This window comes from Vibrio marinisediminis, from assembly GCF_014050145.1.
In the GTDB taxonomy this organism is placed as follows: Bacteria; Pseudomonadota; Gammaproteobacteria; order Enterobacterales; family Vibrionaceae; genus Vibrio; species Vibrio marinisediminis.
This window is the reverse complement of sequence record NZ_JACFYF010000008.1, coordinates 1-179437: the sequence shown is the minus strand read 5'-3', so window position 1 is coordinate 179437 and position 179437 is coordinate 1. Positions and strand designations below refer to the sequence as shown.

Below are 179437 nucleotides of genomic sequence, written 5' to 3'. Positions count from 1 at the left end.
ACGCACCAGATTTAGGTTCTGGCGCCGCAAGGTGTGAGAGTTCAAGTCTCTCCGACCGCACCATCATCATTAAACCCAGCTTTTGCTGGGTTTTGTGTTTTTTGCTTCTCGCTATTTGCCTCTCTAGCATAAACTCCCCCACCCTTCATCATCACTATCACATTGACTTACCTTTTATAAAAAAAACCTCACCCAAGGCGCTACAGCTCAGTTTAAAGACGAAAAAAAACCAGCCCGAAGGCTGGCTCTATTCATTTGCTAAAAGCTAAAATTAGCCAAGTAAGCCAAGTGCCGCATTTGGCGCTTGTTTCGCTTGAGCCAATATAGAACTTGATGCTTGGCTAAGAATTTGAGACTTAGTCAATGCAGTCGTTTCTTTGGCAAAATCGGTGTCTGCAATACGGCTCTTCGATGCATTAACATTTTCGTTAATGTTATCAAGGTTGCTGATCGCATGATCAAAGCGGTTTTGGAACGCACCCAGTTCAGCACGGTGGCTATCAACAAATTTCAGCGCTGCATCAACAATAGCAACAGACTCTTGGGCGCCAGCTACTGATGTAACATCCATAGTGTCTACAGTCACAGCTTTAGCGGTACCAATGTTGAGATCTGTCGCTAGGCTTCCGGCAAATGTTGCTGCACCGTCAACTCGATTATTGTCGGTAAACATCTGTAGTTTGCCATCATCACTAACGGATGCTGTGACCATATCAGTTTGACCATTAATGTAAGTCGCTAGCTCTTCAATATCATCGCCTTCTTTTGCCACAATATTGATGGTTTGGTCTGCGCCTGTGATTTTATCTTTTACGGTAATATCCAGAGCATCTGTTCCCGCTTCAACCGTCCAGCTAGGTGCTTTAGCGTTGCCCGCGGCATAACTGTTACCACCCATCATCACGTTATCGCTACGCATGTCTTTTAGGGTCAGCATGACGGCTTCACCATTGTCAGCACCAATCTGCATCGATTTAGTCGTGAATGTACCATTGAGAAGCTTATTACCACCAAATGAGGTAGTTTCTGCGATACGGTTCAGCTCATCATTCAGTGCGGTGACTTCTTCTTGTATCGCAACACGTTCAGATTTTGAGTTTGAACCATTTGCTGATTGCAGTGAAAGATCACGCATGCGCTGTAGAATGTTGGTGCTTTCATTCATTGCACCTTCAGCCGTTTGTGCAATTGAAATACCATCATTGGCGTTACGAACAGCCACATCTAGACCGCGACTTTGTACATTCAAACGGTTCGAGATCTGCATTCCCGCCGCATCATCTTTAGCACTGTTGATCTTTGAACCTGAAGCCAAACGCTCCATTGATGTTTGCTGCGCACTGGTTGCACTATTTAGGTAACGTTGTGCTGTCATCGCTGACACGTTTGTATTTACATTCACCGCCATGGTGGTTCTCCTATTGATTTCCGTTACTGCGGAGGTTCCGAACGGTTTCCGACGTCTCGGCAAACCAAAAGTTCTCTCAAAGTAACCTTAGTAGCGACGATGAATTGATTAACTTTAGAGCAAACGTAAAAAAGTGCGTAATATGAGCAATTTAGTAGCAATTAATTGAACGACATCTAAAAGACGAGAAAAAAAATTAAAGTTTTCCAAGTTATTGATATGTTAACGGAAATGTAAAGCAGGAAGGAATGGTGTTTAGAGTAAATTATAGACAAAAGAAAAGCCCCATCCTTCGAGAGAACCGGGGCTATGGAGGTTGCCAGCGTGGAGATCGAGAGAAATGATCACAACTTGGCTTCCATGACATAAGTAAACATCATTCAAAGGCAGGTTTGAGAGAGAGCCTTATCATCAATTTACCTATGTTTGCCGCAACTCCCCAACTCACCCCACGTCTGGGATAAACGTGAGTAGGGAGACTGCTATTACTGCAATAGTGTCATTGCAGAGTTAGGCAACTGTTTTGCTTGAGCTAGAATAGAAGTACCAGCTTGTTGCAGAATTTGTGCTTTAGTCATTGCCGTTGTCTCTTTCGCGAAATCAGTATCGCGAATGCGGCTATTTGACGCTTCAACGTTTTCTTGGATGTTTGCCAAGTTATTGATGCTGTGGCTCAGACGGTTTTGTTTTGCACCCAAATCTGCGCGCTGTGAGTCAACGTACTTAAGTGCTGAATCTATAATACCTACTGAGTTTTGAGCACCACCAACCGTAGTTACATCGATGCTTTGTACCGTAGCATTAGTACCAGGACCAGATGTTAGACCAAGATCCGAAGCTAGGTTGCCGCCAAAAGTAATGTTACCTTGCAAGTTTGGTTCAGCAGCAAACATCTGCAGCTTACCCTCTTCATCTACCGACGCTTTCAATAAGTCAGTTTGACCATTGAGGTAAGTCGCCAACTCTTCGATGTCATCACCAAGTTTTGCTTGAATCGCAAGGCTAACTACTTCACCACTCTTAGTTGTGAAGTCAATGGTCATGTCATTCTTGCCAGCTTCTACGCCCCAAGTATTGTCTTTGCCATTGGTAGCAATAAAACTTTGACCGCCCATACGACTATCGTCAGCACGAACACTGGTCAGTCCCATAATCATCGCTTCACCTGAGCTCGCGCCAATTTGGAAAGATGCTTCACCAAATGAACCATTAAGCAGCTTACGACCACCAAAAGAAGTGGTTTCGGCAATACGGTTCAACTCGTCTTGCAGTGCGTTAACTTCTTCATTGATCGCTTGGCGCTCAGAACCTGAGTTGGTGCCATTCGCCGATTGCAGCGACAAATCACGAATACGTTGAAGGATGCTGGTTGATTCATTCAACGCACCTTCCGCCGTTTGGGCAATCGAGATGCCATCGTTCGCGTTACGCATCGCTACATCAAGACCACGAGACTGAGCGGTTAAACGGTTTGAAATCTGCAAACCTGCCGCATCATCTTTTGCGCTGTTAATTTGTTGACCAGATGATAAACGCTCCATTGAAGTGTTCAGATCACCCGTCGCTTTGTTTAAGTAACGCTGAGCTGTCATAGCAGCGACGTTAGTATTTACCGTAATGGTCATAGGTTGCTCTCCTAGTGAGTTCGCAAGTTCTCGCGAAGCGGTCAGCTTAATCTCATTTGGAAGCACTGACCGTAAATGACTTGCTAAGCAGGCTATTTACCCACTTAAAAACCGTTTAGTGTAACTCTTAGCCAAACTAATCCAATTAGCATGCCAACTTTACTTATCTACATTAAAAATTTTTATTTCTTTATTTACCAATAACTTAAAGTTAAATGAAATAATCAAATTACTCTCTTCTGTTGGTAAATAAACGGAACCTCTTGAAGATTGCCGCTTTTTTGCCCCCTATTGCCACAGTAAATTATCTCAACTTACTCTGTTCTTCTTGAGGCAGCACTGCGACTACACAGTTGCACTTATGGCATTGCACATAAGGCTTAGATGTAGTTAAACAGCGTTAAATCTTTTGTTTTGCCAAACGCTTGTTGGGATGCCTGTAGCGCTCGAGAGTTTTCATTGAACTCAATAATTGCAGCGGCATAATCTAGGTCTTCAAAATTACTTTTTGATTTCGCTAAGGTCATTTTGAAATCTTCGTGCTGTTGCTCTTGAATATCTAATGTACTCAAACGAGCCCCCACATCAGAACGAGCCTTGTTCATATGAATAAACGCAGCATGAAACTCTTCTGTAACTTGATGCAGCTCGGCTGTATTAGATGTATCAGACACCGAACCTTCCGAAAGCTCTTGAGCATTTTTAAAGGTATCAAACAAACTAAACGTTTTTTGTGGGGTTAGCTCTATCGCATCACCCTTGGTGATTTGACCTCTCACCTGTATTGAAAGATCACCAAACTGAATGCCTTCTGCCGGATCAAAAGTATCCGCTTTAACCACGCTGCCATCTTTCTCTAACTGGTAGCCATAATTATTGTCTGGCATATCCACAAAGGTGATTTTGTAGCTTGAGCTATCAGTATCATTAAGGTTAATGGCACGCTCTAAGAGTAGCTCTGAACCTTCTTTGAGTTGATAACCGGGCTCGTAGTCGCCAAATGGGTTTTCAATCTCCATAAACAACTTATTACCCGGGAAGTTAACCGGCATTTCTTGGCTATTTGAGATGCGCATTTTGCGCTGATAGTCATCGCCGAAATAACTCACATTTCCCACTTTGTCGCTAAAAAAAGGCTGTGTTTTCGGTTTAGTTCCAGAAAACACATAGTTACCCGACTCATCTTGGGTATTGCCTAGCGTCAGGACATTGCTAAATAACTCTTCTAGTTCACGCTGTTTCGCCAAACGATCTTCTGGGGACAACGAACCATTGATCATTTCCATCACCGTTCGTTTGCCTTCATCCACGTACTCTTCAACGTTAGAAACCATGACTTCGTTATGCTCTAAGCGACTGCGCGTTAAGACAATGCTATCCACATATTGATTAAGCTGTTCAGATTGTTGACCAATGTTTTGAATGTAGTGCGTTGCCAGTGGGTTATCACTTGGCTGTAGCAGTTGTTTACCTGAAGCAAGTTGTGCTTGGTTATGATGCACTTTGCCTTCTTGGCGACGAAGATCATTTTGTACCGACTGGTAGTTATGAAAGCTAGAAATTCGATTCATCATTTACTCACCTTCCTACCTTAGCGCCAAAATTGTATCGAATGTTTCATTGGCTGCTTGCATCACTCGCGATGACGCCATATAAGCCTGCTGGAACTTCATCATGTTGGCAGCTTCTTCGTCCAGGTTAACGCCAGAAATAGAAGCAATGCGCTCCTCTGCAGAGTTTTTCTCAACACGAGAAACATCAGTCAACTTAGATGCCGTTGACAACTTCAAACCAACGTTGGTATTAAGATCATGATAGATGTCGATCACTGTCGACTCGCCGCCATTAAGGTGCTTATCTGTTTGAAGATGCAAAATCTTGCGTAGATTGCCGTTGCCGCCTTCTGAAGGAACAAGGTTAGCGGTAAACTTATCGTTCGGCATTGCCCCTTCAGAAAGGGTAAATGAAGTTCCCTGGACCGTAACGGAACCCGTCGGTGGATAGGGCTGCGGCTGCTGCAAAACATTGCCGCGTGTATCCGTCACCGCGAACTGTGAGCCATCTGGCGATACAATTACTTCAAACTCTTTCAAAGCGCCCGCTTGTTCAATTTCAAAAACAGCTTTTCCTTGAGCAAAAGACGTTGATGCCTCATAACTTTGAGCGGCAATTTTTGTCGCATCGTTCGTCACAAGCTGTATCTGACCAGCGCCAGAGCGAGTAGGACGAATTAATACTCGCTCCCCGCTAGCTAAATCTTGATTGATCTGGATGCGTAAACCATCAATGCTAATAGCGTTATTACTCACGCCCACTTGTTCTCGGTCACCATCAGGACGAGTAACAAAATAATCGCTACCATCATACTGTAGTGAGTATTCACCGGTTTTTAGTGGTTTAATATCGTCGATATACACTTCTAAATCAGCGGTTGAATTTGAAGCGGCAACCACACGAGACTTAACAGCAATGGCTGAGTTCACATCGGTAAACATGTTTTCTCCAACGTTGCCTTTTAAATCTAGCCCTTGCGATTGAAGGTGATTGACAGCATTGGCGAAACCTATCGCCAATTTCCCTAGCTCATCCAAAACATAAGGAATTTTTTCATCTCTCGTGTCCAGCATTGACCCGATTTTCCCATCAATATCTTTACTAGAAATGGGTTTGATCCCCTGCCCTTCGATCATTGCCAATCGACGTTGCTGCGCATCAGGAAAACCATCAATTAATGCCAATTTACTCGCTTCAGTACCGGAAACTAATGTATGACCATTACCGATATGAACATTAAAACCTTCGCGGTTAGAGCGTGGAGTGACAGTAACCTTGGTGTATTCTGATAGTTCAGCGATCAGCTTTTCATGAGTATCCATCAAATCATTATGTGGGCCGGGTGTACGCATCATTAGGCGATGAATATCGCGAATTTCAGTACCAATTTGGTTCATTCGCTCAACGCCTAGCTCAAGCTTCTTGTTCGCAACATCATGCTGGCGACGAACGTCGCCATGAAAATCATTCAGATTTTGCGCGATCAAATTCGCTTTCTCTAACACGATCTTGCGTGAGCCAACATCATTTGGGCTGTCTGCTAAAGATTTGATCGCATCAAACCAGCCATTAAGGTTTTCTGGGATTTTTTTTGAGGACACAGAAGAGAGAAGACCGGATAGCATCTCTAAGTCTTCTTCAGTATCTAGGCGGTTAGCATAGTTGGTGGTCGAAAGATTCAACTCGTTAACGGCAAACTGATCCCAGGAGCGGCGAACATTTTCCACATGCACACCCATTCCGTAGGTTTGCCCACCAAATTGGCGTGGGTCACTGGTTCCTTGAATTACAGATTGGCGGCTATAGCCCTCTGTATTCACATTGGAAATGTTATGACCTGTAGTGTTGAGTTGTCTCTGAGCCGTTAATACACTTTGTGTACCTAAACCCAGAAGATCCGACGCCATAGTGCCCCCGAAAACCAAATAATGTCAGCCGAAGCTGAGTAACTGTTTAGGTAATTTGCAATATGTATGCCATCTCTGAATGGAAAAGCACTAAGCTTGATGTGGCAGGGATTAGAAGAGCAAAAAGCGAGCTATTTAGCTCGCTTCTATCTACATTTGGTCTATTTTCGCTTTAACTCGCAACACTTTATCAGCGTATTGAGGATCCGTTGCGTAGCCGGCTTGATGGATTCCTCGGATAAATTGCTCCGAATTGCCTTCGTGGCGTAATGCCGTGGTGTAGCGAGGGTTCTCATTTAAGAAACGAACATAGTCATTAAAGCTTTGTTCATAATCTTGGTAAGCACGGAAAGCCGCTTTCTCTTGTACTGGCACGCCTTGGTGGTATTCAAGTGTTTGCGTTGCCACCTTGCCACCATCCCAGCTTTTATCCGCTTTAATGTTAAACAGGTTATTACTGCTACCACGACCATTGGCAACCATTTTTTGCCCCCAACCTGTTTCTAGTGCCGCTTGAGCTAGAAGCAATGATGAATCAACACCTAGAGCTCGCGCCGCTTTTTCTGCATAAGGCTTCATTGAAGAAACAAACGACTCGGGGGTGTCAAATCGCGTCGGCTGTACCTTTGATGATTCAACGGATGCAACTGACGAGACAACTCCACCACTCACCTCACGTTCAGCTTGAGCTTGACGAGCGCGATCGACTTTTTCCATGATATGAGCAAAGTTATCATCCTGATTATTTGCACTTTTATTTTCAATCGAGCCTGTGCTGAGCTGGGCAACAATCATGTCAGCAAGACCAAGCGAACCAGAGGCGCTCAGTTCACTCGACATCTGTTCATCCATCATTTGACGGTAGAACTGCTGGTTTTGACTGTCCATCAAACCGGATTCAAAGGTGGCGTTCGCGTCTCGCATTGACTTAAACAGCATGGTAGTAAAGATCGCTTCAAACTGCTTAGCCGCTGCGGTTAATGCTGCTTTTTCGCTATCTTCATCACCTTTGGTCGCTTGTTGACGAAGTTTGTCTAACCCTGCAATATCGTGGATGAAGCCGATGTCGTTACCGTTATTAATCATGCTCATCCCTTATATGATAATCAGTTGGCCTTCAATGGCACCGGCTTGTTTCAACGCCTGCAAAATTGCCATTAAGTCCGACGGCGCTGCGCCCACTTCATTCACTGCACGAACCAGATCGTCTAGAGTCAAACCAGGTTCAAACTTAAACATTTTGCCCTGCTCTTCCGTCACTTCGATATCCGTATCTGGAACAACAACGGTATTGCCACCACCAAATGCATTTGGCTGGCTCACATTCAAGTTTTCTTTAATTGCTACGGTCATACCACCATGGGTGACCGCTGCTGGTTTTAACCTGACATGTTTACCCACGACAATTGTACCAGTGCGTGAATTAACAATAATCTTTGCCGAACCGTCAGCCGGGTTAAATTCCAAATTTTCAACCGCTGATAAGAAGGCAACACGTTGGCTTGTATCTCGAGGAGCTCGAACTTTTACTGAAGTCGCATCAATAGCTTGTGCCATTTGTGGACCTAAAAAATTATTAACTGCATCCGCCAAACGCTGCGCAGTGGTAAAGTCAGATTCGAGTAAGTTGAAGGTGATGTAATCACCTCGGCTAAATGGTGTAGGGATTTCACGTTCGACCATCGCACCGTTTGAGATCATACCAGCCGTCGGGTTGTTACCAACAATTTTAGAGCCATCAGCACCGTTAGCACTAAAACCACTCACGACTAAGTTACCTTGTGCGACCGCATACACTTGACCATCCAGACCTTTCAGCATGGTCTGCATCAAAGTGCCGCCGCGTAAGCTTTTCGCAGAGCCAATTGATGATACCGTCACGTCAATACTCTGACCTTGCTTAGAAAAGGCAGGAAGTTCAGCAGTAACAATGACCGCCGCGACGTTTTTAGTTTTTGGTTTGGTGCCAGGTGGCAATTGAATGCCGAAGTTTTGCAACATGGCATTGAAGCTTTGATCGGTGAAAGGTGTCGACTCACCAGTACCCGGCAGGCCCGTCACTAAACCGTAGCCTACCAGTTGGTTACTGCGCACACCCGCTACTTGCGCCACATCTTTAATGCGAGCCGCATGAGCGGATGTCACTAACAACATCAAGCTGGTAATAAGGAATAGTGCTTTTTTCATGGTGGTTCCTGTAACGTTAAGACGATGTCAAAACATCGTCTTTAAACTGTGTTACAGAGATACATTGAAGAATCGTGCCAAGAATCCTGGCTCTTGCATATCTTGTTGATTTCCGGTGCCCGAGTAGCGAATACGCGCATTTGACACTCGGGTTGAGGCAATGGTGTTCTCGTAACTGATGTCTTCCGGACGAATTGTGCCGCTCAAGCGAATGTACTCATCACCAGTATTCAGGGTTAACCATTTTTCACCGCGAATAACCAAATTACCGTTCGCAAGCACTTCGATTACTTCAACCGTAATCGAGCCTGAAAGGCTGTTGCTCTGGTTTGCCGCAGAACTGCCACTAAATGAGTTGTCATTGGCTAGATTGTAAGAGAAGTTGTAGTCACCAATATTAAGCTGCTGTCCACCAACCTCAAGCGGGTCCATATTTGCCGCATTATTTTTGGATAGATCAGCATCGGCGCTCTTTGCCGCTTTCGTGCTCTCATCGAGAGTCACAGTGATGATATCACCAAGTCCATGAGGCTTAGAATCATCGTATAAACTTGCCGAACTCGTAGTACTAAACAGTGAACCAGTTTCCGCTGCGTAATGCTCTGGCTGATGTTTAGGGTGGATTGGAGCCCATGCAGGATCACCAGCAACAGGATCGGTACGACCGCGCAATGTATCTACAATCCCAGAGCTTTCATCTGCTGATTTATCACCTTCGACTGCATCGACTGTTGTTGTGCCTTGTACAACATCAGGCGTGTCTACTGGTGGCTGCAACATTGAACAGCCAGACATCAACGCAAATAAAGCGAGGGGAAGTAAACGTTTCATGCTACGGACCCTTATTGGTTAAAGTTGTTGGTTAACAAAGCTCATCATCTTGTCGACGGCTGAAATCACTTTTGAATTCATCTCGTAGACACGCTGAGCTTCAATCATGTTGACCAACTCTTCCGTCACGTTGACGTTCGAAGTTTCAAGCATCGATTGGCGAATATCACCAAACCCATCCAAACCAGGTACGCCTTCTTGTGGGTCACCACTAGCACCTGTTGGTAAATAAAGGTTCTGCCCAATCGGCTCTAAGCCGCCTGGGTTAATGAAATCAACCGTGGTGATTTGACCAACGACTTGGTTGTCTTGCTGACCACGTAAACGCACCGAGACTTCACCGTCGGTACCGATGGTAATACCTACAGCATCATCTGGGATCACAATCTCTGGTTCTAGCGTGTAACCGGCACCAGATGTTACTAATGCGCCTTCATCATTTACCGTGAACTGACCATTGCGGCTATAACCGATGTTGCCGTCTGGCATTAGAATTTGGAAGAAACCATCACCTTCGATCATCATGTCGAGGCTATTGGTAGTCGTTTGGGCGTTACCGTTGGTGTGTACCTTTTGGGTTGCCACAACCTTAGAACCCGCACCAAGCATTAAACCACTCGGCAGTTCAGTGTTTTGAGACGACTGACCACCCGCTTGGTTAATATTCTGATAAAACAAATCTTCAAACACCGCGCGGCTTTTTTTGTAACCGATTGTCGAGGCGTTCGCTAAGTTGTTTGAAATGGTTGAAATGTTGGTTTGCTGTGCGTCTAAGCCAGTCTTACTTACCCATAATGCCGGATGCATAACTCTCTCCTAAAATCTATTAGCTCGAACGAAGTAGCGATTCAGAGGCTTTGTCCATCTCTTCCGCTGTGCTCATCATTTTGACTTGCATTTCAAATTGACGTTGTAAGTCAATCAACGCAGTCATTTCGCCAATCGCGTTTACGTTACTTCCTTCGATTGCACCTGTGAGCAGTTTTACTCCGGCATCAGCTTGATATGCCGTATTAGGCTCTTTTGCTCTAAACAAGCCATTTGTATCTTTGAATAGTGATTGATTATCCGTGCGGACAAGTTTGATTCGGTCAACAGTTTCCATCGCATCTGCAGGCGCGCCTTGAGGAACAACTGAGATAGTACCGTCGCTGCCAATTTCAACTTTGCTCACAGGGATAGGTAGCGTGATTGGGGCACCGGTTTCACCCAAAACTAAATTGCCATTGCCGCTAATAAGAAGACCTGTCGCGTCAATCTGCATGTTACCGTTACGGGTTAAGCCTTCTTTGCCTGTTTTATCCATGACGGAAATCCAGCCATCACCTTGAACGGTGACATCCAGTTCGCGACCTGTAGTGATAACACTACCTTGTTGGAAGTTATGTCCTGGACGCTCTGTCATGCTAAACACACGGGTAGGTAACCCATCACCATAGGCTTGCATTGAACGCGCTTGCGCCAAATCAGCACGGAAACCCGTGGTACTGACGTTTGCTAGGTTATTCGCTCTGAGCTGCAAAGCTTGCATATTTTGCTTTGCGCCACTCATGGCGAGAAACAGGGAACGGTCCATAACTTGCTCCAAAAATCACTATTCAAAGCAATTTAAGCAATAGTTATGCCATAAAATATTTCATTTATTAATCAAAGAGGTAGAGCGGTCGCTATCACAATTCGCGATAGTTTATGAGGAGATTGCCATTCAAGTGGCAACAATGGCAACTTCGCATTGCCGCCAAGTTGCCATTCAAATGTGCGCTGTATTCTACTGAGGAGAATTATCGAATTTGTAGAATGTTTTGTTGCAATTGGTTGTGTACTTCAAGAGAACGCGAGTTCGCTTGGAAATTACGTTGAGCTGAAATCAAATCCACTAACTCTTGCGTCATATCGATGTTTGACTGCTCGAGCGTACCGTTGTTGATGGTACCAAATGAACCTTTATTCGACTCACCCCAAATCTTATCACCAGAGAACTGAGTGGAGTCCCATTGGGTACCACCTTTCTTATCAAGACCTTGCTCGTTGGCAACACGTACTAGAGCCACGCGACCCAAAGTAATGTTTTCACCATTCGAGTAAGTACCTAACACACTACCGTTCTCATCAAAGTCAATCTTAGTCAGGAAGCCTGTCGTGGCACCATCTTCATCAAACTTAGTCAATTCAAATGGGGCTGCAAATTGAGTCGCGGCATCCAAACCAAAAGACAGAGTTTGATTCACGTCAGCACCGTTCATGTCGATTGGGTTTGCACCCGCACCAAGCGGTTCAGTTACGATGTTGTTGCCACCATTCAAACTCGCTAGTGTGCCATCGTTATTAAACTTCATAGTATGACCAGTATGAGTCCCTGACGTAGCATCACCACCGGCAACGTTAACTGGCTTTTCGCCAGCTTTATCTGTCACTGTGTAGTATGTCTGCCAAGTATTCGGTTGAGTTTGGTCTTTCAAGTAGTAGGTTGTCATCTTGTAAGACTGACCCATCGAATCATAAATAGTCGATGAAGTAGAACGGTTGTAAGTCTCTGGATCTGAGTAATCAAATAGCGCCGGATTTTTTAAATCACCATTGGCCGGTAAGTTTACACCTACCTCAATGTTCGCTGTTTGCTTAGGTTTACCAAATTCGGCTGGAATGTTTATCGGCGTTGGTTCGTAAGAGAGTACGTCTCCGGTATCCTGATTGACTTGATAACCCAGTAGGTATTCTTCATTTGAAGTTACCATGTAGTTATCTTTATTCAGGTGGAAAGCACCATTACGAGTTAACTCGTTTTGCTGTGGGATCAAACGCTCTTTCGCGACAGAAAAGAAACCTGTACCGGCAACGCGCAGATCAAGAGGGTTATTTGTATAAACACTTGAACCTTCGTGAAACTGTTGCGCAACTTTGTTTGCCTGAACACCTTGCCCTGGAGCAGTTTTAGCGTTAGTAAACAATGAGTTTGAGTAAACATCACCAAACTCGGCACGTGATTCTTTAAAGCCAAACGTATTGGCGTTCGCAATGTTATTACTGGTTGTATTCAGATCTAACTGAGCGGATGACAACCCGCTTAATGCAATATAAGACATTCCAAATTCTCCTATCTAGCTCGCGTTGTTACGCTTTGCCTACTTCTAGTACTTCAGCAAGTCGAACTGGCGACTCAAAGCCAGCCAGATTGAGCAGTACGTTACCATCGCCTTTACCAAGAAGAACGCTATTGACGTTTGCATAAGTTGATACTTCAAACTCTTTGCTTTCTCCTTCCAACAAGCCCGAAGCTTTCACTTTGTACTTGCCAGCCGGCAATGGACTACCGTTTTCATCTTTTCCGTCCCAAACCACACGGCTATCGCCAGCCGGTTTTGCCCCTACTTCAAACGTACGGACCAACTGACCCATTTCGTTTTCAACGCGGACAAACATGTTGTCTACATTTTGCGGAAGCTTAACCATTGCAGCCATAGATTGACCTTCTTGCTTAACACCTGCCGCCCCAGGGACGAGTACATCACGTCCAACAAGAGTAGAAGCTTGCAAAGCTTGGTTTGAGGTCATTGACGCGTTCAACGTATCAAACTGATTATTCATCTTGCCAATGCCATCAACGGTGGCAAATGAAGCCATTTGCGCAATCATTTGATCATTGCCAACCGGCTTAAAGGGATCTTGCTGAGCAAGTTGCTTCGTGAGCAAGGATAGAAAGTCTTCTTGTTTAAGATCTTGTTTACCCGTTGTTCCTTCAGGCTTTTTTTGCTCTTGAAGTGCTTTAAGCTGGTCGACATAGGACAAGCCGCTTTGACCAACGTTATTAATACCGGCCATACGTTACCTCCTTATCCTTATTGGCCCATCTGCAGCGTACGCAGCAGCATTTGTTTACTGGCATCTGCTAATTGCACATTCGTCTGGTACGAACGGGAAGCAGAAATCATATTAGCCATTTCTTCCATAACGTTAACGTTCGGCTTGTAGATGTAGCCCTCGTTATTCGCTAATGGGTGGTCAGGGTTGTATTCAGCGTTAAGCGGTTTATCACTTTCCACAATACCCAACACTTTCACTGGCACAGTATGGTCACGACCATAAGTTGCCTTACTTAACTCAGCACCAAACACGGCATGGCGAGCTTTATACGTTTCTTTCGCAGAGCTAGAGATACTGTCAGCATTTGCCAAGTTGCTTGAGGTAGTATTTAGACGAACGGATTCAGCACTCATGGCAGAACCAGTCACATTGAATACGTTAAATAAGCTCATCTAATTATTCCCCTTTAATTGCTTTAGTTAAGTTCTTGAATTTACTTCCTAAGAAGTCTAGTGATGCTTGGTGTCTGATCTGGTTTTCCATAAACAAATTTCGTTCTAGATCCACATCGACGGTATTGCCATCACCAGTGTCAGGTTGCGTCGGTAGACGATAAAGCACTTCACCTGTCACTTGAGTAGAGGCAGGAATATGCCGACCATCCGTACGGCTAAGACCAATGCTTGCCTCTGATGTTGCCGCCTGCAATGCCTTTTGGAAGTTCATGCCTTTCGCTTTGTAACCTGGCGTATTAGATTGCGCAATGTTGGTAGAAATCACCTCAGTATTGCGCTCACGTACACCCACCGTATGCTGGTGAATGCCTAAAGCCTTGTCAAAAGAAATAGCCATGTTTACCTCTACTAAAGAACTGACCGTTATTACCAGTTAATAAAGCAAGTTACGTACCACTTTTAAAAACGTCGTGCATATTTACTTTATCAATTGCGAATTCAGCAATATCCACGCCAACTTATTATGAAATGAAGCGCACTTTTAAATTTAGAATGTCTCGTAAGCAGTATATGCCTGTTAAACAGCAGGCACAAAAAAGCCCAGCAAAATGCTGGGCTTCGAAAATACGGTTTACTTAAGCTTGTAAATAATCCCCGGATTACAACGAACCATTTCAAAGCGATCAGTTAACCCAGTCAGAGATTCAGAAGCACCGAGCAGTAAATAACCGCCAGGGTTTAAGCTATTCGCCATTTGATTTAGTACTTTAGACTTCATGTCTGGCGAGAAGTAAATCAAAACGTTACGACAGAAAATAACATCAAACTTACCAAGCAATGCGTAGCTGTCCATTAAGTTCTGAGGACGAAAGTTCACTAAACGCTTAGCTGTATCTTTGATTTTCATGCGACCATCACCTGCATCCTCAAAGAAGGCACGACGACGTTCTGGAGATAAACCACGACCCAATGCTAAGTTGTCGTATACACCTGCACGGCACATATCCAACATACTGGCAGAGATATCCGTTGCGGTAATAGAAACGCTCGGCAACATACCCGGCTTACGCTGCTGTGTTTCCAAAATCGTCATCGCCATTGAGTAAGGCTCTTGGCCTGATGAACTCGCAGCAGACCAAATCTTAATTGGACGCTTATTTGCCGCTAACTCTGGCAAAATTTTATCCGACAACACTGAAAATGGGTAACTGTCACGGAACCACAATGTTTCATTGGTTGTCATCGCATCAACTGCGGCAACACGTAACTCACGATTGCGACCAGAAATAACATCGCGCAAAAGATCCGAAATAGATGCCAACTTAAACTTTGCCACCAAAGGGCTTAAACGACTTCTTACTAAATATTGCTTACTATCGCCCAGTACAATACCGCACTGAGATTCCAAAAACCGGCTGAATTCACGATACTCTTGATCGCTTATTGTTATTGCTGTCATTAAATTCTCTTTTATTTTATAAGAGCAGTCTTCACTGCATTACCAAGCTCGTCCGGGTTAAACTTGGCTATAAAGGAGTTCGCTCCAACTCTTTCGACCATGGCTTGGTTAAAAACGCCACTCAACGAAGAGTGAAGGATCACATAAAGATCTTTTAGCTCTGCATGTCGGCGTATTTCTGCAGTTAACGTATATCCATCCATCTCTGGCATTTCGATATCTGAAATCACCAAAGAAATTTGATCATAAATACTGCCTTGCGATGCCATTTCTAGAAGCTTTTCATAGGCTTCTTTGCCATCTTTAACAGACACAACTTCAAAACCAATTGAAGTAATAGCGCGTTCAACCTGCTTACGAGCAACCGTCGAGTCATCAGCAATCAAAATTCGACGAACAACCGGTGTCTCTGCCTGTGCTTTCTCAATCTCTTCGCTAATTGAGCTGTCCATGGTTTCATCAACAGGCGCAATTTCCGCTAGAATCTTTTCAACGTCAAGGATCTCAACCAATTCGTTATCGATATTAGTCACAGCGGTCAGGTAGTGAGCTTTACCTGAACCATCTGGTGGCGGAAGTATCGCTTCCCAGTGCATGTTAATAATGCGCTCAACCGAGCTAACCAAAAAGGCTTGGATAGTGCGGTTAAATTCAGCAATAACAACAAATGCTTTGTCGATATCCGTTGTTGGTCGTCCGCCAATGGCTAAACTTAAGTCAATAACCGAAACGGTATGGCCTCGGATGTGTGCCACACCCTTAACAAGTCGGTGAAGGTTTGGCATTAAAGTAAGCTTAGGGCACTGCAGAACTTCTTTAACCTTGAACACGTTAATTCCATAACGTTGACGCCCCATCAAACGGAATGTCAGTAGTTCCAATCGGTTTTGACCGACGAGTTGTGTACGCTGATTCACAGAATCAAGAATACCCGTCATAAGCTCATCTCCATTTCAAACTTTCAAGTAAAAAGGTGGTAATCTAGTACGGCTATGAAAACACCGAGAAACCGCATGATGTATTTTAAATCATACTTTCCTATTATTTCCACAACCAAAATTCGTTTACATCGCGATAAAATAATAAAACTTATCGGCGTTTCGTTGTTATTCTTTAGTTTTTCATCTGCATCTGCAACTCAAGAACAAATTCACGCCATTCAAGCTGCAGCCGAACATTATATTTTACAAAGCGTTGAACAACCTATTGGCGGTTCACTTGAGGCAAAAGCTGCCAATATAGACAGTCGAGTTTTTACCACAGATTGCCCTGCGCCACTTGAAGTTTCGTCTAAATCGACCAATTCAAATGCCAGCAATATAACGGTGTTGGTTGAGTGTCACCAAGATGATTGGCGACTGTATATTCCGGTTAGATTAACCCGAACAGGTCCTCAAGTCGCGTTAGTTTCATCACTAAGCCGTGGACAAATAATCACAGCTCAAGATGTCACCACCAGTATGGTAGACTTGCAGCGCTTAAGGCGGCAAGGATTTTCCACAATAAATGCCGTAATTGGGGCAAAAGTGAAGAAAAACCTTAGGGCTGGCGAGATTATCGAACAAAGAGACATTTGCGTAGTATGCCGCAATGATATTGTGACAATTAAAGCCGTAAAATCAGGTATGACCATCACCACAAAAGGGGTGGCATTATCAGATGGCTCCCATGGCGAGCAGATTAAGGTGAAAAATAGTAAATCTAACCGTATAATTGATGGAAAAGTAACCGACATCGCTGAAGTTACGGTCATTTTCTAATTGTTTGTATTTTAAACAACGGATTGAATAAAAAATCGTTAAAGCTCTGTTCATCTCTGCCGATATTGAGAGTACAGGATTTTCCAAATTTAAAAAGGCTTTCTAAATGGCAGGTATAGATAACATTCGTTCGGGGCATACCCTAACGACAACAACACGAAGTACGGCACGTAGCAGTGACAGCTCAGCGTCCTCTGCCGCTTCAACGGTTAAGCCAACCTCTACACCTCAAGATGCAGTATCACTAAGCTCTGCAGGCAAAGCGGTGGGTGAAATGCACAACCAAATGGTTAGCCAACCTAGCTTCGATCAAGCAAAAGTGGCAGCCATAAAAGAAGCCATTGCTAATGGTTCTTATACTGTTGACCCTGAAAAACTTGCAGACAATATGATCAAGTTCGAGCAAGAACTTGGTGGTTTGTAATAGAGAGGTGAAATGGCAGCTCTAAAAGGCTTAGTTGATTTCCAACTGAAAAACGCCAACGAACTTTCCGAACTATTAAAGAAAGAGCAAGTTGCGATTGCTCAGCGTGTCTCGAAGGAAATTGAAGCTTTAGCGCACGCAAAAAACACCCTCGTGATTCAGTTACAACAAACTGATGAAAGGATTGGTCGACATCCAGATGTAGAAAGCCTGAATTCCGATCCTGAACTCAGCCCTATTGTTGAGCAAATACGTACCACCGTTGCTGAGTGCCAACAACTTAATGACATCAATGGTCAAGCGCTGCAAAGAGCGCAATTAAGTTTCAATCAACTGAATAACTTAATGAAACAGAGCCAAGGAAGAATGGGGATGACATACACTGCCAAAGGTCATACTCGTAATGTTTCCACCCTTGGAACCAATTTGAAAGCCTGATTTGATATTTAGCGTATGAAAATAGAAAAGCGGCAACTGAGTTGCCGCTTTTTTGTATCTGAGATTTAGAGAGAGATCAGAATAGAGTTTGTTGACGCTTTTCTGGAACTTGCTGTACTTCACCATAGTCGCGAAGTTTATTCATTTTCTGAATATCTAGGCGCAATTCGGTCACGTAAGTATCACCTACTTTGTAACTGCGTACGACTTCTGCACCACGTATGACACCGTCTACCGCGCCCGATGTTAATTCAGTGCCTAAGCGTTGGTCTTGCAAATCTGCACGTCCGCTGACTCGCATGCCATATACTTGCTCGGCGAGCTCACGATAAGCATCAATCTTAGAAGCGCGCATCGCTCTCACTTGCTTTTCTTCTATATTTCGACCTTTTTGCTCACTAATGCTGGCGTAACCCACTGCATCCAACCAATCTTGAGGGCGCATCTGGCTCAATGGCTGACAGCCAACCATGGCAATAGCCACAACCAATAACAATAACTTCTTCATGCCAACTCCTAAGGACGCAAAATAACAGTATATGGCTGACGGATGGTAGGATCCGAGCGGATCAAAACACCATCTTGAGTTCGAATACTGTTGAGTGTATCTAAATCACGACCAATACGGTCGGCTGGTAGGAAGCCTTGTGCCGAAGCCACTACAATACGCGACTGCATGCCAACCACTCGAGCGTTAACTAACACACCGCCCTCTTGACGCAGCATTGTTCCCGTAAGTACATATTGAATATCTTGTTCTTTCGCTAAGTCTTTCCAGTCACGACTAAAAGCAAAATCACCTTGTTGTGTCACTTGAATGCTACCCGTGGTTTTATAATCAACCACTTTAAAACCACGACGTTGAAGTTGGTAAATGAAACCTTCCGATACAGAATTACCTAACCAGTTAGTTGCATCCATATTCTGTAGATCAACAAACGAAGTGATTGCAATCGGTGTACGCGCAGACACGCTGGTATTGGAATTAACCAAGTCTTCCGTCATGCTTTCAACAAAGAAATCTAACGTGTGGCGAGGGCTGTCCATCAACATGAACTGACTGCCTGGATAGGGTTCTTTGCCGTTATAAATTGGGGAGTAGGCACAGGCTGTTAATAACAACACTGGCACTAACGCTAACCATTTTTTCATTCTCTCATCTCCGATACATTCAGGCATTTGCTTCCAATTTTCATCTCTTCTTAAAAAGTGGAACGCTCTTTGCTTTTCTAGCTTTGCAAACACTTAGAAAACCAATGCCAAAATCAGCTATGATTCATAAAGCAAAAACTGTACCTAATTGGTAAATAAATATGAAAAAAACTATTTTCAGCCTCTTTTCAACCTTTATATTAAGCATAACTCCATGGTTAACTCATGCTGCTTGGTATGAAGTCACCGGCATGGCAACCGTTGTGGCATCTGAAGATGCGGCGCGATTACATGCTCTAGAAGATGCTATCTATAAAGCGGTAAACTTTTCAGGTGCAGATATTGGCAGCATCTCCAACCTTCGTCCGTTACTAGAAGAAGGTCGTAAGGAATACCAATTTACCAATCATGAAGTGCGCTACATATTGGTAGAAAAACAGAAAATCTATAAAGACGTCATGTTTGTTAAAGCTCGTATTGATATTTACCCATCGGCAACAGGTTGCCACGTTGATCAATATAAAAAGACGTTTTTGGTGAGTAACATCGATCTTGCCTCTCCTCAACAAGCTGTTATGGGGCAAATTTACAGCTTAGGTGACGACTTTGCTCAAGTGATTAATCGCCAATTAGATCAAGAATCCAGCAGTTTTGTTTCTGTAGGCACGACGGATTTTGAAATCAGTAAACGCTACCCTGAGCGCCTTAAGATGATCGCTGAAGATACGGGTGCGCAATATATCATTGGCGGTACGATTACAGACCTTACGGCCACTATCGAACAAAACTTGCTTTCAAGCGACATCACTAACCGCCAATTTGCAATGGAGTTAACGGTGTTTGATGGCAAGACAGGAAGTGAAGTTTACACTCGCAACTACCGCGAAGTCGCTCGTTGGCCATTCCCAAAAACTAGCCAAGTTGATACACGTAGTGCGCGTTTTTGGGCATCAACTTATGGTGAGATGATGCTAAGAGTAAGCCGCAACGTAATGTTGGATCTCGAGTCAGAAGTCTCATGTAAGATCACCTTACCCGAGATTGTTGCCAAATGGGGTAACGTCATCACGATGAACTTAGGTCGCCTACATGGCGTACGCGAAGGCGATAAACTACAACTTTGGCACACGGGGTCATTTATCGACCAACGTGGATTACCACGCAATAAGGTTACCGAAACAGACATCACCCTTACGGTATCACGTGTCTATGAAGGAGAAGCCGAACTCACGGTAGACCAAGCAGAACTCGCCAACAGTATTCAAATTGGCGATGTTATGCACAAGCTTATTCCTTAGCGCCACTTTACGCTAGATGATAGTCATAGAATTGAGTATCATCTAGCGACTTAATCTCTGTAGCCATTGTTCTCACTGGATAACATCCGGATTAATCAACAAATATGCCTTAAAATTGTGTCCCCTTAGTTCAGCTGGATAGAACAAGGACCTCCTAAGTCTTAGACACAGGTTCGAATCCTGTAGGGGACGCCATATTAAGCAACCTAACCCAATGAGCGGAGCTGGCACTATAAAGATAGCAAGCTTACTATTCAATCCTCTCTACTGCTTCTCACCACATCCGTTATTGCTCGTTTCGAACGCAGCTACTGACATTATTTTCTGCGATTTACTCAGCATATCCAACCAACAGCGATACCTAATCAGCTCACCGAGTTGAAAATGAAATCTCTCGTCGTCGTCTTTCAATAAATAAGTCAACAATGTATAAAATGTGAGGCATGCGTATTCTTGAACAAGAATATAGATATAGGCTATCTTTATTGAGTATTAACACTTTAAAAAGCGGAAACAATTGCTTACCCTTTAACTAATAATAAATATATCACTTACAATTATGCCAAAGAGCAATTTAACAACAAATACCGGACATCGGTTTATTTCAAAAGCTAAGACTGCCTACAAAATCCATATTCATACTCCTGAGGATACGGTACTGCACCGTTCGGTTGGGTTTATAAAGATAGGCGAGAAAAAAGGCTTACAAAAAGCAATTAAACTCCGCAATGAACTTGGTAGTGAGATGTGGGGTAAGTTTTGGCGTAAGCTGCTTAAAGACCCGTATCTAATGACACGCCTGCCTCATTCAGTTGAACCAAAAATCATCTACAAACCTCGCCCAACGAAAGAAAACCCTGACGCGAAAGATAAATGTTACATCGCCGCATGGCGTAATTACGATGAAAATGGCAAGTTGATCTATAAGAGCGTGGTTTGCTCGATCAATAAGCATGGTCGTTTAGGTGCATACACCAAAACCAAAAAAGCGCTACTTGAAGCGAACAAAGATAATTTGGAAATTCTCGAATTTATGGGGCGGTTGAGTAGTATCGATCTTAAATAGTTATGTTTTATCTGTCCTATCAATAATAAAGCCTTGGTTTCCCCAAGGCTTTATTCAATAGTTCAAAGAGTTATTATTGCTCTACTTGATACTCAAACTCAGGAACAGAGATATCGACTCTGCGGTTTTGAGCGCGACCTTCACGAGTCTCATTACTCGCTATTGGGTTACTTTCACCTTCGCCACTCACTGTCATTCGGCTTGAATCAACGCCTCTATCTGCCAACACTGCGGCTACCGACTGCGCACGCTTCTCAGACAGCATTTGGTTGTACTCAGCCGCACCAGAAGAGTCAGTATGACCAACGATGACAACTTCAGCTTGAGGGTAATCCGTTAGTACCTGAACGAGTTCGTCAAGTTTGCTAGCGCTTTCCGGTTTAAGCTTGCTGCTATTAAGTTCAAATGTTTCCGTATCCAGCAAGGTCGCTTCAAAGGTTTTGGTCATAATGACCGTTTCAACCACTTCTTCAACCATCACTTCTTCAACAACAGGCTCAGCCACTGGTTCTTCACTGCCGCCAAAGCGGTAAGCAAAACCGATACTCGCGGTATTAGCAAACGCACGAACAATATCATTATTAATATCTGTTAGTGCTTGGTACTCAACTCGTACTGAACCATTTTCCATTACGTCGAATTCTAAACCTAACGCACCTAAGAATGACTCATCACTCTCATCACCATAGTTAACGTATGCGCCACCGAACTTACCGTAGATATCAACGGTATCAGTAATACCAAATGAAAGCTTAGGTGCTAGGGTGAAGGCATCGACACTGTCATCAGGCAAACCTGCTGCAGTAAACTTCCCTAGATAATCCCAACCTGCCTCCAGGGCAAGAAAGTCATTAAATTCATAGCCGCCAAATATACCCGCTGAAGCCGAATCGTCATCACTGCACGGCAGACCTGCCGCACATTCATCATTGAGCCAAGAGTATCCCGCTTTTACACCTAGATAAGGTGCGGCGCTGGCTGCATTTGCTGCCATAAAAAGCGTTGCTGAAATTACCACTGCTAGTTTTTTCATGTTGAATTCCTTTATCCACTGTTTTTCTTTTATAAGAGCCAACTCTGGCTTTGTTTCATCACATAGGTGCAATCAGTGAGTTACAACAATCTCTACCTGTACAAGTTTCACACTGACCAAGATGAAAAAACGTTAGTAAGATCACATCCTTATTATCCATAAAACTAGGATGCTTATCTGTTTCATAACTGAAAAATAACATTACCTTACTGTTATAAAACGAGAAATTACTAATTTTTACTGAGTTATACTTTCCATGTGACACGAATAAACGTAGAACAATAAATGATGAAATGCCAAAATTTACACAGCGCAAAAAAAACCGCAGCTCAATGGCTGCGGTCTCTTCAGTAATATTAGCAGTAGCTACTATGCGTTTGCTTCACGCTCAGCAATAAACTCTAATGCCAATTTGATACGATCAACACAACGCTCTTTACCAACCAGTTGCATTACTGCATCTACTGATGGAGATTGACCACCGCCAGTAACAGCAACACGTAGTGGCATACCAATCTTGCCCATACCAATTTCAAGTTCTGCACATACGTCAGCAATCATTTGGTGTAGGTTTTCAGTTGTCCACTCTGTTAGCGCTTCCACTTTTACTAAAGCAGCTTCTAGAGGCTCTTTTGCTACGCCACGCAGGTGTTTCTTCGCTGCGCCAGCTTCGAACTCAGAGAAGTCTTCGTAGAAGTAGCGAATTTGCTCTGCAAGTTCTACTAGAGTATTACAACGCTCACCAACTAGCTTGATCACTTCAACAATTGATGGACCATTGTCTTTATTGATTGCTTGTTGATCTAAATGCCATTGTAGGTGTGTAGCCACATACTCAGGATCTGAATTCTTGATGTAGTGGTTGTTCAACCATAATAGTTTATCAGTGTTAAATGCTGATGCTGATTTAGAAATCGCATTTAGGCTAAAGAACTCGATCATCTCTTCTCTTGAGAAGATTTCTTGGTCACCGTGAGACCAACCTAGGCGTACTAGGTAGTTGTTCAATGCTTCTGGCAGGTAACCCATGTCACGGTATTGCATTACTGATACTGCACCGTGGCGCTTAGACAGTTTTGCACCGTCATCACCTAAGATCATCGCACAGTGAGCAAATGTCGGAACTGGTGCACCTAATGCTTCGTAGATGTTGATCTGGCGAGGTGTATTGTTGATGTGGTCTTCACCACGAATAACGTGTGTAATTTCCATATCCCAGTCATCAACCACAACACAGAAGTTGTACGTTGGCGCACCATCAGTACGGCGAATGATCAAGTCATCCATTTGAGTGTTGCTGATTTCGATACGACCACGAATTTGGTCATCAAATACTACGCTGCCCTCTTTCGGGTTGCGGAAGCGGATCACACAAGGATCACCTTCTTTCGCTGCATCGTTCGCTGCTTTGATTTTTGGATGATCTGCATCGTAGCGAGCCATTTCTTTGTTCGCTTCTTGCTCTGCACGCACTTCATCTAGTAGTTCTTTCGATGCGTAACATTTGTAAGCTTTGTCTTCAGCAAGCAGCTTATCAACCATTTCGTTGTAACGGTCAAAACGTTGAGTTTGGAAGTACGGACCTTCGTTCCACTCTAGACCTAGCCATTCCATGCCCTCGATGATCGCGTCTACAGCTTCTTGAGAGTTACGCTCTAAGTCCGTATCTTCGATGCGAAGAACGAACTCACCGCCTAGGCTTTTTGCAAATAGCCAAGAGTAAAGAGCTGTACGAGCACCGCCCACGTGAAGGTAGCCTGTTGGGCTAGGAGCAAAACGAGTTTTAACCGTCATGTAAAATACCTTGATTGTCTAAATGACCACACTGTTTAATTCAGTGCCAAAATTGGGCGTTATTTTATACGCAAGTGCGGTTGGGTGCTAGGGTATGGCGATGTTTTTTACTCGGAGTTAAATTAAGAGATCACTGCGGCGAGCATTCCAAGCGCTAAAACCATTACGTTAAACTCTTGACCTTACCCTTGAGGTAAGGTTTATCCTTCGTTTTAGTAACAGCTCGAGGATAAGCCATGAACACATACGAAATCCCACTACAGGGTTTGAACTGTATGGGCTGTGCACGAAAAGTAGAGGCACAGTTAAATCAACATTTTGATGTAACGATTCATACGCTTACACCAATATCTATCACTCTTGATACGTACGCTTCATTTGCAGAAATTGCTCACCAAATCGAATCTTTGGGCTATCAAGCTGGTGATGGAAAACACTTTTATTTAAGTGGACTAAGTTGTGGCAAATGCGTGGCGAAGCTAGAACAGCATTTACGTGGTTCTAAATGGATTTCCTCACTCGAGGTTTCCAAAACTGAACTGCGTCTATTTACCTTACTATCTGATCAAGAAATCATTGAACTAGTCAACGCGGTTGGCTATCAAGCAACACTCTTTGAGAAGCCATTAAACCCTGCTCCAGAGCCTCAACATGATGATCAGCCTGTTCTTGCTAGTGTCGAGCTTGAAAGCAACGTTGAAAGCGACAAAAACACTCCCCCAACAACTTACAGTTTGCTTATTGGCGGAATGACTTGCGCCAGTTGCGTCTCATCTATCGAAAAATCACTACTTGCCGTTCACGGAGTGGATAAAGTACAAGTCAACCTCGCAGAACAGAGTGCTTTAGTTATTGGCTCAGCAGAGCAAATCAATGAAGAACAGCTCATTTTTACCGTCACTCAAGCAGGTTACAGCGCGCAAGTTATCGATGATCCGAAAACCCAGCAACAGAAACAGTTAGAGCAACAACGCTTAGTTCAAGCGCATCACAAACGCAGCGCTTGGTATGGTCTCGCACTAGGTGGACCACTTATGGCTTGGGGCGTGTTGGGTGGGAACATGATGATCCAAAACCTCTCTGACCAATTAATTTGGGGGGCGGTGGGTATCGCTTGCCTACTTTTACTAGCCACTGCCGGGCGAACTTTTTTCACTAACGCTTGGCAAGCGCTAACGCATGGTCGCGCGACAATGGATACCCTAGTTGCACTCGGCACCGGTTCGGCGTGGCTATTTTCGATGATGATCGTCATCTTCCCAAACTGGTTTCCCGCTGCTTCTCGTCATGTTTACTTTGAAGCGAGCGCAATGATCATCGGTTTAATTTCCCTTGGTCACTATATTGAAGCCAAAGCAAAAGCGAATACCACGCGTTCCTTGCAAGCATTGATCGATCTGCAACCAAAATCAGCCACCCTTGTTACTGACAATGGTGACAAAGAAATAGCCGTTGAAGCGATTGAGCAAGGGATGAAACTGCGCATCAAACCCGGTGAAAAAGTTCCCGTTGATGGTTGTGTTATTTCAGGGCAATCCTATATTGATGAATCAATGCTAACCGGCGAACCCATGCCAGTAGACAAACAGCTCGATAGTTTGGTTTCAGCAGGAACACTTAATCAAGACGGTAGCCTCGTAATTAAAGCCACCAGCGTAGGTCGCGACACTATGTTGGCACGAATTATCACTCTTGTTCGACAAGCGCAAAGCAGTAAACCTGCAATAGCAAAACTCGCCGATCAGATTTCTGCCGTCTTTGTTCCTGTGGTTGTGGCAATCGCCATTGCCGCGGCATTAGTTTGGTTTGCCGTTGGTCCTGATCCCAAAGCCAGCTATATGCTCGTAGTTGCAACCACGGTACTTATCATTGCTTGCCCTTGCGCGCTAGGTTTGGCGACACCACTATCAGTGACTGTCGGTGTGGGTAAAGCGGCTGAAATGGGGATTCTTATTCGCGATGCGGATGTCTTACAATCAGCAAGTAAGCTTGATTGCGTTGTCTTTGATAAAACGGGGACGTTAACTCAGGGCTCACCGAGTGTTGAAAAAGTCTATGCGCTAGAAGGTGATGAAACTCGAGTTCTTTCCTTCGCTGCCAGTTTAGAACAGCACTCCGAGCATCCACTTGCAAAAGCGATTATTGAGTACGCAAAACAGCGTGTTGATACATTACCTGAAGTAAGTAATTTCGAAAACTTGCGTGGCAAAGGTGTCAAAGCGGAAAGTGAAGCCGATCAGCTTGCGGTAATTTCTCTGCCTTATGCGTTACAACTTGCTACCGATTTAAGTCACTTTAATAACGCGATTCAAGAATGTACCGAAAACGCTTGGACTACGGTTGTTGTGACTCTTAACAGCAAAGCGAAAGGCATTATCGCCATCACCGACCCAATCAAGCACGATGCTGCTATCGCGATTGACGCACTTAAATCACTCAATATCAAAACCGTTATGCTGACAGGTGACAACCAAACCGTGGCTAATGCTATTGGTAATCAATTGGGCATTACTGAAGTAATCGCACAGGTACTTCCAGAAGAAAAGGCAACACATATTCAAAACCTCAAGCAGCAAGGTTACACCGTTGCCATGATAGGTGACGGCGTTAATGATGCGCCAGCTTTAGCGCTAGCCGATATTGGTATCGCAATGGGTAGCGGTAGCGATGTGGCGATAGAAAGTGCACAAATGACCCTATTAAATTCATCGCCTCTTGCGGTGGTAAAAGCGGTTGAGCTATCTAAGGCAACAGTCAAAAACATGAAACAGAATTTGTTTGGAGCGTTCATTTATAACTCTCTAGGCATCCCAATCGCTGCGGGTGTGTTGTACCCAGCCTTTGGGTTTTTATTAAGCCCTGTCGTTGCCGGAGCTGCTATGGCGCTCTCTTCAATAACAGTGGTAAGCAATGCAAACAGACTAAGATTATTTGAAACGAAGCATCGTTCTTAGAGGGTACCATGAAAATTAAAACTATCACTCTTGCACTACTAATGGGCTCAGCAAGCACCGCTTGGGCTGCGGATGTAGTAAACCACAAATCACCATACTGCGGTTGCTGCACCGAATGGACTAAGCACATGCAAGATGCTGGATTCACTGTTGAAGAGAAACTGCATCAAGATATGAATGTAGTAAAACAGCAGCTTGGCGTCGCTGCAAAGCTGGCTTCTTGCCATACAGCAGAAATTAATGGCTTTGTCTTTGAAGGGCATATACCGGCTGAAGACATCAAATCTTTCCTAGCTAACCCGCCTAAAAATGCTAAAGGCTTAGCGGTTCCGGGAATGCCGATGGGCTCACCGGGTATGGAGTATGGCAACGAAAAAGATGCGTATTCTGTTTATGCGTTTAATGAGCGTGGACAAGTCTTCGAGTACCGTCATCACCAAGGTAATCAATAACACAAACTATCAACAATAAAGCCCAGCATTGCTGGGCTTTATATTCAAAAAGGTAGCTCTATCTATATTGCCCAATAAGATCAGCCATTAATTCGATATGCAATTCATCATCGTTTAAGCAAGGAATATAGTGGAACTCTTCCCCGCCTTTCTCTTTAAATAGATCTTGGCATTCGACTGAAATTTCTTCTAGCGTCTCTAAACAATCAGAGGCAAAAGCTGGCGCCATGATATCAATTGACTTAGTACCATTTGCCGCTAAAGTTTCGAGCGTTTTATCCGTATATGGCTGTAACCACTCTTCTCGACCAAAGCGAGATTGATAAGTCATACCGATCTGCTGATCAGACAACCCCAGTTCTTGCTGCAATAACTTGGTTGTGTATTCACAGTGCTGTGGATATACATCGCCATTGTCTGCATAGCGCTTGGGAATGCCATGATAAGAGCACAGTAAATAATCGGCTTGCCCCTTCTCCTCCCACGAGCGACGAACACTCTGGGCTAACGCTTTAATATAAAGCGGGTGATCATAGTAATCACGAATAAAGCGATATGCCGGAATTTCTGCCATCTGCTTAAAAGCCAAAGTGAGTGCATCGGAGACGGCAGCGGTCGTTGTAGCTGAATATTGAGGATAGAGAGGCAGAACAATTAGCTCTTCTACATTTTGCGCCATTAAACGCTCAATAGCTGAAAAAATACTTGGGTTGCCATAGGTCATTCCAAGCTCGACAGGAATATCGAGCAACTGAGACAATTTTTCAGCCTGTCTTTTGGAATAGACCATTAAAGGTGAGCCTTCTTCCATCCAGACAGATTGGTAAAGCTTGGCTACTTTTGGCGTTCGTATCGGTAAAATAACGCCATGTAAGATTGGACACCACAACCAACGCGAGGTATCCACCACTCGCTGATCATGAAGAAACTGACTTAAAAACCGTTTTACTGCAGGTGCGGTTGGTTCGTCTGGTGTACCTAAGTTGACCAGCAACACACCCTGTTTTTTATTATTGTTCATTGCATCCCATCAATTTAGTTGGCCAAGCTGTTGTTTACGCAATACCGAAAATTTTAGTTCAGTATCAGCATGACTTTTTTACTTGAGCAGAAAAGAAAAAGCGACCCTAAGGTCGCTTCTACTATAGCAATTTTTTCTCAGCGAGAAAATTAAGCTAGTGCTTTCTCGATGTCTGCACTTACTTCTGCAACTTGCTTAGTACCATCGAACTTAAGGTACTTCGTGTTGCCTGCTTCTGCTTCTTTACCGTAATAAGTAATAAGCGGTGCAGTTTGCTCATGGTATACGCCTAGACGTGCAAGTACTGTTTCTTCTTTGTCGTCATCACGAACAACAAGATCTTCACCAGTCTCGTCATCTTTACCTTCCACTTTAGGTGGGTTGTAAACCACGTGGTAAGTACGACCTGAAGGAAGGTGTGCACGACGACCCGCCATGCGCTCAACGATTACGCTGTCAGCAACATCAAATTCGATTACGTAGTCTACGTTCACGCTCATCTCTTTTAGACCATCAGCCTGAGGAATTGTGCGTGGGAAACCATCTAGTAGGAAACCTTTCTCGCAGTCATCTTGAGCGATACGCTCTTTGATTAGACCAAGGATGATTTCATCAGATACTAGCTGACCAGCGTCGATTACAGCTTTAGCTTGTTTGCCAAGTTCTGTACCTGCTTTGATAGCTGCACGTAGCATGTCACCAGTAGAGATTTGTGGAATACCGTATTTTTCCATGATGAAGTTTGCTTGCGTGCCTTTACCTGCACCTGGAGCACCTAGAAGAATGATGCGCATGATTTATCCTCTTTAAGATTAGAAATTTATACCGAAGCTCACAATTGGATTTAAAGCATTCGCAAACGGTAAGTTTCGGTATATCACCATCAAATTGGCTTTAAGCGAGTTCAATACTCGCGTTAATTCTCATATTCAAGTCGCTGATTCTAGCATATTTTGCCGCACCGACGACTCAATTAAGACTAAAGAATGCAATTTGACTGAAGCGAATATGCTTAGGTACGCATAACACAACCAAATCACGTACTTTATTCAACGTTCAAATAAAAAGCCCGCATAATGCGAGCTTTTCACAGATTTTGGCGTATTAGCCCTTAGTCAAAAGGGTATTAATTGCACCTAGGAATTGCGATGGATCTTCCAGCGAACCACGCTCTGCAAGCATGGCTTGACCTAGCAAAACTTCAACCCAACGACCAAAGGCTTGTTCGTCAGTTTCATCAGCCATACGTTTAACTAGCTCATGTTCTGGGTTGATCTCTAAGATGTACTTCACTTCAGGAACCGCCTGACCCGCCGCTTCCAAAAGCTTGGCCATTTGAGTACCCATCTCGTAATCATCAGTCACGACAACGGCTGGTGTAGACGCAAGCTTGAATGTTGTACGAACTTCTTTTACTCGATCAGCCAAGTACTCTTTGGTACGTTCAACAACAGATTTAAATTCTTCCTCTGCTGCTTTCTGCTTTTCTTTCTCTGCTTCGTCTTCAAATTTACTGAGATCAAGTCCCGCTTTGGTGATTGACTGGAACTGTTTACCGTCAAATTCAGTCAAGTAGTTCATCAACCACTCATCAATGCGGTCGTACATCAAGATTACTTCAATACCTTTTGCTTTGAACTGCTCTAGGTGCGGGCTATTTTTCGCTGCCGCATAGCTGTCTGCCGTTAGGTAGTAGATTTTATCTTGATCTTCTTTCATGCGCTCTAAGTAAGAGCTAAGACCGATCGTTTGTTCAGACGAATCTTCATGTGTTGATGCGAAACGCAGTAAGCCAGCTACCTTTTCTTTATTGGCGCTGTCTTCTGCTGGTCCCTCTTTCATCACTAAGCCAAACTCTTTCCAGAACGCTTGATACTTTTCAGCATCGTTCTTCGCCATGCGTTCAAGCATAGTGAGGACACGCTTTGTACAAGCATTACGTAATGACTGAGTCACTTTATTGTCTTGCAGGATTTCACGCGAAACGTTTAGCGGTAGATCATTTGAGTCAATCAAGCCGCGCACAAAGCGTAGGTATGACGGCATAAATTGCTCGGCGTCATCCATGATAAACACACGCTGAACATACAGTTTTAAGCCGGATTTATGCTCACGATTGAACATGTCCCATGGCGCTTTTGCAGGAATGTATAACAAGCTAGTGTAATCATTTTTACCTTCAACGCGGTTATGGCTCCAAAGCAATGGATCAGCAAAGTCATGTGATACATGCTTATAAAACTCTTGATACTCTTCTTCGCTAATATCAGATTTATTGCGAGTCCACAGTGCTTGAGCTTTATTGATTTGTTCCCACTTTTTCTCACCAGTTTCTTTACCTTCTTCATCACGTTCAGAAGTTTGGATAAGAACAGGGATACCAATATGATCAGAGTACTTGCTGATTACATCACGTAGACGCCACTCATTTAGGAACTCTTTACCTTCTTCACGCATGTGAAGCACGATATCAGTACCACGAGTTTCTTTGCGGATATCCTCAATGGTGTAGTCGCCTTCACCCGCAGAGTGCCATTGAACGGCTTGGTCGGCATTTAAACCCGCGGCTCGAGTACGTACAGTGACCGCATCAGCTACGATGAATGCAGAATAAAAACCAACACCAAATTGACCGATCAATTGTGAGTCTTTAGTTTGGTCATCAGACAATTTTGAGAAAAATTCAGCCGTGCCTGATTTTGCAATAGTACCAAGATGTTCAATCACATCTTCTCGGCTCATGCCGATACCATTGTCAGAAATAGTCAATGTATTCGCTTGTTCATCAAATGACAGCTTCACACCAAGTTCAGCATCACCTTGATATAAATCAGGGTTCGACAATGCTTGGAATCGAAGCTTGTCTGATGCATCTGATGCGTTTGAAATCAGCTCACGTAAAAATATCTCTTTATTCGAGTACAGTGAGTGGATCATTAAGTGAAGCAGCTGTTTGACTTCGGACTGAAAGCCGCGAGTTTCTTTATTGTGAGTGGCAGTTTCGCTCATGTTTACTCCATAACATCTATACTTATCAGACCTCTATCGCATTTATAATAGAGACTATATGATGACTGATACATAACATGAGGGTTGTGAATGTAAAATCAAGGTCAATAATCATAAAAACGGTGTTTTTTTGTTTTTAGTTTGTCTATCCTGCCTAACAAATAACTCTATAAGGCGTACCATTTTCTAAAAAGGTAAATCGCCATCAATCACATTCGTGAAAACTGAGACCTATCAAACCTAAGGCCAAATGCATGAGTAACATAGGTACAAAATTTAACCTTGCTAACAAGTTCATTTTTGACCCAAACACAAATTGCTTAATTGATACACAAGGCGATAGCGAAGTAACTCGACTCGGTAGTAATGAAAGCCGAATCTTACTGTTTTTGTCCGAAAATCCGAATGAAGTCGTCAGCCGCAATCAGCTGTACGATTTTGTTTGGCGAGATCAGGGGTTTGAAGTTGATGACTCAAGCCTGACTCAGGCAATTTCGACGTTGAGAAAACTACTCAATGACTCAACAAAGTCCCCGGAATTTGTCAAAACGGTGCCAAAGCGCGGCTATCAATTAATTTGCAGTGTCGAACGCACAATCCCATTAACTAATGGTGATAGTCCTGTAATCCCATCATCTTCTGATGTTGTGGAAAACAGCCAAAGCCTCGAACCTGAAGTCAATCTAATTGAAGATATAGAACGAGAAATTGAGATACCAGAACAAAGCCAAAACAATCATGTAGAGCGTCCATCGTCTCATCAAAAACAAGGCTTCATCACTAAAGTCGCGTTTGTGTTAGCTTTACTTTTTCCCATTATGGCGTTGGTGCTAGACAAACCTAGTCCATCTCAATTCAATCAACTCGCTGTCTTTGACAATGTCGTGGTGCAAACCCCTATCAATCACCCATCTCTAGAACAGTGGTTGCCTGCTATTGAGCAATGCGTGATGCGCTACAAAGCCAGTCACACAGGTGAAACAGCGCCAATAAAAGTCATTGCGACCGGTGGGCAAAATAACCAACTTGTTCTCAACTATATCCACCAATTAACTCACTCGGGTGAGAATATTACCGTCCGTATATTTTCTGACCAAGACAATATTAACCACGTTTGCCAATAAGGATATGTTTATGAATAAGAAAATAGCATTACTGTTGTTGGCTATATCAACACTATTTAGTGGGTGGTTATATTGGGGTAGTAATATACAAGTAGAAAAAGCGATCACCTCTAAAGAGTGGCAATCCAAAATGGTGACGGTAATTAGTGATAGCTTGCAAGAAGAAACTGTCGGACCTTTGCGTAAAGTAGATGTCACTTCCAACGTGAAGTACTTACCCAACGGTAGCTACATTCGCGTAGCCACAGTGCGCTTATTTGCCAATAGTGAGCAGAGTGACAGCGTGATCAACATTTCTGAAACTGGAAAATGGGAGATCAGTGATAACTACTTGCTTATATCGCCAACCGAATTCAAAGATGTCTCTTCAGCTAACAGTAAAGATTTTACCGATGAACAACTATTGCTGATTAAACAGTTGTTCAAAATGGACGCGCAGCAAAGCCGCCGAATCGATATTGTTAATGAAAAAACATTGCTTCTTACTAGCTTAAGTCACGGTTCTACGGTACTTTTCTCTAACTAGTTCTCACTAAGTGGCAAAGGGAGCATGACGCTCCCTTTTGATTTATCATGGATTGGATTCACTCTCTCGGGCTATTTTTCGGCTCTCTAATTGCAAATACACTTGCGTCACTGTCTGGTGGCGGAGCGGGGCTATTGCAATTTCCGTTATTACTCTTCTTTGGGCTTCCTTTCTCCATTGCATTAGCCACTCATAAAGTTGCCAGCGTGGCTCTGGGGCTTGGCGCCGCCGCTACACACCTCAAACAGAAGAGCTTTACTCTACAAGAAGCCGCTTACATCACGGTTATTGGCAGTATCGGTGTGGTAATTGGTGCGAATTTGATATTAAAAATTCCAGCCGATTTGGCTGAGCGTTTATTAGGGATGATGATCCTCGCGTTAGGCATTTATTCTCACTTCAAAAAACAGTTAGGACAGCAAGTAAAACCGATTCATCGCAATTGGCAGGGGTGGCTTGTCGGTAGCTTGGGGTTGATGTTTATTGGCATTATCAATGGGTCGTTAACCGCCGGTTCAGGCTTGCTTGTGACGTTATTTTTGGTTCGCTGGTTTGGTTATAGCTACAAGCAAGCGGTGGCGTTGACTATGATATGCGTCGGTTTCTTTTGGAATGGTATTGGTGGTATTGCGATAGTACAGGCAGGCGCTTCTATTTATTGGGCTTGGCTACCCATATTACTAACCGCGTCATTTCTAGGAGGCGCGCTAGGAGCTTACCTCTCTACTCGATTTAGCAATAAAATCATCAAACAATGCTTTGAGTTACTCACGCTACTGGTGGGCTTAAAGCTTCTGGTCTAGCACGAATGCTTATAGAAAACTTCAGATTAAAACTCGAACATGAAAGGAAGCTACATGGATAAGGCAATCATTGAAATTTACTATTGTCGCCAATGCAATTGGATGTTGCGCTCAACATGGCTCAGCCAAGAATTACTGCATACATTCAGTGAAGAAATAGCCAGTGTTTCTTTACACCCCGACACCGGTGGACGGTTCGAAATTGTTTGTAATGGTCATTTAATATGGGAGCGTAAGCGAGACGGTGGTTTTCCGGAAGCAAAAGTACTGAAACAAAAGGTACGGGATATTATCGACCCTGAGCGTGATTTAGGGCACTCGGATCGCAAGTAGTCTTAAACTCGCATCATCAAAATAAGTGCGCTCTAGCATAGGCACCGTACCGGTGCCTTATTCAATCAAATTTTAGACAATTACAAAGGTTATAGAATGCTCTTTTCTAGGATTGTTTGCCCAGTAAAACTAACAACTTTCATTGTTCCCCCTTCAAGCAAGCCATAACTGGCATCGAAACCACTTCTCGGGAAGGTAACAGAGCCCGGATTAAAAATGAATTGCGCACCGTTACGTTCTGCCAGTGGAATATGGGTATGACCATGAACAATCACATCCCCTTCACGCAGAGCCGGACGCTTCTCACTGTTATATAGGTGACCATGCGTGACAAACAGCCTTTGTTCACTTGGTAGCATCACCCATGCGTAATCACTCATCATCGGGAAAGCCAGCAGCATTTGATCGACTTCGCTATCACAATTACCTCTCACCGCTATAATGCGCTCCGCGTACTGATTCAATAGCTCGGCTACCGCAGGTGGGTTATACCCATCTGGGACTGGGTTGCGTGGACCATGATTAAGCACGTCCCCTAGCAAGACTAATGTCTCTATTCCTGAACGGTCAAACTCCGCAAGCACTTGCTGAGTTGCCGGTAAGCTACCGTGCAAATCAGAGGCAAAAAACAGTTTCACAATAAATACTCCTCAATTTTATTGAGGTCATTTTACTCAATTGGCGATCAAACGTCATCCCGAGCCATACCGTTTATCACAATATTGTTATAGCTCACCATACCAATCAACTCACCATTTTCAATCACAGGTGCACGGCTAATACCGAAGCGCTCGAACAGGCGAGCACAATATTTAACGTTCATATTTGGGTCGACACCTAATGCTGGCTTAGTCATGATTTCATAAACGTTGGTACGCTCGGGTGAGCGATTCTTTGCCAGCACTTTCTTGGCAATATCGTTCATCAATACGATGCCATATTCATCATTGTCATGACGTTTATTCACCACCAGCGCTTTCACTTGGTGTTCGCGTGCAATACGAATGCCTTCCTGCACGGTACTTAAACCATCAATCATGACGTAGGTTGCCGCCATAACATCTCTCACTCGAACGATCTGTTGTGAACTCATAGCTCATCCCCCACCACTTTAGTTAATCTTTCCACTTGATGCGCAACGCCGACCGCATCTTCAATATCAATCTGAACGGCAATGCCTTGCCCTGATTCTTGTTCAAATCCACCCACCTCACTGATGGTTTCAAGGATTTGCCGAGCCAAATGCTCTTCGACAACAAAAAGCAGTACGTCTTTTTGCACTTCAAGCGTCAAACCAAAAAAAGTCCGTTTCTGGTTTAACCCTTCTCCTCGGGCATTATTAATTACTGTTGCACCCGTAGCGCCCGCATTGCGCGCAGCGTCAAGTACCTGTTCTGTTTTGCTATCTTCGACAAAGGCTAAAAGCAACTTAAAGCGCATTTTCTTTATCCTCTTGTTGCGGTTCTTTATTTAACCATCGAGTAATTTGTGCGTAACCCATTACAGAAATAATGGGAAATAAACTGGCAAAGGCAATCAAACCAAAGCCATCTATCATTGGGTTTCGACCCGGAACAGTGGAAGCAAGACCAAGCCCCAAGGCTGCAACCAAAGGAACAGTCACAGTAGAGGTGGTAACGCCTCCTGAATCATAAGCCAATGGAATGATTAATTTAGGGGCGTAGAACGTTTGGATCACTACGATGATGTAGCCAGCGATGATGTAATAGTGAATAGGATCGCCCACCACGATACGATAGCTACCTAGTGATATGCCAAATGCCACCCCAATAGCCACAGCGATACGCAGCCCATTAACACTGATGCTCCCACCGGATACTTGATTAGCTTTAATCGCAACAGCAATCAGTGATGGTTCGGCGACCGTCGTACTAAAACCAATGCAGAAAGCAAATAAGTAAACCCAATAATAGTCCGCCCAGCCCAATACCGATTCAGTACTGAGGCGAACTTGTTCAATAAAGTCAGGGGCTGTTAATTGCTCCGCCATCGTTTCACCAAGCGGGAATAGCGCCATTTCTAAGCCAAGAAGAAAAAGAGATAGACCTAAAATAACGTAGAAGAAACCCAGGAGTACATGCGGTAAATTGGCTACTGGTCGCTTTAGTACCGCAAACTGAAAACCAAAAATGATCGTTGCGATGGGAATGACATCGGCAATGGTACTGAAAAACGTATCAAGAAATTGCATCATCATTACGCCACCACCATGCCGTAAACCATCACAAACATCATAGGCAGCAAAGAAGCAAAGGCAATTAAGCCAAATCCATCTATCATGGGATTTCGCCCTTTAATTGATGAAGCGAGTCCAACCCCCAGCGCCGTCACCAGTGGCACCGTAATCGTAGAAGTTGTAACACCGCCAGAATCATAAGCAACACCGATAATACTTTCTGGTGCAAACCCAGTCAGCACAACCACGCCAATATAGCCGCCAATGATCATGTACTGGATTGGCCAACCTTTTAAAATTCTCAGTACACCTAATACAATCGCAAACCCCACAGACAATGCGACAGTTAGACGCAACCCATCGGCATAGCTTTCTCTACTCTCTTCTTCATTGACGATCATTCCGCCTTCTGCCGCGACTTCTGCCGCCTCTGCCGCCACAGCCGTCAGCGCTGGCTCAGCAATAGTCGTCCCAAACCCTAAACAAAATGAAAATAGTAATAGCCAAAACACACTGCCTTTTTGTGCAAATGCTTGAGCCATCGTTTCCCCAATCGGAAACAGCCCCATTTCCAATCCAAAAATGAAAAATGTCAGTCCCGTCACTACCAGCAACAAACCAAACACAATTGAGCCAAGATTAGGTAAAGGCTCTTGCAGTACAATCAATTGAAAAAAAGCGATTACAATCACGATCGGCATTAAATCACGCAAGCTTCCTAGCATTGCACGCAATAAAGCCCCAATAGCTTTGGGCATAGTGTCACTCCACTCCATGAGTTACGTCTATATTGCCAAAGCCAGGCTTGGTAAGATGTGACTATCACTGCACCACTTAATACGAATGTAACAAAATGTGATTTATGTGAACGTAATCCAAGCCTACTTAACCATTACATTTAAGTGTAAAAATAACGGTCGCTGATCCGAGTTTGGTTGATCTCGCTATAATTACTCCATACAAGGAGAGTAGAAATGAAAATATTATTGACGGGTGGCACCGGCTTTATTGGCAAGGAGCTGCTCAAGCATCTAACCACTCATGAAGTAGTTTTGTTAACGCGTTCCACTGATATGGCCAAACGCGCAGTTAACCATGCTGACTTAGGTAATGTGACTTATATTTCTCACTTAAATGATATGCATCACCTGAATGATTTTGATGCTGTTATTAACTTGGCTGGAGAGCCAATAGCCGATAAGCGCTGGAACGCGGAGCAAAAACAAGAAATCTGTGAGAGTCGCTGGAAAATAACAGAGCAACTTGTCTCTTTGACACACGCCAGTACAACCCCACCAAGCGTTTTTATCAGCGGTTCTGCGGTAGGATATTACGGCGATCAACAGCAACACCCATTTGATGAAAGCCTGCATGTACATAGCGACAACTTTACTCACCACGTTTGTGCTAAATGGGAAGAAATCGCCAATCGTGCCCGTTCGGAATCGACCCGTGTATGCATATTACGAACTGGGGTGGTGCTTGGTTGCGATGGTGGCGCACTGGCAAAAATGTTATTGCCCTATAAATTTGGGGTGGGTGGACCGATTGGTAACGGCAGACAATACATGCCTTGGATTCATAAACTGGACATGGTTCGCGCGATTGTTTATTTACTTGAGACTGAGCATGCTCATGGTGAATTTAACGTTTGTGCCCCGCACCCCGTAACCAACCGTCACTTCAGCGGAACGTTAGCACGAACGCTTAAGCGACCGCATTTTCTGTTTACCCCCAAATGGACCATCAAAGCCATTATGGGAGAGAGCTCGGTATTACTACTTGATAGCATCAGGGCGAAACCAAAAAAACTGACTGAGTTGGGATTTCGATTCAGCTACTCAAGACTCGAGCCAGCACTGAAAAATCTGTTACAACATCATGAATAATCCTTTACTCTAATACGCTGTTTCCAAAGGAAAACAATAGAGAAGGATTTCATGTCCAAAGCAATACTCATCACTGGCTGTTCATCTGGTATCGGCTATGTTGCCGCTCATGCTCTCCACAAACGAGGCTACCAAGTTATCGCCTCATGCCGAAAACTCGAAGACGTTGAGCGGTTAATTAATGAAGGACTAACCTGCATCCAACTCGATTTGAATTGCTCAAACAGTATTAGCGACGCGGTACAACGAACATTGCAATTAACTGATGGGAAACTCTATGCCCTTTTTAACAACGGTGCTTACGGGCAGCCCGGTGCATTAGAAGACTTACCGACTGACGGTTTACGGGCCCAATTTGAAACCAACTTTTTTGGTTGGCACCAATTAGTAACCGAAATACTACCAGTCATGAGAAAACACGGTGAAGGACGAATTGTACAAAACAGCTCTGTACTTGGGTTTGCCGCAATGAAATACCGTGGAGCATACAATGCTTCAAAGTTTGCGATTGAAGGCTGGACTGACACACTTCGATTAGAACTCGCATCAACACAAATAAAAATTAGTTTAATTGAGCCCGGTCCAATAGAGACTCAATTTAGAGCCAATGCGTTAATAGCTTTTCAACAATGGATAAACGTTGAAAACAGCCCTCATCACGCTCAATATCAACAGCAAATGTTACGATTAGCCAAGCAATCTTCTAACAACGCTTTTGTCTTACCACCAGAAGCGTGTATAGAACCACTCATTCATGCACTTGAGAAGCGTAAGCCTAAGATTCGCTATCGCATCACCAAACCAACCAAGGTGTTCGCGGTCTTAAAACGAATTCTACCGACTCGTTGGCTCGACAAAATATTGCAAAAAGCCGCATAAAAAACGGTCTGGTGTAATGATAACGTCATAAATCAACGTCATGATGATAGGGTAAACAAATTATAAAGCGTCTCATTCGGTGCCTGTACATGTCATTAAATCAATTAAATTGGCTATGTGTGAGTGTCGCGCTAACTGTGTTTATCGTACTTTAGACACCTTCGCTTGCACTTTGCCAATAAAAACACCACGTTAATACGTGGTGTTTTTATTTGAACGCTTGATTTCTCCCGCAATCGACCATACTTATTAGCTAGATAAAGACCATTTTTATAAAGGTATGTCGCATGCAGTCACCGTTTATTACCGAGTTGAATCAGCAGAACTTTATGCAGGTTCTCGAGAGCTCTCAGCAAACTCCGCTACTGATTCATTTTTGGGCATCTATCAGCCCTGAAAGCAGTGAGATCATCCCTCAACTACAGCAAATTGCGCAAAACTATAATGGCGCGATGACTCTTGCGTTGCTTAATTGCGAACAAGAACAAGCGATTGCGGCTCAATTTGGCGTACAAGCACTACCAACTATTGCCCTATTTATTGATGGCAAGCCCGTCGATGGGCTTGGTGGTCCCCAGTCTATTCAGGCCGTCGAAGCAATGCTCGCCAAACATCTTCCTAGCCAAGATGAGCTAAATCTAAATAGAGCACTTGAATTAGTGGCTAACAGCTTACACACGCAAGCGCTACCTATGCTTAACGCGCTACCACCCGAGCTTATCAACCGAGGCGACGTTAAACTCGCACTCACTGATTGTTATCTCGAAACACAAGATTTCGACAAAGCGGCAGAGTTACTCCAGAGCATTCCTTTGGAGTATCAAGATAACTACTATAAAGGTCTAATCGCTAAATTAGAGATACATAACCAAGCGGCAAATAGCCCTGAAATTCAATCACTTGAAAAGCAGTTCTCAGCAGAACCGAGTAATGCAAAACTGGCTCAAGAGCTAGCGCTAAATTACCATCAAGTTAACCGCGACGAGGAAGCATTAGAGCTAATCTGGCAATTCATTGTCAAAGATCTTAATGCCCTAGATGGGGATTTGAAAAAATCATTTATGGATATCCTTAGTGCGCTGGGACAAGGAAATAAAACTGCTGCGAAATATCGCAGTCGACTCTACTCTATTCTCTACTAACTAAGCTTTTTTTAACCAAGGTCCGTATATCTGACCTTGGTTATTTATGATTATCGTATCAACTCTCATTATTAGGTTTGTCGCTGGCGAAATAATCAGCAACAATGAAGCTAACTTGAAATAAGGAGCGCTTCATGCCTATCGATACTTCCCTCCCCCTCGATTCCATAATCACTACCGCTATCTTTATTGTTGCCGTAGTGGCCTTCGTTTATGCGGGTGTTAAGACGGTCCCGCAAGGAAACCATTGGACAGTAGAACGATTTGGGCGCTATACGCTAACGCTCAAACCAGGATTAAATTTCATCATCCCATTCATCGACAAAATTGGTCATCGAATTAATATGATGGAACGAGTTCTTGATATTCCCGCACAGGAAGTTATTTCACGCGATAACGCCAATGTCACTATTGATGCAGTCTGCTTTGTACAAGTGATTGATGCACCAAAGGCCGCTTATGAAGTTAATGATCTCGAACATGCGATACGAAATCTTACATTAACTAACATCCGTACCGTACTTGGCTCTATGGAACTAGACGAAATGCTCAGCCAACGCGATATGATTAATGTCAAACTGTTAGCGATAGTTGATGAAGCAACCAACCCTTGGGGCGTAAAAGTCACGCGTATTGAAATCAAAGATGTGCAGCCACCCTCCGATCTCACCGCGGCAATGAATGCCCAAATGAAAGCGGAGCGAAACAAACGCGCCGAAATTCTTGAAGCTGAAGGTGTTCGCCAAGCTAAGATTTTACGAGCTGAAGGGCAAAAACAATCAGAAATACTCAAAGCCGAAGGGGAAAAACAAGCGGCAATTCTACAAGCTGAAGCTAGAGAAAGAGCGGCAGAGGCAGAAGCTCGAGCCACTGAGATGGTGTCTGAAGCAATTTCAAAAGGTGACATGCAAGCCGTTAATTACTTTATTGCCCAAGGCTATACTGACGCCCTAAAAGCTATCGGTCAGGCGGAAAATGGCAAGATCATCATGCTTCCACTAGAAGCAACTGGTCTAATGGGCTCGGTTGCGGGTATCGCTGAAATGTTTGCACAACAAAAGAAATAGAGGGTTTTGTGGTCGAAATATTAGATAGCATTAATCATTGGCACTGGATTGCTTTTGGGCTTGCTTTGCTCGCAGCCGAGTTACTAGGTACTGCGGGCTACTTGCTCTGGTTAGGAATATCGGCGCTACTAGTCGGCGTACTACTGGCTTGGTTACCAATCAGTTGGCAGCTTCAATGGGTTTCATTTGGTGTATTTTCTCTCGCGACCACTTGGTTGTGGTGGCGAAGGCAGCTTAAAAGCGATCGTCAAGGTGACGAAAAAAGAGATTTGAATCAAAAAACCAAGCAACTGATAGGTCAAAGTATTCAGCTCGAACACGATATTCCTGCGGGAAGGTCTCGTATCAAATTAGCGGATACCACTTGGTCAGCCCATAGTGAACAAGCATTATCAGCTGGATCAATGGTCGAAGTAGTTGCAATTAAGGGAATAGTTTTATTCATTGAGGAAAAAAAGTAAGCCTTATTGTGTTTATAATAGGTAGAAAATGGCTTATTTTTCTGCCTATTTCGATGAGTTAACCGATCTACTCTCCATAAAAAGAATTTTTGCTTTAATTAACCTAAAAAAACATCAAGATAGGTTATTTATTACATAAAAATATCATTTTTTTTTGATCTTTATCAGTCCTGTTTCATAATAAGGGTATCTCATAAAATTTGAGATACGTCGCAAAAATAACGGAGAACTGTCATGAAAAAGATCATTGCCCTATTCTGTACTGCGCTACTTTCATTTTCTGTATTTGCCTCTACCGCTGCAAATAACTCAAATAGCAATCAAACGGCTCGCGGGGCGTGGGTTACCTGTAACTTACCTGATGGGACAACAGATTACATCCCTAGTGGTGTATGCCGTTCAAATGGTGGGACTTACTCGGGTGTTACGCTATCGCGTTAGTATTGACAAAGCCCTTGCCTGTATAGACAAGGGCTTAAAAAGTCGAGTGAATTAATGCGAAACTAGCCACGCTAAGATTGATTTTCTTTCAATTGGTGATGCTTCTGCATACCAATATCCCATCATCTCTAAAGCTTTAGAACCTTCAAGTGCAGGAACAGATGTTGACTGCCTATTTTCAAAAACCCAGTTGGTAAATTGTTCTAGTTCTTGCGGTGTTGCTTTTTTGCTCCAGTATGAAACCATTTGGCTTGCATCACTGCCAGCTAGCTGACCTACCGTTGAAGCTTGGCTAGTAGAAGACGAAGTTGTCACTATATTATTTTCTTGATTATATTTTTTTAGTTCTTTAACGTAATCACGCCCTAACCCCAAAATCGAAGGCAACTTATCAATTTTAAAATCTAGTACATTGCCGTTACTATCTGTAAGCTTCATTTTGGGATTTTCGTTAAATTTTTCGACATGAATCAAGCGCGTTATTTTAGCATCCATCGCTAATGTCACCTGAGTATCTGCCGCATTAAATGTCACCACAAATGGATCTGAATTAAATTTTTCTTTTGCGCCAGAATTATTATCGACTAATTTAGATACACGAATAACAACCTGATTAGTTCCGTTTGGCACTTCAAACTTAGGTTTAGAAAAAGCCCACAACCCTGACTCTTCATTATCCACTACAAGTGGTACCACATTAGAGTTAAAATTTAGTCCAACTTCGGCTTGCGGAGCGAAGGAAGCTGTTGTAATACATATCGCTATTAAGGTTCTCATTGCCTTCATCATTTTCTCCTGAAAAAAACGAGCACTCTCGAGAGAGTGCTCAATATAAGATAGTTAGACTAACGAATAGCTATTAGAAGTAGTATTCAATACCTAGCATGAAGTCAGTCTTGTCTGTTTCTTTAGAATTGCCGTTCATATCGTAGTCACGGATATCACCGTAGATGATAAAGCTAGGCTGTAGGAATGCTACGCGAGCAGTCACTGCACTGTCTGAATCATCGATACCTGCGTCTTTCGCTAGGTCAGATTTAGCTTGAGCGGCGTAACCTGCTTTTACAAACCAGTTTTCGTTGATTGTATACTGAATAGCACCAGAGTAGCTCATTTGACCATTGTCAGTGCCATTGGCGTAATCTGCAGACATATCGCGTACCGCAGCGTTAATAGTGAAATCACCTAAGAAGAAGTATGCGCCAGCAATCCAGTAGTTGCTGCCATCAACGTTCAGGGCATCAGCTTCTACTGTTTCACCACGGTCGTAGTAACCAGCGTGTAGTAGCATGTTGTCATTTTGGTATGCACCCGCAAAGCTGATAGTTTTCGCATCGGTTGAACCACTCATGCCACTTAGAGACGCTTGTAGAGTGAAGCCATTCCAGTTTGCTGAGTCGTAGCGGATTACGTGGTCAGCACGACCTTCCCAAGCAACACCTAGGTCAAGAGCGCCATCTACCCAACCGTCAAACACATAACCTGTGCCTGGGTTTGTGTGACCATCGACTAGGTTATAAGCAGCAACCAACTGACGACCGAATTTAACGCTACCGAAGCCATCCCAATCAAGACCTAGGTACGTATCACGCACACCAAGACCACCAGAATTAGTACCGTTGTTAGCGTTGCCGCCTTCCATTTGCCATACAAAGTTAGGTTCTAGATCTTCAAACTCAACAACACCGCGGAAACCGACACGAGATTCAATATCTGCAATTACTGTATTATCTTTACCCGCTTTAGCGTGATCTGAAACAATCAGAGCGCCCGCAGCTTGACCGTAAAATTGTACTGCATCACCAACAACTTGCACTGCAGCATTTGCTGAACCAACTGTCGCTGCCGAAGCCACTGCCGCACATACTAGAGTGCGTTTAAAAAATTTGTCCATGGAAAAAACTCCTAAAAATGGATATAGCTGTTTTATTTCCTTTCCCCTAAAGTTGGCCGCCGAAGGGAAAAGATTTTCCTAATAAAATATCAACAATCTTCAATGATAATTTCAATTTTAAAGTTACTGCATACACCTCGTGTATCCGTATGAACTAGACTAACTTCGCAGCAAAAAACATCAATCAGAACTTAATTTCTTTATAAAAAAATATGACACAAGACATACTTTTTCTAAACTAGTGATCAAGATCTCCATATTGCTTTGAACTTTCACAGTATTTAATTTAATTGAATTAAATCAATTAATTAAAGAGTTAAAGTGAAGTGTATTTTTGAGTCTGATCGCATAAAATGATCAAAACGTAACTCTATATTTTTATTTCGATCTATATCACCTTCTAAAGATGGACATTCATTCTTAATATTGAAACACCTTAATTTAGATGTAAAAAAAACACCTCTTATAAAGAGGTGTTTAATATAATAGGGAGGGCTACGAGCCTAGTAAATAACCCTTAAATCATATTAATTAGGTCCTGCTCCGTTTGAACTTCAACTCCTAACTCTTGGGCCTTCGCTAATTTTGAGCCCGCATTTTCACCGACAAACAAAATGTCGGTTTTCTTTGAAACGCTGCCCGTCACTTTGGCGCCTAGTGATTGTAGAGCCGCCTTAGCGTCAGCTCGGGACAGTTGAGATAACGAGCCCGTTAGCACAACAACTTTCCCGGCTAGCGGTTGAGGTACACTTTCATCTTTCTCTTCAATTGCCGGCCAAGTTATACCCTGTTCAATCAGTTCTGCGATTACTTGTTTGTTTTTATCTTGCGCAAAAAAAGACGTGATATGACTCGCAACTATCCCACCTATATCTTGGACTTCGACTAACTTCTCATGGCTCGCCACCATTACTGAATCAAGTTTTTTAAAATGCGCAGCTAAATTAGCAGCCGTTGCCTCTCCAACTTCACGAATCCCCAAAGAATACAAGAAACGCGCTAAAGTCGTTTGTTTCGCGGCTTGCAGTGCATTGACAACATTTTGTGCCGATTTTGGTCCCATGCGCTCTAAAACGGTAATCACACCAGCGCTAAGTTTGAAGAGATCAGCAGGCGTCTCGACCATTTCACGGTCCACAAGCTGTTCAATCACTTTCTCACCTAGGCCGTCAACATCCAGCGCTTTACGTGAGACAAAATGCTTCAATGCTTCTTTACGTTGTGCTTGGCAAACTAAGCCACCTGTACAGCGAGCAACCGCTTCGCCTTCTACACGTTCGACGGCTGAACGACAAACTGGGCATTGATTTGGGAATTCGATATCACGAGCGTTATCAGGGCGACGCTCTAGAACCACTGAAACTACTTGTGGGATCACATCACCCGCACGACGAATAATCACACTATCGCCAATTTTCACCTTCAAACGAGCAATTTCATCCGCGTTGTGCAAGGTGGCGTTACTTACCGTCACTCCGCCAACAAAAATCGGTTCTAACTTTGCTACAGGCGTAATTGCACCGGTGCGCCCAACTTGAAACTCGACGTCATTGAGTAGCGTGATCTCTTCTTGCGCTGGGAATTTGTAGGCAATAGCCCAACGAGGTGCGCGCGCGACAAAGCCCAAGCGCTCTTGAATAGCAATATCGTCAACTTTGATTACTACACCATCGATCTCATAAGCCAACTCATCACGACGGGTTAAGATATCTTGGTAATATGCCTTCACTTCCTCAAGTGAACTCACTCGTTTGGTTTCAGGGCACATTGGTAGCCCCCAACCTTTAAGCTGAATGAAACGCTCATAATGGCTATTTGAGAGCGCAGCGCCCTCCACAACACCAACACTGTAGGCATAAAAGCTTAGAGGACGTGTCGCGGTTATGCGTGAATCTAACTGGCGCAAACTACCTGCTGCGGCATTACGTGGGTTAACAAATGTCTTTTCACCTTTTTTGAGTGCCAATTGGTTAAGCTTGTCGAAGCCAGCTTTAGGCATGAAGACCTCACCGCGCACTTCAATTCGTCTAGGCCAACCTTCGCCACGTAACTTCAATGGAATTGCAGCAATCGTGCGAACATTTTCCGTTATATTCTCACCGGTCGTTCCATCGCCACGTGTCGCAGCCTGTACTAAAACGCCGTCGACATAGAGCAAACTTACAGCTAAACCATCAAGTTTCGGTTCACAGCAAAAAATATCAAATTTTGCAGCGGGTAATCGATCGACCATACGTTTATGGAAACTATTTAGTTCGCCATCATCAAATGCATTATCCAGAGAGAGCATTGGAATCTCATGACTAACGGTATCAAAACCGTCAAGTGGTCTACCACCAACGCGCTGGCTAGGAGAATCAATCGTAATCAACTCAGGAAATTGCGATTCTAAATCAAGTAGTTCTCGCATTAGACGATCATATTCAGCGTCTGGAATTTCAGGGCTATCTTCAACGTAATAACGCACAGCGTGGTAATGAAGCGTTTCGCGCAACTGTTCGAGTTGTTGTTGGATTTCTGTCGACATATTTCACTCAGTATTCGATAGGATGTGGCTAATAGTGCGAGTATGACTGCGCTACTCGTTAGGTTCAAGAAGGCAAATAAAAAGGCTCCTACTATTGAAGGAGCCTTAATCATTTTAAGTTGCTTATATAAATCAGTTAGTTTGTTTGGCTTTAAACTCTTTGATTTGAGCCTTATAGCCATCGATGCGATTCGGCGTCATCAAGTTACGCGCATCATCTAGTACGCGCCCACCGAGATCATCGGCAATTTGTTGAGCAGTTTTTAGCATCAATTTGAAATTCTGATCAGCATCACCGTAGCAAGGTAAGGTCATAAAGAAAGAGATACCTTTGGTGCTAAAGTCAGCTGGGTCATCATGTTTCAGCGTACCCGGTTGCATCATATTCGCCACACTAAACAACACCTTACCCGTTCCAGATAAGTCCGTATGGCGATGAAAAATATCCATTTCACCATATAACAGATCATTTTGCTGCATACTACTAAATAGCTTAGTGCCAATAAATGGCTCATCACCAGCGCTGTGAACGTTCATTACAATAACTTCTAATTCAGGCTCTTTAGGCTCAGACTCTTCCGCTTTCTCCGCAGGCTCTTCTTGCGTAGATGGCTCCACAATGTCTTTCGCCTTCACTTCACCAGTCATCGGCTTGGCTATTGGTTCAATTTCAATTTCCGAGATATCGAGCGCTGACATTGACGGGATTTCATCAATCTCAGTATTGATAACTTCTCGCGTCTCCAGTTCTGACTCCTCATTGGAACCATAATCGGTAAGTGGATCAGAGATTAATGGATCGGCAATAAGCGGATCATCAGCCAGCGCATCGGTTTCAAAATCAGGCTCTTTTCGATCCTTACGGATAATTTCAAAATCATCTTCTGGAGCAAAACCACGCTCCGCACTTCGATCAGAAATGTCGTCGCCGTCGGTTTCTAACTTCCCTAATGGCTTGTCACCAAATTTTGACTTGCCTTCTTTTTTACTCGTCCATAGACCGTGGAATAACAACGCGGCGATGGCAAGCGCGCCAACCACGATAAGTACGAATCGCAATTCCTGCATTTTTTGCTCTCATTTGCTTAGCGGCAAACACTTTCTGGGCTTACGGCCAAATTGATTAAACCTGTTTACCAATAACTTTACCAAAACTATCCTAGGTTTTAGAACAAATTAATGTGAGAAGTTCCCACAATGTTGTGATTTTGAACACGCTTCTTTCTTGTTAAGATAGAAAAAGGTCGTTTTCTACACAGATAAAAGCACTATGACAAAAAACACAGTACCACGTTCAGGGTTTGGTTATTTCTTTCACGGTATCGAACTAGCCCTTAGCCCTGGCATTCGCCGTTTCGTTTTAATGCCGCTACTCGCTAATATTATTTTAGTCGGCGGAGCCCTTTTCTATTTGTTCTCTCATCTAGATAGTTGGATCAATCAATGGATAGGACAACTGCCTGAGTTCCTCTCTTGGTTAAGTTACATTTTGTGGCCTCTTTTGGTGCTAACCATTCTCGCCACCTTCTCCTACTTCTTTAGCACCTTGGCAAACTTTGTCGCTGCGCCATTTAATGGACTACTCGCTGAAAAGGTAGAAGAGCACTTAACAGGGAAAAAAATTAACGACGGCGGCATCCTAAGTGTGGTGAAAGATACCCCGCGCGTACTGGCTCGTGAATGGCGAAAACTTATCTATGTTCTGCCAAAAGCAATTGGGCTGTTTCTACTATTACTCATTCCAGCTATCGGACAAACTTTAGGTCCGGTTTTATGGTTTGTCTTTACCGCTTGGATACTGGCGATTCAGTACTGCGACTACCCTTTTGATAACCACAAAGTCAGTTTTAATGAGATGCGTTACAATTTGAAACAAAAACAAGGTAAGGCTTATGGCTTTGGCGTTTTAGTCAGCTTATTTACAACCATACCAATCTTGAACTTAATTGTTATGCCAGTCGCGGTCTGCGGCGCTACCTCTATGTGGGTTAACGAATTTAAAAAATAGCTTCTCTATATACAGTGGTGTCTTCAAGGCTTCTCTATAATCTTGGAGACACCACTTAAACTGACAGACCTTCCTTAAAGCCACATTGATTGTCAAAGTCCAGCATATGAAAATTAATTAGGCATTTTAAATAAGATATAACTTTTTAATCCTTCTCTCATTTTTAGAAAAGCCCTAATCTTTATCCACATTCACTAACACTTATGTTTGCGCGGTCAACATTTGACTTACGAGCAAATAGCCATCTTATGAAGGACCAGACAATGAGCAAAATCTACGAAGACAATTCACAAACGATTGGTAACACGCCTCTTGTTCGTTTAAATAAAGTAGCAAAGGGTAATATCCTGGCGAAAGTGGAAGCACGTAACCCAAGCTTCAGCGTAAAATGTCGTATTGGCGCAAACATGATCTGGGACGCAGAAAAGCAAGGCAAGCTAAAACCAGGTGTTGAACTGGTAGAGCCAACCAGTGGTAATACGGGTATCGCCCTAGCCTTCGTCGCGGCTGCTCGTGGTTACAAACTCACTTTAACCATGCCTGAATCAATGAGTCTTGAACGTCGTAAGCTTCTAAAAGCACTTGGCGCAAATCTAGAGCTCACTGAAGCGGCCAAAGGCATGAAAGGCGCAATTGCTAAAGCTGAAGAAATTGTGGCAAGCAACCCTGAAAAATATCTACTCCTGCAACAGTTCGATAACCCTGCCAACCCAGAAATCCATGTAAAAACCACTGGTCCTGAAATTTGGGAAGCTACTGATGGCGCTGTTGATGTTATCGTCGCAGGCGTTGGTACCGGCGGTACAATTACGGGTACAAGCCGCTACATCAAAGGCGAGAAAGGCAAAGCGATCACTTCTGTTGCAGTAGAACCGGCTGAATCACCAGTTATCGCACAGGCGCTAGCAGGTGATGAAATTCAACCAGCACCACATAAGATTCAAGGTATAGGCGCTGGTTTTATCCCTGGAAACTTGGATTTAGAGCTATTAGATCGCGTTGAGTCGGTCACTTCAGAAGAAGCCATTGAAATGGCTCAACGCCTAATGGAAGAAGAAGGCATTCTGGCTGGCATCTCTTCTGGCGCGGCAGTTGTTGCAGCTAACAAGATTGCAGAACTACCTGAATTTAAAGACAAAACTATTGTTGTAATCTTGCCAAGCTCTGGTGAGCGCTATCTAAGCACAGCGTTGTTTTCCGGCATATTTACGGAAAAAGAGAACCAACAGTAATATGTTGCCAAATCAATTTTTCGTTTAAAAAAGCCCCGTACAGGGGCTTTTTTGTTGATCCTAACCACACCTTTGGTAATATCAGGAATGTTTTATTTTTGGCTTCAAAATAATATTGCCAAAACAGTATCTAAGTAGTGATGGTAAACACTGGTTGTTACAATCATTACTGCCAAAATTGTAACCAGTATCAGTTTCGACACAAATTGCTGGCTAGTTTTATAGAACAGGTCATCATAAATCGTTAAGCTAGGCTTGGTTAAAAATACTATCTAAAATATAAATTAATTGGGGTATACAAAATGTACGAGAAGCAAGTTGAAATCACTGCAGAAAACGGCCTTCACACTCGTCCTGCTGCACAGTTCGTTAAAGAAGCTAAAGCATTCGATGCTGACATCAATGTGACTTCAAATGGCAAAAGCGCTAGCGCAAAAAGCCTATTCAAACTACAAACTCTTGGCCTAGTTAAAGGTACTGTTGTAACAATCTCTGCTGAAGGCCCACAAGCACAGCAAGCAGTGGACCACCTAGTTGCTCTAATGGACCAACTACACTAATTCGGTCTCCTATTTTCGAAGCCATTTTGTGAAAACAGAATGGCTTTGTTGGAAATAGGTCCTAACATAAGCTAAACATAAGAGTTAGCGCATCCATATTTTTCTCCAGTTTAAAGTTGACCAATTTAAGGTAAGGCTATGATTTCAGGCATCCTAGCATCTCCTGGTATTGCTATTGGTAAGGCATTACTACTTCAAGAAGATGAAATTGTCCTAAACACAAACACAATCTCTGACGATCAAGTAGAAGCAGAAGTTGCACGTTTCTTTGACGCTCGCAACAAATCATCAGCTCAGCTTGAAACCATCAAGCAAAAAGCACTTGAAACCTTCGGTGAAGAAAAAGAAGCGATCTTTGAAGGTCACATCATGCTTCTTGAAGACGAAGAGCTAGAAGAAGAAATCCTAGCACTCATCAAGAAAGACAAAATGTCTGCAGATAACGCAATCTACACAGTTATCGAAGAGCAAGCATGTGCACTTGAATCTCTAGACGACGAATACCTAAAAGAGCGCGCTACTGATATTCGCGACATTGGTTCTCGTTTCGTTAAAAATGCGCTAGGCATCAACATCGTTTCTCTAAGCGATATTGACCAAGAAGTTATCCTAGTTGCTTACGACCTAACGCCATCAGAAACAGCACAAATCAACCTTGATTACGTTCTTGGTTTTGCATGTGATATCGGCGGTCGTACTTCTCACACTTCTATCATGGCTCGTTCTCTTGAACTACCAGCAATCGTTGGTACGAACAACATCACTAAACAAGTGAAGAACGGCGATATGCTTATTCTTGATGCGATGAATAACAAAATTGTTATCAACCCATCAGAAGCAGAAATTGCAGAAGCGAAAGCTGTGAAAGCGGCATTCATCGCTGAAAAAGAAGAGCTAGCAAAACTAAAAGATTTACACGCAGAAACTCTAGACGGTCACCGTGTAGAAGTATGCGGTAACATCGGTACAGTGAAAGACTGTGACGGTATCATCCGCAATGGCGGTGAAGGCGTTGGTCTGTACCGTACAGAATTCCTATTCATGGATCGTGATGCACTTCCAACTGAAGAAGAGCAATACCAAGCGTACAAAGAAGTTGCGGAAGCAATGGAAGGTCAAGCGGTAATCATCCGTACTATGGATATCGGTGGTGATAAAGAGCTACCGTACATGGACCTTCCAAAAGAGATGAACCCATTCCTAGGTTGGCGTGCAGTTCGTATCAGCTTGGATCGTCGTGAAATCCTACGTGATCAGCTACGTGGTATTCTACGTGCATCAGCACATGGCACACTACGTATCATGTTCCCAATGATTATCTCTGTAGAAGAAATTCGTGAGCTTAAAGCAGCAATCGAAGAGTACAAGGCAGAGCTACGATCTGAAGGTCTAGCATTCGATGAAAACATCGAAATTGGCGTAATGGTTGAAACTCCTGCTGCTGCAGCAATTGCTCACCACCTCGCAAAAGAAGTTGCTTTCTTCTCTATCGGTACTAACGATTTAACTCAGTACACACTTGCTGTTGACCGTGGTAACGAGATGATCTCTCACCTGTACAACCCTCTATCACCAGCTGTACTTACTGTGATTAAGCAAGTAATTGATGCTTCTCACGCTGAAGGCAAGTGGACAGGTATGTGTGGCGAGCTAGCAGGTGATGAGCGCGCAACTCTACTACTACTAGGTATGGGTCTAGACGAATTCTCAATGAGCGGTATCTCGATCCCTACGGTTAAGAAAGTAATCCGTAACTCTAACTTCGCTGAAGTTAAAGCGATGGCGGAAGAAGCACTTTCTCTACCAACAGCGGCAGAAATCGAAGCAGTTGTAGAAAAATTTATTGCAGATAAATCTAAGTAATCTGCATAGCTAGTCTGCTCGAAATGAACAATAAGGAAGCGATAACCAAGATTTTAGAGGTTGATAACATTAAATTTTCTACCTTTATGCATCTACGTTGTGGCCTCCTTATTAGCGTTTTGTTGCGCTAAAACTGTTCGTCTATTCGACTAGATTGGTATACTATATTGCGAAAGAAGAAAACTAAACGTTAGGAGCATGACACAATGGGTCTGTTTGATAAACTTAAGAAGCTAGTATCTGATGACAGCGCTGATGTTGGTGCAATCGAGATCATCGCACCTCTATCTGGTGAAATCGTTAACATCGAAGATGTGCCAGATGTAGTATTCGCAGAGAAGATCGTTGGTGACGGTATTGCTATCAAGCCAGCTGGCGACAAGATGGTAGCTCCTGTTAACGGTACTATCGGTAAAATCTTTGAAACTAACCATGCTTTCTCTATCGAGTCTGACGACGGCGTTGAGCTATTCGTTCACTTCGGTATCGATACTGTTGAACTAAAAGGCGAAGGCTTCAAACGCATCGCTGAAGAAGGTCAAGCAGTTAAAGCTGGCGACACTATTATTGAGTTCGACCTAGCGCTTCTAGAAGAGAAAGCTAAGTCTACTCTAACTCCTGTTGTTATCTCTAACATGGACGAAATCAAAGAGCTGAACAAGCTTTCTGGTGCTGTTACTGTTGGCGAAACTCCAGTACTACGTGTAACTAAGTAATTTCGACTTAGCTAAACGAAAAAACGCTGCTCTTAAGCAGCGTTTTTTGTATCTGGCATATAAAATCTATACTCACACCACTCTATTTAAGCCCTAGCGCATATTTCAATACCTGCTGTTTTATCGGTCCAGTTTTATCGGCAATTTTCAGCGCGGCGTTACGTAATAACTTAAGTGGCGCTATGTCGTTACTAAATCCCTTATAGAAAAAATCCATCCCCGACTGCATCAATAAGTTATCACCTCGTCTTTTATGCTCGTAAGCCAGCAACACATCTTGTGAAAGCGACTTGTCTTGCGTTACCTGCAATAACGCATCAACATCTTTAAAGCCAAGGTTTACTCCCTGCCCTGCTAGCGGATTAATGGTGTGGGCAGAGTCTCCAACTAAGACACAGCGATTTTTTACATACTGCTGAGCATGACGACGAGTCAGCGGAAATGAACCATGCTGAAGGACCTTGATATCCCCCAGTTCAGGCGGAAAGTAAGCGAGGATCTCTTCACGCAACTGCTCATTACCCATAGCACTAAGCTGCTTAATACGCTTTGGCGAGTCATACCATACTAATGAACCTTGTTTACCACACAGAGGTAAAAATGAGCGAGGACCCGATGGATTAAACTGCTGCCAGGTAATATCTTGTTGCTCAAATTCGGTTTCAACATTGATCAACATACAATGTTGACGGTAATCCCAAGCAGTAATACCAATCCCGGCTTGCTCTCGAACTTTCGAATTGGCGCCATCCGCACCAATTAACCACTCAGCGCTCACCATCGCCCCTGAGGTAAGAACGATTTGCACATTATCTTCAATAGTAATAGACGCGAGTGAATCCGGGCAGATCACTGTCAAATTCGGGTATTGCTCAAATTGCTGCCACAAACCCAACTGGATTAGGCGGTTCTCAATAATATACCCTAACTGTTCTAGACCCAGTTCATCACTATGAAAGCGAGTTCGGCACTCGGGATGCTCCCATGTTTCAAGACGGCGATATGGACAAATGCGTGTTGACTGGATTGCTTGCCACGCACCTAACTGCTCAAGTAATTGCACTGATTGATGAGAAATCGCCGACACACGGATATCCATAGGTTGATCATCCGAATAAGGCTGGGGCTTTTGCCCTTCAACCATCACGACTTGTCTTCCTTGCTTGGCAAACCCAAGCGCGACAGCAGCACCAACCATGCCACCACCAATCACAGCAATATCAAACTTGTTCATTTTTTACACGTCATCATCTTGATTTGTGGGTGAATTTTAATTGTACGTATTGATTACGAAAATGTAACTAAAAACCTTATCTCCACCAGGGGCAAAGCCCTTATAAATTCGGGCTTTGACTGATTTAGCCACAACACTAGTCAGGTGCTTTTTAAAGCAGTACAATACGCCGCTTACCGCCGAGAGGGCGGCTATAATTTGAACTGAGAGCATCTATTGCAGTTCAACGAATTTTAAGATTTAACACGAGCGAAAGTGAGATGAGTAAGAAACTGCTAATTAAAACTTGGGGTTGCCAGATGAACGAATACGATTCATCTAAAATGGCCGACCTGCTTAACGCTGCCAACGGCTATGAGCTAACAGAAGACCCTGATGAAGCAGATGTACTTCTACTTAATACCTGTTCGATCCGTGAAAAAGCACAGGAAAAAGTTTTCCACCAACTTGGTCGTTGGAAAACACTGAAAGATAAAAAAGCCGGTGTTGTGATCGGTGTCGGCGGTTGTGTAGCAACTCAAGAAGGTGACCACATTCGTCAACGCGCGCCATTTGTTGATGTTATCTTTGGTCCTCAAACCTTGCACCGTTTGCCACAGATGATCAAACAATCACAACAAAACGAAGCGCCTGTGATGGACATTTCATTCCCTGAGATTGAAAAGTTTGACAGCCTACCAGAGCCTCGCGCGGAAGGCGCAACAGCCTTCGTTTCTATTATGGAAGGTTGTTCAAAATACTGTACTTACTGCGTAGTGCCATACACTCGTGGTGAAGAAGTAAGTCGCCCAATGGATGACGTACTTTATGAAATCGCACAGCTTGCTGAGCAAGGTGTACGTGAAGTTAACCTACTAGGTCAAAACGTAAACGCATACCGTGGTCCGACTCATGAAGGCGACATTTGCTCGTTTGCTGAACTACTGCGTCTAGTGGCTTCGATTGATGGCATCGATCGTATTCGCTTTACCACCAGCCACCCACTTGAGTTTACTGACGACATCATTGCGGTTTACGAAGACACGCCTGAATTGGTGAGCTTCCTACACCTACCTGTACAAAGTGGTAGTGACCGTGTGCTAACCATGATGAAGCGTCCGCACACCGCAATCGAATACAAGTCGATCATCCGTAAACTACGTAAAGCGCGCCCTGATATTCAAATCAGCTCTGACTTTATTGTTGGTTTCCCTGGTGAATCAGACAAAGATTTCCAAGACACAATGAAACTTATCAAAGATGTCGACTTTGATATGAGCTTCAGCTTTATCTTCTCTCCTCGCCCAGGTACGCCAGCGGCTGATTACCCATGTGATCTTGCTGAAAGTGTGAAGAAAGAGCGTCTGTATGAACTACAACAAACTATCAATGCACAAGCCATGCGTTATTCTCGTCAAATGCTCGATACTGAACAGCGCGTTCTCGTTGAAGGTCCATCGAAGAAAAACCTAATGGAACTGCGCGCTCGTACTGAAAACAACCGCGTAGTGAACTTTGAAGGTTCCGCTGATCTGATCGGTCAGTTTGTTGATGTTAAGATTGTTGATGTAATGACAAACTCGCTACGTGGTGAGCTTGTTCGCACAGAAAAAGATATGGATCTTCGCAGTGTTATTTCGCCAACTCAAATGATGGCAAACACACGCCGTGAAGACGAGCTAGGTGTAGCAACCTTTACGCCATAGACTCGTATTAACGCCATGTAGGAGAGCTGATGGTTATTGGCTCTCCCTACAATGGCAACAATGAGAGGTAACTTTGAGCAATAAAATCGTTACTCTAGAGATCGATCTAGAACCTGCCGATAACCGCCGTTTAGCCAGCTTGTGCGGTCCATTCGATGACAATATCAAACACTTAGAACGCCGATTAGGTGTTGAAATCAGCTACCGAGGCAACTTCTTCACTATCGTGGGTAAACCTCATACCTCAGCTGCCGCGCTTGAGATTATTAAAACTCTTTACGTTAATACTGCCCCTGTTCGCGGCAACACGCCCGATATCGAGCCGGATGAGATCCATCTCGCGATCAAAGAAACCGGTGTGCTTGATCAAGATTTCGAATCTAGCATTGATCATGGCAAAGAAGTCTTCATCAAAACCAAAAAAGGCGTGATCAAGCCACGTACACCAAACCAAGCTCAGTACTTGGTGAATATGGTGACGCATGACATCAGCTTTGGTATTGGTCCTGCAGGTACAGGTAAAACCTACCTTGCCGTTGCCGCCGCTGTCGATGCGCTTGAACGCCAAGAAATTCGTCGCATTTTGCTTACGCGTCCCGCCGTTGAAGCGGGTGAAAAGCTCGGCTTCCTTCCTGGGGATCTAAGCCAAAAAGTGGACCCATACTTGCGCCCTCTTTATGACGCACTGTTTGAAATGCTTGGCTTTGAAAAAGTTGAAAAACTGATTGAACGTAACGTAATTGAAGTTGCCCCACTTGCCTATATGCGTGGTCGTACACTCAATGATGCGTTTATCATTCTTGATGAAAGCCAAAATACCACGGTGGAACAGATGAAGATGTTCCTAACTCGGATTGGCTTTAACTCACGCGCGGTAATTACTGGCGACGTGACTCAGATTGACCTGCCTCGCGGGGCGAAATCAGGTCTTCGTCATGCTGTTGAAGTACTAAATGAAGTCGACGAGATTAGTTTTAATTTCTTTCAATCTGATGATGTTGTTCGCCACCCAGTGGTAGCACGCATCGTTAACGCTTATGAGAAATGGGAAACCCAAGATCAAAAAGAGCGTAAAGAATTCGAAAAACGTCGCCGCGAAGAGCGTGAAGAAAAGCTACTTGAAGCTCAAAAAGCCGAATTACTTCCGTCCGTTCCAGAGAGTAAAGAATAATGACAATCGAACTTGATCTACAATTAGCGGTCGAAGATGAACAAGGACTGCCAAGCTTCGATGATATCCATTTGTGGTTAAGCAGTGCGATTTCTCTGTTCCAAAAAGAAGCCGAAGTAACGGTACGCATCGTTGACGAACAAGAGAGTAATCAACTCAACTTAGATTACCGCGGTAAAGATAAGCCGACCAATGTCCTTTCTTTCCCGTTCGAAGCGCCTCCAGGCATCGAAATGAACCTACTTGGTGATTTGATCATCTGTCGCCAAGTCGTTGAACAAGAAGCTATTGAGCAAGATAAACCTTTGTTTGCACATTGGGCTCATATGGTTGTACATGGCAGCTTGCATCTGCTAGGTTATGATCATATCGAGGACGATGAAGCGGAAGAGATGGAGTCGCTCGAAACTGAAATTATGCAAAAAATGGGTTATCAAGACCCATATATTGCAGAAAAAGAGTAACAACCGTTACTTAGTGGGCAGTGTCTACATCCATAACCCGATGCGATACTCCCCTATGTGTGCTATCACACTTCTGATAGCGTTTTTGTAATGAGACACAATGAACGAAGACAATTCGCCCTCATCTGTAGAAGGTAAGAAAGAAAAATCTGAAGGTCCGAGTAGAAAGTCCTTCTTTGAACGCCTAGGTCAACTATTTCAAGGTGAGCCAAAAGATCGCCAAGAGCTTGTGGATGTAATCCGTGACTCTGAAATCAATGACCTGATTGACCACGACACTCGCGATATGCTTGAGGGTGTTATGGAAATCGCCGAAATGCGTGTGCGCGACATTATGATCCCGCGTTCGCAAATGGTTACTGTTGAGCGTACCAACGATTTAGATGCACTAGTGGCACTAATCACAGATGCGCAACACTCTCGCTACCCAGTGATCAGTGAAGACAAAGACCATGTGGAAGGCATTCTACTAGCGAAGGACCTACTTAAGTACCTAGGTTCAGGCAGCGCAGAGTTCGACATTGAACAAGTGATTCGTCCTGCGGTGGTTGTACCTGAAAGCAAACGTGTAGACCGCCTACTCAAAGAATTCCGTGAAGAACGCTACCATATGGCGATCGTTGTGGATGAATTTGGTGGTGTATCTGGTCTTGTGACTATCGAAGATATCTTGGAAGAAATCGTTGGCGACATCGAAGATGAGTTTGACGACGAAGAAGAACAAGATATTCGCAAACTAAGCAAGCACACGTATGCTGTCAAAGCCCTAACCACTATTGAAGAGTTCAACGATACCTTTGGGACTTCGTTCAGTGATGAAGAAGTGGATACGGTCGGTGGCTTGGTGATGACAACCTTTGGTCATCTCCCTTCTCGTGGCGAAGTTGTAGAAATTGATGGCTACAGCTTTAAAGTAACCGCAGCCGACAACCGCCGTGTTGTTCAACTGCAAGTTACCGTGCCAGACGAAGCGCAATTCACTCAACCGATCGAAGAATAATCCACCATTCTTCTCAAGTAAGAATATAACGATGATTAGTAATCTAGTTCATCGCCTCAAGCGGCCCATCGGGGCCGCTTTTGTTGGCGCCTTAACAACCTTTGCATTTTCACCTTACCAAATTTGGCCACTGGCTTTTTTCAGTGTCGCCGCACTATTACTGCTGATTCACGGTCAATCGGCAAAGAAATCCGCTTGGATAGGTTACGCATGGGGACTTGGTCAGTTCGCGACGGGTATCAGTTGGGTACACGTTAGCATCGATAATTTTGGCGGCATGCCCAAGATTGCCAGTCTAGTGTTAATGACCCTTTTGGTCGGCTACCTAGCGATTTACTCTGCCTTATTTACGGGTTTACTCACTCGATTTGCCCCAAATAACGACCGCACGCGATTTTTCATCGTCGCGCCTGCTTTGTGGTTAGTGTGCGACTGGCTTCGCGGTTGGGTGATGACTGGCTTCCCATGGTTATGGCTAGGTTATAGCCAAATTGATTCGCCACTAGCAAGCTTTGCGCCTATTGGTGGTGTTGAGCTAATTACCTTGCTTATCGTTATCAGTGCTGCTGCCATCAGCTATGCCATTTTGCATAAGCACTGGCTGACACTTGTCATACCTGCAACTATCCTCGCAACAGGCTTTGGTTTACGTAATATTAACTGGGTTACACTCAACCCAGAAAGCGCCACTAAAGTAGCCTTAGTACAAGGTAATATTGAACAAGAGCTCAAATGGGTGCCAAGTCAGCGCTGGCCAACGATCATGAAATACATCGATCTAACCCGCCAAAACTGGGATGCCGACATTATCATTTGGCCGGAAGCGGCAATTCCTGCGTTTGAATTTGAAATCAGTTCATTTTTAGCCAATTTGGATAGTAACGCTAAAGCTAACCATAGCGCGGTGATCACTGGTGTCGTCAACCAAGATAGCCAACGTCGTTTTTATAACAGCATACTCTCGCTCGGTGAAACCAGTTACGGTGACTACAGTTACGATCTTGAAAAGCGCTACCACAAACACCACTTATTGCCATTTGGTGAATTTGTACCGTTTGAAGAAATCCTACGACCGATAGCTCCGTTCTTCAATCTGCCAATGTCGTCATTCAGCCGTGGTGATTTTATTCAGCCAAACATTGATGCTAATGGTAAACAGCTTGCACCTGCGCTGTGCTATGAAATTATTTTTGGTGAACAAGTTCGAGAGAACATCACTGATGATACGGATTTTATTTTGACACTATCAAACGATGCATGGTTTGGTCGCTCTATTGGTCCACTGCAACATATGGAAATTGCGCGAATGCGTGCACTGGAATTTGGTAAGCCAGTGATTCGCTCGACCAACAATGGGGTGACAGCTGTTACTGACTACAAAGGTAATATCACCGCAGAGATCCCGCAGTTTGAAACCGGCGTATTGCGCACTAAGGTCACCTCAACCACAGGTCAGACACCGTACCATGGTTATGGCAGTTGGTCCTTGTACTTGTGGGTTGCCGTTTGCGCCATCACCGGTTGGCGAATGCGAAGAACTCGCTAACCACTTGCTGCCCCTCAATGGCAACCTTAGCAACGGCAAGCCTAAGACTGCAATGATTAACTAACCATAAAAAAAGAGGGCTCCATCGAGCCCTCGTTTTTTTAGGAGATACAGTAGTTATTGTTAAGGCTTGAGTGGCTTACGAGAAAACGCCTTGTGACCACATTGAATACACGGGATAATTTCCGTTGGATGATTATATTGAGTTTGATGCCCACATTCGTCACACACTAAAGTGCCTAAGCCAATCACCTCACCAGCTTCATACAATCCTTGGTGTTCTAAATCAGCAAACAGCTCAACCCATTCAACTTTTGTGCGATCAGTAATATCCAGCAAGCCTTGCCAAATTGAATTGGTCACCATTAGATAAAATGGACCTTTCTTTGAATCTTCGTAGTTGTCGGCAAACTCTTTCAAATCCGATTTTACATAAGCAGAAATCAGAGCCAGCTCATCTTTGGTCATATCATTCGCGGCATCCACATATTTACCAGAAGTTTCTAGCACATGGTTAACCTCTTCCGGACTATGTTTGAGTGTCTCAACCACATCCTCAAACATATCTTCATAACCCGTTTTGCGTTTAGGCATAGTCACCCCCTTGTGGTTCTAGACAGTCTGAAATAAACAATTTCAAACATGTAGCAATTGAACAAGCCCCTCAACATTAGCTTTCAATGCAGCAAGAAGAGAGAGAAAGCCATCAACAATACCGTAAACTCATGGATGAAGAGTGTTGGCTATTGTTGAACCTTGCTCCTTTATGTATTCTATGACGATCTATTATTGTCTGTTCTAACTGAACTCACACTTTCCAAGATAACCGGATATCATCGATGCAAGAGCAATATAACCCGCAAGATATTGAACAGAAGGTTCAACAGCACTGGGACAACAACAAGACCTTTGTTGTAAGTGAAGACCCAAATAAAGAAAAATTCTACTGCTTGTCTATGTTCCCATACCCAAGTGGTCGACTGCACATGGGTCACGTGCGTAACTACACTATCGGTGATGTTGTCTCTCGTTTCCAACGTCTACAAGGCAAAAACGTAATGCAACCTATCGGTTGGGATGCATTCGGTCTGCCAGCAGAGAACGCTGCAGTGAAAAACAACACTGCGCCAGCGCCTTGGACTTACGAAAACATCGAATACATGAAAAACCAGCTTAAACTGCTAGGTTTTGGTTACGATTGGAACCGTGAATTCGCAACATGTACTCCTGAGTACTACCGTTGGGAACAAGAGTTCTTCACTAAGCTGTACCAACAAGGTTTAGTGTACAAAAAGACATCATCAGTGAACTGGTGTCCTAACGACCAAACGGTTCTTGCAAACGAACAAGTTGAAGACGGCTGTTGCTGGCGTTGTGACACGCCAGTAGAGCAAAAGAAAATTCCACAGTGGTTTATTAAAATTACTGAATACGCACAAGAGCTACTAGATGATCTAGACAAACTGGAAGGTTGGCCTGAAATGGTTAAGACCATGCAGCGCAACTGGATCGGTCGCTCTGAAGGTGTTGAGCTATCTTTCGCTGTTAACGGCGAAGAAGCACCACTAGAGGTGTACACAACACGTCCAGACACACTTATGGGTGTTTCTTACGTAGGCATTGCGGCAGGTCACCCACTTGCTGAGAAAGCCGCTCAGAACAACCCTGAGCTTGCAGCATTCGTTGAAGAGTGTCGTAACACTAAAGTTGCTGAAGCAGAACTCGCAACGATGGAAAAGAAAGGTATGGATACAGGTCTAACGGCTATCCACCCTCTTAACGGTCGTGTTGTTCCTGTTTACGTAGCTAACTTCGTTCTTATGGATTACGGCACAGGTGCGGTAATGGCGGTTCCTGCTCACGATCAACGTGACTACGAATTCGCAACTAAGTACGGCATCGACATCATTCCAGTCATCAAACCAGAAGATGGTTCTGACCTAGACGTTTCTGAAGCTGCTTACACTGAAAAAGGTGTACTGTTCGATTCTGGTGAATTTGATGGTCTTGCGTTCCAAGAAGCGTTCGATGCCATCGCTGCCAAGCTTGAAGCTGAAGGCAAAGGCAAGAAGACGGTCAACTTCCGTCTACGTGACTGGGGTGTATCTCGTCAACGTTACTGGGGGGCGCCAATCCCAATGGTAACGACTGAAGATGGTGAAGTTCACCCTGTACCAGCCGATCAACTGCCTGTCATTCTTCCAGAAGACGTAGTTATGGATGGCGTAACTAGCCCTATCAAAGCAGACAAAGAGTGGGCGAAGACCACTTTCAATGGCGAACCTGCACTGCGTGAAACCGATACTTTTGATACCTTTATGGAATCATCTTGGTACTACGCTCGTTACTGCAGCCCACAAGCTGATGACATCCTAGATCCAGAAAAAGCAAACTACTGGTTGCCAGTAGACCAGTACATTGGCGGTATCGAGCACGCTTGTATGCACCTACTGTACTCTCGCTTTTTCCACAAACTTTTGCGTGACGCAGGTTATGTAACTTCTGACGAACCGTTCAAACAACTACTATGCCAAGGTATGGTACTGGCAGATGCGTTCTTCTACACCACTGAGAAAGGTGGTAAAGAGTGGGTAGCACCGACTGACGTGAAAGTTGAGCGTGACGGTAAAGGTCGCATCACTTCTGCAATCGACAATGAAGGTCGCAATGTTGAGCACTCAGGCATGATCAAAATGTCTAAGTCAAAAAACAACGGTATCGACCCTCAAGAGATGGTAGACAAGTACGGCGCTGATACTGTGCGTCTATTCATGATGTTTGCATCACCTGCAGATATGACTCTGGAATGGCAAGAGTCAGGTGTTGAAGGGGCTAACCGCTTCCTAAAACGTGTTTGGAAGTTAGTGAAGACTCACTCTGAGAAAGGTGCAGCTGAAACCGTTGATAGCGCAGTATTGTCTGGCGATCAAAAAGCACTTCGTCGTGACGTACACAAAACCATCGTGAAAGTAAGTGATGACATTGCCCGTCGTCAAACGTTCAATACCGCTATTGCAGCGATTATGGAACTGATGAACAAGCTAGCAAAAGCGCCACAAGAATCAGCGCAAGATCGCGCAATTCTAGATGAAGCGTTAAAAGCAATCGTAGTCATGCTTTACCCAATTACTCCGCATATTTCATTCGAACTATGGGCAGCACTAGGTGAGTCAGATATCGATCACGCATCTTGGCCAACGTTTGATGAGAAAGCGCTTGTTGAAGATGAGAAGACCATCGTGGTTATGATCAACGGTAAACTACGTGCAAAACTAACAGTGGCGGCTGACGCAACTGAAGAGCAAGTACGTGAACTGGGTCTAAGCGATGAGAATGCACTTAAATTCCTAGATGGCTTAACCATTCGTAAAGTGATTTACGTTCCTGGTAAACTACTGAATATCGTAGCCAACTAACTATTAGTGTCAGCGATGCCTCTAATTTGAAGACTCGTCTTCTTTAGAGGAAAATCACTCTATAAACAGGGTAGCGAAACTACCCTGTTTATTTATCTCAAGCTATTTGGTGTCAATGCTTCATTGAAGTGGCAATGAGTAGTTTAAGATAAATAACCAATAACAGAGAGCCGTACGTCAATGCGTCTATTTTCCCTACCCTCAATTAAATTGGCTAGTGTTGTACTAGCAGCAAGTTTACTGACTGCTTGTGGTTTCCACTTAAGAGGCGACTATTCTATTCCAGAAGAACTCGACACTATGTCTTTAACCAGTTATGACCAGTACAGCTCCTTTACTCGTATGGTTCGTGGTCAACTACGTATGAGTGAAGTTAATCTAGTCGCACCTGCGGCAAACGTCGCCAACTTACACCTATTAGGTGAAAGCGTTGGTGAACGTACACTATCTCTTTACCAAAACACCCGTGCGGCAGAAAAAGAGCTAACCCTCCAAACGTCGTACCGTGTAACCATCCCTGACTTAGGTTCACGCGACTTTTCTACCAGCGTGACCCGCAGCTATCTAGATAACCCATTGACTGCACTGGCTAAATCGGTAGAGCGCGACATGATTGAAGATGAAATGCGCAAACTTGCTGCTAGTCAGATCATTCGCCAAATGGCACGTTTAAAAGCCGATATCGAAGCGGGCACTATGCTAACTGGTCAAGAAATTGATGAGCAAAAAGCTCAACAGCGAGCAGAAGACGAGCAGTACCGTATTCAGACCATCGAAAACGAAACGAACTCAATAGATCTTCAACAACCAGTAAGTCAGCAATAAGAGACATCAATGCGTATTTTTGCTGACCGCCTAGCGGATCAACTGAGCAAACAGCTCCACCCGATCTATTTGCTGTTTGGTAATGAGCCGTTACTCCTACAAGAGTCACGTCAAAGCATTGCACAAACAGCAAAGCAACAAGGTTTTGAGGAACGGTATCGATTTGCTATCGATACCAGTTTTGATTGGAATCAGGTTTACGATTGCTGCCAAGCATTGAGCTTATTCTCTTCTCGCCAATTGATTGAATTGGAATTACCTGAAGCTGGTGTCAATGCAGCTATTGCCAAAGAATTGATTGGTGTCGCTGAAATGCTACACCCAGATATTCTACTGGTTATCGTTGGCACGAAACTCACCAAAGCGCAAGAGAGCGCCAAGTGGTTTAAAACCCTCAGCAGCCAAGGTTGCTGGGTTAACTGCTTAACGCCAGACTTACAACGCCTACCTCAGTTTGTCCAAGTTCGCTGCCGAGCTTTAGGGTTAAAGCCCGATGCTGAAGCAGTGCAAATGTTAGCACAGTGGCACGAAGGCAACTTATTTGCCCTTACCCAAAGCCTTGAGAAACTGGTTTTGCTTTACCCTGACGGGCAGCTCAGCATGGTACGCTTGCAAGAGTCGCTAAGTCGCCATAACCACTTTACCGCTTTTCACTGGATTGATGCGCTACTTGCTGGCAAAGGCAACCGTGCACAGCGCATCTTACGCCAACTTGAAGCAGAAGGTGTTGAAGTCGTCATTTTAGTACGTACCGTTCAAAAAGAGCTGATTCAACTGCTGCAAATGCAGATGCAAGCAAAGAGCAGTACAATGGCACAGGTTTTTGATAGTTATCGAATCTGGCAAAGCAAGCGACCACTCTATTCAGCCGCAATGCAACGGCTTACCATCGCTCGCTTACAAACCTTACTACAGTTACTCGCTCAAGCTGAAGTGCTAAGCAAAACTCAGTATGACCAATCAAGCTGGCCACTATTGCATCAACTGAGTGTTGAGCTTTGCTTACCGCAAGTGAAGCTATAAAAAGCGTGCTATAATCCGCCACCTAATTCCGTTCCAACCATAGCGATTTATCGCCAAGTGTCATTGAGGGTACCAATTTGCAACACCAACAACTAAACGCATTTATTGTAGACAAGGTAGACGATATGAAAGCACAAGATATTCAAACTATCGACGTGCAAGGCAAATCTAGCATCACAGATTTTATGATCGTTTGCACCGGTACTTCTAAGCGTCATGTTGCCTCAATTGCTGACCACGTTGCTCGTGAAGCTAAACTCGCTGGTCGCGAACCACTGGCTATAGATGGTGAAACAGAAGGTGAATGGGTTGTGGTTGATATGGGCGATACTATCTTGCATGTGATGCAAGAAGAGCAACGCGAAATCTACCAACTAGAAAAGCTTTGGGCTTAACCGATGAAGCTACAGTTAATCGCCGTTGGCACTAAAATGCCAAAATGGGTGGAAGAAGGGTTTCAAGAATACCGTCGACGCTTCCCTCATGATATGCCGCTAGAGTTGATTGAAATCTCTGCGGGCAAACGCGGAAAAAATGCCGATATAGCAAGAATTTTGCAAAAAGAAGGCGAAGCAATGCTGGCTGCTGTACCTAAAGGCAACCGCATTGTGACACTCGATATTCCTGGCAAAAAATGGGATACACCACAGTTAGCTGAACAGCTTGAAACTTGGAAGCTTGATGGTAGAGATGTGTCGATTTTGATCGGCGGTCCAGAAGGTCTCGCCCCTGCCTGTAAAGCTGCCGCAGATCAAAGCTGGTCACTGTCGGCTCTAACCTTGCCACACCCATTGGTCCGTATTGTTATGGCAGAGAGCCTGTACCGTGCATGGAGCATTACCGCCAATCACCCATATCATCGAGAATAAGCGTACATGTTGAGGAAGCGCACCAAAATCAGAGATTACCAAGAAGAATCTCGACTGTTTGCCAGTCGAGCTATTGTCGCATTTCTTGGTATTGTCGTGATGATGGGTCTATTGGTAGCCAACTTGTACAACGTGCAGGTAAATCAATACCAAGACTACAAAACTCGCTCAAATGACAATCGAATAAAAGTCGTACCGATCGCACCGAACCGCGGTCTCATTTACGATCGTAATGGCGTCCTACTGGCGGAAAACCGCCCTGTCTTTAGTCTGGAAATTACACCAGAAAAAATTAAAGACATGGATGACACTATCGCGCGCCTGCAACAAATATTGGTCATATCACCAGAGCAAGTTGAACGCTTCCAAAAAGAGCGCCGTCAAACTCGTCGCTTCAAATCAGTACCGCTCCTGAATCAATTAACCGAAGAGCAAGTGGCGAAGTTTTCGGTCAACCAACACAAATTCCCTGGTGTTGCGGTAAATGCCAACCTAAAGCGTCACTACCCTTTTGGTGAGATCCTCACCCATGTTATTGGCTATGTTTCACGCATCAATGACCGTGATATGCAGCGTTTAGTTCGTGAAGAGAAAGACGCCAATTACCAAGCAACTCGAGATATCGGTAAGCTGGGTATTGAACGCTATTACGAAGATCTCTTACACGGTACCGCTGGCTATCAAGAAGTTGAAGTCAACAGCCGAGGAAGAATCATACGCGTGTTGAAATATGTACCGCCAACACCGGGTAAAGATATCGTTCTCAACCTTGATATTGATTTGCAAACCTATGTTCATGGCTTACTAGCCGGTCGCCGTGGTGGTGCGGTAGTGCTTGACCCACATGACAATGGCGTTTTGGCTATGGTATCAAGCCCAAGCTATGACCCTAATGCTTTTGTCCATGGTATTTCAGGTAAAGCTTATCGTGCTCTATTGGAAGATAAAAATCGCCCATTGGTGAACCGTGCCACACTTGGTATTTACCCCCCTGCGTCGACCATCAAACCAATGATGGCAGTTGCCGCTCTGCAAGAAGGGGTGATTACACCATATACAGTGCGTAACGACCCGGGTTACTGGAAAATCCCTAACTCAAAAACAAAACCGTTTCGTGACTGGTTGCGTTGGGGTCATGGTAAAGTCGATGTACTCAAGTCGATTGAAGAATCGGTCGATACCTTCTACTACCAAGTCGCTTATGACATGGGCATTGATCGGATTTCAAAGTGGATGATGATGTTTGGATTTGGGGATTACACCGGCATCGATATTCATGAAGAAAGTAAAGCGAACATGCCAACCCGTGAATGGAAAATGAATCGACATCGCACACCTTGGTATCAAGGTGATACGATTCCAGTTGGGATTGGACAGGGCTATTGGACAGCAACACCAATGCAGATAGCCAAAGCAACATCTGTGCTGGTTAATCGTGGGCAAGTCATCGCACCTCACCTACTGCGCGCCACGATAGAAAATGGGGATGATTTTTCCAATAACTCAATGGCTGAAATCGTCACTTACCCACCTATCTCTGGGGTAAAAGAGCGTTATTGGGATATCGCCAAAGAAGGCATGCGCTTAGTAAACCATGGCAAGAAAGGTACGGCTCGCCGTGCATTTGCCAAAACAAAATACATGAGTGCTGGTAAATCGGGTACTGCACAGGTATTTGGTTTAGGTGAAAATGAAGAATACAACGCGGATGAAATCGCTGAACATTTACGTGACCACGCACTCTTTACCGGCTTTGCACCCGTTGACGATCCTAAATTGGTGGTTACGATTGTGTTAGAGAACGCCGGTGGTGGCTCGAGCAATGGTGCTCCGGTGGTACGTAAAGTGTTTGACCATGTATTAGTCGACAAAAACAAGGAAGAGTAATGGACTTTGCCCAAGCAACTGGACAGAACCGATCACTGTTTGACCGTTTCCACATCGATTTACCGCTATTGCTTGGCATTTTAGTGTTAATGGGATTCGGCTTGGTGGTAATGTACAGTGCCAGTGGGCAGAGTTTTGCCATGATGGACCGCCAAGCAATGCGTATGGCGCTAGCATTAGGTGTAATGGTTCTGCTGGCGCAGATCCCCCCAAGAACCTATGAAACACTGGCACCCTTATTGTTTTTTTGTGGCGTAGGGCTATTGCTCGCCGTACTGTTTTTCGGTGAGGCATCCAAAGGTGCCCAGCGATGGTTGAACCTTGGTTTTGTCCGTTTTCAACCCTCAGAGCTACTGAAACTTGCCGTACCATTAATGATTGCTCGATATATTGGACGTCGCTCTTTACCACCAACGTTTCAAACCATCGTCATCTCATTAGTGATGGTGTTCGTACCAACTATCCTAATTGCTAAGCAACCTGATTTAGGGACGTCCATTTTGATCGCTGCATCAGGAATCTTTGTTGTTTTCCTTGCTGGTATCAGTTGGAAAATCATCTTTGCTGCGATTTGTGCCTTGGGCGCTTTTTTACCTGTACTGTGGTTTTTCTTGATGCGTGAGTATCAGAAGGTGCGAGTACGTACTCTTTTTAACCCTGAATCCGATCCTTTAGGCGCTGGTTATCATATTATCCAAAGCAAAATCGCGATTGGCTCCGGTGGTATTGCCGGCAAGGGTTGGCTACAGGGTACGCAATCACAACTAGAATTTTTACCTGAACGCCATACTGACTTTATTTTTGCCGTCATCGCCGAAGAGTGGGGCTTAGTCGGCATTTTAATGCTCCTCAGCTTATATCTATTCATTATTGGGCGAGGGTTGTTTCTCGCCAGTAAAGCGCAAACTGCGTTCGGTCGAATGATGGCAGGCAGTATTGTGTTAAGTTTTTTTGTTTACGTGTTTGTAAACATTGGTATGGTCAGTGGCATTCTACCTGTTGTTGGTGTTCCACTGCCCTTAATTAGTTACGGCGGTACCTCTATGGTTACCTTAATGGCCGGCTTTGGTATTTTGATGTCCATACATACTCATAGAAAAGCGTTTTCAAAGGCAACCTAATGAATACATTTCACAAATTCGCCTTATTGGCATTAATTAGCAGTGTTATTGTTGGTTGTTCTTCTTCGCCTACAGAAAGCGAAACTGAAACTACACCACCTATTTCATCATCTGATCGCTATCAAGAAGAGCGCTACGAACTCAAACATGACGTAGCCCCTGATCAGCCTATCTCAGTGGAGCATATTGAAGAAATTACCCCTCAATACGAACCCTATAGCTTAGGTGGAAATAAAAACTACACGGTACGAGGTAAGCGCTACCAAGTTATTAAAGACCCAACCAACTTTAAAGAAAAAGGGCAGGCTTCTTGGTACGGTAAAAAATTCCATGGACACTTAACGTCAAATGGCGAAGTCTATGATATGTACTCCATGACAGCGGCACACAAAGAGTTACCTCTGCCTAGTTATGTAAAAGTGACCAACACAGACAATGGCAAAAGCACCATTGTGCGCGTGAATGACCGCGGTCCTTTTCACCCAGGTCGTATCATCGATCTAAGTTTCGCAGCGGCGAAAAAATTAGATGTGATTAAAACGGGTACAGCCAATGTCGAAATTGAAGTTATCACGGTAGAAAAACCGACGACTCAGACCAAAAAGCAGGCGCTGAAACAATTCCAAATTCAAGTTGCTTCATCGCAACATAAAGATCGCGTGGAAACTTTAGCACAAGATCTGAGTCAAAAACTTTCGGTAACAAGTTTTGTAAACTCTGAACAAGAAATTCATCGTGTGATATTAGGTCCATTTGATGACTATGACCTGACGCAAAAAACGTTAGAGCAAGTTAAACTGTTGGGCTATTCGAGTGCCTTCGTCAGAAAAAATTAGTTCCCCACGCATTCAGTTAACCTCTTCGGCTAGTTTGAGCCATGGTTTCTGTTAAGATATGGACAGTTCGAGATAAATCTGTAGTCAATATGAAAAAAACAACATTACTAAAAACCGTTTTTGCGTCTTCTATTGCGCTTTCAACCACTTTTGCATCACAGGTGATTGCATCTCCAGTAGTCGTGCCAGATCCACCACAAATCGCAGCAAAAGGCTACGTATTGTTGGATTACCATTCAGGCAAAGTACTTGCTGAAAAAGAGATGAATACTAAGCTATCTCCTGCCAGCTTAACCAAAATGATGACCAGTTATGTTATCGGTCAAGAGCTTGCGCGTGGCAATATCAAAGAAAGCGATGATGTCACTATCAGCCAAAATGCTTGGGCTAAAAACTTCCCTGATTCATCAAAAATGTTCATTGAAGTGGGTACAACGGTAAAAGTAAAAGATCTTAACCGCGGTATCATCATTCAATCAGGTAACGATGCTTGCGTCGCCATGGCTGAACATATTGCTGGATCAGAAGATGCGTTCGTTGACCTAATGAATGCCTGGGCAAGTACTCTCGGCATGAAAGACTCTCACTTCGCTAACGTGCATGGTTTAGATAACGACTCTCTCTACTCAACACCTTACGATATGGCGCTATTGGGCTCTGCACTGATCCGCGACGTACCAGAAGAGTACCGTATCTACTCAGAGAAGAAATTCACTTATAACGGCATCACTCAGTACAACCGTAATGGTCTACTTTGGGATAAAAGCATGAATGTTGACGGTATTAAAACTGGTCACACAAGCAATGCTGGTTACAGCCTAGTAAGCTCGGCAACGGAAGGCAAAATGCGCCTAGTCGCCGTCGTTATGGGTACTAAAAACGCAAATGCTCGTAAGTCAGAAAGCAAAAAGCTGCTGAGTTACGGCTTCCGCTTCTTCGAAACAGTTGCACCACATAAAGCCGGTGAAACATTCGTTGAAGAGAAAGTATGGATGGGTGACAAAGACATGGTTGCGCTTGGTTTAGATCAAGACACCTACGTCACTTTGCCACGCGGTCAAGCTAAGAACTTAAAAGCGAGCTTCGTACTTGAAAAAGAACTCGAAGCCCCAATTAGTAAAGGTGACGTCGTTGGTAAGCTATACTACCAACTAGACGGTGAAGATATTGCGCAATACCCTCTTCTTGCTCTTGAAGATGTTCAAGAGGGTAGCCTATTTAGTCGCCTATGGGATTACATTGTAATGCTGGTTAAAAGCTTCTTCTAATCTCGGCAACTATTACAAATGAATAAGCCGCCTCTGGGCGGCTTTTGTTTTAGCACCTACCATAGTGTTAATCTTGAGATTCAATTTGATTGGCAGTAAGATTCGGCGCTGCTCAGATCACTATTCCAACTTGGAGTTTTTAACATGTTGACTATCAACTCAGACGCTAAACTGAAAGACCTGCTTGAGTTCCCTTGTTCATTCACATACAAGGTGATGGGCTATGCAAAGCCTGAACTACCAGAAAAGGTGCTTACAGTGATTCAACGCCATGCTCCAGGTGACTACAGTCCTAAGATTAAACCAAGTGCAAAAGGCAACTACCATGCTGTTTCTGTGACGATCACAGCGACATCGATTGAACAGGTAGAAACGCTATACAAAGAACTTGGTGAAATCGACATTGTCCGCATGGTTCTATAACTTTATTTTAAATAATAAATTATTTTTGAAAGCAGCTTCGGCTGCTTTTTTGTTATTTATCATATAGATAAAAAACATGCACATTTATTAGGGTTAATAATGTGTTATCAACATATAGTTCAAAGTGTCAAAGCGGTTTATAATCCAGACACTTTATTGATAAATGATGGGCTCAGGAATGCAACAAACTCTGGTTGTAAAGCATCTTGGTAGACAGGACTACGAACCAATTTTGCGTGCAATGCATGACTTTACCGACCAACGTACAGATGAGACGTATGATGAGGTTTGGTTTGTTGAACACAACCCTGTTTTTACCCAAGGTCAAGCTGGCAAAACAGAGCACTTGCTAAACACTGGTGATATCCCCGTCGTACAGAGTGATCGCGGTGGTCAAGTAACCTATCATGGTCCGGGTCAACTGGTTGTTTACTTCCTGATCAATCTACGTAGGAAAAACTTTGGTGTGCGAGATCTCGTTACACACATTGAAAACCTCGTGATCAATACACTGAAAGCATACAATATCGAATCGGTCGCTCGACCTGACGCCCCTGGCGTTTATGTTGATAATAAAAAGATCTGTTCACTGGGTTTACGTATACGTAAAGGCTGTTCATTTCATGGACTTGCTCTAAACGTAAACATGGACCTATCGCCATTTCTAAGAATTAACCCTTGTGGTTATGCTGGAATGGAGATGGTTCAAGTCAAACAACTTGGTGGACCAGATAACGTCAACAGCGTTGCCGAGCAATTATTAAAAGAACTCGTGACTTTGCTGGATTACCAACAGATTGAAGTCAGCACTGAAGTCCCAAACGATAAGAAACTAGAAGCATGAGTAAACCAATCCAAATGGAAAAAGGCATCAAGTACCGCGATGCTGACAAGATGGCACTGATTCCAGTAAAAAATATGCCGACTGAGCAGAAAGAAGTACTGCGCAAGCCTGACTGGATGAAGATCAAACTACCTGCAGACAGCCAACGTATCCAAGAAATCAAATCTGCGATGCGTAAAAATGACCTGCACTCCGTTTGTGAGGAAGCCTCATGCCCAAACTTAGCGGAATGTTTTAACCACGGCACCGCGACCTTTATGATTTTGGGCGCAATTTGTACTCGTCGCTGCCCATTCTGCGACGTTGCCCATGGTCGTCCGAATGCACCTGAAGCCGGTGAACCACAAAAGCTTGCTCAAACCATTCATGACATGAAACTGAAATATGTGGTGATAACCTCAGTTGACCGTGATGACTTACGTGATGGTGGTGCACAGCATTTTGCTGACTGTAACCGTGAAATCCGCGCACTGAACCCAAACATCAAGATTGAGACTCTCGTCCCTGACTTCCGTGGCCGTATGGACGTGGCGCTTGACCTTATGAAAGACAATCCACCAGATGTGTTTAACCACAATTTGGAAACAGCGCCTCGCCTTTACCGTAAGGCTCGTCCTGGCGCAAACTACAAATGGTCTCTTAACCTGCTGAAAAAATTCAAAGAGCAGCATCCTGATATCCCAACCAAATCTGGAATCATGATGGGACTAGGTGAGACCAAAGAAGAGATCGTTGAAGTGCTTAAAGATCTGCGTGAACACGGCGTAACTATGCTGACTCTGGGTCAATACCTAGCGCCAAGCCGCCATCACCTTCCAGTAGAGCGCTACGTACCACCAGCTGAATTTGATGAGCTTAGAGACATTGCCCTTGAGCTTGGTTTTACTCATGCCGCTTGTGGTCCATTTGTTCGCTCTTCTTACCATGCCGATCTACAAGCACAAGGTATCGAAGTGAGCTAATCGCTCCTACCCAAATAATAAAAAGACCAGCCATTGGCTGGTTTTTTATTATCTATCCACTACCCTTTTTCTCGCAGATAAACCCTTAGGCTCCAGAAACACAAAAGGAGCCCTAAGGCTCACTTCTAAAGCTTCAATCAAACTTGATATTTTCTAAGCTGATTAAATACTTTTTCTAAATAGTGGCAAGAAGTTCTAGGAGAACACGCACAATTTACAATAGTAAATGAGCATCTTCGACAACGAAGTTCGAACCACTATAACGAAAAATTATGCGTAAACGGGTAGACGCTTACAAATCTCTAATACCTTCGCTTTCGTTGCTGCTGTCACATCATCATTACCGATGTTATCCAGAACGTCACACATCCAGTTTGCGAGATCTTTTGAATCTTGCTCAGTAAAACCACGGCGTGTGATTGCTGGCGTACCAACACGAATACCTGATGTTACAAACGGGCTGCGTGGATCGTTTGGCACTGAGTTCTTGTTAACTGTGATGTTTGCGGCACCGAGCGCTGCGTCAGCATCTTTACCTGTGATGTCTTTGTCGATTAGGTCAACTAGGAACAGGTGATTCTCTGTGCTGTTCGAAACGATTTTGTAGCCACGCTCTTGGAATTGAGCCACCATCGCTTTTGCATTTTGCACTACGCGAGCTTGGTATTCTTTGAACTCTGGTTCCATTGCTTCTTTGAACGCGACCGCTTTACCAGCGATAACATGCATTAGAGGACCACCTTGACCACCTGGGAAGACTGCTGAATTCAGCTTCTTGTACATGTCTTCGCCTGCATTAGACAAGATTAGACCACCACGTGGACCGGCTAGCGTTTTGTGCGTTGTTGTTGAAACTACGTGTGCGTGTGGTACTGGTGTTGGGTACACACCCGCTGCAATTAGACCCGCTACGTGTGCCATATCAACAAATAGGAAAGCGCCGACTTTGTCTGCGATTTCACGCATGCGTTTCCAGTCAACGATTTGTGAATAAGCAGAGAAACCACCAATAATCATCTTCGGTTTATGCTCAACTGCCAACGCTTCCATTTCGTCGTAGTTGATTTGGCCCGCTTCATCAATACCGTAAGGAATAACGTTGTAGTGCTTACCAGAGAAGTTGACTGGTGAACCGTGAGTTAAGTGACCACCGTGAGCTAGACTCATGCCTAGTACTGTATCGCCTGGGTTCAATAGCGCCATGTATACTGCGCTGTTTGCCTGTGAACCTGAGTGAGGTTGAACGTTCGCATATTCACAACCAAACAGTTGGCACGCACGGTCAATCGCTAGAGTTTCTGCTTTGTCTACGTACTCACAACCACCGTAGTAACGCTTGCCTGGGTAACCTTCAGCGTATTTGTTAGTAAGCTGAGAACCTTGTGCTTCCATTACACGCGGGCTGGTGTAGTTTTCAGAAGCGATAAGTTCAATGTGTTCTTCCTGGCGAAGTGTTTCTTCTTGGATAGCTGCGAACAATTCCGCATCGTAATCTGCGATGTTCATATCACGCTTAAGCATCTGTATCTCCTGACTCAGATTTAGACTGAAAGTTGCAAAAAACTGGCTAACGACCCCGACGCAAACGTTTTCGTTACCGTATTGACGCGCATTTTAACTAATTTGATCTTGGTCATAAAGAGAAAATTTCATTTTTCTCATGCAGTTTTTTCATAGTGAGTTTCAAGGTTTATCATGTTAGAACGGCAATTATGCGATCACCATCACTAATATCTTTACACCCTGTAAAACGACAATTACATAGGTTTACCTCAAATTTCCCTCTCAAGCTACCGAAAAGCTGATCTTTTCTCTACTATGCACCGCTTTCGTTCTACCTATAGATGAAATTTGATGGCAAAACATACACGCAGAGAAGACTGGATCGCGATTCTGACAGGCACATTGATAGTGGCACAAGGCATTTTCTTTCTTCAAGCGAGTAGCCTACTAACTGGTGGCACGACAGGGTTAGCTTTACTTGCGAGCAAACTCGTCCCTTGGTCATTTGGTACCATTTACTTTATCGCCAACTGCCCATTCTATCTTTTAGCTTGGAAACGATTTGGAAGAAACTTTGCTATTAATAGCGCAATCTCAGGTGCGTTAGTTTCTTTCTTTGTTGACCATCTTCATTTAGTGCTAAACATTGAAAATATGAGCCCGATTTACGCTGCTGTTGCTGGCGGACTATTAATGGGCTTAGGAATGCTGGTGTTATTTCGCCATCGCTCAAGCCTTGGTGGCTTTAATGTATTGTGCTTATTTATCCAAGACAAATTGGGCATTTCCGTTGGTAAAACCCAATTAGCGATAGATTTTACTATCTTGGTGACTTCATTTTTCTTTGTCACGCCAACCGCACTGTTCTACTCAATTCTCGGTGTGATTGTGCTCAACCTTGTGCTTGGTATGAATCATAAACCTCACCGCTACATCGTCAAATACCATTAATTAAGCGCCGCTCTCGACAAAAAGGCCTTGGCAATACCAAAGCCTTTTTTCTATCCAGCGGAAAATCATCGGGGGTGAGCCGCTGGGGGTTATTTTTCTATCAGGAGAATCCTTGTTTCATAGGGACGCAATGCCACCATGCTACCTTCAAGTTGAAACGCTTCATTCTCATAGTTAGTGAGTAAGCACTTCGCATTCGCGAGTTCAATATCCTGAGGAAGCTCACACTGAGCCGGATCCGCATAGTAGTTACTAATTGAAATAAGCTGCTGTGTGGCACTCTCTCGCAAATAGACATAACACTGATTGTGTTGCGGCAACAAATCTTGGAACGAGCCTTGAGTAATCACAGGCTGCTGTTTACGCAGTTCAATCAATCTTTTGTAGAAATAAAACACTGAGTTTGTGTCTTTTAGTGCGGCTTGCGCATTGAGATGTGAGTAGTTACTTGCAACCTCAAGCCAAGGCGTACCTTGAGTAAAGCCAGCGTGTAATGAATCATCCCATTGCATCGGAGCTCGGGAATTATCACGCGATTTTTGCGCCAGAATCGCCATCATCTCATCATGACTCACACCTTGCTGGTTAACCATAATGTCATACATATTGGTACTTTCCACATCTCGATATTGGCTGATCTCTTGATAACCTGGGTTGGTCATACCCAGCTCTTCACCTTGGTAGATATACGGTGTGCCTTGCATCATATGCAGTGATGCCGCGAGCATTTTTGCTGATTCAACTCGGTATTGTTGATCATCGCCTAAGCGGCTCACAATGCGAGGCTGGTCATGATTACACCAAAATAGCGCCCCCCAACCATTGCCACTTAAGCCGGTTTGCCAATGATTGAAAATCTGCTTAAGTTGAATGAAATCAAATGGCGCGTTGCTCCACTTCTCACCGTTTGGATAATCGACTTTGAGGTGATGAAAGTTAAACACCATCGACAATTCTTTGCCATCCAGTGCCGAATATTGCTGGCAATGCTCCAGTGTTGTCGATGACATCTCACCCACGGTGACACTGCCATATTTTTGAAACACCGCTTGGCTGATCTCTTGCAAATATTCATGCACTCGGGGACCGTCAGTGTAAAAACGGCGCCCGTCACCAATATCGTCATTGGGGAAGTCTTGCTGCTTTGAAATCAAGTTAATGACATCTAAGCGAAAACCATCCACACCTTTTTCAGCCCAAAAGCTAATCACTTTTTCGACTTCTTCACGCACCACTGGGTTTTCCCAGTTTAGATCCGCTTGCTCTGTAGCAAATAGGTGCAAATAATATTGGTTGGTTGCTTCATCCAACGCCCAAGCGCTGCCACCAAATTTAGATTGCCAGTTATTCGGTACACAGCCTTCAACTGGGTCTTTCCAAATATAGTAGTCTCGGTAAGGGCTATTCTTGTCCCCTAGAGCGGACTGAAACCATTGATGCGCCGTTGAAGTATGGTTAACAACAATATCCATAATAATGCGGATACCACGTTGATGCGCTTCTGCAAGCAATAAATCAAAATCCGCCATGTCACCGAATTGTGGGTTTATCGCATAGTAATCTGAAATATCGTAGCCATTATCGACCATTGGTGATTGATAGACTGGCGTTAACCAAATGGCGTCAATGCCCAGTGCTTTTAAATAATCGAGTTTTGAAATAATCCCGCGAATATCGCCAGTACCTTTATCGGTCGAGTCACAAAAGCTTTTCGGATAAATTTGGTAGATGGTGGCGCTTTTCCACCAATCTTGCTGCTGTTTTATTATTGTCATAACGGTTTTCACTTACCAGGTTGAGCTAACATCCCGCTCAAGAAAACCCACGACATCGCAATCCATTGTCGTGGGTAAAGAAAATTACGCGTTGGCTGTTTCAAGCTCACCTTTGGCTTGTGCGCGCTTGTAGAAGAACAAGGTCATAATCGCAGGGACAACAATGGCAACAAGCATTGCGATGGCATAGATACCCCAATACTGTGGCTGGATAGAGAGAATGCCCGGTAATCCACCGACACCGATACCATTAGCCATAACACCCGCCATGCCACAGATAGCCGCCGCCGCTGCAGAACCAACCATTGCACTTAGCATTGGGAACTTGTACTTAAGGTTAATACCGTACATGGCAGGCTCTGTAACACCTAGGTATGCAGAAATCGCTGCTGGCACTGAGATATCACGCTCACCATGTTTTTTACTGATGATAATGATGCCAACTACCGCTGACGCTTGAGCAATATTTGAAAGTGCAATCAATGGCCAAATTGGCGTACCGCCTAACTCTTGCATCAGTTGTAAATCCACCGCATTGGTCGTGTGGTGAATACCGGTAATCACCAATGGTGCATACAAGAAACCAAAAACTACGGAACCAATCACGGCAAAATCGCCCATCATTGCTGCTTTAGCCGCAAATGCCACGCCATCACCTAACATGCGACCGAAAGGACCAATTATTGAGTGCGCTAGCACTACTGAAACAATAATCGACACAAACGGCACGACCACGAGATAAAGGTAAGATGGAACGATGCGTTTTAAGTTGGTTTCAATTAATGCGAGTGCAACACCCGCTAACATCGCTGGGATCACCTGAGCTTGATAACCGACCTTCTCAATCACAAATAGACCGAAATCCCACACTTCAGGCACTTGCTTACCAATTAAGTAAGCATTCATTAGCTGAGGAGAGACAAGCGTGACACCTAAAGTAATGCCAAGAATAGGCGTACCACCAAGTTTCTTCACTGTCGACCAACACACACCAACGGGTAGGAAGAAGAAAATGGCTTCACCAATCAGCCAAAGGAAGCTATGCACAGTAGCCCAAAACTGGCTAATTTCCGTAAGCGACTGACCATCAAACATTTTGATATCGCCAATCACATTGCGGAAACCTAAAATCAAGCCGCCAGTAATAATGGCAGGAAGAAGTGGTACAAAGATTTCAGCTAAATGAGAAATACCACGTTCAAGAATATTCATGTTTTGGCGAGCGGCATTTTTGGCATCATCTTTAGAGGCTTCTGACTGCCCAGATAGCGCAATTAATACCTTATAAACTTCGTCAACTTCTGTACCAATCACGACTTGAAACTGACCCGCATTGGTAAAACAACCTTTAACTAGACTTAAGGCTTCTAATCCTTGTTGGTCCGCTTTATCGGTATCATTTAATACGAAGCGTAGGCGTGTGAGGCAGTGGCTCACACTCGCAATATTGTCTGCTCCGCCGACGAGTTCGATCAGACGCGCGACTTCTTGTTTGGCAATCTTACTCATAACCTTGTCCACCTTAATTGGAGTTCATTCTGTTATTTTTTAGTTTAAATGGGAACATTCCCATCACTTGTTGATTATATTGACAGAATTGATTAACCCACAAAATGGGAACAGTCCCATTAATTGAATGTGATCACAGTATAATTTTAAATCAGTTTAAAAAGAGTAGCTTACTAATACACAGGCTTTTGAGTGAGGTGAGTTAGTGTGTTTTCACCATTAATATGAGATATCAATAGGTTAGCAGCTTTTACCCCGGCTTGAGCATAACCTGGGTCGATACTAAAAACGTTGGGAAATAGAAACGAGAGCAGTTCATTGCCACCGACACCAGTAACAATGACATCTTCACGACCCAACTCTTGCAAGCGTTTGATTACCCCTAGCGCAAGAGTATCACTGGCACACACTATCGCCTGAGTATCCTCACTTAGCACCTTCTCTACCAATTGGTAGGCACTTTCATGATGAAGATCACCCGTTTGATAGATGGCCGTCAAATCGTGTGTTTGACACCATTCAAGATAAGAGTCTAACCGGAGCTTACCTGTGGTTCGATCGCTGGGATTAACCCCAATATAAGCAATATTTTCCACAGCTCGTTGGCTCAAGTACTCTAATGCTTGAGCAATCACACCCTGATTATCATAGTTGATAGAAGAGACTTGCTGGGTGTCCATCGCAATCACAACAGCGCGATTGTGCCACTGCTCTAGCTGACTAAGGTCAAAATCACTAAAGCCAAACACTATCACCCCATCGACATTGCGGCGTTTTAGTACATTGAGATGTTCACTGGTTTTATCACGGTCAAACTGGCTCTCCATCATCACTACATCATAACCAGCCTGATACAGCGCTTGTAACATACTGCCTACGGCTTTGTTCTCTGATGGTGAATCTAGACGAGAAATAATGACCCCAACCACTCGCTGACTGCCACCACGCATTGACTGCGCAGATTTAGAAGGCACATAACCAGACTCAGCAATCACCTGCTCCACTTTAATGCGAGTTTCAGGCTTTACTTTAGGATCGTTAGTCAATACACGAGATACGGTTGATTTACCTACGCCAGCAATACGCGCAATATCTAAAATGGTCAGTTTTTTATTCATACTTCAGGGGGTTCAATACAAAGATTTGAAAGTCGTGGCTAAGGTCTCTTCAATCAACCTTAGCCTGAGCTCACATTATTTGCTTTCACAGTTTTTGTAAATCTCACGACCAAGCTCTAAGCGAGCATAATCGCCTTTCGCGTATAAAGTCACAGGTTTAACTTCGGTTTGTGCATTATCTGGCAAAATGTAACGAGTCCCAGAGCCTGATGGCACTTGAATCAATGCATAGTCTACATCGCCGACTCGAACCAATGCGCCCTGCTCTTCAATGAGATAGTCAGCACTAAACTGTTTGTCTTCACTGCACTGATAATGATAGCTATTAGAGTCACTGCTCGTCATTGCCTCATTGCTGCTTGAACAACCTGCAAGCAACACTGCACTTGTAATGAATACGCCAGCTCTGATCATGGTCACCTCCGATAAAAATAAAGGCTGCTACTGCAGCCTTTAAATAATAGTCTATTTATTTAAATAGTTAGGGACATCACGAATACTATCAAGCACAACACTGGCAATCGACTCGCCTTGCTCAGTAACTGGTTTACCTGTGCGCACTAAAATTTTAGTACCCACTCCAGCCGCCTCAGCAGCCATCATATCTTCGGCCTTATCACCAACCATGACTGAATTCGCCATATCAATTTTTAGAAAATCTCGCGCAGAAATAAACATGCCCGGTTTTGGCTTACGACAGTCACAGACTTCTTTGTAGCTACCTTGTCCGTGCTCTGCATGGTGTGGACAGTAGTAGATACCATCAAGCTCTACGCCATTATCAACAAAATTCCAATCCATCCATTGCGTCAGAGACATGAATCGGTCTTCGCTAAATTTACCACGAGCAATTCCGGACTGATTTGTCACAAGCACAAGCATGTAACCCATCTGCTTTAGCTTTTTGGTCGCTTCAAATACGCCTTCAATAAACTCAAAGTCGTGCTCATCATGTACATAGCCGTGGTCCACGTTAATTACGCCATCACGATCCAAAAAGACTGCTGGTTTCGCCAAAATATGCTTCTCTATCTGCTTTCTATCCAAGAATTATTGCACGCTTTATTTCTTTCATCACTATCTAATTACTTAATCGTTTGCCTAAAAGCAATTTTAGACGTCTAGACGTAAAAATATCTATTGACACTAATTCAACAAACCCATAGCATCATCTACTAAATGAGAGGTAGCTCAAAATAATCTACTGTTCTAAGACTCGAGCATAAGCAGGTTTCTCAATGATTGAAATTAATCAGGTAAATAAGGTTTTCTACCAAGGCAAGAAAGAAATAACTGCCTTGAAAGATATTAACCTCCATATCGCCCAAGGGACTATTTTTGGGGTAATTGGCGCGTCTGGTGCCGGCAAAAGTACCCTGATCCGCTGCGTGAATATGCTTGAAGCGCCAACCAGCGGTGCCATCATCGTCGATGGTGTCGACTTAACTCAGTTAAGCAAGGCTCAGCTTAGCGAAGCTCGCCGTAACATTGGTATGATTTTCCAGCATTTTAATCTGCTTTCTTCGCGTACAGTATTTGAAAACGTCGCGCTGCCGTTAGAGCTTGCAGGTAAAGAAAAAGGTCAGATCAAGGCAAAAGTTACCGAGTTATTGCAGCTAGTTGGTCTAACAGACAAACATGAAAGTTACCCATCAAATCTCAGTGGCGGTCAAAAACAACGTGTCGCGATTGCACGCGCATTAGCTTGTGATCCAAAAGTGCTGTTGTGCGATGAAGCGACCAGTGCGCTTGATCCTGCAACAACCCAATCGATTCTTGAATTATTGCGTGAAATTAACCGCCAATTAAAAATCACTATTTTACTGATCACCCATGAAATGGATGTCGTCAAAAGTATTTGCCATGAAGTGGCGATCATCGGTGGTGGCGAATTGGTGGAGAAAGGCACTGTCGGTGAGATTTTCGCTCACCCTAAAACAGAGCTAGCACACGACTTCATCCGTTCTACGCTAGACCTGTCAATTCCTGATGATTACCAAGTGCGTCTGCAACCAACACGCGTTGAAGAAAGCTACCCTCTGGTTCGTTTAGAGTTCACTGGTGCCACCGTAGATGCTCCCCTGATGAGCCAAATTTCACGTAAATACAATATTGATGTCAACATTCTTAGTTCTGATCTCGATTACGCTGGTGGCGTTAAATTCGGCATGATGGTCGCAGAACTGTTTGGTAACGAAGAAGACGACAACAAAGCGATTGCGTTCTTACGCGAACACAATGTAAAAGTAGAGGTGCTGGGTTATGTCCTTTAATACGATTTCTGATTGGCTAAGCTTGAATGCAGAACTGTTGCTCGGTGCAACATGGGAAACCCTATATATGGTCGCTGTAGCCGGTATTGTCGGCTTTGCTATAGGTATTCCACTTGGTGTTATTTTGCATACGACTAAAAAAGGTGGGCTACTTGAAAACCCTCGCCTTAACAGCATGTTGGGAGCCATCGTTAATATTGGTCGTTCGGTCCCATTCTTGGTATTAATGGTTGCCATTATCCCTGTCACCAAACTACTGGTTGGTACCTTTATCGGCACAACGGCTGCAATTGTCCCACTGACCATTGGTGCCATTCCTTTCGTTGCTCGATTGATCGAAAGTGCACTTTTAGAAGTACCGACAGGCTTAGTGGAAGCTGCACAAGCAATGGGCGCAACCCCACTACAAATTATTACTAAAGTTTTGCTTCCTGAAGCACTACCGACCATCGTTAACTCCGTCACCATTACTATGGTAACGCTGGTTAGCTACTCAGCAATGGCTGGCACTGTAGGTGGTGGTGGCTTAGGTGATGTCGCGATTCGCTATGGTTTCCACCGCTATGATGTGGTGATCATGGCTGTCACTGTGGTCATGCTAATCGTGTTAGTACAAATTATTCAGTCTATCGGTGATGCTTTTGTTCGCCGCGTAGACCATAGATAAAAATTCATATAAGGAGATGTGTTATGAAATTTAGTTTAAAAAGTGTACTCGCTATCGTTGTTGCAGCCTCAGCATTAGTGCTAGCGGGCTGTGGTGAAAAGGAAGTTGATACCAGCAAGATCAAAGTTGGTGTCATGGCAGGTGCAGAAGAGCAAGTTGCAGAAGTCGCGGCAAAAGTAGCAAAAGAAAAATTTGGTCTTGATGTAGAACTGATTACTTTTTCTGATTACGTAACTCCAAACGCAGCGCTGGATGATGGTTCTATTGATATCAACGCTTTTCAACACAAGCCATACCTAGATCAGCAAATTGCTGATCGCGGCTATAAACTGGCGATTGCTGGCAACACATTTGTTTATCCTATCGCCGGTTACTCAAAGCAAGTTAAATCAGTCGAAGAAATTCAAGACGGTGCACGTATTGCAGTACCAAACGACCCAACAAACCTAGGCCGTTCACTGCTTCTTCTTGAACAACAAGGTCTATTAAAACTTCGTGACGGCGTTGGTCTACTAGCGACCGTTCGTGACATTGTTGAAAACCCTAAAGATCTAACGATTGTTGAATTAGATGCAGCTCAGCTTCCACGTTCACTTGATGACGTAACGCTTTCAGTTATTAACAATACTTACGCAAGCTCAGTAAATCTAACTCCTCAGCGCGATGGTATCTTTGTAGAAGACAAAGAATCACCATACGTAAACATCATTGTTGCTCGTGAAGACAACCTTAATGCTGAGAACGTTCAAAATTTTGTTAAAGCGTACCAATCTGAAGAAGTTTACGCAGCCGCTTCAGAAATCTTTAAAGGTGGCGTAGCAAAAGGCTGGTAATCCACGCAGCTACACCAAGTAAATATTGAAGGCTGACACTCTGTGTTGGCCTTTTTTATTAACGAACACAATGTCATTAACGCCCAAACCTCTCGCAAAAAAAAACGCCAGATGAAAAAACATCCAGCGTTAGAAAGTACACGACTTAGATCAAAGCTAAATCGTCTTCCCATATTCACTACGCAAACTTTCGAGGTAAACATCATTCTTACCACCCTCAACGTTTTGCTGTTTCAATTCCGCACCAACACTTTGAGATAAAAAGGTAAATTTGTGCCTATATGGTGTATTTAAGGAAAGCTTAATCACATTCAGATTGTTCAGCCTTGCCATATAATTGACCCAAACATCATCGGCATTGGGACAATGCTGCATTGCTTTATCAGGTTGATTGAGCAGCTCTCGACTTTCATCTGCCGGAAATAACGTTCCTCCTCCCGTCGTGATAAACGTATTTAGACTGGCGTCACTATCAATTTCGTTTAACCACTCTTTATAAGGCTTAGGCATTCCCGTTTTCACATCTCTTACGATTTCATGAGCACGACAACCAATAATTGCACTAGGCGCATCGTTATGCCCCCTTAAGAGTCGCTCAATCATGTCATACGAATACAGAATATCATCATCAATAGTGATTATATGTTTATCGGGAAAGTGGGAAATGGAAGGGAAGAGTTTCTTATAAGAACCACTATTACTCGTAAAACGAACGTCGAGACCACGCTTCATTTGCTTTTTCAACGTCTCGGGTAATGTCTCTAACGTGAATTCATCTTCATCTAACCAAAGCACAATAGCGTTGGCTTTGATCGTCTGCTGACCAATGGACTCTATTGCTAAGTAGACATTATCAATTCGATGCGAATAGGTAGTTAAACTTACAATGACATTGTGTTCGTGATTAGGGTCGACTAATTGTTCACTGGAAGACAAGCACTTACTCGTATAGTGATTGACTAAAATTTCTTCTTTAAATCTATGCTCCGGTGAAAAGTGGCTTTTCACTTTTTTTAATAACATCCGTATCATTTACAATCCCAAATAAGGGCCTCATCCAAAGAGCTCAAAAAGAGTCCATACCCATAGCATGGTTAGTTCTTTATAACTGAAGGTTATGATGTCATACGAATGCGGAAAAAACAGCTATAGTCGCAACTAAGATCAACTTGTTTCACAAATAAAACAATGAACAAAAAAATATCATTTTATTCAATAATATAATTACTACTTCACGCCTAAACTGTACCCAATTCTCATCCTTGAAAACAGTCCTATAACCGCTCGTCTATATGTTATATGAAACCCGATACGAGACTTTTGAGCAACGTCCATCACCACGCGGCGTTTTCTTTACTCATTAGAACCCAATCGCACCATCAAAGGTTTTATATAACAAGAGATTTACTCTACCAAGACACTTCAGTTTCATAGCGGTCGTTTAGAATTTTATAGCTGGCACAAGCCGTGCCAGCCTTTTTACTTCAATTAATTCTTCGTTCATTAATCAATGGACTCGACACTCAATAATACTGCTCAACTCAGGTTATTTTTGTACCGCTTTAAATCTAGGATTAGCTTTGCAAATCACATATAACCGCCCACGGCGTTTGACAATTTGACAATCTGGATGGCGATTTTTGGCACTTTTCAAAGACTTTAATACTTTCATTTTTGTTCCTTAAACTGACTAAAACGACGATTAAAATTAGCAATTCTTCCTTCCGTCTGAACCACTCGTTGCTTACCCGTATAGAATGGATGCGACTCTGAAGATACATCTAATGTGCAATAGGGGTAAGTTTTCCCATCCTGCCAATCAATGGTGCGATCAGTCTGCAAAGTCGAGCCGACAACAAAATATTTATCAACACTCGTATCATGAAATACCACTTGACGATATTCCGGATGGATACCTACTTTCATCTCAATTTCCTATATATGTTATGTTATAACATACTAAATGATAATTATTATCATGTGGATATGCAAGCCTAATTTTGTCCCTTTGGGTGAGCGCATACTTGAGTTCAAGTGTGTTATCTTGTCCGAGATTTATTCACTGAGATCATGGCATGTATACCATTGACCCAATTGGCACTATCGAAAGCCCATACAAAGAAAAATTTGCCGTCCCTAGACAGCCGCGTTTAGTGCCGGCAGCAACAGCGCGGGTCAAACTGCAAGGCGCAATCAATTGTGCTGAAGCCATTCGCGGCATTGAACAATTTAGCCATGTTTGGCTACTGTTTATGTTTGATCAAAACCTTGCCGCCGGCTGGAAACCAACCGTTCGCCCACCTCGTTTGGGCGGCAATGAGCGAATTGGAGTATTGGCTTCGCGATCAACATTTCGTCCGAACGGTATTGGTATGTCGGCGGTTGAATTGAAAGGTATTAGCCAGCAAGGTGACCAATTCTATTTGGATCTTGGCAGCGTTGATTTAGTCGATGGCACCCCCATCGTCGATATCAAACCCTATATCCCCTACTCTGATGCTATAGTCGATGCGCAAGGAGGTTACGCAGAGCAAGAGCCAGAAAAAGCCATTGTTTGCTTTTTGCCGACTGCGGTGGACTACTTGAAAAAAAGAGAAGACGGACATCAGATACGCCAAGTAATAGAGCAAGTATTGGCACAAGATCCACGCCCTGCGTATAAGAAAAACAAGCCAGATAACAAAGAATATGCGGTAAATCTGTTCAATTTGAACATTAAATTCACCGTAAACGATAACTTAGTGTCTGTAACCGTCATTGACCCCTTTTGACAAAGCCGATTGGCTGATATTATAAGCGGCTAAATTGAATTCCCATTATGGGATCACTAAGCTCCTAACCATTTCGGTTGGAGTATTTAACTTTGATAAACGGATAAATTTAATGCGTACCAGTAATTATCTTCTTTCTACTCTGAAGGAGACTCCAAACGACGCAGAAGTAGTGAGCCACCAGCTCATGCTACGTGCAGGTATGATCCGTAAGCTGGCTTCAGGTCTTTACACCTGGCTGCCTACTGGTCTACGTGTATTGCGTAAAGTCGAAAACATCGTTCGTCAAGAGATCGACAATGCAGGTGCAATCGAAACTTTGATGCCCGTTGTTCAGCCGTTTGAACTTTGGGAAGAGACAGGCCGCAGCGAAAAGATGGGTCCTGAACTACTTCGCTTTACTGACCGCCATGTTCGTCCGTTTGTACTAAGCCCAACAGCAGAAGAAGTCATCACTGCATTGGTTCGTAACGAAGTAAGCTCTTACAAACAGCTTCCACTAAACCTATACCAAATCCAGACTAAATTCCGTGACGAACGCCGCCCACGCTTTGGTGTTATGCGCGCACGTGAATTCTGCATGATGGATGCATACAGCTTTGACATCGATAAAGCTGGTCTAGAGAAATCTTACCAAGCAATGCACGATGCTTACTGTAAAGCATTCGATCGCATGGGTCTGGAGTACCGTCCTGTACTTGCAGATTCAGGTGCAATCGGCGGTAGTGGCTCTCAAGAGTTCCACGTACTGGCTGAAAGCGGTGAAGACCTAATCGCTTTCTCGACTGAGTCGGACTACGCGGCTAACATTGAAAAAGCAGAAGCGGTAGCACCTGCTGGTGAGCGTGCAGCGCCAACTCAAGAGATGACTCTTGTTGATACACCAAACGCAAAAACTATTGCGGAATTGGTTGAACAACACGGTCTTCCAATTGAGAAAACCATTAAGACTCTCTTTGTTAAAGCTTCAGATGAAATTGACGCACCAATTGTTGCGCTTATCATCCGTGGTGATCACGAGCTAAACGAAGTAAAAGCTGAAAACTTGCCACAAGTTGCGTCTCCACTAGAAATGGCGACTGAAGACGAAATGCGCGATCTAATCGGTGCAGGTGCGGGATCTCTAGGTCCTGTTGGTCTTGAATTACCGTTTATTGTTGACCGCTCTGTTGCAGCAATGAGCGACTTCGGTGCCGGTGCCAACGTCGATGGTAAACACTACTTCGGCATTAACTGGGGTCGAGACGTTGAACTTGGTCAAGTTGAAGATTTACGTAACGTAGTTGAAGGTGACCTAAGCCCATGTGGTCAAGGTACGCTAATGCTTAAGCGTGGTATCGAAGTGGGTCACATCTTCCAGTTAGGCACAGCCTACTCAGAGAAGATGAACTGTGGCGTGCTAGATGCAAACGGTAAAAACTCAATCTTAGAGATGGGTTGTTACGGTATCGGCGTATCACGTGTTGTCGCTTCAGCTATCGAACAAAACAACGATAAATACGGCATCATTTGGCCAGACGCACTAGCACCGTTCCAAGTGGCTATCGTTCCGATGAACATGCACAAGTCTGAGCGTGTTCAACAAGCAGCTGAGAAGCTATACGCTGAGCTAACAGCGATGGGTATCGAAGTACTGTTTGATGACCGTAAAGAGCGCCCAGGCGTGATGTTCTCTGATATCGAACTGATCGGTATTCCTCACACTATCGTAATTGGCGATCGCAGCATGGACGAAGGTAACTTCGAATACAAGCACCGCCGTAGCGGTGAGAAAACAGCAGTTGCAATGGCTGATATCGTAGAGCACGTTAAAGCTCAACTCGCTTAATTGCTTTATTGTTGTTAGAAACATGAAAAAGGCTGACGATATCGTCAGCCTTTTTTTTATACATCATAGAAGGTTTAATTGAGCGGTTCTGTTGGTGCTTGACTTGCTACTTTCTTTGGCGCAAATGGCACATCCACCAGCTCATCTTCATTGCCGTCAACCAACTCACCAAAATGGAAAATACCAAACTCACCTGGCTTCATTCGGTGCCAGTTTTCATTGTCTGTTAGCGGTTGCGTCGCAATCACTGAAACAACATCGTTTGGTGTTGTCTCTTCATGAAAGTTGATCGTGACATCTTCATCAATCAATGTCGCTTGTCCAAATGGCGCTCGACGAGTGATCCAATAAAGATGATTGCTGCAGTATGTCATCACGTATTCACCGTCAGAAAGCAGCATATTAAATACCCCTTTCTCACGTAATCGATCACAACACTGGGCAATAAAGCGGAATACGCCAACCATATCTTGTGGCGGCTCTGGATAACGTTCCTCTAATTGCTTCAGTAGCCAGCAAAAAGAGAGTTCACTGTCTGTTTGTCCAACAGAGCGAATACGCCCAGTTTGCAGATCTTGATAGTCACTCAGTTGACCATTGTGAGCGAAGGTCCAATAACGCCCCCATAACTCGCGTGTAAACGGATGAGTATTCTCCAAATTCACCGCACCACGGTTAGCTTGGCGAATATGGCTAACCACTGCGAGACTTTTTATCGGATAATTTTGTACCAGCTCTGCAATTTTTGAATCGCAACTAGGATTAGGGTCTTTGAAAGTCCGAAAGCCTTTGCCTTCGTAAAAGGTGATCCCCCACCCATCACGGTGTGGACCGGTATTGCCCCCACGCTGCATTAAGCCAGTAAAGCTAAAACAGATGTCGGTTGGTACATTGGCACTCATACCAAGCAATTCACACATGGCTTACTATTCTCCCTCTAAGTCAGCCAACATCAGCCACTGTTAAACAACATTAACAGTCCCAGTGAATGATGCTGACCTAAACCGTGTGGTTTGAAACGGAGATTACTTCTCCATTTCCTTTTCAATTAGCTGAATGACAATATGGATGATCTTGATATGAATTTCTTGAATTCGATCGGCGTAGCCAAAGTGAGGAACTCGAATTTCGATATCCGCACACCCTGCCATTTTACCGCCATCTTTACCGGTTAGCGCAATCGTCTTCATGCCTTTCGCTTTTGCAGCTTCAATCGCATTAAGGATGTTACCAGAGTTACCCGATGTCGATAGACCGAACAGCACATCACCTTTTGAACCAACCGCTTCAAGGTAACGAGAAAACACAAAATCATAACCAAAATCGTTGCTCACGCACGATAGGTGGCTAGGGTCTGAAATAGCGATACCTGGGTAACCAGGACGGTTTTCGCGGTAACGACCAGTAAGTTCTTCAGCAAAGTGCATCGCGTCACAGTGAGAGCCACCATTGCCACAAGACAAGACTTTACCGCCTTGCTTAAATGAATCAGCAATCAATTTCGCCGCTGCTTCAATTTGTGCAATGTTGTGATCATCACTAAGGAACTTGTTCAGTACGTCAGCAGCTTCAGTTAGCTCACTTTTAATCAAATCCTGGTACATAAGCCTTCTCTTAAATCAGTATTAATGGGGACTTTCTACCCCTAACAGTTCTGAGTTTACTCGAACCATCTGTACTGTCGATAGTTAGCTGCCAACATTTCGATGATTCTTGAGCTTTCCCGTACACAATTTCGTCATCACCGCACAAATATAGAATCTTTACTCTACTTAGATCACTTTTTAGACAACTATGAGTTTTACATTTTATTAATAAGTCGATTACAATTTAACTGGTTAGACCACTAAATTAAAGCAGACGTATAAATAAATAATGAGTCTGAAAAGGAAACCTATATATGGATATCTTGCTCTCTATACTTGGCTTTACCGCTGTACTGGGTATATGCCTCTATCATCGAACCTCACTTGTGCTCGCAATCACGGCATTAACCATTACCATGGCAGCTCTTACCGCTTTGGGTGGGTTAGGTTCCATAAGTTGGGTTCTTTACCTCGCAGCAGTGGCGGTACTCGCAATCCCGGCGATCAGACAATCTCTTATCAGCCGCAAAGCATTAACATTGTTCCGCAAGGTACTGCCAGCGATGTCTCAAACCGAAAAAGAAGCACTCGATGCGGGCACGGTTTGGTGGGAAGCCGAACTATTCAAAGGTAAACCTGATTGGAACAAGCTGCAGCAAATAAAAGCACCGAAGCTTAGTGCAGAAGAAAAAGCATTCTTAGATGGTCCCGTAGAAGAAGTGTGTGCCATGGTAAACGATTACCAAGTCACCCATGAACTTGCTGATCTCCCTCCACAAGTGTGGCAGTTCCTTAAAGAACACAAGTTCTTCGCCATGATTATTAAAAAAGAATATGGCGGTCTCGAGTTTTCAGCCTATGCACAATCATTGGTACTGCAAAAGCTTACCGGTGTTTCTGGCGTCCTTTCTTCGACAGTGGGTGTACCAAACTCATTGGGTCCTGGCGAACTACTGCAACACTACGGCACCAAAGAGCAAAAAGATCATTACTTACCGCGTCTTGCACAAGGTAAAGAGATCCCATGTTTTGCTTTAACCAGCCCAGAAGCTGGATCCGATGCGGGGGCGATTCCCGATTATGGCGTGGTTTGTTACGGCGAATGGCAAGGTGAAAAAGTTCTGGGTATGCGTCTGACTTGGAACAAACGCTATATTACTTTAGCACCTGTTGCGACAGTTTTAGGACTGGCATTTAAACTGCGAGATCCCGATGCCCTGCTTGGTGATACGGAAGATCTCGGCATAACTTGTGCGCTGATTCCCACCCATCTAAAAGGGGTCGAAATTGGCAATCGCCACTTCCCGCTCAACGTTCCATTCCAAAATGGTCCAACAACAGCTAGTGAACTGTTTGTACCCATTGAGTACATCATTGGTGGACAGAAGATGGCAGGTCAAGGCTGGCGCATGCTAGTGGAATGTCTCTCGGTTGGTCGTGGTATAACTCTGCCTTCAAACGCAACAGGCGGCATTAAAACCGCAGCGCTAGCAACTGGGGCATACGCTCGAATTCGCCGTCAGTTTAAACAGCCAATTGGTCGAATGGAAGGTGTCGAAGAGCCACTGGCGCGTTTAGCGGGTAATGCCTATGTAATGGATGCGGCTAGTGAACTCACTGTCGCAGGTATCGATTTAGGTGAGAAACCTTCGGTGATTTCCGCCATTGTGAAGTACCACTGTACTCACCGAGGGCAAAATAGCATTATCGATGCGATGGATATCGTAGGTGGTAAAGGGATTTGTATCGGTCCCTCTAACTTCCTTGCGCGTGGCTATCAAGGTGCGCCGATTGCTGTCACTGTTGAAGGGGCGAATATACTCACCCGTTCAATGATCATCTATGGTCAAGGCGCGATTCGTTGCCATCCTTATGTGTTGACTGAAATGGATGCCGCCTATTCAGAAAACAGTGATGCATTAGAGAAGTTCGATGCGGCATTAGCAGGTCATGTTAGCTTTACCATCAGTAATCTAGTGCGCTGTTTCTGGCTAGGTTTAACCGATGGCCGATTCTCTACCTCTCCAGAAAAAGATGAAACTCAACGCTACTATCAGCAGCTTAACCGTTATAGTGCCAACATTGCGTTGTTGTCCGATATTTCAATGGCAGTACTAGGTGGTTCACTCAAGCGTAAAGAGCGTTTATCCGCTCGTTTAGGTGATGTATTGAGTCAGCTTTACTTAAGCTCTGCTACGCTGAAACGCTATGATATTGAAGGGCGAAATAAACAAGATTTACCATTGGTTCATTGGGGCATGCAAGATAGCCTATATCAAACTGAACAAGCGATTGAAGGTTTATTGGAGAACTTCCCTAACCGAGTGATAGCAAAACTAGTGAAGTTTATCGTTATGCCACTTGGTCGCACACGCAAGGCGCCAAATGACAAGTTAGACAGCCAAGTCGCGCAACTGTTGCAAACGCCTAGTGATACACGCTCTCGCTTAGGTCGCAACCAGTACCTTACCGCCAGCGAGTTCAACCCAGCAGGTCGAATCGAACAAGCACTGCATCTGATCTTGGAAGCTGAACCACTGTTTGACAAAGTCTGCCAAGCGCAGGGCAAACGTAAGCCATTTTTAATGTTAGATAAGATCGCCGAGCAAGGACTAGAGCTAGGCGTGCTCAACCAACAGGAAGCCAAGCTACTTATTGAAGCTGAGAAGCAACGTTTGTATGTGATTAATGTTGACGATTTTGAACCACAAGAATTGGCAGCAAAACCGTTGCAACCAATGACAATGGAAGAAGTCGCTTAGGCTTGGGCTGCATCCACTTCGGATAGATAGAACAAGGGCTGCAACTGCAGCCCTCTTTTTTGATTCGCTTTTATTTGCTCGCTATCGAACACATCAATAACTTATTTCTTTGGCATTTCTAGCTGCATTTCAGGAATGGCAGCACGCTTAGCTTTTAGCTTACGCATCACAAACCACGCAACTAAACCCACAACAATAATCACCACATTGCTAATCGCAATAAGAACGATACTCTTAGTGCGCTGGGCTTCCCTAGCTTCGAGAATACGGCGCTCTTCCAATAACTTGAGCTGTTTCTCTCGCTCTTGCTCTTGCAAACGTCGAGTCTCGGCTAAATCGATATCTTTCACCACACTATAAGTATATTGAGTCAGAGGGAACATCAATTCGCGCCCCGAGCCCAACTCAGTGGCAAACAACTCGCCACTCCATGAATATTCACCAATAACACCCGAGTATGGAACGCTAAGAGCGACTTTCATCGCTTCTTTTGTTGCAGCTGCGCCCTCTACCGCAATCATTTCTCGCTGTGCATCGGTATGTTCTATATGGGCTGCTAAACTCCCCGGCTGAATCATTCCCTGCTCGCCTGAGAAGATAATTTGATGTGCCTGATCTTCTTGGCGAGATTGAATAAAGGCCAATTCAATCGGGTTAGGATAGACTAATACTTCTTGTTCTTGTGCTCTGAGGAAAACACCATTACCTGATGTGATCCGTACGCGATACTTACCCGGCTGTGGCGAGATCGGCAGTTTCACTGTAAATACGCCATCACCCGCACGTTCATCCAAGCCTTGACCGTCATCAGCAAATTCACCAATCTCAACCGGCACTGGACGCGCTTCTTTGATCAAGCTCGCTTCGTTTTCGATGAATTTGGTAAAAGTGACTTTCAGTTTTACTCGGTCAAGAAAATCCCTGAGTACTAACGGCTGACCGTCTGAGGTTAGCCGAGCTGTAAATTTGATCTCTTCATCTTGAAACAGTCGCTCTGGTAATGCATCAGCAGACAACTTTAAGTGGGAGATTAGCTTAATTTTGTTCTTCGGCGTCACTTTGCCAATCGCTTGCCAAGGACCCGGCATAGGATTGTCTATTGAAATGATATCCATCGAAGACTCTTGATACCAACGCACATTTTCAGGGCTTCGATGAGAGTAATACTTCCTGCCGTCAGGACGCACCAACACCACTGGCTGCGAGTTTTGCGCTCGGTAAATCACAAAAGTGATCTGTTTAATACTCGGGTCAACTCGAAAACGATTATCGAGTAACGACATTGAGGAACTCTGAGCCGCGTAACCCAGTGAACTGACTAAAAGCCCCAGCAGGGCAAATCCTATCCTCAACATCTGTTCTCCTATTGACGCCAAAGGCAGCTTGCGCTTTTATCTACGATATCTAAACGATTGTTATGTGCTTCTATTTCATCGGCAGTTGCACGCAAAACCTTTAGCGCTTTTCGCTCTGCAGAGGCTCGTTTTATCGACTCACCTCCCACCCCTTCCTCACTGCCGGCATTGAATTGCAGGTTGGTTTGCCCACCTGTCATTAACAGATAAACGTCAGCCAGAATCTCCGCATCGAGCAATGCGCCGTGCAGCGTTCGATGCGAGTTATCAATACCGTAACGGTCACACAATATGTCGAGGTTATTACGCTTGCCTGGGAAGATTTTCTTCGCCATCGCCAACGTATCGGTCACTTTGCAGTACTGAGTTGTGGTGCCTATCGCTGGATTGAGCTTCTCAAACTCATAATCCATAAAGCCCACATCGAAGGGCGCGTTATGAGCAACAAGCTCTGCACCTTTGATAAACTCCAAAAACTCTTGGTGTACATCACCGTACATAGGTTTATCACGCAAGAACTCGTCTGTAATACCGTGAACTTCTACCGCTTCTGATTGAATTTCACGATCAGGTTTTATATAGACGTGAAAATGACGACCGGTCAGTTTGCGGTCAATGATCTCTACCGCACCGATTTCGACAATGCGATGTCCAAGGTAGTGTGGACCACCATCTTGGTTCATACCTGTGGTTTCGGTATCGAGTACCACGATGCGATGCTGATTGGAATTGTTGCTGGTATTCATTACAAACTCTGTGTCAGACTATGAGTCATTATATGCAAGCTCTTATAGTATCAAATCATGACGAAACAAGTGGAAATTTTCACAGATGGTTCTTGTTTAGGCAATCCGGGACCTGGTGGCTATGGCATCGTACTGCGTTATAAGCAAAACGAGAAAACGCTCGCCAAAGGCTACACCCTTACCACCAACAATCGTATGGAGATGATGGCAACCATCGTCGCGCTAAAAACATTAAAAGAGCCATGCGATGTTATTTTAACGACCGATAGCCAATACGTCCGCCAAGGCATTACACAGTGGATTCATAACTGGAAGAAACGGGGTTGGAAAACGTCTGATAAAAAGCCAGTAAAAAATGCCGATTTATGGCAAGCCTTAGACAGCGAATCGCAACGTCATAAAATAGACTGGCGCTGGGTGAAAGGCCATGCGGGTCACCGTGAAAACGAAATGTGTGACGAGCTAGCACGAACGGCTGCCGAAAACCCTACCGACGAAGATAGTGGTTATATACCAAGCTAATCGGACTTAGTCGAAACTTTGTAATTGACGCCAACTGGCGTCAATTTTCGTTTTAGCTTCCAGTGTGGCTTGATCGGCTTAAGTGGGTAGGTGCGTTTGCGCGCCACAATAAAATACAAACTACCAAATGGCGCAGCCCAGTCGCCAACGCCACTTTCCAACCATGTCCACATCGTGCGATAACGTTGCATGGGAAATAGTCCATAGCGATCACACGCAATCACCTGATAATTCAAGATACTCAACCAATCTTTCACTCGATTAGGCGTAAACATGCGCCCACTCCAAGGCAGATTGTTCTTACGCCAAGGCATCAAACTTGCCAACCCCGTAAAACTGATAGGATTAAAGCCGGTGATGATCAGGTAACCATCATCAATCATCACTCGATCGACTTCACGCAACATGCGATGTGGGTCATTGCAGTAATCGAGTTGATGAGCAAGAATGACAGAGTCGAAGCTTTTCTCTAAAAAGGGCAAATCGTAACCATCTGCAATCACATTATGCAATGGATTGTGGATATCTAGATTAACTTGATGTTGAATATTACAGTTACAACTGGTTAACTCGCAGCTCAGCCCACCAAGCTTAAGCATATGGTAGCCAAAAAGCCTTGGGCACCACTCATCAAGCCGAGTTTGGATAGACTCGTTAACCCATTGACCGTTTTTCAATTGAGCCCAAGAATGGGGCTTAATCAGCTTTTTTTCACTGCGTGCTGGCTTCATAGCTAGTTCACTTTGATGTATGGAGACCCAACCATGTTAGATATCAAAAGCATACCTGCATTTAACGATAATTACATCTGGCTGATCAAAAATAGCGATCACCGTTGTGCTGTTGTCGATCCTGGTGATGCCGCCCCGGTGTTGGCTTATCTCCAAGCACATCAATTAACTTTAGACGCAATTCTCATTACTCATCACCATCATGACCATATTGGTGGTGTGCCTGAATTGGTACGTCAATTTCCTGGAATCGATGTCGTCGGCCCTGCCGATGAGCCCGTTCCAACCTTAACTCATCCCGTTAGCGCTGGCGATCAAATCAATCTGTTTGATGAAGTGTTCCTAGTGCTGGGTTTAGAAGGACACACACTCGGTCATATTGGTTATGTGGGTGATGGCAAACTATTCTGTGGTGATACCTTGTTCTCTGCGGGTTGCGGTCGCGTTTTTGAAGGCACGATGGAGCAAATGTATCAATCACTGCAAAAACTCGCGAGCCTGCCAGAAGAGACATTAATCTACTGCGCGCATGAATATACTGCGAGCAATGTTGCCTTTGCGCTAGCCGTCGAACCTGATAACAAACAGCTACAAAAATATCGTGATGAAGTAAACCGTCTACGGGCACAAAATCAACCTACGCTACCGACCACGATTCGCCGTGAAAGATGGATAAACCCGTTTCTACGTGCAGATGAACCGAGTGTCATAAAATCTGTCAACAACCGAACCGCTCAAATTGATCCGGTCTCAATTTTTACAGCGTTGCGTGAGTGGAAGAACGAATTTTAACGTTTTCTTGCTTGTCAGATAACCAAAGTCGCAAGTATTATCAGCAGCCAAATTTTATAAGGGCTGTACCATGCGATTTAAACATAGCTGGGTGCTTGCACTGGTTTTAGCCGGTTGCCAATCAACCCAGCCTACTACTCCTAAATCAGAGGTTGATAATACCTCTGACAATACTTCTACTGTTGCAGTAGCTCCAGCATCATCGGTGACTACCCCCGTAGAACCAAAAGTAGTTACAGCGCCTGTTGTTACCCCACAAACACAAGAAGATGTATGGCAACGCATCGCCATGCAGCTGGAAATGCCAATTCCAGAGCATAAAAAAGTGGACTACTACCGAACTTGGTATCTGAAACACCCTAGCCACCTAAAAACGGTTTCACAACGTGCTCAGCCTTTCTTGTTCCTAATTACAGAGAAAATTGAACAACGCAATCTTCCTTTGGAGCTTGCGCTTCTACCTATCGTAGAAAGCTCATTTGACGCTTTTGCTTACTCGCATGGCAGTGCGGCGGGTCTTTGGCAATTTGTACCCTCAACGGGCAAGATGTATGGGCTAGAGCAGAATTTTTGGTATGACGGTCGACGTGATGTTTCTGCGGCAACGGATGCGGCACTCGATTTTCTAACCGATTTGAATCAACGCTTTGATAGTAACTGGCAACACGCTATTGCAGCATACAACAGTGGCGGTGGTCGAGTATCAAGTGCGATTAGAAAGAACAAGAAGCTAGGCAAACCTATTGACTTCTTCTCTTTAGATCTACCAAAAGAGACCAGCAGCTACGTACCTAAACTGTTGGCCTTAGCCGATATCATCGCCAATCAAGAGAAGTACGGCATTGATATTCCTGCCATTGCGAACAAACAAGTCGTCGAAGTCGTTCAGCCAAAAGAGCAATTAGATCTCGCTATCGCCGCAAACTACGCGGGTATCTCTGTTCGTGAGCTTCAAGGATTGAACCCGGCTTACAACCAATGGGCGACGGCACCCGATGGCAACAACCAACTACTGTTACCCGTAGATTCTGTTAAAAAGTTCCACTCTCAGCTCAATGCCAACCGCGGCAAAGGCATGAAAGTCGTTCGCTATAAGGTTCAATCTGGCGACACTGTTAGCGTGCTTGCTCGTAAATACAACACCACCAGCAAAGTGATCCGCAGTGCCAACAATATGAAGAGCAATAGCATTCGTATTGGTCAGCACCTATTGATCCCGGTATCAACGAAAGATGACCAAGCTTACACCCTAAGCGCAGCAAACCGACTCGCTAAGACGCAAGCAACGGCTCGTGGTAAGTACAAACTTACTCATACCGTCTCTAAAGGTGATAGCCTGTGGAGTATTGCTAAAGCGAATAAAGTGTCACATACCTCGCTAGCGAAATGGAATGGTATGGGACCACGCGACACATTGCGTATCGGTCAAAACCTTGTCATTTGGAAAAACAGCTCTGATGGTGCCATTATTCGTACAGTCTTTTACAAAGTACGCAATGGTGACACCGTGAGTGGTATAGCAAACAAATTTAAAGTGAAAAGCCACGATGTGGTGAAGTGGAATAACCTACAGCAGAAGAAATATCTTCAGCCTGGTCAGAAACTCAAACTGTATGTCGACGTAACTAAGGTGAGCGTATGACCCCGTCTAGCAACCCTTTAACCATGCTAGTCGATATATTCCGCTCGCCTAGCGCTTGCTTTATCGCGCTGCACCAGCGCGGTATGTGGGGTTGGCAACCGTTTATTGTATTGTTAGTCACCCCGTTCCTATTTTGGGGCGCTTACTTTGACATGGTGGATTTTGAGTGGCTCAAACAAAGCTTAATCCCACAACTTGAGCAGATCCGCCCAGAGCAAATCGCGTTGCTGGACGCCAATACTTTGATGGCAACTGAGATCATCTTAGATATATTGGGGCGTATCACCACTATCACCCTATTGGCATTTTGGTTCTTTTTTGCCACCAAACCTAGCCAACATCAGCACGGTTTTTGGAAGTGGTTTGCGGCAAGCTGTGTGATTATTTTCCCGGCTGTATTGGGCGATCTCGCCAGTTATGTCAGTGCGTTACTGAAACACGGTCAAGTGCTGAGTTACGCCGCAGATTTAAACAGCCTGAATGGTTTGCTAAAACTGCCAATGACCAGCGATTGGTATGCCTTTGCTAACACTCTTCCACTATTGATGCCTTGGTACATCGCTTTAGGCTTCGCAGCTGTCGGCACATGGACAGAGTTTGAACGCGGTCAAGCGTTAGCAATTTCCGCTCTGCCATGGCTGGTTTACTTTGGTGCTTGGGCGCTCTATTTGATTATTTTCTAAAGCTCCTAACCTCTCGGTTTATGGCAAACTAAAATAGACTTCAATTGGATTATGATCAGAGGCGTCAGAGAGTGGCGCCTTTGCTTTTTCTAGTACTAAGCCCCGATAAAAGACATGATCTAACGGCAAGCCATTAATGAACTGCTTACGATGATCTGGCTGAAAAACCGCTTCTTTCACCGCTAACTTATCCAATAATGATTTCATCACCTGCAAGCGCTCTTCACTCCAACTGTTAAAGTCCCCTGCGACAATCATTGGTCCAGTATGCTTTGATAACGCATTCGCTAACGCGCCCAGTTGTCGATGATACTCTTCCGTCCCATAAGTAAAGTTAATCGCATGAATGTTCACAACAGCAAGAACTTGCCCATTGGAGAGTGGGTAAGTGGCGTATATTGCCGATTTAGGCAACCTTAACCATGGTTCCATCTCAGTATAGGCACACGCGAGCTTAGGCAGTTGGTGAGCAAGATTCAGCACCCCAGCTGAGGTATCAAACGCTTTAAACGCGTCCACAACATTTCCGCTCCACTGCCCTTTATCTATCCATGCACGCAGTCCCACCGTCATACTTGCTTCTTGCAGCAGTACTAATTGCTTATCTTGGGCTAGGCTCTGTAGTGCACTTTGCCAGTTAGGGCGATTTTGTTTATAGATATTCCACACCAACAGATTCAACTTGCCTTGCTGGTCAATCACCTCTGCGTCAGGGTTGTTATAACAAGCAAGCTCGGGCGTTTTTATCGAAGGCGATAAGGTCGATACTTTGGCGGACTCTGGCAAAGTAAAAATGATTTGGTAAGCAATGAGGACAGCGGCAACAGCAGCAAATGGCAATGCGATTAGAGCTTTTTTCTTCATAACAGGGATATCTCGTTAATATCCTTAGTGAGGGGGGAAATAACGGTCATCCTAACTATTGACCATTAAAACAAAAGAGCCTTGCGGCTCTTTGTTAGAATTAGATTGCGTCTTCGTCTTCTTCGCCAGTACGGATACGTACAACTCGCTCGACACTAGTGATAAAGATCTTACCATCACCAATTTTACCCGTTTGCGCCGTTTCAATAATGGTATCAACACAACGATCGGCTACGTCATCCGTAACAACGATTTCTAACTTAACTTTCGGCAGAAAGTCCACCATGTATTCCGCACCACGGTAAAGTTCAGTATGACCTTTTTGACGACCAAAGCCTTTTACTTCAGAAACCGTCATACCTGTAATGCCAACTTCTGCTAAAGCTTCACGCACATCGTCCAATTTAAAAGGCTTAATTATCGCCTCAATTTTTTTCATGTTCATCCCTTAAACTTACGTTGTTTGCTGCATTATCCCAAAAAGCTACTGTAATAAAAAGCCCAAGTAATAAAAAGCCCGAGCGTATTTGCCCGGGCTAATTTTCAAAAATTTAAGTTGGCTTACTTCAAACTTGCATAGTATGCAGCTAAATTCGCAATATCTGCATCACTTAGCATATCAGCTTGAGCTTTCATCACCGCTGACAAACCACCTGTTCTCTGATTGGTTTGGTATGCTTTAATTGATGAGGTGATGTACTGTTCATTCTGACCTTTCAGATTAGGGTAACCCGGAATCATCGCGATACCATCAGCACCATGACAAGCAGCACATACTGCCGCTTTTGCTTTACCAGCTGCAGCATCACCTGCCGCTAATGCTTGACCACTGATTAAACCTATTCCGATAACCAATCCAATAGCAAATTTGTTCATTGTTCTTCCTTATGTGTGCGTAGGGTCATTCAACCTAGTTATTGTGTTTTATGCTTGGATAAAATTGTCACATAAGTTACAAGGGCTTGTCCCAGATAAGTTCACAATCTTGACCTGAAAAATGCACATCAATAAATAAATTTGCGATAGCCACCACTTGATCACCACAAATCAGAATCGGTAATCGGCGACGAAGCCAGCTGGGAATGCCATACTCTTGAAACAACTTTTTAAGTTTTCGACTATGTCCACGACCAAGCGGATGAGCACTCAATCCTTCTGGATCAAATATAATAGTCAACGGAGCGCTTTGTAGTGCCAATAACGAAAGCTTACCTTGAGGCGAATTGACCAGCTTCAGTGCACCTAAATTGTCAGGTAAATCGATCGACTGATTTAATTGGATGCGACTTTGCCAACGGCTGATATCCTCAACTGAACTCACCCAATATAAACGCTCAGAGAATCGACGGACTTGCCCACCATTGAGGTTCAGTATTGGGTTAGCATCTTGACGGGCAAGCGCGACTTCTAGCCAAATTTTGGCAATATGCTCTCTGCTTGGCATTTTAAGCCCAGCCGCTGCAAACCACATACGAATAAGCTGCGTGCGTACTCGCTCACTTTGTTGAGCAAGGAACTCAATCGACAAACTACTATCATCATAGGTTGCGACTGCCAATGTGCTACTGAGCAACTCTTCTAGCAACGCTTCTTGCTCAGCACACAGCTCACTAGTTCTTTGCACGGCAGAATGAATATGTGGCCAGCGCTGTTTAAGAACGGGCGTAACCTGGTGGCGGATGAAATTACGGTCAAAACGGGTATCTTGATTGCTTTCATCTTCAACCCACTCTAATGCCTTAACTTGAGCATATTGCTCAATCTGCTCGCGAGCAACATCAAGTAAAGGGCGAATTAATGTCGCTCCTTGAAAAGGCATCTGCTTTGCCATTGCGGATAAACCTTTCGGACCACTGCCACGCTTGAGTGCTAACAAAAAGGTTTCCAGTTGATCATCACTGTGTTGCCCAGTCAGCAGAACATCCCCCATGCCGAGATGCTTCGCCAACGCTTGGTAACGCGCTTCTCTCGCGCACTCCTCTATACTTTGCCCTTTAAGCGATAGTTCAACATACTCAACCGCAAGCTCTATACCCGCATCCGCACACCACTGTTGGCACTGCTGCACCCAATGGTTCGCATTGGCACTTAAGCCATGATGAACATGCACCGCCAAACACGAGACTGAATTCTCATTTTGATAGCGATGAAGTAAATCAAGCAATACTCTGGAGTCCATACCGCCACTAAGCGCCAAGACAATTTTATTGGCTTTGACATCTTTTAGTGAGCGATTAAAAGCAGGGAATAGCGCGTCCATAGTTCTACACATTGGCAAGTTAATTGAAAGTATTCTACACCAAAAATAAAAAGGGTTGAGACTATGCTCAACCCTTCATTATGTATTTAAAGCACCTATCCCAAACTAATCGGGATTGCAGCTAGGCGACCAGCGAGAAAAGCCTCTGAGCATAGTCCACTATGTGATGAGTTTTTTGAGTACCCGTCAACAACGCTGCAGTTCCTAGTAGGCAGGGATCAGCAATAACCGTAATTCATCAGACGCTGATAACGACGAGCTAATAGCGCTTCATCGTCAAACTGTTCCAGCTCTTCCAACTGACGAAGCAACGTTTGCTTCATGTTAGCCGCCATCTCTTTGTGGTTACGATGTGCACCACCTAACGGCTCTTCGATGATTTCATCAATCAGCTCAAGTTCTTTTAGACGAGGTGCAATCAAGCCCATCGCTTCTGCAGCTTGTGGCGCTTTATCTGAATCACGCCATAAAATTGAAGCGCAACCTTCTGGGGAAATAACCGCGTAAGTAGAGTATTGCAGCATGTTGACGTAATCACCCACACCAATGGCCAATGCACCACCAGAGCCACCTTCACCCACAACGTTACAAATCACTGGTACTTTCAAGCCAGCCATCACTTTTAGGTTCGTTGCAATTGCTTCAGATTGACCGCGCTCTTCTGCACCAACACCAGGGTATGCACCTGCAGTATCGATAAAGGTAATGATAGGCATATTAAAGCGCTCTGCCATTCGCATTAGACGCAACGCTTTACGGTAACCTTCTGGTTTTGGCATACCGAAATTACGCTTCACTTTTTCTTTAGTTTCACGACCTTTTTGGTGACCAATGATCATCACTGGGCGACCTTCTAAACGCGCCATACCGCCGACAATCGCTTTATCATCTGCGTAGGCACGGTCACCGGCAAGCTCATCAAATTCAGTAAAGATGTGCTCAATATAATTTAGCGTATAAGGACGTAAAGGGTGACGAGCAAGTTGAGCCGTTTCCCAAGCACCTAAATCACTGAAGATTTTCTTTTTAAGCTCTAGGCTTTTCTTCTCCAGCTGTTCAATCTCTTTCTCGAGATCGACACCAGAATCACCACCATGGCGAGACACGCCACGCAGCGCTTCGATTTTGGCTTCAAGTTCTGCGATAGGCTTTTCAAATTCTAGAAAGTTTAGGCTCATCTATCGATCCTTTTTGATTCAGCAACGTGTGCTAAATTTAGTTAAATTCGAGTTCTACCTGGTCAGGACCAAGCAGTTGTTTTAAATCATCTAATAGAGCGTCACTTGGCGTTACTCGCCACTCTGTTCCCAACGTCAAACGTGCTCTTGCATCTTTACGTTGGTAATAAACATGAACAGGAATAGTTCCCGCTCGATAAGGCTCTAGAACGCCGCTAAAGCGCTCAAAAAATTGGCTGTCGACTTGCGATTCGCTAATCGAGACAGAAAGACCACGTGCATATTTTTCACGTGCTGCGCCAAGGTCCATTACCTCGCGCGCGGTCATTTTAAGCCCCCCGTTAAAATCATCAAAGCTGACCTGTCCGGAAACTACAAGAATTTTATCGTTTTCAAGCAGTTCTGCATATCTTTCTAATGCATCCGAGAACAGCATCACTTCCATTCGACCACTACGGTCATCCAGTGTCATGATACCAATGCGAGTTCCGCGCTTAGTAGTCATCACACGAGAGGCAATAACAAGACCTGAAATTGTGACCGATTGGTCGCGCCTTGTAGGCGTCGCATCTTTTAATCGACAACTGGTGTACTTACCAAGTTCCTTGATATAGGCATTAATTGGGTGACCGGTCAAATAAAGACCTAAGGTTTCACGCTCTCCCTCTAACCAAACTTTTTCTGGCCATGGTGGAACTTTGGTGTACTTGTTTTCCACTTCTTCTGGCGCTTCGGTTAAAACACCAAACAGATCCGATTGACCAAAAGCTTCCGCTTGATGGTGCTGGCTGGCAGATTTGACCGCGTCAGGTAATGATGCCATTAGTGCCGCTCGGTGCGGACCGAGTCTATCTAAGGCACCCGCATAAATCAGTTTTTCAATAACGCGTTTGTTGACCTTCTTAAGATCGATACGCGCACAGAAATCAAACAAGTCTTTAAAGTGACCGCCTTTATTACGCGCTTCAAGAATCGCTTCAATTGGTCCTTCACCTACCCCTTTAATCGCGCCGATACCATAAACAATCGCACCATCTTCATCGACGTTAAATCGGTACAAACCCGCATTGATATCCGGTGGCAACAGTTTAAGCTTCATGCGGATACATTCATCGACCAGACCAACCACCTTCTCAGTGTTGTCCATATCGGCCGTCATTACCGCCGCCATAAATTCGGCCGGATAATGGGTTTTTAACCACAGTGTTTGGTAAGAGACCAATGCATAAGCGGCTGAGTGCGATTTGTTAAAACCGTAACCGGCAAACTTTTCTACCAAGTCGAAGATTTTCATCGCCAACTCGCCGTCGACGCCGTTCTTCACCGCACCATCTTCAAAGGTGGCACGCTGTTTTGCCATCTCTTCTGGTTTTTTCTTACCCATAGCACGGCGAAGCATGTCTGCGCCACCCAAGGTATAGCCAGAGAGTACCTGAGCAATCTGCATTACCTGTTCTTGGTAAAGGATGATGCCGTAGGTCGGATCCAGAATTTCTTTTAACGACTCATGTTGCCACTTTTCATCCGGGTATGAGATCGCTTCTCGACCGTGCTTACGGTCGATAAAGTTATCAACCATGCCAGATTGCAACGGTCCCGGACGGAACAAGGCAACCAATGCGATGATATCTTCAAAACAGTCCGGTTGCAGGCGTTTGATCAGATCTTTCATACCACGCGATTCAAGCTGGAATACGGCGGTGGTTTCTGAGTTTTGCAACACGCGGAATGAGGCTTCATCCACTAGCGGAATCGATTCAATCCGCACAGGTGCTTCGCCATTACGCTCTAAACGCGGGTTAATGAGTCCCAGCGCCCAGTCGATAATCGTCAGTGTTCGCAGACCCAAGAAGTCAAACTTAACCAGGCCTGCAGTTTCGACATCGTTTTTATCAAACTGAGTTACCGGGAAGTGTCCTTCGGCGTCGGCATAAATAGGGGCAAAGTCGGTGATGGTTGTTGGTGAAATAACCACACCACCCGCGTGTTTACCCGCATTTCGTGTACACCCTTCGAGGATTCGACACATATCGATCAGTTCTTTGACTTCCTCATCGGCAGCGTAGAGATCAGGCAAGGCCGGCTCTGCGGCAAAGGCTTTCTCAAGAGTCATCCCCGGATCAGGTGGGACCAATTTTGAGATACGATCGACAAAACCAAATGGGTGCCCGAGTACACGACCCACATCGCGGATAACCGCTTTTGCTGCCATAGTACCAAAAGTGATGATCTGTGATACGGCGTCTCGACCATACATTTCTGCCACGTGATCAATAACTTGGTCACGCTTATCCATGCAGAAGTCGACGTCAAAATCGGGCATCGAGACACGTTCTGGGTTTAGAAAACGTTCGAAGAGTAGATCGTATTCAAGCGGGTCAAGATCGGTAATTTTCAGCGCATAAGCCACCAATGAGCCAGCACCTGAACCACGACCCGGACCAACAGGAATATCGTTGTCTTTTGACCACTGGATGAACTCCATTACGATCAAGAAGTAACCTGGGAATCCCATATTATTGATTACTTCAAGCTCAATCTTTAAGCGGTCATCGTATTCTGGTCGTCGCTCAGCACGCACTTTGGGATCTGGAAACAGAAACTCAAGACGGTCTTCTAAACCCTCTTCAGACTTCATCACCAAGAATTCCGTCTCTTCCATACCTTCTGTAGGGAAAGCGGGTAGGAAGTACTCATCTAATCGAACCGTGACATTACAACGCTTAGCAATTTCGACGCTGTTTTCTAGCGCTTCAGGAATGTCTGCAAACAACTCACACATCTCTTCTTCTGTGCGTAAGTATTGCTGAGGGCTGTAATTTTTAGGACGGCGAGGATCTTCTAGAGTGTAACCATCATGAATCGCAACACGGATCTCATGAGCATCAAATAGTTCTGGCGAGAGAAAAACCACATCGTTCGTCGCCACGACAGGTAGATCTTTCTGCTCGGCCAGCTCTAGAGCAAAATGAAGATAAGTTTCTTCATCAGCTCGACCGGTACGAGTCAGCTCTAAATAGAAGCGATCGGCAAAATTGTTTTGATAAAAACTGACGCACTGCTCAACAAGAGCTTTATTGCCTTTAAGCAGCGCCTTACCGACATCACCACTCTTACCACCAGAGATGAGGATCAAACCTTCAGCCAGTTCAAGCAACCAATCTCGGTCGATCACAGGCTGGTGCTGTACATGACCACGTAAGTAAGCTTTAGAAATCAGCAACGTCAGGTTTTTATAACCGACATTATCAGCAGCAAGTACCGTCAGTTTAGTCAGCTCATCACCAAACTCCGGAGATTGCACTGCAAAATCGGCACCTATAATAGGCTTTACACCACAACCATGCGCCGTTCCGTAAAACTTCACCAAACCACATAAGTTCGTGAAATCAGTTAATGCCACGGCTGGCATGCCTAATTCCGCGACTTTTTTCACCAATGGCGGGACCTTTGAAAGACCATCAACCATGGAGAAATCACTGTGAACACGAAGGTGAATAAACTTTGGATCTGACATTAATTGTTTCCGGCTTTGACGCTTAACTGACTATTCTACGCGATTACTCTTCGAGTCCGAGTGCTTTTTTCACTGGTTTGAAGCTTTTACGATGTTGCTCAATCACGCCATGTTGATCAATGGCTTCAAAGTGAGCTTTGGTTGGATAACCTTTGTGCTTAGCAAAACCAAACTGAGGATATTGTTTATCCAACTCTTCCATTTCTTGGTCTCGAACCACTTTAGCGATAATTGAAGCGGCGCTGATCTCAGCCACGCGAAGATCGCCCTTCACTACCGCAACCGCATCCATTGGTAATTCTGGGGTGCGGTTACCATCAATCAGAGTAAGATCTGGTTGAATGTGTAAACCGGCGACTGCACGCTGCATCGCTACCATGGTCGCTTGCAAAATATTGAGCTGATCAATCTCTTCTGGTGAACAGCGCCCAACTGACCAAGCCAGTGCTTTTTCTTTGATCTCAGGCAGTAAAGCTAAACGCTTTTTCTCGCTCAATTTTTTGGAATCGTTCAGGCCTTCAATCGGATTGTTCGGGTCTAAAATCACCGCTGCGGTGACCACATCGCCGACAAGAGGACCTCGCCCCACTTCATCAACACCAGCAATCAACTGGTAGCCCTGCGGGTATTCAAATGGTGGCAGCTCTTTTTTTTCTTTGGTCATCACTCTTTGCTCATACCAATTAAATCTAACACCGCATTTGCCGCTTGTTGATCGGCATCTTTACGGATCCAATGATGCATTTCAGTAAATTTTTCGACCATTTGCTCACCTTGCTCTCCAAGCAGACGCTCAACTTCTGAAGCAAGGTTCTCGGGTGTGCAATCTTGTAGAAGGTATTCTTTGACCAATTCTTCATCCGCTAAAATGTTCGGCAGAGAAACGTATTTGGTTTTTACCATTCGACTGGCAATGAACGCTGTTAAGGCATTCACTTTATAGCCAACCACCATAGGACGTTTCACCAACATACATTCAAGCGCTACCGTTCCAGAAGCAAGCATGACGACGTCAGCCGCCGTAATAACATTCTTTGCAGTATCATCAATCAGTTTAAACTTTAGCTCCGGTGCATGCTGCATCCACGCCATTTCAAACTGTTCGCGTCGTTTTTGATTGACTAATGCCACCACAAACCCCAAATCAGGGAACTTAGTATGGAGTTGCTTGCATGCCATGATAAAAGGCTCTGCTAACATTTTAAGCTCGCTGCCTCGACTACCGGGCAGTACTGCAAGCCAACGTTTATCTTGCTCTAAACCAAGTAACTCTCGTGCTGGTGCTTTATCTGATTCGAGTGGAATCGCATCGGCTAAGGTATGCCCGATAAACTCACATGGCACATTAAATTTGTCATAAAAGGCTTTTTCAAACGGCAGAAATGCCAGCACTAAATTGGTTGCGGCTTCAATTTTAAAAATGCGTTTTTGGCGCCAAGCCCATACTGAAGGACTGACGTAATGAACGGTTTTAATACCGGCATTTTTTAGATCAAGTTCAAGACGCAGATTGAAATCAGGCGCATCGATACCAACAAAGACATCAGGCGGATTATCCGTGAAAAATTTCACCAACTCAGCTTTGACTTTAAGTAGTCTAGGTAGACGCCCTAAAACTTCGACCAGCCCCATAACCGATAACTCTTCCATATCAAACAGAGAGTCACAGCCTTGGGCTATCATTTTTGGTCCGCCAATACCGACAAACTCGGCGTTGGGATAACGTTGCTTAATTGCTTGAATGAAGCCTTCACCTAATGTATCGCCAGATAACTCACCAGCAACAATCCCAATTCTAAGCGGTCTTTCCATCGTCAGATTTCCCCAGCGTAAAAACACAAAAAGACCGCAGTTTAGCACTGCGATCTTTTTATACTTTAAGTGCTCAATCGTTTAGCGAATAATGCCACGTTCAGTGGTTTCAAGCATTTTCAACATTGGCGTAATTGATGCCCACTCTTGTGCCATCTCAGCCAAAATAGGTTTAACTTCTTCTAGTGTTTTGCCTGAGCGGTAAATCTCTTTGTAGACTTTCTGCAATGCACGCAGCTCTGGCTTTTCGAAGCCATTACGTTTTAAGCCAACAAGGTTTAAACCAAATGGTGACGCATGGTTACCTTGAGCCAGCACATAAGGCAGCACATCTTGTACCACAGCTGAACAACCGCCAATGTATGCGTATTCGCCAACCGTACAGAATGGGTGTATTGCTGAAAGCGCCATCACACCAGCGTAATCGCCAACCGTTACATGACCACCAAGAATCGCATTGTTACCAATGTGAGTGTGGTTACCAACAATTACGTCATGAGCAACGTGTGCATTAACACACAATAGGTTGTCATTACCAATTACTGTGGTTGCTTTGTCTTGTACCGTACCACGGTGAATTTGCACCGCTTCACGGATCACATTGCGATCACCAATCACGACAGTGGTATCTTCGCCACCATATTTCTTATCTTGGTTCTCTTCACCAATCACAGCATGAGGGAAGATACGGTTATCTTTACCAATTTTAGTGTGACCTTTAATCACAACATGCGACATGATTTCAGTGCCTTCACCAATTTCAACATTCGATGTGATGTAGGTAAATGGACCAACAGTAACGTTAGCACCAATCTTGGCACCTTCTTCAACCACCGCCGCTGGGTGGATTTGAGCGGTTTCATGAATCATAGACTAAAACTCTCTACGAGCACATTTCAGGTCTGCAGAACAAACCACCTCACCGTCGACTTTCGCTTTACAAGTAAATGCTGCAATGCCACGGCGTTCTTTAACAAATTCAACTTCGATAACCAATTGGTCACCAGGTGTCACTGGTTTACGGAACTTAGCATTATCGACGCTGGCAAAATAGTACAACTCATTACCTGATGGCGCGCCAAATGATTTGAATGCCAATAAGCCCGTGGCTTGCGCCATCGCTTCAAGAATTAGGACACCAGGAAATACAGGAAGTTGCGGGAAATGACCGGTAAATTGAGGTTCATTCACAGAGACGTTTTTAATTGCGGTGAGATAAGTCGCTTCTTGAAAATCAGTCACACGGTCAATTAATAAGAATGGGTAGCGATGAGGTAACAATTCCTGAATTTCAGTAATGTTCATCGTTTTCTTTTCAGTAGTCAAAGTCATATTCCTATTTTGAATGCTTAGTTCTTTTTCTGGCAGGCATTATACCCAAGTCAGCTCTCGATGCTATGTTCAAGAAGTATCTGAAAGGTATATAGACAAAAAAGACCCGCCCTCGCGAGTCTTCTTCGAATAAACGGAATTAAGATTCCGTTTTTTCATCAAGCTGTTTCTCAACAGCTTTTAAGCGTTTGTTCATCTCATCAATACGATGGACGCGAGTTGCAGTTTTACGCCACTCTTTGTTTGACTGCAACGGAATACCTGATGAGTACATACCTTTATCTTCGATGCTGCGCATAACCATACCCATACCGGTAATCGTTACGCCATCCGCAATTTCGATATGACCATTGATAACGCATGCGCCACCAATAATGCAGTACTTACCAATTCTGGTACTACCAGCCACCACGGTACCACCAGCCATCGCTGTGCCATAACCAATTTCTACGTTGTGAGCAATTTGGATCTGGTTATCAATAATGACATTGTCTGCAATAACCGTATCATCTAGAGCACCACGGTCAATTGTCGTACCTGAACCGATTTCTACACGGTTACCAATGCGAACTGAGCCGAGCTGTGGAATTTTAATCCACTCGCCTTTCTCATTAGCGTAACCAAATCCATCACTACCAATGACTGTATTTGATTGCACCAAACATGAGTGACCAATTTCAACATTGTGGTAAATGCTGACATTTGCCCATAGTTGAGTATTGCTGCCAATTTTAGCCGATTGACCAATAAAACAACCCGCGCCGATAATAACATTATCACCGAGCTCAACACCCTCTTCAATAACTGCATTCGCACCAATCGAAACGTTTGCTCCGATCGTCGCTGTTTCTGCGATCACCGCAGAAGGTGCAATACCACTTGCCGCTTTCGGCGTCGTGTCCAGAGCCTGTGCTACTTTCGCAAATGCCACATACGGGTCATTCACGACCAGAGCATTTCCCTGACATTGCTCAAGTTGCGCAGCTTTCACCATAACGACCGTTGCTTGGCAGTCGGCTAGATGCTTAGCATATTTAGGGTTAGACAAAAAAGTTACATGACCTTTTTGTGCTTTATCCATTGGTGCGACCATGGTGACGATTGCATTGGCGTCACCATGTAGTTCGCCTTCAGTAATTGTTGCCAATTCGGCTAAAGTTAGTGTCTTCATAGAGTATTATTTTAGTGCTTTGATTACGTCTTCCGAGATATTGTACTCTGTTTTTGAGTATTGCAGTGCAGTGATATCAATAATCATATCGTAACCTTGCTTCTCTGCGACTTCTTTTACCGCTTTTTGAATAACTTGGAAAAGTTTTGCTTTCTCTTGCGCTTCACGGCGTGCTGACGCTTGCTCTAAAGCTTGACCTTTGATTTTGTACTTGCTATCCAGCTGACCAATTTCAATGCGAAGCTTTTCAACTTCTTCTTGACCAAGTAGCTCGCCGTCACGCTTTAGCTTTTCAATCTTAATTTTGGCTTCAGCTTGAATTGCTTTTAGCTCATCCGCTTTGTCTTTAAATTCTTTTTGCATTTGCTGCAATACAGCTTCACGCTGTGGAAGCTCTTGAAATACTTGAGCAGTATTGATGTAACCGATTTTCTGTGCGGCTTCTGCTGCATTAGCAAAAAGAGAAGATGTCATTACCAAAAGGCCAAGACCAGCCGCTTTAATTGTTTTATTCACTTTATATTCCTTAAATTAGAAGGTTTTGCCGATGGTGAACGAGAAGAATTCTTCGTCATCACCTTCATAAATTTCAATCGGTTTAGCAACCGCAAAGACCAATGGACCCATTGGTGACATCCATTGAAGAGCGACACCATAAGAAGCACGATAATTCATTGGATCTGAAAAATCATCATAATACTTATCTGTCACACTAGAGTCATAAACAAACTCGGTATCCCATACACTTGCCGCATCGACAAATGCGCTAGTACGCACTTGGCTGCGTACTTCTTCCGAGGCAAATGGTGTAGGGAAGATAAGCTCTAAACTGGCTAACGCGACTGCGTTACCACCCACTGAGTCATCCGTTGCGGTTATACAACCGTTGTTACCACAACTACCTGAGGTGTTTTTTGATACCGCTCGAGGACCAACACTGTTTGCCGCAAAGCCACGCAAGCTCGAAAAACCACCCGCATAATAGTTTTCATAGAATGGGAATAAGTTGTCATTACCATCCGTTTTGCCATAACCATTACCATAACCTAAACGACCACGCATCAATAATGAGAAGTCATGCTTTTTCGTCAATGGTATATAGTTACGTATGTCGTACTGTAGCTTAAAGTACTTAGCATCAGAGCCTGGAACCGTCATCTTATATGACGCACGCTGGTAACTACCTGCGGTAGGGAAATAACCCTTGTTTAGATTGTTACGTGTCCAAGCTAGATTAATATCGAAGTCGTCAGTAACAATATCTTCGCCAGGATCGACACCAAGACTTTGCATAAATCGTTGAACATGCAGGTAAGAGTCTTCTGCATCGCCAATTTTGTTGTGCGTGTAACCTATACCAAATTCAAAGCGATTCAATTCATCAAACGGGAAACCCCAAGTTAAATTGGTACCGTAACTTTCATTAGTGTACTGAGAAATATTCGCTTCGGATGCTTCAAAGGTATTGAAGAAAATTTTACCGCCAAGACTGACACCATCAAGGTTCCAATATGGGTCGCGGTACTCTAATGTTAGGTTTTTCTGGTAGTCGTTCATCATCGCGTTGATACCAACACGGTTACCAGTGCCCGCAAAGTTATCTTGCTGCAAACCTACTTGGAAGCTGATCCCTGATTCCGTACCATAGCCAATACCAAAGTTGACACTACCTGAGTTCGCCTCTTTAACGCGGTAAACCAGATCCACTTGGTCATCACTGCCCGGTACTCGCACCGTTTGTACATCAACAGTTTCAAAGAAGCCTAAGCGACTTAAACGACCTTTACTGGTATCAATCGCTTTGGAGTTTAGCCAGCTGCCTTCCATTTGACGCATTTCACGACGCAATACTTCATCTTTGGTTGAGTTGTTACCCACAAAGCGAATATCGCGTACATAAACACGCTTGCCCGGCTCGACATTAATCACCAAGGAAACCTGTTTAGTCTCTTCATTGAACTCTGGAATGGTTCGTACTTGTGGGTAGGCATAGCCCGCTTCCCCTAAAACACGCTTCACCCCTTCTTCTAAAGAAGTCACCGCTGAACCTTTATAAACTTCACCAGGTTCAAAGGTTACCAAACTCTCAAACTCAGCTTCTTTGCCGATTAAATCACCACGGAATTTAACTTGGTCAACCGTATACTGCGCCCCTTCAGATATGTTTAAGGTAATGTATACACCCTTTTTATCCGGAGAGATCGCCACTTGCGTTGAAGTCACTTGGAACTTTAAGTAACCACGATCAAGGTAGTATGAACGAAGTGCTTCGATATCCCCCGCAAGAACTTGCTTCTGATATTTATCATCAGACAAGAAGTTCCACCAAGAAACATTGGCATTGAGGTTGAAGCGCGACATCAAATCATCATCAGAAAAGACTTCATTACCAATAAAGTTAATCTGTTGAATTTTCGCTGATACACCCTCGGTAAAAACAAATTTTAAGTCAGTACGATTACGCGGCAATGGGGTAATAACAGCTTGTACAGTTGCGTTATATTTACCAACGCTGTAATAAAAATCTTCCAACCCTTTTTCGATATTAGATAAGGTAGTACGATCCAACGCCTCACCAACTCGAATACCAGATGCATCCAAGTTTTGTTGCAACTGCTCATCTTTAATCGCGCTGTTGCCAGAGAATGAGATTGTCGAAATGGTAGGTCGTTCTGTCACTTGAATAACCAGAACATCGTTGTCGCGCGAAACTTTGATATCTTCAAAGTTACCAGTCGAATAGAGTGCACGAATGATCTCGGCAACATCTTGATTGCTGACCGTATCACCAATACGAATTGGCATTTTTAGTAGTGCTGCACCAAGCGCAACACGCTGCAAGCCTTCAATTTGAATATCTTGCACTACAAAGTTTTCGGCACCGTGAGCTGAGACGCTAGTCGCCAAAATGGTTGCCAACAGAATTTTTTTCATCGCCATATTTGTTTTAGTTATTCCTTACTACAACTTTAAATCACGTTATAAACGCGCAAAGTCGTTAAAAATCGCCACGGCCATAAGGGCAAATAATATTGCACCACCGAATCGGTAACCCATTTCCTGTACCTTTTCTGGTACTGGTCGACGGATGATTGCTTCGACAGCAAAAAACAGTAGATGTCCACCGTCTAGCATTGGTAGTGGAACTAAATTGATAATGCCTAAGTTCACACTGATCAACGCTAAGAAACCTAAGAAGTACACTAAGCCATAATCAGCTGTTGTACCTGCACCTTTGGCAATGGTTATTGGTCCACTTAAATTGTTCAAACCGACATCACCAACAATAAGCTTTTTCAGCATAGTGATTGTCAACTCGATGACTTGCCCTGTTTTGTCGACCGCTTTACTAATAGACTCAAATACACCAAATTTCAGGTCGAATCGATAGTTTTCCGGCCATTCTGCGACTTCAGGTGCGATTCCGGCAAAGCCTATCATCGTGCCATCGCTTAATTCTTTACTTTGGGGAATCAGCGTGACAGTAACCATCGCCCCATTTCGCAACACCTCAACCTCAAGCGAACGATTTGGGTGGCTACGTACTAACTCAACCAACTGTTGCCATTTGTGAATCGGTTGTCCATTAATCGCGGTTAATTTATCCCCCGCTAACAGCCCAGCAGCCTCACCCGCACTACCTTGAGAAATGGTTTGTAATGTCAGCGAAATTTCAGGGGTATAGGGTCTAAAACCTAACGCAGACATTGCTGATTGTTTTTCTGGGTCAAATTGCCAATTAGTGAGATCTAAACGAACTTGGCGTTCACTTCCGATACTATCAAACGGCACGACCGACATGGTTAAACTCTCGTCACCAATGTGTGAAACCAATCTCATGTTGACTGATTCCCAGTCCGCGGTTTTGACGCCTGAAATCGCTTTTAGTTCCATACCAGATTCTAATCCGGCTTGTGCAGCAATCGAATGCGGGGTGATTTCCCCAACGACAGGCTTCACCGCGGGTACGCCAATTAAAAAAACCAGCCAATAAGCGAAGATCGCAAACAAGAAGTTAAATGCAGGTCCTGCGGCGACAATTGATGTGCGTTGCCAAAGCGGCTTTCGATCAAAAGCATGTTGCAACATTTCTTGTGGGACGTCATCTACACGCCCATCCAGCATTTTTACATAACCACCAAGCGGGATAACGGAAATAGTGTACTCGGTACCATCTTTGCCGACTTTACGCCAGATAGACTTACCAAACCCGATCGAAAAGCGCTCGACTTTCACACCACAGCGACGTGCTACCCAGAAATGTCCAAACTCATGTACCGCAACCAAAATACCTAGGGCAATGATAAATGAGATAAGATTCCACAGTATTCCACTCATACTCTACGTCCACTGATAAAGTTCATTGCTAGAGAGCGAGCCATTCTATCGACCTCTAAAATGCTGTCCAAACTATCACACTTTAGCTGGGTATTCATCGAACAAATCCGTTCGGTCACCCAATTATTGACACGTGCAATATGTGTGAATGAAATCTCACGATTTAAAAACGCTTCAACCGCCACTTCGTTCGCAGCATTCAACGCAGTTGTGGCATGTTGACCGATATAACACGCATCAATCGCCAATTTTAAACAAGGATAACGTTGGAAATCAGGCTGTAGGAATGTCAACTCACCCACTTGAGTAAAATCAAGCGGCTTAACACCAGCGCTAACACGATCAGGGTAAGAGAGCGTCAGTGCGATAGGGGTCGCCATATCTGGCTCACCAAGCTGCGCTAACGTTGAACCATCTTTATATTGCACCATGGAATGAATGACAGATTGAGGATGAATGAGTACCTTCATCTGCTCACGACTGGCGTTGAATAACCAGCGAGCCTCAATATACTCAAGTCCTTTATTCATCATGGTGGCTGAATCAACCGAGATCTTTGGTCCCATTGACCAGTTTGGATGAGCTATCGCTTGCTCAGGTGTGACATGATCTAAAACATCCAAATCGCAATAACGAAATGGACCGCCAGAGCCCGTCAAAAGAATATGTTCGATGCCATGTTGACTAAGATTACAGTGACCTAAATTGGTTTGAATTTCACTTGGTAAACATTGAAAAATGGCATTATGTTCACTATCAACGGGTAGTAACTCAGCGCCGCTTTCTTTGACAGCATCAACAAATAGCTGTCCTGACATCACCAAAGCTTCTTTATTGGCTAATAGAACGCGCTTACCTGCTTTCACGGCTGCCATGGTAGGCATAAGCCCAGCGGCGCCCACAATTGCCGCCATCACAGTATCAACATCATCAAGCGCTGCTACTTCGCACATGGCATCAACACCCGCCATGACCTGAGTTTTCGAACCATGAGATTTAAGCTGTTGCGCTAATTGAGCCGCTGCTTTTTCATCAGCCATAACGGCATAAACAGGTTGCCACTTAAGGCAAAGCTGGGTCATTTTCTCTGCATTCTGCCCGGCAGCTAAAGCAACAATACGGAACTGTTCTGGATTGTTTTCTATCACTTTTAGTGTGCTTGCTCCTATGGAGCCGGTTGCACCTAAAATAGTTAAATTACGCATAGCTAGAAACCGATAGTTAAGAGAGCGAGAACAATCTCGCTCTACTTAAGAGAATAAGAAATAAAGAAGAGCAAATACAGGAAACGCAGCGGTTAAACTGTCAATACGGTCAAGCACACCACCATGCCCAGGAATGATGTTACTGCTGTCTTTGATACCCGAGACACGCTTAAACATGCTCTCAACCAAGTCACCGAGTACCGAGATCACCACGGTTGCCAGAGTGATACCAATAAACGCACCAACACTTGCAAACTTAATATCAAACCATTGTGTGGTTGCCCAACCAACCAGTAGCGCAGTAATCAAACCACCAACAAGACCTTCAATGGTTTTATTCGGGCTTACATGGGGCGCCATTTTGCGCTTACCCATACTTTTACCTGCGAAGTATGCGCCGCTATCTGCCGCCCATACAATAAAACAAACATAGAGTACTAACTTTGAACCATGGTAAGGATCAAGCGTTACGCCTTCTGCGCGCAACATAATAATGCTCCACAAAAATGGTAGCATCGTTAGTATGCCGAACAGATGACGAAGTAAAGTGGAGTGTTGCCACAAAGCCGCCGATTTAGGATACGTGATAGCCAATCCACTGGAGAAAACCCACCAGATAAAACCGACCGTGAGTATCGCGTAATGAATAGTCGATAAATGATTGAGGCTATAAGCATCAAATGGGATTAGAGCAAAGCTAACACCGGTAACAATAATGCTGGGTAGTAAAGCAACTAGACGGGATTTAGCTTCAACGAACTGAGTCCATTCCCAGAAGCCAATCATGGTAACCAAAGCAATCAGCGCGATAAAAAGAGGTAGAGAAAGCTTAAAAATCGCTAGAATCACTAATGGTGCAAGGATAAGTGCGGTGATAATTCGTTGTTTCAAACTTGAGTCCTTATGGGCATTCCATTAGTGCTTTAACTTGTTCGCCAGTGCAACCAAAGCGACGTTCACGCTCGATAAACCAAGAAATAGCTTCAACTAAGCTATCTTCATTGAATTCTGGCCAATAAATTGGAGTAAAGTAAATCTCAGCATAGGCTAACTGCCAAAGCATAAAATTACTGATACGGCACTCACCACTGGTACGAATTAACAGATCAACTTCTGGCAAATCGGACATTGTCAGGTGCTGAGTGATCAAGCTTTCATCAATTTCATCAACTGAAAGCTCACCCTGCTGGACTTGCAATGCGATCTGTTTAGCGGCTTCGGTGATGTCCCATTTACCGCCATAGTTAGCTGCAATATTGATTACCATACCGCTATTGTCTGCCGTCAATGCTTCGGCTTGAGCGATTTTTTTCTGCAATCTTTCACTAAAACGTTTGGTATCACCAATCACCCTAAGGCGTAGGTCATTTTTATGCAGCTTCTTCACTTCTGTTGATAGCACAGTAATGAACAGCTCCATTAGCACTCCAACCTCTTCTTCAGGTCGGCGCCAATTTTCACTGCTAAACGCAAATAATGTAACAGCTTTGACACCCAAACGGGCAGCAGTAGAAATGGTTTTTCGAACCGCAGCAACACCGTTTTTATGCCCGAAGACTCTTGGTTTGCCTTGCGCTTTCGCCCAACGTCCATTGCCGTCCATGATGATGGCAATATGTTTAGGGAGCAGTTCAGGTGAGAGTTGTGAATTATGCATAGAGGTTTATGGATTACTAGCAGGGGACAAAGAGTAGCACAAAAAAACACTGCGCGGTGAGCACAGTGCTTTTTTTTGAAGAGGGTTGAAGAATTAAACTTCCATCAACTCTTTTTCTTTTGCAGCCAATACGTCGTCAACATTTTTAACGGCAACGTCAGTTAGCTTTTGGATTTCTTCTTGACCTTTACGATCTTCGTCTTCAGAAATCTCTTTATCTTTCAGTAGACCTTTTAGATCACTGTTTGCGTCACGACGAATATTACGTACGGCAACACGTGCACCTTCCGCTTCGCCACGAACGATCTTAACAAGATCCTTACGACGTTCTTCTGTTAGCGGTGGAAGTGGTACACGAATAATTGTACCTGCAGACATAGGGTTTAAGCCTAGGTCAGACTGTAGAATTGCTTTTTCAACTTTTTGAGTAAGCTCACGGTCGAATACAGTAATAGCCAGAGTACGAGCGTCTTCAGCAACTACGTTTGCAACTTGGTTAAGAGGCGTTGGCGCACCGTAATATTCTACAGACAAACCTGAAAGTAGGCTTGGGTGTGCACGACCCGTACGAACTTTAGAAAGGTTGCTCTTCAGTGCTTCAACACTTTTTTCCATGCGCTCTTGCGCGTCTTTTTTGATTTCGTTAATCACGGTTTCACCTTAATAATTCTTCTTTATCAAAGAAATTCTAACAGGGCTATTCGGTTAGTCGCCATTTTTCTAAACAGCGACTGCACAGATTAAGCTTTATCGGTAATTAGTGTACCTTCAGCTTCACCCATTACCACGCGACGTAGTGCACCTGGCTTGTTCATGTTAAATACGCGGATTGGCATTTTGTGGTCGCGAGCAAGTGTAAATGCTGCTAAATCCATCACTTTCAGTTCTTTATCAAGAATTTCTGCGTAGCTTAGCTCATCATACAGCTCCGCGTCTGGGTTTGCTACAGGGTCAGCAGTAAATACACCATCAACTTTTGTCGCTTTTAGAACAACATCAGCTTCAATCTCAATACCACGTAGACACGCAGCAGAGTCAGTCGTAAAGAATGGGTTACCTGTACCTGCAGAGAAGATCACAACACGACCTTGGCGAAGTTCACGAATCGCATCAGCCCAGTTGTAGTCATCACACACGCCTTTCAGTGGGATAGCCGACATAACACGAGCATTAACGTATGCACGGTGTAATGCATCGCGCATTGCCAAACCATTCATAACCGTCGCTAGCATACCCATGTGGTCACCAACAACACGGTTCATACCCGCTTCAGCCAGACCGGCACCGCGGAATAAGTTACCACCACCGATTACAACACCAACTTGAACACCTAGTTCTACCAGCTCTTTTACCTCTTGCGCCATACGGTCAAGAATTGCAGGATCAATACCAAAACCTTCAGAGCCTTGAAGAGCTTCGCCGCTCAGTTTTAACAGGATACGTTGATACGCTGGTTTAGGGTTCGTTGTCATGGATTTTACCTTCCAAAAAGAGAGTTATGAATTAACAGTCATGAATCGATACTAGAAATATAAGACCACTGAAATCGCATACTTACAGTCTAATACTTATTCATCACAATTAACGCTCAATCGCTGATCATAAAAAGACCGCAGCCTTGGCTACGGTCTAATAATTCGCAGGTCTCTAAGGATTAACCTTTTTGTACCGCTGCTACTTCATCAGCAAAGCTCATTTCTGCAGCTTTCTCAATGCCTTCACCAACTTCTAGACGTACGAAGTTAACAACTGAAGCACCTTTTTCTTTAAGCATTTCGCCTACAGTTTTCTTAGGCTCCATGATGAAAGCTTGACCAGTTAGAGAGATTTCGCCCGTGAATTTCTTCATACGGCCAACAACCATTTTCTCTGCGATCTCTTGAGGTTTGCCTTCGTTCATAGCGATTTCAACTTGAACTTCTTTCTCTTTAGCAACTACGTCAGCTGGTACGTCTTCTGGGTTAACAAACTCAGGACGAGAAGCTGCAACGTGCATAGCAACGTGCTTAAGAGTTTCTGCATCGCCTTCACCAGCAACAACAACACCGATTTTCTCACCGTGACGGTAAGAAGCGATTGCAGTACCTTCAACGTACTGTACGCGACGGATGTTGATGTTTTCGCCGATTTTAGCAACTAGTGCTACGCGAGCATCTTCAAATTTAGCTTGTAGCTCTTCAACAGATGCTTTAGAAGCTAGTGCTTCTGCCGCTACTTCTTGTGCGAATGCATTGAAGCTAGCATCTTTTGCTACGAAGTCAGTTTGGCAGTTCACTTCAAGAAGAGCAGCAACGCCGTTCTCTTCTTTAATGATGATTGCGCCTTCAGCAGCAACGTTACCAGCTTTCTTAGCTGCTTTCGCTGCGCCAGATTTACGCATGTTTTCAATTGCTAGTTCGATGTCAGCGTTTGCTTCTACAAGCGCTTTCTTACATTCCATCATGCCAGCGCCAGTGCGCTCGCGAAGTTCTTTAACTAGAGCAGCAGTTACAGTTGCCATTCTGTCTTCCTCGTTGATTCGAAATAAGGTAAAAAACAGGGGCCTACATTGTCGGCCCCTGTTGATAACTATAACTTAATCTATGCTACAAAAAGTTTGCATATAGACCAAGTATGACTCGGAGCCTGAATTATTCAGCTTCTACGAAACCGTCTTTTTCTGCAGCTACAGCAACGTCTTTGTTGCGACCTTCAGTTACAGCAGAAGCTGCAGCGTTTAGGTATAGTTGTACTGCGCGGATCGCGTCGTCGTTACCTGGGATGATGTAGTCTACGCCATCTGGGTTAGAGTTAGTATCTACCACAGCGTATACTGGGATACCTAGGTTGTTTGCTTCTTTAATCGCAATGTGTTCGTGATCAGCGTCGATTACGAATAGAGCGTCTGGTAGACCGCCCATGTTTTTGATACCACCAAGAGATTTCTCAAGCTTCTCCATTTCGCGAGTACGCATTAGAGCTTCTTTCTTAGTTAGTTTGTCAAAAGTACCGTCTTGAGCTTGCGCTTCAAGTTCTTTTAGACGCTTGATAGACTGACGAACAGTTTTGTAGTTTGTTAGCATACCGCCTAACCAGCGGTTGTTAACGTAGTACTGGTTGCTTGCGATTGCAGCTTCTTTAACAGCTTCAGATGCAGCGCGCTTAGTACCTACGAATAGAACTTTACCTTTCTTCTCGCCAACTTTAGCTAGTTCAGCTAGAGCTTCGTTGAACATTGGTACAGTTTGTTCTAGGTTGATGATATGAACGCGGTTACGAGCACCAAAGATGAATGGCTTCATTTTTGGGTTCCAGTAACGAGTTTGGTGACCGAAGTGAACACCAGCTTTAAGCATATCGCGCATTGATACAGTTGCCATTTTAAAATCCTCTATGGGGTTAGGCCTCCACATTTCCCATAACTCCGACCAGGCTTCTGCCCAGCACCCCGGAATATGTGTCGAAATGTGTGTGATTTAAAGAATAAAGTTATTTGGTCGTCATCTGCTTCGCCAACTCATAATGAAGTTGAAGACAACAGACGATGTTCCGGCGCGCTTTATATCACATTTCCACCTTATTTGGCTAGTAAAAATTCCCTGCGCAAAGTTTGAAGAGGCTTCTTCAACCGCTATTTGTCGATGGCTAAACGACACAAATACACATTCTCACATCTTCCTGTTAAAATACGCCAATTCGCACATTTATGTGCTGTTGAGGAAATAGAGAAAAGCCAATGTCAATCAAGATTAAAACGGCTGAAGAAGTCGAACGTATGCGTATCGCTGGTAGCTTAGCTGCCGAAATTCTAGAAATGATCGAACCTTTCATCAAAGAAGGGGTGGCAACAGATGAGCTAAACCAAATTTGTCACGATTATGCTCTAGAGAAAGGCGCGTACTCTGCACCACTCGATTACCATGGTTTTCCTAAGTCCATCTGTACCTCTATCAACCACATCGTTTGTCATGGCATCCCAGCCCTCCAAGATGAGCTTGGTAGTAATGGACAAATGAAACCTGCAGTATTGAAAAACGGTGACATCATCAACGTCGACATTACCGTCATTGTTCCTGATGATGAGAACGCAGATCTCGCCGTTCGCCCGAACGGTTACCATGGCGATACATCGAAGATGTTCCTTGTTGGCGAGGTAGCTCCAGCAGACAAACGCCTATGTATGGTGACTCAAGAAGCACTTTACGTTGGTATGCGTAAAGTAAAACCAGGTGCGACGGTTGGTGACATTGGTACGGCTATCGAAAAACACATTAAAGAGAACAATAAGAACAACCCTCGCAACAAGTTCTCTATTGTGAAAGATTTCTGTGGTCACGGTATTGGCAACGAGTTCCACGAGGAACCGCAAGTTGTGCATTACAAAAACAACGATCGCCGTGTACTGAAAGAAGGCATGTGCTTTACCATCGAACCGATGATCAATGCTGGTAAATTTGGCTGTACGGTAGACGCACAAGACGATTGGACGGTTTATACTGGCGACGGTAAAAAATCAGCACAATATGAACACACCATTCTAGTCACCAAAGAGGGTTGTGAAGTATTGACGCTTCGTAAAGATGAATCCATTCCTCGCCTGATGATTAACGCTTAAATTTACTATCCCCGCTCATGCGGGGATATTTTTTTGTCTCACTGCATTTGATAAAGTGAGGACAATCAGCAAAGCACGGACAGCCCTATGCCTTTTCAATCGCCACTCACATTCAGTGACGAGCAAATCAATGTTAGCGAGCTCAAATCGCAACTAGAACAATTTGCCGCCTATCAAAAGAAAGAGTTTACTGATCATCACCCCGTCAGTGATCTTGTCCTTGGGCGTTCTGACTACACCGATTTGTTGCTCACTCGTCTATGGCAATACTACGGTTTTGCCAAATTACCCAATATCAGTTTGGTTGCCGTCGGTGGATACGGTCGTGGCGAACTGCACCCATTGTCTGACATTGATATTTTGGTCGTCTCGAAAAAAAGGCTGCCCGATGCGCTAGGCGCAAAAGTCAGTGAATTCATTACCCTATTGTGGGACTTGCGCTTAGAGATTGGCCATGCCGTACGTACCGTTGATGAGTGTGGCGAGATAGGTCGAAGCGATTTAACCGTGGCAACGAATCTACAAGAAGCACGCTTGTTGACTGGCTGCGAAGACACTTTTCATCAACTGAAAATGTTGGTCCATTCTGAGTCATTCTGGCCAAGTGAAATATTCTACAAAGCCAAAGTTCAAGAACAGACAGCAAGACATGCACGCTATCACGACACCACCTATAACTTAGAGCCCGATATTAAATCGACCCCCGGGGGGCTGCGCGACATTCACACCTTGAGCTGGGTTGCTCGCCGCCATTTTGGTGCCACCTCTTTATTTGAAATGAGCCGTTATGGATTTCTAACCGATGCTGAATACCGTGAACTGGTTGAATGCCAAGAATTCTTATGGCGCGTACGATTTGCCCTGCATATCGATTTAAAACGCTACGACAACCGACTCACTTTTGCCCACCAGCCACCAGTCGCTGAAACACTTGGCTTTGTCGGTGAAGGTAATCGCGGGGTAGAAATGATGATGAAAGAGTTTTATCGTACTCTGCGCCGAGTTGCCGAACTCAACAAGATGTTGCTCAAGCTATTTGGCCAGGCGATTTTGAATCGTGGCGTAGAAAGCTCTGTGCAGATCATTAGCGAAGACTTCCAACGCCGGGGAAGTCTGATTGAGGCTCGTAAACCCGCCCTATTCCAAGCGCGTCCAGAGTCTATTCTCGATATGTTCTTACACATCGCCAATGATTCAACCATTGAAGGCGTTTCACCTCCGACACTTCGTCAACTTAGAACAGCACGTCGCCGATTCAATAAATTTCTACACACAATTCCAGAAGCACGCGAAAAATTTTTAGAATTATGTCGCCACCCCAACGCACTGCATAATGCTTTTGGTTTAATGCACAAACTGGGAGTGCTCTCCGCCTATTTGCCGCAATGGAGCCAAATTGTTGGGCAAATGCAATTTGACCTATTCCATGTTTATACCGTCGATGAACACAGTGTCCGGTTATTAAAGCACCTCAACACTTTCAGCTACGCAAAAAATCATAGTAAGCATCCTATTTGCTGCGAGGTATACCCTCGCATTCAGAAAAAGGAATTGCTCATTATCGCCGCTATATTCCATGACATAGGTAAAGGGCGCGGCGGTGACCACTCGGTGATTGGTGCAGAAGAAGCGTACGCATTTTGCCGAGAACATGGGCTGTCAACACCCGAAGCCAATCTCGTCTCTTGGTTAGTACGCCATCACTTATTAATGTCAGTGACGGCTCAGCGTCGTGATATTTATGATCCTGACGTCATTGCTGAATTTGCCAAAAAAGTTCGTGACGAGGAATACCTAGAATATTTAGTTTGCCTAACGGTCGCTGATATTTGCGCCACCAATCCTGAGCTTTGGAACAGTTGGAAGCGTACTCTCTTAGCTGAATTATTTTATTCCACTCAGCGAGCACTGCGTCGTGGTTTAGAAAACCCAGTAGATGTCCGCGAGCGTATTCGTCATAACCAACAAATGGCATCGGCGTTACTGCGCAAAGAAGGCTTCAGTAGCCGTGAAATTGATGTGATGTGGCAACGCTTCAAAGCGGACTACTTCTTGCGTCACTCTCATAAACAAATTGCCTGGCATTGCGCTAATCTGCTGCGTCATGAAGACCCAACCAAGCCACTGATACTGATCAGTAAAAAGCCCACTCGCGGCGGTACCGAGGTCTTTGTTTATAATAAAGACCAAAACGGCTTGTTCGCCACCGTCGTGGCCGAATTAGACCGACGCAACTTTAACGTCCATGATGCGCAAGTAATGACCAGCAAAGATGGCTATGTGTTCGATACCTTTATGGTATTAGATCAACATGGCAATCCGATAGAGGAAGGTCGCCATAAAGCCGTCATTAAACACTTAATCCACGTATTGGAAGATGGTCGCCCAACCAAGATTCGTACAAGGCGAGCCCCGCGTAATTTGCAGCATTTTAAAGTCAAAACCAAAGTGGACTTTTTACCGAGTAAGAGTAAAAAACGTACCACGATGGAATTTGTCGCGCTCGATACTCCGGGGTTATTGGCTACTGTTGGGGCGACGTTTGCTGAGCTCAATATCAATTTGCACGCGGCCAAAATTACCACGATTGGCGAACGCGCAGAGGACTTTTTCATAATTACTGGCACTGATGGCAGTAAGCTAAGTGAAGAGGAAGAGCAGCGACTTAGTGAAGCGCTTATCGCGAATGTCGCCGAGCTAGCGCCAAGCTGATCTTAACCACAAATTGAGAAAAATATAGATAGTACAACTATATTGGTGACAACTAGGCTGCTACATTAAAAGTGTTCAATTTAATCTGATTTCATCAGCTACGAATAAGTACGATTAATGAGGTAGCCTATGTTTCCACACTTAACGGGTCTAGGCATACAAGATCCCAAGCAAATTGAGCGCTATTCTTTGCGCCAAGAAGCTCACAAAGACATCCTAAAGATCTACTTCCATAAGCAAAAAGGCGAACTCTTCGCCAAAAGCGTGAAATACAAATACCCGCGACAAATAAAAAATGTACTGGTCGATAGTGGCAGCCACCAATACAAAGAAGTCACCGAGATCAACCGTAATTTAACCCTAGTTATCGACGAACTGAATAAACTCACCAAACCCGAAAAACGTGCAGAAGTGGACGTAAAAGAGAAAATACTGTCTGACTTACGCCATTTAGAAAAAGTGGTCTCGAGTAAAATAGCGGAGATCGAATCCGATCTCGAAAAACTAAAATAGATTCAAAAAAGGCTTCCGAATGGAAGCCTTTTCAATATCAAAATTACACTAACCAACCCGCAAATTTACCGACTAAGTAAAGCGCAACGGCAGCCATTACACCGGCGACGATATCATCAATCATAATACCGAGCCCGCCATGCACTCGCTTATCCAACCAGCCAATCGGCCATGGCTTCACCATATCAAAAAAGCGAAATAGGACAAAACCGGTGAGCAGCCACTTCCATTCCGTCGTTGGAAGTTGCAATAGTGGCACCACTGCCATCGTGATCCAAAATCCGGCAAATTCATCCCAAACAATGGAGCCGTGATCATGCACCCCCATATCATCCGAGGTCACTTGGCAAATTTTCACACCAATAATGCATGCCGCCAGCACCACCAATAAGTAGCCGCTAAGTGGTAACTGTACGATCAACAAATAGAGGGGGATCGAAGCCAGCGTACCCATGGTGCCCGGAATGATAGGAGATAAGCCACTACCAAACCCTGTCGCCAATAAGTGCCAAGGGTTCTTCAAAGAGATCAGAGAAAGAGGATTGGTCATAATAAGGTCTTAATTGCTTTTGAAATGATCGTAGCCACTGAGCTGCCAAGAAATAGCCTGCCCATCTTTAGTCAATGTAAGCGTCCCACTGTTATTGATCTGACCGATTCGAGTAATCACGCAGTCAACATCCGCCAATGCTTGCCACATCGCTTCACGTTTCGCCTCAGGGACAGTAAAACACAATTCGTACTCCTCACCGCTGATCAACGCATATTGTAATGCGCTTTCTCGACTAGCGACAAACTCGACCAGTTGTGCTGAGACGGGTAACTTTTCAACGTCCACTTCTGCCCCAACGCTTGAGCGCTTCAGTATGTGACCCAAGTCGGAGACGACACCATCAGAAATATCAATCGCAGCGCTGGCTATTCCTCTCAGCGCTTCACCAACCTTTATTCTCGGTGATGAAAGGTAATGGCGTTGTTCCAGTACTCGCGCATTCGGCTTACCTGCATTGGTTGGGTTTAGAATAACATCCAACCCTGCTTGGCTATCACCTAATGAGCCCGTTACGTAGATCTCATCACCTTCTTTTGCACCATCACGGCGAAGAGCCTCACCTTTAGGGACCAAGCCTTGTACCGTTAAGGTTAAACTCAACGGACCTTTGGTGGTATCACCACCAATCAATTGAATACCGTATTGGTCGGCAAGCGCAAAAAAACGGTCACAAAATGGGGCAAGCCACTCTTCATCAACCTCTGGCATAGTGAGTGCAAATGATACCCAAGCAGGCGTCGCACCCATTGCGGCTAAATCACTGATATTGGAAGCCAATGCTTTATGAGCAACCCATCCCGGGTTTGCATTTGCGAGGAAATGAGTTCCTGACACTAACGTATCAGTGCTGATAGCAATTGAGTAACCTGATGGCGCTTCAACTAACGCACAATCATCACCCGCAGCGAGTAGCACGTCACAACGCTGAGTTTGTCGACCAACAAAGTACGTTTCGATTAGATTAAATTCGCCAGACATAGATAAGCAAGAGTGGTGGGGGTAAGTTGTAGTATATAAAAAAGGTCAGCATATGCTGACCTTTTTAATTAAAAATCGATTATTTCTTACGTACGTGTGGTGCTGCTTTATCTAACACACCATTGACGAATTTGTGGCTATCTTCTGCCGCGAATACTTTTGCAAGTTCAATCGCTTCGTTGATCACCACTTTGTAAGGAACGTCTTCACGACGAGTCATCTCATACATAGCAAGGCGTAGCAATGCTAGTTCCATCAAATCCAAATCTTGCATTGGACGAGATGTGTATGGACGAATCTTACTGTCTAGCTCTGTGTGACTTAGCACAACACCTGTTAGAAGGTCACGGAAGTAAGCAACGTCTGTGTCTGGTGTTGAAAGTGCAGGTTCTGATGCATGATGCTCTTCTTCATCATACTTACCACCAGATAAGAACTGTTCTTCAATTGTGGCAACATTATCTTTAGTAATCTGCCAAGAGTAGATCGCTTGTAGAGCGAATCGACGTGCATTACGACGTGCGGCTGGTTTCACACTGGCCCCCATTAGGAATCAATTTCTGAAAGAACGTTAATCATCTCAAGTGCGCTTAGTGCAGCCTCTGCACCTTTATTACCAGCCTTGGTTCCTGCGCGCTCAATTGCTTGGTCAATTGTATCAACCGTCAAAACACCGAATGCTACTGGAAGGCTAAATTCCAGAGATACTTGTGCTAGACCTTTGTTACATTCACTGCAAACATAGTCAAAGTGAGGTGTACCACCACGAATCACTGTACCGAGAGATACAATCGCGTCGTACTTACCTGTTTTCGCTACACGTTGAGCGACAAGAGGCAATTCAACTGCACCAGGGCAACGAACAACAGTAATGTTGTCTTCGCTTACTTGTCCATGACGCTTTAAAGTATCGATTGCACCAGACAATAGACTTTCGTTAATAAAACTGTTGAAACGAGAAATAACGATAGCAATTTTCGCGTTTGGCGCTGGGAAGCCACCCTCGATCACTTTCATAAGCCTTCCTTTAACTATATTCATCAAGTGAGAATCGCCGGATTCTAGCACAAAACTGTGAGCAATATCTAATAGGTTTTCACATATAAGAAACGAAAAAGCGAGACGTCTTAAACATCCCGCTTAATCCATTGAAAATATGAGAGCTTATTACTCAGTTACATACTCAACAACGTTAAGACCAAAGCCACCAAGAGCGTGGTATCGCTTGTTAGTTGAAGAAAGTAAACGCATATCGTGAACACCAAGATCAGCTAAGATTTGTGAACCCACGCCCACTCGGCGAGAGGTCCCCTGCTTTTTAGCCAATGTAGGCGCTTTACCTTGATCTTGCGCTTCAAACATTTTTACACGGTGGATAAGCAATTCTGTTGGCTCTTCATTACCCAGAATAACCAATACACCACCATCTTTACCAATGCGTTTCATCGCTTTATCTAGTGTCCAACTGCGCTCTGCATTACGGTCACTACGCAAAAGGTCGGTAAAGGTATCTTGCAAATGCACACGAACCAGCGGAGCTTGCTCATCAGTGCCTGATTTACAAAGAGCATAATGAACTTGGTTGTCGATTGTATCGCGGTAAGTCACTAGATCGAACTCACCAAATTCCGTTGGTAGCTTACATTCAGCCACGCGCTCAATGGTCGTTTCAGTGTTATTGCGGTATTCGATTAAGTCAGCAATGGTACCCAACTTGATGCCATGTTTTTCAGCAAAAACTTCAAGGTCAGGACGACGAGCCATAGTGCCGTCATCATTAAGGATCTCAACGATGACAGACGCTGGTTCCAAACCTGCCAAGCGAGCCAGGTCACAACCCGCTTCGGTGTGACCTGCGCGAGTTAGTACGCCACCTTCTTGCGCAGCCAGTGGGAAAATATGACCAGGTTGAACCAGATCAGCCGCTTTTGCATTTGGTGCAACGGCAGCTTGCACTGTACGGGCACGATCTGCAGCTGAGATACCGGTTGTAACACCTTCAGCCGCTTCAATCGATACCGTAAAATTCGTGGTGTATTGTGCATTGTTGTCTTGCACCATTGGCGGCAAGCCAAGATCTTCACAACGACTGCGGGTCATCGTTAAGCAGATTAAGCCACGCCCATAAGTAGCCATGAAGTTAATTGCCTCTGGCGTAATGTGCTCCGCGGCCATGATGAGATCGCCTTCATTTTCACGATCTTCATCATCCATCAGGATGACCATTTTTCCTAAACGAATATCTTCAATAATTTCTTGAGGCGTGCTGATTGGCATCTTCTGTTCCTATTCTGGCTGGTATCTTTCTCAGGCTTAAGCAAAGCCATTTTGTTGTAAAAATTCCATGGTAAGACGTGACTCTGGAGCACTCTCTTGCTGCTGACTTGTCAGCAGTCGCTCCATATAGCGAGCCAATACATCAACTTCCAAATTCACTTTTCGTCCAACGTGAAAGTCTGCAATCGTGGTTTCTGAGCCGGTATGCGGGACAATGGTTAGTTTAAACGCATTTTTACGTAATGCATTGACTGTTAAGCTAATACCATCCACGGTAATTGAGCCTTTCTCTGCCACATACTTGCTCAGTTCTGCTGGCATCGCTACCCAAAATTCGATTGAGCGACCAACTTGGTTTCGTTCGACAATCTCACCCACACCGTCGACATGCCCAGAAACAATATGTCCACCAAAACGAGTGGTAGGTAGCATGGCTTTTTCAAGGTTAACCTTGTCACCTGCTTGATAATCAGTAAAACCCGTTTTCTGTAGCGTTTCTAGTGATAGATCTGCCGTGTAGCTATGGCTATTAAATTCAACAACCGTCAAACAAACACCGTTGGTTGCGATACTGTCTCCGAGTTTTACATCCGACATATCTAATGTATTACTGCTAACAGTAACACTGATATCTTCACCTTTTGGTGTAATGGCAGTTAGAGTGCCAACGGCTTCTACAATTCCTGTAAACATAACTATTGTTCTTTATAGATTGGGGTTGCGATGATGCGAATATCCGGACCGACTTGTTTTAGCTCTTTAATATCAAGCTCGATAACTTGATGCATTGCTTGTAAGCCTAATGCACCAATAAGCCCGCGCCCATCACTGCCCATCAATTTAGGGGCAAGGTACAATACTAACTCGTCGACCAAACGCTGTTGAATCAGTGAACTCGCTAATGTAGCTCCCGCTTCAACCCATATATGATTGATGTTGTGCTGCGTTGCCAAAGATTCAAGGGTAACCGAAAGATCAATACGACCATCGTCCGCAAATTGCAAAGGGATCTCTCCCTGCGGAGATACACGCAATAACTCACCTTCCGCATTGAACAGTTTAAGTTCCGGGAACAGTTTGTTGTGTCGATCTAAGATAACGCGAATAGGCTGACGAAGCTGCTGTTTGTCATAAGTCACTTGAATGGAGTCGGCTAGCTCATCCCAGCGCACATTGAGCGAGGCATTATCATCAATCACGGTTTGGCTAGTAGATAGAATCGCGCCAGCTTTTGCGCGAAAACCTTGCACATCTCGTCTTGCTTGCGATGAGGTAATCCACTGGCTCTGACCATTTGCCAAAGCTGTTTGTCCATCGAGACTTGCCGCCATTTTCAATTGTACAAATGGTCGACCGGTTTCCATTTTTTTGATGAACGCAGGATTTAATGCACGCGCGTCGGCTTCTAGTAACCCAACTAGAACCTCGATTCCCGCATCACGTAGCATTTGAATGCCTCGACCGGAAACTTGAGGGTTAGGATCTTGCATCGCGCAGATCACTTTCGACACTTTGGCTTTAATTAAGCCTTCAGCACAAGGGGGCGTGCGTCCGTAATGCGAACAAGGCTCTAGAGTAACATAAGCCGTTGCGCCTTCGGCTTTGCCTGCTGCCATGCGCAGCGCATGCACTTCTGCATGCGGTTCACCAGCACGGAAGTGGAACCCTTCGCCAACAATCTCATCATCACGAGTAATGACACAGCCAACATTCGGGTTTGGTGCCGTGGTATAGATACCGCCTTGCGCTAACTTAATGGCACGCAGCATCATGGCGTAATCTTGTTGAGTAAATTCAGCCATTACAACACCTGACTAATCTTCCAGTTTCGCGATTTCTTCACCAAACTCTCGAATATCTTCAAAACTGCGATAAACAGAAGCAAAACGAATATAAGCAACCTTATCAAGATCTTTCAATTGCTCCATCACTAAGTTCCCGACCATTTCACTAGGGACTTCACGCTCACCTGTCGCGCGAAGTTTTGACTTAATCATGCTAATCGCAAGCTCAACCGCATCAGCACTTACTGGACGTTTTTCCAAAGCACGTTGTAAACCACCGACCATTTTATCTTCATTAAATGGTTCACGATTACCATTGGATTTAATCACACGAGGCATGACGAGCTCAGCGGTTTCAAAAGTAGTGAAACGCTCACTGCATGCCAAGCACTGTCTGCGACGGCGTACTTGGTGACCATCAGCTACTAATCGAGAATCGATAACTTTTGTATCAGTCTCGGTGCAAAAAGGACAATGCATATTACCTCCATATCAATGCTCGTAGTGTAGCGGAATTGATAAGTTGAAGAAAAGAAAAAGGGGCGTACTCGCCCCTTTTTACATAAATAACTGTTAACTCCAGCAATAACGATTAACTGCGGGCTAAATAGTTGGCTTTACCCACCCATTTGTAACTGGTTAGCTCTTCTAAGCCCATTGGACCACGAGCATGCAGTTTCTGTGTTGATACTGCCACTTCTGCACCTAAACCAAACTGAGCACCATCGGTAAAGCGGGTTGATGCGTTTACATAAACCGCTGCAGAGCCTACTGAGTTAATGAAACGCTCTGAGTTTTCTAAGCTATTGGTCATGATTGCGTCTGAGTGGCTCGCATTGTGAACTCGCATGTGGTCAATCGCTTCCGCAATATCAGTCACTACTTTCACGCCTAACGTATAACTTAGCCATTCTGTATCAAAGTCACCGTCAACGACATCACGTAGTTCTTTTGCATTACCCAGCAGAGCTTTCGCTTTCGGTTCTGCTACCAAGGCGACTTTGTCATTTAAGCGCTCTGCCAACATAGGCAGAAACTCAGCGGCGATTTGTTCGTGTACCAACAGCGTATCCAATGAGTTACACGCTGAAGGGCGTTGAGCCTTTGCGTTTTCAACCACATCAACTGATTTCGCTAAGTCAGCACTCTCATCAACAAAAATATGGCTAATACCAAAACCACCAATGATCACAGGTATTGTGCTGTTCTCTTTACACATTTTGTGTAACCCTGCACCGCCACGAGGAATGATCATATCAACGTAGTCATCAAGCTTCAGAAGTTGCGACACCAATTCTCGGTCTGGCTTTTCGATGTATTGCACTGATGCAGCCGGTAAGCCAGCTTTCGCCAACGCTACTTGAATCACTTTCACCAGTTCCATATTGGAGAAAAATGTCTCTTTTCCGCCACGAAGGATGCTGGCATTGCCCGTTTTCAAACATAGCGCCGCAATATCAATCGTCACATTTGGGCGAGCTTCATAAATCACCCCAACCACACCAAGTGGCACGCGGCGACGCGCAAGTGACATGCCGTTTTCTAGAATTTTGCTGTCAATTTCACTGCCAACAGGATCATTTAAACTAATAACATTACGAACATCATTAGCAATGCCAGCAAGACGAGCTTGGTTTAGCATTAATCGATCTAACAACGACTCAGTTAAGCCAGCTTGGCGACCTAACTCTAGATCCTTTTCATTCGCCACTAGAATAGTGGCGGCATTCGCTTCAAGTTCGTCAGCAATAATGGCTAACGCTTGGTTTTTCTGCGCAGTGGAGGCTGTCGCCAGTGTGAAAGCAGCGTCTTTTGCTGCTTTACCCATGTTAATTAATTCCACGTCACTTCCTTAATAATTCGTTCTTATTCTTGTATTACGACCATGTCATCACGATGCAGCACTTCAGCACCGTAGTCGTAACCTAATATAGAGAGGATGTCTTTACTGTGCTTACCAAGAATTTTGGTCACATCAACGCTTGAATAAGCGGAAATACCACGGGCAATCAATTTGCCCTCTTGGTTAGTAATACGAACGACATCGCCTCGTGCAAATGCGCCACTGACTTTAAGAACGCCTTTTGCCAATAAACTGCTGCCTTTTCCTAGTACCGCATTCACTGCGCCGTCATCAATCAACATGTCACCAGACGCGGCAGGACCAGCTAAAATCCAACGTTTACGGTTTTCCAATGCTTCTTCACATGGCAAAAAGCGCGTACCTTGTGGCTCTGCACTTAATGAGTCAAAAATCACATCCGGCGCACTACCGGCTGCGATAATAACTTCGATGCCAGCACGACGGGCAATATCAGCGGCTTGCAACTTCGTTGCCATACCACCTGTGCCAAGTGTTGTACCACTGCCACCCGCGATTTTACGCAAAGTGTCATCAATGGTTTTCACTTCTTTGATTAACTCGGCTTGAGGGTCTTTACGTGGGTCGGCGGTAAACAGACCTTTTTGGTCAGTTAAAAGCAGTAATTTGTCTGCACCACATAAAATACCAACCAACGCCGATAAGTTGTCGTTATCGCCAACTTTGATTTCATTGGTTGCGACGGCATCATTCTCATTCACAACAGGAATAATATCGTGCTCAACCAAAGCATTAATGGTGTCGCGTGCATTGAGAAAACGCTCACGATCGTCCAGATCGGCACGCGTTAATAGCATTTGACCAATCTTCATTCCATAAATGGCGAACAGAGATTCCCATGTTTGAATCAACTGACTTTGCCCTACCGCCGCAAGCAGCTGTTTGCTTGCCATCGAGTTGGGCAGTGCGGGGTAACCTAAATGCTCTCGGCCGGCTGCAATTGCACCAGACGATACTATAACCACTGAATGACCTAGTTTTTTGAGCTCTGCACACTGACGTACCAACTCCACCATATGAGCACGGTTTAGTTGTAGCGTTCCGCCAGTCAGTACACTGGTACCAAGTTTCACAACCACTGTTTGAGGTTGCATCACTTTTCCGCATTGTTGATTCGTTGTCATGATAAATTGAATTAATAAAAAACAAGAGCTGATGTTTTATCAATCACTGGCGAAATTAACAAGCAGAAAAGGCGCTAAAAAGCGCCTTTTTATTGGTCAATGAGGATTCTCAATGCTAATTAGACAAATTCAACCGATTCGTCATGCAGAACGACATCAATCTCATACTCATTTTTTAACATTGTTAGCAAAGACTGATGAAAACTATTTTGTATACGATTAACGTCCGCCACGGCTTTTTTAGGTAAAGGTTCATCTACCCACTCGCCAAGACTGTTGTACTTACCAATTCGATAACGAGCAGCAAATTGATTCTCTTGCTGTTCCAACTCTAACCACCAGCCCCAGAACTCACGTTCTTCTGGCGATTTTTTATCATTAACACAAACACCTAGGCAATCAAACAGGTAAAAACCTTCTTTGCTTTGCGATTCTCTAAGGTAAGGACCTAATGCCCTCAAACTCGTTAACAAGCGAAAATGAGTCGGAATTTTCGTCACTTTTGACATATTGACTCTCCATATCTTTAGTTTTAATTAATCCAAATTCATTTTTGAACTCAATATTACTTTTAACTAAATTAGTAGAGAAGTCATCTCATTAACTCATCTTCCAGCCATTTGATCGCCAAATCGAGGGATTGCTCATATCCTTGTGTAATAGTTTTGGAACTGATTTTCTTGGCTTTACCATAATCACTAAAAAGTGCCACTAGCTGATTGTCACTTAATGGTGATACCGGATCCCCTTCTAAGCTCATTGCCAAGATTGGCACTCGAGTTTTACGACTGGTGAGAATTCCTTGAGTTTTTAAAGACCAAGCACGCATTTGAGCCGCAAGACTATTGATATCGACGACCTCTTTGCCGATGCGCGAAGCCAACAAGTCCAGATACATCTTCGACATTTTCTTCAGTTTATCCGGTGACGAAAGGATATCGTGAATCGGGGCGCCCATTGCCACACAAGCTTTGATTTTAGTTTGCTCCATAAAAGAGAGCCGAACCAAAGCATTACCACCAAATCTAAAACCGATCAGTCCAACTCGATAGTGATCCACCCAAGGGATCAATGGCAACTCATTAAGAACCGCCTGATGAATGCTTGACGTGTCTTCGGTTAAAGACCAATGGCTAGAGTGCCCGATAGACGGCATATCTACAGTAAGCATGGCTATATTTTTCTTTGACAAGTAGTCGCGGAACAATCGCCACATGTCCCCTTGTAAGGTATCCAAGCCAGCGCTCACCATCACTACCGGCTGAGGTTTTTCAGTACTGGTTAAGTGCAAATGAGCGACAATTTTCTTACCTTTGTAAGGGACTTCAATACGCTTAATAATGAAGCGCGTTTTCTTGCTCGCCTCATGATAGGCTTTTGATGCCAGAGTCTGAGCTTGCAGAGCGAGGTTGTCATTCTTCAGATGTGGATAGCCAGCAATACTAAAACATAGCGATGCATTAAACAGCTCATCCGCTGATGACTCCCCTTGCATATCCTGAGCACGTTTTTGATGCTCCATACCCAACTTGGTCCATTCATATGTCCAGTTACCACCGTGATAACCCATCACAGTGTCGAGCCATTGCTCATGCGTACGAGAGTGTGATGAACCCGCAATTCTTGCTAATACTTCTTCCATCTCAATCGGATCAATGCCCTGCCAAGTCCATTGCAAACGATGTAAATTGCGGTACCAACTTACATTGGTCTTTTCGCGCATTTCATCCAATAAAACGTGATTGGTTGGCATGTAGCGAGTTAACTCGGAGGTCTCTTTTGCTTGTTTGTGTTTTACAAACAAAGTCTCGGAGAGATTCTTATTATCATTTTCTGACATATGGGCACCTAGCTATGACGTCTGGAAACATAATAAACCTATTTTCTTACTAAGGAGAAGGTGATCAGCAACAAGATAAAGCCTATTCATACTAGTCAATAAATCAAATAGGTAAAAAAAATGACCCTTTCGGGTCATTTAACGAATTTTGCAATCTTTACTTTTGCTTGCGATTAATAGGTTCAACGTATTGAACAATCGTATCCCAAGGCTGCTCAATCCATGTGTCTTGAGCAATATCAACCACGTAATCATCAAGTAACAAAGCGCCTGATGGTTTTGCACACACGGCAATCAATTTAGCTTTCGGGTACATTTCACGAAGTTTACGTGCAGTATCACCACTGTCTACTAAATCTTCTACGATTAGGTAACCTTCGCCATCACCTTCAGGTGCTTTTAGTACACTCATATCACGCTGATGATCATGGTCGTAGCTAGAGATACAAATGGTATCTACATAACGAATGCCTAGTTCACGCGCAAGGATAGCGCCAGGAACTAGACCACCACGACTTACTGCCCAAATACCTTTCCATTGCTCGGCTGGCATCTGTTTTTCAGCTAGCTCACGGCAGTAGTTCTGCATGTTGTCCCAAGTAATAACGAATTTTTTACTCATTGTAATAACCTAATAATTTAAAGATTTGCATCCCCTAACACGCAAATAGTGCTCTCATGCAGAAAGTAGCAGAGTGCGAACAGCTGAATGGGGGCAAGCTGCGCAAACGATTATTCTACCCAAACAGACCTACAATACCAATGGGGAATTTCTTCTAATAAAAGAAAAGCCATAGCAGTGTGATCTACTATGGCTTTTACTATTCAATTTAGAATGCACCAAACTTGTAGCAGCTTGGCACACTATTGTACTTAAGCGAGCAAGTATTTGATGATGAAGATGGCTGAAAGCACCCAAACACTAACCGAAACCTCACGACCTTTACCACTTAGTAATTTAATCGCTGCGTAAGAGATAAAGCCTAAAGCGATACCTTCTGCAATTGAGTAAGTTAACGGCATCAGTAAACAAGTAACAACAACAGGTGCCGCTTCTGTAAGGTCACGCCAATCAACACTCACCAATCCTGACATCATCAGAATCGCGACATAGAATAGCGCGCCTGCGGTTGCATAAGCTGGGATCATGCCTGCCAATGGTGCAAAGAAAAGAGCCAGAATAAATAGCAGACCAACAACAACCGCAGTTAAGCCCGTACGCCCACCCGCAGCTACACCCGCAGTTGATTCAACAAACGAAGTGGTACTTGATGTACCTAACATTGCACCAACCGACGTTGCAGTAGAGTCAGCCAGTAACGCTTTGCTCAAACGTGGTAATTTACCATCTTCTTTAATTAGGTTTGCTTTGGTTGCCACCCCTACCAGCGTGCCAGCAGTATCAAACAGATCGACGAATAAGAATGCAAAGACAACTGAAATCATGCCAACTTCAAATACATCAGCAATATTCATTTGCATCAATGTTGGGGCAATACTTGGTGGCGCAGACATCAAACCGCCCCACTGAACATCACCAACCACGATGCCGATAGCCGTAATAATTAAGATGGCGATCATAACCGCGCCACGAACGCCACGGTATACCAAACCAATTGTTAAGAAGAAGCCCAAAGCGGCCAACGCCGGTTTAAGGCTAGTAATGTCGCCACGGCTGACCAACGTCGCAGGGTTATCAACCACGATGCCCGCATTTTGTAGACCAATGAAGGCAAGGAAAAGACCAATACCTGCCGAGATACCGGTACGAAGCGACATTGGAATAGAGTTAATGATCCACTCTCGTACCTTAAATATGCTCAATGCCATAAACAGGATGCCCGAGACAAATACCGCGCCTAGCGCAACTTGCCAAGTATGCCCCATACCTAAAACAACACCGTAGGTGAAGAAAGCATTCAAACCCATGCCTGGCGCAAGTGCGATTGGGTAGTTAGCAACGAAACCCATAATGAAACAGCCAATAGCAGCCGCTAAACAAGTCGCAACAAAAACCGCGCCTTTATCCATACCCGCGTCAGCAAGCATGGCTGGGTTAACAAAAATGATATAAGCCATCGTCAGGAAGGTCGTCAAACCGGCGATGATCTCAGTTTTGACGGTCGTGCCATTCTCACTGAGTTTGAACAGTTTCTCGAACATGGTCGAATCCTATAAATTCAAAGTAAACGTTTGCGTAATCGATTGGCTGGGATTATAAAGTTATCAAATAACAAATTCCAGATAGAATTATCACTCTAATTAATATTTTTCGTTATATAGCTAGCGAAGTAACAGGGATAACCACTATCAATCCTGTAAATTACTTTATTTTTCATAAGGTAACAGCAACAAATGCAGAGCAATTTATTTGATGGAAATTTGAACCGTGTTGTAAACTTTCAGCAAAGAACTCGACGGAAATGACCACGATTGTGGGGATATCTACCTAAGCTAATGAAGATTGATTTGAGTTGCTGTTGAAAAGCAGCCTTTAAGATAAATAGCGGGATAAAAAAACGCCACTCAAAGTGAGTGGCGGTTGAATCATGTCAGCCAAAATAGACAGCTGTAAAAAAATTCCAATAATAGGGGTGAACAAAACTGTTCAGAAGCAAGCTACAACTAGTAGCCGAAGCTTGCAGGGTATACAAAGTTACTCGTATAAACAGAGCTGTTTATCCAGAACATTGCACTTGGTAAACCTTTCATGCTATCACCTTTAAATCAATGCATTAAAAAAAACAAACGTTGATTTCTCGGTTCCTTGGAGGCGATAAATCGGACTCATCCTTTGAGCGTTTTTTCTTCAACTTGTGAAGTTGGTCATAAATATACCTCAACGAAAAAAAATTACAATAGAGAGAGTGATAAAAGTCTCAAAAATAATTAATTGTGATCCAGATCGAATTTATTTCGTAATAAAATTACAGTTAGACGAAAGTATCACCACAGTAAGTTCATCTCGATGAAAACGATTGCTTATGGCTATTTAGGTCCATTTGATGGCTTTACATACAACGAATAACAAAAATCCCCCGCCCTCTACTCTCTTTCTAATGAGAGTGATATGCTAGCTTTCTCTAATTTGTAGGTCAGCTCTAGTGTTTCATGCCATGCTTGGCAACAATATATTCAATATGATCTGGTCTTAAGTAATATAAGGAGTCATCCGTGACTGAGTTCCATTCTGAAATCAGCGAGTTATCGCCTGCTCCACTATGGCAATTCTTCGATAAGATTTGTTCTATCGCCCACCCATCAAAACACGAAGAAGCGCTAGCGCAGTTCATCGTAAGCTGGGCTGAAGAACAAGGTTTAGATGTTCGCCGCGATCCTACGGGCAATGTCTTTATCAAGAAGGCTGCCACACCAGGAATGGAAAACAAGAAAGGCGTGGTTCTTCAAGCGCACATTGATATGGTGCCGCAGAAAAATGAAGACACACAACACGACTTCACCACGGATGCCATTCAGCCTTACATTGATGGTGGATGGGTAACCGCTAAAGGCACGACCTTAGGCGCTGATAACGGTATCGGCATGGCATCTTGCCTTGCGGTACTCGCTTCGAATGATATCAAACATGGTCCAATTGAAGTGCTATTGACCATTGATGAAGAAGCAGGCATGACAGGCGCATTTGGTCTAGAAGCGGGTTGGTTAGAAGGTGACATCCTTCTTAATACTGACTCAGAGCAAGAAGGCGAAGTTTACATGGGTTGCGCGGGTGGTATTGATGGCGAACTAACGCTAACAATAGAACGTGAGGCAATCCCTACCGGTTACACCACTCGTCAACTGGTATTGAAAGGTCTAAAAGGCGGTCACTCAGGTTGTGATATCAACACAGGTCGTGGCAATGCCAACAAACTGCTTGGTCGCTTCCTCGCTGGTCACGCACAAGAACTCGATTTACGTTTAGTAGAGTTCCGTGGTGGTAGCTTACGAAATGCGATTCCTCGTGAAGCCTTCGTTACCGTGGCATTGCCTGTAGAGAATGAAGGTAAATTAGCCGAGTTATTTGAATACTACACAGAGCTACTGCGCGCAGAACTGGGTCGCGTAGAAACGGATATTGTTACGTTCAACCAAGCAACAGAAATCACTGAAGGCAAAGTCTTTACTATAGCCACTCAACAAAGTTTCATCGCAACATTGAACGCGTTACCAAACGGCGTTATCCGCATGAGTGATGATATTCAAGGCGTAGTTGAAACTTCATTAAACGTTGGTGTGATCACAACTGAAAATGACAAAGTGGCTATTCTTTGCTTAATTCGCTCGTTGATTGACTCAGGTCGTCACCAAGTAGAAAGCACGCTAAGTTCGGTTGCTGAATTGGCAGGTGCAAGCATTCAATTTAGCGGTGGGTACCCAGGCTGGAAACCAGACGCAGATTCAGAAATCATGCAAGTATTCCGTGATCTTTATAACGACATTTACGGCCACAAACCAAATATAATGGTGATCCACGCAGGTCTTGAATGTGGGCTATTTAAAGAACCGTACCCTAACATGGACATGCTGTCATTTGGCCCAACGATCAAGTTCCCACATTCACCAGATGAAAAAGTGGAAATTAGCACCGTTGCCCTATTCTGGGAGCAAATGGTGGCATTGCTAGAAAACATCCCAAGCAAGTCTTAATTAAGAATTTGCATTAGAATAAGTAATCGAAAAAGCCAGCTTTCATTAGCTGGCTTTTTCACCAGCAATGATAGAAATAATTTATCGTGACGATTGTTTATTTTCGCTAGTCACGAATAAGTCAGGTTGTTACAGTCGCCCCCCTTGAAGCGTCTTTGGGCAAACCATCTTGCCTTCTTCAAGCCATAACACCGTGTTGTTATGTTGGGAGCACACCATCCTGGGGTGTCTTATTTCTCTCATGTACTAATCTGTAATAGGCAGTCGTCCTCAAGCATCCATTTTGAGACGTGATTTATTGGCTTTGATATTGAATCAAGCTAATTAAAACTACGCTTCAAATCCCTGCTTACGTGAGCGGCATTATTACTTTTAGTATCAACAAAAAACTGAATAACTGCGATGAAGAAAGAAAAATTACTTGTGGGTTGGTGCGAGACACTGAGCCTACCTGGTCTAGGTATTGATAAAATTAACGCCAAAATCGACACTGGTGCCAGAACATCTTGCTTACACGCGTTTAAGGTCGAGAGCTTCACCAAGGAAGAGACATTGTGGGTGCGTTTTTGGATTCACCCAATCCAACACAACACGGAAGTAGAAGTTGTTTGTGAAGCGATAGTTAAAGACCAACGTGTCGTTCGTGACTCTGGTGGTCATGAAGAACAACGCTTTGTGATTGAAACTGATATGAGCCTAGGCGGACAAACCTGGCCGGTCGAAATCACGCTAAACAACCGTGAAAACATGGCATTTCGTATGCTACTTGGGCGCACAGCGATGCACCATCGCATCCAAGTTGACCCTGTTGAAACATATCTAATCCCGTTTGAGGAAAATAAATAATGAGAATTGGTATTCTGTCACGCAACGCGAATCTGTACTCTACTCGTCGTCTGATCGAAGCGTGTGAGATTCGAGGTCATGAAGTTAAAGTCGTTGATGCTCTGCGCTGTTACATGAATATCAATTCTAAAAAGCCAGAAATTCACTTCAAAGGCGAAGAGCTTTCTGGCTATGATGCGATTATTCCACGCATCGGTGCGTCGGTGACTTTTTACGGCACAGCGGTATTGCGTCAGTTTGAAATGATGGGTGTCTACCCAGTAAACGAATCGGTAGCGATTACACGTTCTCGTGACAAACTACGTTCAATGCAACTGCTTTCTCGTAAAGGTATCGGTATGCCTATCACTGGTTTTGCAAGCAAACCAGATGATGTTAAAGATCTACTTGAAATGGTTGGCGGTGCGCCAGTTGTTATCAAGCTACTTGAAGGCACTCAAGGTATCGGTGTTGTGTTAGCAGAAACACGTAAGGCAGCAGAAAGCGTAGTAGAAGCTTTCATGGGCTTAAAAGCTAACATCATGGTACAAGAATTTATTAAAGAAGCTGGCGGTGCTGATATCCGCTGTTTCGTACTGGGTGATAAAGTGATTGCAGCAATGAAACGTCAAGGTGCTGAAGGTGAGTTCCGCTCTAACCTACACCGTGGCGGTAGCGCATCACTAATCAAAATTACACCAGAAGAGCGTCGCACTGCGGTTGCTGCTGCGAAAATCATGGGTCTAAATGTGGCTGGGGTCGATCTACTTCGTTCAGACCGTGGTCCATTAGTTATGGAAGTAAACTCATCTCCAGGTCTGGAAGGTATTGAGGCCGCTACCGGCAAGGACATCGCTGGAATGATTGTCGATTTTATTGAAAAGAACGCGGCAAGCAAAAGGACTAAAACTCGTGGCAAAGGCTAAAAAGAATCGTGCTTTTGAATTTCTCGGTGAGACTGTCGAGCCGGGCGAACGAAAGGTTATTAAGTTAGAAGCTGCCAAGCTTTATACTCATTCACCTTTATCGATTCCAGTCGAAATCATCAATGGTAAGTTGCAAGGCCCAACATTGATGGTAAACGCGGCAATCCATGGCGATGAACTCAATGGCGTTGAAATTGTACGCCAGTTAATCAACACCATTGATGCGAGCAAACTCAAAGGCACCCTTATTGCGGTGCCTATTGTGAACGTATTTGGTTTCATTCATAAGTCTCGCTATCTGCCAGACCGCCGTGACTTAAACCGATGCTTCCCGGGTAGTGAAAAAGGGTCACTTGCTTCTCGCATGGCGCACACCTTCTTCTCTCAAGTGGCAAAAGATTGTGACTATATTCTCGATCTTCACACCGGGGCTATTCACCGTACGAATTTACCTCAAATTCGCGCGGACTTGAGCAACCCAGAAACACTACGAATTGCACAAGCATTTGCTACACCAGTCACCATTGATGCGCCTTTGCGCGACGGTTCACTGCGTAGTGAAGCAGAGCGTCTGGGCATCCCTGTACTGACATATGAAGCAGGTGAAGCACTTCGTTTTGAGCCAATCTGTATTAGTGCGGGTTTCTACGGTGTTCAGCGAGTAATGCAAGCCATTGGTATGCTACGTGCTGATCGTAAAAAGTTACCAACGACTGTGATTGCTAAATCGACCAGTTGGTTACGCGCAGAAAGCGACGGTATTCTACGTACGGTTGTGACCCTGGGTGACAAGGTCGAGAAAAACCAAGTGTTGGCATACATCAATGCGCCACTTGGTCACGGTGAAATCGAGTTGAAAGCTCGTAAAGGCGGCATCGTCATTGGTCAGCAAACGCTGCCATTAGTCAATGAAGGCGATGCTGTATTCCACTTAGCTTACTTTGAAGGCGATGACGACGAAGTTGAGCAAGTGGTAGAAGATTTTATTGAAGACTTTGTCGATGCCGATATCGATCTACTGACTACAGGTCAAATCAATACGCCATCTTAATCTCTTGATTAAGATAGTAAAAAGCCCGCTGTTGCGGGCTTTTTTGTTTTTCAAATTTACACTAACCGAATGATGCCCAAATAACCGTCGCCACCAAAATCGGACAAACAAATTTCACATACGCTGGCCACAGCTTACCAAACCAACCTTGAGTGAATTCAGGACAGCCGTGTTCAAGCTCTTTGATTTTCGCATTTCGGCTCCATACCCAACCACCAAATAAACAGAACATTAATGCTGCTGTCGGTTGTAGATATTGGGTAGCCACTGTCGCGACCAAACCAAACATAGCGGCAAAATTGTAGACAATCACCACGCTAAACAGAGCGATAAGTCCGCCTAACACCCAACTTGTTGTACCGCGCTTGGTATTCAAACGCTCGCTAACCAAAGAGACTGGACACTCTAGCATTGAAATCGACGACGTCAGTGCAGCAATGGTGAGTAGTAAGAAGAACGCGATAGCGAATAGTTGCCCAAGCAAGCCTAGGCTATCAAACATTAACGGCAGCACAGTGAATACTAGGGTATCAGAGCTTAATAGTGAGCCATCTTGTGCGTAAATTTGCACGCCTTTTTGCATCGCGACAAACATGGCTGGCATCACGACCAAACCCGCAATAAAAGCCACCGCTGTATCGACCAAGGTCACGCTCATTGCCATTTTCGGTAAGTTCTCTTTTTTGCTTAAGTAAGAGCCGTAAATCAGCATAGAACAGCCACCAATGGTCAATGAGAAGAAGCCCTGCCCCATTGCCGCCAAGATCAGTTTACGGTCCAACACTTTTGAAAAATCAGGCACCAAATAGTGCTTTAAACCTTCCATTGCTCCCGCTTGCGTCATGATATAGACAAACAACAAGGCAAATAGCACAAAAAGAGCAGGCATCAATCGAGTTGACCACTTCTCAATACCTTGCTTAACGCCACCTTGGACAATCAGAATAGTGAGAACATAAAAAACAAGAGTACCGAAAAGATTGCGTTCAACACTAAACCCTTTAAACCACGCAGTCGCCGTTTCTAAACCAAACACATCCGTGATCGCACCGAGCAAAAAGCAAATCAACCATCCGCCTACAATGCTATAAAACGCCAGAACCATACTTGGCACGCTTAATCCAATCCAACCGACAATCCCACCAAAGAACTTCCCAACCGGATTGCTCGTAAGTGAACGCATGCTATCTACTGGATTCGCTTGACCAGAACGACCAATCGCCATTTCCACAACTAACATAGGAAATGCAACGATAAGAATCATGACTAGGTAAACCAACAAAAACGCACCACCACCATTGCTAGCAGCTTGCGTAGGGAAACCCCAAATATTACCAAGACCAACGGCTGCACCAGCCGCCGCTAATATAAAGCCAAGTCGAGAACCGAAGTGCTCACGGCTAGAAGTGTCTGCTTGTGTCATACTACTCACACAAAATATCAATAAACTAGTGTGCTAGTACATTATAGTCATTCATTGTTTAACGCAATATATAATAGTGATTAATTCTTCATAAGAAAGCTGATAAGCGATATTTACGCTGCGCTCAATTTTTAACAAATAAGTAACAGCATTAAAAAAGGCGCCAATTGACGCCCTCTTGCATGAAATAATTTTAAATAATGAAGACCTGATAATCTTTCAGTTCTGGGATTTTTTTCAACACATCCTGCTCCTGTTCTGCAATATCGTCCAACGAATCACAAAAATCTTGAGCTTGCAGCTCTGCTTGTTTAGCGTGCTCAGCCATGCGCTGTTCAACTCTCAGTTTCAATTCATACATGCTTTCAGACAGTTCAGTTAAATTCAGCCCATCTTCTTGCTGCATTTTTTCAGACAGCACCGTCATGGCATTACCCATAAATTCAGTCGAAAAGATCTCTTTCGCTTTCGCAAAATCTTCAGACCATGATTTCGTCATCTCAGCAAAACTTTGTGCAGGTAAGATCAAATCACCGTCTTTATAGTAACGCGCCTCAACATCTGAGTAGAACGATTTAACCGCTAACTTGACATCATCAAATGCATTCGGCGCATCCAGACTTTGCGCGACATCATCAATCAAATCATTGGCAAGCTCGATGCTATCATCAGCCATCTGTTTGGCTTTAGGTAGATAGTCATTCATCTTTTGACGATACGCTTTAATCGCTGCCTGCTGCTCAGCATTTAAGGTAATTTTCTCACCATGAATAATTAGGTTATTGTCCCCATCCATTTTTGCAGTATCACCATCAGCTTGTGCAATCTCAATCTGCTCACCATCTAAGGTAATTTGATTTTGCAAATCAACACGGCACTGCGCAGCGTAGCTGCTGGTACTCATAAAAATAAGAGACAAGGTTAATAATTGTTTCATGGCTTTCACTTAATGGGCTGGTGTATCTTTGTTTACTATAACATCAATAATAGCAATGCTATGTTAACGTACGGTCACAACTTGATAGGTCATGGATTTGTCGGCAATACTCAACAGCACTTCATCGCCTTCCAATTTGCCTTTCAGCACCTTGCCCAAGGGGGATAAGGTCGTCAGCAAATAAACCGGATGATTTTGATAACTAACCTCAAGACCACCAGCACAGGGGGAGATAAAAAAGCGTTTTAATACTTCTTGTTCATCCTCTAGCTCAACGTAAGCCCCAACAGCAATGGCTTGCTCCTCAAAGCTGCGCACTTTTAGATTTCGAAATACATTCAACTCTTGCTCGCACTCCTGAACACGCATAGCTTGCCCATGAGCCAAATAGGAGGCTTCTAATGCTAGAGTATCGTACTTATGTTCTGGTACAGTTTCTTCATCGGTAGCGGCATCGATGGCACGCTGTGTGGCTGCCAATGCAATTGAAAGCTTGGCTTCTAAGGCGGAAATAATTGCCGCTGTTATTATTTGTTTATCCATTCTCAAGACGGGTATTAATATGACAAGCCGAGAATAGCACAGGCATTTAGAAGAAGCTTAATTGCTTAGTCTGTAACTCAGGTTTTAACATTACGTTTAATCCTAACAAGCGGATCTCTCGCCCATTCTGGCGCTTCAATACATCAGCCAATAATTGACGAAAATCTTCCAGCTCAAGTTGTGGGTGAATATGCTCGATTGTTGTGAGCTGAAAATCTGCGAACTTAACCTTAATCCCCTGTTTGAGGATGCTTTTATCTGGGCTTGCTTTGGCAAGGCGCACCTCAAGTTCAGGAAATAGTTTTTCTTCTATGACCTGCCAACATTGTTGGTAGCTAGAAATATTTTGACTGAATGTACGCTCTACCCCTACCGATTTTCGCTCTCGCTCAACGACAATTTCACGGTCATCAATACCATGACTGCGCTTCCAGAGCGATTCCCCTTGGCGACCAAACCGACGCAGCAGTTCGAGATAATCGGCATTTTTTATGTCTTCACACAAGTAAAAGCCTGCGTTGTGCAGTTTTTCTAAGCTCACTTTGCCAACGCCCGGGATTTTTTCCAACGGCAGTTTATCCACCACTTGCTGTACTAGATCAGGCGGGATCACAAATTGTCCATTGGGCTTATTGATGTCAGAGGCGACTTTGGCAAGAAACTTTATCGGCGCAATACCGGCAGAAGCCGTGAGGTTAAGCTCAGCATAAATATCACGACGAATCGCTTCAGCAATCAGTGTTGCTGAACCACGGCAAGCAGTCGCATGGGTAACATCGAGATACGCTTCATCTAAAGAAAGAGGTTCAATTATTGGTGTATACCGTTCGAAGATAGCGCGAATTTGGCGGGAGACTTGCTTATAAACATCCATCCTGCCGGGAACAACAATGAGATTTGTACACAGCTGTAGCGCCCTTGCTGTTGGCATTGCACTGCGTACACCAAACTTGCGCGCTTCATAGTTACAGGTACTTATCACTCCACGCTGCTTTTCGCTGCCACCAACCGCCAAAGGTCGACCTCGATATTGGGGGAAATCTCGCATCTCTACAGCGGCAAAAAAACAATCCATATCAACATGAATGATTTTTCTTACCCGTTCAGACATGACCACACCAAAAAAATACTGTTTAAAAAAACAGTATAAATAATCCCAACAATAAATAAACCTGTTTCTGCTCACAATGTACCATTTATCGAGCTTACTGATAGCGCACACAGTTATAACTCTTTATTCTTTAATCTATAACAAGACTAAGAATGGAAGCGGTGTGAATAGAAAAATTTTAGTTGTTGAAGATAGCCTGACATTTCGTAACTATTTAGAACAATTATTAACTCAAGTGGGTTACCAAGTATTTGCTGCAAAAAACATTGCTGAAGCCAACGCGGTACTATTAAATGAGCCTGATTTGCTTTGCTGTGTTCTCGACTATTGCTTGCCCGATGGGCAAGATGGTGAAGTGATCGAGTTAGCACTTACTCACAACCATAAAGTCATTGTTCTTACTGCGCTTTTCAACCCTGAACTGCGTGAGAACATGCTGGCAAAAGGCGTTGTAGACTACTTACTAAAAGACAGTACCGCATCCGTCTCTTACATCCTGCCTCTCGTTCAACGATTAGAAAAAAATCAGCAGCACAAATGTTTGGTCGTGGATGATTCTCAAATGGTACGCAATCACGTTGTACAGTTGCTTGAGCATCAATACATTTCAACCACTCAAGCCGAACATGGCTCTGAAGCTTTGGCTCAACTCGAAAGCGATCCTAATATTACCTTCGTCATTACTGATCATGATATGCCTGAAAAAGACGGTGTTTCAATGATCCGCGATATCCGCCAGACAAGAGATCGTAATCAATTGCCAATACTCGGGTTGTCGGCAACTGACGATGCCACTCTCACAGCTCAGTTTCTAAAAGCTGGCGCTAATGATTTTTTAAATAAACCATTTAACCCAGAAGAGTTCTATTGCCGTGTCCATCAAATCCTCGATATGAAGGAAGCAACAAACGAGCTGTATCGTATGGCAAATCAAGATGCACTAACTGGCTTATGGAACCGTCGCTATCTATTTAATCAAGCATGTGAAGGCTGCAGTGAGCGCAATATCGCAATGCTCGATATCGATCACTTCAAACAGGTCAATGACAATTATGGGCATGATGGTGGTGATACGGCTTTAGTCACGGTTGCGAAAATTCTCAGCCTGTATTTCCCCAATGATATTGTTGCGCGATTTGGTGGTGAAGAGTTTTGTATCCAAGCTTGCGGAGAGTTTGAGAGTTTTACACGCCGTTTAGACAAACTGCGCCAAAGAATCGAAAAGACCACAATTACTCATAACCATACGGCCATCAAGCTAACGATCAGTATTGGGGTCGCGACCGTTCAAAGCTCACTAGACCAGCAGATTAAACTGGCTGATGACCGCCTCTACCAAGCAAAAGAAGCTGGACGAAATCGAGTTATCTTTAATTAACTTGTCACTAGAAAAGCAAAAACCGGCTAAATAGCCGGTTTTATAATTACCCTTGTCGCGAGCCCACTATGCAATGCGGTCTTTTTCCCACGCCGCCAGTTTTTCGGCTCTCGCCGCTGCGCGCGCTTCTCGCTTCTTACGTGCATCACATGGTTCTGGACAGTTGCACACCTTTTCAATGCCCACAGCTCCTAAACCACCACAACTGCCTTTCACCACTTTCTTTTGAAAGATGTAGCCAACAGCCATCGCCGCAATCACTGCCATGAAAACTGCAAACGTGATCAAAAATGTATTCATATTAATGTGCTCACTTAGCTCGTTATTTATTAATGAATGGCTTATACGCTTCAGAAGCCAATTCTTTAAACCCATCTTCTGTTTTCACAATCATGAAAACAGGAATATTATTCTCATTGGCGATTCTCATACCGCGTTCTTCGCCAAGTACCATCAAACCTGTAGCTAAACCATCGGCTGTCATTGACGATTTGTCTAACACGGTGACAGACACTACTTTGTGGTTGATCGGCTTACCCGTTTTAGGATCGATTATGTGTGAGTATCGCACACCATCGCTCTCAAAGTAATTACGGTAGTCTCCGCTTGTTGCCACTGCCATATCACCCGGCTCGATGATTTCTTGAATATTACGCTCATTCACGGTTGGCTTTTCAATCGCAATACGCCAAGCAATCCCTTCTCGGTTCAGACCTTTTAAGCGCATCTCGCCGCCCACTTCAACCATGTAGTTTTTGAGACCTTCCGCTTGCAGATAATCGGCAACGACATCGACACCCCAGCCTTTGGCTATTGTCGACAGGTCAACATACAAATTAGGAATATCTTTACTCAGTTTATTCCCATCAATTGATAGATGATGAATACCAATATTCGCTTTACGCGCCGCCAACTCTTCCTCGGTAGGAACCACATCAGGACGCGCCTCTGGTCCAAACCCCCATAAGTTAACGAGCGGACCAACGGTTACGTCGAGTGCGCCAAGAGTTAGACCGTTTAAGCGCATTGCTTCTTTCACTACTGTTGCTGTTTGCGATGATACTTCAAACGGCTCACTAGTTTGATGTTGATTGAAGCGACTTAATTCAGAGTCTTTACGATACGTCGACATCTGATCGTTCACTTGTTCAAGTAAACGATCAATCTCGGTTTGTAGCACTTGAGCTGAGGGAATGCCTTCTTGCTCAATGTATTTAATATTATAGGTGGTACCCATTGTAGGACCACTTAAATGAATCTGCTCTACCGGTTGTTCACAACCAGCCAGTACTAACAGAGAAGCAAATGCAACAAGCCACTTTTTCACTTGTTTACTCCTAATACACTTTAAGAAAATATAGGGTAGCTGTTGATATTCATCAGCTATCTTATATTCACTAAGACCATAAAATTATGGCTGACCCTAGAGTCAGCCATCTTATACATCATTGGTGAAATACTCATTTCAAATGATTTGTCGTTGTGGCTAGGCAGTAGTGCCGACTTATCGCTATGAGCATAGATAACTATGTGATTAGCGGAAGTTGACACTACTAACAACGCCAGGGCGTCAAATCAGAAGAAATTAGCCACCGAAGTCATCTAGAAGAATGTTCTCATCTTCTACACCTAGATCTTTCAGCATGCCGATAACAGCTGCGTTCATCATAGGTGGACCACACATGTAGTATTCACAATCTTCTGGTGCTTCGTGATCACGTAGGTAGTTCTCATAAAGAACGTTGTGAATGAAGCCTGTGTAACCATCCCAGTTATCTTCTGGCATAGGGTCAGACAGAGCACAGTGCCATACGAAGTTATCATTCTCAGCCGCTAGACCATCGAAATCTTCTACGTAGAACATTTCACGCTTAGAACGTGCACCATACCAGTAAGACATCTTACGCTTAGATTTAAGGCGTAGAAGTTGGTCAAAGATATGAGAACGCATCGGCGCCATACCTGCACCACCACCGATGAAGACCATTTCATTGTCAGTATCTTTAGCGAAGAACTCACCAAACGGACCTGAAATAGTACACTTATCACCCGCTTTTAGTGACCAAATGTAAGACGACATCACACCTGGTGCTACGTCTGGATTATTTGGCGGCGGAGTTGCGATACGCACGTTAAGCTTAATAATGCCTTTCTCTTCTGGGTATGAAGCCATTGAGTAAGCACGGATTGAATGCTCTTTAACGATAGATTCGTAACGGAACAAGTTAAACTTATCCCAGTCACCACGATACTCTTCAGGAATATCGTAATCTGCGTATTTCACATGGTGTGGTTCAGCTTCGATCTGAATGTAGCCACCAGCACGGAATGGAACTTCTTCCCCTTCAGGGATTGCCAGTGCCAATTCTTTAATGAAAGTCGCTTCGTTGTTATTCGAGATAACAGTACATTCCCACTTCTTAACACCAAAGATTTCTTCTGGAAGTTCAATTTCCATATCGGTTTTAACCGCTACCTGACAAGCTAGACGCTCGCCTTCACGTGCTTCACCTTTAGAAATATGGTCAAGTTCTGTTGGTAGAATATCACCACCGCCAGACTTCACTTTTACGCGACACTGACCACATGAGCCACCACCACCACATGCTGACGATACAAAGATGCCTTTGCCAGCCATTGCGCTTAGTAGCTTGTCACCAGGAGAAGTGACAAAGCTCTTCTCTGGATCGCCATTAACGGAAATAGTAACGTCACCTGTAGGTACTAGCTTAGATTTGGCAAACAAAATCACCAAAACCAACGCAAGTAAAATAATGGTAAACATCACTACACCAAGAATAATGCTTTGCATTTGTTATTCCTTATTATGGGTGCTTACCCTACAGTTGAACACCAGAGAAAGACATAAAGCCTAACGCCATTAAACCAACAGTGATAAAGGTAATACCAAGACCACGTAGACCAGGAGGTACGTCAGAATACTTCATCTTCTCACGGATACCCGCAAGTGCGACGATTGCCAACATCCAACCCACACCAGAGCCAAACCCGTAAACAACCGATTCAACAAAGTTATAGTCACGCTGTACCATGAACGATACACCACCAAAGATTGCACAGTTAACTGTGATCAGTGGTAGGAAGATACCTAGCGCGTTGTACAAAGGTGGGAAGAAACGGTCGAGGATCATTTCTAGAATTTGTACTAATGCAGCGATTACACCGATGAAGGTAATGAAGTTAAGGAAACTTAAGTCCACACCTGCAACCAATGCATTCTCTTTCAATACATAGGTATAAACTAGGTTGTTTACAGGAACAGCGATAGTTAGAACCACCACAACTGCAACACCTAGACCGAACGAAGTCTTAACTTTCTTAGATACGGCAAGGAAAGTACACATACCTAGGAAGAAAGACAAAGCCATGTTTTCGATGAAAATCGATTTAACTAACAGACTAATGTAATGTTCCATGCCGTTACTCCTTCGCTTCTACTTGTTCTGGTTTAATGATACGGATAGCCCAGATCATGAAACCGATCAGGAAGAATGCCGATGGTGCAAGTAGCATTAGACCGTTTGGTTGATACCAACCACCATTACTTACTAGCGGAAGAACTTCCAAACCAAATAGTTTGCCTGAGCCAAACAGCTCACGGAAGAACGCAACAGTGATAAGCACAAAGCCGTAACCAAGACCGTTACCAATACCGTCAATAAATGATGGTAGTGGTGCAGACTTCATTGCGAATGCTTCAGCACGACCCATTACAATACAGTTGGTAATGATCAGGCCTACGAATACAGATAGCTGCTTAGAGATATCGTATAAGTAAGCTTTTAATACTTGGTCTACCACAATTACTAGCGAAGCGATGATTGCCATCTGAACGATGATACGTACGCTGTTAGGAATGTGATTACGAATTAGAGATACAGAGAAGTTAGACAACGCAGTTACAAACGTTACTGCCAGCGTCATTACAAATGCGGTCTCTAGTTTGGTTGTTACTGCAAGAGCAGAACATACACCAAGAACTTGTAGCGCGATTGGGTTGTTATCCAACACCGGCGCCATAATGCTCTTTTTAATGTTTTGTGCACTAGACATTAGTTCAGACCTCCGTCGCGAACTTTAGCAAGGAAAGGACCAAAGCCCATATCGCCTAGCCAAAAGTCGAATGTACCCTGAACACCGTTACCCGTTAGCGTTGCGCCTGAAAGACCATCAACACCGTGCTCAGAACCTGCAGGTGCACCACCTTTAACAATCTTGATTGCTGGCTTGTGGTTTTCATCGAATAATTTCTTACCAACGAATTGTGCGCGCCAAGTCGGGTTCTCGATCTCACCACCAAGTCCAGGAGTTTCACCTTGCTCGTAGTAAGTAATACCCGCCACTGTGTCACCGTCAGTCTCAACTGCAACAAAAGCGTACATCATTGACCATAGACCCGTACCGTGTACTGGAATGATCACTTTAGACACTTCATTACCTTGCTTCACAAGGTAAACGATACCAACGTCTGCACGACGAATGATTTTCGCTTTATCTTGATCTGCAGTCAGTTTGATTGAGTGCGCTGGATCTTTCGATGCTTTACGCTGATCGTAATCTGCAGCAGTCAGACCGTTTTCGGTCTTCTCAATAAAGTCACCGGTTGTAAAGTCGACTAAACGTGGTTCAATGCTCTCTTTAAACTGAGCTGGAATGTCGCTTGATAGCTCGATGCCTGCCACTTCTAAGATTTTAGTTTGCTTATCTAGAGCTGCATTGGCAATTTGCTTATCACGCAAACCAACCGCCGCTGTTGATACGATGATTGAGCACACTAAGCTCAATGCGATAACAACAAACAGCGTCTTTTTAATGCTATCGTTATTACTTGCCATAGCGTGCTAGTCTCCGCTTAATGTTCTTCTCAATAACCACATGGTCAAACAGAGGTGCAAACAGGTTCGCGAATAGAATCGCCAGCATCATACCTTCTGGGTACGCTGGGTTAACCACACGAATCATTACACACATTGCACCGATTAGAATGCCGTACCACCACTTACCGCCATTGGTAAATGAAGCCGATACTGGGTCGGTTGCCATGAAGAACATACCGAATGCAAAGCCACCAAGAACTAGGTGCCAGTGCCAAGGCATATTAAACATTGGGTTAGTGTCTGAACCGATGACGTTGAATAGCGTCGCTACTGCAATCATACCGATCATAGTACCTGCGATGATGCGCCAAGAGGCGATTCGCATGTAAACGATCATCGCAGCACCAATCATCAATGCAAGCGTAGAAACTTCACCAATTGAACCAGGGATATTACCGATGAATGCATCCATCCAAGTAATAGGCGCGCCAGTCACGTTGTTAATTAACGCACCGCCACCGCCATGAGCCCATTGACTCAAAGCCGTTGCACCAGAGAAACCATCCGCAGCAGTCCAAACAACATCACCCGAGATTTGAGCAGGGTATGCGAAGAATAGGAATGCACGTCCAGCTAGTGCTGGGTTCAAGAAGTTACGACCTGTACCACCAAAGATCTCTTTCGCTACAACCACACCAAAGGTAATACCTAGTGCCGCTTGCCATAAAGGCAGCGTTGGCGGAACGATCAGTGCGAACAAGATAGAGGTAACAAAGAAACCTTCGTTAACTTCGTGTTTGCGCACCATACAGAAGAGAACTTCCCAGAAACCACCCACAAGAAAGACTGTTGCGTAGATTGGTAGGAAGTACGTCGCGCCAAGTAGCATTTTACTGCCTACACCGGCATCGGTACTTAGCGTGCCGCCAACCATTTCGGTTAGCCAGTAATGCCAGTTACCTGCGATAACAGTTGCCAGTTCTTGACCAGCATACATATGGTTTAGTGCGGCAATCGCTTGACCACCCGCGTTGTACATACCCCAGAACATTGCTGGGAATACTGCAAACCAAACCATGATCATGATGCGTTTTAAGTCAACGCTGTCACGAACGTGTGAGCTTTTCTTGGTCACTAAACCAGGCGTATAAAAAAGTGTCGCTGCAGCTTCGTAAAGCGCAAACCACTTCTCATGTTTGCCACCCGGCTCAAAATGATGCTCGATATCCTCAAGGAATTTTTTAAGCATGGATTACCCTTCCTTCACAATGGTATCAAGGCATTCACGAAGCAATTCGCCGTATTCGTATTTGCCAGGACATACAAAGGTACACAATGCTAAATCTTCTTCATCCAATTCAAGTGCACCCAACGCTTGCGCGCTGTCCGTATCACCTGCACATAGATCACGAAGTAGCAATGTCGGTTCCATATCAAGCGGCATTACACGCTCGTAATTACCAATTGGAACCATTGCACGATCACTACCGTTAGTCGTAGTTGTCATGTTGAACAACTGACCTTTGAATACGTGACCAAGGAAAGATTTTGTCACTGAGAATTTGTTCTTACCAGGCACAGCCCAGCCGAACAGCTCTTTCTCACGACCTTCTCGTAATACCGAAACTTGTTGATGGTAACGACCAAGGTAAGCATGCGGACCAGAAGCTTGAGTACCAGACAGTACTGAGCCTGAAATCACACGGACTTCGCCAGGCATTAACTCGTTATCCGTCAACTCGTCAAGACTTGCACCAATGACAGTGCGAACCAAGCGAGGTTTGTTCACTACAGGACCAGCCAAAGAAACAACACGATCTGTGTTTAGCTCACCAGTTAGGAACAATTTGCCGAAAGCGATAACGTCTTGGTAGTTAATGCTCCATGCCACATTGTCAGCATTTACCGGATATAGGTAATGCATGTGGGTACCCGCAAGACCTGCTGGGTGAGGACCATCAAAAACGTGTTCTTCAACATTGGATTGAGAAGAACGAGGTAGGCTTGAGCCAGATTTACAAACGTAAACCTTACCTTCCGTTAGGGCTGAAAGAATGTCTAAACCGGCAACAAATGCTTCTTGTTGTTCATTAATGATCAACTCAGGCTGAGCTGCGAGTGGATTGGTATCCATTGCAGTTACAAAGATAGCCTTAGTAGAAGATTCGATTGCTGGTACCTTGCTAAACGGACGAGTACGTAAAGCTGTCCAAAGACCTGATTCAACCAACTGAGATTTGATCACTTCACGATCTAAACCTGTTAGTTGAGCAGCTTCAAACTTATCGAAAGTAACTTGCTCTTCACCTGACACTTCAATCACAACTGACTGAAGGACACGTTTAGCGCCTCGGTTAACTTCGATCACTTTACCGCTTGCTGGTGAAGTAAATTTAACGCCAGGGTTTTTCTTATCTTCGAAAAGAACTTGCGCTTTTTTAACTTCATCGCCTACGCGAACATGCATGGTAGGACGCATGCCAACGTACTCTTCGCCAAGCAAGGCGACTTTTTTGATGGCTTTGCCATCACTAATCACCTGGGCAGGAGTTCCCGCGATAGGAAGATCCAGACCCTTCTTTATTGTAATCATACGCACTTGCACTACTTTTATCGGGAAAAAGATTCTTTAGATTGCGTAACTTTTAGACACGACATTAGTGTCCGGTTCCGGCGTCTATTTCAGCCAGAATCGCAACATCCTATTAAAATTTTCGTCACACGCAGTGTGTGATATTTATCAGGGGTGATAGTCTATCATCAATTTGGAATATGATGCCATGACCAATGGTAGGTATAGTGCGATTAATTGTTAGGAATTGAGTTTAAAAGGTTAAAGAATGGTCATATTTTTGACCTGTCGCACATCCTCAAGCATAAATCACCGCCTTTCTTCTTATTGATAATTAACATAATGAAACAAATTTTGTTAATTTGTCGCATTTATCAATTTGTGTCCACATTGTTAATAGCTAGATATTCCGCAGATAAAAAAAGCAGCTTCTGCTGCTTTCTCTATCGCTATTTTTTTCCACCTAAACACATTGGACTGTGAGGCACTTTTTGCTGCTCACTCCACTCTGTGGGTGTATAGGTATGAATAGCTAACGCATGAATGTGGTTTGCTAACTCGTCGGCTAAAGCTTGGTTAACCATACGATGCCTTGCCAATAATCGTAGTCCTTCAAAGTGTTCACTCACGACAATCACTTTAAAGTGGCTTTCAGCGCCAGGTGCGACATTGTGCATAAAACTCTCATTAACCACATCAAGGTGTTGCGGCGAAAGGTGTTGGTGCAATTTGGTCTGTATGGTTTGTTCAATCATCGTGTTTCACCGAGTACTATTAACAACATTTACTGATTATTATCAACGCATCATAGTATTCTCTCGTTTAGATCGAAAGGTTTTAGTTTTCAGTTCTGCTCTCATCTGCGACAATTTCATTTAATTACAAAAACTGCAGCGTTCCATTTATGATATCTGAGCTTACCCTCTTAGACCGCACTTTAACTCTCTTTCGTTACCCAATACGAAACAATGAAACCTTGCAAGCATGGGACGCTGGCGATGAGTACTTGATTCAGCATGTCGAGGAGATGTCTTTGCCAACACAGCAAAACATCCTCGTTATTAATGATAACTTTGGTGCACTCTCTTGCTGGTTCTCCGAGAATCACCACGTCACCATGGTCAGCGACTCTTATATTGCTCAACAAGCGACACAGAAAAACCTGGAGCAAAACCACTGCAACTCGGTGACGCTACTTACTAGCCTCGACGCCTTGCCAACAAAGATTGATTTAGTGGTGATGCAAATTCCACGAAACAATCGTTATTTGACGTGGCAATTAGCCCAACTTCGCCAATCACTAAGCGAGGATGTTCCGGTCATTGCCGTCAATAAAGCGAAGGAAATCCACTCTTCTACCCTCAAACTGTTTGAAAAATACTTGGGGCATACTCGTACATCGTTAGCCTGGAAAAAGCACCGTTTAGTCTTTAGCTCTGCCAACACTAATCAGCCTTTAACTGTCGAAGCGTTTACTAAATGGAAGGTTGAAGAGCATAACATCAGGCTAAAAAATCTTGCCAACGTCTACTCTGGCGAAAGTTTAGATCAAGGTGCTCGTTTTATGCTTGAGCACTTACCAAGTGGTGACCAACACCAGAAGGTCATCGACCTTGGTTGTGGCAATGGTGTACTGTCAGTCAAACTTGCACAGCTCAACCCAAACATGGCGATCACTTGTGTCGATGAAAGCCATATGGCCGTCGCCTCAGCGAAGCAAAACTTGCTCGACAATATTGGCGAAGATCGCGATTTTCAGTTCATTGCCAATAACTGTTTAGATGGTTTTATCGGTGACGAATATGATTTGGTAGTGTGTAATCCGCCCTTCCACCAGCAGCAAGCGGTGACAGACCATATTGCTTGGCAAATGTTCTGTGATGCAAAGCATGTTCTAGGCAATGGTGGACAATTATTAGTTATCGGCAATCGCCACCTCGGATACGATGTAAAGCTTAAACGTCTCTTTGGTAAGTCAAATGTCACTCTAGTTGCTGCAAATAAAAAATTTGTGATTTTACAAGCAACTAAGTAGTCATCTATTATCCACTTAAACTTGAGCCTTTCAGCAAATTAGAAAAGGAAATGACAATGAGAAAACTGGTTCTAGCCGCGTCAATGGCATTACTGACTGCTTGTTCAGCACCTCAGCAAGAACAACTTAACTTTACGCCACGCGCAGTGTTGAGCAATAGCAATATCGTTAACAACGCTACATTCTCGCTAACCAGTAAAGATGTACGTTCAGCACAATACGTTGCCCTTGTTGATAGCGGTCGTTCAAACATCGAACCGATTCATTCTAAGCAGAATGTACGAATCGCACTTGAAAATGCGCTACTAGAGCAATTTCAATCGCAAGGTTTCCGTAGTTCAGTCAACAGCGAAAACTCTGTTACCATCGAAGTACAAGAGCTATTGGTCTCCATCAAACACTCTGTAATGGAAAATGAGATGGATGCGAAACTGGTACTTGAACTTACTGCTGAAACACCTCAAGGCAAACTGGTAAAAACGTATACCGGTAGCGCAGAACGCAACGGTGCGCTAAGTGCTTCAAATAGCGAAATTGAATTGGTATTAAATGACGTAGCCAACCTTGTGCTACGTGAAGTGGCAAACGATCGTGAACTGCAAGGCTACATGCAGGAGCGCTTCTAATGTGGAAGTACGCCATTGCGTGTGCTGCACTCATTTCTAATCTTGCCTTTGCGGGTCCAAAAGTTGAGATGGAAACGAACGTTGGCTCATTTGTGATTGAGCTTAACGAGCAGCAAGCACCAACCACCGTTGCCAACTTCCTAAAGTATGTGAAAGATGGTAGCTATGTGGGTACACAGTTCCATCGCGTTATTCCTGGATTTATGGCGCAAGGTGGCGGTTTTGATAGCAATATGAACCGTGCGGCGACCTACCCACCGATTCGAAACGAAGCGAACAACGGTTTGAAAAACAACGCTGCGACCATCGCAATGGCTCGCACCAATGAGCCAAACTCAGCCACGCGTCAGTTTTTTATTAACCTTGTCGATAATGACTTCTTAAATGGCAGTGCACGCTCTGCGGGCTACGCGGTATTTGGTGAAGTCACTCAAGGTTTTGACGTTGTACAACAAATGGCAACCAAACCAACTCACACGGTTGGTCGTTATCGCGATGTCCCTGTCGACGAAATTATAATCGAAAGAGTTACCTTACTCGATTAATTCTAGAGGCTCTCATCACACTGAGAGCCTTTCTGTTTTATACTTCCACGCTTTCACCGCGCACAAAACACAAGGGGTCGTTATGGCGAACGCTTCTCTATCATGGGTAGAAACAATACGTAGTTACCTTGATAAACGCTTGCTATGGGTCTTCATGCTTGGCTGCTCCAGTGGCTTTCCATGGGTACTGATCGGATCCAATATGTCTGGCTGGTTAAAAGATGCGGGCTTAACTCGCGCCGCAATCGGCTACTTTGGTAGTGTGTTTGCCGTTTACGCGATTAACTTCCTCTGGGCACCTCTCGTTGACCGAGTAAAGTTACCGGTATTGAATCGATATTTAGGACAGCGACGTAGCTGGATATTTCTTTGCCAATCCATCGTTTTTGTCTGTACCTTTCTGATTGCTGGCGTAGACCCTGCAAAAAGTTTGATGCTGACATCTATGCTGGCACTGTGTATTGCAACGGCTTCCTCGACTCAGGATATTGCCATCGATGCTTATCGCATTGATACTTTCCCAAAATCAGACTCATCTAAACTTCCGCAAGCATCAGCAATGGCAGTCATTGGTTGGTGGACGGGGTACTCCTTACCTGGCTATCTCGCCTTTATCAACGCAGATAGTATCGGTTGGAATGGGGTTTATTATGGGATGACAGCAATTGTCGGATTACTCATGCTCTTCACCTTACTCGTGGGTGAGCCGCAAACTCGACGAGAAGCTCTACAAGCAGAAGCAGAGCAGCGTCATAGCCATGTTGTCGGTAACCCGATTGTTGCATGGTTAACGGTAACGGTTTTCGAACCTTTTATTGATTTCTTCCGACGAAACGGCTTTAGAGTCGCCTTAACTCTGTTGCTGTTTGTATTCTTATTTAAAATTGGCGAAGCCTTCCTCGGACGAATGTCGATCGCTTTCTATAAAGATATTGGTTTTAGCAACGAACAGATCGGCTACTACTCTAAGCTCATCGGTTGGGGGCTAACAATGCTGTTTACTTTGATTGGCAGCATGGTGAACGTTAAGTTTGGTATCGTACGTGGCTTAATGATTGGCGGCATCGCAATGGCGGCAAGCAATTTGATGTTCGCTTGGATTGCCAAAGTCGGGCCGAATGAGACGCTATTCTTGGCAACCTTGGTGGTCGACAACTTCACCTCGGCATTCTCAACAGTAGCATTTGTCTCTTTCCTTACCATGGTGACCGGTCAAGCCTTCTCAGCCACTCAATACGCTCTGTTGGCATCGCTGGGTAATTTGGGACGGACTACGCTCGCTTCATTTAGTGGTGAACTGGTCGACTATTTGGATGACTGGTCAACGTTCTTTGTCTTAACAGCGCTGATGGTTATTCCGAGTTTAATCATGCTCTATTCGCTGCGCCATTACTTTACTGGTGTGCTTGATCGCGCCAGTAAAGATCATCGCTAATGCATTAAACGGCTACCAGTCGTAAGAATGTCTCAATAAAAAAAGGTCGCTAATGCGACCTTTTCCTTTTCTACTCGTTTATGGGTACAAACCTTTACCAAACAAATTAAATACCCGAGCAACACCTTGAGTAAAGATAAGTGGTTCAGTCAATACCGTTAAGCAAAGGCAATCTTCACCAGGTTGGGTAAATGGGCTGTGCTTCACTGTTCCATCTTTAAGCAAAAAATCACCCGCTTCATATTGACCATCTTCATCACTAAATCCACCATGCAAAATCAGCGTCGATTCAATGCCTTTATGTGTATGCTGTGGGATTTTTACGTTCTCACTAATATAGAGCAAATTGACTCGCGCTTGCTCCCCAAGGTCCACATGCGCACTAAATACCTTACCACCATAACTCTTCCACTCACCTATATTGTCAGCAAAGCGACTCAACGAAACCGGTAAAGTAAACTGCTTATTATTGACCGTAATAGTTTTGACTTTGCGATTAAACTGGAATGGTTCTGGTGATTCTTCAAGCGCAATAATTTTGTCAAACATCGTCGATAACTCTTCCGCAGGGGCAACATCACAAGAGCCCCATAGTTCCCCGACTTTTTGTTCGAGATGCGCACACTGATTTTGGCAATCTGGGCACGCTTCAATATGCGTCGCAATCGCAAACCCACTCACCGCGTCTAACTCGCCTTCGACATAGGCTTGCAACATTTCTAAACTCGGATGATAGCTCATAACTGCTCCGCCTCTATCGTCATTCTCAGTTTCTCAACAGCCAAACGCAAACGCGATTTAACCGTACCCAGTGGGATATCGTACATTTCAGCCACCTGCTGATGAGGAAGATCTTCTAAGTAAACAGCCTGAACAACTTTACGTTGCGCCTCAGGTAGAATATCTAAGAATTTAATCACTTGCTCTTTCAACATCTCATGCTCAGGAGCATAGTGTTCGATTAGATCTGGCGGTAGAAAGTCAGACGGCCAAATATCATCCGCAAGGATGTGCGCTTGACGCCCTTTCTGCTTACGAAGTAAATCAAAGCAAAGGTTTCTTGCGATCGTATATATCCATGTCGACAAAGAGCTTTTACTGCCATCAAACAAAGCACTCTTTTGCCAAACAGTCGCCATCGCCTCTTGAACTAACTCTACCGCAACCTGTTCATTCCCCATATGTTTAAAAGCAAACTGCTTTAACCTTGGTGAAAAATGTGAAAAGACTAACGCAAAAGCACTAGTGTCTCGTTTTTTGACGAGTTCCATGCACTCTGTCCATTCAGCCCGGGTATAAGAATTGGTGCTTTGCATACTCATTACCACATCCTTGAATTTAGGTTCTCTGTTATTTACGCACTGCAATTTAAAACGATCACTCAGGTTCAATCACCAAATTCAAAAACCTCATGGTTTCAGTGCAATCGTCCTGCCGGATCAAATAGTCGAACTGAAGAAAGTCGATCGGAAGCAGCTCTAGCCAACGCTGACTAACCCACGACGCATCATCAAAAAAGCATTGTGTGTAAAGTTGACCAATTTGTGGAAACTGAGCATATACACGCTGTAATTGTAGACTGATATAGCGTTGGTCATTGGGTATTGCGTGCACATCCCAACTAGGGAGCCAATTCACATGCGCAAACCGCAAGCCATCGGTTTCTATTCTGAGGCGTTTAATATCAAAGCGCCGAATCCCGACAACAGTAATCCCAAGCAAACCATCGTCCATTAACTCAAAATCCACTATTTTGACCAACGTCCCCCACTGAGACACCTGACCTTTTACATTGTTTGAGTTTTGTTCAAGTAAGCAAATACCAAAGGTTCCATCTCCTCTACTCGCATCTGTCACCAATCGCTTATACCTCGGCTCAAATATTCTAAGCCGCATCATTCCTTCCGGTAATACGACAGTTCCAAGTGGAAAAAGCATTATTTCAGACATGAGGTTCCCTAGATTTGCTACTCAGAACTCTTTACGAGCAGACTCTCCCCATCGATCAGTTACGCTTTATGTTGGTTATATGATCGGTGTTAAATTGAGCAGAATCGTTTGCGTAATCGATACCCAATACACAATTACTGCAATTTAATAACATCAATTTACAGAACGTCATTTATAACAACAAAATCAGATCTCGATCACACTCTATTTACCATTTATCAGCTTTTGTCACTTTTATTTGCGACAAATATCAATATTATTGCCAAAAAAAAGCAGTAGCAACAACAGTTGTGCAACACAATTATAAACATCAAATTTCACAAAAAGAGAGTTCACCTATGCGTAAATCAATTTTAGCTCTTGGCGCAATAGCAGCAGTGTCGGCAGTACCAGCCCAAGCGGAATACCTATTTGGTTTTGGTAGTGTCTATCTAGATTACCAAAAGTGGGGACAGGGTCTCGGTAACGATGATTCTAACTTCGGTCAAACTATCTCTGATCGTGACCAAGCCGTAATCGGTATTGAAGGCGGTGCAGTTTTTGATTGGGGTCAAATTTACGGTTTCTATGATTACGAAGGTGTAGACCGTGCAGGTGATGACCGTGGTGCTTCTCTAAAAGGTACTATCCACTATAACCTGACTGAATCTGGCGTGAGTCTTTATGCGCAAGTATACAACACAGACAAAGATAAAAACCCAGTACTGCATGAGCAAAACCGTGTAGTTGGTCTTGGTTACACTGGTCTTAAAGGCGACGGTTGGGGCTTCACTCCGTTTATTGGTTTCCATCAAGTCAATACCGAAGGTGGTATCAGTGGTAGCAACGGCGGTATGTTCGGCTACGTAGGTTACTACAATACTGACATCGCAGGTCAAAACTTCACCTTCTCAACTTGGAATGAGCTAGAGTTTGCACGTAATGATGACTATGCAGACGTACAAAGCACTGAATTTGCATCAGGTGTTGACTCTGAAAGCTGGGGTCTAAACGGTAGCCTTAACGCAATGTGGAACGTGACTGATAATATCTCTACAGGTGTCCTTTACCGCTATACAGTGAACAAGCTTGCACGTAGAGATTACCAAGACATCATCATCTACCGCGTCCAATACAACTTCTAATTGAGGTTGTGTACCTAAGTAAAAATAGGTATATCGCGTAAAAGGCACCGTTTGGTGCCTTTTTTATTTGCTTTCCACTGCCATCACATTATCCTCTGGGCAACGTTGTTAGTTGGTTTAACCCTATGAATATTGCGATTGTTGGTCCAGGTGCGATAGGTTCACTCTGGGCAAGTTACTTAACTGAAGCTGGGCATCAAGTTAACCTTTGGAGTCGTCAGCCGGCTGCCAAATTAACGATCCAGCGCGATCAATACGCCCAACAGAGCTTATTAAACAATAATACTCAAGCGCTGCAGCAGTCAGACGTTATTCTTGTCACTCTAAAAGCACCAAGCGTACTAACGGTTTTATCTGCCATCGCTAAGCACATTGATCAAGATTCGATCATTGTATTAATGCACAATGGAATGGGAACGGCTGAAGGCGTGAATGCTCTGCTTCCTAACAATCCACTGTTGTTAGCCACAACTACCCACGGCGCTTATCGACCAAGTATGACCCAAGTATTGCACACAGGTTATGGACAAACATTATTGGGAGCAGCAAACTCACAAGGAGAGTTATGCCAATTTCTGGTTGATGTATTTAACCATGCTTTATCCGATGTAACGTGGCATAGCAATATAAACCAAGCGTTGTGGACTAAGCTTGCTATCAACTGTGCGATCAATCCACTGACAGCAATCCACCAAGTAACAAATGGGGAGTTGGTTCAGCCACACTACCAACAGCAACTGCAAAACATCGTCAACGAAGTAAGTCTTGTGATGAACGCAGAAGGGTTCGAGATTGATGTGAATCACTTGCTCCAAACAGTGAATAATGTCATTCATGCCACCAGTAATAATTATTCATCAATGGAGCAAGATATTGCCCATCAACGCCGAAGCGAGATAGACTTTATAACAGGGTATCTGCTAGAAAGTGCATCACGACACAATATTGATGCCCCCTATAATCAAGCGCTTTATCAAGCCGTCAAAAAAATCGAACAAAGCTGGTAACTTATGCAAAAGAGAGTACTTGTTCCTATTGCCTCTGGCACGGAAGAAATGGAAGCGATCACCATTATCGACATCATGGTTCGCGCCGGTTATGAAGTGGTCGTTGCGAGCGCTGACTTTTCCGGGCAGCTAACCATGAAAGCCTCGCGTGGCGTCACACTCACGGCAGATTGTCGCTTGGTCGATGTTGCAGATGATGAATTTGATGCGGTTATATTATCGGGAGGTGTTGGTGGCTGTGAAGTATTTCGTGATAGCCCAGTATTAGTTGAGATTGTTCGTCAGCAAATGTACGAAGGTAAACTTGTAGCCGCTATTTGTGCTGCCCCCGCTTTGGTACTCGCCCATCATAAGCTTTACCCAGATGCACTAATGACTTGCCACCCTAGCTTTGAAAACCACATAGCGAAAAAGAACTGGCGAGTGAAACGTGTAACCTACGATGTAACCAGCAACCTACTGACTAGCCAAGGGCCTGGTACCGCACTGGAGTTTGCTATGGAAATCATTATTCATCTATCAGGAAAAGCTCACGCTTGGTCTGTCGCAGAACCGATGGTGACAATACCAACCTTACATTACCATGAGATAGGTGAAGCATAATGCTCGATATTACCGCTATTCGCAGCCAATTCCCCGCGTTGAATCAACAGGTAAACGATCAGTCATTGGTTTATCTAGACAGCGCAGCAACAACTCAAAAGCCACAAACGGTTATAGATGCGATTAGCCAGTACTACAGCAGTCAAAATGCCAATGTTCACCGAGGAAGCCATAGCCTCACAGCGCAAGCCACCAGCCAATTTGAATCCGCGCGCAGTTGTGTGACTCATTTTATCAATGCAGCCAGTGAAAAAGAGATCATCTGGACTCGCGGCGCCACCGAGGCGCTGAACTTGATAGCGCAAACCTATGCACGCAACACTCTTCAAGTGGGTGATGAAATACTCGTTGGGGAGATGGAGCATCACGCCAATATTGTGCCGTGGCAAATTGTCGCTCAGCAAACTGGCGCAAAAGTGGTTAAAGCGCCGATGACGCCAGATTGCCAGTTAGATCTAGCGGCGTTCGAACAATGCCTGAATCACAACACTAAAATTGTTGCCCTCGCTCATACCACCAATGTCACGGGGACGCGTCAGCCTATTGAAGCCATGATTGAGCTTGCCCATCAATACGGTGCGGTGGTGGTGATTGACGCGGCACAAGGTATTGTTCATGAACAGATTAATGTGCAATCTCTGAATGCTGATTTTTTAGTTTTCTCTGGGCATAAAATATTTGCTCCCGCAGGTATTGGCGTGTTGTACGGTAAGTTAGCCTTACTCGAAGCGATGCCGCCATGGCACGGTGGTGGGAAAATGGTTGAGAAAGTCTCATTTTCCGGCACCACTTATAGCCAACTTCCGGGAAAATTTGAGGCTGGAACACCGAACGTTGCTGGAGCCATCGCACTAGCAAAAGCGATTGAGTGGTACTCACAATTTGAACGTGAGCAAGTAGAAAAACACATTCACCATTTGGTTGAACAAACCTATCTCGCGCTTTGCCAGCATGATGATGTAACGGTCATTGGCTATCAGCCGAATGCTTCTGTTATTTCCTTCACCGTTGATGGTGTCCACCACCAAGATGTAGCGACATTGCTTGATCAGCAAGGGGTCGCGGTTCGTTCAGGGCACCATTGTGCGCACCCATTGATGGATGCTCTTGGCATTACGGGCACCATTCGCCTCTCTTTTGCCCTCTACAACGATCAGCATGATGTTGACCGTTTACTTGCCTCCATCGATAAGAGCCTCGACATGCTCTAAGCGGAAGAAACAAAAAGAGCCTCAAAATGAGGCTCTTTTTCTTGATAAGCATGTCGATAATTATCGAGGGCAAATCTCTGACTCAGGGAAGAAGAAAGCAATTTCTCGTTCTGCTGATGCTGGGCTATCAGAACCATGTACTGAGTTGTAACGCATGCTAAGCGCGTAATCCGCACGAATCGTACCGCAAGCGGCTTGTTCCGGATTCGTCTTACCCATTAGTTCACGATAACGAGTGATTGCATCTTCGCCTTCTAGCACTTGAACCATGATAGGTCCTGAAGTCATAAACTCCTTTAGTGCAGGGAAGAACTCTTTGCCTTCATGCTCAGCATAGAAGCCACTCGCTTGTTCTTCGGTAAGATGAACCATTTTTGCAGCGACAATGCTTAAGCCTGCTTTCTCAATACGATTATAAATTTCACCAATAAGGTTACGTTTAACCGCATCGGGCTTAACAATAGAAAATGTTCTTTCTAGAGCCATAAGGTTTCCTTCTACTTCTCTTTTTTAGTTATCAAATTGCAGTCTAACTGCTGCTCAGTTTGTTCGTTTGTTTATTGCGTTAAAATGCGAGCTAGGGTACGCACACCCATTCCTGTCGCACCGGCAGACAGTTTTTCGCTTGGTGCTTTACGATAGGTACCAGCACAATCTAAATGCAGCCAACCTTTCTTATAGTCATCAACAAAGAATGATAAGAATGCAGCGGCAGTGCTTGCACCAGGACTGAAATCACCACTGCTGATGTTGGACAGATCAGCAAAGTTTGAAGGCAACATTCCGCGATGGAAATCTGCCAATGGCAAAGGCCATAGACCTTCTTTTTCTTCACGCGCAGAGGTCAAAGCTTGATGTGATAATTCATCATCAAAACTCAATAGCGCATGGTAATCGTTACCGAGAGCGTATTTAGCCGCGCCAGTTAGCGTTGCACAATCAATGATGAGTTCAGGCTTTTGCTCACTCGCATAAAGAAGGCCGTCAGCAAGTACAAGGCGCCCTTCCGCGTCGGTATTCATAATCTCAACAGTCTTACCATTTTTATAGGTAATAATATCGCCCAGTTTGAGTGCACGACCTGAAATCATATTCTCTGCACAACAAAGAATCAGCTTCACGCGTTTATTCAAACCACGCATAATCGCCAAACCTAAACCACCAGTGATAGTTGCGGCGCCACCCATGTCAGCTTTCATTGCCGTCATAAAATCTGAAGGCTTAATGCTATAGCCACCAGAATCAAAAGTAATACCCTTGCCGACTAAACACGCATAGACAGGTGCGTTTTCATCACCCGTAGGGTTAAAGTCAAGTTGAAGCATAGCGGATGTACGCTCAGAACCACGACCCACAGCATAAATGCCAGCCCAACCTTCGGTAATAAGATCTTTATCTTTGACAATACGAGCCTTAATCGTGCCTTCCGGCGCGACTGAACGAATAAACTCAGCAGCCATAGTAGCCAGTTGACGAGGTGCAACTTCTTCTGCTGATTTGTTGATTATTTCGCAGGTAAAATCCGTCGCTTTGATACGCGCTTCAAGCTCAGCCTGATCGGCATCACTAAGTGGTGACCAGCTAAATTCCGTGCTGTTTTTCGGCTCACGGAATCCTTGATGAAATGCCCACACACTTTCCAGATCCCAACCTTCTCCGGCTAACAATACATTCTTAATGCCTTGCGTAACGAATCTACGTGCGGTTCTTTGAATAGCACCAAGATCATGCCCTTCACCTTGGTGGATGTGTGCGCCCTGCTCTGAAAACGAGACAATCGCTTTTTCACCCCATACAGGTGCAGCTTCAACTTTGGTTAAGAATACCGACATCTTAGTAGACATGATTTCTCCTTGTCTTAATCATTAGCATTACCTGCCATCTACGCTGTGATGTTAGCATTTTGTCAGGTAAAAATGTCAATGGGATAAAAAAACGGGCCAAACGGCCCGCTAATTTTGATAAAAAATGTTAACTATACGATGTTTTCTAGCAGTTAATCCGCTTCGTCCATCCAGCAAAGAATGACGGCTTCTAGAATTTTTTCATTGGAATGATTTGGCTCATCGTCAAAATCTTCAAGTTCAAGAATCCATTGATGCAAATCGGTAAAACGAACTGTTTTTGGATCCATGTCAGGAAATTTATCACAAAGCTCAATCGCGATATCACGCGAGTCGGTCCATTTCATTGCTCTCTTCCTTTAACAATCTATCGTTAGTTTTATTCAAAATCGCTGCATTTACCACCAAGCGGTCACTGGAATACTGTTACCCAGCGGTAGATGCCACAATTAAGATGACATTAATGATCTTCTGATGCATGGTTTAGCGTATATTTCGGGATCTCTACAACAAGATCCTCATTCGCGACACATGCTTGGCAACCTAAACGTGACTCTGGCTCTAATCCCCATGCTTTATCAAGCATGTCATCTTCTAGTTCATCACTCTCATTTAGTGAGTCAAAACCTTCGCGAACAATCACGTGACAAGTGGTACACGCACAAGATTTCTCACACGCGTGTTCAATACCAATGCCATTTTTTAGCGCGACATCAAGTACAGTTTCACCTGGTTGAGCTTCTAGTACAGCACCTTCAGGGCATAGGTCTTCATGAGGTAATACGATAATTTTAGGCATAACTTCTACTCTTAAATATCGTCGACAGATTGGCCTGACAATGCAGCTCGAATCGACTTATCCATACGACGTGATGCAAACTCTTGGCTTGCTTTATCCGTCTGTTTAATTCCTGACTCAATTGCATCAGCATCATCGCCGTTACGCAATCCAATCAAGGTTTCAATTGCTTTTAGAAGGGCTTGATTCTCTTGCTCTGACAACAGTTCATCACCGTCCATCTGCATGGCAGCAATCAAACCTTCAATCACTCGGTCTGCTTCTACGCGTTGCTCAGCTAACGCTCGGGCTTGCATATCTTCTTTAGCAAAAGTCATTGAATCGCGCAGCATGTTCGCCACTTCATCATCACTCAAACCATAAGATGGTTTCACCTGAATTTCCGATTGAACACCTGTGCTCTTTTCCATCGCTGTTACAGACAGTAATCCATCAGCGTCAACTTGGTATGTCACACGAATATGCGCAGCACCAGCGGCCATTGGTGGTATGCCTTTCAGTGAAAAGCGCGCCAATGAACGGCAATCATCAACCATTTCACGTTCACCTTGCACAATGTGCACACTCATCGCCGTTTGACCATCTTTGAAGGTGGTAAACTCTTGCGCTCGAGCAACTGGAATAGTGGTGTTGCGTGGAATGATTTTTTCAATCAGACCACCCATGGTTTCAATACCTAATGACAGTGGAATAACATCCAACAACAGCATTTCTGAATCGGGTTTATTACCAACAAGAATGTCCGCTTGAATGCCCGCGCCAATCGCGACTACTTCATCTGGGTTAATGCTAGTTAATGGCGTTCGTTGGAAGAACTCACCGACCATTTCACGAACCAATAGAGTACGGGTTGAACCGCCGACCATCACCACTTCGTGAACTTCATCAATCTCAACATCGGCGTCTTTTAGTGCTCTACGGCAAGACATCAGTGTCTTTTTCACCAAAGGTGCGATTAATTGTTCAAACTCTTCACGAGTCACACTGCCTTGCCAGCCCAATACATCAACATCAACGGTCTCTTGTTGCGAAAACGCTTGTTTGGTTCGCTGTGCTACATTTAGCAAGGTGCGGTTTTGTTCTGCACTTAATGGGGCTTGATGTGCAGTTTTCTCTAGGATGAAGTCTGCAAGAAGGTGGTCAAAATCATCACCGCCAAGTGCAGAGTCACCACCGGTTGCTAATACTTCAAATACGCCTTTAGACAAGCGCAAAATCGAAATATCAAAGGTGCCGCCACCAAGGTCATAAACCGCAATAACACCTTCTTGACCAGAATCTAAGCCATAAGCAATGGCTGCCGCCGTCGGCTCATTAAGCAAACGTAACACATGTAAACCAGCCAGTTTCGCCGCATCTTTCGTACCCGCTCGTTGGGCATCATCAAAATAGGCAGGAACCGTGATCACCACACCAGCAAGCTCACCACCTAAGGTTTGCTCTGCGCGTGCTTTAAGGGCTTCTAAAATATCAGCCGATACTTCGATAGGGTTTTTGTCACCACCACGGGTTTGTAAAATTGGTAGACCATTTTCACTCGCCTTTAGCTGGTAAGGCAATGATGGGTAACGCTGATTGATATCGGCTAATGAACGTCCGATCAGACGTTTTACTGAAATAATGGTATTTGATGGGTCAAGTTCAGCATTCTCAAATGCTTGATAGCCCACTTCTTTTGAATCACTCGTATAGTGAACGACTGAAGGCAGAATACGACGACCTTGGTCATCTTCCAAAGGGGTTACATCGCCACTACGCGCTGAAGCAACCAGTGAGTTGGTTGTGCCTAAATCGATACCAGCAGCAAGTTTGTGTTCATGGGGTGCCGAGCTCTGACCCGGTTCTGCAATTTGAAGTAATGCCATTGTTAATCCTTACTCTTGGGTTAACCGAGTAGTTTGTCTTCCACCAACTCAATTTCATGTTTTAGCTTGGCAATAAACTTAAGCTCACGGACGCGATCAGCCGCTGGCGACCATTGTGCTTGGTTTAAGTTATCTTCTACCAATAGCAAATGCTGTTTGTACATTTTTGACACCTTAGCATCAAACTCAAACAGAGCCGACTCGGGATCGGAATAGCTTGGAATATCTTCAAGTTCTTCACGCAACTCCATCTGTTCCATTAAGAACATTGGATCTTGCAATGTTTGCTGTTCACCTCGAAGTTCAATGCCATTGACGGAAAGCAAATATTCAGCGCGAGAAATTGGGTGCTTAAGCACTTGATAAGCATCATTGATTTGTGCCGCTTTCTGAACCGCCATTAATCGATCGCGCTCAGAATGGGTAGCAAAATTGTCTGGATGGAAGCGCTTTTGTAGTTCACGGAATTGAGAAGAAAGAAGGCTACCATCCAGCTTAAACTGAGTTGGTAGCCCAAATAATTCAAAGTGATTCATTAAAATCTGACCCTTGGTAAAATCTCTCCTGCTTCTGTTCAAGCAGGAGAACAAGAATTAAACGTTGAAGCTTTCACCACAGCCACATTCACTTTTCGCATTCGGGTTGTTGAACTCAAAACCTTCATTCAATCCCTGTTTTACGTAGTCAAGCTCTGTGCCATCTAAATACGCAAGGCTCTTTTGATCGATAATCACGGTCACGCCTTTGTGTTCGAAAACTTCGTCTTCTTCATTTAACTCATCGACAAACTCTAGTACATAAGCCATACCAGAACAGCCTGTCGTTTTAACTCCGAGACGCAAACCGACCCCTTTCCCTCGGTTTTCTAGGAAAGCACCTACGCGGCTTGCTGCTGCATCTGTTAGTGTAATGGCCATACTGCACCTTGAATTGTTTTATACCAATGAAATGGGAGCTCTGCCCCCATTGGACTTAATGTCGATTTTACTGATGTTTTTTCTTGTAGTCAGCAACGGCTGCTTTGATTGCATCTTCCGCTAGGATAGAACAGTGAACTTTAACTGGTGGTAGTTCTAGTTCTTCTGCAATCTCTGAGTTTTTAATTGCTGCCGCTTCGTCGATTGACTTACCTTTAACCCACTCTGTCACAAGTGAACTTGATGCGATAGCACTGCCGCAACCGTAAGTTTTAAATTTCGCGTCTTCGATAATACCTTCAGGCGTTACCTTGATCTGAAGTTTCATCACATCGCCACAAGCTGGCGCACCAACCATGCCGCTACCCACAGATAGATCGTCTTTATCGAAAGAACCAACGTTACGTGGGTTCTCGTAGTGATCAATTACTTTTTCGCTATATGCCATAATTTTTTACCTCGTATCCTCTACATAAACTGGGAAGTTAAGCGATTAGTGGTGTGCCCACTCAACGGTACTTAAATCAATCCCTTCCTTGTACATATCCCATAGAGGAGACATGTCACGTAGCTTAGTAACCGCTACGCGAATTTGTTCAATTGCGTAATCCACTTCTTCTTCTGTCGTAAAACGACCAAATGAGAAGCGAACTGAGCTGTGTGCCAATTCGTCGTTTAGACCAAGTGCACGAAGTACATAAGAAGGCTCTAAACTTGCCGAAGTACATGCACTACCTGATGAAACGGCGAGGTCTTTTAAAGACATCAGTAGTGATTCACCTTCAACAAAAGCAAAACTTACGTTTAGGTTATGTGGCACGCGCTGTTCTAAGTCACCATTGACTGTCACAGCTTCTAGATCTTTCACACCATTTAATAGGCGATTACGAAGCATCTTCGCATGATCATAATCTTTCTGAAGTTCTTCTTTTGCGATACGGAAAGCTTCACCCATACCGACAATTTGATGTGTTGGTAGAGTACCAGAGCGGAAACCACGCTCATGACCACCACCATGCATTTGAGCTTCTAGGCGAATACGCGGTTTACGACGTACGTAAAGCGCGCCAATGCCTTTTGGACCATAAATTTTATGAGCCGATAGTGAAATTAAATCCACTTTAAGCTGCTGTACATCAATTGGTAATTTACCTGCTGATTGCGCTGCATCAACATGGAATATAACTTTGCGCTCACGGCACAGTTCACCGATAGCTGCAATATCTTGAATCACGCCAATTTCATTGTTCACGTGCATGATCGATACAAGAACCGTATCTTCGCGCATAGCAGCTTCAAGCTTGTTAAGATCGATAAGACCATTTGATTCTGGCGCAAGGTATGTCACTTCAAAACCTTCACGCTCAAGCTGACGACATGGATCAAGAACGGCTTTGTGTTCCGTCTTACAAGTAATCACATGCTTGCCTTTCTTAGAATAGAAATTCGCAGCGCCCTTAATTGCAAGGTTATCAGACTCAGTCGCGCCCGAAGTAAATACGATTTCACGTGGGTCTGCATTTAGCAGGTCAGCAATTTGCTCACGAGCATTGTCGACTGCCTCTTCGGCTTGCCAACCGTAACGATGTGAACGAGACGCTGGGTTACCAAACGTACCATCCATTGTCATATACTGAACCATCTTTTCAGCTACTCTAGGATCTACAGGACAAGTTGCTGAATAATCAAGATAAATCGGCAGTTTCATTCTTTACTCCAATGTAACATTGCTGACCGCTTAAGAGCGGACATTTAATTCCAAGGCGGCACCGAGAGCAGTGCGATTCGCTAGGCCATGGTTCACCGCAAGATCTATGTCTTGTCGATCTGAAATCTCTATAACTTCATTATCCTTCATCAACTCACCAAGAGTGATGTTGTTCAGGAAGTCACTAATACGCGAGCTAAGATCACGCCACAATGTGTGGGTTAAGCAACGAGTTCCACCTTGGCAATCACCTTTGCCATTGCATTTAGTCGCATCAACAGACTCATCAACTGCAGCAATAACAGTGCCAATAGCGATTGTATAAGCATCGGCACCTAAGCGATAACCACCACCAGGGCCGCGAACACTGGCAACCAATCCCGCTTTACGCAACTTGGAAAACAATTGTTCCAAGTAAGAAAGCGAAATGCCTTGTCGCTCTGAGATGTCTGCTAGCGGAACAGGACTTTGCTGTGAATGTAAAGCCACATCTAGCATAGCCGTAACTGCGTATCTTCCCTTAGATGTAAGTCTCATATAACACCATATCCACATTGTTCGTATGGTATGAAGTTTTTCATACCCGACTAAAATGGTCAAGTATTTATTTGAGTAAAACAGTCAGGTATTTAACCCTAGGCTTTGTGTAGGTTAACGACTGCCCATTTTTTTCTCAACCGCGGTTAAAACACCACGTAGCGTATTAAGCTCTTGTTGTTCAGGTCGAGCGCGATTGAATAAACGTCTCAGCTTACTCATCACTTTATTTGGTTGGTCTGCAGAAATGAATTGGGTATCAATCATGACTTTTTCAAGGTGTTCGAAAAACATTTCTAGTTCTTCGTGACGTGGATATTCACCTTCAGCTTGCGGTACAAAATTTTGTTTTTGTTGCTCAAGAAAAGCGACTCGAATTTCGTAGGCAATAGTCTGTACTGCCATTGCCAGATTCAATGAGCTGTATTCTGGGTTGGCTGGAATGCATACATGATAATGGCAAAGTTGTAACTCGTCATTTGTTAGACCAGTACGCTCGCGTCCAAAGACAATCGCCACTTGGCTTTGTTGCCCTTCCGCCGCGCATTTTTCGCCACACTCTCTTGGCTCAAGCATTGGCCACTCTAGAGTACGAGAACGAGCGCTAGAGCCAACAACTAAAGCACAATCTTTTACAGCATCTTCTAATGTTTCAACAACTGTTGCGTTAAGTGCTATATCACTCGCACCCGCAGCTAAAGCAATGGCTTGACCATCAACCTCACACCCTGGTGCGACTAACACCATATTGTTTAATCCCATCACTTTCATGGCTCGCGCTGCTGAACCAATGTTTCCAGAATGAGATGTACCAACAAGAACAACTTTGACGTTGTTGAGCATGAGCAATTACCTAAACGAAATAAAGTGGCGAGATATTATCACAACGTAGAAAAAAATGGTTAAAGTGATTCATATATGCTTGTCAATAGTGCAACAATTAACCACTTCCATTTGTGATTTATTCTGTTATACTTCGCGGCGTTTTTCTGTTCTTTAACATCCGTTGGGAAATCCTCTATGCATCCTATGCTTAATATCGCTATTCGTGCGGCACGAAAAGCTGGCAATCACATTGCTAAATCACTTGAAAATGTTGAGAAGATCGAATCTACTCAAAAAGGCACGAACGACTTTGTTACTAACGTAGACAAAGAAGCAGAAGCACTTATCATTGATACAATCAAAGCGTCTTACCCAGACCACTGTATCATTGCTGAAGAAAACGGCGTTATCGAAGGCAAAGATAAAGAAGTGCAATGGATTATCGACCCACTGGATGGCACCACTAACTTCGTTAAAGGTCTACCACACTTCTCTGTTTCTATCGCGGTTCGCTTTAGAGGCAAGACTGAAGTAGCTTGTGTATACGACCCAATGCAAAATGAGCTATTCACAGCACAACGTGGTGGTGGCGCTCAACTAAATAACGCACGTATCCGCGTTAAACAACTAAAAGATATGCAAGGTACTGTTCTAGCAACAGGTTTCCCATACAAGCAAAAACAGCATTCAGAATCTTACTTCAAGATCCTTTCTGCTCTATTTGTTGATTGTGCCGATTTCCGCCGCACTGGTTCTGCCGCTCTTGACTTATGTTATGTAGCTGCTGGTCGTGTTGATGGTTTCTTCGAGCTTGGTCTAAAACCTTGGGATATCGCTGCGGGTGAACTTATTGCTCGTGAAGCTGGTGCAATCGTAACAGACTTTGCTGGCGGCACTGAGTACATGAAGTCAGGTAACGTTGTTGCTTCAAGTGCACGCGGCGTAAAAGGCATTCTTAAGCACATCCGTGAAAACGGCAATGCTGCAATGCTTAAATAATAGCTACCGTCACAGCTGATTATTCAAAAGCCCCGCTCACCGAGCGGGGCTTTTTTATATTAGCTAATTCTCGTAAATCTAAAGGTTTGTAACTTCTGCTCCTTCCCTTCTACATAAGCATAACTGTCAAGCAGCCAAACCTGATTTCCTATAAAGATTAATTCCAAGCGAACATCGGACGTTGGTATATCGGCATAAATAACATCACTCACACTGGTTGGGTAGAAAGAGACTCTGTTGTTATTCTCTCCAGACTCACCAATAAAACCCATTGATATGCCTTTTGCTTGGTTATCGACTTGCATTTGATAGCCAACCCCCTCGCCATAACTAAATGTAGTATTAAGCTTTAGTCCTTGCTCATTCGTAATCTTAATATCGGCACTAGAAAGTGATGCAAGTGTTCCCTTTGCAGTGATTTCACTGTGGTCGATCGTCACAATATGACTCTGAATACTGACATTCCATTCACCAACGAAGTTTTCTAGTTCTTGCCAACTTCCGCTCTTCTCAGCAACAGGATCGCTACCGATACTCGCCAAAGCATCATTGCGACTATCATGGCGAATATTTCCTCGGTTATTCTGTAAATCCTGAGTTGCACCAGCCACCCCACCGGCAACACCTCCAGCAATGGCGCCCTTTACCACCAAATCAGATTCTCCGGTTAAGGCACCCATCGTTAATCCCAACAAAGCTCCACCTACGGCTCCCTGCTTAGTCGCCGCATTAGGATCGTCATCTCCCGGGGTAACACAGCCTGCGAGCAAGGGAACCGATATAAGTGATGATAGAACCAGCTTTGTATTGAATTTCATAGAGGACCTCACATTTCAAATTACCTGTATGATAATTAATCGCTGTCAGGAGAACTTCAGCCAATGTCAGAGGCTTTTCAGAGTGGAATATAGAAATGTTTCGAAGTGTTAAGCGATGAAAAAACAGACTGAATCTCCAGGGTTTGAACTCCCACACGCGCTATTGTGTATCAGCGGAATCCGCTGCTCTATCAACTTAGGCAGCAACCATAAAGTCCAGACGTAAAAAAGCCCCAGTCTTTCAACTGAGGCTTAGTAGATGGCAGGGGTGGAGAGATTCAAACCCCCACACGCGCTATTGTGCATCGGCGGAACCCGCGGCTCTATCAATTTAGGTAGAACCATAAAGTCCAGATGTAAAAAAGCCCCAGTCTTTCGACTGAGGCTAGTAGATGGCAGGGGTGGAGAGATTCAAACCCCCACACGCGCTATTGTGCATCGGCGGAATCCGCTGCTCTATCAATTTAGGTAGAACCATAAAGTCCAGATGTAAAAAAGCCCCAGCATTTCTGCTGAGGCTTAGTAGATGGCAGGGGTGGAGAGATTCAAACCCCCACACGCGCTATTGTGCATCGGCGGAATCCGCTGCTCTATCAATTTAGGTAGAACCAAAAAGTCCAGATGTAAAAAAGCCCCAGCATTTCTGCTGAGGCCTGGTAGATGGCAGGGGTGGAGAGATTCGAACTCCCAACACGCGGATTTGGAATCCGCTGCTCTGCCAATTGGAGCTACACCCCTGTAGTTGTTTTAAAGACTTAACTTTGTCTGAATAAGTGGCGGAGTGGACGGGACTCGAACCCGCGACCCCCGGCGTGACAGGCCGGTATTCTAAC

The 179437-nt window shown here is 44.2% G+C and carries 178 protein-coding genes, 2 tRNA genes and 1 pseudogene; 69 read left to right on the top strand and 112 right to left on the bottom strand.

Going from position 1 to position 179437, the window contains the following annotated elements; genetic code table 11:
• On the top strand, window positions 1-269 hold a 269-nt coding region (locus H2O73_RS21845), incomplete at its 5' end, for a hypothetical protein (RefSeq protein WP_220457594.1).
• Window positions 270-271: 2 nt separating this feature from the next.
• On the opposite strand, the gene H2O73_RS13980 is transcribed toward H2O73_RS21845, so the two are convergent.
• The 15 genes from H2O73_RS13980 to H2O73_RS13910 form a co-directional block, all read right to left on the bottom strand.
• Entirely contained in the window at window positions 272-1408 is a 1137-nt protein-coding gene (locus tag H2O73_RS13980; RefSeq protein ID WP_182109483.1) for a flagellin, read from the bottom strand.
• A 485-nt stretch (window positions 1409-1893) separates the two neighbouring features.
• Window positions 1894-3033 carry a flagellin gene (locus H2O73_RS13975; RefSeq protein WP_182109482.1) on the bottom strand — a complete coding sequence of 380 codons (1140 nt, stop codon included), beginning with the start codon at window positions 3031-3033 and terminating at the stop codon, window positions 1894-1896.
• 380 nt (window positions 3034-3413) lie between these two features.
• A complete protein-coding gene (flgL, locus tag H2O73_RS13970) occupies window positions 3414-4607 on the bottom strand; it encodes a flagellar hook-associated protein FlgL (RefSeq protein WP_182109481.1) in 1194 nt (397 codons plus the stop codon).
• Between the two features lie 12 nt (window positions 4608-4619).
• Window positions 4620-6494, bottom strand: a complete 1875-nt coding sequence (flgK, locus tag H2O73_RS13965; RefSeq protein WP_182109480.1) for a flagellar hook-associated protein FlgK — start codon at window positions 6492-6494, stop codon at window positions 4620-4622.
• Window positions 6495-6644: 150 nt separating this feature from the next.
• Complete coding sequence (gene flgJ, locus H2O73_RS13960) at window positions 6645-7580, bottom strand: flagellar assembly peptidoglycan hydrolase FlgJ (protein ID WP_182109479.1); 936 nt, start codon at window positions 7578-7580, stop codon at window positions 6645-6647.
• 9 nt (window positions 7581-7589) lie between these two features.
• Window positions 7590-8681 carry a flagellar basal body P-ring protein FlgI gene (locus H2O73_RS13955; RefSeq protein ID WP_182109478.1) on the bottom strand — a complete coding sequence of 364 codons (1092 nt, stop codon included), beginning with the start codon at window positions 8679-8681 and terminating at the stop codon, window positions 7590-7592.
• A 51-nt stretch (window positions 8682-8732) separates the two neighbouring features.
• On the bottom strand, window positions 8733-9512 hold the full coding sequence (gene flgH / locus H2O73_RS13950) for a flagellar basal body L-ring protein FlgH (protein ID WP_182109477.1): 780 nt from the start codon (window positions 9510-9512) through the stop codon (window positions 8733-8735).
• A gap of 18 nt (window positions 9513-9530) precedes the next feature.
• On the bottom strand, window positions 9531-10319 hold the full coding sequence (gene flgG, locus H2O73_RS13945; RefSeq protein WP_182109476.1) for a flagellar basal-body rod protein FlgG: 789 nt from the start codon (window positions 10317-10319) through the stop codon (window positions 9531-9533).
• Between the two features lie 19 nt (window positions 10320-10338).
• Window positions 10339-11088 (bottom strand): flagellar basal-body rod protein FlgF, encoded by a 750-nt coding sequence (flgF, locus tag H2O73_RS13940; RefSeq protein WP_182109475.1) that lies wholly within the window; start codon window positions 11086-11088, stop codon window positions 10339-10341.
• 205 nt (window positions 11089-11293) lie between these two features.
• The gene (gene flgE / locus H2O73_RS13935) at window positions 11294-12595 is read right to left on the bottom strand and encodes a flagellar hook protein FlgE (protein WP_182109474.1); all 1302 of its coding nucleotides are present in this window, start codon (window positions 12593-12595) and stop codon (window positions 11294-11296) included.
• A 28-nt stretch (window positions 12596-12623) separates the two neighbouring features.
• A complete protein-coding gene (locus H2O73_RS13930) occupies window positions 12624-13331 on the bottom strand; it encodes a flagellar hook assembly protein FlgD (protein WP_182109473.1) in 708 nt (235 codons plus the stop codon).
• A 17-nt stretch (window positions 13332-13348) separates the two neighbouring features.
• Entirely contained in the window at window positions 13349-13765 is a 417-nt protein-coding gene (flgC, locus tag H2O73_RS13925) for a flagellar basal body rod protein FlgC (RefSeq protein ID WP_182109472.1), read from the bottom strand.
• Window positions 13766-13769: 4 nt separating this feature from the next.
• The gene (gene flgB, locus H2O73_RS13920; RefSeq protein ID WP_182109471.1) at window positions 13770-14165 is read right to left on the bottom strand and encodes a flagellar basal body rod protein FlgB; all 396 of its coding nucleotides are present in this window, start codon (window positions 14163-14165) and stop codon (window positions 13770-13772) included.
• A 234-nt stretch (window positions 14166-14399) separates the two neighbouring features.
• The gene (locus H2O73_RS13915) at window positions 14400-15227 is read right to left on the bottom strand and encodes a protein-glutamate O-methyltransferase (RefSeq protein WP_182109470.1); all 828 of its coding nucleotides are present in this window, start codon (window positions 15225-15227) and stop codon (window positions 14400-14402) included.
• An 11-nt stretch (window positions 15228-15238) separates the two neighbouring features.
• Entirely contained in the window at window positions 15239-16165 is a 927-nt protein-coding gene (locus H2O73_RS13910; RefSeq protein ID WP_182109469.1) for a chemotaxis protein CheV, read from the bottom strand.
• A 75-nt stretch (window positions 16166-16240) separates the two neighbouring features.
• Between H2O73_RS13910 and flgA the strand changes: the two genes are divergently transcribed.
• The 3 genes from flgA to H2O73_RS13895 all read left to right on the top strand — a co-directional run bounded on the left by flgA (window position 16241) and on the right by H2O73_RS13895 (window position 17849).
• A complete protein-coding gene (gene flgA, locus H2O73_RS13905) occupies window positions 16241-16987 on the top strand; it encodes a flagellar basal body P-ring formation chaperone FlgA (protein ID WP_182109468.1) in 747 nt (248 codons plus the stop codon).
• A gap of 106 nt (window positions 16988-17093) precedes the next feature.
• Window positions 17094-17411, top strand: coding sequence for a flagellar biosynthesis anti-sigma factor FlgM (gene flgM / locus H2O73_RS13900; protein ID WP_182109467.1), 318 nt, complete (start codon window positions 17094-17096; stop codon window positions 17409-17411).
• 12 nt (window positions 17412-17423) lie between these two features.
• On the top strand, window positions 17424-17849 hold the full coding sequence (locus tag H2O73_RS13895; RefSeq protein WP_182109466.1) for a flagella synthesis protein FlgN: 426 nt from the start codon (window positions 17424-17426) through the stop codon (window positions 17847-17849).
• 76 nt (window positions 17850-17925) lie between these two features.
• On the opposite strand, the gene flgP is transcribed toward H2O73_RS13895, so the two are convergent.
• Window positions 17926-18357: a flagellar assembly lipoprotein FlgP gene (gene flgP, locus H2O73_RS13890; protein WP_182109465.1), complete on the bottom strand. Its 432-nt coding sequence runs from the start codon at window positions 18355-18357 to the stop codon at window positions 17926-17928.
• Between the two features lie 8 nt (window positions 18358-18365).
• Window positions 18366-19001, bottom strand: a complete 636-nt coding sequence (locus H2O73_RS13885) for a FlgO family outer membrane protein (protein WP_182109464.1) — start codon at window positions 18999-19001, stop codon at window positions 18366-18368.
• A 161-nt stretch (window positions 19002-19162) separates the two neighbouring features.
• On the opposite strand from H2O73_RS13885, the gene H2O73_RS13880 reads away from it, so the two are divergent.
• The 3 genes from H2O73_RS13880 (at window position 19163) to H2O73_RS13870 (ending at window position 21365) form a co-directional block, all read left to right on the top strand.
• A complete protein-coding gene (locus H2O73_RS13880) occupies window positions 19163-20299 on the top strand; it encodes a flagellar assembly protein FlgT (protein WP_182109463.1) in 1137 nt (378 codons plus the stop codon).
• 119 nt (window positions 20300-20418) lie between these two features.
• A tRNA-Arg gene (locus H2O73_RS13875) sits at window positions 20419-20494 on the top strand.
• Between the two features lie 364 nt (window positions 20495-20858).
• Window positions 20859-21365: a Fe3+-citrate ABC transporter substrate-binding protein gene (locus tag H2O73_RS13870; RefSeq protein WP_182109462.1), complete on the top strand. Its 507-nt coding sequence runs from the start codon at window positions 20859-20861 to the stop codon at window positions 21363-21365.
• A gap of 73 nt (window positions 21366-21438) precedes the next feature.
• On the opposite strand, the gene H2O73_RS13865 is transcribed toward H2O73_RS13870, so the two are convergent.
• Window positions 21439-22398, bottom strand: a complete 960-nt coding sequence (locus H2O73_RS13865; RefSeq protein ID WP_182109461.1) for an OmpA family protein — start codon at window positions 22396-22398, stop codon at window positions 21439-21441.
• 369 nt (window positions 22399-22767) lie between these two features.
• Window positions 22768-24192, bottom strand: coding sequence for a glutamate--tRNA ligase (gltX, locus tag H2O73_RS13860; RefSeq protein WP_182109460.1), 1425 nt, complete (start codon window positions 24190-24192; stop codon window positions 22768-22770).
• A 236-nt stretch (window positions 24193-24428) separates the two neighbouring features.
• Here gltX and H2O73_RS13855 point away from each other — a divergent pair, with 236 nt between their 5' ends.
• A complete protein-coding gene (locus H2O73_RS13855) occupies window positions 24429-27146 on the top strand; it encodes a heavy metal translocating P-type ATPase (protein WP_182109459.1) in 2718 nt (905 codons plus the stop codon).
• An 8-nt stretch (window positions 27147-27154) separates the two neighbouring features.
• Entirely contained in the window at window positions 27155-27598 is a 444-nt protein-coding gene (locus H2O73_RS13850; RefSeq protein ID WP_182109458.1) for a DUF411 domain-containing protein, read from the top strand.
• A 58-nt stretch (window positions 27599-27656) separates the two neighbouring features.
• Here the strand turns inward: H2O73_RS13850 and hemH are convergent, their stop codons facing one another.
• From hemH to htpG, 3 genes are all read right to left on the bottom strand, one after another.
• Complete coding sequence (hemH, locus tag H2O73_RS13845) at window positions 27657-28619, bottom strand: ferrochelatase (RefSeq protein WP_182109457.1); 963 nt, start codon at window positions 28617-28619, stop codon at window positions 27657-27659.
• A gap of 149 nt (window positions 28620-28768) precedes the next feature.
• Entirely contained in the window at window positions 28769-29413 is a 645-nt protein-coding gene (gene adk, locus H2O73_RS13840) for an adenylate kinase (protein ID WP_182109456.1), read from the bottom strand.
• A 310-nt stretch (window positions 29414-29723) separates the two neighbouring features.
• Window positions 29724-31628 (bottom strand): molecular chaperone HtpG, encoded by a 1905-nt coding sequence (gene htpG / locus H2O73_RS13835; RefSeq protein ID WP_182109455.1) that lies wholly within the window; start codon window positions 31626-31628, stop codon window positions 29724-29726.
• Window positions 31629-31882: 254 nt separating this feature from the next.
• Between htpG and H2O73_RS13830 the strand changes: the two genes are divergently transcribed.
• The 4 genes from H2O73_RS13830 to H2O73_RS13815 are packed head-to-tail and all read left to right on the top strand — an operon-like array spanning window position 31883 to window position 34414.
• Entirely contained in the window at window positions 31883-32752 is an 870-nt protein-coding gene (locus H2O73_RS13830; protein ID WP_182109454.1) for a transcriptional regulator, read from the top strand.
• Between the two features lie 10 nt (window positions 32753-32762).
• Window positions 32763-33278, top strand: coding sequence for a regulatory protein ToxS (locus H2O73_RS13825; RefSeq protein WP_182109453.1), 516 nt, complete (start codon window positions 32763-32765; stop codon window positions 33276-33278).
• A gap of 47 nt (window positions 33279-33325) precedes the next feature.
• Window positions 33326-34081 (top strand): sulfite exporter TauE/SafE family protein, encoded by a 756-nt coding sequence (locus tag H2O73_RS13820; RefSeq protein WP_182109452.1) that lies wholly within the window; start codon window positions 33326-33328, stop codon window positions 34079-34081.
• A gap of 54 nt (window positions 34082-34135) precedes the next feature.
• Window positions 34136-34414 carry an Rdx family protein gene (locus H2O73_RS13815; RefSeq protein WP_182109451.1) on the top strand — a complete coding sequence of 93 codons (279 nt, stop codon included), beginning with the start codon at window positions 34136-34138 and terminating at the stop codon, window positions 34412-34414.
• 89 nt (window positions 34415-34503) lie between these two features.
• Here H2O73_RS13815 and yfcE read toward each other — a convergent pair whose 3' ends face one another.
• Genes yfcE through H2O73_RS13790 form a run of 5 tightly spaced genes read right to left on the bottom strand, consistent with a single transcriptional unit; the run spans window position 34504 to window position 37369 of the window.
• Complete coding sequence (gene yfcE / locus H2O73_RS13810; protein ID WP_182109450.1) at window positions 34504-35052, bottom strand: phosphodiesterase; 549 nt, start codon at window positions 35050-35052, stop codon at window positions 34504-34506.
• A gap of 47 nt (window positions 35053-35099) precedes the next feature.
• Entirely contained in the window at window positions 35100-35507 is a 408-nt protein-coding gene (locus H2O73_RS13805) for a CBS domain-containing protein (RefSeq protein WP_182109449.1), read from the bottom strand.
• Entirely contained in the window at window positions 35504-35854 is a 351-nt protein-coding gene (locus H2O73_RS13800) for a P-II family nitrogen regulator (protein WP_182109448.1), read from the bottom strand. The genes H2O73_RS13805 and H2O73_RS13800 overlap by 4 nt, the downstream gene beginning before the upstream one ends.
• A complete protein-coding gene (locus H2O73_RS13795) occupies window positions 35844-36632 on the bottom strand; it encodes a DUF1538 domain-containing protein (RefSeq protein WP_182109447.1) in 789 nt (262 codons plus the stop codon). Before H2O73_RS13795 ends, H2O73_RS13800 begins: the two co-directional genes overlap by 11 nt.
• The gene (locus tag H2O73_RS13790; protein ID WP_182109446.1) at window positions 36632-37369 is read right to left on the bottom strand and encodes a DUF1538 domain-containing protein; all 738 of its coding nucleotides are present in this window, start codon (window positions 37367-37369) and stop codon (window positions 36632-36634) included. The genes H2O73_RS13795 and H2O73_RS13790 overlap by 1 nt, the downstream gene beginning before the upstream one ends.
• 216 nt (window positions 37370-37585) lie before the next feature.
• Between H2O73_RS13790 and H2O73_RS13785 the strand changes: the two genes are divergently transcribed.
• The 6 genes from H2O73_RS13785 to H2O73_RS13760 all read left to right on the top strand — a co-directional run bounded on the left by H2O73_RS13785 (window position 37586) and on the right by H2O73_RS13760 (window position 42490).
• A complete protein-coding gene (locus H2O73_RS13785) occupies window positions 37586-38500 on the top strand; it encodes a TIGR01777 family oxidoreductase (RefSeq protein ID WP_182109445.1) in 915 nt (304 codons plus the stop codon).
• Between the two features lie 51 nt (window positions 38501-38551).
• On the top strand, window positions 38552-39379 hold the full coding sequence (locus H2O73_RS13780; protein WP_182109444.1) for an SDR family oxidoreductase: 828 nt from the start codon (window positions 38552-38554) through the stop codon (window positions 39377-39379).
• Between the two features lie 287 nt (window positions 39380-39666).
• Window positions 39667-40521, top strand: a complete 855-nt coding sequence (locus H2O73_RS13775) for a co-chaperone YbbN (protein ID WP_182109443.1) — start codon at window positions 39667-39669, stop codon at window positions 40519-40521.
• 134 nt (window positions 40522-40655) lie between these two features.
• Window positions 40656-41588 carry an SPFH domain-containing protein gene (locus H2O73_RS13770; protein ID WP_182109442.1) on the top strand — a complete coding sequence of 311 codons (933 nt, stop codon included), beginning with the start codon at window positions 40656-40658 and terminating at the stop codon, window positions 41586-41588.
• A gap of 8 nt (window positions 41589-41596) precedes the next feature.
• Complete coding sequence (locus H2O73_RS13765; RefSeq protein ID WP_182109441.1) at window positions 41597-42049, top strand: NfeD family protein; 453 nt, start codon at window positions 41597-41599, stop codon at window positions 42047-42049.
• A 234-nt stretch (window positions 42050-42283) separates the two neighbouring features.
• Complete coding sequence (locus tag H2O73_RS13760; protein WP_182109440.1) at window positions 42284-42490, top strand: hypothetical protein; 207 nt, start codon at window positions 42284-42286, stop codon at window positions 42488-42490.
• A 51-nt stretch (window positions 42491-42541) separates the two neighbouring features.
• On the opposite strand, the gene H2O73_RS13755 is transcribed toward H2O73_RS13760, so the two are convergent.
• The 4 genes from H2O73_RS13755 to zipA all read right to left on the bottom strand — a co-directional run bounded on the left by H2O73_RS13755 (window position 42542) and on the right by zipA (window position 47979).
• The gene (locus H2O73_RS13755; protein ID WP_246335922.1) at window positions 42542-43279 is read right to left on the bottom strand and encodes a YccT family protein; all 738 of its coding nucleotides are present in this window, start codon (window positions 43277-43279) and stop codon (window positions 42542-42544) included.
• Between the two features lie 70 nt (window positions 43280-43349).
• Window positions 43350-44384, bottom strand: coding sequence for a porin (locus H2O73_RS13750; protein WP_182109438.1), 1035 nt, complete (start codon window positions 44382-44384; stop codon window positions 43350-43352).
• Between the two features lie 517 nt (window positions 44385-44901).
• Entirely contained in the window at window positions 44902-46911 is a 2010-nt protein-coding gene (gene ligA, locus H2O73_RS13745; RefSeq protein ID WP_182109437.1) for an NAD-dependent DNA ligase LigA, read from the bottom strand.
• A gap of 132 nt (window positions 46912-47043) precedes the next feature.
• Complete coding sequence (gene zipA / locus H2O73_RS13740) at window positions 47044-47979, bottom strand: cell division protein ZipA (RefSeq protein WP_182109436.1); 936 nt, start codon at window positions 47977-47979, stop codon at window positions 47044-47046.
• Window positions 47980-48181: 202 nt separating this feature from the next.
• Here zipA and cysZ point away from each other — a divergent pair, with 202 nt between their 5' ends.
• The 5 genes from cysZ (at window position 48182) to crr (ending at window position 53290) form a co-directional block, all read left to right on the top strand.
• On the top strand, window positions 48182-48919 hold the full coding sequence (gene cysZ / locus H2O73_RS13735) for a sulfate transporter CysZ (RefSeq protein WP_182109435.1): 738 nt from the start codon (window positions 48182-48184) through the stop codon (window positions 48917-48919).
• A 263-nt stretch (window positions 48920-49182) separates the two neighbouring features.
• Complete coding sequence (cysK, locus tag H2O73_RS13730; protein WP_182109434.1) at window positions 49183-50151, top strand: cysteine synthase A; 969 nt, start codon at window positions 49183-49185, stop codon at window positions 50149-50151.
• A gap of 302 nt (window positions 50152-50453) precedes the next feature.
• Window positions 50454-50711, top strand: a complete 258-nt coding sequence (locus tag H2O73_RS13725) for an HPr family phosphocarrier protein (protein WP_182109433.1) — start codon at window positions 50454-50456, stop codon at window positions 50709-50711.
• A gap of 138 nt (window positions 50712-50849) precedes the next feature.
• Complete coding sequence (gene ptsI / locus H2O73_RS13720; protein ID WP_182109432.1) at window positions 50850-52574, top strand: phosphoenolpyruvate-protein phosphotransferase PtsI; 1725 nt, start codon at window positions 50850-50852, stop codon at window positions 52572-52574.
• Between the two features lie 206 nt (window positions 52575-52780).
• Window positions 52781-53290 (top strand): PTS glucose transporter subunit IIA, encoded by a 510-nt coding sequence (gene crr, locus H2O73_RS13715; RefSeq protein WP_075706668.1) that lies wholly within the window; start codon window positions 52781-52783, stop codon window positions 53288-53290.
• An 82-nt stretch (window positions 53291-53372) separates the two neighbouring features.
• Here the strand turns inward: crr and H2O73_RS13710 are convergent, their stop codons facing one another.
• Window positions 53373-54524, bottom strand: coding sequence for a 2-octaprenyl-3-methyl-6-methoxy-1,4-benzoquinol hydroxylase (locus H2O73_RS13710; RefSeq protein WP_182109431.1), 1152 nt, complete (start codon window positions 54522-54524; stop codon window positions 53373-53375).
• Between the two features lie 260 nt (window positions 54525-54784).
• On the opposite strand from H2O73_RS13710, the gene miaB reads away from it, so the two are divergent.
• From miaB to lnt, 5 genes are all read left to right on the top strand, one after another.
• Entirely contained in the window at window positions 54785-56209 is a 1425-nt protein-coding gene (gene miaB, locus H2O73_RS13705; RefSeq protein ID WP_182109430.1) for a tRNA (N6-isopentenyl adenosine(37)-C2)-methylthiotransferase MiaB, read from the top strand.
• Window positions 56210-56282: 73 nt separating this feature from the next.
• A complete protein-coding gene (locus H2O73_RS13700) occupies window positions 56283-57380 on the top strand; it encodes a PhoH family protein (protein WP_182109429.1) in 1098 nt (365 codons plus the stop codon).
• A complete protein-coding gene (gene ybeY, locus H2O73_RS13695; protein WP_182109428.1) occupies window positions 57380-57844 on the top strand; it encodes an rRNA maturation RNase YbeY in 465 nt (154 codons plus the stop codon). Before H2O73_RS13700 ends, ybeY begins: the two co-directional genes overlap by 1 nt.
• A 100-nt stretch (window positions 57845-57944) precedes the next feature.
• Entirely contained in the window at window positions 57945-58844 is a 900-nt protein-coding gene (gene corC / locus H2O73_RS13690; protein WP_182109427.1) for a CNNM family magnesium/cobalt transport protein CorC, read from the top strand.
• A 31-nt stretch (window positions 58845-58875) separates the two neighbouring features.
• Window positions 58876-60390, top strand: coding sequence for an apolipoprotein N-acyltransferase (gene lnt, locus H2O73_RS13685; RefSeq protein ID WP_182109426.1), 1515 nt, complete (start codon window positions 58876-58878; stop codon window positions 60388-60390).
• A 123-nt stretch (window positions 60391-60513) separates the two neighbouring features.
• Here the strand turns inward: lnt and H2O73_RS13680 are convergent, their stop codons facing one another.
• Complete coding sequence (locus H2O73_RS13680) at window positions 60514-60984, bottom strand: zinc ribbon-containing protein (RefSeq protein ID WP_182109425.1); 471 nt, start codon at window positions 60982-60984, stop codon at window positions 60514-60516.
• Window positions 60985-61229: 245 nt separating this feature from the next.
• On the opposite strand from H2O73_RS13680, the gene leuS reads away from it, so the two are divergent.
• From leuS to lipA, 12 genes are all read left to right on the top strand, one after another.
• Window positions 61230-63806: a leucine--tRNA ligase gene (gene leuS / locus H2O73_RS13675; RefSeq protein WP_182109424.1), complete on the top strand. Its 2577-nt coding sequence runs from the start codon at window positions 61230-61232 to the stop codon at window positions 63804-63806.
• 180 nt (window positions 63807-63986) lie between these two features.
• Window positions 63987-64631 carry an LPS-assembly lipoprotein LptE gene (locus H2O73_RS13670; protein WP_182109423.1) on the top strand — a complete coding sequence of 215 codons (645 nt, stop codon included), beginning with the start codon at window positions 63987-63989 and terminating at the stop codon, window positions 64629-64631.
• 9 nt (window positions 64632-64640) lie between these two features.
• Window positions 64641-65654, top strand: a complete 1014-nt coding sequence (holA, locus tag H2O73_RS13665) for a DNA polymerase III subunit delta (RefSeq protein ID WP_182109422.1) — start codon at window positions 64641-64643, stop codon at window positions 65652-65654.
• A 77-nt stretch (window positions 65655-65731) separates the two neighbouring features.
• Window positions 65732-66049 (top strand): ribosome silencing factor, encoded by a 318-nt coding sequence (gene rsfS / locus H2O73_RS13660; protein ID WP_182109421.1) that lies wholly within the window; start codon window positions 65732-65734, stop codon window positions 66047-66049.
• A gap of 3 nt (window positions 66050-66052) precedes the next feature.
• On the top strand, window positions 66053-66523 hold the full coding sequence (rlmH, locus tag H2O73_RS13655) for a 23S rRNA (pseudouridine(1915)-N(3))-methyltransferase RlmH (RefSeq protein WP_182109420.1): 471 nt from the start codon (window positions 66053-66055) through the stop codon (window positions 66521-66523).
• 6 nt (window positions 66524-66529) lie between these two features.
• On the top strand, window positions 66530-68410 hold the full coding sequence (mrdA, locus tag H2O73_RS13650) for a penicillin-binding protein 2 (RefSeq protein WP_182109419.1): 1881 nt from the start codon (window positions 66530-66532) through the stop codon (window positions 68408-68410).
• Window positions 68410-69531: a rod shape-determining protein RodA gene (gene rodA / locus H2O73_RS13645; protein WP_182109418.1), complete on the top strand. Its 1122-nt coding sequence runs from the start codon at window positions 68410-68412 to the stop codon at window positions 69529-69531. The genes mrdA and rodA overlap by 1 nt, the downstream gene beginning before the upstream one ends.
• Window positions 69531-70367, top strand: a complete 837-nt coding sequence (locus H2O73_RS13640) for a septal ring lytic transglycosylase RlpA family protein (RefSeq protein ID WP_182109417.1) — start codon at window positions 69531-69533, stop codon at window positions 70365-70367. Before rodA ends, H2O73_RS13640 begins: the two co-directional genes overlap by 1 nt.
• Before the next feature lie 89 nt (window positions 70368-70456).
• Window positions 70457-71635, top strand: coding sequence for a serine hydrolase (locus tag H2O73_RS13635; RefSeq protein WP_182109416.1), 1179 nt, complete (start codon window positions 70457-70459; stop codon window positions 71633-71635).
• Window positions 71636-71779: 144 nt separating this feature from the next.
• The gene (gene ybeD / locus H2O73_RS13630) at window positions 71780-72058 is read left to right on the top strand and encodes a DUF493 family protein YbeD (protein ID WP_182109415.1); all 279 of its coding nucleotides are present in this window, start codon (window positions 71780-71782) and stop codon (window positions 72056-72058) included.
• 178 nt (window positions 72059-72236) lie between these two features.
• Window positions 72237-72902, top strand: coding sequence for a lipoyl(octanoyl) transferase LipB (gene lipB, locus H2O73_RS13625; RefSeq protein ID WP_182109414.1), 666 nt, complete (start codon window positions 72237-72239; stop codon window positions 72900-72902).
• Window positions 72899-73864, top strand: a complete 966-nt coding sequence (lipA, locus tag H2O73_RS13620; RefSeq protein ID WP_182109413.1) for a lipoyl synthase — start codon at window positions 72899-72901, stop codon at window positions 73862-73864. Before lipB ends, lipA begins: the two co-directional genes overlap by 4 nt.
• Window positions 73865-74134: 270 nt before the next feature.
• Here lipA and glyA read toward each other — a convergent pair whose 3' ends face one another.
• Entirely contained in the window at window positions 74135-75385 is a 1251-nt protein-coding gene (gene glyA, locus H2O73_RS13615) for a serine hydroxymethyltransferase (protein WP_182109412.1), read from the bottom strand.
• 333 nt (window positions 75386-75718) lie between these two features.
• Between glyA and H2O73_RS13610 the strand changes: the two genes are divergently transcribed.
• Window positions 75719-76318: a YitT family protein gene (locus H2O73_RS13610; RefSeq protein ID WP_182109411.1), complete on the top strand. Its 600-nt coding sequence runs from the start codon at window positions 75719-75721 to the stop codon at window positions 76316-76318.
• 89 nt (window positions 76319-76407) lie between these two features.
• On the opposite strand, the gene treC is transcribed toward H2O73_RS13610, so the two are convergent.
• From treC to gmhB, 5 genes are all read right to left on the bottom strand, one after another.
• On the bottom strand, window positions 76408-78093 hold the full coding sequence (gene treC, locus H2O73_RS13605) for an alpha,alpha-phosphotrehalase (RefSeq protein WP_182109410.1): 1686 nt from the start codon (window positions 78091-78093) through the stop codon (window positions 76408-76410).
• Window positions 78094-78177: 84 nt separating this feature from the next.
• Window positions 78178-79602 (bottom strand): PTS trehalose transporter subunit IIBC, encoded by a 1425-nt coding sequence (gene treB, locus H2O73_RS13600; protein WP_182109409.1) that lies wholly within the window; start codon window positions 79600-79602, stop codon window positions 78178-78180.
• A 173-nt stretch (window positions 79603-79775) separates the two neighbouring features.
• Complete coding sequence (gene treR / locus H2O73_RS13595; RefSeq protein ID WP_182109408.1) at window positions 79776-80720, bottom strand: trehalose operon repressor TreR; 945 nt, start codon at window positions 80718-80720, stop codon at window positions 79776-79778.
• A 75-nt stretch (window positions 80721-80795) separates the two neighbouring features.
• Complete coding sequence (locus H2O73_RS13590; protein WP_182109407.1) at window positions 80796-81134, bottom strand: MliC family protein; 339 nt, start codon at window positions 81132-81134, stop codon at window positions 80796-80798.
• A 51-nt stretch (window positions 81135-81185) separates the two neighbouring features.
• Window positions 81186-81737 carry a D-glycero-beta-D-manno-heptose 1,7-bisphosphate 7-phosphatase gene (gene gmhB, locus H2O73_RS13585; protein ID WP_182109406.1) on the bottom strand — a complete coding sequence of 184 codons (552 nt, stop codon included), beginning with the start codon at window positions 81735-81737 and terminating at the stop codon, window positions 81186-81188.
• A gap of 221 nt (window positions 81738-81958) precedes the next feature.
• On the opposite strand from gmhB, the gene metN reads away from it, so the two are divergent.
• The 3 genes from metN to H2O73_RS13570 are packed head-to-tail and all read left to right on the top strand — an operon-like array spanning window position 81959 to window position 84493.
• Window positions 81959-82993 carry a methionine ABC transporter ATP-binding protein MetN gene (gene metN / locus H2O73_RS13580; protein WP_182109405.1) on the top strand — a complete coding sequence of 345 codons (1035 nt, stop codon included), beginning with the start codon at window positions 81959-81961 and terminating at the stop codon, window positions 82991-82993.
• Window positions 82983-83660: a methionine ABC transporter permease gene (locus H2O73_RS13575; RefSeq protein WP_182109404.1), complete on the top strand. Its 678-nt coding sequence runs from the start codon at window positions 82983-82985 to the stop codon at window positions 83658-83660. Before metN ends, H2O73_RS13575 begins: the two co-directional genes overlap by 11 nt.
• Window positions 83661-83683: 23 nt before the next feature.
• Window positions 83684-84493: a MetQ/NlpA family lipoprotein gene (locus tag H2O73_RS13570; RefSeq protein ID WP_182109403.1), complete on the top strand. Its 810-nt coding sequence runs from the start codon at window positions 83684-83686 to the stop codon at window positions 84491-84493.
• Between the two features lie 156 nt (window positions 84494-84649).
• Here the strand turns inward: H2O73_RS13570 and H2O73_RS13565 are convergent, their stop codons facing one another.
• The 3 genes from H2O73_RS13565 to H2O73_RS13555 form a co-directional block, all read right to left on the bottom strand.
• Window positions 84650-85525, bottom strand: coding sequence for a glycosyltransferase family 2 protein (locus tag H2O73_RS13565; RefSeq protein ID WP_246335921.1), 876 nt, complete (start codon window positions 85523-85525; stop codon window positions 84650-84652).
• Window positions 85526-86039: 514 nt separating this feature from the next.
• A complete protein-coding gene (ykgO, locus tag H2O73_RS13560) occupies window positions 86040-86165 on the bottom strand; it encodes a type B 50S ribosomal protein L36 (RefSeq protein WP_093276815.1) in 126 nt (41 codons plus the stop codon).
• On the bottom strand, window positions 86162-86419 hold the full coding sequence (locus H2O73_RS13555; RefSeq protein ID WP_182109402.1) for a type B 50S ribosomal protein L31: 258 nt from the start codon (window positions 86417-86419) through the stop codon (window positions 86162-86164). Before H2O73_RS13555 ends, ykgO begins: the two co-directional genes overlap by 4 nt.
• A 149-nt stretch (window positions 86420-86568) precedes the next feature.
• Between H2O73_RS13555 and tsaA the strand changes: the two genes are divergently transcribed.
• Window positions 86569-87264, top strand: coding sequence for a tRNA (N6-threonylcarbamoyladenosine(37)-N6)-methyltransferase TrmO (gene tsaA / locus H2O73_RS13550; RefSeq protein ID WP_182109401.1), 696 nt, complete (start codon window positions 86569-86571; stop codon window positions 87262-87264).
• Between the two features lie 112 nt (window positions 87265-87376).
• A complete protein-coding gene (locus H2O73_RS13545; protein WP_182109400.1) occupies window positions 87377-89092 on the top strand; it encodes a proline--tRNA ligase in 1716 nt (571 codons plus the stop codon).
• Between the two features lie 74 nt (window positions 89093-89166).
• Here the strand turns inward: H2O73_RS13545 and H2O73_RS13540 are convergent, their stop codons facing one another.
• Together H2O73_RS13540 and lpcA are read right to left on the bottom strand one after the other, a co-directional pair.
• Window positions 89167-90012 carry a class II glutamine amidotransferase gene (locus H2O73_RS13540; RefSeq protein ID WP_182109399.1) on the bottom strand — a complete coding sequence of 282 codons (846 nt, stop codon included), beginning with the start codon at window positions 90010-90012 and terminating at the stop codon, window positions 89167-89169.
• 105 nt (window positions 90013-90117) lie between these two features.
• Window positions 90118-90696 (bottom strand): D-sedoheptulose 7-phosphate isomerase, encoded by a 579-nt coding sequence (gene lpcA / locus H2O73_RS13535; protein ID WP_182109398.1) that lies wholly within the window; start codon window positions 90694-90696, stop codon window positions 90118-90120.
• Between the two features lie 296 nt (window positions 90697-90992).
• Here lpcA and fadE point away from each other — a divergent pair, with 296 nt between their 5' ends.
• Complete coding sequence (gene fadE, locus H2O73_RS13530) at window positions 90993-93440, top strand: acyl-CoA dehydrogenase FadE (RefSeq protein ID WP_182109397.1); 2448 nt, start codon at window positions 90993-90995, stop codon at window positions 93438-93440.
• A 101-nt stretch (window positions 93441-93541) separates the two neighbouring features.
• Here the strand turns inward: fadE and H2O73_RS13525 are convergent, their stop codons facing one another.
• Window positions 93542-94795, bottom strand: a complete 1254-nt coding sequence (locus H2O73_RS13525; protein ID WP_182109396.1) for a TIGR03503 family protein — start codon at window positions 94793-94795, stop codon at window positions 93542-93544.
• 8 nt (window positions 94796-94803) lie between these two features.
• Complete coding sequence (gene dnaQ, locus H2O73_RS13520; protein WP_182109395.1) at window positions 94804-95541, bottom strand: DNA polymerase III subunit epsilon; 738 nt, start codon at window positions 95539-95541, stop codon at window positions 94804-94806.
• Window positions 95542-95598: 57 nt separating this feature from the next.
• Here dnaQ and rnhA point away from each other — a divergent pair, with 57 nt between their 5' ends.
• Complete coding sequence (gene rnhA, locus H2O73_RS13515; RefSeq protein WP_182109394.1) at window positions 95599-96063, top strand: ribonuclease HI; 465 nt, start codon at window positions 95599-95601, stop codon at window positions 96061-96063.
• On the opposite strand, the gene H2O73_RS13510 is transcribed toward rnhA, so the two are convergent.
• Complete coding sequence (locus H2O73_RS13510) at window positions 96060-96794, bottom strand: class I SAM-dependent methyltransferase (protein WP_182109393.1); 735 nt, start codon at window positions 96792-96794, stop codon at window positions 96060-96062. The genes rnhA and H2O73_RS13510 overlap by 4 nt on opposite strands.
• A 33-nt stretch (window positions 96795-96827) precedes the next feature.
• Here H2O73_RS13510 and gloB point away from each other — a divergent pair, with 33 nt between their 5' ends.
• From gloB to H2O73_RS13495, 3 genes are all read left to right on the top strand, one after another.
• On the top strand, window positions 96828-97586 hold the full coding sequence (gloB, locus tag H2O73_RS13505) for a hydroxyacylglutathione hydrolase (RefSeq protein WP_182109392.1): 759 nt from the start codon (window positions 96828-96830) through the stop codon (window positions 97584-97586).
• A gap of 70 nt (window positions 97587-97656) precedes the next feature.
• On the top strand, window positions 97657-99228 hold the full coding sequence (locus H2O73_RS13500) for a lytic transglycosylase (protein ID WP_182109391.1): 1572 nt from the start codon (window positions 97657-97659) through the stop codon (window positions 99226-99228).
• Window positions 99225-99911, top strand: a complete 687-nt coding sequence (locus H2O73_RS13495) for a YIP1 family protein (RefSeq protein ID WP_182109390.1) — start codon at window positions 99225-99227, stop codon at window positions 99909-99911. The genes H2O73_RS13500 and H2O73_RS13495 overlap by 4 nt, the downstream gene beginning before the upstream one ends.
• 18 nt (window positions 99912-99929) lie before the next feature.
• On the opposite strand, the gene H2O73_RS13490 is transcribed toward H2O73_RS13495, so the two are convergent.
• The 21 genes from H2O73_RS13490 to rpsB form a co-directional block, all read right to left on the bottom strand.
• Window positions 99930-100775 carry an endonuclease/exonuclease/phosphatase family protein gene (locus tag H2O73_RS13490; protein ID WP_182109389.1) on the bottom strand — a complete coding sequence of 282 codons (846 nt, stop codon included), beginning with the start codon at window positions 100773-100775 and terminating at the stop codon, window positions 99930-99932.
• Window positions 100776-100875: 100 nt separating this feature from the next.
• Complete coding sequence (gene glnB / locus H2O73_RS13485; RefSeq protein ID WP_000717796.1) at window positions 100876-101214, bottom strand: nitrogen regulatory protein P-II; 339 nt, start codon at window positions 101212-101214, stop codon at window positions 100876-100878.
• 122 nt (window positions 101215-101336) lie between these two features.
• Window positions 101337-101651, bottom strand: a complete 315-nt coding sequence (locus tag H2O73_RS13480; protein WP_182109388.1) for a c-type cytochrome — start codon at window positions 101649-101651, stop codon at window positions 101337-101339.
• 76 nt (window positions 101652-101727) lie between these two features.
• Window positions 101728-103035, bottom strand: a complete 1308-nt coding sequence (tilS, locus tag H2O73_RS13475; RefSeq protein WP_182109387.1) for a tRNA lysidine(34) synthetase TilS — start codon at window positions 103033-103035, stop codon at window positions 101728-101730.
• Between the two features lie 218 nt (window positions 103036-103253).
• Complete coding sequence (accA, locus tag H2O73_RS13470; protein WP_182109386.1) at window positions 103254-104213, bottom strand: acetyl-CoA carboxylase carboxyl transferase subunit alpha; 960 nt, start codon at window positions 104211-104213, stop codon at window positions 103254-103256.
• A 37-nt stretch (window positions 104214-104250) separates the two neighbouring features.
• On the bottom strand, window positions 104251-107730 hold the full coding sequence (gene dnaE, locus H2O73_RS13465; protein ID WP_182109385.1) for a DNA polymerase III subunit alpha: 3480 nt from the start codon (window positions 107728-107730) through the stop codon (window positions 104251-104253).
• 43 nt (window positions 107731-107773) lie between these two features.
• Window positions 107774-108397, bottom strand: a complete 624-nt coding sequence (gene rnhB / locus H2O73_RS13460; protein WP_182109384.1) for a ribonuclease HII — start codon at window positions 108395-108397, stop codon at window positions 107774-107776.
• The gene (gene lpxB, locus H2O73_RS13455) at window positions 108394-109542 is read right to left on the bottom strand and encodes a lipid-A-disaccharide synthase (RefSeq protein ID WP_182109383.1); all 1149 of its coding nucleotides are present in this window, start codon (window positions 109540-109542) and stop codon (window positions 108394-108396) included. Before lpxB ends, rnhB begins: the two co-directional genes overlap by 4 nt.
• Before the next feature lie 81 nt (window positions 109543-109623).
• A complete protein-coding gene (lpxA, locus tag H2O73_RS13450; RefSeq protein ID WP_182109382.1) occupies window positions 109624-110412 on the bottom strand; it encodes an acyl-ACP--UDP-N-acetylglucosamine O-acyltransferase in 789 nt (262 codons plus the stop codon).
• Between the two features lie 3 nt (window positions 110413-110415).
• Window positions 110416-110868 (bottom strand): 3-hydroxyacyl-ACP dehydratase FabZ, encoded by a 453-nt coding sequence (gene fabZ / locus H2O73_RS13445; RefSeq protein WP_182109381.1) that lies wholly within the window; start codon window positions 110866-110868, stop codon window positions 110416-110418.
• Window positions 110869-111013: 145 nt separating this feature from the next.
• Window positions 111014-112045, bottom strand: a complete 1032-nt coding sequence (gene lpxD / locus H2O73_RS13440) for a UDP-3-O-(3-hydroxymyristoyl)glucosamine N-acyltransferase (RefSeq protein WP_182109380.1) — start codon at window positions 112043-112045, stop codon at window positions 111014-111016.
• Window positions 112046-112051: 6 nt separating this feature from the next.
• Window positions 112052-112561 carry an OmpH family outer membrane protein gene (locus H2O73_RS13435; RefSeq protein WP_182109379.1) on the bottom strand — a complete coding sequence of 170 codons (510 nt, stop codon included), beginning with the start codon at window positions 112559-112561 and terminating at the stop codon, window positions 112052-112054.
• A gap of 15 nt (window positions 112562-112576) precedes the next feature.
• Window positions 112577-114985 (bottom strand): outer membrane protein assembly factor BamA, encoded by a 2409-nt coding sequence (gene bamA, locus H2O73_RS13430; RefSeq protein WP_182109378.1) that lies wholly within the window; start codon window positions 114983-114985, stop codon window positions 112577-112579.
• Between the two features lie 39 nt (window positions 114986-115024).
• The gene (rseP, locus tag H2O73_RS13425) at window positions 115025-116383 is read right to left on the bottom strand and encodes a sigma E protease regulator RseP (protein ID WP_182109377.1); all 1359 of its coding nucleotides are present in this window, start codon (window positions 116381-116383) and stop codon (window positions 115025-115027) included.
• A complete protein-coding gene (ispC, locus tag H2O73_RS13420) occupies window positions 116380-117588 on the bottom strand; it encodes a 1-deoxy-D-xylulose-5-phosphate reductoisomerase (protein WP_182109376.1) in 1209 nt (402 codons plus the stop codon). Before ispC ends, rseP begins: the two co-directional genes overlap by 4 nt.
• A 45-nt stretch (window positions 117589-117633) precedes the next feature.
• The gene (locus H2O73_RS13415) at window positions 117634-118479 is read right to left on the bottom strand and encodes a phosphatidate cytidylyltransferase (protein WP_182109375.1); all 846 of its coding nucleotides are present in this window, start codon (window positions 118477-118479) and stop codon (window positions 117634-117636) included.
• A 10-nt stretch (window positions 118480-118489) separates the two neighbouring features.
• Window positions 118490-119245 (bottom strand): polyprenyl diphosphate synthase, encoded by a 756-nt coding sequence (gene uppS, locus H2O73_RS13410; RefSeq protein WP_182109374.1) that lies wholly within the window; start codon window positions 119243-119245, stop codon window positions 118490-118492.
• A 93-nt stretch (window positions 119246-119338) separates the two neighbouring features.
• A complete protein-coding gene (frr, locus tag H2O73_RS13405; protein WP_182109373.1) occupies window positions 119339-119896 on the bottom strand; it encodes a ribosome recycling factor in 558 nt (185 codons plus the stop codon).
• An 89-nt stretch (window positions 119897-119985) separates the two neighbouring features.
• Window positions 119986-120717, bottom strand: a complete 732-nt coding sequence (gene pyrH, locus H2O73_RS13400) for a UMP kinase (RefSeq protein WP_182109372.1) — start codon at window positions 120715-120717, stop codon at window positions 119986-119988.
• 182 nt (window positions 120718-120899) lie between these two features.
• Window positions 120900-121745, bottom strand: coding sequence for a translation elongation factor Ts (gene tsf, locus H2O73_RS13395; protein ID WP_182109371.1), 846 nt, complete (start codon window positions 121743-121745; stop codon window positions 120900-120902).
• A gap of 130 nt (window positions 121746-121875) precedes the next feature.
• A complete protein-coding gene (gene rpsB, locus H2O73_RS13390) occupies window positions 121876-122604 on the bottom strand; it encodes a 30S ribosomal protein S2 (protein WP_182109370.1) in 729 nt (242 codons plus the stop codon).
• 356 nt (window positions 122605-122960) lie between these two features.
• On the opposite strand from rpsB, the gene map reads away from it, so the two are divergent.
• The 3 genes and pseudogenes from map (at window position 122961) to H2O73_RS13375 (ending at window position 127064) form a co-directional block, all read left to right on the top strand.
• Window positions 122961-123839 (top strand): type I methionyl aminopeptidase, encoded by an 879-nt coding sequence (gene map / locus H2O73_RS13385; protein ID WP_182109369.1) that lies wholly within the window; start codon window positions 122961-122963, stop codon window positions 123837-123839.
• A gap of 78 nt (window positions 123840-123917) precedes the next feature.
• Window positions 123918-126551: pseudogene (glnD, locus tag H2O73_RS13380) on the top strand (bifunctional uridylyltransferase/uridylyl-removing protein GlnD); the annotation flags it as partial.
• 129 nt (window positions 126552-126680) lie between these two features.
• The gene (locus H2O73_RS13375; protein WP_182109367.1) at window positions 126681-127064 is read left to right on the top strand and encodes a DUF3461 family protein; all 384 of its coding nucleotides are present in this window, start codon (window positions 126681-126683) and stop codon (window positions 127062-127064) included.
• A 43-nt stretch (window positions 127065-127107) separates the two neighbouring features.
• Here H2O73_RS13375 and pgpA read toward each other — a convergent pair whose 3' ends face one another.
• The 15 genes from pgpA to vcdP form a co-directional block, all read right to left on the bottom strand.
• Complete coding sequence (pgpA, locus tag H2O73_RS13370; RefSeq protein WP_182109366.1) at window positions 127108-127614, bottom strand: phosphatidylglycerophosphatase A; 507 nt, start codon at window positions 127612-127614, stop codon at window positions 127108-127110.
• Window positions 127615-127623: 9 nt separating this feature from the next.
• On the bottom strand, window positions 127624-128595 hold the full coding sequence (gene thiL, locus H2O73_RS13365) for a thiamine-phosphate kinase (protein ID WP_182109365.1): 972 nt from the start codon (window positions 128593-128595) through the stop codon (window positions 127624-127626).
• Window positions 128596-128674: 79 nt separating this feature from the next.
• Window positions 128675-129142, bottom strand: a complete 468-nt coding sequence (nusB, locus tag H2O73_RS13360) for a transcription antitermination factor NusB (protein WP_182109364.1) — start codon at window positions 129140-129142, stop codon at window positions 128675-128677.
• A complete protein-coding gene (ribH, locus tag H2O73_RS13355) occupies window positions 129142-129612 on the bottom strand; it encodes a 6,7-dimethyl-8-ribityllumazine synthase (RefSeq protein ID WP_005592769.1) in 471 nt (156 codons plus the stop codon). The genes nusB and ribH overlap by 1 nt, the downstream gene beginning before the upstream one ends.
• Window positions 129613-129762: 150 nt before the next feature.
• Entirely contained in the window at window positions 129763-130872 is a 1110-nt protein-coding gene (gene ribBA, locus H2O73_RS13350; protein WP_182109363.1) for a bifunctional 3,4-dihydroxy-2-butanone-4-phosphate synthase/GTP cyclohydrolase II, read from the bottom strand.
• A 36-nt stretch (window positions 130873-130908) separates the two neighbouring features.
• A complete protein-coding gene (locus H2O73_RS13345) occupies window positions 130909-131565 on the bottom strand; it encodes a riboflavin synthase (protein ID WP_182109362.1) in 657 nt (218 codons plus the stop codon).
• Window positions 131566-131567: 2 nt separating this feature from the next.
• Complete coding sequence (gene ribD, locus H2O73_RS13340) at window positions 131568-132674, bottom strand: bifunctional diaminohydroxyphosphoribosylaminopyrimidine deaminase/5-amino-6-(5-phosphoribosylamino)uracil reductase RibD (RefSeq protein ID WP_182109361.1); 1107 nt, start codon at window positions 132672-132674, stop codon at window positions 131568-131570.
• Between the two features lie 12 nt (window positions 132675-132686).
• On the bottom strand, window positions 132687-133136 hold the full coding sequence (nrdR, locus tag H2O73_RS13335) for a transcriptional regulator NrdR (RefSeq protein ID WP_182109360.1): 450 nt from the start codon (window positions 133134-133136) through the stop codon (window positions 132687-132689).
• Between the two features lie 112 nt (window positions 133137-133248).
• Window positions 133249-134499, bottom strand: coding sequence for a glutamate-5-semialdehyde dehydrogenase (locus H2O73_RS13330; RefSeq protein ID WP_182109359.1), 1251 nt, complete (start codon window positions 134497-134499; stop codon window positions 133249-133251).
• Between the two features lie 23 nt (window positions 134500-134522).
• The gene (gene proB / locus H2O73_RS13325) at window positions 134523-135662 is read right to left on the bottom strand and encodes a glutamate 5-kinase (protein ID WP_182109358.1); all 1140 of its coding nucleotides are present in this window, start codon (window positions 135660-135662) and stop codon (window positions 134523-134525) included.
• Window positions 135663-135781: 119 nt separating this feature from the next.
• The gene (gene crl, locus H2O73_RS13320) at window positions 135782-136171 is read right to left on the bottom strand and encodes a sigma factor-binding protein Crl (RefSeq protein ID WP_182109357.1); all 390 of its coding nucleotides are present in this window, start codon (window positions 136169-136171) and stop codon (window positions 135782-135784) included.
• An 83-nt stretch (window positions 136172-136254) separates the two neighbouring features.
• Entirely contained in the window at window positions 136255-137502 is a 1248-nt protein-coding gene (gene frsA, locus H2O73_RS13315; protein WP_182109356.1) for an esterase FrsA, read from the bottom strand.
• 157 nt (window positions 137503-137659) lie between these two features.
• Window positions 137660-138124 (bottom strand): xanthine phosphoribosyltransferase Tet(34), encoded by a 465-nt coding sequence (gene gpt / locus H2O73_RS13310; RefSeq protein WP_182109355.1) that lies wholly within the window; start codon window positions 138122-138124, stop codon window positions 137660-137662.
• Window positions 138125-138375: 251 nt separating this feature from the next.
• The gene (locus H2O73_RS13305) at window positions 138376-139665 is read right to left on the bottom strand and encodes an NCS2 family permease (protein WP_182109354.1); all 1290 of its coding nucleotides are present in this window, start codon (window positions 139663-139665) and stop codon (window positions 138376-138378) included.
• A 462-nt stretch (window positions 139666-140127) separates the two neighbouring features.
• Entirely contained in the window at window positions 140128-140214 is an 87-nt protein-coding gene (gene vcdP / locus H2O73_RS23440) for a small protein VcdP (protein WP_497997498.1), read from the bottom strand.
• 462 nt (window positions 140215-140676) lie between these two features.
• On the opposite strand from vcdP, the gene H2O73_RS13300 reads away from it, so the two are divergent.
• The 4 genes from H2O73_RS13300 to H2O73_RS13285 all read left to right on the top strand — a co-directional run bounded on the left by H2O73_RS13300 (window position 140677) and on the right by H2O73_RS13285 (window position 144954).
• Entirely contained in the window at window positions 140677-142152 is a 1476-nt protein-coding gene (locus H2O73_RS13300) for an aminoacyl-histidine dipeptidase (RefSeq protein ID WP_182109353.1), read from the top strand.
• Between the two features lie 402 nt (window positions 142153-142554).
• Complete coding sequence (locus tag H2O73_RS13295; protein ID WP_182109352.1) at window positions 142555-142998, top strand: ATP-dependent zinc protease family protein; 444 nt, start codon at window positions 142555-142557, stop codon at window positions 142996-142998.
• Window positions 142998-143903, top strand: coding sequence for a 30S ribosomal protein S6--L-glutamate ligase (rimK, locus tag H2O73_RS13290; RefSeq protein WP_182109351.1), 906 nt, complete (start codon window positions 142998-143000; stop codon window positions 143901-143903). Before H2O73_RS13295 ends, rimK begins: the two co-directional genes overlap by 1 nt.
• Window positions 143890-144954 (top strand): succinylglutamate desuccinylase/aspartoacylase family protein, encoded by a 1065-nt coding sequence (locus tag H2O73_RS13285; RefSeq protein ID WP_182109350.1) that lies wholly within the window; start codon window positions 143890-143892, stop codon window positions 144952-144954. Before rimK ends, H2O73_RS13285 begins: the two co-directional genes overlap by 14 nt.
• Window positions 144955-145015: 61 nt before the next feature.
• On the opposite strand, the gene H2O73_RS13280 is transcribed toward H2O73_RS13285, so the two are convergent.
• The 4 genes from H2O73_RS13280 to dinB all read right to left on the bottom strand — a co-directional run bounded on the left by H2O73_RS13280 (window position 145016) and on the right by dinB (window position 148968).
• Window positions 145016-146377, bottom strand: a complete 1362-nt coding sequence (locus tag H2O73_RS13280) for a sodium-dependent transporter (RefSeq protein ID WP_182109349.1) — start codon at window positions 146375-146377, stop codon at window positions 145016-145018.
• Between the two features lie 193 nt (window positions 146378-146570).
• Complete coding sequence (locus H2O73_RS13275) at window positions 146571-147314, bottom strand: YggN family protein (protein WP_182109348.1); 744 nt, start codon at window positions 147312-147314, stop codon at window positions 146571-146573.
• A gap of 63 nt (window positions 147315-147377) precedes the next feature.
• Window positions 147378-147857 (bottom strand): GreA/GreB family elongation factor, encoded by a 480-nt coding sequence (locus tag H2O73_RS13270; protein ID WP_182109347.1) that lies wholly within the window; start codon window positions 147855-147857, stop codon window positions 147378-147380.
• Between the two features lie 46 nt (window positions 147858-147903).
• Complete coding sequence (dinB, locus tag H2O73_RS13265) at window positions 147904-148968, bottom strand: DNA polymerase IV (RefSeq protein ID WP_182109346.1); 1065 nt, start codon at window positions 148966-148968, stop codon at window positions 147904-147906.
• 163 nt (window positions 148969-149131) lie between these two features.
• Here dinB and H2O73_RS13260 point away from each other — a divergent pair, with 163 nt between their 5' ends.
• A complete protein-coding gene (locus tag H2O73_RS13260) occupies window positions 149132-150346 on the top strand; it encodes a diguanylate cyclase (RefSeq protein ID WP_182109345.1) in 1215 nt (404 codons plus the stop codon).
• 66 nt (window positions 150347-150412) lie between these two features.
• On the opposite strand, the gene nqrM is transcribed toward H2O73_RS13260, so the two are convergent.
• The 9 genes from nqrM to H2O73_RS13215 form a co-directional block, all read right to left on the bottom strand.
• Window positions 150413-150646 carry a (Na+)-NQR maturation NqrM gene (gene nqrM, locus H2O73_RS13255; protein WP_182109344.1) on the bottom strand — a complete coding sequence of 78 codons (234 nt, stop codon included), beginning with the start codon at window positions 150644-150646 and terminating at the stop codon, window positions 150413-150415.
• A gap of 22 nt (window positions 150647-150668) precedes the next feature.
• The gene (locus tag H2O73_RS13250) at window positions 150669-151673 is read right to left on the bottom strand and encodes an FAD:protein FMN transferase (RefSeq protein WP_182109343.1); all 1005 of its coding nucleotides are present in this window, start codon (window positions 151671-151673) and stop codon (window positions 150669-150671) included.
• Window positions 151674-151931: 258 nt separating this feature from the next.
• Entirely contained in the window at window positions 151932-153158 is a 1227-nt protein-coding gene (nqrF, locus tag H2O73_RS13245; RefSeq protein WP_182109342.1) for an NADH:ubiquinone reductase (Na(+)-transporting) subunit F, read from the bottom strand.
• A 28-nt stretch (window positions 153159-153186) separates the two neighbouring features.
• Complete coding sequence (gene nqrE / locus H2O73_RS13240) at window positions 153187-153783, bottom strand: NADH:ubiquinone reductase (Na(+)-transporting) subunit E (protein WP_182109341.1); 597 nt, start codon at window positions 153781-153783, stop codon at window positions 153187-153189.
• Window positions 153784-153787: 4 nt separating this feature from the next.
• Window positions 153788-154420, bottom strand: coding sequence for an NADH:ubiquinone reductase (Na(+)-transporting) subunit D (locus H2O73_RS13235; RefSeq protein ID WP_182109340.1), 633 nt, complete (start codon window positions 154418-154420; stop codon window positions 153788-153790).
• Window positions 154420-155202, bottom strand: a complete 783-nt coding sequence (locus H2O73_RS13230) for a Na(+)-translocating NADH-quinone reductase subunit C (RefSeq protein WP_182109339.1) — start codon at window positions 155200-155202, stop codon at window positions 154420-154422. The genes H2O73_RS13235 and H2O73_RS13230 overlap by 1 nt, the downstream gene beginning before the upstream one ends.
• Window positions 155192-156433 (bottom strand): NADH:ubiquinone reductase (Na(+)-transporting) subunit B, encoded by a 1242-nt coding sequence (locus tag H2O73_RS13225; protein WP_182109338.1) that lies wholly within the window; start codon window positions 156431-156433, stop codon window positions 155192-155194. Before H2O73_RS13225 ends, H2O73_RS13230 begins: the two co-directional genes overlap by 11 nt.
• Window positions 156434-156436: 3 nt before the next feature.
• Window positions 156437-157777 (bottom strand): Na(+)-translocating NADH-quinone reductase subunit A, encoded by a 1341-nt coding sequence (locus H2O73_RS13220; protein ID WP_182109337.1) that lies wholly within the window; start codon window positions 157775-157777, stop codon window positions 156437-156439.
• Between the two features lie 428 nt (window positions 157778-158205).
• Window positions 158206-158511, bottom strand: coding sequence for a BolA family protein (locus H2O73_RS13215; RefSeq protein ID WP_182109336.1), 306 nt, complete (start codon window positions 158509-158511; stop codon window positions 158206-158208).
• A gap of 149 nt (window positions 158512-158660) precedes the next feature.
• Between H2O73_RS13215 and H2O73_RS13210 the strand changes: the two genes are divergently transcribed.
• From H2O73_RS13210 to H2O73_RS13195, 4 genes are all read left to right on the top strand, one after another.
• Entirely contained in the window at window positions 158661-159791 is a 1131-nt protein-coding gene (locus H2O73_RS13210; protein ID WP_182109335.1) for a methyltransferase, read from the top strand.
• 56 nt (window positions 159792-159847) lie between these two features.
• Window positions 159848-160417, top strand: coding sequence for a YajG family lipoprotein (locus tag H2O73_RS13205; RefSeq protein WP_182109334.1), 570 nt, complete (start codon window positions 159848-159850; stop codon window positions 160415-160417).
• Window positions 160417-160962, top strand: a complete 546-nt coding sequence (locus H2O73_RS13200; protein ID WP_182109333.1) for a peptidylprolyl isomerase — start codon at window positions 160417-160419, stop codon at window positions 160960-160962. Before H2O73_RS13205 ends, H2O73_RS13200 begins: the two co-directional genes overlap by 1 nt.
• An 82-nt stretch (window positions 160963-161044) precedes the next feature.
• Window positions 161045-162397 (top strand): AmpG family muropeptide MFS transporter, encoded by a 1353-nt coding sequence (locus H2O73_RS13195; RefSeq protein ID WP_182109332.1) that lies wholly within the window; start codon window positions 161045-161047, stop codon window positions 162395-162397.
• A 78-nt stretch (window positions 162398-162475) separates the two neighbouring features.
• Here H2O73_RS13195 and H2O73_RS13190 read toward each other — a convergent pair whose 3' ends face one another.
• The 3 genes from H2O73_RS13190 to H2O73_RS13180 are packed head-to-tail and all read right to left on the bottom strand — an operon-like array spanning window position 162476 to window position 164347.
• Entirely contained in the window at window positions 162476-163138 is a 663-nt protein-coding gene (locus H2O73_RS13190; RefSeq protein ID WP_182109331.1) for a ChrR family anti-sigma-E factor, read from the bottom strand.
• On the bottom strand, window positions 163135-163719 hold the full coding sequence (locus H2O73_RS13185; RefSeq protein ID WP_182109330.1) for an RNA polymerase sigma factor: 585 nt from the start codon (window positions 163717-163719) through the stop codon (window positions 163135-163137). Before H2O73_RS13185 ends, H2O73_RS13190 begins: the two co-directional genes overlap by 4 nt.
• A gap of 55 nt (window positions 163720-163774) precedes the next feature.
• Window positions 163775-164347 (bottom strand): LON peptidase substrate-binding domain-containing protein, encoded by a 573-nt coding sequence (locus H2O73_RS13180; protein WP_182109329.1) that lies wholly within the window; start codon window positions 164345-164347, stop codon window positions 163775-163777.
• Between the two features lie 338 nt (window positions 164348-164685).
• Here H2O73_RS13180 and H2O73_RS13175 point away from each other — a divergent pair, with 338 nt between their 5' ends.
• From H2O73_RS13175 to csdA, 4 genes are all read left to right on the top strand, one after another.
• Window positions 164686-165471, top strand: coding sequence for an outer membrane protein OmpK (locus H2O73_RS13175; protein WP_182109328.1), 786 nt, complete (start codon window positions 164686-164688; stop codon window positions 165469-165471).
• 125 nt (window positions 165472-165596) lie between these two features.
• A complete protein-coding gene (panE, locus tag H2O73_RS13170; RefSeq protein WP_182109327.1) occupies window positions 165597-166478 on the top strand; it encodes a 2-dehydropantoate 2-reductase in 882 nt (293 codons plus the stop codon).
• Window positions 166479-166481: 3 nt separating this feature from the next.
• Window positions 166482-167081, top strand: a complete 600-nt coding sequence (locus H2O73_RS13165) for a DJ-1 family glyoxalase III (protein ID WP_182109326.1) — start codon at window positions 166482-166484, stop codon at window positions 167079-167081.
• The gene (gene csdA / locus H2O73_RS13160; RefSeq protein WP_182109325.1) at window positions 167081-168292 is read left to right on the top strand and encodes a cysteine desulfurase CsdA; all 1212 of its coding nucleotides are present in this window, start codon (window positions 167081-167083) and stop codon (window positions 168290-168292) included. The genes H2O73_RS13165 and csdA overlap by 1 nt, the downstream gene beginning before the upstream one ends.
• Window positions 168293-168352: 60 nt before the next feature.
• Here csdA and ndk read toward each other — a convergent pair whose 3' ends face one another.
• From ndk to trmJ, 11 genes are all read right to left on the bottom strand, one after another.
• A complete protein-coding gene (gene ndk, locus H2O73_RS13155) occupies window positions 168353-168778 on the bottom strand; it encodes a nucleoside-diphosphate kinase (protein WP_182109324.1) in 426 nt (141 codons plus the stop codon).
• Window positions 168779-168849: 71 nt separating this feature from the next.
• Window positions 168850-170136, bottom strand: a complete 1287-nt coding sequence (gene pepB / locus H2O73_RS13150) for an aminopeptidase PepB (protein ID WP_182109323.1) — start codon at window positions 170134-170136, stop codon at window positions 168850-168852.
• 152 nt (window positions 170137-170288) lie between these two features.
• Entirely contained in the window at window positions 170289-170483 is a 195-nt protein-coding gene (gene iscX / locus H2O73_RS13145; protein ID WP_162045693.1) for a Fe-S cluster assembly protein IscX, read from the bottom strand.
• Window positions 170484-170596: 113 nt separating this feature from the next.
• Window positions 170597-170935 carry an ISC system 2Fe-2S type ferredoxin gene (gene fdx, locus H2O73_RS13140; protein WP_182109322.1) on the bottom strand — a complete coding sequence of 113 codons (339 nt, stop codon included), beginning with the start codon at window positions 170933-170935 and terminating at the stop codon, window positions 170597-170599.
• An 11-nt stretch (window positions 170936-170946) separates the two neighbouring features.
• The gene (gene hscA, locus H2O73_RS13135) at window positions 170947-172800 is read right to left on the bottom strand and encodes a Fe-S protein assembly chaperone HscA (RefSeq protein ID WP_182109321.1); all 1854 of its coding nucleotides are present in this window, start codon (window positions 172798-172800) and stop codon (window positions 170947-170949) included.
• Between the two features lie 20 nt (window positions 172801-172820).
• The gene (gene hscB / locus H2O73_RS13130; protein ID WP_182109320.1) at window positions 172821-173336 is read right to left on the bottom strand and encodes a co-chaperone HscB; all 516 of its coding nucleotides are present in this window, start codon (window positions 173334-173336) and stop codon (window positions 172821-172823) included.
• 57 nt (window positions 173337-173393) lie between these two features.
• On the bottom strand, window positions 173394-173717 hold the full coding sequence (gene iscA / locus H2O73_RS13125) for an iron-sulfur cluster assembly protein IscA (protein ID WP_182109319.1): 324 nt from the start codon (window positions 173715-173717) through the stop codon (window positions 173394-173396).
• Between the two features lie 67 nt (window positions 173718-173784).
• Window positions 173785-174165: a Fe-S cluster assembly scaffold IscU gene (iscU, locus tag H2O73_RS13120; RefSeq protein ID WP_182109318.1), complete on the bottom strand. Its 381-nt coding sequence runs from the start codon at window positions 174163-174165 to the stop codon at window positions 173785-173787.
• Window positions 174166-174210: 45 nt separating this feature from the next.
• Window positions 174211-175425: an IscS subfamily cysteine desulfurase gene (locus H2O73_RS13115; protein ID WP_182109317.1), complete on the bottom strand. Its 1215-nt coding sequence runs from the start codon at window positions 175423-175425 to the stop codon at window positions 174211-174213.
• A gap of 30 nt (window positions 175426-175455) precedes the next feature.
• On the bottom strand, window positions 175456-175962 hold the full coding sequence (gene iscR, locus H2O73_RS13110; protein WP_182109316.1) for a Fe-S cluster assembly transcriptional regulator IscR: 507 nt from the start codon (window positions 175960-175962) through the stop codon (window positions 175456-175458).
• Window positions 175963-176076: 114 nt separating this feature from the next.
• Window positions 176077-176805: a tRNA (cytosine(32)/uridine(32)-2'-O)-methyltransferase TrmJ gene (gene trmJ, locus H2O73_RS13105; RefSeq protein ID WP_182109315.1), complete on the bottom strand. Its 729-nt coding sequence runs from the start codon at window positions 176803-176805 to the stop codon at window positions 176077-176079.
• 177 nt (window positions 176806-176982) lie between these two features.
• Here trmJ and suhB point away from each other — a divergent pair, with 177 nt between their 5' ends.
• Window positions 176983-177786, top strand: coding sequence for an inositol-1-monophosphatase (gene suhB / locus H2O73_RS13100; RefSeq protein ID WP_182109314.1), 804 nt, complete (start codon window positions 176983-176985; stop codon window positions 177784-177786).
• A gap of 59 nt (window positions 177787-177845) precedes the next feature.
• On the opposite strand, the gene H2O73_RS13095 is transcribed toward suhB, so the two are convergent.
• Window positions 177846-178604 carry a YMGG-like glycine zipper-containing protein gene (locus H2O73_RS13095; RefSeq protein WP_182109313.1) on the bottom strand — a complete coding sequence of 253 codons (759 nt, stop codon included), beginning with the start codon at window positions 178602-178604 and terminating at the stop codon, window positions 177846-177848.
• A 661-nt stretch (window positions 178605-179265) separates the two neighbouring features.
• Window positions 179266-179342 (bottom strand) — tRNA-Trp (locus H2O73_RS13090).
• Window positions 179343-179437: the final 95 nt, after the last annotated feature.

Excerpts from the sequence above, each read along its gene's own strand:
- H2O73_RS13980 (WP_182109483.1), bottom strand. The coding sequence starts at position 1,408 with ATGGCGGTGAATGTAAATACAAACGTGTCAGCGATGACAGCACAACGT.
- H2O73_RS13280 (WP_182109349.1), bottom strand. The coding sequence starts at position 146,377 with ATGACACAAGCAGACACTTCTAGCCGTGAGCACTTCGGTTCTCGACTT.
- H2O73_RS13570 (WP_182109403.1), top strand. The coding sequence starts at position 83,684 with ATGAAATTTAGTTTAAAAAGTGTACTCGCTATCGTTGTTGCAGCCTCA.
- H2O73_RS13870 (WP_182109462.1), top strand. The coding sequence starts at position 20,859 with ATGCCAAAGAGCAATTTAACAACAAATACCGGACATCGGTTTATTTCA.
- trmJ (WP_182109315.1), bottom strand. The coding sequence starts at position 176,805 with ATGCTCAACAACGTCAAAGTTGTTCTTGTTGGTACATCTCATTCTGGA.
- H2O73_RS13670 (WP_182109423.1), top strand. The coding sequence starts at position 63,987 with ATGCGTCTATTTTCCCTACCCTCAATTAAATTGGCTAGTGTTGTACTA.
- H2O73_RS13930 (WP_182109473.1), bottom strand. The coding sequence starts at position 13,331 with ATGGCCGGTATTAATAACGTTGGTCAAAGCGGCTTGTCCTATGTCGAC.
- H2O73_RS13865 (WP_182109461.1), bottom strand. The coding sequence starts at position 22,398 with ATGAAAAAACTAGCAGTGGTAATTTCAGCAACGCTTTTTATGGCAGCA.
- iscA (WP_182109319.1), bottom strand. The coding sequence starts at position 173,717 with ATGGCCATTACACTAACAGATGCAGCAGCAAGCCGCGTAGGTGCTTTC.
- lipB (WP_182109414.1), top strand. The coding sequence starts at position 72,237 with ATGCAACAAACTCTGGTTGTAAAGCATCTTGGTAGACAGGACTACGAA.
- dnaE (WP_182109385.1), bottom strand. The coding sequence starts at position 107,730 with ATGTCAGATCCAAAGTTTATTCACCTTCGTGTTCACAGTGATTTCTCC.
- cysZ (WP_182109435.1), top strand. The coding sequence starts at position 48,182 with ATGACAAAAAACACAGTACCACGTTCAGGGTTTGGTTATTTCTTTCAC.
- H2O73_RS13815 (WP_182109451.1), top strand. The coding sequence starts at position 34,136 with ATGGATAAGGCAATCATTGAAATTTACTATTGTCGCCAATGCAATTGG.
- nqrF (WP_182109342.1), bottom strand. The coding sequence starts at position 153,158 with ATGCAAAGCATTATTCTTGGTGTAGTGATGTTTACCATTATTTTACTT.
- rpsB (WP_182109370.1), bottom strand. The coding sequence starts at position 122,604 with ATGGCAACTGTATCAATGCGCGATATGCTTAAAGCTGGTGTTCACTTC.
- gloB (WP_182109392.1), top strand. The coding sequence starts at position 96,828 with ATGTTAGATATCAAAAGCATACCTGCATTTAACGATAATTACATCTGG.
- lnt (WP_182109426.1), top strand. The coding sequence starts at position 58,876 with ATGATTAGTAATCTAGTTCATCGCCTCAAGCGGCCCATCGGGGCCGCT.
- H2O73_RS13805 (WP_182109449.1), bottom strand. The coding sequence starts at position 35,507 with ATGAGTTCACAACAGATCGTTCGAGTGAGAGATGTTATGGCGGCAACC.
- crl (WP_182109357.1), bottom strand. The coding sequence starts at position 136,171 with ATGTCAAAAGTGACGAAAATTCCGACTCATTTTCGCTTGTTAACGAGT.
- iscX (WP_162045693.1), bottom strand. The coding sequence starts at position 170,483 with ATGAAATGGACCGACTCGCGTGATATCGCGATTGAGCTTTGTGATAAA.
- H2O73_RS13755 (WP_246335922.1), bottom strand. The coding sequence starts at position 43,279 with ATGATGAAGGCAATGAGAACCTTAATAGCGATATGTATTACAACAGCT.
- fadE (WP_182109397.1), top strand. The coding sequence starts at position 90,993 with ATGGATATCTTGCTCTCTATACTTGGCTTTACCGCTGTACTGGGTATA.
- pgpA (WP_182109366.1), bottom strand. The coding sequence starts at position 127,614 with ATGACCAATCCTCTTTCTCTGATCTCTTTGAAGAACCCTTGGCACTTA.
- H2O73_RS13185 (WP_182109330.1), bottom strand. The coding sequence starts at position 163,719 with ATGAGTATGCAAAGCACCAATTCTTATACCCGGGCTGAATGGACAGAG.
- H2O73_RS13850 (WP_182109458.1), top strand. The coding sequence starts at position 27,155 with ATGAAAATTAAAACTATCACTCTTGCACTACTAATGGGCTCAGCAAGC.
- nusB (WP_182109364.1), bottom strand. The coding sequence starts at position 129,142 with ATGGGGGCCAGTGTGAAACCAGCCGCACGTCGTAATGCACGTCGATTC.
- flgJ (WP_182109479.1), bottom strand. The coding sequence starts at position 7,580 with ATGATTAATAACGGTAACGACATCGGCTTCATCCACGATATTGCAGGG.
- H2O73_RS13635 (WP_182109416.1), top strand. The coding sequence starts at position 70,457 with ATGAAAAAAACAACATTACTAAAAACCGTTTTTGCGTCTTCTATTGCG.
- H2O73_RS13795 (WP_182109447.1), bottom strand. The coding sequence starts at position 36,632 with ATGATGATGCAATTTCTTGATACGTTTTTCAGTACCATTGCCGATGTC.
- hscB (WP_182109320.1), bottom strand. The coding sequence starts at position 173,336 with ATGAATCACTTTGAATTATTTGGGCTACCAACTCAGTTTAAGCTGGAT.
- ribBA (WP_182109363.1), bottom strand. The coding sequence starts at position 130,872 with ATGCCAATCAGCACGCCTCAAGAAATTATTGAAGATATTCGTTTAGGA.
- zipA (WP_182109436.1), bottom strand. The coding sequence starts at position 47,979 with ATGCAGGAATTGCGATTCGTACTTATCGTGGTTGGCGCGCTTGCCATC.
- gpt (WP_182109355.1), bottom strand. The coding sequence starts at position 138,124 with ATGAGTAAAAAATTCGTTATTACTTGGGACAACATGCAGAACTACTGC.
- H2O73_RS13750 (WP_182109438.1), bottom strand. The coding sequence starts at position 44,384 with ATGGACAAATTTTTTAAACGCACTCTAGTATGTGCGGCAGTGGCTTCG.
- nrdR (WP_182109360.1), bottom strand. The coding sequence starts at position 133,136 with ATGCATTGTCCTTTTTGCACCGAGACTGATACAAAAGTTATCGATTCT.
- H2O73_RS13825 (WP_182109453.1), top strand. The coding sequence starts at position 32,763 with ATGAATAAGAAAATAGCATTACTGTTGTTGGCTATATCAACACTATTT.
- H2O73_RS13790 (WP_182109446.1), bottom strand. The coding sequence starts at position 37,369 with ATGCCCAAAGCTATTGGGGCTTTATTGCGTGCAATGCTAGGAAGCTTG.
- H2O73_RS13710 (WP_182109431.1), bottom strand. The coding sequence starts at position 54,524 with ATGAACAAGTTTGATATTGCTGTGATTGGTGGTGGCATGGTTGGTGCT.
- rlmH (WP_182109420.1), top strand. The coding sequence starts at position 66,053 with ATGAAGCTACAGTTAATCGCCGTTGGCACTAAAATGCCAAAATGGGTG.
- ribH (WP_005592769.1), bottom strand. The coding sequence starts at position 129,612 with ATGAAAGTGATCGAGGGTGGCTTCCCAGCGCCAAACGCGAAAATTGCT.
- hemH (WP_182109457.1), bottom strand. The coding sequence starts at position 28,619 with ATGAACAATAATAAAAAACAGGGTGTGTTGCTGGTCAACTTAGGTACA.
- treC (WP_182109410.1), bottom strand. The coding sequence starts at position 78,093 with ATGACAATAATAAAACAGCAGCAAGATTGGTGGAAAAGCGCCACCATC.
- H2O73_RS13215 (WP_182109336.1), bottom strand. The coding sequence starts at position 158,511 with ATGATTGAACAAACCATACAGACCAAATTGCACCAACACCTTTCGCCG.
- H2O73_RS13855 (WP_182109459.1), top strand. The coding sequence starts at position 24,429 with ATGAACACATACGAAATCCCACTACAGGGTTTGAACTGTATGGGCTGT.
- H2O73_RS13165 (WP_182109326.1), top strand. The coding sequence starts at position 166,482 with ATGCAAAAGAGAGTACTTGTTCCTATTGCCTCTGGCACGGAAGAAATG.
- csdA (WP_182109325.1), top strand. The coding sequence starts at position 167,081 with ATGCTCGATATTACCGCTATTCGCAGCCAATTCCCCGCGTTGAATCAA.
- tsf (WP_182109371.1), bottom strand. The coding sequence starts at position 121,745 with ATGGCAACTGTAACTGCTGCTCTAGTTAAAGAACTTCGCGAGCGCACT.
- ndk (WP_182109324.1), bottom strand. The coding sequence starts at position 168,778 with ATGGCTCTAGAAAGAACATTTTCTATTGTTAAGCCCGATGCGGTTAAA.
- vcdP (WP_497997498.1), bottom strand. The coding sequence starts at position 140,214 with ATGAAAGGTTTACCAAGTGCAATGTTCTGGATAAACAGCTCTGTTTAT.
- H2O73_RS13275 (WP_182109348.1), bottom strand. The coding sequence starts at position 147,314 with ATGAAACAATTATTAACCTTGTCTCTTATTTTTATGAGTACCAGCAGC.
- miaB (WP_182109430.1), top strand. The coding sequence starts at position 54,785 with ATGAGTAAGAAACTGCTAATTAAAACTTGGGGTTGCCAGATGAACGAA.
- treB (WP_182109409.1), bottom strand. The coding sequence starts at position 79,602 with ATGAGTAAGATTGCCAAACAAGAAGTCGCGCGTCTGATCGAACTCGTC.
- rodA (WP_182109418.1), top strand. The coding sequence starts at position 68,410 with ATGGACTTTGCCCAAGCAACTGGACAGAACCGATCACTGTTTGACCGT.
- flgC (WP_182109472.1), bottom strand. The coding sequence starts at position 13,765 with ATGAGCTTATTTAACGTATTCAATGTGACTGGTTCTGCCATGAGTGCT.
- pyrH (WP_182109372.1), bottom strand. The coding sequence starts at position 120,717 with ATGACAACGAACCCTAAACCAGCGTATCAACGTATCCTGTTAAAACTG.
- iscU (WP_182109318.1), bottom strand. The coding sequence starts at position 174,165 with ATGGCATATAGCGAAAAAGTAATTGATCACTACGAGAACCCACGTAAC.
- holA (WP_182109422.1), top strand. The coding sequence starts at position 64,641 with ATGCGTATTTTTGCTGACCGCCTAGCGGATCAACTGAGCAAACAGCTC.
- H2O73_RS13915 (WP_182109470.1), bottom strand. The coding sequence starts at position 15,227 with ATGACAGCAATAACAATAAGCGATCAAGAGTATCGTGAATTCAGCCGG.
- rimK (WP_182109351.1), top strand. The coding sequence starts at position 142,998 with ATGAGAATTGGTATTCTGTCACGCAACGCGAATCTGTACTCTACTCGT.
- H2O73_RS13180 (WP_182109329.1), bottom strand. The coding sequence starts at position 164,347 with ATGTCTGAAATAATGCTTTTTCCACTTGGAACTGTCGTATTACCGGAA.
- H2O73_RS13880 (WP_182109463.1), top strand. The coding sequence starts at position 19,163 with ATGAAAAAAACTATTTTCAGCCTCTTTTCAACCTTTATATTAAGCATA.
- H2O73_RS13565 (WP_246335921.1), bottom strand. The coding sequence starts at position 85,525 with ATGATACGGATGTTATTAAAAAAAGTGAAAAGCCACTTTTCACCGGAG.
- H2O73_RS13575 (WP_182109404.1), top strand. The coding sequence starts at position 82,983 with ATGTCCTTTAATACGATTTCTGATTGGCTAAGCTTGAATGCAGAACTG.
- frsA (WP_182109356.1), bottom strand. The coding sequence starts at position 137,502 with ATGTCAGAAAATGATAATAAGAATCTCTCCGAGACTTTGTTTGTAAAA.
- map (WP_182109369.1), top strand. The coding sequence starts at position 122,961 with ATGTCAATCAAGATTAAAACGGCTGAAGAAGTCGAACGTATGCGTATC.
- accA (WP_182109386.1), bottom strand. The coding sequence starts at position 104,213 with ATGAGCCTAAACTTTCTAGAATTTGAAAAGCCTATCGCAGAACTTGAA.
- H2O73_RS13235 (WP_182109340.1), bottom strand. The coding sequence starts at position 154,420 with ATGTCTAGTGCACAAAACATTAAAAAGAGCATTATGGCGCCGGTGTTG.
- H2O73_RS13640 (WP_182109417.1), top strand. The coding sequence starts at position 69,531 with ATGAATACATTTCACAAATTCGCCTTATTGGCATTAATTAGCAGTGTT.
- cysK (WP_182109434.1), top strand. The coding sequence starts at position 49,183 with ATGAGCAAAATCTACGAAGACAATTCACAAACGATTGGTAACACGCCT.
- H2O73_RS13680 (WP_182109425.1), bottom strand. The coding sequence starts at position 60,984 with ATGCCTAAACGCAAAACGGGTTATGAAGATATGTTTGAGGATGTGGTT.
- hscA (WP_182109321.1), bottom strand. The coding sequence starts at position 172,800 with ATGGCATTACTTCAAATTGCAGAACCGGGTCAGAGCTCGGCACCCCAT.
- H2O73_RS13955 (WP_182109478.1), bottom strand. The coding sequence starts at position 8,681 with ATGAAAAAAGCACTATTCCTTATTACCAGCTTGATGTTGTTAGTGACA.
- ribD (WP_182109361.1), bottom strand. The coding sequence starts at position 132,674 with ATGGCTGAATTTACTCAACAAGATTACGCCATGATGCTGCGTGCCATT.
- lpxD (WP_182109380.1), bottom strand. The coding sequence starts at position 112,045 with ATGAAGACACTAACTTTAGCCGAATTGGCAACAATTACTGAAGGCGAA.
- ybeY (WP_182109428.1), top strand. The coding sequence starts at position 57,380 with ATGACAATCGAACTTGATCTACAATTAGCGGTCGAAGATGAACAAGGA.
- dnaQ (WP_182109395.1), bottom strand. The coding sequence starts at position 95,541 with ATGAATACCAGCAACAATTCCAATCAGCATCGCATCGTGGTACTCGAT.
- leuS (WP_182109424.1), top strand. The coding sequence starts at position 61,230 with ATGCAAGAGCAATATAACCCGCAAGATATTGAACAGAAGGTTCAACAG.
- ykgO (WP_093276815.1), bottom strand. The coding sequence starts at position 86,165 with ATGAAAGTATTAAAGTCTTTGAAAAGTGCCAAAAATCGCCATCCAGAT.
- H2O73_RS13820 (WP_182109452.1), top strand. The coding sequence starts at position 33,326 with ATGGATTGGATTCACTCTCTCGGGCTATTTTTCGGCTCTCTAATTGCA.
- crr (WP_075706668.1), top strand. The coding sequence starts at position 52,781 with ATGGGTCTGTTTGATAAACTTAAGAAGCTAGTATCTGATGACAGCGCT.
- treR (WP_182109408.1), bottom strand. The coding sequence starts at position 80,720 with ATGAATAAAAAACTGACCATTTTAGATATTGCGCGTATTGCTGGCGTA.
- ligA (WP_182109437.1), bottom strand. The coding sequence starts at position 46,911 with ATGTCGACAGAAATCCAACAACAACTCGAACAGTTGCGCGAAACGCTT.
- lpcA (WP_182109398.1), bottom strand. The coding sequence starts at position 90,696 with ATGTACCAGGATTTGATTAAAAGTGAGCTAACTGAAGCTGCTGACGTA.
- H2O73_RS13305 (WP_182109354.1), bottom strand. The coding sequence starts at position 139,665 with ATGTTCGAGAAACTGTTCAAACTCAGTGAGAATGGCACGACCGTCAAA.
- mrdA (WP_182109419.1), top strand. The coding sequence starts at position 66,530 with ATGTTGAGGAAGCGCACCAAAATCAGAGATTACCAAGAAGAATCTCGA.
- tsaA (WP_182109401.1), top strand. The coding sequence starts at position 86,569 with ATGTATACCATTGACCCAATTGGCACTATCGAAAGCCCATACAAAGAA.
- panE (WP_182109327.1), top strand. The coding sequence starts at position 165,597 with ATGAATATTGCGATTGTTGGTCCAGGTGCGATAGGTTCACTCTGGGCA.
- H2O73_RS13555 (WP_182109402.1), bottom strand. The coding sequence starts at position 86,419 with ATGAAAGTAGGTATCCATCCGGAATATCGTCAAGTGGTATTTCATGAT.
- H2O73_RS13175 (WP_182109328.1), top strand. The coding sequence starts at position 164,686 with ATGCGTAAATCAATTTTAGCTCTTGGCGCAATAGCAGCAGTGTCGGCA.
- flgA (WP_182109468.1), top strand. The coding sequence starts at position 16,241 with ATGATGTATTTTAAATCATACTTTCCTATTATTTCCACAACCAAAATT.
- H2O73_RS13480 (WP_182109388.1), bottom strand. The coding sequence starts at position 101,651 with ATGAACAAATTTGCTATTGGATTGGTTATCGGAATAGGTTTAATCAGT.
- H2O73_RS13095 (WP_182109313.1), bottom strand. The coding sequence starts at position 178,604 with ATGAAATTCAATACAAAGCTGGTTCTATCATCACTTATATCGGTTCCC.
- H2O73_RS13540 (WP_182109399.1), bottom strand. The coding sequence starts at position 90,012 with ATGTGTGAATTGCTTGGTATGAGTGCCAATGTACCAACCGACATCTGT.
- adk (WP_182109456.1), bottom strand. The coding sequence starts at position 29,413 with ATGCGCATCATTCTTCTAGGTGCTCCAGGTGCAGGTAAAGGCACGCAA.
- H2O73_RS13220 (WP_182109337.1), bottom strand. The coding sequence starts at position 157,777 with ATGATTACAATAAAGAAGGGTCTGGATCTTCCTATCGCGGGAACTCCT.
- H2O73_RS13775 (WP_182109443.1), top strand. The coding sequence starts at position 39,667 with ATGCAGTCACCGTTTATTACCGAGTTGAATCAGCAGAACTTTATGCAG.
- H2O73_RS13510 (WP_182109393.1), bottom strand. The coding sequence starts at position 96,794 with ATGAAGCCAGCACGCAGTGAAAAAAAGCTGATTAAGCCCCATTCTTGG.
- htpG (WP_182109455.1), bottom strand. The coding sequence starts at position 31,628 with ATGAGCGAAACTGCCACTCACAATAAAGAAACTCGCGGCTTTCAGTCC.
- H2O73_RS13500 (WP_182109391.1), top strand. The coding sequence starts at position 97,657 with ATGCGATTTAAACATAGCTGGGTGCTTGCACTGGTTTTAGCCGGTTGC.
- uppS (WP_182109374.1), bottom strand. The coding sequence starts at position 119,245 with ATGCATAATTCACAACTCTCACCTGAACTGCTCCCTAAACATATTGCC.
- ispC (WP_182109376.1), bottom strand. The coding sequence starts at position 117,588 with ATGCGTAATTTAACTATTTTAGGTGCAACCGGCTCCATAGGAGCAAGC.
- H2O73_RS13830 (WP_182109454.1), top strand. The coding sequence starts at position 31,883 with ATGAGTAACATAGGTACAAAATTTAACCTTGCTAACAAGTTCATTTTT.
- H2O73_RS13230 (WP_182109339.1), bottom strand. The coding sequence starts at position 155,202 with ATGGCAAGTAATAACGATAGCATTAAAAAGACGCTGTTTGTTGTTATC.
- H2O73_RS13375 (WP_182109367.1), top strand. The coding sequence starts at position 126,681 with ATGTTTCCACACTTAACGGGTCTAGGCATACAAGATCCCAAGCAAATT.
- H2O73_RS13195 (WP_182109332.1), top strand. The coding sequence starts at position 161,045 with ATGGCGAACGCTTCTCTATCATGGGTAGAAACAATACGTAGTTACCTT.
- H2O73_RS13725 (WP_182109433.1), top strand. The coding sequence starts at position 50,454 with ATGTACGAGAAGCAAGTTGAAATCACTGCAGAAAACGGCCTTCACACT.
- H2O73_RS13115 (WP_182109317.1), bottom strand. The coding sequence starts at position 175,425 with ATGAAACTGCCGATTTATCTTGATTATTCAGCAACTTGTCCTGTAGAT.
- suhB (WP_182109314.1), top strand. The coding sequence starts at position 176,983 with ATGCATCCTATGCTTAATATCGCTATTCGTGCGGCACGAAAAGCTGGC.
- H2O73_RS13780 (WP_182109444.1), top strand. The coding sequence starts at position 38,552 with ATGTCCAAAGCAATACTCATCACTGGCTGTTCATCTGGTATCGGCTAT.
- ybeD (WP_182109415.1), top strand. The coding sequence starts at position 71,780 with ATGTTGACTATCAACTCAGACGCTAAACTGAAAGACCTGCTTGAGTTC.
- H2O73_RS13760 (WP_182109440.1), top strand. The coding sequence starts at position 42,284 with ATGAAAAAGATCATTGCCCTATTCTGTACTGCGCTACTTTCATTTTCT.
- H2O73_RS13200 (WP_182109333.1), top strand. The coding sequence starts at position 160,417 with ATGTGGAAGTACGCCATTGCGTGTGCTGCACTCATTTCTAATCTTGCC.
- H2O73_RS13225 (WP_182109338.1), bottom strand. The coding sequence starts at position 156,433 with ATGCTTAAAAAATTCCTTGAGGATATCGAGCATCATTTTGAGCCGGGT.
- flgK (WP_182109480.1), bottom strand. The coding sequence starts at position 6,494 with ATGGCGTCGGATCTTCTGGGTTTAGGTACACAAAGTGTATTAACGGCT.
- flgG (WP_182109476.1), bottom strand. The coding sequence starts at position 10,319 with ATGCATCCGGCATTATGGGTAAGTAAGACTGGCTTAGACGCACAGCAA.
- H2O73_RS13495 (WP_182109390.1), top strand. The coding sequence starts at position 99,225 with ATGACCCCGTCTAGCAACCCTTTAACCATGCTAGTCGATATATTCCGC.
- flgE (WP_182109474.1), bottom strand. The coding sequence starts at position 12,595 with ATGTCTTATATTGCATTAAGCGGGTTGTCATCCGCTCAGTTAGATCTG.
- iscR (WP_182109316.1), bottom strand. The coding sequence starts at position 175,962 with ATGAGACTTACATCTAAGGGAAGATACGCAGTTACGGCTATGCTAGAT.
- flgL (WP_182109481.1), bottom strand. The coding sequence starts at position 4,607 with ATGATGAATCGAATTTCTAGCTTTCATAACTACCAGTCGGTACAAAAT.
- H2O73_RS13545 (WP_182109400.1), top strand. The coding sequence starts at position 87,377 with ATGCGTACCAGTAATTATCTTCTTTCTACTCTGAAGGAGACTCCAAAC.
- H2O73_RS13785 (WP_182109445.1), top strand. The coding sequence starts at position 37,586 with ATGAAAATATTATTGACGGGTGGCACCGGCTTTATTGGCAAGGAGCTG.
- H2O73_RS13295 (WP_182109352.1), top strand. The coding sequence starts at position 142,555 with ATGAAGAAAGAAAAATTACTTGTGGGTTGGTGCGAGACACTGAGCCTA.
- thiL (WP_182109365.1), bottom strand. The coding sequence starts at position 128,595 with ATGTCTGGCGAATTTAATCTAATCGAAACGTACTTTGTTGGTCGACAA.
- pepB (WP_182109323.1), bottom strand. The coding sequence starts at position 170,136 with ATGTCTACTAAGATGTCGGTATTCTTAACCAAAGTTGAAGCTGCACCT.
- H2O73_RS13525 (WP_182109396.1), bottom strand. The coding sequence starts at position 94,795 with ATGTTGAGGATAGGATTTGCCCTGCTGGGGCTTTTAGTCAGTTCACTG.
- flgM (WP_182109467.1), top strand. The coding sequence starts at position 17,094 with ATGGCAGGTATAGATAACATTCGTTCGGGGCATACCCTAACGACAACA.
- H2O73_RS13270 (WP_182109347.1), bottom strand. The coding sequence starts at position 147,857 with ATGGATAAACAAATAATAACAGCGGCAATTATTTCCGCCTTAGAAGCC.
- H2O73_RS13345 (WP_182109362.1), bottom strand. The coding sequence starts at position 131,565 with ATGTTTACAGGAATTGTAGAAGCCGTTGGCACTCTAACTGCCATTACA.
- gltX (WP_182109460.1), bottom strand. The coding sequence starts at position 24,192 with ATGACGGTTAAAACTCGTTTTGCTCCTAGCCCAACAGGCTACCTTCAC.
- nqrE (WP_182109341.1), bottom strand. The coding sequence starts at position 153,783 with ATGGAACATTACATTAGTCTGTTAGTTAAATCGATTTTCATCGAAAAC.
- flgP (WP_182109465.1), bottom strand. The coding sequence starts at position 18,357 with ATGAAGAAGTTATTGTTATTGGTTGTGGCTATTGCCATGGTTGGCTGT.
- H2O73_RS13975 (WP_182109482.1), bottom strand. The coding sequence starts at position 3,033 with ATGACCATTACGGTAAATACTAACGTCGCTGCTATGACAGCTCAGCGT.
- metN (WP_182109405.1), top strand. The coding sequence starts at position 81,959 with ATGATTGAAATTAATCAGGTAAATAAGGTTTTCTACCAAGGCAAGAAA.
- lipA (WP_182109413.1), top strand. The coding sequence starts at position 72,899 with ATGAGTAAACCAATCCAAATGGAAAAAGGCATCAAGTACCGCGATGCT.
- H2O73_RS13610 (WP_182109411.1), top strand. The coding sequence starts at position 75,719 with ATGGCAAAACATACACGCAGAGAAGACTGGATCGCGATTCTGACAGGC.
- fdx (WP_182109322.1), bottom strand. The coding sequence starts at position 170,935 with ATGCCTAAAATTATCGTATTACCTCATGAAGACCTATGCCCTGAAGGT.
- H2O73_RS13210 (WP_182109335.1), top strand. The coding sequence starts at position 158,661 with ATGATATCTGAGCTTACCCTCTTAGACCGCACTTTAACTCTCTTTCGT.
- nqrM (WP_182109344.1), bottom strand. The coding sequence starts at position 150,646 with ATGAATACATTTTTGATCACGTTTGCAGTTTTCATGGCAGTGATTGCG.
- lpxB (WP_182109383.1), bottom strand. The coding sequence starts at position 109,542 with ATGGAAAGACCGCTTAGAATTGGGATTGTTGCTGGTGAGTTATCTGGC.
- H2O73_RS13490 (WP_182109389.1), bottom strand. The coding sequence starts at position 100,775 with ATGAAGAAAAAAGCTCTAATCGCATTGCCATTTGCTGCTGTTGCCGCT.
- ptsI (WP_182109432.1), top strand. The coding sequence starts at position 50,850 with ATGATTTCAGGCATCCTAGCATCTCCTGGTATTGCTATTGGTAAGGCA.
- proB (WP_182109358.1), bottom strand. The coding sequence starts at position 135,662 with ATGACAACGAATCAACAATGCGGAAAAGTGATGCAACCTCAAACAGTG.
- flgH (WP_182109477.1), bottom strand. The coding sequence starts at position 9,512 with ATGAAACGTTTACTTCCCCTCGCTTTATTTGCGTTGATGTCTGGCTGT.
- glyA (WP_182109412.1), bottom strand. The coding sequence starts at position 75,385 with ATGCTTAAGCGTGATATGAACATCGCAGATTACGATGCGGAATTGTTC.
- H2O73_RS13800 (WP_182109448.1), bottom strand. The coding sequence starts at position 35,854 with ATGCGCTTTAAGTTGCTTTTAGCCTTTGTCGAAGATAGCAAAACAGAA.
- rseP (WP_182109377.1), bottom strand. The coding sequence starts at position 116,383 with ATGAGTGGAATACTGTGGAATCTTATCTCATTTATCATTGCCCTAGGT.
- H2O73_RS13770 (WP_182109442.1), top strand. The coding sequence starts at position 40,656 with ATGCCTATCGATACTTCCCTCCCCCTCGATTCCATAATCACTACCGCT.
- rnhA (WP_182109394.1), top strand. The coding sequence starts at position 95,599 with ATGACGAAACAAGTGGAAATTTTCACAGATGGTTCTTGTTTAGGCAAT.
- tilS (WP_182109387.1), bottom strand. The coding sequence starts at position 103,035 with ATGGACGCGCTATTCCCTGCTTTTAATCGCTCACTAAAAGATGTCAAA.
- dinB (WP_182109346.1), bottom strand. The coding sequence starts at position 148,968 with ATGTCTGAACGGGTAAGAAAAATCATTCATGTTGATATGGATTGTTTT.
- corC (WP_182109427.1), top strand. The coding sequence starts at position 57,945 with ATGAACGAAGACAATTCGCCCTCATCTGTAGAAGGTAAGAAAGAAAAA.
- lpxA (WP_182109382.1), bottom strand. The coding sequence starts at position 110,412 with ATGATTCATGAAACCGCTCAAATCCACCCAGCGGCGGTGGTTGAAGAA.
- glnB (WP_000717796.1), bottom strand. The coding sequence starts at position 101,214 with ATGAAAAAAATTGAGGCGATAATTAAGCCTTTTAAATTGGACGATGTG.
- H2O73_RS13895 (WP_182109466.1), top strand. The coding sequence starts at position 17,424 with ATGGCAGCTCTAAAAGGCTTAGTTGATTTCCAACTGAAAAACGCCAAC.
- H2O73_RS13885 (WP_182109464.1), bottom strand. The coding sequence starts at position 19,001 with ATGAAAAAATGGTTAGCGTTAGTGCCAGTGTTGTTATTAACAGCCTGT.
- H2O73_RS13190 (WP_182109331.1), bottom strand. The coding sequence starts at position 163,138 with ATGAGCTATCATCCGAGTTTAGAAATGTTGCAAGCCTATGTCGAAGGC.
- H2O73_RS13590 (WP_182109407.1), bottom strand. The coding sequence starts at position 81,134 with ATGATCAGAGCTGGCGTATTCATTACAAGTGCAGTGTTGCTTGCAGGT.
- H2O73_RS13205 (WP_182109334.1), top strand. The coding sequence starts at position 159,848 with ATGAGAAAACTGGTTCTAGCCGCGTCAATGGCATTACTGACTGCTTGT.
- flgB (WP_182109471.1), bottom strand. The coding sequence starts at position 14,165 with ATGGCTATTTCTTTTGACAAGGCTTTAGGCATTCACCAGCATACGGTG.
- H2O73_RS13910 (WP_182109469.1), bottom strand. The coding sequence starts at position 16,165 with ATGACGGGTATTCTTGATTCTGTGAATCAGCGTACACAACTCGTCGGT.
- bamA (WP_182109378.1), bottom strand. The coding sequence starts at position 114,985 with ATGGCGATGAAAAAAATTCTGTTGGCAACCATTTTGGCGACTAGCGTC.
- flgF (WP_182109475.1), bottom strand. The coding sequence starts at position 11,088 with ATGGACCGTTCCCTGTTTCTCGCCATGAGTGGCGCAAAGCAAAATATG.